This window comes from Rathayibacter sp. VKM Ac-2804, from assembly GCF_009866655.1.
GTDB lineage: Bacteria > Actinomycetota > Actinomycetes > Actinomycetales > Microbacteriaceae > Rathayibacter.
The window spans coordinates 2,473,197-2,701,709 of sequence record NZ_CP047420.1; the positions used below are offsets into that span (position 1 = coordinate 2,473,197).

Below are 228,513 nucleotides of genomic sequence, written 5' to 3' on the forward strand. Positions count from 1 at the left end.
CGTCGGACATGGCTCCCATGGTAGGGGCGCGCTCGCGACGGACCCGCCCGATTTCCCTAGTACTGGTCGGTTTTCGGCGTATCCTTCTCGCGGAGCCGACGAGGGCTCCCCTTCGGAAGGACGCCCCCATGACATCGACGTCATCCCCCGCCGGCGCACCGCTCGACCAGCAGGTCGACCGCCGCTATCTCGATCCCCTGCGCCCTGTCGCCGAGCGGGTCGAGATCCTCCTCGGCCAGATGACGCTCGAGGAGAAGGCCGGGCTGTTCTTCCAGACCATGGTCGTGATGGGCGAGGGCGGAGCGCTCGCCGAGGACGGCGCGTTCGGGCTGCCCTCGACCGCGACGATGGTCCTCGAGAAGCGGATGTCGCACTTCAATCTTCTCGGCGGCGGGACCGCCACGGCGCGCGAGCTCGCCGAGTGGCACAACCGCGTCCAGGAGATGGCCTCCTCGAGCCGGCTCGGGATCCCCGTGACGCTCTCCACCGATCCGCGCCACTCCTTCACCGACAACCCCGGCACCGGGGCGCAGGCCGAGGCGTTCTCGCAGTGGCCGGAGCCGCTCGGTCTCGCCGCGATCGGCGACGAGGACCTCGTCGAGCGCTTCGGCGACATCGCGCGCCAGGAGTACCTCGCCGTCGGCCTGCGCGTGGCGCTGCACCCGCAGATCGACCTGGCGACGGAGTCGCGCTGGGCGCGGCAGGTCGGCACCTTCGGCGAGGACGCCGAGCTCACCGGGCGGCTCGGCGCCGCCTACATCCGCGGCTTCCAGGGCGAGGCACTCGGGGCGCAGTCGGTCGCGACGATGACCAAGCACTTCCCCGGCGGCGGGCCGCAGAAGGACGGGGAGGACCCGCACTTCCCCTACGGCCGCGAGCAGGTCTACCCGGGCGGCAACGCCGAGTACCACCTGCAGCCCTTCGTGAAGGCCTTCGAGGCGGGCACGAGCCAGATCATGCCCTACTACGGCATGCCGGTCGGGACCGAGCACGAGGAGGTCGGCTTCGGCTTCAACCGCTCGGTGATCACGGGGCTGCTGCGCGAGCGGTTCGGCTTCGACGGCATCGTCTGCACGGACTGGGGGCTGCTCTCGGACTCGGACATCATGGGCGACCACCACGTCGCGCGCGCCTGGGGCGTGGAGCACCTGTCGGTGCCGGAGCGGATGGCGAAGGCCCTCGAGGCCGGTGTCGACCAGTTCGGCGGCGAGTCGATCCCGGAGACGCTGATCGCCCTGGTGGAGGACGGGACGGTCGCCGAGGAGCGGCTGGACGTGTCCGTGCGGCGGCTGCTGCGGGAGAAGTTCGTGCTCGGGCTGTTCGACTCGCGCTCGGTCGACGCGGCGGCGGCGGAGGCGGTGGTCGGCTCGGCGGAGTTCCGGTCGGCGGGCGAGGCGGCCCAGCGCGCGGCGATCACGGTGCTCGCGCACGACGGCGTCCTGCCGGCGCGGCGGGGCCTCCGGCTCTACGTCGAGGGGATCGATCCGGCGGTCGCCGGGGAGTACGGCGCCGTCGTCGACACGCCCGACGAGGCGGAGCTCGCGGTGCTCCGGCTGCAGGCGCCCTTCGAGCGGCGTGCGACGGCGTTCGAGAACGTCTTCCACGCGGGCTCGCTCGACTTCCCCGACGAGGTCCTCGAGCACGTGCGGACCGTGGCGGCGCAGGTGCCGACGGTCGTCGACGTCTTCCTGGACCGGCCGGCGATCCTCACTCCGCTGGTCGATTCCGCCGCGGCGCTGCTCGGCGACTTCGGCGCGTCGGGGGCGGCGGTGCTCGACGTGGTGTTCGGAGTGTCGGAGGCCCGTGGAACACTGCCGATGGACCTTCCGCGCTCGATGGCCGCGGCGGCGGCCCGGCGGCCGGACGTGCCGTTCGACACCGTGGATCCGCTGTTCCGCTTCGGTCACGGACTGCGCGTGACAGGGTCCGCGGCGGGGTAGAACGGCGGGCCCGGGGCTCCTCCACAGGGGGAGTTCCCGGGCCCTCTCCACCGGTCCGGCACCCGGCGCGGCGGATGTCGGTGGCGATTGACATACTCGAACACATGTTCGAACATGGGTTGATGAGCCCCCCTTCACAGCACCCCTCCCCGGGGGTCGCCGACACCGCGGAACCGCTGCTGCGGCAGCTCGCGTCGGTGAAGGAGCTGCAGTCGCGGATCCGCGACATGCAGGCGACGACGCTCGAGTCGAAGAGCCTGGCGACGCTGCCGGCGTTCGCCTCCGTGCTGCCCGGCGGCTCGCTCAAGCAGGGCGCCGCCTACTCGGTCGAGGGCTCGATGAGCCTGGCGATGGGGCTGCTGGCCGGTCCGTCGTCCGAGGGCTCCTGGTGCGGCGTCGTGGGCGTCCCCGAGTTCGGTGCCGAGGCGGCGGCGGGCCTCGGGATCGACCTCGAGCGGCTCGTGCTCGTGCCCTCCCCCGCCGAGCACTGGCTGACGGTCACCGCGGCCCTGGTCGACGTCCTCACCGTCGTGCTCACCCGCCCGCCCGCCTCCGTCTCCTCGGCCGACGTCTCCCGCCTGGGGGCGCGGCTGCGCCAGCGCGGGGCGGCGCTCGTCGTCCTCGGCGAGTGGCCGCAGGCGGAGGCGCGGCTCAGCATCCGCAGCAGCCGCTGGGAGGGGCTCGGTGCCGGGCACGGCTACCTGCGCACCCGCGAGGCGCTCGTCGACGTCGTCGGCCGCGCCGGGACGCGGGTGCGCACCGTGCGGATGAGCATGCCCGGCACCGGACGTCCCTTCGGCGTGCTCGGCGGGCCCTCGCGCCTGCAGGAGCGCACCCTGCACGAGCGGGCGGTGTGAGATGAGCCGTACTGCAGGCGCTCTCGAGCTGCGCCGCACGATCCTCGTCTGGTGCCCCGACTGGCCCCTGCTGGCCGCCGCGGCGGACGCGGGTCTCGACGCGGAGACCCCGCTCGCGCTCACCGAGAAGAGCCGGGTGTTCGCCTGCTCCCCCGGAGCGCGGGCCGAGGGTGTGCGGCGCGGGATGCGGATCCGGGAGGCGCAGTCGCGCTGCACCGGTCTCGCCGTCCTCCCCTACGACCCCGTGCTCGACCACCGCGCCTTCGAGCCGCTCGTCCAGGCGCTGGAGGAGATCACGCCGGGTGTGCAGCTGATCCGGCCCGGGCTCTGCGCGATCCGCGCCCGAGGGCCGCGCCGCTACTACGGCAGCGAGCAGTCGGCGGCCGAGGCGGTGCTGAGCCGGCTCGCCGAGCTGGGCGTGCCCCTGGCGCGCGCCGGGATCGCCGACGGCCTCTTCGCCTCCGAGCTCGCGGCCAAGCACTCCGGTACCGCGGTGGCGATCGTGCCGGCCGGCGAGAGCGCCGCCTTCCTGGCGCCCCTGCCGCTCGACGCGCTCGAGACCGAGGCGGTCGGGGCGGCGCGCACCCGCACGACAGGCAAGGGCGAGGACCTCATCGCGCTGCTGCGCCGACTGGGCGTGCGGACGCTCGGCGCCTTCGCGCAGCTGCCGCGCGACGACGTCTCCGCGCGCTTCGGCCCCGACGGCGCACGGGCGCACGTGCTGGCCTCGGGTGCCGAGACCGAGACGGTCGTCCCGCGGCTCCCTCCCGAGCGGCTCGACCGCGTTCTCGAGTTCGAGCCGCCGCTGGACCGGATCGACCAGGCGGCCTTCGCCTTCCGCGTCCCGGCGGAGGAGTTCGTCGCCGGGCTCACCCGGGCTCAGCTGGTGGCGACCGCGATCAGGATCGAGGTCGTCAGCGACCGGGGCGAGGTGTCCTCGCGCAGCTGGCTGCACCCGCGCTGGTTCACCCCCGGCGACGTCGTCGACCGCGTGCGCTGGCAGCTCCAGGGCAACGGTGCCATCGACGCCGGGCTCGGCTCGCCGATCGCGCGGCTGTCGGTCGAGCCGGAGGCGGTCGACGCGATCGGCAATCACGAGCAGGGCCTCTGGGGCACGGCGCCGGAGGAGCGGGTGCACCACGGCCTCAGCCGCGTGCAGAGCATGCTCGGGCACGAGGCCGTCGTGACCGCGTCGGTGGGCGGGGGCCGGTCGCTGCGCGACCGCCAGCACCTGATCCCCTGGGGGGACAGGGAGCCGGGCGACGCCCGGCCCCGCGGGCTGCCGTGGCCCGGGGCGCTGCCGCCGCCCCTGCCGCCCACGGTCTTCGCCGAGCCGGCGGCCGTCCTGGTGCGCGGGCCCCGCGGCGAGACGGTCTCGGTCGACGACCGCGGCTCCCTCACCTCCGTCCCCGCCTACTTCGCGCCCGGCTCCTCGCAGGCCCGCCTGCAGCCGGTGACGGGCTGGGCCGGCCCCTGGCCGATCGACGAGCGGTGGTGGGACGCCCGCACGGCCGTCCGCTACGACCGCTTCCAGGTCGTCGACTCCGACGGCGTCGCCTGGCTGCTGCTCTGCCTCGACGGCGAGTGGGCGGCCGAGGCCCGCTACGACTGACTCCCCCGGCCGCCGACGGCCGCGATCCGATCCTCCCGAGCACGACGACCGAAGGAGCCTCCGATGGGCTGGAACAACCCCCCGATCCCCTGGTCGGAGTTCGAGCGCCGCCTCTCCAGCACGACGCGGAGCGACGGCACGACCGTCCGCGGCGACGGCGGCGACAGCCCGGCGTGGTCGCACAAGCGCCCCGCCTACACCCCGGGCGCCGACGTCCGGCCGCCGGACGAGAAGGTGCCCTACGCCGAGCTGCACGCGCACTCGCACTTCAGCTTCCTCGACGGTGCCAGCAAGCCGGAGGACCTGATCGAGGAGGCCGTCCGCCTCGGCATCGACACCCTCGCCCTCACCGACCACGACGGGCTCTACGGGATCGTCCGCATGGCGGAGGCCGCCCAGGACCACGGCGTCCGCACCGCCTTCGGCGCCGAGCTCTCGCTCGGGCTCCGCGCCCCGCAGAACGGCGTCGCCGACCCGGAGGGCACGCACCTGCTGGTCCTCGCCCGCCGCGAGGAGGGCTACCACCGGCTCGCGCGCGCGATCACCACCGCCCAGCTGGCGGGGGCCGAGAAGGGCAAGCCGAGCTACGACCTCGAGGAGCTCGCCCGGGCCGCCGAGGGCCACTGGATCGTGCTGACCGGCTGCCGCAAGGGAGCCGTCCGCCAGGCCCTGGTCGCGAGCGGCGAGGCGGCGGCCGAGGAGGAGGTGCGCGAGCTCGTCGCCCTGTTCGGCGCCCGCAACGTCCTGGTCGAGCTCTTCGACCACGGCGATCCGCTCGCCTCCCTGCACAACGACCAGCTCGCCGGCATCGCCGAGCGACTGCAGCTGCGCCTCGTCGCCACCGGCAACGTGCACTACGCCCGGCCCGAGGACCGCCCGCTCCAGACCGCGCTGGCCGCGGTCCGCGCCCGGCGGAGCCTCGACGAGATGGACGGCTGGCTGCCCGCTGCCGGCGGCGCGCACCTGCGCTCGGGCGCCGAGATGGCCGAGCGCTTCTCCCGCTACCCCGGCTCGGTCGAGAACACCGTGCTGGTCGCGGACGAGATCGCCTTCGAGCTCGGCCGGGTGCGCCCCCGGCTCCCCCGGCAGGACGTGCCCGAGGGGCACACCCCGATGAGCTGGCTGCGCCACCTGGTGCAGCTGGCGGTGCCGACGAAGTACCCGGGCGCCGACTCCGACGTGCACGAGCGCCTCGAGAAGGAGCTCGCGGTGATCGAGGCCAAGGACTTCCCCGGCTACTTCCTCATCGTCCACGACATCGTGCACTTCGCGAAGGGCCGCGGGATCCTCTGCCAGGGCCGGGGCTCGGCCGCCAACTCGGCGGTCTGCTACGTCCTCGGCATCACCGCGGTCGACTCGATCTTCTACGGACTGCCCTTCGAGCGGTTCCTCTCCAGCATCCGCGACGAGGAGCCCGACATCGACGTCGACTTCGACTCCGAGCGGCGCGAGGAGGTCATCCAGCACGTCTACGAGAAGTACGGCCGGCTGAACGCGGCGCAGGTCGCGAACGTCATCACCTACCGGCCGAAGTTCGCCGTCCGCGACATGGCGAAGGCGCTGGGCTACAGCGCCGGGCAGCAGGACGGCTGGTCGAAGCAGATCGAGCACTGGGGCTCGATCACCGAGAGCCCCGAGCACGACATCCCCGACGACGTGGTCGCGCTGACCAAGAAGGTGCTCGGCACGCCCCGGCACCTGGGCATCCACTCCGGCGGCATGGTGCTCACCGACCGCCCGGTCGGCGAGGTCTGCCCGATCGAGCCCGCCCGGATGGAGAAGCGCACCGTCCTGCAGTGGGACAAGGACGACTGCGCCTGGATGGGCCTGGTCAAGTTCGACCTGCTCGGGCTGGGGATGCTCGCCGCCCTGCAGTACACCTTCGACCTCGTGGCCGAGCACGTCGGCGAGAAGTGGGACCTCTCGACGATCCCGCGCGAGGAGAAGGGCGTCTACGACCAGCTCTGCCGGGCCGACTCCATCGGAGTGTTCCAGGTCGAGAGCCGCGCGCAGATGGGCACCTTGCCGAGACTCCAGCCGCGGCGCTTCTACGACCTCGTGATCGAGGTCGCCCTGATCCGCCCCGGTCCGATCCAGGGCGGCGCGGTGCACCCCTACATCCGGCGCAAGCTCGGCGAGGAGCCGGTCACCTATCAGCACCCGCTCCTCGTCACACCGCTCAAGCGCACCCTCGGCGTGCCCCTGTTCCAGGAGCAGCTGATGCAGGTCGCAGTGGCGGTCGGCGACTGCAACGCGGAGGACGCCGATCTGCTGCGGCGCGCGATGGGCTCCAAGCGCGGCACCGAGAAGATCGAGTCGCTCCGCGAGCGGCTCTACGCGGGCATGGCGCGCAACGGGATCACCGACGAGGTCGCCGACGACATCTACCGCCGGATCCAGGCCTTCGCCAACTTCGGCTTCGCCGAGAGCCACGCGATCAGCTTCGCCCTGCTGGTCTACGCCAGCGCCTGGCTGCGCCTGCACTATCCCGCCGCCTTCACCGCGGCGCTGCTGCGGGCCCAGCCGATGGGCTTCTACGCCCCGCACACGCTGGTCGCCGACGCCCGCCGTCACGGCGTCCGCGTCGAGTCGCCCGACGTCAACCGCTCGCTCCCGCACCCCGGCCTCGAGGCGCTGGACGGCGCACCGTCGAGGCGCCGGGGCGGGGCGCCGCACGGGCAGGACTCCTGCCTCTCCGCCGAGCAGGCCCCGACGGGCCTCTTCGACCGGTCCCAGCACTTCGACACCGACGACCACCGCCGGGACGCCGGTTTCGTGATCCGCCTGGGCCTCGCCGGGATCAAGGGCATCGGCACCGCGCTGGCCGAGCACATCGTCGCCGAGCGGGAGCGGGGCGGGCCCTACGCGAGCATGGCCGACCTCTCGCGCCGCGTGGGCCTGAACGCGACCCAGCTCGAGGCGCTCGGCGCCGCGGGCTCGTTCGACTCCCTCGGTCTCCAGCGCCGGCAGGCCCTCTGGGAGGCGGGATCCGCGGCCGCGGACCGCCAGGAGTTCCTCCCCGACTCGATCGTCGCCGTCCAGCCGCCGCTGCTGCCGATGCTCTCGGCGCAGGAGCGGGTCGTCTTCGACTTCTGGGCCACCGGGATCTCGCCGGACGACCACCCGCTCCGGCACCTGCGCGAGAGCCTCACCCGGCGGGGAGCGCGCTCCACGGCCGATCTCCCCGGCACGCCCTCGGGTACCCGTATCGAGGTCGGCGGGGTCGTGATCCACCGCCAACGCCCCTCCACAGCCGCCGGTGTGACCTTCATGAACCTCGAGGACGAGCACGGGATCCTCAACGTCATCTGCTCCGTCGGAGTATGGAACCGCTACCGCCGCACCGCGCGCGAGGCTCCTGCACTTCTCATCCGCGGGATCCTCGAGCGCTCCGAAGAAGGGGTGACGAACCTTCTCGCCGACCGGTTCGAAGCGCTGTCGGTCAGCGCCCGGACCACCGCCCGCAACTTCCGATGACCGCCCGTCGGACCTCGACCGCCCCAGCACCGCGAGCGCTCCCGCGCCCGCACCACCCGCGAGAAAGCGACACCATGACAAACACGGACCACGCCCTCCACCCCTCGGCGCTCGACGTGCCGCTGCGCGACGACCGGGACCTGCGCGAGCGCGTCTCCTCGCTGATCGGGCCCGCCTACCGCCGCGCGCTCTGGCCGATCCTGCTCGACCGGGCCGGCTACCAGCTGCCGATCCTCTACCCGGTGGACGGCCTGCCCGTGCACCCCGACGAGGAGAAGACCGAGCGCATCGTCGCGACCCTCGCCAAGGCGGTCGCGCACCACGACGTCGGCTCGCTCGCGTTCGCACTCGAGCGCCCTGGGCGGGCGTTCCTCGGCGAGACCGACCGGGTGCTCGCCCGCCAGCTCAGCGCGGCCTGCCACCGGCGGGCGATGCCGCTGCGCGCCCTGCTGCTCGTGCACGACGACGGCGTGCGGATCATCGCCGACGCGGAGCACTCCGTGCCGGCCCGCTGACAGGTCTCCGGTGGGCAGCGGCGTGCGCGGACTCAGGAGCGCGCCGACCCGACTCGACTCGGGACGGCGCACGACCGACGCCTACTCGGCGTCGCTGAGCGTGATCAGCAGCGAGGACGCGCCGAGGTCGACCTCGGTGTCGCCCGGCGACACGGCGTACTCGCCCACGGCGAGGAGCGACTCCGCCACCTCGGGCAGCGGGACACGCGCCGACGCCTCGCCGACGTTGATCGCGATCGTCACCCGGCCGCGGCCGAGGGTGAGCCAGCGCTCGTCCTCGTCGAGCTCGACGCGCACCGAGCCGAACCGCGGGTCGGTCAGCTCGGGGAAGCGACGGCGCAGCACCGCCAGCTCGCGGTAGACGGCGAGGATGCGCGCACCGCGCCCCTCCTCCGCCTCGGACCAGTCGAGCTTGGAGCGCTCGAAGGTCTCGGGGTCCTGCGGGTCGGGCACGACCTCCGGGTCCCAGCCCATCTTCGCGAACTCCTCGATGCGGCCCTTCGCCGTCGCCTCGCCCAGGTCCTTCTCGGGGTGCGAGGTGAAGAACTGCCACGGGGTCGACGCCGCCCACTCCTCGCCCATGAAGAGCATCGGGGTGAAGGGGCCGAGCAGCGTCAGCGCGGCGGCGATCGCGAGGCGTCCCTCGTCGAGGGTCGCGGTCAGCCGGTCGCCGATCGCGCGGTTGCCGATCTGGTCGTGGTTCTGGCTGCAGACCACGAGGCGCCACGTGGGCATCCGCTCGGTGTCGACGGGGCGCCCGTGGTGCCGGCCGCGGAACGTCGAGAGGGTGCCGTCGTGGAAGAAGCCGCGGGTGAGCACCTTGCCGAGCGCGCCGAGCGGCGCGAAGTCCTCGTAGTAGCCGGTCGTCTCACCGGTCAGGGCGACGTGCACGGCGTGGTGGAAGTCGTCGCTCCACTGCGCGTCGAGCCCGTAGCCGCCCGCCTCGCGCGGGGTGATCAGCTTCGGGTCGTTGAGGTCCGACTCCGCGATCAGCGTCAGCGGGCGCCCGACATCGGCCGAGAGCACGGCCACCTCGGCGGCCATCTCCTCGAGCACGTGCACGGCGCGCTCGTCCGAGAGCGCGTGCACCGCATCGAGGCGCAGAGCGTCCACGTGGTAGTCGCGCAACCACATCAGCGCGTTGTCGAGGATGTAGCCCCGGACGACGTCCGAGCCCTCCCCGTCGAGGTTGATCGAGCTGCCCCAGGTGTTGGCCTTCTCGTTCTTGAGGTACGGGCCGAACTCGGGGAGGTAGTTGCCGCTCGGGCCGAGGTGGTTGTACACCACGTCCTGCACGATGCCCAGGCCCGCGCGGTGCGCGGCGTCGACGAAGCGCTGATACGCCTCCGGTCCGCCGTACGCCTCCGAGACGGCGTACCAGAGGACGCCGTCGTAGCCCCAGTTGTGCGTGCCGTTCACCGCGTTGACCGGGAGGATCTCGATGAAGTCGACGCCGATCGAGCGCAGGTGCTCGAGCCGGCCGGCGGCCGCGTCGAGGGTGCCCTCCGGGGTGAAGGTGCCGATGTGCAGCTCGTAGATCACGGCACCGGCCAGCTGGCGACCCGTCCAGGCCTGGTCGGCCCACTCGAACGCGCTCGGGTCGTAGCTGCGCGAGAGCTCGTGCACTCCCCCGGGCTGGCGACGCGAGCGCGGGTCCGGGAACGGCCCCTTCCCGTCGACCAGGTAGCCGTAGTCGACCTCGCCCGTTCCGGCGACCGACCCGGAGACCCGCCACCAGCCCTCGTCGCCGAAGCGGGCCATCGCGACCGTTGCTCCCGCCCCGAGGGCGAGCTCGACGGAGGAGGCCTCGGGCGCCCACACGTCGAAGCGCTCGGGTCCGGAGACGGGAAGGGCGTAGCGGTAGGGCGTCGTGCTGATCACGGGGTTCTCCAGGGTCGTTCGAACGGGGTCGGCAGGAAGGGACTCGCCGGGTCAGGCGACCGGCGCGAGCAGGGCGACCGGGTAGCCGCCGCCGAGGATCTCCGACACGGCGGTCGGTCCGCCGGCGAAGGTGCGGCCGGTGAGGACGTCCTCGACCGGGCGCCCGGGCAGGACGATCAGGGTCTCGCCCCAGCCGCCCTCGGCCGCGAGGCGCGCGGGCAGGCGGGTGGCGACCGTCAGCGCACCGCCGCGGTCGAAGGCGATCACGTGCTCGGCCGCGGGGCCGATGGCGGGGACGGCGGCGTAGCGCGTGAACAGCTCCGGCCGGTCGCGGCGCAGGCGCAGGGCCCGCGAGGTCACGAGCAGCTTGGCCGCGCCCTCCGCGTCGATCTCGGGCAGCCAGCCGCTGTCGATCCTCTCCAGCAGGGCTCGGCGCTCGGCGAAGTCGACCGGGCGGCGGTTGTCGGGGTCGACGAGCGACGTCTCCCACAGCTCGCTGCCCTGATAGACGTCCGGGATGCCGGGTGCGGTGAGCTGGACGGCCTTGGCCGAGAGGCTGTTCGACCAGCCGTCGGCCGAGACGCGCGCCACGGTGTCCTCGATCAGACGGCGCACGGCCGTGTCGTCGAAGGCGGCGTCGACGGCCGCGTGCATCCGCTTCTCGAACGCCTCGTCCGGGGCGGTCCACTTCGTCGAGCTGCCGGCCTCGCGCGACGCCTTCTCGGCGTAGGCGTGCAGGCGCTCGCGCGACGCGGGCCATGATCCGACGATCGCCTCCCACAACAGGTGCTCCACCGGTCCGTCGCCGAAGCCGACCAGCCCGTGCAGCTCGCGGAGCGTCTCGGCCCAGGCCTCGGCGTCCTCCGCAAGGGCGGTGATGCGCGCGCGGGTGTCCTCGCCGCGCTTGGTGTCGTGCGTCGACAGCGTGGTGAGCGACGCGGGGAACGACGCCTGGCGGACGCCCTGGCGGCGGTGGAACTCCTCCAGGTCGATCGCGAACTCGTCCGGGTCGGCGCCGACCTCGTTGAGCGAGGTGAGGCGGCTGTAGCGGTAGAACGCCGTGTCCTCGACGCCCTTCGCCATCACCATGCCGGAGGTCTGCTGGAAGCGGACCGACACCGGAGTGCCGGTCTCCTCGAGCAGCGCCGCGACCTCGTCGATCGTCGCGGCGATCTCGGGGCGGCGGTGCCGCGCGTCGAGCCGCGCGTGCTCGAGGTGCTCGGCGCCGTAGGGCAGGTAGCTGCGGTAGACCGGGAAGGTCGCGAGCAGCTCGGCGATCGCGTCGTCCGCGCCGTCGACCTGCGGGATCAGGCGGGCCAGGCGGAGCACCTCGGAGCGGAGGATGCCGTCGGCGATGCCGCGCTTGGTGTCGTGGATCAGGTCGGCCCAGTCCACCGGCTCGCCGCCGTCGCCGAGCTCCGCGTCCAGGCCCTCGAGCACCGGGCGGGCGTCGGGGTCGACGAGGATGCGGTCGATGTCCGCGAGCGCGTCGTAGCCGGTGGTGCCCACGGTCGCCCAGTGCGCCGGCAGCTGCTCGTCACCCTCGAGGATCTTCTCGACCCACACCGGGGCGCCGTCGATGGCGCGAGCGAGGTCGTCCAGGTAGCCGCCCGGATCGGCCAGTCCGTCCGGGTGGTCGACGCGCAGGCCGTCGGCGAGGCCCTCGGTGAACCAGCGGACGATCTCGCGGTGCGAGGCCTCGAAGACCTCGGGCCGCTCGACCGTGATCGCGGCGAGGGTGTTCACCGCGAAGAAGCGGCGGTAGTTGAGCTCGGCGTCGGCGCGGCGCCAGTTGACCAGCTCGTAGCTCTGCCGGGCGTGCACGGTCCGGCCGGAGTCGCCGGGCTCGGCGGTGCCGGGCGCGATCGGCAGCCGGTTCTCGTAGTAGTGCAGCTCGTCGCCCACCACCTCGAGCGCATCGAGCTCGCTGTCGCTGTCGCCTTCGGAGGCCCCGTCGCCGAGGATGGGCACGCGCAGCTTGCCCGCACCCGCCGCCCAGTCGATGTCGAACGCCTCCGCGTAGCGGGAGTCCCGCCCGTGCTTCAACAGGTCCCACCACCAGGCGTTCTCCGCCGGAGTGGCGACGCCCATGTGGTTCGGCACGATGTCGATGAGGACGCCGAGGCCCTCCTTCTTCGCGGCCGCGGAGGCGTGGGCGAGGCCCTCGCCGCCGCCGCGGGCCGGGTCGACCTGCGAGTGGTCGACGACGTCGTAGCCGTGGTCCGAGCCGGGCTCGGCGGTCAGCAGCGGCGAGAAGTACAGCCAGTCGGCGCCGAGGGACCGCACGTAGTCGGCCACCTCGGCGGCCTCGTCGAGATCGAAGCCGGAGCGGATCTGGAGTCGGTAGGTGGAGGCGGGCAGTCGCAACGTCAGGCTCCTGTCGAGGGGGCGGTCGCGGAGTCGGTCGACTCCTCGTGGGGGCTGGTGTGGCCCGTGGTGGTGATGATCGGGATCGCCGAGGTGGCGGCGAGCGAGGCCAGCGAGGCGGCGACCGAGTGATCGACCTCGGGCTCGGGTGCGCTGTGTTCCTGGAGGATCACGAGCGACTTCGCCTGCACGGTGAGGATCGCGCCGGCGGGCCGCGGGACCGAGTCGGCCTCCGCTCCGGCGGTGTCGACCAGGACGGCCCACTCGACCGCGTACTCGTCGGCCGGGATCGTGAACTCCACGTCGACGTCGTCGGCGTTGAAGTACAGCAGGAAGCTGTCGTCGACGACCGGCTGGCCGCGCTCGTCGCGCTCGCGGATCCCGTTGCCGTTGAGGTAGATGCCGACCGAGCGGTCTAGGCCCGAGTCCCAGTCCGACGGCGTCATCTCGGTGCCGTCGGCCTTGAACCAGACGATGTCGGGCAGCGGCTCGCCGGTGCCGCGCAGCACGGGGCGCCCGTCGAAGAAGCGGCCGCGGCGGAACGTCGGGTGCTCGGCGCGGAGGCGGATCAGCGCCGCCGTGAACTCCACCAGCGGCCGGTCCGCCTTCTCCCAGTCGATCCAGGTCAGCTCGCTGTCCTGGGCGTAGGTGTTGTTGTTGCCGTTCTGCGTGCGGCCGAGCTCGTCGCCGTGCAGGATCATCGGCACGCCCTGCGAGATCAGCATCGTCGCCAGGAAGTTGCGCTGCTGGCGGGCGCGGAGGCCGAGCACCGTCGGGTCGTCGGTCGGGCCCTCGGCGCCGTGGTTCCAGGAGCGGTTGTGCGACTCGCCGTCGTTGCCGTCCTCGCCGTTCGCGTCGTTGTGCTTCTCGTTGTACGAGACCAGGTCGCGGAGGGTGAAGCCGTCGTGCGCGGTGACGAAGTTGATCGACGCGACCGGGTAGCGGCCGGAGCGGGCGTAGAGGTCGGCCGAGCCGGTCAGGCGCGAGGCGAACTCGCCCAGGGTCGAGGGCTCGCCGCGCCAGAAGTCGCGGACGGTGTCGCGGTACTTGCCGTTCCACTCCGTCCACTGCGGCGGGAAGTTGCCGACCTGGTAGCCGCCGGGGCCGACGTCCCAGGGCTCGGCGATCAGCTTGACCTGCGAGACCACCGGGTCCTGCTGGACGAGCTCGAAGAAGGTGGAGAGCCGGTCGACGTCGTAGAACTCGCGGGCCAATGCCGAGGCGAGGTCGAAGCGGAAGCCGTCGACGCGCATCTCGGTCACCCAGTAGCGCAGCGAGTCCATGATCAGCTGCAGCGAGTGCGGGTGGCGCACGTTGAGGGTGTTGCCGGTGCCGGTGTAGTCCATGTAGTAGCGCTTGTCGTCGTCGACCAGGCGGTAGTACGCCTCGTTGTCGATGCCGCGGAACGACAGCGTCGGGCCGAGGTGATTGCCCTCGGCGGTGTGGTTGTAGACGACGTCGAGGATGACCTCGATGCCGGCGGCGTGCAGGGCCTTCACCATGCTCTTGAACTCCTGGACCTGCTGGCCCAGATCGCCCGTGGCGCCGTAGGTGTTCTGCGGCGCGAAGAAGCCGATCGTGTTGTAGCCCCAGTAGTTCGAGAGGCCCTTCTCCATCAGCGTCGAGTCGTTGACGAACTGGTGCACCGGCATCAGCTCGAGGGCGGTGATGCCGAGGTGCTTGAGGTGCGCGATCACGGCGGGGTGCGCGACGCCGGCGTAGGTGCCGCGCAGCTCCTCCGGCACATCGGGGTGGCTCTTCGTGAGCCCCTTCACGTGCGCCTCGTAGATGACGGTGCTGTCGTACGAGGTGCGCGGACGGCGGTCACCGGCCCAGTCGAAGAACGGGTTGATGACGACGCCCATCATCATGTGCGGCGCCGAGTCCTCGTCGTTGGTCGAGTCCGGGTCGCCGAAGGTGTACGAGAAGAGCGACTGGTCCCAGTCGATCTCGCCCGAGACGGCCTTCGCGTAGGGGTCCAGCAGCAGCTTGTTCGGGTTGCAGCGGTGTCCGCCGGCCGGGTCGTACGCGCCGTGGACGCGGTAGCCGTAGCGCTGGCCGGGCTGGACCTGCGGAAGGTAGCAGTGCCAGACGTACGCGTCCGACTCCAGCACCTCGACGCGCGTCTCGGTGCCGTCCTCCTCGAAGAGGCACAGCTCGACACGCTCGGCGGCCTCGCTGAAGAGGGCGAAGTTGGTGCCGCTTCCATCGAAGGTGGCGCCCAAGGGGTAGGCGGTTCCGGGCCAGGTCTCCACGAGACTCCTCTGAGTTCTGGTCTCGGGCGATCCGGGGGAGGCCGACGGGCGGTCTGCGGATGCCCGACGTCGGGGGTGATGGTCCGTCACCTTCGCGACGGACCGACTGCCCAGCTTAGCGAGAGGCTCCTCCCGCGCTTCCGGGGAGGCCACGCTCAGACAGTACGGACCTCGCTGTTCCGCGGCGAGGGCTGGACCGGATACCGCTCGTCCAGTAGTGCACGCCGCCTCAGTGCGAGCCGATCCGCTTCCGCAGCAGATCGATCCGCGCCTGCAGCTGGGTCACGCTCGCCTGCGCCACCGCCGGGCCGCCGCAGAGCCGGCGCAGCTCGGTGTGCACCTGGCCGTGGGTCTCCCCCGTGTTGCGGGCCCAGAGCCCGACGAGCGAGTTCAGGAGGCTGCGCTGCTCCTTGAGCGTGCGGTAGAGCGGCGCGGGGATCTCGCTCTCCTTCGCCTCCACCGGGGCCTGAGCGCCGGCGCGACCGCCCGCGCGCTTCGCCTGGCGCTGCTGGCGGTGCTGCAGCAGCTCGCGCACCTGCTCGGGCTCGAGCAGTCCGGGGAGCCCGATGAAGTCGAGCTCCTCCTCGCTCTCGACCTCCACCTCCATGCCGAACTCCGCGCCCTCGTACATCACGCGGTCGAAGGTCGCGGCCGAGCCGAGCGACTCGAACCGGCCCTCCTCGAGCAGGTCGGAGGAGGCCTTGCTCTCGCGCTCGGCGTCGGCCATCAGGTCGGCCTCGGGGTACTCCTCATCGTCTGAGACGCGCCGGTCGAGCGCGTGGTCGCGCTGCTGCTCCATCGAGCCGGCGAGCGCGAGCAGCCCCGGCACGTTTGGCAGGAAGATCGACGCGGTCTCGCCGCGGCGCCGCGCCCGGACGAAGCGCCCGATCGCCTGCGCGAAGAACAGCGGCGTCGAGGCGGAGGTGGCGTAGACGCCCACGGCGAGGCGCGGCACGTCGACGCCCTCGGACACCATCCGCACGGCGACCATCCACCGGCTGTCGCCCTTCGAGTACTCCTCGATCCGGTCGCTCGCCTCCTTCTCGTCGGAGAGGACGACGGTGACGGGCTCGCCGCTGATCTCGCGGAGCATCGCGGCATATGCGCGCGCCGCGTAGTGGTCGGTCGCGATGACGAGACCGCCCGCGTCGGGGATCCCGCGGCGCACCTCGGTCAGCCGGGTGTTCGCGGCCCGCAGGACCGACGGGATCCACTCCCCCTTGGGGTCGAGCGCCGTGCGCCAGGCCTGCGAGGTGATGTCCTTGGTGTTGCCCTCGCCGAGCCGCGCCTCCATCTCGTCGCCGGCCTTCGACTTCCAGCGCATCTGGCCCGCGTAGACCATGAAGAGCACCGGCCGGACGACGCCGTCGGCGAGCGCGCGGCCGTAGCCGTAGGCGTAGTCGGTCAGCGAGGTGCGGATGCCCTCCTGGTCGGGCAGGTAGCTGACGAACGGGATCGGCGCGGTGTCCGAGCGGAACGGCGTCCCGGTGAGCGAGAGGCGGCGGGCGGCCGGCTCGAAGGCCTCGCGGATCGCGTCGCCCCAGCTCAGCGCGTCGCCACCGTGGTGCACCTCGTCGAGGATGACCAGCGAGCGGCCGGAGAGGGTCAGCTCGCGGTGCAGCTCGGGCCGCACGGCGACCTGCGCGTAGGTGACGGCGACCCCGTGGTAGTGCCGGGCGTGCCGGCCCATCCGGTTGGTGAAGGTGGGGTCGAGACGGATGCCGACGCGGTGCGCCGCCTCAGCCCACTGGCGCTTGAGGTGCTCGGTCGGCGCGACGACGGTGATGCGGTCGACGGTGCGGTTGTGCAGCAGCTCGGCGGCCAGGCGGAGGGCGAACGTCGTCTTGCCGGCGCCGGGCGTCGCGGCCGCGAGGAAGTCGCGCGGCTCGTGCTGGAAGTAGGCCTCGAGGGCCTCCGCCTGCCAGGCCCGCAGCTTGTTCGCAGTGCCCCACGGCGCCCTGCCGGGGAACGACGGGGACAGGTGCTCCGCGGCGGAGGTGCCGACCTGATGACCGAAGTTCGAGGGACTGTTCACGTGGACCGAGGCTAGCCGACACCTCCGACGCCGGGCGCCGGTCCGCGCGCCCGCGGGCGAGGCCCCGGCGTGTCGGGATCGTCCGAGCGACGGACCCCCTCCGCGCGCTCGGAGCGCAGAATGGAGGGATGGTCGAGCAGCGTCATCCGTGGTCCCGCTACGTCGCCCTGGGCGACTCCTTCACCGAGGGGATCGGCGATCCCGAGCCCTCCAGCCCCGGCGGTCACCGCGGGTGGGCCGACCGCGTCGCGGAGGTGCTCGGCAGTCAGAACGACGATTTCGCCTACGCGAACCTGGCGGTGCGCGGCCGGCTGCTGCAGCAGATCGTCGACGAGCAGATCGAGCCCGCCCTGGCGCTGCGCCCGGACCTGATCACCATCTCCGCGGGCGGCAACGACGTGATCCGCCCCGGCACCGACCCGGACGACATCGCCCGCCGCTTCGAGGAGGGCTTGGCCCGTCTGCGCTCCGACGGCGCGACGGTGGTGCTCTTCACCGGCGTCGACGTGAGCTTCTCCCCCGTCTTCGCGCGGATCCGCGGCAAGGTCGCGATCTTCAACGAGAATCTGCGCGCGCTCGCCGAGCGCTACGACTGCATCGTCGCCGACCAGTGGTCGCTGCAGGAGATCCAGGACGTGCGGATGTGGGCGCCGGACCGCCTGCACCTCAACCCGCACGGCCACCACGAGGTGGCGCGGATGGTGCTGAAGGCCCTCAACGTCGAGAACACCCTCCGCCCGTTCGCTCCCGAACCCGTGCCGACGCCGACCTGGCGCGCCGCCCGCCGCGAGGACGCGAAGTGGGCCCGCGAGTACCTCGTGCCCTGGGTGCTCCGCCGGGTGCGGCACCAGTCCTCCGGCGACTTCGTCACCGCGAAGCGGCCGGACGCCGGCCCGTACCTGCAGCGCCCGCCCGAGTCGATCCCCGGCACCTCCGTCCCCGGCAACGCGACCCCGGAGGAGGTCGCCGCCGACATCGCGACGGCCGGCGTCCGCATCGTCGTCGACGACGCCGACTCCTAGGCGACCCATGCTGGTCTGCAGCCGCGCAGCGGCGCCCCTTCATGCTGGTCGAGCAGCCGCGCAGCGGCGCCCCTTCATGCTGGTCGAGTAGCCGCGCAGCGGCGCACCTTCATGCTGGTCGAGTAGCCGCGCAGCGGCGTATCGAGACCCGCCCGCCCGGCAGTGCTACCCGAAGAGCTCGCCCGGGTTCGTCACGCGCCAGCCGAACCCCGGGTCCTCGATCGTCCCGTCCGCGACGAGCGGCACCGGGTACGCCTGCCCGTTGACGTCCACGTTCACGGTCCCGACCTCCTGCCCGTCCGCGACGACCTCGACCGGGTCGAGCGACACGGTCGTGGTGACGGTGGTCGCTCCCCAGACGAGCAGCGACTGCGCCTCGCTGCTCTCGGCGACCGCCGACTCCCCCCACGCGCTGGTGTAGCTGCCGAAGTCCTGCCCCTCCTCCGTCAGCGTCACCGTCCGGAAGCCCGCCTCGACGGTCGGGATGAGCGTCAGGACGTCCGCCGCGAGCTGCGGGTGCGTCCGCGCTCCCACCACGACGCCGACCATCGTGACCGGCCGGCCCTCGGCCGTCGCGTCGAGCGAGAACAGCAGGCACGCGCCGGCCTCGTCGGTCGTGCCGGTCTTGATCCCGTCCACGCTGGCCTGCCCGAGGAGCGTGTTCGTGTTCTCGACCGTCCCCACTCCCGGGATGACCGCGGACGGCAGGGCGACGATCGGCGCGAGCACCGGGTCGCCGATCAGCAGCTCGCCGAGCACCACCATCTCGAGGGTCGTGCTGACGGTCGCCGGCGACAGCCCGCTGGTGTCCGCCACCACCGTGCCGGTGAGCCCGCGCTCGTCCAGCCAGGTGCGCGCGGCGGCGAGATAGCCCTGCTCCGAGCCGAAGGCCCAGACGGCCAGCGACTTCGCGTAGTTGTTGGCGGAGGGCAGCATCAGCACGGTCAGCGCCTCGCGCTCCGTGAGCTCCAGCCCGGCCGACACCGGAGCGACCGAGCCGTTCTCGGCGACGGACGCGTTGTAGTAGCCGACGTCGGTGCTCGTGAACGCGATCGTCTCGCCGTCCGTCCCCTCCGCGATCGGCTTCGCCGACAGCACCACCAGCGCCGTGACGACCTTCGCGATGCTGCCGATCGGCAGCTGCCCGGTCGAGCCGTAGGTGGAGAGCATCCCGCCGTCCGCCGGCCCCTGTACGCCCACCGCCGAGATCGCCCCGGCGCCGTAGGCCGGCCAGGCGACGGCGGGCGCGTCGATCACCGTGGGCGGCGTCTCCTGGACGACCGCCGTCGCGACGGGCAGCTCGGCACCGGCCGCGTTCGCGGCGTACGCGCCGCTCGCGCTGACGAGCACCGCCGCGAGGACCACGCCGATCACGGCGAGCGGACGCGGGCGGCGACGCCGGGGAGCCTCGGGCGCGGGCGCAGCCGTGACGCTGCCCACGACGTCGATCGGCGAGCGGTCGGGGCGCGTCGGAGAAGTCACCCGGTCATCGTAGGCGGACCCCCGCCGGACCCCGAGGAGGCGGCGCGGGGCGGCCGCCCGCCGTTCCGCGCCGGACGTTCGGAGCAGACGGCTCGGCGCCCGCGGCTCAGCGCCCGCGCGTCAGCGCCCAGAGCGCGACGGCGCTCGCCGAGGCCACGTTCAGCGAGTCGACCCCGTGCAGCATCGGGATCGTCACCACGGTGTCGGCCGCGTCCAGCGCCGCCCGGCTCAGCCCGTCCCCCTCCGCGCCCAGCACGATCGCCACGCGCTCGGGCCGCGAGGCCGCGTACTCGTCCAGCGGCACCGCGTCCGGCGCGAGCGCCAGCGCGGCGACCGAGAACCCCGCGGCGAGCAGCTCGGTCTGCGCCGGCCCCCACTCCGGGATCCGCGTCCACGGCACCTGCAGCACCGTGCCCATGCTCACCCGCACGCTCCGCCGGTAGAGCGGGTCCGCGCAGCGCGGGCTCACCAGCACCGCGTCGGCCCCCATCCCGGCCGCCGCGCGGAAGACGGCGCCGACGTTCGTGTGGTCGACGAGGTCCTCGAGGATGACGACGAGCCGCGCGTCCTCGAGCAGCGACGCCATCGACGGCAGTTCCGGACGCCGCATCGACGCGAGCGCCCCGCGGTGCAGGTGGAACCCGGTCAGCTCCTCGATCATCGCGTCCGGCCCGACGAACACCGGCACGTCCGGGAAGCGCTCGAGCACCGCCGCCGCGTCCGGCAGCCGTTTCTCCTGCACCAGCACCGACTTCGGCACGTGCCCGGCGTCGAGCGCGCGGACGATCACCTTCGACGACTCCGCGATGTAGAGGCCGCCCTCGGGCTCGAGCACCCGGCGCAGCGCCACGTCGGTCAGGCGGTGGTAGTCGGCCAGGAGCGGGTGGTCGAGGTCCTCGATGTGCACGATCGGCATCCCGGAACCCTAGGGCACGGCGCGGTCTAAACTGGCCGATGGAGTGCCCGCGTGCGCGGGTGTCCGAGGGAGGCGTGGATGGAGTCGGGTCCGACACCGATCGCCGACGGCAGCAGTGCCGATCAGGCCGACGGCCGCAGCGCCGATCAGGCCGACGGCCGCAGTGCCGATCAGGCCGACGAGCAGCAGGCCGATCTGCAGCGGGCCGACGAGCAGCGCTCCGCCGCCCTCGACCGCACCGTCGAGCTCCTGGCCGGCCGCCGCATCGCCGCCGTCACCGGCGCGGGCGTCAGCACCGACTCCGGCATCCCCGACTACCGGGGCGCGGGAGCGCCCGTCCGCAGTCCTATGACCTACTCCCAGTTCGTCGCCGACCCCGACTACCGCCGCCGCTACTGGGCCGGCAGCCAGCTCGGCTGGCGCCGCTTCACCGCCACGCTGCCGAACGACGGGCACCGCGCCCTCGCCCGGCTCGAGGAGCGCGGCCTGCTCACCGGCGTCGTCACCCAGAACGTGGACGGCCTGCACGTGCGCGCCGGCTCGCAGCGCGTCGTCGACCTGCACGGCTCCGCCGACCGCGTCCGCTGCATGACCTGCGGTCAGTACTTCGCCCGCGACGCGATCGCCGAGCGCATCGAGGCGCTCAATCCCTGGCTCGACGACCCCGACATCTCCTCGCTCAACCCCGACGGCGACGCCGAGGTCCACGACGTCTCCGCGATGACGGTCCCGGAGTGCACGGTCTGCGGCGGGATCCTCAAGCCCGACATCGTCTTCTTCGGCGAGTTCATCCCGACCGAGCGGTTCGAGGAGGCGCGCGCGATCGTCGCGAGCGCCGACGCGCTGCTCGTGGCCGGCTCGTCCCTCATCGTCAACTCGGGCATCCGCTTCCTCGAGATCGCCCGGCGCGCGAAGATGCCGATCGTGATCGTCAACCGCGGCACCACCAAGGGCGACTCGCGGGCCGGCATCAAGATCGACGGCGGCACGAGCGAGGTCCTCCGCGCCCTCGCCGAGCGCCTCCCGTCGCGCTGACCCACCGCTCCCCCACCACCGAGAGGCCCTCGTGACCCAGCTGACCCTCGTCCGGCACGGCCAGACCGACTGGAACGCGGCCCGCCGCATCCAGGGCGCGAGCGACATCCCGCTCAACGACACCGGCCGCTCGCAGGCCCGGGCCGCCGCCCGGCTGCTGCGCGAGCGCGACTGGGACGTCGTCGTCGCCAGCCCGCTGCAGCGCGCCTACGAGACGGGCGCCATCATCGCCCGCGGTCTCGGCCTGCCCGAGCCCGAGGTCGTCGAGGGCGTCGCCGAGCGCGCCTACGGCGAGGCCGAGGGCATGACCGGCGACGAGCTGCGCGAGCTCTTCCCCGGCGGCATCGAGGGCGCCCGCATCCCCGGCTGCGAGACCCGCGCCCAGGTCGTCGAGCGCGCCACGGCCGCGCTGCTCGAGATCGCCGAGCGCTTCCCGCAGCAGCGCGTGATCGTCGCGACGCACGGCGCCGTCATCGGCAGCCTGCTCCGCGCCCTCAGCGAGGACGCGCTGCCCGCCCAGGGCACGACCGTCGGCAACGGCTCGCGGCACGACTTCGCGATCGTCGACGGCGCCCTGCAGATCGTCGCGGTCGACGACTCGGGCGACGTGGTGGTCGTCGACGCCGACCTGCAGTCCGATCTCGACGACGTGCTCAGCCCGAGCGCACCCGCCTGACGCGCCGGCTCGCGCTCGACCGGGCCGACCGGCGGGGACCGGCGCCTCTCAGCGCCCGACGCTCGTCAGCAGCTCCAGCAGCACCCGGGCCGAGTCGCGCCACGAGTACGCGGCCGCCCGCTTCCGCGCCTTCGCCGACAGCTCCCGCCAGCGCTCCGGGTCCTCGAGCGAGCGCACGCCCTCGGCGATGCCCTTCGCGCTCGAGGGATCCACGTAGACCGCGGCGTCGCCGCCGATCTCGCGGAAGATCGGGATGTCGCTGACGACGACCGGCGTGCCGAGCGCCATCGCCTCGACCAGCGGGATGCCGAAGCCCTCGTCCCGGCTCGCGGTCACCAGCGCCGTGGCGCGCGCGAGCGCCTCGCGGTAGGAGGCGTCGTCCGCCCCCTGGTGGAAGACCAGCTTCGCCGTCGGCGCGAGCGAGCGGAGGGTCTCCACCGTCTCGTCGCTCGCCCGGCTCATCAGGTGCAGCTCGTAGTCGGGCAGCAGCCGCATGGCGCGCGCCAGCGACTCCACGTTCTTGTAGGGCATGAACGAGCCCATGTAGACGAGCGAGCGCGCGTCGGAGCGGTCCGGCAGGGCCGCCGCGAGGGCCGCGCTCGCCTCGTCCGGCGCCGTCGCCGCATTCGGCACCACGACGACCGGCCGGGTCGTCAGCCGGTGCGTGCGGAGCAGCCCGCGGGTCGTCTCCGACACCGTCACGATCGCGTCGGCGCGCTGCAGCAGGCGCCGCTGCGGCCACCATGCCAGGTGGTAGAGCCGCCAGAGCCCGCGCACCGGCAGCGGCAGATCGCGCGGCGGCGTGCGGTGGCGGTAGTAGATCAGGTCGTGCACGGTGAGCACGAGCCGGTAGCGCCGCCCGAGCGAGCCCATCGTCTGCATCGGCGAGAAGACGACGTCGGGCCGCAGCCGGTTCACCAGCAGCGCCACGAACGGCTCGAACGGCCCGGTCGGCGACGTCACGCGCTCCCACGGCAGATCCGGCAGCATCGCCAGCTGTCGACGATCGCTGATCAGCATCGTCACGTCGTGCAGCTTCGCCAGCTCCGTCACGATCTCGGCCGTGTAGCGGCTGATGCCGTCGTGGCGCTCGAGCCGGGTGTACCGGCAGTCGACGACGATCCTCATCGGTCGATCCCCTCGTCCAGGGCCGCGCGGAGGACGGCGGCCGCCTCGTCCGGCGTCTCGTAGTGGATGAGGTGCCCGACCCCGTCGATCACGTGCAGGCGGCCGTGCGGCAGCGCCTCGAGCAGGCGGTACTGCGCGGAGAGCGGGGTGATGTCGTCCTGCGCCGCGGCGATCAGCAGCGTCGGCGCCGCGAGGCGCCCGGCGTACTCGCTGACGTCGTGCGACACCGAGGCCTGGAACGCCTCCAGTACCGTGTCGCGCGAGGCGAAGGCGCTGAAGTAGCGGTCGTGCTGGTCGTGCACGAAGCGGCGCAGCGGCCCGTCCTTCGTCTTCACCATCGCGAGGCTCATCACCCGCACGATCAGCGGATCGCCGAGCAGTCGCAGCCCGAGCGGGCGGGGCAGCACCGCGCCGAGGCGGTAGTAGAGCACCGCGAGCCGGGTCAGCACCCCGCGCGGCCCGGCCAGGGCCGGCGCGGCGATCGGATTGACCAGCACGAGCAGCGGCGTCTCCAGCCCGCCCGCGACGGCCGCCGCGGCGACGATCGAGCCGAAGGAGTGGCCGAGCACCACCGCGCGCCCGCGCAGCCCGAGCGCGTCGAGGAACTCGCCGAGCCACGCCGCGTAGCCGTCGACGTCGTGCGCGTGCGCCGTCATCGGCGGCGAGGCGCCGAAGCCGGGCAGGTCGGGGGCGATCACCCGGGCGTCCGCGCCGCCCGCGAGCAGCCGCGCGATCACGGGCTCCAGCCCGTGGTGCTCGCCGCGGAATCCGTGCACCAGGACCAGCACGGTCCCGGCGTCGGGGTCGCCGTAGCTCCAGTAGGCGGTGGCGGCCCCGGCGACGTCGACGGCGCTCTCGCTGATGGCGAGTCGCCCGAGGTCGGCGGCGTAGGGGGAGGCTATGGTCATGACGGTCCCCATCGTAGGGAAAGCCCGTCGAACTTCCCGCCGCAACGCCTTGCGGGCCCTCGATCCGAGCCGCAAGCATGAAGGCGCGTTCGCGCGCGACGCACCGCCCGTCCCCCGTCCTCCGCTCCGATCCCGGTGCGGCGCCGGTCACCCGCTCAGGCAGCAGCAGAAGGAGCACCGTGAGCTTCACGTCCCCGATCCAACTCCCCGGGCTCGCCCTCGATCCGCAGTGGTACCGCAGGGCCGTGTTCTACGAGGTCATGATCCGGTCGTACTACGACTCGAACGGAGACGGCGCCGGCGACATCAACGGCCTGGCGTCCAAGCTCGACTACCTGCAGTGGCTCGGCATCGACGCGCTCTGGCTTCCGCCCTTCTACATGTCGCCGCTGCGCGACGGCGGCTACGACGTCTCCGACTTCAAGGCGATCCTCCCCGAGTTCGGCACCATGGAGGACTTCCGCGAGCTCGTCCGGAAGGCCCACGAGCGCAACATGCGCATCGTGATGGACTTCCCGCTGAACCACACCAGCGACCAGCACGAGTGGTTCCAGCAGTCCCGCTCCGACCCCGAGGGCCCCTACGGCGACTTCTACGTCTGGAACGACACCGACGACAAGTACCCGGACATCCGGATCATCTTCGTCGACACCGAGGACTCGAACTGGGCCTTCGACGCCGAGCGCCGCCAGTTCTACTTCCACCGCTTCTTCTCGCACCAGCCCGACCTCAACTTCGAGAACCCGGCCGTGCACGAGGCGATCCACGACGTCGTCAAGTTCTGGCTCGACCTCGGCGTCGACGGCATCCGGCTGGACGCGATCCCCTACCTCTACGAGTCCGACGAGGGCAACGGCGAGGGCGAGCCGCCCACCCACGACTTCATCAAGAACCTCCGCACGATGGTCGACCGCGACTACCCCGGCCGCATCCTGATCGCCGAGGCGAACCAGTGGCCGCGCGAGGTCGCCGCGTTCTTCGGCACCGAGGAGGAGCCGGAGTGCCACATGGCCTTCGATTTCCCGGTCATGCCGCGCATCTTCTACTCCCTCCGCGCGCAGACCGCGAACGAGCTCAAGAAGGTGCTCTCCGAGACCTTCGACATCCCCTCCGGAGCCGCCTGGGGCGTCTTCCTCCGCAACCACGACGAGCTCACCCTCGAGATGGTCTCGGAGGAGTACCGCCAGGCGATGTACGGCTGGTACGCCTACGACCCGCGGATGCGCTCCAACATCGGCATCCGGCGCCGGCTGGCGCCGCTGCTCGACAACTCGCGCGCCGAGCTCGAGCTGATCAACGCCCTGCTCTTCTCGCTCGCCGGCAGCCCGTTCCTCTACTACGGGGACGAGATCGGCATGGGCGACAACATCTGGCTGAACGACCGCGACGCCTCGCGCACGCCGATGCAGTGGACCCCGGACCGCAACGCCGGCTTCTCGGCCGCCGACCCGGGCAAGCTCGTCCAGCCGATCGTCCAGTCGCTCGTCTACCACTACAACCAGGTCAACGTGGAGGCGCAGCTCGCCCAGTCGCGCTCGCTGCTGCACTGGATGCGGAACGTGCTGCACGTGCGCCGCGGCCACCCGGCCTTCGGCCTCGGCTCGATGCGCGTGCTCGAGACCGACCACGAGTCGGTGCTCGCGTTCGTCCGCGACTACGCGGGCTCCGGCACCGCGATGGGCGACCAGCCGGAGGAGGTGCTCTGCGTCTTCAGCTTCAACCACAACCCGGTCTCGGTCACGATCACCGACCCGGAGAACGGCGGCTCCACGCTGACCGACCTCTTCGGCGGCGGCCGCTTCCCCGGCTTCTCCGAGGACGGCGCGCTGACGATGACGCTCGGCACCCAGGGCTTCTTCTGGCTGCACGTCGCGAAGGCCGGCCAGGCCCGCGACGGTCTCACCCGCTGATCCGGCCTTCGCCCGCCCGACCGCGCAGCACGCCGCGGGGCCTCCCGACGATGTCGGAGGCCCCGCCTAGGCTGTCGGCGTGAGCACCACCGAGACGAATCAGGCACCCACGCTCTTCGACGAGAGCCTGCTCGACGAGGCCCGCGCCGCCGGCGCCTCGCAGGCCCCGGCCGGCTCCGACGGTGCCCGCTGGTACGACCGCCTGGCCGTGTTCGACCTCGAGACGACCGGCATCGACGTCCGCACCAGCCGCATCGTCACCGCGCACGTCGGCGTGATCGACGCCGACGGCACCCCGGTCGAGGGCACGACCTGGCTCGCCGACCCAGGCGTCGAGATCCCCGCCGGCGCGAGCGCCGTGCACGGGATCAGCACCGAGCACGCCCGGGAGCACGGCCGGCCCGCCGGCGAGGTCGTGGCCGAGGTGTCGGAGGCGCTGCGCTCGCTCCTGGCTCGCGGCATCCCCGTCGTCATCTACAACGCCCCCTACGACCTCTCGCTGCTCGCGTTCGAGGCGCGGCGCTGGGGCGTCCCGGTGCTGATCGATCCGAGCCCCGTCGTCGATCCGCTCGTCATCGACAAGGCGCTCGACCGCTACCGCAAGGGCAAGCGCACCCTCGTGCAGGCGGCCCTGCACTACGGCGTCCCGCTCACGGAGGCGCACGACGCCGGCGCCGACGCGATCGCCGCGGGCCGGGTCGCCCAGGCGCTCGGCCGCGCCTTCGCCGAGGAGCTCGGCGGCGGCGCCGAGGCGCTGCACGCGCTGCAGGTCGACTGGTGCCGCACCCAGGCCGAGTCGTTCCAGGAGTACATGCGCCGCGTCCGCGACGAAAGCTTCGTCGCCGACGGCGCCTGGCCCGTCCGGCACTGAGCGCGCGGCACTGAGCGCTCGTCCGGCACCGGCGCCGCCGCTCAGGTGAGCGTGCGCCCCTCCGCGAGCAGCGCGACGTACTCCGCGATCCGCCGCTCCCGCGTCTCCGGCCGCTTCAGCTGCGACAGCCGGAACAGGAACGCGAAGCGCTTCTGCCCGCCGACGGTCGCGAAGAAGGCGGCGGCTCCCGGATCCGCGGCCAGTGCCGCCGTGAAGTCGTCCGGCACCTCGGCGCCGCGCTGGCGGTAGGCGGCGTCCCAGCGCCCGTCCGCCCGCGCCCGCTCCACCTCGGCGAGGCCGGCCGGCAGCATCCGGCCCTCCTCGAGCAGCCGCGCCACGTGGTCGCGGTTCACCTTCGACCACGGGCTCGCCCGGCGCCGCGGCGTGAACGCCTGCAGCTTGAACTGCTCGTCGAACGCCCCCGCCTGCCCGTCGATCCAGCCGTGGCAGAGCGCGACGTCGAGCGCCTCCGCGTAGGTGATGCCCGGGTCGACGGCCGCCTTCTTCCGCAGCTTCAACCGCACGCCGCCCGGGTCGGGTTCACCGCGGAGGTAGGCGTCCCACTCCTCGGGCGTCGTGAGCGGCAAGATCGGCTTGTCGGCGAAGGACACCATGCCCGGACGCTACCGCCTCCGGCCCCTCGTGTCATCGTCGCCGTCACCGCGTCCGTCGCTCCGTCACGAGGACATGCGGCAGCCCCCTCGCGCAACCGCTCGACCGCCTGTCCGCGCGTCGATTGGATCGGAGGACACCGGGACCACCCGAGTCCCCAGCAAGGAGCAGTCATGCCCACCATCCGCACGGTCACCGTCCTCGGCAGCGGAGTCCTCGGCTCCCAGATCGCATTCCAGGCGGCCTTCCACGGCTTCGCCGTCACCAGCTACGACGTCTCCGACGAGGTGCTCGCCACCGCCCGCGAGCGCTTCCGCGGACTCGCCGGCGTCTACGAGTCGGCCCAGGTCGCCGGCGGGATCCCCGGCGGCGCCGCAGGCGCCCTCGAGTCTCTCCGCCTCACCTCCGACCTCGCCGAGGCCGTCGCGGACGCCGACCTCGTGATCGAGGCCGTCCCGGAGGACCTCGCGCTCAAGCAGGAGCTCTACGGCCGCCTCGGCGCCCTCGCCCCCGAGCGGACGATCTTCGCCACCAACTCCTCGACGCTGCTCCCCAGCGATCTGAAGGAGTCGACCGGCCGGCCCGACCGCTTCCTCGCCCTGCACTACGCCAACCACGTCTGGGTGCAGAACACCGCCGAGATCATGGGCACGGCCGACACCGACCCGGCCGTCGTGGACGCGGTCGTCGCCTTCGCCGTCGAGAGCGGTCTCGAGCCGATCGTGCTGCAGAAGGAGAAGGCCGGCTACCTGCTCAACTCGCTGCTGGTGCCGCTCCTGAACGCCGCGAGCGGCCTCCTGATGGGCGGCTACGCGGACCACGAGACCATCGACAAGACCTGGCGGATCGGCACCGGCGCCCCGCTCGGCCCCTTCCAGATCTTCGACGTCATCGGCCTCAACACGGCTCACCACGTCGCCGCGGCGGCGCCTGACGAGGCCTCCCAGGCCTTCGCCGCCCATCTCAAGACCGAGTACCTGAACAAGGGCAGGCTCGGCACCGCCACCGGCGAGGGCTTCTACCGCTACTGATCCGCCCCGGCGACCGCTGCGCGAGCGGTGGTCGATCCAGAGCGAAGGGACGCCCGCAGACATGCTGGTCGAGTAGCCCCGCAGGGGCGTATCGAGACCCGGCGTCCTCGGCAGGGCGGTCTGCAGAATCATCTTCAGGCGCGGGTGGATCTCGATGCGCCCGCTGCGCGGGCTACTCGATCAGCAAGGGGGCCAACGACGAAGGGCCCCCGACCGCGAGGTCGAGGGCCCTTCGGAGGCGGGAGGCCGGAGCCTACTTGCCGAAGTTCTTGTAGCGCGAGTTGAACTTCTCGACGCGGCCGGCCGAGTCCATGATGCGCTGCTTGCCCGTGTAGAACGGGTGCGAGGCGGACGAGATCTCGACGTCGATGACGGGGTACGTGACGCCGTCGAGCTCGATCGTCTTGCTGCTGGTCGCCGTCGAGCGGGTGAGGAAGGTCTCACCGGAGGCGAGGTCGCGGAACACGATGGCCTCGTACTTGGGGTGGATGTCGGTCTGCATGATCGTGTCCTGTCGCTTGTGGTCCTGAACCGCGCCTGTCGTCGACGGGTGCGGGTGGATGAGTGGCGGGCGCACCGCGAACGGGCCCGAACCAGCTATCGAGAATAGCAGACGGCCGGCGTCGCGGGGAGGTGCGGCACGCGATCGGACGAGCCCGCCCTCAGCGGGCGCGGGCCGAGTAGCGCCCGTTCTCGTGGGTCAGCGCGATGTCGAGCCCGAACGCGTCGGCGAGGGTCGCCTCCGTGAGCGCCTCGGCCAGCGGTCCGGCGGCGACGACGGCGCCGTCGCGGAGCAGCAGCGCGTGCGTGAAGCCGGCGGGGATCTCCTCGACGTGGTGGGTCACCATCACGATCGCCGGCGAGGCCGGGTCCTGCGCGAAGCCGCCGAGCAGCTGCACGAGCTCCTCACGGGCGCCGAGGTCGAGGCTGCCGGCCGGCTCGTCGAGCAGCAGCAGCTCGGGGTCGGTCATGATCGCGCGGGCGATCTGGACGCGCTTCTGCTCGCCGTCGGAGAGGGTGCCGAAGGTGCGGTCCGCGAGGTGGTCGAGCTTCCACTCCACCAGGACGCGGCGCGCACGGCGCTCGTCGATCTCGTCGTAGCCCTCGTTCCAGCGGCCGGTGACCGCGTAGGCGGCGGTCATCACGACGTCGAGCACCGTCTCGCCCGCGGGCAGGCGGCGCGCCATCGCGGTCGACGCGTAGCCGATCCGGGGGCGCAGCTCGAAGACGTCGGTGCGGCCGAGCGTCTCCTCGAGCAGGTGCGCCGATCCCGTCGACGGGTAGTTCTGCGCCGCCGCGATCTGCAGGATCGAGGTCTTCCCGGCACCGTTGGAGCCGAGGATCACCCAGCGCTCCTCCTCGGACACGGTCCAGTCGACGTGGTCGAGGATCCGCTTGCCGTTCCGGACGAAGGACACATCGACGAACGAGACAACGCTGGGCATGCGGACCAGTCTAAAGGGAGCGGGCGCCGGGCTCAGACGAGCGAGTCGTAGATGGCACGGGTGTCCCGCGCGATCTGCGTCCAGCTGAAGTCGCTCTGCGCGCGCAGGCGGCCGGCCTCGCCCATCCGCTTCGCGGCGGCCGGGTCGGCGACGACCTCGGCCATCGCTGCCGCGAGGTCGGCGACGTAGCGGTCCGGGTCCACGGGGGTGCCCGTGCCGTCCGTCACCTGCTCGATCGGCACGAGGCGCCCGGTGACGCCGTCGACGACGACCTCCGGGATGCCACCGGTCGCGGTCCCGACCACGGCGGCGCCGCACGCCATCGCCTCGAGGTTCACGATGCCGAGCGGCTCGTAGATCGACGGGCAGACGAAGGTCGTCGCTGCGGTCAGCACCGCGGAGAGCTCGTGGCGCGGCAGGTGGCGGTCGATCCAGACGACGCCGGTGCGCTCCTGCTGGAGCCCCCGGACGAGCGCGGTGACCTCGGCCATGATCTCGGGGGTGTCCGGGGCGCCGGCGCAGAGCACGAGCTGCACCTCCGGCGGCAGCATCGCGGCCGCGCGCAGCAGGTAGGGCAGCCCCTTCTGCCGAGTGATCCGGCCGACGAAGACGACGGAGGGACGCGACGGGTCGATGCCCAGCTCGGCGAGGACGGCCTCGTCCTCCACCGGGTGCCAGGCGTCGAGGTCGATGCCGTTGTAGACGACGTGCACCTTCGCGGGGTCCAGCGCGGGGTACGAGCGCAGGATGTCGTTGCGCATTCCGCCGGAGACCGCGATCACGGCGTCCGCGTTCTCGTACGCCTCGCGCTCGATCCAGCTCGAGACGCGGTAGCCGCCGCCGAGCTGCTCGGCCTTCCACGGGCGCAGCGGCTCGAGGCTGTGCGCCGAGACGACGTGCGGGATGCCGTGCAGCAGCTGCGCGAGACGTCCGGCCGCGTTGGCGTACCAGGTGTGCGAGTGCACGAGATCGGCGCCCGCCGCGTCCTGCGCGATCTGGAGATCGACGCCGAGGGTCTGCAGCGCGCCGTTGGCCTCCGCCAGCTCCGCGGGAACGGGGTACGCGAAGGCGCCCTCCTCGTCCCTCGGCGCTCCGAAGCAGCGCACCACGACCTCGATGTCGTGGCGGAGGGCCTTGGTGAGCTCGGCCACGTGCACGCCGGCTCCCCCGTACACCTCGGGCGGATATTCCTTGGTCAGCAGATCGACTCGCACCCCCGAACCGTAGTACAGGGCGATCCTCCGCCGACACCCGCAGCCACGCGACTGCGCAGGACCTCTACTGTGGGGGCATGCAGTCAAAGAAGATCTTCGGCATCGTCCTCGCCGGCGGCGAGGGCAAGCGGCTCATGCCCCTCACGGCCGACCGGGCCAAGCCCGCAGTGCCGTTCGGCGGCCAGTACCGTCTGATCGACTTCGCGCTGTCCAACCTCATCAACTCGGGTCTGACCCAGATCGTGGTGCTGACGCAGTACAAGTCGCACTCGCTCGACCGCCACGTCTCGCAGACCTGGACGCTGTCGGGGCTGCTCAACTCCTACGTCGCGTCCGTCCCGGCGCAGCAGCGGCTCGGCAAGCGCTGGTTCAGCGGCTCGGCCGACGCGATCCTGCAGAGTCTCAACCTGATCCGCGACGAGAAGCCCGACATCGTCGTCGTGGTCGGCGCGGACCACGTCTACCGCATGGACTTCTCGCAGATGATCGAGGCGCACATCAAGTCGGGCGCCAAGGCGACCGTCGCGGCGATCCGCCAGCCGATCGAGCTGGCCGACCAGTTCGGCGTCATCCAGCTCGCCGGCGACGAGGCGGGCGACGGCATCGTCCCGACCAAGATCGCGGAGTTCCTCGAGAAGCCCAAGGACGCGGTCGGCCTCGCCGATTCGCCGCACGAGGTCCTCGCTTCGATGGGCAACTACGTCTTCGACGCCGACGCGCTGATCGACGCGGTCATCCGCGACGGCGAGCTCTCCACCTCCGACCACGACATGGGCGGCGACATCATCCCCGACTTCGTCGCGCGCGGCGAGGCCGGCGTCTACGACCTCAAGCTCAACGAGGTCCCCGGCTCCACCGATCGCGACCGCTACTACTGGCGCGACGTGGGGACGATCGACTCGTTCTTCGAGGCGCACCAGGACCTCATCTCGGCGCTGCCCGTCTTCAACCTCTACAACCAGCAGTGGCCGATCTTCTCGTCGCAGCTGAACTCACCGCCCGCGAAGATCGTGCGCGACGGCAAGGGCAACCTCGGCACGACCGTCGACTCGGTGGTCTCGCTGGGCACCGTCATCTCCGGCGCGCACATCGAGCGCAGCGTCGTCGGCCCGTGGGCGGTCATCGAGTCGAACGCCACGGTCTCCGACTCGGTCGTCTTCGACAAGGTCCGGATCGGCCCGGACGCCGTGGTCGCCCGCGCTATCCTCGACAAGGACGTCGTCGTCGAGCCCGGCGCGCGAGTCGGCGTGGACCACGACCACGACCGCGAGCGCGGGTTCACCGTCACCGAGTCGGGCATCACCGTCGTCGGCAAGGGCGTCGTCGTCCGCCCGTAGCACCCCCGCGGGTCGAGAGCACTGCGCTTCCGCGCGTCCGGTCAGGCCGGCGCGCGGACCCGACCGATTGGCCCGTCCTTGAGTGAGCCGCTGCGCACACCCGCCCGCTTCCTGGTCGTCGTCGACGCCGACTCGACGCTGCTGCAGGACGAGGTGATCGAGCTCCTCGCCGCCCACGCGGGCTCCGAGGAGCGCGTCGCCGCGATCACCGAGCGCGCGATGCACGGCGAGATCGACTTCGGCGAGAGCCTGCGCGAGCGCGTCGGCACCCTCGCCGGCGTCCTCGACGACGTCTGCGCCGGAGTGAGCGGGCGCGTCCGGGTCACCCCAGGGGTGGAGGAGCTGATCGCCGGCATCCACGCCGCCGGTGGTCGGATCGGCGTCGTCTCGGGCGGCTTCCACGAGGTGCTTGACCCGGTCGCCGGAGCGCTCGGCCTCGACTTCGTCCGCGCGAACCGGCTCGGCAGCCGCGACGGCCGCCTCACCGGCGCCGTCGAGGGTCCCGTGATCGACGCCGCCGCGAAGGCCGCCGCCCTCTGCGAATGGGCCGCCCTGTCCGGGGTCCCGCTCGAGCGGGCGATCGCGGTCGGCGACGGCGCGAACGACCTCGAGATGATGCAGGTCGCGGGTCTCGCCGTCGCCTTCAACGCGAAGCCCGTGGTCCGCGAGCGCGCCGACCTCGTCATCGACGGCCTCGATCTCAGCCAGCTGCTGCCGGTCCTCGGCCTGCGCGGCTGACACTCGGAGGGCGGCGCCTCAGCCGCCCGCCGTCGCGACCAGGACCGCCGCGCCCAGGGCCAGCGCCCAGCTCACCAGCGAGCCGACCAGGAAGTACTCCGCCTTCGAGCCGCCCTCGCCGTCGCGGGAGATCTCCGGGAACCGCACGATGCCCTTCGCCGCGAAGACGGCGCCGGCCAGCCCGATCGCTCCGGCGAGGGTGAGCCCGGCCACGAGGAGGCGCTCGAGCGGCCCGATGGCGCGACCGCCGCGGAGGTCCGGGACTCGCACCTCCTCGGGCGCGGGCCGGGCGAAGCGGGCGCGGAGCGAGAAGCGAGTGCGCGCGGCGACCGGCTGCGGCAGCTCGCGGTAGAGCGCGGCGCGCACGACGACGTTGCCGCTCTCGAGGAGGAAGAGCGCGGCGCCCCCGGCGAGCAGCGCCTGCGCGATCGGCGGGACGGGTCCGGAGCGCCCGAGACCCGCGTACGCGTCGACCAGCGGGCCGGCGGCCGGGCCCGCCGCGCGGTCCACCACGGCGAGCACGAGCACCGCGACGATCAGGCCGACGGCGGGCCGGAGCCCTCCGGGCGGCCGGGTGCCGGCCGCGGTGGTCGTGAGCAGCAGCCACGCGCCGGCCAGCGCGACGACGAGCACGGTGCCGAGCGGTGCGGCACCGAGGCCGAGCACCGCCGAGAGCGCGGCCGCCGCCCAGAGCACGACGATCGCCGCGGCGGCGACGGGTCGGCCGAGGTGCGTCCGCGCGAGGTCGGCCAGACCGACGAGCCCGAGCAGCAGCGCGGTCAGCACGCGTCCGCCAGCAGCCGCGCACCGGTGAGCAGGGCCCCGGCACCCGCGCGGCGCAGCGCCTGCGACACCGCGGACTGCGTGATCGACTCCTGCTCGGCCAGGACCTTCTGCGGCAGACCGCGCGCCGTGCCGAGCACGAGCCGCCGGTCGCGGTCGCTCATCTCGCCGACGAGGGCGTCACGGGCGAGGAGGTAGGCGTTCACCGCGGCCTCCTGCGCGTCGGGCGAGTCCGAGCCGATGAACCAGCCGCGCGCCGTCGGCACCGCACCGTCCTCGAGGGCGTGCGCCCGCTCGATGGCCGCTCGCGCGCGCCACCAGCCGGGCCCGTCCTGCAGATCGCCGGCGACGCCCGAGCCGACCACCCTGATCTCGCCGCGGCCGAGGCCGACCCGGCAGTCCACCCCCGGCGGCAGCACGAGCCGCGCCTGGAGCGTCGCACCGAGCGCTGCCGAGACGGAGGCGTAGACCGCCTGGAACTCGTCGCCCACCGTGGGGTGCAGCGGCTCGACAGCGGGGACCGCCGCGTCGACCTCCGCGAAGCCGCGCTCGATCTCGCGCTGAACGACGGATCGCTCGGCGATCTCGCGCGAGTCGACGAGGTCGAGCACTACCGCGACGACGGAGGAGTCGAACATCGCATAAGCATAGGGCTGATATCCGCCGGATATAAGCTTTGCGCTGATACGGTCAGTGCCCCATCCCGAGGCCGCCGTCGACGGGGATGACCGCGCCGGAGATGTAGTCCGCCTCGTCGCCGGCGAGCCAGCGCGTCACCTTCGCGACCTCGGCGGCCGTGCCGTAGCGGGCCAGGGGGATGCTCTTGCGGTACTCCGCCTGCTGCTCCGCCGGGAGCTCCGCCGTCATATCGGTCTCGATGAAGCCGGGCGCGACGACGTTCGCCGTGATGTTGCGGGCGCCGAGCTCGCGGGTCAGCGACCGGGCGAAGCCGACCAGCGCGGCCTTCGACGAGGAGTAGTTGATCTGGCCGGGGCCGCCGTAGAGGCCGACGACGCTCGAGATCAGGACGATGCGGCCGAACCTCTGCTTGAGCATCGCCTTCGACGCCCGCTTGACGACCCGGAAGGCCCCGGTGAGGTTGGTGTCGATGACGGAGGTGAAGTCCTCCTCGGACATGCGCAGCAGCAGCATGTCGCGGGTGATGCCGGCGTTCGCGACGACGACCTCGACCGGGCCGAGCTCGGCCTCGATCTGCGAGAAGGCGGCGTCGATGGAGGCGGCGTCGGTGACGTCCGCGACGACGGTGAAGGACCCCTCGGGACCCGAGCCGGAGCGGGCGGTGACCGCGACCCGGTGACCCGCCGCCACGAACTCCTCGGCGATGGCGTAGCCGATCCCCCGGTTGCCCCCGGTGACGAGGACGGTGCGCGGCGTGGTCATGGGTGTCCCTCTCCGCCGGTGCACGGGCGGCTCCGGACGACCCCTACATCCTAGAGGCGGGATGCGCAACACATCCGCTGAGAGGGAACGTCCGGGGTCCGCCCGGTGCCCACGACGTAGTCTTATCGGGCTGTGAAATCACGCGAATCGCTCACCTCCCTCCCGCCGTCGCCCAGTGCCGCGCGTCGCTCCCGCGCGATCAAGTACTCCATCGCCATGGGCATCAGGATGGTCTGCGTGATCTGCCTGATCTTCGCCCAGGGCTGGTGGCTGCTCTTCTTCGCGCTCGGCGCGATCGTGCTCCCCTACTTCGCCGTCGTGCTCGCCAACGTCGGCAGCGCCGGTGAGAGCGGCACGGTGGAGCGTCCCGGCGCGATCGTGCTGTCCCGGCCCGTGCCGCCGTACGTCCCGCCGACCGCGCACGACGCGGCTCCCTCCGCCGACGTGCCCGAGGGCGGCGACCCGACCGAGGGACGACGGTGATCCCGCTCGGCGGCGCGCCCGATCGGCACGCCTGCTCGCGCGCCGGATGCTCGCTCACCGCGACCTGGGCGATCGAGTGGCGGAACCCGCGCATCCACGCGGAGGACCGGCGGAAGACCTGGCTGGCGTGCGGGGAGCACCTCGACTACCTGCGCGAGTTCCTCGCCGCGCGGGAGTTCCCGCTCGAGGTGAAGCCGCTGCTCACGGTCGACCGCGGAGCGGCACTGTGAGCGCCACGGCGACGCGGCCGTCCTGGCGCTTCGCCTTCTCGCGCCGCTGGTTCGGCTACCTGGCGCTCACGATCGTCTTCGCCGTGGCCTGCGTGCTGCTCTCGCGCTGGCAGGTCGCCCGCCTCGACGAGGCCGCGAGCACCAACCGGCTCGTCACCGCCAACTGGAACGCGGACCCCGTCGCGCTCGACGGCCTCCTCCCCGCGGAGGCGGGCTGGGACGACGCCCTCGAGTACCGGCCGGTCGAGGTCTCCGGCGTCTACGAGACCGAGGGCCAGACCCTCGTCCGCAACCGGCCCTACAACGGCAACCCCGGCTTCGAGATCCTCACCCCGCTGCGCCTCGCGGACGGCAGCGTCTTCGTGGTCGATCGCGGCTGGGTCCCAGTCGGCTCCGAGCAGGACTCCCCCGACGTCGTCCCGGCCCCGCCGGAGGGCGAGGTCACGGTGACCGCCCGCCTGAAGCCGGGCGAGGGCCGCATCGAGGGCCGCGGCGCCCCCGCCGGTCAGATCGCCACGATCCAGCTCGACGACCTCTCGGACCAGCTCGACGAGCCGCTGCGCACCACCGGCTACGGACTGCTGGTCCAGGAGGACCCCGCGCCGATCGAGGAGCGGCCGCTCGCCGCGATCAAGCCGGTCGCCGACGAGGGCCTGCACATCAGCTACGCGATCCAGTGGGTGCTGTTCGCGATCATGGGCTTCGGCGGTCTCGCCTGGGCGATCCGGCACGAGTACCGGATCCGCAACGCGGACGACCCCGAGGTCATCGCCGCCGAGGAGCGCCGCGAGCAGCGCCGCCTCCGCCGCGGACGCACGGACGCCGAGATCGAGGACGAGCTGCTCGACGCCCGCTGAGCGCCCGGGCGTCTCGAGCTCATGCTGGTCGAGTAGCCCCGAAGGGGCGTATCGAGACCCGCCGCCGGGTCTGCAGACTCGAGCTCTGACGCTGGTGGATCTCGATACGCCCGCTGCGCGGGCTACTCGATCAGCATGACGGCTCCGAGACCTCGACGGCCGAGCCTCAGGCCAGCATGATCAGGTCGAGGTAGTCCGCGGTCCAGTGGTCCTCGGTGCCCTCGGGCATGATCAGCACGCGCTCGGGGTTGAGCGCCTCGACAGCGCCCTCGTCGTGGCTGACCAGGACGACCGCGCCCTCGTAGTGGGCGAGCGCGTCGAGGATCTCCTCGCGGCTGGCCGGGTCGAGGTTGTTGGTGGGCTCGTCGAGAAGCAGCACGTTGGCACCCGAGACGACGATCATCGCCAGCGCGAGCCGGGTCTTCTCGCCGCCGGAGAGGACGCCCGCCGGCTTGTGCGAGTCGTCCCCGGTGAAGAGGAACGAGCCGAGCACGCGGCGGGCCTCGGTCTCGGTGAGGTTGGGGCTCGAGGAGACCATGTTCTCCAGCACCGAGCGCTTGACGTCGATCGTCTCGTGCTCCTGGGCGTAGTAGCCGATGCGCAGGCCGTGTCCGGCCTCGATCACGCCGGTGTCCGGCGCGTCGACCCCGCCCAGGATGCGCAGGAGCGTCGTCTTGCCCGCACCGTTCAGCCCGAGGATGACGACCTTCGAGCCGCGGTCGATGGCGAGGTCGACGGAGGTGAAGATCTCGAGCGAGCCGTAGCTCTTCGAGAGGTTCTGCGCCTGCAGCGGGGTCCGGCCGCAGGCGGACGGGGTCGGGAAGCGGAGCTTCGCGACGCGATCGACGGCGCGCACCTCCTCGAGGCCGCTGAGCATCCGCTCGGCGCGGGCGACCATCTGGTGCGCGGCCGCGGCCTTCGACGCCTTCGCGCCGAAGCGGGCGGCCTGCAGCTGCAGAGCGCCGGCCTTCTTCTCGACGTTGACGCGCTCCTTCTTGCGGCGCTCCTCGTCGGCCGCGCGCTGGCGGAGGTAGTTCTTCCAGTTCATGTTGTAGACGTCGATGACCTGGCGGTTCGCGTCGAGGTAGAAGACGCGGTTGACGGTCTCGCCGACCAGCTCGATGTCGTGGCTGATCACGATGAAGCCGCCGCGGTAGTTCTTCAGGAACTCGCGCAGCCACACGACCGAGTCGGCGTCGAGGTGGTTGGTCGGCTCGTCGAGGATGAGCGTCTGCGCATCGGAGAACAGGATCCGGGCGAGCTCGATGCGGCGGCGCTGGCCACCGGAGAGCGTCTTGAGCGGCTGGTCGAGGATCCGGTCCGGCAGGTTGAGGTTGCTCGCGATCGACGCCGCCTCGGCCTCGGCCGCGTAGCCGCCGAGCGAGAGGAAGCGGTCGGTGAGGTTGCCGTACTTCTTCATCCCGGCCTCGCTGACGGCCGTCTCGCTGCTCGACATCGCGACCGTGGCCTCCTGCATGCCCAGCACCAGCTGGCCGAGGCCGCGGGCGTCGAGGATGCGCGTGCGCGCCAGCTCCTCGGGGTCGCCGGAGCGCGGGTCCTGCGGCAGGTAGCCGATCTCGCCGCCGCGGTCGACCGAGCCCTTCGCCGCGATGAGGTCGCCGGCGAGGACCTTGGTCAGCGTCGTCTTGCCCGCGCCGTTGCGGCCGACGAGGCCGACCTTGTCGCCGTCGCCGACTCTGAAGGACACGTTCTCCATCAGGAGTCGGGCGCCGACTCGGAGTTCGAGGTCGTGCACGCTGAGCACTGTGCTGTCCGTTCCCGCCAAGAAATGGCGTTCGGTTCGGGAGGTGTGGGGCAAGAGGCCGCGGAGCGGCAGCCCCCTAGTATATTTCCTGAGCCGCGGGGCGGATCCACGTCCGCTCACCGCGGACGCGCTCGCTCCTCGCTCTCGGGCGACACGGTCTTTGGAGAACAGACATGTCCAGCTACTCTCTCGCCCCGTCGCGACCGGTCCTGGCGGACCGGCTGCTCACCCGCTCGCTGGTCACCGATCTGGTGCTCGTCCTCGCCGCCGCCGCGTTCACCGCGGCCATGGCGCAGCTGTACATCCCGATGTGGCCGGTCCCGATCACGGGTCAGACCTTCGCGGTCCTGCTCGTCGGCACCACGCTCGGCGCCCTCCGCGGCGCGCTCTCGATGGGCGTCTACGCCCTCGTCGGCGCCCTCGGCGCCCCGATCTTCACCGAGGGCTCGAGCGGCTGGGCCGTCCTGGCCGGTCCGACCGGCGGCTACATCGTCGGCTTCGTCCTCGCCTCGATCGTCACCGGCCGGCTCGCCCAGCGCGAGTGGGACCGCCGCGTCGTCGGCACGCTGGTGACCTTCCTCGCCGGCACCGCCACGATCTACCTCGTCGGACTCCCCTGGCTCGCCACCGCGCTCGGCTCGATGGGGTACCCGGCCGACCTCGGCTCGGTGCTCACCGCCGGTCTCGTGCCCTTCCTCGTCGGCGACACCCTGAAGATCGTGCTCGCCGCCGCGCTGCTGCCCACCACCTGGGCGCTGCTCGGCCGCCGCAAGGGCTGACCCGCCCCGCACGCACGACGAAGGGCCCGGAGGGTGATCCTCCGGGCCCTTCGCCGTTGCTGCTGCCGCTGATCGCGCGGCGAGGCTCTAGATCGAGAAGCCGAGCGCGCGCATCATGTCGCGGCCGTCCTCGGTGATCCGGTCCGGACCCCACGGCGGCATCCAGACCCAGTTGATCCGGAAGGCCTCCACGACGCCGTCCAGCGACTCCGCGGTCTGCTCCTCGAGCACGTCCGTCAGCGGGCAGCCCGCCGAGGTCAGCGTCATGTGGATGACCAGCGCGTCGTTCTCGTCGTCCCAGCCCAGGTCGTAGATCAGGCCGAGGTCGACGACGTTGACGCCGAGCTCGGGGTCCATGACGTCCTTGAGCGCCTCCTCGACCTGGTCGAAGAGCTTCGGGTCGAGCGTGGTGACCGCCATGATCAGACCGTCGCCGGGGCGAGGAAGCGGTCGTAGCCCTCGTCCTCGAGTCGGGTGGCGAGCTCCTTGCCGCCCTGCTCGGCGATGCGGCCGGCGACGAAGACGTGCACGAAGTCCGGCTGGATGTAGCGCAGGATCCGCGTGTAGTGCGTGATCAGCAGGACGCCGAGACCGGTCGAGGCGTGGGCGCGGTTGACGCCCTCCGACACGATCTTGAGAGCATCCACGTCGAGGCCGGAGTCGGTCTCGTCGAGGACGGCGAACTGCGGGGCGAGCAGCTCGAGCTGGAGGATCTCGTTCCGCTTCTTCTCGCCTCCGGAGAAGCCCTCGTTGACGTTGCGCGCCGCGAAGGACGGGTCCATGCGCAGGTCGGCCATCGCCTTCTTGACGTCCTTGGTCCACGTGCGGATCGCCGGAGCCTCGCCCGCGATCGCGGTCTTGGCCGTGCGGAGGAAGTTGGTGTTGGTGACACCGGGGATCTCGACCGGGTACTGCATGGCGAGGAAGAGACCGGCGCGGGCGCGCTCGTCGACCGTCATGTCGAGGACCTCGACGCCGTCGAGGGTGATCGAGCCGCCGTCGACGTGGTACTTCGGGTGCCCCGCGATCGTGTACGCGAGGGTGGACTTGCCGGAGCCGTTGGGGCCCATGACGGCGTGGATCTCACCCTGGTTGATGGTGAGGTCGACACCGCGGAGGATCTGCTTGGTCCCCTGCTCGGTCTCGACACTGACGTGGAGATCGCTGATCTGGAGAACGGACATTCAGACTTCCTTCGTGACGGTCGGGTCGATGTAGACGTCGCCGTCGATGACCTCGACGACGAAGACGGGAACCGGCTCGAAGGCCGGCAGGTTCAGGGGGGCGCCGGAGCGCAGCGAGAACGCCGAGCCGTGGGCCCAGCACTCGAGGGTGTCGTCCTCGACGAAGCCCTCGGCGAGGGAGACTTCGCCGTGGGTGCAGGTGTCGCCGATCGCGTGGATCTCGCCCGCGGTGTCCTGGACGATCGCGATGGCGATGCCGTCGACGACGTAGCGGACGGCCTGGTTGGGGATCAGCTCCGAGGCGGCGCAGATCTTCGCGGCGTCGCTCATGCGGACACCTCCGGCGAGTACGCGCCGGTCTGTCCGGCGCTGCCGGCAAGCTCGGCCTCGATCGCGAGCTGGAGGCGGTCCTCGAGCTCGGTCACGCCGATCTGCTGGACGATCTCGCTGAGGAAGCCGCGGACGACCAGCCGGCGCGCCTCGTCCTCGCGGATGCCGCGCGACTGCAGGTAGAAGAGCTGCTCGTCGTCGAAGCGGCCGGTCGCCGAGGCGTGGCCCGCTCCGGCGATGTCACCGGTCTCGATCTCGAGGTTCGGGATCGAGTCGGCGCGCGTGCCGTCCGAGAGGACCAGGTTGCGGTTCTGCTCGTAGCTGTCGGTGCCGTTCGCGCTCTGGCGGATCAGCACGTCGCCGATCCACACCGTCCGCGCGCCCTGGCCCTGCAGCGCGCCCTTGTAGGTGACGCGGCTGCGGGTGTCGGGGGCGTCGTGGTCGACGTAGACCTGCTGCTCGAGGTGCTGGCCGCCGTCGGCGAAGTACAGGCCGAGGAGCTCGCCGTCGGCGCCGCGCTCGACGAGGTGCGCCGAGGGGTTCACCCGGACGATCGAGCCGCCGAGCGTGACGACGATGTGCTTCACCTTCGCGTCGCGGCCGACGCGGAGGAAGTGGTTCGCGAGGTGGCGGGCGTCGTCGGCCCACTCCTGCAGCGTGACGATCGTCAGCTGCGCGCCCTCGCCGACGAGGACCTCGACGTTCTCGGCGAGCGTCGCTTCGCCCTCGTTCTGCAGCACGACGACACCGCGCGCGTACGGCGCGGCCTCGATGATCGTGTGCGCGGCACGAGGAGCGGAGCCGAGTCCCGTGCGCACGAGGGTCGCGACCTTCTCGTCCTCGCCGGTCACCCGGATCGAGAGCGCCTGCTCGAACTGCGACCAGGCGTTCGCGGCGGCGCGGTCCTCGGGGAGGCCCGCAGTGCCGATCCGAGCGTCGTCGCGCCCGACCCAGGAGACGTCGACGCCGTCGACGGCCGCCGACTCCAGCGGAGTCGGCGAGCCGTCGAGCGGTCCGTCGATGAGGTCACCGAGGCGGGCGACCGGGGTGAGCTTCCAGGCGATCTCGCGCCCCGTGACCGTCTCGAACGCGTCGACGTCGGTGGACGCGAAGCGCTCGGAGCGGGTCTGCACGGGCGTGAACGCCCCGTCGGAGTGCGCGGCGATGCCCAGTCGCGCGGCGGCGTCCGCGCCGTCGATCGCAGGGGACGTCGGGGCGCTCGTGGGGACCGTCATCAGGCGGTGGTTCCTTTCGAAGGGTGCTGGCCGCCCGTCTCGGGCGGCCTGGGGAGGAGAGGGGCGAGCGTCAGCCGACGCTGCCCTCCATCCCCATCTCGATGAGCTTGTTGAGCTCGAGGGCGTACTCCATGGGCAGCTCGCGAGCGATCGGCTCGATGAAGCCGCGGACGATCATGGCCATCGCCTCATCCTCGGGCATGCCGCGCGACATCAGGTAGAAGAGCTGCTCCTCGCTGACCTTCGAGACCGTGGCCTCGTGGCCGAGCTGGACGTCGTCCACGCGGATGTCGATCGCCGGGTAGGTGTCCGACCGCGAGATCGTGTCGACCAGGAGCGCGTCGCAGCGCACCGTGTTCGCGGAGTGGTGCGCGTTCGCGTCCACCCGGACCTCGCCGCGGTAGCCGGCCCGGCCGCCGCCGCGGGCGATCGACTTGGAGACGATCGACGACTGCGTGTACGGCGCCATGTGGATCATCTTCGCGCCGGCGTCCTGGTGCTGGCCGGGGCCCGCGAACGCGACGGAGAGGGTCTCGCCCTTGGCGTGCTCGCCGACCAGGAAGATCGACGGGTACTTCATCGTGACCTTCGAGCCGATGTTGCCGTCGATCCACTCCATCGTCGCGCCCTCGTGCGCGATCGCGCGCTTGGTGACGAGGTTGTAGACGTTGTTCGACCAGTTCTGGATCGTCGTGTAGCGCACGCGGGCGTTCTTCTTCACGATGATCTCGACGACGGCCGAGTGCAGCGAGTCCGACTTGTAGATCGGCGCCGTGCAGCCCTCGATGTAGTGGACGTAGCTGCCCTCGTCGGCGATGATCAGCGTCCGCTCGAACTGGCCCATGTTCTCGGTGTTGATCCGGAAGTAGGCCTGCAGCGGGATGTCGACGCGCACGCCCTTCGGGACGTAGACGAACGAGCCGCCGGACCAGACAGCCGTGTTCAGCGCGGCGAACTTGTTGTCGCCGGCCGGGATGACGGTGCCGAAGTACTCCTCGAAGATCTCGGGGTGCTCGCGCAGCGCCGTGTCCGTGTCCATGAAGATGACGCCCTGCTCCTCCAGGTCCTCGCGGATCTGGTGGTAGACGACCTCGGACTCGTACTGAGCGGCGACGCCGCCGACGAGGCGCTGGCGCTCCGCCTCGGGGATGCCGAGCTTCTCGTACGTGTTCTTGATGTCGTCCGGGAGGTCCTCCCAGGTCTGCGCCTGCTTCTCGGTGGAGCGGACGAAGTACTTGATGTTGTCGAAGTCGATGTCCGACAGGTCGGCGCCCCAGGTGGGCATCGGCTTGCGCTCGAAGAGGGCGAGCGCCTTCATGCGCCGCTCGCGCATCCAGGCCGGCTCGTTCTTGAGCGCGGAGATGTCGGAGACGACCTCGGGCGAGATGCCGCGGCGCGCGGAGGCGCCGGCGGAGTCCGAGTCGGACCAGCCGAACTCGTAGACGCCCAGGCTCGCGAGCTCGGGGCGGTCGATCAGGATGTCTGACATAAGTACCTCGTTTCCTACCCACTGGTAACCGGTCGGGTTCCGGAGTCATTCCCCGAGGGGGATCCGGGGAGCACATCCGGGCCGATCGCGTCATCGAGTCGATGGGCGGAGCGGAGCGGTGCGTCCCGGGAAGTCCTGAGGCTTGCGGTGGCGCTCCATCGGGCCGTCGGTCCGGGCCTCGCCCCCTCGGGCGAACGACGCGTCGCGCCGAACCTGAACCAACTACTCATCCTACGGAAGCCGTGCCCTCAGTGGAACCTCTGCACCTGGGTGTCGGCCGGGCGGCACCGATCCCGTGCCGCCAGACCGGCATGACCACACCCGTGTCGGTGGTCCGTGCTGGAGTGTCTCCATGACCGACGACGACAGGATCCCCGCCCGCCCCCGACTCCTCCTCGCGCTCGCCCGCACCGGGCTCGAGCCCGGTGCCGCAGCCGACTTCGACACCCTTGCCGAGGCGCTCGCCCGGGGTCTCCCCCTGCGGAGGCTCCCGATCGCGCTGCTGCGGCTGCGACGCCACCTCCATCCGGCCGGCGAGCGCGGCCGCCGTGCTCAGAGAGCGGGTGCCAGCTCCTCCGCCGGCTGCCGGCGCTGAGCACGGACCGTGAAGAGCCGCGGATTGACGTCGAGCAGCACCCGCACGGCGCCGACCCAGACGAGGGCCGAGCCGAGGAGGTGCACCGCGACGAGCGCCTCGGGCAGGGCGAGGAGCGACTGGGCGACGCCGACGAGCGCCTGCAGCCCCACCACGACGAGGAAGGCGACCACGCGGCGCCGGGCCAGCTCGGAGCCGGGCACCCGCGCCAGCAGCGCCAGGAGGGCGACGGCGAGCACGAGCGTCGCGGTGCCGAGCACCCCGTGCACGACCGTCACGCTCTCCCAGTGGAACCGCATCCGCGGGACCTCGGCGGAATCGCCCGCATGCGGGCCGGTGCCGGTCACGAGGGTGCCGACGGCGATCACGAGCAGCGTCACCGCGATGAGGGCGATGCTCACCCCGCGGGTGAGGGCGTCCGGTTCGAACGCGACGGACTGCGAGCGGTGCGCGCGGTGCCAGGTCAGCGCGGTCGTCGTCAGCAGGGCGATCGCGAGCATGAAGTGCCCGGCGACGATGTACGGGTTCAGCCCCGAGTGCACGGTCGCACCGCCGGCGAGCGCGTTGGCGACGACGAGCCAGAACTGCGACCAGGCGAGCCGGGTCATCGTGCGGTCGCGCGGCTTCTGCAACCGGGCCGCGGTGATGGCCCAGCCGACGGCGACGACCAGCACGCCCGTGAAGGCGCGGTTGGTGAACTCGATGAAGCCGTGGATCCCGAGCTCGGGCGTGGAGGTGAGCGAGCCACCGTCGCAGGCCGGCCAGGTCGGGCAGCCGAGGCCCGAGCCGGTGAGGCGCACGACTCCGCCGAAGAAGATGATCAGGATGCTCGCGATCAGGGCGGCGGTCGTCCCCCAGCGCAGGGCGCGGGGGCTCAGCGTGACGCGCTCGGCGAGGAACGAGAACGGCGTGATCATCAGAACGGCAGCAGCGGATCGATGCCGACGGCGAGGAAGAGCAGCGTGAGGTATCCGATCGAGCCGTGGAAGACGCGCATCGGCGAGACGTGCTCGTGACGGATCGCGAGGCTGTAGAGGCGGTGCGTCTCGGCGATGAACCAGACGCCGCTGGCCAGGGCGACGACGGTGTAGACGACTCCCATGTCCGCCACCGGGATGAGCAGCAGCGAGCAGGCGACGGTGGCCCACGCGTAGAGGATGACCTGGAGGCCGACGATGGTGCGCCCGCGCACGACGGCGAGCATCGGCACGCCCGCGGCGCGGTAGTCCTCGCGGTACTTCATCGACAGCGGCCAGTAGTGCGGCGGCGTCCAGAGGAAGATCACCGAGAAGAGGATGATCGGCGCCCAGTCGAGCGAGTTCGTGACGGCGGCCCAGCCGATCAGCACGGGCATGCAGCCGGCGATCCCGCCCCAGACGATGTTCTGCGGGGTGCGGCGCTTGAGGAACAGCGTGTAGAAGAGCACGTAGATGAGGATCGCGGCGAGCGAGAGCGACGCGGCGAGCCAGTTGGCCGTGAGGCCGAGCCAGACGATCGACAGCACGCCGATGGTGGTCGCGAAGACCAGCGCCTCGCGGTCGGAGACCTCGCCGGTGACCAGCGGGCGGTTCCGGGTCCGCTTCATCACGCGGTCGATGTCGCGGTCGATGTAGCAGTTGAACGCGCCGGCCGACCCGGCGCTGAGCGCCCCGCCGATGAGCACGTTCAGCACCAGCAGCAGGTTCGGGATCCCGCCCTGCGCCAGGATCATCGTGGGCGCCGTGACCACGAGCAGCAGCTCGATCACGCGCGGCTTCGTCAGCGCGACGTACGCCCTCACCTTGCGCGACAGGGGCGACCGGACGGGCCCTCCCCGCTCGATCGCGGTGGTCTCTGCGACTACGTCCATTGCTCCTCTAACGATCGATGATCCCGAACGAGTGTAATGCGCGGCGGATGGGGGCGAGCCCGGAGTGCACGCTTGTCCAATCGGGAGCCGACATATGCGAGGCGCAACCCCCGATCCCCGGCGCACCCCCCTCCGTATACTCGGAACTGCTCGCCAGAGCGCCCGGCCCGCACCCGAGTTCCGCCCGACTGATCAGTCGCGCGAGGCCGAACGGGGCGTCGTCGGAAGCATCGTGTCGAAGTCGTCATGCGCGCTCCACCATGCGAGAGGGCGGACGGTCCCCGTCTGCCCCACGTCTCGAGAAGGGTCAGTACCTAGTGTCAGAACTGCAATGGGATTCCATTGACGAGAAGGCAGTCGACACGGCGAGGGTTCTCGCCGCGGACGCGGTCGAGAAGGTCGGCAACGGCCACCCCGGCACCGCCATGAGCCTCGCGCCGGCCGCCTACCTCCTGTTCCAGAAGGTCATGCGCCGCGATCCGTCCGACGCCACCTGGATCGGCCGCGACCGCTTCATCCTGTCGGTCGGCCACTCCTCGCTGACGCAGTACGTCCAGTTCTACCTGGGCGGCTACGGCCTCGAGCTCGACGACCTCAAGGCGCTGCGCACCTGGGGCTCGAAGACCCCCGGCCACCCCGAGTACGGCCACACCGACGGCGTCGAGATCACCACCGGCCCGCTCGGCCAGGGTCTCGCCTCGGCCGTCGGCTTCGCCTACGCCGCGCGCTTCGAGCGCGACCTGTTCGACCCCGAGGCCGCCGTCGGCACCTCGCCGTTCGACCACTTCGTCTACGTCATCGCCGGCGACGGCGACCTGCAGGAGGGCGTCACCAGCGAGGCCTCCTCGCTCGCCGGCCACCAGCAGCTCGGCAACCTCGTCGTCATCTACGACTCCAACCAGATCTCGATCGAGGACGACACCAACATCGCCTTCACCGAGGACGTCAAGGCGCGCTACGAGGCCTACGACTGGCAGGTCCAGGTCGTCGACTGGAAGAAGACCGGCGAGTACCACGAGGACGTCGCCGAGCTGCACGCCGCAATCGAGGCCGCCAAGGGCGAGACGGACAAGCCGTCGCTCATCATCCTGCGCACGATCATCGGCTGGCCCTCGCCGAAGAAGCAGAACACCGGCAAGATCCACGGCTCCGCCCTCGGCGCCGACGAGCTGCGCGGCCTCAAGGAGGTGCTCGGCTTCGACCCCGAGAAGACCTTCGACGTCGCCGACGAGGTCATCGAGCACACCCGCAAGGCCGTCGAGCGCGGCCAGGCGCAGCACGCCGAGTGGAACGAGAAGCTCGAGGCGTGGGCGGTCGCGAACCCCGAGAAGAAGGTCCTCCTCGACCGCGTCCTGAGCGGCGACCTCCCCGAGGGCGTCCAGGAGGCCCTCCCCGTCTTCGAGCCCGGCAAGGAGGTGTCGACCCGAGCCGCGTCCGGCAAGGTCATCAACGCCCTCGCCGGAGTCGTGCCCGAGCTCTGGGGCGGCTCCGCCGACCTCGCCGAGTCGAACAACACGACCATCGAGGGCGCCGGCTCGTTCGTGCCGACCGAGTTCTCGACCCACGAGTGGACCGGGAAGAAGGGCGGCCGCGTGCTGCACTTCGGCATCCGCGAGCACGCCATGGGCGCGATCCTCAACGGCATCGTCCTCCACGGCAACACCCGCCCCTTCGGCGGCACCTTCCTGATCTTCTCTGACTACATGCGCCCGGCCGTCCGTCTCGCCGCGCTCATGAAGGCGCCGGCCATCTACGTCTGGACCCACGACTCCGTGGCGCTCGGCGAGGACGGCCCGACGCACCAGCCGGTCGAGCAGCTGGCCGCCCTCCGCGCGATCCCGGGACTGGACATCGTCCGCCCCGGCGACGCGAACGAGGTCGCCTACGCCTGGAAGACGATCCTCGAGCGCCGCGAGGGCCCCGCCGGTCTCGCGCTGACCCGCCAGAACATCCCCGTCTTCGAGCGCGGAGAGGGCGACGCCTCCGGCGAGACCTTCGCCCACGCGTCGAACGTCGCCCGCGGTGCGTACATCCTCGCCGAGGCGCCGAACGGCACCCCCGACGTGATCCTCATCGCCACCGGCTCCGAGGTGCAGATCGCCGTCGAGGCGCGCGAGCTGCTCAAGGGCGAGGGCGTCAACGCCCGCGTCGTCTCGGCCCCGTCGCTCGAGTGGTTCGAGGAGCAGGACGCCGAGTACCGCGAGAAGGTGCTGCCGTCCGCCGTGAAGGCGCGCGTCTCGATCGAGGCGGGCCTCAGCCTCGGCTGGCAGAAGTACGTCGGCGACGCCGGCCGCTCGGTCTCCATCGAGCACTTCGGCGCCTCCGCCGACTACAAGACCCTGTTCCGCGAGTTCGGGATCACCACCGAGGCGGCCATCACCGCCGCCAAGGAGTCGCTCGCGGCGTCCTGACCACGAAGGCCGCGTCCACCAGGGCGCGGCCTTCGCCGTCGGGCCCACGACTCCCCACCGACCCGCACCACCTACGAACGAGAAGAAGAGACATGACCGAGAACACCCCCACCGCAGACCTCTCCGCCGCCGGCGTCAGCATCTGGCTCGACGACCTGTCGCGCTCGCGCATCTCGAGCGGCGGGCTGCAGAAGCTCATCGACGAGAAGAACGTCGTCGGAGTCACCACCAACCCCACGATCTTCGCCGCGGCCCTCGCCAAGGGCGAGTCCTACGACGAGCAGGTCGAGGAGCTCGCCGCCGCCGACACCTCGGTGACCGACGCGGTCTTCGCGATCACCACCGACGACGTAGCCGCCGCCTCCGACGTCTTCCGCCCGATCTACGACGCGACCAACGGCTACGACGGCCGCGTCTCGATCGAGGTCGAGCCGGGCCTCGCGCACGACGCGCAGGGCACCATCGAGCAGGCCAAGGCCCTCTGGGCCAAGGTCGACCGCCCGAACGCGATGATCAAGATCCCCGCGACCGTCGAGGGCCTCGAGGCCATCACCGAGGCCATCGGCTCCGGCATCTCGGTCAACGTCACGCTGATCTTCTCGCTCGCCCGCTACCGCGCCGTCATCAACGCGTACCTCGCCGGCCTCGAGAAGGCCAAGGACGCCGGCATCGACCTGTCGACGATCCACTCCGTCGCCTCGTTCTTCGTGTCGCGCGTCGACACCGAGATCGACAAGCGCCTCGAGGCCGTCGGCACCGACGAGGCCCTCGCCCTCAAGAGCAAGGCCGGAGTCGCCAACGCGCAGCTCGCCTACGAGGTCTTCGTCGAGGCGTTCGCCACCGAGCGCGCGCTGCTCCTGCAGGAGTCCGGCGCCAACCGCCAGCGTCCGCTCTGGGCCTCGACCGGCGTCAAGTCGACCGACCTCCCCGACACCCTCTACGTGACCGAGCTGGTCGCCGCGGGCGTCGTCAACACCATGCCCGAGAAGACCCTCGAGGCGACCTTCGACCACGGCGTCATCTCCGGGGACACCGTGACCGGCTCCTACGCCGACGCGAACGCCGTGCTCGACGCCGTCGCCGCGCAGGGCGTCTCCTACGCCGAGGTCACCGAGCTGCTCGAGAAGGAGGGCGTCGAGAAGTTCGTCGTCTCCTGGAACGAGCTGCTGGACACCGTCACCGCCGCGCTCGAGGGCGCGAAGGCGAAGGCCTGATCATGGCGATCCAGATCCACCTCAGCGGCGACGCCGAGAAGGCCGCCGACCGCGTCGTGCCGGAGCTCGTCGCCGACGAGGTCGCCTCGGGCATCACCGCCCAGGTCCCCACCCTCTGGGGTGCGGCGGCCGAGGACGAGTCCGCGAAGCGCCTCGGCTGGACCGAGTCGACCACCGTCTCCCGCCCGCTGATCCCCGAGATCCTGGCGCTCCGCGAGGAGTTCCAGGCCAAGGGCATCGACCACATCGTGCTCGGCGGCATGGGCGGCTCCTCGCTCGCGCCCGAGGTCATCACCCGGACCGCCGGCGTCGAGCTCACCGTGCTCGACTCCACCGCCCCCGGGCAGGTCCTCGCGGCCCTGAACGACCGCCTCGCATCGACCGCTGTCGTCATCTCGTCCAAGTCAGGCTCGACGGTCGAGACCGCCAGCCAGAAGAAGGCCTACGAGAAGGCGTTCACCGAGGCGGGCATCGACCCGCTCGACCGCATCGTGATCGTGACCGACCCCGGCTCCCCGCTGGACACCTCGTCCCGCGAGGCGGGCTACCGGGTCTTCAACGCCGACCCGAACATCGGCGGTCGCTTCTCGGCGCTGTCCGCGTTCGGCCTCGTGCCGTCCGGCCTCGCCGGAGCCGACATCGAGGCCCTCCTCGACGAGGCGGCGGAGGCGTCCCTCGGCCTGGCCGTGGACACCCCGGAGAACCCGGGTCTGCTCCTCGGCGCCGCGATCGCCGCCACCAGCCCCCGTCGCGACAAGCTCGCGATCGTGGCGGACGGCACCCACATCGTGGGCTTCGCCGACTGGGCCGAGCAGCTCATCGCCGAGTCCACCGGCAAGGACGGCACGGGCATCCTCCCCGTCGTCCTGGGCACCCTCGCCCCCGAGCTGTCGGAGGACCTCGCCGACGTGCAGGTCGTCCGCCTGGTCGAGGACGCGAGCGCGCTGCACCTGTTCCCGCGCGACCGGCACGAGGGCGAGATCCTCCTGTCCGGCTCGCTCGGCGCGCAGATGCTGACCTGGGAGTACGCGGTCGCGGTCGCCGGGCGACTGCTCGGGATCAACCCGTTCGACCAGCCCGACGTCGAGTCGGCGAAGGTCGCGACCCGGGCCCTGCTCGAGAAGCGGCCCGAGCCCGCCGCCCCGGCGTTCACCGACGCGGGCATCGAGGTGACCGGCACGTCCGAGGTCACCGAGGGCGTCTCGACCGTCGCCGCCGCCGTCGACCGCCTCCTCGCCCAGCTGGGCGAGGGCGGCTATGTGTCGATCCAGGCCTACGTCGACCGCCTCGCCCTCCCGCAGCTGGAGGGCGTCCGCGACCTCCTCGCCGCGCAGTCGAAGCGCCCCGTCACGTTCGGCTGGGGCCCGCGCTTCCTGCACTCGACGGGTCAGTACCACAAGGGCGGAGCGCCGACCGGCGTCTTCCTCCAGATCGCCGAGCGCGCGAGCACGGACCTCGAGATCCCCGAGAGCCCGTTCACCTTCGGCCAGCTGATCCAGGCGCAGGCCGCGGGCGACGCGAGCGTGCTCGCCGAGCACGGCCGCCCCGTCCTGACGCTGACGCTGACGGACCCGGAGGCCGACCTCGAGGCGCTCTTCGAGGCGCTCAACACCTGATCCGCCGGGCGCGGCGCTCCGTCCTCCTCGCGGAGGCGGGGCGCCGCGCCCGCGGTCGTCCGCGCGGCCCGTCACGACCGCGCTCGCAAGCCCTCAGCGGAGCGGGCCGGCGTCACCCCTCCCCCTCCGTCACCGATAGCAGTGCGCCCAGGCGTCCGGCCCGCCGGCCGCCGCGGCACACAGAAGGACACTGCACATGTCTGTGGACATCACTCCCGAGTTCAACCCGCTGCGGTTGAGCTTCGACCGCCGGCTGAACCGGATCGCGGGGCCGAGCGGCCTCGTCATCTTCGGCGTCACCGGCGATCTCTCCCGCAAGAAGCTCATGCCTGCGGTCTACGACCTCGCCAACCGCGGCCTGCTGCCGCCCGGCTTCGCGCTCGTCGGCTTCGCCCGGCGCGACTGGGACGACCAGGACTTCGAGAAGGTCGTGCACGACTCCGTCAAGAAGTACGCGCGCACCGAGTTCCACGAGGAGGTCTGGACCCAGCTCGCGCAGGGCATCCGCTTCGTGCAGGGCGAGTTCGACGACCCCGAGGCCTTCAGCCGCCTGAAGACGACGGTCGACGAGCTCGACCGCGAGCGCGGCACGAACGGCAACTTCGCCTTCTACCTCTCGATCCCGCCGAAGTCCTTCCCCCAGGTCACCGAGCAGCTGCGCAGCTCGGGCCTCGCGGAGCAGAAGGACGGCCAGTGGCGCCGCGTCGTCATCGAGAAGCCCTTCGGCAGCGACCTGACGACCGCGCGCGAGCTGAACGCCGTCGTCGAGTCGGTCTTCCCGCCGGACTCCGTCTTCCGGATCGACCACTACCTCGGCAAGGAGACGGTCCAGAACATCCTGGCGCTGCGCTTCGCCAACATGATGTACGAGCCGCTCTGGAACTCGAACTACGTCGACCACGTGCAGATCACGATGGCCGAGGACATCGGAGTGGGCGGCCGCGCCGGCTACTACGACGGCATCGGCGCCGCGCGCGACGTCATCCAGAACCACCTGCTCCAGCTGCTCGCCCTCACGGCGATGGAGGAGCCGATCTCGTTCGACGCCGCGGACCTCCGCGCCGAGAAGGAGAAGGTCCTCGCGGCCGTCCGCCTGCCGAAGGACCTGTCGACCGTCACCGCGCGCGGGCAGTACTCCGGCGGCTGGCAGGGCGGCGAGAAGGTGCTCGGCTTCCTCGAGGAGGACGGCATGAGCCCCACCTCGACCACCGAGACCTTCGCCGCGATGCGCCTCGACATCGGCACCCGCCGCTGGGCCGGCGTGCCGTTCTACCTCCGCGCGGGCAAGCGCCTGGGCCGCCGCGTCACCGAGATCGCGGTGGTCTTCAAGCGTGCGCCGCAGCAGCTCTTCGCCGAGAGCCAGACCACCTCGCTCGGCCAGAACGCCCTGGTGATCCGCGTCCAGCCGGACGAGGGCGTGACCATGCGCTTCGGCTCGAAGGTGCCCGGCGCCGGCATGCAGGTGCGCGACGTCACGATGGACTTCGGCTACGGCCACGCCTTCACCGAGGCCAGCCCCGAGGCGTACGAGCGCCTCATCCTCGACGTCCTCCTGGGCGAGCCCCCGCTCTTCCCGCGGCACGAGGAGGTCGAGCTGTCCTGGAAGATCCTCGACCCGATCGAGGAGTACTGGACCACGCAGGGCCAGCCCGAGCAGTACCGCCCCGGAACCTGGGGCCCCGATTCCGCCGACGAGCTCCTCGCTCGCGACGGCCGCACCTGGAGGCGCCCGTGATCGTCGATCTGCCCGACACCACGACGAGCGAGGTCTCGAAGACCCTCGTCAAGATCCGCGAGGAGGGCGGCGCCGTCGCCCTCGGCCGCGTGCTCACCCTCATCATCGCGACCTCCCGGGGCCACGAGGAGGAGGCGATCGACGCCGCCAACGACGCGTCCCGCGAGCACCCGATGCGCGTCATCGTCGTCTCGAAGGACGACGGGCTCACCACGGTCCCCGTCGACGCCACCCCGCGCGTCGACGCGCAGATCCGCGTGGGCGGCGACGCCGGCGCGAGCGAGGTCGTCGTGCTCCGCCCGTTCGGCGACGCGGCGACGGACGAGGAGAGCCTCGTCACGGGGCTCCTGCTCCCGGACGCCCCCGTGGTCGCCTGGTGGCCGAACAGCGCGCCCGAGAGCGCCTCGAAGTCGCCGATCGGCCGCATCGCGACCCGCCGGATCACCGACGCCTCCGCGCAGTCGAACCCGGCCGAGGCGCTGCACCACCTGGCCTCGACCTACGCCCCCGGTGACACCGACTTCGCCTGGACGCGCCTCACCCTGTGGCGCGCCCAGCTCGCCGCCGTGCTCGACCAGCCGCCGTACGAGCCGATCACGGCCGTCGAGGTCTCCGGCGCGCCGGACTCCCCCTCGACGATCCTGCTCGCGGCCTGGCTGCAGCTCGAGCTCGACATCCCCGTCGACCACGAGCTCACCATCAGTGCGACGGGGTCCAGCGGGATCCACGGGGTGCGCCTCTTCCGCGAGTCCGGCGTGATCGAGCTCGAGCGCTCGATCCCGAACGTCGCCACGCTGACGCAGCCCGACCAGCCCGTCCACGACATCTCCCTGCCGCGCCGGAGCCTCCGCGACTGCCTGGCGGAGGAGCTGCGCAGGCTCGACCCGGATGACCTGTACGGTGAAGTCATCTCGCGCGGTGTGGACATGCTCACCGAGAAGAACGACGCCCGCAGCGCGTCCTGACACCGCCGCACTCCCCGGCCGCCGCCGCCCGCTCCCGGGCGCGGCGGCCGGCGAGACGGCCATCCGCCGCAGGCGACCGACCCGAAGGAGACCCCGATGACCACTGACCGCCGTGTGCTCGTCCACCGAGACAAGCAGACCCTCGCAGGCTCGGTCGCCGCGCGCTTCCTGACGAAGACGATCGACATCCTCGACGACCTGGGCACGGCGAACGTGGTCCTCACGGGCGGGACGATGGGCGCGGCGACGCTGAAGGAGATCGCCGGCTCCTCCGCCTCGGGCAACGTCGACTGGACGCGCGTGCACTTCTGGTGGGGCGACGAGCGCTGGGTCCCCCGCGGCCACGAGGACCGGAACGACGTGCAGGCGGGCGACCTCTTCGAGCGCCTCGACGTCCCGGCCGGGAACGTGCACTCCTACCCCGCGTCGGACGAGGGCCTCGACCTCGACGGCGCGGCCGCCGCGTACGACGCCGAGCTCCGCGCGCACGCGACCGAGGGCCGCGACTACCCCCGCTTCGACATCACCTTCCTCGGCGTCGGGCCCGACGGCCACATCGCCTCGCTCTTCCCGGAGCGCTCGGCCATCCGCCACCCGCAGCCGGGTGTGCTGGCGGTCCGCAACTCCCCCAAGCCGCCGCCCGAGCGCCTCACCCTCACGCTGCCGCTGATCAACCAGTCCGACCGGATCTGGATGGTCCTCGCGGGAGCCGACAAGGCCTCCGCCCTCGGCCTCGCCCTGGCGGGCGCGAGCACCAACGAGGTGCCGGCGGCCGGCGCGTTCGGCCGCAAGCGCACGGTGTTCTTCGTCGACCAGGAGGCTGCGGCCGAGGTGCCGGAGTCGCTGATCGCCCCGAGCTACTGAGACCTGCCCGGACGGCTCGTCCGGGAACGACGAAGGGCCCGCCTCCTGAGGAGGACGGGCCCTTCGTCGTTGCTCCGGCCGTGCGGCCGGTCGTGCTCAGCTGGGGGTCGCGGTGCCGCGGCGGGCGCGCAGCTGCTGCAGCGCCTCCTCGAGGAGCTGAGCCGCCTCGGCCTCGGTGCGGCGCTCCTTCACGTACGCGAGGTGCGTCTTGTAGGGCTCCGACTTCGCGACCTGCGGCGGGTTCGCCCGGTCGCGGCCCGCGGGGAGACCGGACTGCGGGGAGTCGATCACCTCGGGGATCTCGTCCTCCGGGAGAGCCGCCGAGAAGTGGCGCACCGTCTCGTTGCCGAGGGCGTCCCAGTAGGAGACCGCGACGCGCTCCGCGTGGTAGCCCCGGTCCTGCTCGCCCATGGGTCCCGCGCCGACGCGCGAACCGCGGATTGCACTGCCGCCTGATGCCATTCCGTTTACCCCTATGCTCCGGTGTCGAACTTGGTGATGAGACCGAGCACCACGATGCAGGCCAGCCAGACGAGGCCGAGGATCACGGTGATGCGGTTCAGGTTGCGCTCCGCGACGCCCGAGGCACCGAGGTTCGAGGTGACTCCACCGCCGAACATGTCGGACAGTCCGCCGCCGCGCCCCTTGTGGAGCAGGATCAGCATGGTGAGCAGGAGGCTCGTGATGCCCAGGACGACCTGGAGCACGACCTGGAGGATGTCCACGCGGTACCTTTCGAAGTTCTGGCGCGTTGCACGCCTCGACGAGTATAACGGCGCCTGCGAACCCCCGGGGAATCGCGACGCCCCGTGTTCCGTCCGCTGTATACGCGGGCGCTTCGACTTCTGGTGGGGGGCGGAGGGGATGGCCTCGTCGCGGCGCCTTCCCGCGCTCCTGCGGAGCGCCCGCCAGACCCGAGCCTGTCGCCGCGACGAGGCCATCCCCTCCGCCCGCGCACGCGCGAGGCTCCCACCGGCACTTCCGGGAGGATCACCGCGGAGAGGACCTGGGGTGGACGACCGGCCGCGCGGCGGCGAGGGCAACCGGCGATTCGCGTGCCAGCGAATCGTCGTGGCCGGACGCAGGACGCTCTACGGGACGCGACCACCTCGAAGAGCCGACTGCGCCACGCCGCGCAGGGAGCGGCGTGGACGATCGCGTGCTGTCGGAACCGCTCCCGGACGTCTGCCGCCGGAACGACTGAAGGGGCGGGCCCTTGGGCCCACCCCTTCAGATGCAGAGCGTCAGACGCCTACGTGGTTCCGATAGCGCGCGATCGCAGCGAACTCCTCGACCTGGAGGCTGGCGCCTCCGACGAGGGCGCCGTCGACGTCGGGCTCGCGCATGAAGCCGGCGATGTTTCCGGACTTGACGGAGCCGCCGTAGAGGATGCGCGTCTTCGCCGCGGTGTCGGCGCCGAGGATGTCGGCGACGACGTCGCGGAGGGCCTTGCAGACCTGCTGGGCCTGCTCGGGCGTGGCGGCCTGGCCGGAGCCGATGGCCCAGACCGGCTCGTACGCGACGACCAGGTCGGCGTCCGCGGGGAGACCGGTGAGGGCCTCCTTCAGCTGCGCGACCGGCACCGCGGACGGGCCGTGCTTCTCGAGGTCCTCGGCGGTCTCGCCGACGCAGACGATCGGCGGGACGCCGTGCTTGACGGCTGCAGCCGTCTTCGCGGCGATGTCCGCGTCGGTCTCGCCGTGCAGCGTGCGCCGCTCGGAGTGGCCGACGATGACGTAGTCGCAGTCGAGCTGCTGGAGGAACTGGCCGGAGATCTCACCGGTGTAGGCCCCGCTGTCGAACTTCGACAGGTCCTGCGCGCCGTACTTGAGCGGCAGCTTGTCGGAGTCGACGAGGATCTGCACGGGGCGCAGATCGGTGAACGGCGGGAACACCGCGACCTCGACTCCGTCGAAGTCGTGGTCGGCGTCCTTGAGGCTCCACGCGAGCTTCTGCACGAAGGCGATGGCCTGGAGGTGGTCCAGGTTCATCTTCCAGTTGCCGGCGATGAGCGGGATGCGGGATGTCACTGCCATCCGAGGACCTCCAGTCCGGGGAGGCGCTTCCCCTCGAGGAATTCGAGGCTGGCTCCGCCTCCCGTCGAGATGTGGCCGAACTGCCCGTCCTCGAAGCCGAGGGCGCGCACCGCGGCGGCCGAGTCTCCGCCGCCGACGACGCTGAGTCCGTCGACCTCGGTGAGGGCCTGGGCGACGGCCTTCGTGCCGGCCGCGAACGGCTCGAGCTCGAAGACGCCCATCGGGCCGTTCCAGAACACGGTCTTCGAGGCCGCGACGACCTCGGCGAACCGCTTCGCGGTGTCCGGTCCGATGTCCAGACCGAGGCCGTCCGCGCCGAAGGCGGTGTCCTCGATGGCGTCGGCGGGGGCGGTCACGTACTCCGCGTCCGCTCCGAACTTCGAGGCGACGACCACATCCGTGGGGACGACGATCTCCACCCCGAGCTCCTTCGCCTTCGCGAGGTAGCCGAGGACGGTGTCGATCTGGTCGGCCTCGAGCAGGCTCTTGCCGACCTCGTGGCCCTGGGCCTTGAGGAAGGTGAAGAGCATGCCGCCGCCGATGAGGATCGAGTCGACCCGCGGGAGCAGGTGGTCGATCACGCCGAGCTTGTCCGAGACCTTCGAGCCGCCGAGGACGACCGTGTAGGGCCGCTCCGGCTTCTCGGTCAGACGGTCCAGGACCTCGAGCTCGGCGGCGATCAGCGTCCCGGCGGCACTGGGCAGCAGCTGAGCGAGCTCGTACACGCTCGCCTGCTTGCGGTGCACGACGCCGAAGCCGTCCGAGACGAACGCGTCGCCGAAGGCGGCGAGCTTCTCGGCGAAGGCACGGCGCTCGTCGGCGTCCTTGCTGGTCTCGCCCGGGTTGAAGCGGAGGTTCTCGAGCACGACGACCTGGCCGTCCTCGAGGGCGTCGACCGCGGCGGAGGCGGAGTCGCCGACCGTGTCCTCGGCGAACGAGACGGGAGCGTCGAGGAGCTCGCCGAGGCGCTCGGCGACGGGCGCGAGGCTGTACTTCGAGTCGGGGGCGCCGTCGGGGCGGCCGAGGTGGCTCACGACCACGACTCGGGCGCCCTCGGCGACGAGCCGCTGGAGCGTGGGCACCGACGCGCGCACGCGGCCGTCGTCCGTGATCGTTCCGTCCTTCAGGGGGACGTTCAGATCGCAGCGGACGACGACGCGCGTGCCGGCGAGGGAGCCCAGTGAGTCCAGAGTGCGGAGCGTCACGGTGTCACTCGTCACGGAGTCGTGACTCAGAGCTTGCCGGCGACGAGCTCGGCGACGTCGACGAGGCGGTTGGAGTAGCCCCACTCGTTGTCGTACCAGGAGGCGACCTTGACCTGGTTGCCGATGACCTTGGTCAGGCCGGCGTCGAAGATCGAGGAGTGCGGGTCGGTGACGATGTCGCTGGAGACGATCGGGTCTTCGGTGTACTTGAGGATGCCCTCGAGGTCGCCCGCGGCGGCGGCCTTGTAGGCCGCGTTGATCTCCTCGACCGTGGCCGGGTTCGTCAGCTCGACCGTGAGGTCGGTGATCGAGCCGGTCGGGACCGGGACGCGCAGCGCGTAGCCGTCGAGCTTGCCGACGAGCTCGGGGATGACGAGGCCGAGGGCCTTGGCGGCACCGGTCGACGTCGGGATGATGTTGACCGCGGCGGCGCGCGCGCGACGGAGGTCGCTGTGCGGGCCGTCCTGCAGGTTCTGGTCGGCGGTGTAGGCGTGGACCGTGGTCATGAGACCGCGCTCGATGCCGAAGTTGTCGAGCAGGACCTTGGCGAGCGGCGCGAGGCAGTTCGTGGTGCACGACGCGTTCGAGACGATGTCGTGGACCTGGGGGTCGTAGGTGCCCTCGTTGACGCCGAGGACGATGGTCGCGACGTCGTCGCCGGTGGCGGGAGCCGAGACGATGACCTTCTTGGCGCCGGCGGTGATGTGCTTGCGCGCGTCCTCCGACTTGGTGAAGCGGCCGGTCGACTCGATGACGACGTCGACGCCCAGCTCGCCCCAGGGGAGGTTCGCGGGGTCGCGCTCCTCGAGCACGATGATCGGCTTGCCGTTGACGACGATCTTGTCGCCGTCCAGCTCCACGGTCGCGTCGAGGCGGCCGGTGATGGAGTCGTACTTCAGGAGGTGCGCAAGCGCCTTGTTGTCGGTGAGGTCGTTGACCGCGACGATCTCGAGGTCGCTGCCCTTGGCGAGGGCCGCACGGAGGAAGTTACGGCCGATACGGCCGAAGCCGTTGATGCCGATCTTGACGGACACAGATATCTCCTGGAGAGGAAGGGCACCTCGACGGTGCAGTGGAGGGTGTGGATCGCTGGGAGAGCGGCGTCCCGGATCGGGACCCGGGACGCCGGAATCGCTACGACAGTAGCAGCAGGCCGGAAGTGTTCCGGCGGGCCTTCTCGAAGCGCGCGGACACGTCGGCCCAGTTCACGATGTTCCAGAACGCCTTGACGTAGTCGGCCTTGACGTTGACGTAGTCGAGGTAGAAGGCGTGCTCCCACATGTCGAGCAGCAGGACCGGCACGGTGGCCGCGGCGTGGTTGCTCTGGTGGTCGTAGAGCTGCTCGATCAGGAGCTTCTCGCCGAGCGAGTCCCAGGCGAGGATCGACCAGCCGGAGCCCTGGATGCCGAGGGCCGAGGCGGTGAAGTGCGCCTTGAACTTGTCGAACGAGCCGAAGTTCTCGTCGATCGCCGCGGCGAGCTCGCCGGTCGGCTTGTCGCCGCCGTCGGGCGAGAGGTTGTTCCAGAACACGGTGTGGTTCACGTGACCGGCGAGGTTGAACGCCAGGTCCTTCTGGAGCTTGTTGACGTTCGCGAGGTTCTCGCTGTCGCGAGCCTCCTGCAGCGCGGCGAGGGCGGTGTTCGCCCCGGTCACGTACGTCGCGTGGTGCTTGTCGTGGTGGAGCTCCATGATCCGTCCACTGATGTGCGGCTCGAGAGCCGAGTAGTCGTAGGGCAGTTCGGCGAGCGTGTAGTCAGCCATGTGCGATCTCCTGTTCGTGGTCGTCGACCTCAGTGATCCGCCGGGTCTCACGGCCCCTCACCGCTGCGCGGGAGGGTGTGCCGGGGTGTCCTGAGCGACCTTTCCAGTCTAGTGAGAGCCGCCCTCCGCACTCGGAGCGTTTCCTCCGTTCAACCAGGAGACACTCAGCGTTCGCGCGCCGGAACGCCCGTCGGCCCGCGCGGGGCTCAGAGGTCCTGGAGCTCGGCGGGGAGGTTCGCGTCAGTGCCCGGGATGTCGAGGTCGGTGGCGCGCTTGTCGGCCATCGCGAGCAGGCGGCGGATGCGGCCGGCGACGGCGTCCTTCGTCATCGGCGGGTCGGCGTGGTGGCCGAGCTCGTCGAGGCTGGCGTCGCGGTGCGCGAGACGCAGCCGTCCGGCGTAGCGGAGGTGCTCGGGGATGTCCTCGCCGAGGATCTCCATCGCGCGCTCGACGCGGGAGCAGGCGGCGACCGCGGCCTGCGCGGAGCGGCGGAGGTTCGCGTCGTCGAAGTTGACCAGGCGGTTGGCGGTCGCGCGGACCTCGCGGCGCTGGCGCAGCTCCTCCCAGCTGGCGACCGTGGAGGTCGCGCCCATCAGGGTGAGCATCGCGCTGATGCTCTCGCCGTCGCGGATCACGACGCGGTGCACGCCGCGCACCTCGCGCGACTTGGCCTGGACGCCGAGGCGGCCGGCCGCGCCGACGATGGCCATCGCCGCCTCGTTGCCGGGGCAGATCACCTCGAGGGCGGCCGAGCGGCCGGGGTCGGTGAGCGAGCCCTGCGCGAGGAAGGCGCCGCGCCACACGGCGGCGAGCTCCTCCCGCGTGCCGGTGGTCAGCCGGTTCGGCAGGCCGCGGACGGGACGACCGCGCTGGTCGAGCAGACCGGTCTGGCGGGCGAGCGTGTCGCCCCCCTCCACCACGCGCACCAGCCAGCTGGTCGTGCGGCGCGAGCCGCCGGCCGAGACGATGCTGCCCTCGCTGCGGACTCCGTAGAGCTCGGCGAGGTCGCGGCGGACGCGGGTGGCCAGCGGTGCCGAGTCGAGCTCGACCTCGACCGCGAGGCGGTTCGAGATGATGTGCAGTCCCCCGGAGAAGCGGAGGATGGTCGCCAGTTCAGCGGCACGGACGGTGTTCTTGCGCGAGACGATCGCGACCAGTTCGCCCTTGACATCTGCAGTGAGGGCCACGGAGTCTTCTTTCCTTACGTCGGGTGCGCGGCGGAGCGCGCGGGGATCATTCTCGGCCGAGGTCGCGGTGCGCCACGTTGACGGCGACACCCGGCAGCTCGGCCAGTCGGGCCGCGACGCGGCCGGCGACGGCGACCGAGCGGTGCTTGCCGCCGGTGCAGCCGATGGCGATGGTCGCGTGGCGCTTGTTCTCGCGCTGGTAGCCGTCGAGCACCGGCCGGAGGGCACGCGAGTAGGAGTCGATGAACTCCTCCGCGCCCTGCTGGGCCAGCACGTAGTCTCTCACCTCTTCGTCGAGACCGGTGTGCGGCCGGAGCTCCGGGATCCAGTACGGATTGGGCAGGAAGCGCGCGTCGGCGACCATGTCGGCGTCCGTGGGCAGGCCGTACTTGAAGCCGAAGCTCATCACGGTGATCTGCAGCCCGGCGCGGCCGGCCTCGGCGAAGCGCTCGGTGATCGTGGTCGCGAGCTGGTGCGGGTTGAGGTCGGACGTGTCGATCACGATGTCGGCCGACTCGCGCAGCTGCGCCAGTCGCGTCCGCTCGGCGGAGATGCCGTCGAGGAGGGTGCCGCGCCCCTGCAGCGGGTGCGGGCGGCGCACCTGCTCGAAACGGCGGACGAGGGCGGCGTCGGTCGCCTCGAGGAAGACGACGCGCAGGTCGACGCCGACGCGCAGCTCGCGCACGATCTCGCCGAGATCGGCGAAGAAGTCGCGTCCGCGGACGTCGACCACCGCCGCGACCTTGGGCACGGTGTCGCCCGCGCGCTGGGCGAGATCGACCAGCGGGCGCAGCATCTGCGGCGGGAGGTTGTCGACCACGTACCAGCCGAGGTCCTCCAGCGCGTTGGCGGCGGTGGATCGTCCGGCGCCGGACATCCCGGTGACGATCAGCACGTTCTGCTGCTCGCTCTCGGTGCTCATGGGGTCTCCGTGCTCGTGTGGGTCGCGGACCCTCCTTCGGGGAGGGCGGGCCTCCAGCCTAGGGTGTGGCCCTGAGCGGAGCACCCGGCGGAGGGCGGTGCCTCAGGGATGCAGGTGCCCGTGGATGGCCGCCGCGAGCGTCGGCCCGATGCCCTTGACCTCGGCGATCTCGGCGTCGCTGGCCTCCCGCAGGCGGGTCACCGAGCCGAAGTGCTTCAGCAGATCGCGCACTCGTGTCCCGCCCAGCCCCGGGATCTCCGCCAGCTGCGACGAGATGTCGCGCTTGCGGCGCTGGCGCTGGTGGGTGATCGCGAAGCGGTGCGCCTCGTCCCGGATGCGCTGGAAGAGGAAGAGCGCGTCGCTGTTGCGCGGCAGGATCACCGGGAAGTCGGAGTCCGGCAGCCAGATCTCCTCGAGACGCTTGGCGATCCCGCAGAGGGTGATCCCGGTGACCCCGGACTCGTCCAGTGCGCGCTGGGCGGCCGCGACCTGCGGCTGCCCGCCGTCGACGATGAGCAGGTTCGGCGGGTAGGAGAACTTGCGCCGCTTCGCCTCCCCCGTCTCGGGATCGATCTCGGCGGGCTCGGTCGGCTCCTTGAGGTAGGCGAGGCGCCGGGTCAGCACCTGGTGCAGCGACTCGGTGTCATCGGTGGACTCGGCGATGCTGAAGCGGCGGTACTGGTCCTTGCGCACCAGGCCGTCCTCGAAGACGACCATCGACGCGACGATGTTGGTGCCGCTGAGGTGCGACACGTCGTAGCACTCCATCCGCAGCGGCGCCTCGGCCATCCCGAGCGCGTCGCGGATGTCCTCGAGGGCCTGCGTGCGCGCGGTGAAGTCCGCGGAGCGCCGGGTCTTATAGAGCATCAGCGAGTGCTTGGCGTTCTGCGTCGCGGTCTCGAGCAGAGCCGCCTTGTCGCCGCGCTGCGCCGCGCGCAGGCGGACGTTCGCGCCGCGCAGCGAGCCCAGCCACTCCTCGAGCGCCTCGGAGTCCTCCGGCAGCTCGGGCACGACGACCTCGCGCGGCGGGATGTCGCCGCTCTCGTAGGCAGCCTGCAGCGCGGTGTCCACGAGCTCGGCGGTGCTCATGTCGAGCTCCTTGTCGACGACCCAGCCGCGCTCACCGCGGATGCGGCCGCCGCGCACACGGAACTGCTGGACCGAGGCCGCGAGCTCGTCGTGCACGATCGCATAGAGGTCGACGTCGACGTTGTCCTTCAGCACGACCGCGCTCTTGGCCAGCACGGCGTCGAGCGCCGCGGCCTGGTCGCGCAGCTTGCCGGCGCGCTCGTACTGCATCGCCTCGGCGGCCTCGCGCATCTCGCGCTCGAGCTCGCCGATCATCCTGCGGTCGTGGCTGCCCATGAACGCGACGAAGCGGTCGACGATCGCGCGATGCTCCGCGAAGGTGACCCGGTGCGAGCACGGACCGCCGCAGCGGCCGATCTGCGAGGCGAAGCAGGGCTTGCCGCTCTGCATCGCCCGCTTGTAGTTGGAGTCGTTGCAGGTCCTGATCGGGAACGCCTTGATCATCAGATCGATCGTCTCGTGGATCGCCCAGATCTTCGGGTACGGGCCGAAGTACCGCGCACCGCGGATCTTGGCGTTGCGCGTCACCATCACCCGGGGCGCCTCGTCGCCGAGGGTCACGGCCATGTACGGGTAGGACTTGTCGTCGCGGAACTTGACGTTGAAGGGCGGATCGAACTCGTTGATCCAGGTGAACTCGAGCTGCAGCGCCTCGACGTCGGTGCCGACGACGGTCCACTCGACGCCGGACGCCGAGGTGACCATCCGCCGGGTGCGCTCGTGCAGGCTCGGCAGCGGAGCGAAGTAGTTGCTGAGCCGGGCGCGGAGGTTCTTGGCCTTGCCCACGTAAAGCACCCGGCCCCGGGCGTCCTTGAAGCGGTAGACGCCCGGGAGGGTCGGGATCTCGCCCGGCTTCGGCCGGAAGTCGACGGTCTGCGTCATGCCCGCGCCTCCGCTCCCCCGGCCCCCCGGGGACGATCGGCGAGGCGGAGCCGCGTCACGGCAGGATCTCGGCGAGGAAGGTGCCGGTGTGGCTCTCCTTCACCTTCGCGACGTGCTCGGGGGTGCCGATCGCGACGACCTGGCCGCCGCCGGCGCCGCCCTCGGGACCCATGTCGATCAGCCAGTCGGCCGACTTGATGACGTCGAGGTTGTGCTCGATCGTGATCACCGTGTTGCCCTTGTCGACGAGGCCGTTGAGCACCAGCAGGAGCTTGCGGACGTCCTCGAAGTGCAGACCGGTGGTCGGCTCGTCGAGCACGTAGACGCTGCGCCCGTTCGAGCGACGCTGCAGCTCGGTGGCGAGCTTGACGCGCTGCGCCTCGCCGCCGGAGAGCGTGGTGGCGCTCTGGCCGAGCCGGACGTAGCCGAGGCCGACCTCGACCAGGGTCTTGAGGAACCGGTGGATCGAGGTGATCGGCTCGAAGAACTCGGCCGCCTCGGCGATCGGCATGTCGAGCACCTCGGCGATGTTCTTGCCCTTGTAGTGCACGGTCAGGGTGTCGCGGTTGTAGCGCGCTCCCCCGCAGACCTCGCAGGCGACGTAGACGTCGGGCAGGAAGTTCATCTCGATCTTGATCGTGCCGTCGCCCGAGCAGGCCTCGCAGCGACCGCCCTTGACGTTGAAGCTGAAGCGACCGGGCAGGTAGCCGCGGGCCTTCGCCTCGGTGGTCTCGGCGAAGAGGTTGCGGATGCGGTCGAACACACCCGTGTAGGTCGCCGGGTTGGAGCGCGGGGTGCGGCCGATCGGGTTCTGGTCGACGTGGACGACCTTGTCGAGGTTCTCGAGGCCGGTGACGCGGGTGTGCTTGCCCGGCACCTTGCGGGCGCCGTTGAGCTGGTTGGCGAGCACCCGGTAGAGGATGTCGTTCACGAGCGTCGACTTGCCCGAGCCGGAGACGCCCGTGACCGCGACGAAGGTGCCGAGCGGGAACTCGACGTCGACCTTCTGCAGGTTGTTGGCGTTGGCGCCGACGACCTTGATGACGCGCTTGCGGTCGATCTTGCGGCGCTTCTTCGGCAGCTCGATCGAGCGGCGGCCGGCGATGTAGTCGCCGGTGAGCGAGTGGGTGTTCTCGAGGAGCGACTCGTAGGAGCCGGAGTGCACGACCCGGCCGCCGTTGACGCCCGCGCCCGGTCCGATGTCGACGATCCAGTCGGCGGTGCGGATGGTGTCCTCGTCGTGCTCGACGACGATCAGGGTGTTGCCGAGGTCGCGCAGCTTGATCAGGGTGTCGATCAGCCGGCGGTTGTCCCGCTGGTGCAGGCCGATGCTCGGCTCGTCGAGGACGTAGAGCACGCCGGTGAGGCCGGAGCCGATCTGGGTGGCGAGCCGGATCCGCTGCGCCTCGCCGCCGGAGAGCGAGCCGGCCGCGCGGGAGAGGTTGAGGTAGTTGAGCCCGACCTCGATCAGGAAGTCGAGGCGCGCGCGGATCTCGCGGAGCACCTGCGCGGCGATGGTGGCCTCGCGCGGGGTGAGCTGCAGCTCGCTCATGAACGACTGGGCGTCGCCGAGGCTGAGGTCGGCGACATCGGCGATGCTCGCGCCGTGCACGAGCACGGCGAGCACCTCGGGCTTGAGGCGCGAGCCCTTGCAGACCGGGCAGGCGACCTCGCGGAGGAACTCGGCCCAGCGCGAGCGCTGCACGTCCGTCTCGGCCTGGACGTACTGCCGCTCGATGTAGGGCACGACGCCCTCGAAGCCGGAGGTGTAGCTCATCTCGCGGCCGTAGCGGTTCTTCCACTTGACCTTGACCTCGAAGTTGTCGCCGTGGAGCACCGCCTGCTGCACCTCGGAGCTGAGGCGCTTCCACGGGGTGGTCAGCTTGAAGCCGAGGTCGCGGGAGAGGCCGTCGAGCAGCTTCTCGTAGTACTGGAAGAGGCCCTTGCCCTGGGTGGTCCAGGGGATGATGACGCCCTCGGCGATGCTGAGGTCGGGGTCGCCGAGCAGCAGCTCGTCGTCGACCGACATCCGCGTGCCCAGGCCGGAGCACTCGGGGCAGGCGCCGAAGGGCGCGTTGAAGGAGAACGTGCGCGGCTCGATCTCGGTGAGCGAGATCGGGTGGTTGTTGGGGCAGGACAGCTTCTCGGAGTACGTCGTCCAGGCGCCGTCGCCCTCGCCGTCGACGAAGTTGATCTGCACGATGCCGTCGGTGAGGCGCAGGGCCGTCTCGAGCGAGTCGGTCAGGCGGCCGAGGATGTCCGGACCGGCGACGAGGCGGTCGACGACGACGGAGATGTCGTGCTTGTACTGCTTCTTGAGCACCGGCGGCTCGCTGAGCTGGATGAGCTTCCCGTCGACCATGGCGCGGGAGTAGCCGCCCGCGGTCAGCTCCTTGAAGAGGTCGACGAACTCGCCCTTCTTCTGCGAGACGACCGGGCTGAGGATCTGGTAGCGGGTGCCCTCCTCGAGCTCCATCAGCTGATCGGCGATCTGCTGCACGGTCTGCGCCGAGATCGGCTCGCTGCAGACCGGGCAGTGCGGGATGCCGATGCGGGCCCAGAGCAGGCGCATGTAGTCGAAGATCTCGGTGATCGTGCCGACGGTGGAGCGCGGGTTCCGGTTGGTCGACTTCTGGTCGATCGACACCGCGGGGCTGAGGCCCTCGATGAAGTCGACGTCGGGGCGGTCGACCTGCCCGAGGAACTGCCGAGCGTAGGCGGAGAGCGACTCGACGTAGCGGCGCTGGCCCTCCGCGAAGATCGTGTCGAAGGCGAGCGAGGACTTGCCCGAGCCCGACAGGCCGGTGAAGACGACCATCGAGTCGCGCGGGATCTCGAGGTCGACGTCGCGCAGGTTGTGCACTCTGGCCCCGCTCACCACCAGCTTCGACACCGATTCGTCCAGCGAGGAGACGAAGCGGTGGAAGGAGGGTGAGGGGGTGGTGGAAGGGTCCGTAACGGCGTTCAGGATCGACACCTCGAAAGTGTATGCGGAGCCACCGACATCGCTCGGGGCGTTCGCTGGCCGCTGATCCCGGCCCCCGCGACTTGCGCTCGTCGACCCCGCCCGCACCGGCGGGCCGGCCCGCTCGGGCCGACCCTGCTCGGTCAGGACAGGTGCCCGGCCTTCTCCATCTGCCGCAGCTCGCGCTTGAGCTCGGAGACCTCGTCGCGCAGTCGCGCCGCGAGCTCGAACTTCAGCTCGCCGGCGGCCTGGAGCATCTGGCCGTTGAGGTCGGCGATGATCGCCTCGAGGTCGTTGCCGCCGTTCGCGGCGAGACCCTGGCGGCGCAGGTTCGGCGTCGGGCTCTTCTTCTTCGCGTCGCGGCCGGCCAGCAGCTTCGCCGTGTCGGCTCCCTCGCGGGCGAGCGCGTCGGTGATGTCGGCGATCTTCTTCCGCAGCGGAGTCGGGTCGATGCCGTGGTCGAGGTTGTAGGCGACCTGCTTCTCGCGGCGGCGGTCGGTCTCGTCGATCGCGAGCCTCATCGAGTCGGTCATCTTGTCCGCGTACATGTGCACCTCGCCCGAGACGTTGCGCGCGGCGCGGCCGATCGTCTGAATCAGCGAGGTCGACGAGCGGAGGAAGCCCTCCTTGTCGGCGTCGAGGATCGCGACGAGCGACACCTCGGGCAGGTCGAGGCCCTCGCGGAGGAGGTTGATGCCGACGAGGACGTCGTAGACGCCCGCGCGCAGCTCGGAGAGCAGCTCGACCCGCCGGAGCGTGTCGACGTCCGAGTGCAGGTAGCGCACGCGGACCCCGGCCTCGGTGAGGAAGTCGGTGAGCTCCTCCGCCATCCGCTTGGTGAGGGTGGTCACCAGGACGCGCTCGTCGCGCTCGGTCCGGAGCTTGATCTCCTCGAGCAGGTCGTCGATCTGGCCCTTGGTCGGCTTGACGACGATCTCCGGGTCGATCAGACCGGTCGGGCGGATGATCTGCTCGACGATGCCGTCGGCGATGCCCATCTCGTAGCGACCGGGCGTGGCCGAGAGGTAGACGGTCTGGCCGACGCGGCCCTTGAACTCCTCCCACTTCAGCGGGCGGTTGTCCATCGCCGAGGGCAGCCGGAAGCCGTGCTCGACGAGGGTGCGCTTGCGCGAGGCGTCGCCCTCGTACATCGCGCCGATCTGCGGCACGGTGACGTGCGACTCGTCGATCACGACGAGGAAGTCGTCGGGGAAGTAGTCGAGCAGGCAGTGCGGGGCCTCGCCGGACTCGCGGCCGTCGATGTGGCGCGAGTAGTTCTCGATGCCGGAGCAGAAGCCGATCTGCTGCATCATCTCGAGGTCGAACGTGGTGCGCATCCGCAGGCGCTGCGCCTCGAGGAGCTTGTTCTGCTTCTCGAGGTCGGCCAGGCGCACCTCGAGCTCCTGCTGGATGGTGTCGATCGCGCGGTGCATGACGTCCTGGCTGGCGACGTAGTGCGAGCCGGGGAAGACGGAGACGGACTCGAGCTTCTTCACGACGTTCCCGGTGAGCGGGTGCAGCGTGTAGAGCGCCTCGATCTCGTCGCCGAACATCTCGATGCGGATCGCGAGCTCCTCGTACATGGGGATGATCTCGATCGTGTCGCCGCGGACGCGGAACGTGCCGCGGGCGAAGTCGACGTCGTTGCGCGCGTACTGCATCGAGACGAACTTGCGGATCAGGCGGTCGCGGTCGACCCGCTGGCCGACCTGGAGCGCGACCATCGCCTCGAGGTACTGCTCGGGCTGGCCGAGGCCGTAGATGCAGGAGACGGTCGAGACGACGATGACGTCGCGGCGGCTGAGCAGCGAGTTGGTCGTGGAGTGGCGCAGACGCTCGACCTCGGCGTTGACCGAGCTGTCCTTCTCGATGAAGGTGTCCGTCTGCGGGACGTAGGCCTCGGGCTGGTAGTAGTCGTAGTACGAGACGAAGTACTCGACCGCGTTGTTGGGGAAGAGCTCCCGGAACTCGTTCGCGAGCTGGGCGGCGAGCGTCTTGTTGTGCGCGAGGACCAGGGTCGGCCGCTGGACCGCCTCGACGAGCCAGGCGGTGGTCGCGGACTTGCCGGTTCCGGTGGCGCCGAGCAGGACGACGTCGGTCTCGCCGGCGTTGATCCGGGCGCTCAGATCGGCGATCGCCCCGGGCTGGTCACCGCTCGGCTGGTATTCGCTGATGACCTCGAAGGGGTGCACGGCACGGGTTGGCTCCATGATCGAAGCGTAACCGCGACCACCGACATCGGGGCGGGCCTGCGCCGACGGCGAACGGGACTCGCGCGGAGCGCGCGTATCGAGATCCGCCGGCGCCGGAAGCCGAGTCGACAGACCGACCAGCTGGAGGGCGCCGGGTCAGAGGCGGGAGACGCGCAGGTCGCGCAGGTGGAGGCGGTCGCCCGGGGCCATGCCGTCGGTGCGCACGCGGATCACCGCGCGCACCGCCCAGTCCGGCGCGGGCAGCGAGTAGGCGTCGTCGAGCCGGACGCCGGCGAAGGAGTCGCGGGCCGAGACCTCGGTCGGCGAGTACCAGTCGCCGCCCAGTCCGTCGGCGCGCCGCTCGGTCGCGAAGCCGAGGTCGATCCCGGCGGAGCCCGTGCCCTCGAAGAGCGCGTCCATGGAGGCGAGCACCCGCGCCCCCGCGGCGATCGGCACGAACAGGTGCACGGCTCCGGCGCCGGAGCCGTCCTCCAGCGCGAGTGCCCGCAGCCCCGCGACCGGCGAGTCCCCCGGCGCGACGGACGCTCCGCCCTCGGCCGTCCAGTCGTCCGCGAGCACGGAGCGCGAGCCGTGCGGGTCGAGCACGCCGCGGATCCGCTCGGCCGCGTGGAACTTCAGCGCCGTCGACGGCAGCGCGGAGGTGTCCGTGATCGTCAGCGTCCCGTCGCCGCGCGCCAGGAAGGGCAGCCGCGAGTTGCCGCCCTGGAACTGCCCGCCGCGGACGACGGCGCGCTGACCGCCCGCTCCGGAGAACTCGATCAGTCCGCGCTCCGCCTCGCCGTCGACCTCCTTGCGCGCCCGGACGAGGAAGCGGCAGTCGGTGAGCGAGAGCAGCGCGCCCCAGCCGTCCAGCTCGAACCAGCCGTGGTTGTCCGGGATCTGCATCTCGAAGTGGCAGTGCGAGAAGTGGGCCTGACCGCGGGAGATCGTGACCGCCCGGCCCTGGTTCGTCGAGAAGGTGTCGAACGAGCACTGATCGACGAAGAACTCCTGGTCGCCGTGGATCTGCAGCGCGCTCTCGGTGTTGCTGGTGAGGTCGCAGCCCTGGAAGGCGATGCGCTCCCCCGAGTCGACCGCGTCCTCGACGGCGACGACGCCGACCCGGTTGCCCTGGAAGGAGCACGATCGGAACTCGAGCAGGTAGGCGTGCGAGCCGAGCTCGACCGCCGTGTCGAAGCGCCGCGCGACGACGTTCGCGAACGACAGGTAGGCGGGCTTGGGTCCGGGCTGTCGCAGGTGCGACGCGGCGCTCACGGCGATGCCCGTGTTCGACCCGTCGCCGATCAGGTGCAGGTTGCTCAGCACGCTCTGGTGCTGGCGGGTGAAGCCGGCGGCGGAGGTCTGCAGCACCGGGCCGACGGTCTGCAGGGCCGGGCCGGTCCCGGTGTAGCGGATCTCGCAGTGGCCGTCGATGCTCACCCTCGCGTCCCAGGAGAGCGTCTCGTCCACGACGAAGCTGCCCCCGGGGGCGGTGACGACGCCGTGGTGCTCCGTCGGATCCACGCCGTCCTCGGGCACCGCGGCGGCGGCGAGTGCGGCCTTCCATGCTGCGGTGTCGCGCGCGGCGCCGGCCGGCAGCGAGTCGTCGAGATGATCGTGCACGTCGACGATGCGGGAGGACCCCGCCGGACGGGTGACGACCTGGACCGGTGGGGCGCCGGTGCGGCCGGTGAGCGCGCCCGCGGCCGCTCCCGCGCCCGCACCGAGGAGGACGCCCGCCCCGGACGCGAGCAGCAGGCGCCGCGAGTCGGACGCGGGCGGACGTGCTCCGGAAGCGCTCATGCGTCGTACCCCTCGACTCGGCGATCGTGCTGGGGCCGTTCCCCGTGCTGCGGCCGTTCCACTCTAGGAGCCCGGTCCGACCGTCTCCCGCCGGGGTCTCGGCTCAGGCTGAGCGGCGACGCAGCCGCTCCCAGAGCGCGTCCACCTGGCTCAGGGTCTCCTCCAGCGTTCCGGAGGCGTCGATCACCGCGTCGGCGAGGGCGAGCCGCTCCTCGTCGCTCGCCTGCGCGCCGACGCGCGCGCGGGCGTCCGCCTCGGTCATGCCGCGCAGGGCGATCAGCCGCTCGACGCGCGTCTCCTGCGGGGCGTGGACGACGATCACCTCGTCGAACTCCCCCGCCCCGCGCGACTCCGCGAGCAGCGGGACGTCGTAGACGACGACGGCGTGCGGGTCGGCGGCAGCGGCCGCCGCGAACAGCTCCTGCGAGCGGAGCGACACCGCCGGGTGCGTGATCGCGTTGAGGTCCTCGCGGGCGGAGGAGTCGGAGAAGACGATCGCGCCGAGGGCCGCCCGGTCGAGGGAGCCGTCGGCGCGCAGGGTCGTCGGGCCGAAGCGCTCGACGATCGCGGCCAGCGCGGGCTCCCCCGGCTCGACCACCTCGCGGGCGAGCCGGTCGGCGTCGACGACCACCGCCCCGAGCTCGGCGAGACGGCGGGCGACGGTGGACTTGCCCGAGGCGATGCCTCCGGTCAGAGCGGCGAGATGCACCCGCCAACCCTATCCAGCGGCGCGGGGCGGCACCCGCTCCTGTCCGTCGGGCCACCGTGCGAGAGTCCGTGCGGTGGTGGATCTCGATGCGCCCGCTGCGCGGGCTGCTCGATCAGCATGAACTCGGTCCGCTGCGCGTCTGCTCGACCGTCGGCCGAAACGCCGAACGGCCGGCCCCCGAGGGGACCGGCCGTTCGTCGTGGTGGTGATGCCGCGGATCAGTTGTTCGAGGACAGCTTCTCGCGCAGAGCGGCGAGCGACTCGTCGTCGGCGAGGGTTCCGCCGCCGGCAGCCGACTCGGTGTTGGTGAAGCCGCCGCCGACCGAGACGCCCTCGGAGACCGTGGCGGCCTCCTCCTGCGACTTGGCGACCTGCGCCTTGTGGGCCTCCCAGCGAGCCTGAGCAGCGGCGTACTCCTGCTCCCAGGCCTCGCGCTGGGACTCGAAGCCCTCGCGCCACTCGTTGGTCTCCGGGTCGAAGCCGTCGGGGTACTTGTAGTTCCCCTGGTCGTCGTACTCGGTGGCCATGCCGTAGAGCGCCGGGTCGAACTCGGTGCCCTCGGGGTCGACGTTCTCGTTCGCCTGCTTGAGCGAGAGCGAGATGCGGCGACGGTCGAGGTCGATGTCGATGACCTTGACGAACACCTCTTCACCGACCGACACGACCTGCTCGGCGAGCTCGACGTGCTTGCCCGAGAGCTCGGAGATGTGGACGAGGCCCTCGATGCCGTCCGCGACGCGGACGAACGCACCGAACGGGACCAGCTTCGTGACCTTGCCCGGGGCGACCTGACCGATCGCGTGGGTGCGGGCGAAGACCTGCCACGGGTCCTCCTGGGTCGCCTTGAGCGAGAGCGACACGCGCTCGCGGTCGAGGTCGACCTCGAGGATCTCGACGGTGACCTCCTGGCCCACCTCGACGACCTCGGAGGCGTGCTCGATGTGCTTCCAGGAGAGCTCGGAGACGTGGACGAGACCGTCGACGCCGCCGAGGTCGACGAACGCACCGAAGTTGACGATCGAGGACACGACGCCCTTGCGGACCTGACCCTTGTGCAGGTTGTTCAGGAACGTGGTGCGGCTCTCGGACTGCGTCTGCTCGAGGAGCGCGCGACGCGACAGGACCACGTTGTTGCGGTTCTTGTCGAGCTCGAGGATCTTCGCCTCGATCTCCTGGCCGAGGTACGGCGTGAGGTCGCGGACGCGGCGCAGCTCGATGAGCGAGGCCGGGAGGAAGCCGCGGAGGCCGATGTCGACGATGAGCCCGCCCTTGACGACCTCGATGACCGAACCGGTGACGACACCGTCGGACTCCTTGATCTTCTCGACGTCGCCCCACGCGCGCTCGTACTGCGCGCGCTTCTTGGAGAGGATCAGGCGACCCTCCTTGTCCTCCTTCTGCAGGACGAGGGCTTCGACGCTGTCGCCCACGTTGACGACCTCGGAGGGGTCGACGTCGTGCTTGATGGAGAGCTCACGCGAGGGGATGACGCCCTCGGTCTTGTAACCGACGTCGAGGAGGACCTCGTCGCGGTCGATCTTCACGACGGTGCCTTCGATGAGGTCTCCGTCGTTGAAGAACTTCAGAGTCTTTTCGACCGCGGCAAGAAAGTCTTCAGCAGACCCGATGTCGTTGATCGCGACCTGCTTGGTTGCCTTTTCGGTCGTTGCGGTTGTCATTAAGGGATGCTCCAGGATGGATGGGTATCGGGCGGCGGGCACCGACACGCCCGAGGGCGTGACGCGGTGGTGACCACTGCGGAGGTGATGGGGGTGCCGCGACCCGGGAGTGCTCCGACGCCCGGGACCGTGATCCTGGACCTCGTCGCGCACCGTGGGCACGGCGGCGCCACGAATGTGACGTTCCAGACTATCGAACCCACGAGGGTGAGAGCAATCTCACCGGGCTCCGTTCCGCGTGTCCTGGCGGATCCGGGCGGTCGCGATCCGGCTGGCCGGGCTCAGGCTCCGCCGGCCAGGCTCGTGCGCAGCGTATCGAGCCCGACGCCGCCCAGATCGAGCGCGCGGCGGTGGAAGCCGGCGAGCGAGAAGTCCGCTCCCTCGCGTGCGCTCGCCTCGTCGCGCAGCTCCTCCCAGATCCGCTGGCCGATCTTGTAGGAGGGCGCCTGACCGGGCCAGCCGAGGTAGCGGTTCACCTCGAAGCGCACGAAGGCGTCGTCCATGTTCACGTTCGCTCGCAGGAAGGCGAGGGCGGACTCGGCGGTCCAGACGTCGGTCGAGCCGGGTATCCGCTTCTGCAGGTGCACGCCGATGTCGATGACGACGCGGGCGGCGCGCATCCGCTGCCCGTCGAGCATGCCCAGGCGGTCGGCCGGGTCGTCCAGGTAGCCGAACCGCTCCATCAGCCGCTCGGCGTAGAGGGCCCAGCCCTCGGCGTGCCCGGAGCTGCCGGCGAGCTGGCGGCGCCAGGTGTTGAGGCTCGCGCGGTTGTACACGGCCTGGCCCACCTGCAGGTGGTGACCGGGGACGCCCTCGTGGTAGACCGTCGTCAGCTCGCGCCAGGTGGCGAACTCGGTGACGCCGGGCGGGACGGACCACCACATCCGTCCGGGCCGGGAGAAGTCGTCGCTCGGGCCGGTGTAGTAGATCCCGCCCTCCTGGGTCGGCGCGATGCGGCACTCGAGGCGGCGGAGCTCGTCCGGGATGTCGAAGGCGGTGCCGGCGAGCTCGCTCACGGCCCGGTCGCTGGTCTCCTGCATCCAGCGCTGCAGCGCGTCGACGCCGTGCAGCGTGCGGGCGGGGTCGGTGTCGAGGTGCGCGATCGCCTCGGCGACGCTCGCGCCGGGCAGGATCTCGCGGGCGATCGCCTCCTGCTCGGCGGTCATCCGCGCGAGCTCCTCGATCCCCCACTCGTAGGTCTCGTCCAGGTCGACCACGGCGCCGAGGAACCGGCGCGACTGCAGCGCGTAGTGCTCGCGCCCGACGGCGTCCTGCTCGGTCGCCGCGGGAGCGAGCTCGGTTCGCAGGAACCGCGCCAGGCCGCCGTAGGCCGCGGCGGCGCGGCGCGCCCCCTCCTCGAGCCGCAGCGAGAGCGACGCGGGCAGCGAGCCGGTCGCGGGCGCCGCGCCGGCGGCCAGTGCCGCGAAGAACCCGCGCGGCCCCGCGATCGTCTCGGCCTGCTCTGCGACGAGGCCGACCTGGCGACGGGCCGGCGTCACTCCCGCGCCGATGCCCGCCCGGAGGGTCTCGGCGTAGCCGGCCAGAGCGGCCGGCACGGCGAGGAGCCGCTCCGCCACGTCCTCCCAGTCGCCCACGGAGTCGGTCGGCATCAGGTCGAAGACGTCGCGCAGCTCCTGCGAGGGGGAGGCGATCACGTTGAGGTCCCGCAGCGGGAGACGCGCCTCGTGCGCCTCGAGCGACAGCCTCAGGTCGGAGCCGAGATCGGCGACCGTCACGGCGTCGACGGCGTCGACGGGCACGGCGGACTCGAGCTCGGCCAGGGCGGCGGCCGTCGCCGCGCGGGCGCGCTCGACCCCCTCCGGCGACAGGTCGCCGAGGCGGCGGTTCGCCTCGGCCCGGCCGATCGACGTGCCGAGGGTGGGCTCGAGCCCGACGAGGGTGTCGACCCACCGCTCGGCGACGAGGTCGACGGCGGTGGGCTCGCGGGAGGTGTCGGAGGTCATGCCTTCGAGCCTAGCCAGAGGCCAGGAGCGGCCCGGGACCTCGCGGCGTCAGTGCGCGGCGACGTCCCAGTCGGAGCCGTGGCCGACCTGCACCTCGAGCGGCACGGAGAGATCGACGGCGCCCGCCATCCGCACGCGGACGACCTCCTCGAGCACGTCCTCCTCGCCGGGGGCCACGTCGAAGATCAGCTCGTCGTGCACCTGGAGCAGCATCCGCGACTCCAGGCCCTTCTCGCCGATGTCGGCCTGCACGCCGATCATCGCGATCTTCATGATGTCGGCGGCGGAGCCCTGGATCGGCGAGTTGAGCGCGGCGCGCTCGGCGTTGTCGCGGAGGACGCGGTTGCCGCTCTGCAGATCGGGGAACGGCCGGCGGCGGCCGAAGATCGTCTCGGTGTAGCCGGTCTCGCGCGCCTGCTCGACGACCGTGCGGAGGTAGTCGCGGACCGCGCCGAAGCGCACGAAGTAGTCGGTCATCAGCTGCTTCGCCTCGTTGCTCGAGATGCGCAGCTGCTTGGAGAGGCCGAAGGCGCTCAGTCCGTAGGCGAGGCCGTAGGACATCGCCTTGACCTTGTTGCGCATCGCCGAGGTGACGTCGGACGGCTCGACGCCGAAGATCCGCGCGCCGACGAAGCGGTGCAGGTCCTCGCCGCTGTGGAAGGCCTCGATCAGGCCGGCGTCGCCGGAGAGGTGCGCCATGATCCGCATCTCGATCTGCGAGTAGTCGGCGGTGATCAGGGTGCTCGCCTGCTCGCCGTGCACGAACGCGGTGCGGATGCGCCGGCCGACCTCGCTGCGGACCGGGATGTTCTGCAGGTTGGGATCGTTGGAGGAGATCCGGCCGGTCGCGGTGCCGGTCTGGTCGTAGCTGGTGTGGATCCGGCCGTCGGCGGTGACCGACTTCTCCAGCGTCTCGATGATCTGCTTGAGCTTGGTCGCGTCGCGGTGCTCGAGCAGAAGCCCGAGGAACGGGTGCGGGTGCGACTCCTGCAGGTCGGCCAGGGCCGACGCGTCGGTCGTGTAGCCGGTCTTGGTCGCGCGGGTGCGCGGCATCGCCAGCTCCTCGAAGAGGACCTGCTGCAGCTGCTTGGGCGAGCCGAGGTTCATCTCGTGCCCGATCTCGGCGAAGGCGCGGTTCGCGAGGTCGACGGAGGTGGCGGTGAGCTCGCCGCGGAGGCGCGCGAGCACCTCGGCGTCGATCGCGACGCCGGTGAGCTCCATCGTGGCGAGCACCTGCACGATCGGCAGCTCGATGTCGACGAGGACGGAGAGCATGCCCTCGCCCAGCAGCTCGGTCAGCACGCCGACGAGGCGGTGCGCGTACCAGGCCTCCGTGGCGGGGCCGATCGGCGGGGCGGTGGGGACGAGCTGGTTCGGATCACCCTGGATCATCGCCTCGTCGAGGTACTGCAGGACCTGAGCCGGCAGCGTCGCCGCGTGACCGGTGGGCTGCAGGAGCCAGGCGGCGATGCGGGTGTCGAAGGCGAGGCCGGCCACGGGGAGTCCGGCGCGGCGCAGCGCCTTGACCTGCGGCTTCGCGTCGGCGAAGTACTTCGGGGCGTCGCTCGCGAGCCACTCCTCGAGCGCGGTGTAGTCGGGCCGGCCGGCGGCCCAGGGCACGAAGGCCGACTCCGCCTCGACCGAGAGGCCGATGCCCTCCAGGCCGCCCTCGCCGAGCTGCACCTGCACGGCGACCGGGACGGTGCCGTTCGCGGAGACGCGGGCGAGCCAGTGCGCGAGCTCCTCGTCGACCAGGTTCCGCACGGCCGGCGCCGCGGTGACGACCGTGTCGCCCGCGAGCGCCTCCGCCGCGCCCTCGACGCCCTCGTCGGCCGCGATCGTGAGCACGCGCTCCTGGAGTGTCTTGAACTCGAGCCTGCTGAAGATCTCGCGGACCGCGTCCGGGTCGATCGGGCGGCGGTCGAGGTCGTTCGGGCCGAGCGGCAGCTCGACGTCGGTGATCAGGCGGTTGAGCCTGCGGTTGCGGAGCGCGTTCTCCTTCTGCTCGCGGAGCTTCTCGCCCACGACGCCCTTGATCTCGTCCGCGTGGGCGATGATGTCGGCCACCGTGCCGTACTGGTTGACCCACTTCGCCGCCGTCTTCGGGCCGACCTTGTCGACGCCGGGCAGGTTGTCGCTGGTCTCGCCGACGAGCGCCGCGATCTCGGGGTACTGGTGCGGCTCGACGCCGTACTTCTCGAAGACCTTGTCGCGGTCGTAGCGGGTGAGCTGCGACACGCCCTGGGTGGACGGGTAGAGCAGGGTCACGTCGGGGGTGACCAGCTGGATGGTGTCGCGGTCGCCGGAGACGACGAGGACCCGGAAGCCGGCCTCGGCGCCCTGGCGGGCGAGCGTGGCGAGGATGTCGTCGGCCTCGAAGTCCTCCTTCGAGACGGTGCGGATGTTCATCGCGTGCAGCGCCTCCTCGAGGAGGGGGACCTGGCCCTTGAACTCGGGCGGGGTCTCGCCGCGCGTGCCCTTGTACTCGGGGTACTCGCGGGTGCGGAACGAGTAGCGGGAGATGTCGAAGGCGACGCCGAGGTGCGTCGGCTTCTCGTTCTTGAGCAGCAGGATCAGCATCGACAGGAAGCCGTGGATGGCGTTCGTGTGCTGGCCCTCGCGGGTCTGGAAGCTGTCGACCGGGAGGGCGTAGAACGCCCGGAACGCGAGGGAATGACCGTCGATGAGCAGGAGGGTAGGCTGTTCCGGATCTGACACAGGGCAAGACTACACAGCGCCTCCGACACCGGTTCGGGCCCGGTCCCGCCCGTCGGCGGAGGGCCTCCGGGAGGCCCAGCACGAGGAGCACCGTGACCGAATCCGCCCCCGCCGCCGCGACCGCCGACTCCTGGGTCCGCCCGCCCGTCCTCGACCTCGAGGCGCACATCGGGCGCGGCATGGGCGAGCTCGCCGAGCGGATGGGCATCGTCTGGCACGAGCTCACCCCCGAGCACTCCGTCGCGTCGATGCCCGTCGAGGGCAACCGCCAGCCGGTCGGCATCCTGCACGGCGGCGCGCACGTCGTCCTCGCCGAATCGATGGGCTCGATCGCCGCCAACGTGCACGCCGGAGCGGGCCGCCTCGCGATGGGCATCGAGCTGAACGCGAGCCACAGCCGCTCGATCACCCACGGCCACGTGATCGCCACCTGCGACGCGATCCACCTCGGCTCGACCCTCACGACGCACGAGATCGTCGTCCGCGACGAGCAGGGCCGCCGCCTCAGCACGGTCCGCATCACGAACATCCTCCGCGACGCCCGCTGACGACGGCACGGGCATCGAGTAGCCCGAGCGCGGAAGCCGCTTCACGTCTCGGTGGTGAGGGAAAGTTGCGGCTGCGCCGCGTCATGGTGGTCGAGTAGCCCCGCAGGGGCGTATCGAGACCCGCCGTCATCAGCAGGGCGGGTCTGCAGACTCGTCCTTCTGACGCTGGTGGATCTCGATACGCCCGCTGCGCGGGCTACTCGATCAGCATGGCTTTCCCATACCTACTAGGTGATCTTTCCTAGGTGTACTGCTCAAGGACGTCGGGCTCTTCCCCGCCCTGCGCTGGCGCCGAAGGCGCCCCCTCCGCTCGGTACGCCCGCTGCGCGGACTACTCGATCAGCAGGGCATTCCCCCTAGGTACTAGGCGATCTTTCCCAGGACAATCGTCGGCGCCAGGACGGCCGGTCTGCGGACCCGGCCTTCATCCACCTCGGCTCGACCCTCACCACGCACGAGATCGTCGTCCGCGACGAGCAAGGGCGCCGCCTCAGCACGGTCCGCATCACGGACATCCTCCGCGACGCCCGCTGACCGGGTTCAGCTCCGCGCCGTGGAGACCGTGAGCGCGAACACCGTTCCGAGCACGAGCACGAGCCCGGCTGCGACGAAGGACGGCACGGGCGACCCGACGGCGGCCGACATCGTCCAGCCGATCAGTGCGATGCCGAGCTCTGCGGCGAACACTGCGCGCGTCGGTCGCTGGGCGGAGCGCTCGAGGAGGCGCGACCCCTCGACGAGCGGAATCATCCGCGGAACGAGAGCCAGGAGAACGAGCAGGAGAGGGAAGGGCACCTCCACTGCACCTCCCCAGGATCCGGACGACGGAGGATCGACGACGAGGAGGACAGCGAGCGCCACTGCGAGAACGAGGATCCCCGCTCTCGATCGGGGCGGGCCCCACGGCGACGAGAAGCGAGTCGAAGTCGGAGCCATCTGCTCATTCCGTGCAGGGCTCGACGACGGGGAAGAACGCCACTGCCACGTAGTGGAAGTGGCGGATCCCGAAGCACTTTCCTTCATTGTTCGCCCGGTTGGCCGTGTCGAGCGCAGCTGCCAATCCGAGCCCGCACGCCCACCCGACGGTTCCGCAAGCGGCGGTCGCCACCCCGACGGGGAAACTCGACTCGGAAGCGATGCGCTGCGTCTCCGCCCGGCTGTAGAGAAGCGTGCAGAAGGCCGCATCGCATTCCAGACTCGGATCCGCGACGACGGGATAGGTGGCTCCCGCGTGCTGCACGTGCTGGACGACGACGGCGCCGTCGACCTCGTACCAGGTGTCGACAGGAGCACCGTCGGCGTCGACCGCCCACGGTTCCGCGATCGTGTTGACGACGTTCCCGAGCGAGTCGGAGACGGTGATGCCGCCACTGCTCGTGAGCTCGAGGTGCGCATCAGCGCCCGCAGCGGTGACCGCGAAGCGGTACTCCTCCGGCGCCTCCGCTCCCTTGACGACCACGTAGCCGGCGGCGGCCGCGGCCCTCTCAGAGCTGGTGAGCACGTAGTCGGCGTGCTCGCCCTCGTAGAGGAGGACACCGGGCTGCACCTCCTCTCCGGTCGATTCCGTCACCGGTGCCAGCGACAGGGACCCCTGCGGAGTGGACACCGTCAGACCATCGACATCGTCGAGTTCCTCGGAGGCGAGGTCACGCCCTCCTTCCGAGTGGATCCCTCGTGCGAGGGCACGGACTCGTCCGCGACGAAGTCCGCTTCGGGTCCCGTCGCTCCGGAAGCCAGGAGGTCACGCTCGTCCAGGGCGTCCAGCGCGTCCCTGCCGTTCTCGGCGGTACTCGCCGCCGACGACTCCGACAGCGATCGTGGACTCGCCTCCGCAGGGGCGCTCCCGAGCGCAGCGGCCGCGAAGACGAGAGCGGTGAGAAGAACGGAGGAAGGCCTTGTCAGTGTTCTCATCGTGCGCTCCATTGCGTCGACATCGCACGAGAAAGCCTGCACCTGCGGTCGCTGGGCCTCGTCGAACTCGAACGATGATCTCTCCACCCGGATGCCTCGGCGTCTTCGTCGGAGAAGGCTTGTTACCTCTGCGACACTCGAATACCATTCGGGTATGGCATTGATAGCAATGAGATCCGACCGGGTGCAACCGCTGTCGCCCTGTGCCGGTCGTCACGCGACAGAGCCGGAGCAGTTCGCTGCTCCGGCTGCTCCGGACGAGGAGGCCGCGACGGGTCCGCAAGCCCCCGCCGCCGCGGGACGGGCGACCTAGGCTCGGGGCGTGACCTTCCGCGATCTGCTGCGCTCCCTGCCGTCCATGCCGTCCGAGCTGCCCGACTTCGAGGTGGAGGCGGCGCCCGCCGATCCCGTCGAGCTGTTCGGGCAGTGGCTGGAGGCGGCGAAGGACGCCGGCCAGCTCCTCCCCCACGGCGCGACGCTGTCGACCGCCGACGCCGACGGGACCGTCTCGGCGCGAGTGCTGGTGCTGCGCGACATCGACGACGCCGGCTGGGCGTTCTCGACCCACGCCTCCAGCCCCAAGGGGCGGGCGATGGCGGCGAACCCGCACGCCGCGCTGACCTTCTTCTGGCCGGTGCAGGGCCGGCAGGTCCGGGTGGAGGGCCGCGTCGAGCGCGCCTCCGCCGAGGAGTCGAAGAAGGACTTCGAGCGGCGCTCGGAGGCCGCGCGCACGGCCCTGCTGGTCGGCCGGCAGAGCGAGCCGATGAAGCGCGCCGAGGACTTCGACCTGGTGACGCTGCAGACCGGCGTCGCCGTCGCCTGCTCCCCGGCGACGCTCGACCGCGACTGGGCCGTCTACCGCGTCGTGCCCGAGCGGATCGAGTTCTGGCAGGGCTCGACCAGGGCGGAGCAGGACCACACCCGCCTGCTCTACCGCGCACCCGCTGCCGGAACGACGGAGGCGGGCGGCTCCCCGTGGGAGCGCACCCGCCTCTGGCCGTGACGGCGCGGCCCTCGGGCCGCCGCCGCCCTACTTCTTGGGGCTGAGCTGCTCGATGATCGCCTGCGCGACGTCGTGCATGGTGAGGCGGCGGTCCATCGACGCCTTCTGGATCCAGCGGAAGGCCTCGGGCTCGGAGAGGCCCATCTTCTCGTTGAGCAGGCCCTTGGCCCGGTCGACGAGCTTGCGGGTCTCGAAGCGCTCGACCATGTCGGCGACCTCGGCCTCGAGGGTGAGGATCTGCGCGTAGCGGGAGAGGGCGATCTCGATCGCCGGCAGCAGGTCGTTCGGCGTGAACGGCTTGACCACGTAGGCCAGCGCGCCGGCCTCGCTCGCGCGCTCGACCAGCTCCTTCTGACTGAAGGCGGTCAGCAGGACGACGGGGGCGATGTGCGCCTTCGAGAGGCGCTCAGCGGCGGAGATGCCGTCGAGCTGGGGCATCTTCACGTCCATGATCACCAGATCGGGGCGCAGCTCGGTGGCGAGGGCCACGGCCGTCTCGCCGTCGCCCGCCTCACCGACGACCTCGAAGCCGTTGTCGCGGAGGATCTCCACGATGTCCATGCGGATGAGCGATTCGTCCTCTGCGACGACGACCCGACGGGGTGCGGTCTGCGGAGTTTCCTGGTCTGTCACGCCGAAGAGCCTACGGTATTCTCGACAGGCTCGTGATGAGCCGGTGTGGCGGAATGGCAGACGCGGGGCACTCAAAATGCTCTGTCCGAGAGGGCTTGTGGGTTCGAGTCCCACCACCGGTACCGCAGGCGCCCCGCGCGCGTCGCCGCTTCGCTAGCGTCGTCGGATGGATGACGCCTCGGCGGCCTGGCCGCTCTTCTCCCTCGTGCTGCGCACGCCGCGCCTCGAGCTGCACCCCGTCCGCGACGAGGATCTGCCCGCCCTCGCGGCGGCGGCGGTCGCCGGGATCCACGAGCCCGGCCGCTCGCCGTTCCCTGCGGCCTGGGCCGAGGTTCCCGCGGAGCAGCTGCCCGCCGACCTCGCCCGCTACCAGTGGTCGCTCCGCGCGGCGACGCGACCGGACTCCTGGCGCGTGGCCTTCGCGATCGTCGAGGACGGCGCGGTGATCGGCTGCCAGGACCTGCTCGCCGACGAGTTCGCGGCGCGGCGCACCGTCTCCTCCGGCTCGTGGCTCATGCGCGCGGCTCAGGGCCGGGGACTCGGCCGGGAGATGCGCGCCGCCGCGCTGCTGCTCGCCTTCGATCACCTGGGCGCGGAGGTGGCGGAGAGCAGCGCGCTGGCGTGGAACACCGCCTCGATCCGGGTGTCGACGGCGCTCGGCTACGAGCCCAACGGCACGCGGCGCACGGTCGGCGCCGATGGAGTCGCGGTCGAGGAGACCCGGTTCCGCGTCACGCCCGAGACGTTCCACCGCCCGGAGTGGACGCTCGGAGTGTCCGGCCTCGAGGCCGCTCGCGCGCTCCTGATCGCCCAGCCGGCGGCGGACTCCTAGCGGTACCGCCCGGCCGAGCCGCTCAGAACTCCGCGAGGCTCCCGCGCAGACCGCCGCCCGGGTACTCCCGCCGCAGGATCCCGCGGCGGCGCAGGATCGGCACCAGCTCGTCGAGCATCCGGTGCAGCATCACCGGGTGGAAGTCGCCGGAGAAGGCGAAGCCGTCGTTGTCCGCGTCGTCGCCGAGCTCCTGGACGAAGTCGGCGACCTCCTCCGCGGTGCCCACCACTCCGCTGCGGTCGGCGATCAGGCCGAGCCGCGCCTTGGCGGTGAGCAGGGCGCGCAGCGGGGCGTCCGCGTCGGCGCCGCCGTAGAGGCCGGCGATGCTGCCCCGCGAGACGTGCTCGCCGAAGACCGCCGGGTCGACGGGGCGGTCGAGGTTCAGCGCGGTCAGGTCGGTCTCGAGGTCGCTGGACCAGGCGGCCGCCGCGGTGAGCAGCGCCGCGTCGTCGGGGTGCGCAGAGGCGTCGACGAGGCGCCGCGCCTCCTCCCCGCTGGAGACGATGATCGGCTTGACGACGAAGAGGATGGTGAGGTCGTCGGGGTTCCGGCCGTGCGCGGCGGCCGCGGCCCGGGCCCGCTCGCGGTAGGCGCGGACCGTCGCGGTGTCGAGCGAGGCGAGGGCCAGCTGGATCTCGGACTGCGCGCCCGCGAAGTCGATGCCGCGCGGCGATCCACCGGGCGAGACGATGACCGGCTCGCCCGGGCCCGTGGCGGTCCCCGCCGAGGACTCGGTGCCGAACGGCAGCGCGTTCAGCGGGCCGTCGAAGGAGTAGTGCCTCCCGCGGTGCTGCACTGCGCGCAGCCGGTCGCCGTCGGCGAAGCGGCCGGTCGCCTCGTCCTGGATCAGCGCGCCGTCGTCCCAGCTGCGCCACAGCTCGCGCAGGGAGTCGAGCCACTCGTGCGCGCGGTCGTAGGCGCCGTCGTGCGGGAGCGGCTCGAGACCGAAGTGCCGGCTGCTGCCCACGTCGGTGACGACGTTGAGCCCGAGGCGGCCGCCGCTGAGGTGCTGCAGCGTGGCGAACTGGCGTGCCGCCTGGTACGGGCTGTAGGCCATCGGGTTCACCGTCGGCGCGACGCCGAGGTGCTGCGTCGCCTCGAACAGCGAGGGTGCGAGCAGCAGCGGGTCGTGCTTGGGCCCGCCGTAGGCGCGGCGGATGCGGAGGTCGAGGGTGCTCGCGTTCCCGAGCGAGAGCGCGTCCTCGATGATGACGAGGTCGAAGCCGGCCTGCTCGAGCTCGCGGGCGCTCCGCCGGTAGACCTCGGCCGTGGTCCAGGAGTGGTCCCACTCCCAGCCGGGCTGCCCCCAGGCCTGCGGGCCGAAGCCGCGGGAGAGGAACCAGGCGAAGTGCTGCGGCCGGCTCACGACGCCTCCGCCAGCACGAGCGGCCGGACGGCCGAGGCGCGCAGCCCGAGCTCGAGGTCGGCGAGCAGGTCCTCCACGTCCTCGATGCCGATCGAGAGCCGCAGCAGACCGGGGCCGATCCCCGCGGCCTCGAGCTGCTCGGCGGTGCGGCCGACGTGCGTGGTCGAGGCCGGGTGCAGCACGAGCGAGCGGACGTCGCCGAGGTGGGTCATCCGGGTGAAGAGGCCGAGGGCGTCGGAGAAGCGGCGCGCCGCCTCCTCCCCGCCGTGCAGCGTGAACGAGAAGACCGAGCCCTGCCCGAGCGGCAGCAGGCGCCGGGCGAGGGCGTGCGAGGGGCTCGAGGCGAGTCCGCTGTAGTCGACGCTGGCGACCTCGGGCCGCGCCTCGAGCCAGCGCGCGACGACGAGGGCGCTGCGGGACTGGTGGCGGACCCGCAGCGAGAGGGTCTCGAGGCCCTGCTCGAGCAGGAAGGCGGTGAGCGGCGAGACGGTCGGCCCCATCCGGCCGGCCACGACGTGGCGGGCGTAGTCGGCGAAGGCGCGCTCGGGGTCGCCGCCGCGCGCGATCGCCGCGGCGAGGTGCGGGTAGGCCGCCGTGCGCCAGTCGAAGCACCCGCCGTCCACGATCACGCCGGCGATGACGGCGCCGTGGCCGGCGAGGAACTTGCTCGCCGAGTGCACCACGATGTCGGCCCCGTGCTCGAGCGGGCGGAGGAGGTACGGGGTGGCGAAGGTGTTGTCGACGACGACGGGGACGCCGGCGCGGTGCGCGACGTCGGCGACGAGCCGCACGTCGACCACGTCGTTGCGCGGATTCGGGATCGACTCGATCAGGACGGCCCGGGTGCGCGGAGTGATCGCCGCGGCCCAGGCGACCGGGTCGTCGGCGTCCTCGACGAACGTGGTGCCGATGCCGAGGCGGGCGAGGTTCTCCAGCAGGAGGTTGCGCGTGCCCTCGTAGAGGCTCGCGGCGGCGACCACGTGGTCTCCGGCGGAGGCGAGCGCGAGCAGGGCGACCGAGACGGCGGCCTGACCGCTGCCGACGAGGAGCGCCTCGACGCCGCTCTCGAGGGCGGCGAGACGGCGCTCGACCGCGTCGGTGGTCGGGTTGCCGACCCGGGTGTAGGTGTAGCCGTCCGCACCGGCGAAGCGGTTCCGCGCCTCATCGAAGGAGTCGAAGCTGAAGCCGGCCGTGAGGTAGATCGGGGTGCGCCGCGCGTGCAGCGCGTCCTCGACCGCCCCGGCGTGCAGCTGACGGGTCGAGAAGCCCCAGCCGTCGTCGCCCGAATACCCGTCCTGCGCCATGGTCCGCCTCCTCTGTCCCCGCCCTCGGGCAGTGGGCACCACCGTGGCAGAGGAGGCGTCGGGCGCGTCGGGTGGTTACCCGGCGTTACGCGGCGAGCCCGCGGGTGCTCACCAGAACATCGTCCCGGGCGCGCCCTTGAACGGGCCGACCACCCGCGAGGTGATCCAGCCGCCGTAGAAGTCGCCCGGCTGCGGCTGCACCGCCTCGCCGTCGACGGTGCAGGAGTCCATCCGCCCCGGGTAGAGCGCGACCGTGTCGACGAGCTCCTCGAAGCCCGGCATCGGCTCGGGGTAGATCCAGCCGGCGGCCTCGGCCACCGCTCCTCCGCCGCGCACCGTCAGGTAGGAGGCCGCGCCCTTGAACTCGCAGATGCTGCGGCCCGGCGCGGGTTCCAGGGCGCCCTCGGCGAACGCGGAGCGGGGCAGGTAGTAGACGGGCGGGTGGCTGGTCTCGAGGACGCGGAACGCCGCGCGGGTGTCGGCGACGACGACGCCGCCGAGCCGGACCACGACGTGCTCGGCGGTGGGCTCGACCCTGGGCGGTCGTGGGTAGTCCCAGACGGATTCCTGTCCCTCGGCGGGGGGTGTGCGCTTCATCCCGCCCACGCTACGCGCGGCGGCAGCGGACCCTCGCCCGCTCCCAGGCGATGCGCGGGCGGGCGCGTCGGAGGTCCGCGGATCACCGCCGGGTCGGCACGGGGTCGCCGCGGTCGCGTAACGTCGACCTTGCGCCGGAATCCCGAGACCGCGCGCAGAAGGATCACACGCGTGCCCGAAGAATGCATCCACGGCCTCGACATCGCTCTCTGCGACGTCTGCTCCCCTGCCAAGCTCCCCGAGCCGCAGGGCCGCACCCGAGCTCCGGTGCGCGTGCCCGGCACGTCCCGCGCGGCCACCGCGCGCGCCGCCGCCCGCGGCACCGCCCGGGAGAAGCCGCTCCCCCAGGTGGACATCACCGCGCAGCGGATCTACCACGTGACGCACCTCGACAACCTCGAGGCGATCGTCGCCGCCGGCGCCGTGCTGGCCGACCAGAACCTCGAGGGCCGCCCCGCGGTCGACGTCAGCGCCGAGACGACCCGCGAGCACCGCCGCGCCGTCCAGGTCAAGGACGGCGTCAGCGTCGCCGGCTACGTCCCGTTCTTCCTCTCCCCCGACGCCGCGCTCTGGGCGGACCTCCGCGGCGACCGCGTGCTCCCGCACTGGTCGCCCCGCGCGCACACCACCACGGCGTCGCAGTTCGTCGTCCTGGTCGGCTCGCTGTCCTCCGCACCCGTGCTCAGCGACGGCGACGCGTCGCACGTGCTCACCCGCTTCACCGAGGGCGACGCCCTCGTGCGCACCTTCGCCCGGCTCCTCGTCGACGAGCCCGCCCTGCGCAGCGCCGAGGCGCTCGTGCCGGACCGCTTCCCGATCGAGGAGATCGCCGTCGTCGGCGTGCCGTCGGTCACCATGAAGAACAAGGTCAAGGCGATGTTCGAGAACAGCGGAGCCTCGCCGCGCGTCGCGGTCTACCCGCCCTGGTTCCACCCGGTCGCCGAGGAGGAGTGACGCGGCGGAGTGACACTGCGGAGTGACGCGGCGCAGCCGGCCGCGCCGGTCGGCTCCTACGCCCCCTCGAGCAGGTCGAGGCGGTCGGCGAGGTAGCGCTCGAGGGGCATGAGCCCCTGCTCCCCCAGGCCCGGCGCCCAGCGGACGACCACCCGGTCGCCCCGGAGCGAGAGCGGCTCCTGACCGGCGGCGAGGCCGTCGGCGTCGATCGCCAGCCGGCGCCAGCCGTGGTTGACGATCTCGCCCTCGCGGAACGGACCGTCGAAGGCGGCCTTGCGGATCTCCCGGCGCGCCTCCTGCGACTCCGACTGGTTGTTCGCGTGCAGCGGTGCGACCGAGCGCGTGACCGAGCCGGTCGCGAAGACGTCGCCGTCGCGCCCGAGCAGCAGGACGCCGAGGCGCCAGGCCCGGGTGACCGGGGCCATCACGGGTGCCCGGCGGAAGCCGAGGATCGCGCGCGGCCGGCGGAGCTCGGCGAGGGCCTGATCCGGGACGCCGCGGCGCTCGAGCTCGGCCGCGGTCTGCGCCAGCAGCTCCCGCAGGGCGGCGGCGGCGCGTGCCGCCTCGTCCGATGCCGTCATGGCCGCACTCCGTTCCGCTCCCCTGCGCTCGACCGGCCCGGGTCGGCTCCGCCAGCCTAGAACGGGTGGCGAGCGGCGGGGTCCACGGAGCCGGAGACGCCGACGGCGCGCCCGCCCCGGAGGGTGGACGCGCCGTCGGTGGGGATCAGATCGCCGAGGCGAGGACCTCGTCGAGCTTCGCGGAGGCCTCCTCGTCGGTGGCCTTCAGCGCGAGCGAGAGCTCGGAGACCAGGATCTGGCGGGCCTTCAGCAGCATGCGCTTCTCGCCGGCCGAGACTCCGCCGGCCTGCTCGCGGCGCCACAGGTCGCGGACGACCTCGCTGACGCGGTAGACGCTGCCGCTGGCCATCTTCTCCTGGTTGGCCTTGAACCGGCGCGACCAGTTGCTGGCCTCCTCGGCCACGTCGCTGCGGAGCACGTCGTAGACGGCCTGCACACCGGCGTCGTCGATGATCTCGCGCACGCCGACGAGCTCGGCGTTCTCGACGGGCAGGGTGATCGTGAGCTCGCTGGTGTGCACGTTCATCGTCATGAACGTCTTCTCGACGCCCTTGACCGAGCGCTTCTCGAGCCCGGTGATCGTCACCGCTCCGTGGTGCGGGTAGACCAGGGTCTCGCCGACCTCGAATGTCATCATGTCGTGCCTTTCATCGTGGGGCGTAGTGGTGGTGAGGAGGAAGCGGGGGTCCGCAGCGGCGCGTCGGCGAGCCAGGGCGGGAGGAGGGCGACGAGCTGCTCGACGAGCTCCTCGTCGGTGCCGTCCAGGCCGCCCGCGAGCCAGGCGCCGACCACGGCGAGCACGCCGCCGGCCGCGAAGACGGCGGTCAGCTCGGGGTCGGTGCCGGCGGGGGCGTCGACGCGGGCGAGCACCGCGCGGTGCAGGGCGAGCACGGTGTCGAGGACTGCGTCGTCGGACGCGACGCGAGCGGAGGCGCGGGCACGGAGGCGGGCGTGGAAGGCGTGCCGGTCGACGAGCCGGTCGACCAGGCGGATGTAACCGCGCCGGAGGGCCTGCGCACCGGACTCGTCCTGCAGATCGGGTGCGGAGACGTCCGCGACGACGAGGTCCTCGCGGAGCAGGGCGGAGGCGACCGCCGACGCGTCCTCGAAGTGCGCGTAGAAGGAGCTGCGGCTGATGCCGGCCTCGCGGACGATGTCGCTGACGGCGATGCCCTCGGCGCGGCCGCCGTCCGTCTGCATGACCAGCCGCTCGACGGCGTCGAACACCCGGCGGCGGGTGCGGCGCGCCCGAGGGTCGGCCGACGCGGGCCCGGAGGGTGCCGCCGCCCCGTGCGGGGAGGCGGCTCGAGCGGAAGACATCTCCGTCAGTCTACCACTTCCCGGACAGGTGTTCGGAAAGCGCGGAGAACTGGCGCGGCGGCTGCGTCCGGCTCGCGAGGACTCCCGTCGCATCGCCTCCGGCACGCAGAACCCGCCCGGCACGCAGGGTCGAGCAGATCCGACGAGCCGGAGGCGATTCCGCGAGCCGGAGGCGCGGAGGGGCCGTTGAGCCTGCGCCCGCGGTCAGCTCGCGGCGGTGCGGGTCGCGACGAGGCGGCCGAGCCGGGTGCGGGCGGCGCGCTCGCTGGGCGAGACACGGCCGAGGTACAGCTCGAGGGAGCGCAGCAGCAGGCGGGTCGCGGTGATCGCCGGCCACCACGGGCGGCGCAGGCCCAGCAGGCGGCGCACCTCGGGCGACAGCGAGGCGGTGGCGCCGGCGAACAGCAGCGGGTAGACCACTCCGGCCTCGCCGGGCAGCTTCACCCGGCGGAGGAAGTCGACCGCCTCGTGCACGCGCTCGTCCGGGCGGAGCTCACCGGCGAACCCGGCCAGCTGCTCGCGGAGCTCGGCGACGCTCTCGGGCGGGTTCTCGACGCCGAGCAGGCGGCCGGACGCGGCCCACTCGCGGACGTAGGCGTCGGGGCCGCCCGGGATCGGGCCGCCCCACAGCCGGTGCGAGCCGAGGAAGGCGTCGGTGAACGCGTCGTGCACCCAGAGCAGCAGCCGCGGATCCTGCGCGGAGTAGTGCCGCTCGACGTCGGCGGCGTCCTGATAGGTGCCGACGATCCGCTCGTGCACGCCGGTCACCCAGCGGGCGGCTCCGGAGGCGGTGGCGGTGTCGCCGAAGCTGGTGGTCAGCACCCAGCGCACCGTGTTGTCGAGGCGGCCCATCGGGTCCTCGCGGTACCGGGAGTGGTCGTGCACGCCGGCCATCGCGCCCGCGTGCAGCGTCTGCATCAGGAGGGCTCGAACGCCGGCGACCATCGTCGGCATCGCGCCGTTGACGGCCCAGACGGCGCTGCCGGGGCCGAAGAGGCCCGCGTCGTCGCCCGTCTCGAGGGCGGCGACCCAGTCGGGGCGGGGGCGGGGACGGCGTCGACTCATCCATCGAGTCTGCGCTCGGATCCTGGGTGCGACCGTCTCTTCCCTCACTCCGTCAGGGGTGCTACAGGGCATGAGGCGCCAGGGCCGCCGGGCTCGTCCGAGGTCCTCGGATCACGCCGGGGTGCCGGACCCGCCTCACTCCCCCAGCAGCTCCCGCAGGTCGTCCGCGGTCAGCGCCTGAGCGTAGAGCTCGCCCTCGTCGAGCACGGCGGTGCTCAGGCGCGCCTTGCGCTCCTTCAGCCGCACGATCTTCTCCTCGATCGTGTCCTTCGCCACCAGCCGGTAGACGTTGACCCGGCGCTCCTGCCCGATCCGGTGCGCGCGGTCGACCGCCTGCGCCTCGGCCGCCGGGTTCCACCAGGGGTCGAGGATGAAGACGTGGTCGGCCTCGGTCAGAGTGAGTCCCGTGCCACCCGCCTTCAGGCTGATCAGGAAGACCGGCGCGGCGCCCGAGCGGAACTCGTCGATCACCGCACCCCGGTCGCGGGTGGAGCCGTCGAGCTGCACGAACGGGATCCCCCGCCGGCGCAGCCGCTCGGCCGCCTTCTCGAGGTACGAGGTGAAGGTGCTGAAGACGAGCGCTCGGCGCCCCTCGGCCAGCACGTCGTCGAGCTGCTCGAGCAGCGCGTCGAGCTTGGCGGAGGGCACGTGCCGGTACGCGGGATCGACCAGCGAGGCGTCCAGGGCGAGCAAGCGGAGCAGCGTGAGCGAGCGGAACACGGTGAAGCGCTGGCGGTCGAGGTCGTCGACGAGCCCGAGGAGCTTCCGCCGCTCGCGCTGCAGGTAGCCGTCGTAGAGCACGCGGTGGCTCGGAGCGAGGGTGACCTCGAGGGTCTGCTCCTGCTTCTCGGGCAGCTCGGGTGCCACCGCCTCCTTCGTCCGGCGCAGCAGGAACGGGCGGATCCGGCGCCGCAGCCGGTCGAGGCGCCGTCGCGCTCCCTCGGACTGCGAGACCGTCCGCCCCTCCGACAGGTCCGGCGAGGCGATGCCGACGGGCTCGTCGGCGTGCAGGATCGGTCGGGTGAACTCCTCCCGGAAGCGCCGCAGCGACGGCAGGAGGCCGGGCGCGGTCAGCGCGAGGACCGCCCACAGCTCGTCGAGCGAGTTCTCGAGCGGCGTGCCGGTGAGGGCGAGAGTGATCGGCGCGCCCACGCTCCGGGCCGCCTGGTGCGCCTGCGAGGACGGGTTCTTCACGAACTGCGCCTCGTCGAGGACGAGGGCCGACCACTCCCGCTCGGCCCACTGCTCCCCGGCCAGACGGAGCACGGCGTAGCTGGTGACGACGACGTCCACGTCGGCGGGCAGTGCGGCGAGGGTGTCGCCCCGCCCCTCGCGCGTGCTGGTCACGGCCGCGAGCCGGAGGGACGGCGCGAAGCGGGCGGCCTCCGAGAGCCAGCCGGGCAGCACCGAGGTCGGCGCGACCACGAGGAACGGCGCCGCGCGGACTCCTGCGGCCCGCACCTCCTCGACCGCCTGCAGCATCATCGCGAGGGTCTGCAGGGTCTTGCCCAGCCCCATGTCGTCGGCGAGGATCCCGCCGAGACCGTGCCGGCGGCGGTGCACGAGCCAGGAGTAGCCCTCGCGCTGGTACGAGCGCAGCTCGCCGGTGAGGCCGGCCGGCGGCTCGACGTCGACGGGCGCACCCGCGGCCAGCGCGCTCTCGAGCACGTCCTTCCAGGCGTCGGAGGCGACGCTCGCGTCGGCGAGCTCGTCCAGCTCCTCCCAGAGCGCGGTCTGGTGCCGGCCGATCCGCGGGCCGGTCTCCCACTCCTCCAGCTCGTCCGCACGGTTCAGCAGCTCGCGGAGCCGGTCGAGCCCCGGATGCGCGAGCGAGAGGTACGAGTGGTCGACGAGCCGGATCCGGTCGCCGCCGCTCGCGAGCGCTCGGAACAGCGGGCCGAACGGCACGCTCGCGTCGCCGATCGTGACGACGACGCCGAGGTCGAACCAGTCCGCGCTCTCGGTGTCGACGGCGGTGAGGGTGAGCGTGAGCGGCCCGTTGAGGAGGCGGTAGTCCGGCTGCTTCCCCTCGCGCTCGATCCGCACGCCGCCGACCTCGCCGAGGAGCGGCAGCTGCTCGACGACGAAGACCGCCGCCGCGGCCCCGCGCAGGACAGCCGGCCGGTCGACGTCCGCGACGACGTCCGACTGCGCCGCCGCCAGGACGGTGCGGGCGCGCCGCAGGATCGCGGCCTCGAGCGCGTCGTCGCCCGTGCCGTCGAGCTCCCGGGCGCGGTCCGCGCTCCGCCGCCAGTGCCAGCCGACCCGGACCACGCGGCGCGGCTCGAACGAGACGGTGCAGACCAGCCGCGGCGGCTCGGGCTCGTCGAGCTCCACGCCGGCGTCCGCGCCCCGCACCGCCACGCGGCCGCGCAGGGTCGGCAGGTGCTCCTCCAGGAACTCGGCGACGTCCTCGGCGGGCACGCTGGTCGCCTCCGGATGGCGCAGCAGCCGCAGCTCCTCGTCGTCGAGCGGCTGCGGGGTCGGCGCGAGCAGCAGCGCCGTCGGATCGCCGGACTCCACCAGGTAGACGCCGTGGCGGGCGACCGGCCGCGCGGCCTCGAGCGGACGCTCGCCGACATCGAGCCGGAGGACCGGGGCGAGCTCGAGGGCGCCCGCGCGGTCGGCGACCACGAGCGCGACGTGCGCGGCGGCGGCGCGGGAGACCGTGCCCGCGCCGGTGGTGAGCAGCGGGATGCGCAGGCCCTCGGCCTGCTCGAGCAGCCGCCAGAGCAGTGGGCTCTCGTAGTCGTCGAGGTGGATCCAGTCCGGGTCCTGACCGAGGTGCACGGTGCGGGTGGCCCGGTGCAGCGCGGCGAACTCGGCGAACCAGCGCTGGTGCCCGGGGTCGAGGGAGAGCCGGTGGGTCTGGAAGTTCAGCGACTTCCAGGTGAGGGTCGAGCGGTTCCAGGCGCCGCCGCGACCGGGAACGACCGGGCGGGTGGCGAGGCGGTGCTCCTCGCGCTCGGCGGGGTCGTACGTCGCGGCGGTGACGCGCTCGCTCGCCGGGGCGCGCCACGGGTCGTCGGCGCGGCGGACGAGGCGGCGCAGCTCGAACTGCAGGCCGATGGGCGTGAGCACCGGAGACGCCTCGCCGGGGTCGCCGCCGCTGAGCTCGCCCACGCGGGCGCGCCAGGAGGCGGCGGACTTCTCGGGAGGCATCGCCCCATGCTGTCACGCCGGTCGGACACCGATCCCGCGCCGAGGCGGGACGGGACTGCGCGCCGCCCGGGTCAGCGGCAGAATCGGAGGATGAGCAGCAACGACTCCCCCGACCCCACCGTCCTCGCGATCGGCAGCGACGAGCTGCGCGTGGCGCTCACGACCGCGGGCGCCGAGATGACCTCGCTCCGCGACGGCGAGAACCGCGAGTACCTCTGGCAGGCCGGCCCGGAGTGGCGCCGGCACGCTCCCGTGCTCTTCCCCATCATCGGGCGGCTGCCGGGCGACACCCTGCACCACGACGGACGGGACCACCCGATGGGTCAGCACGGCTTCGCGCGCGACCGGGTCTTCGAGCTGGCCGGCGTGGGCGGCGACGAGGCCGTCTTCCGGCTGCGCAGCGACGACGCGACCCGCGCGGTGTTCCCCTTCGACTGGTCGCTGCTGATCGCCTACGCGGTGACGGGAGCGACCCTGCGGATCACGCAGACCGTCGAGAACCGCGGCACGGAGCCGCTGGGCGCCTCGGTCGGCAACCACCCGGCCTTCGCGCTGCCGCTGCCCGGAGCGTCGGGCGAGCACCGGATCCGCTTCGCGCAGGCCGAGCCGGAGGGCTTCCGCCGGGCTCCCGAGAACCTCCTCGTCGACGAGCGCCACCCGGCGCCGCTCGAGGACGGCGTGCTCACGGTGGACGACGAGCACTTCGAGGAGGGCGTGCTGATCTTCGACGAGCCGCGCCGCCGCACGCTGACCCTCGAGGCCGACGGCGCGCGCTCCATCGCGGTCGACACCGGCGACTTCGACGTCGTCGGCGTCTGGAAGCCGGTCGGCGCGCCGTTCGTCTGCATCGAGCCGTGGCGGAGCGTCCCGACTCCGGAGGGCTGGGACGGCGACATCGTCGACAAGCCGCGGCAGTTCGTGCTCGCGCCGGGCGAGCAGCGCGCGTTCTCCTACAGCATCACGCTCAGCTGAGGCTCGTCCCGCTGCAGCTGCGCGTCGAGGAGCTCGAAGCGGCGGATGATCAGCCCCTCGCGGGTCGCCCACGGGCAGATCACGAGCGTCTCGACGTGCAGCGCCTCCATGGCGGCCTCGGCGACGAGCGCACCGGCCAGCAGCTGCGGGGCGCGGAGGGTGGAGACGCCCGGGAGCGCCGAGCGGTCGGCCGCGCTGATCGCGGCGAGCCGGGAGGACCAGAGCCGCAGGTCGACCAAGTGCAGCTCGCGGCGCGCGAGCGGGCCGGCGGCGCTGGGAGCGGCGCCGGCGATCCGGGCCAGCGAGCGGAAGGTCTTCGACGTGCCGGCGACGAGGTCGGGGGTGCCGAGGGCGAGGAAGGCGCGGACGGGCTCGGCGAGCACCTCGCGGGCGTGCTTGCGGGCCGCCTTCACGCTGGTGGCCGACGCCGGGTCGCCGTCGAGGAGGTCGCGAGTGACGCGGCCGGCGCCGAGCGGCACCGAGACGGCGAGCTCGGGCACCTCGTCGACGCCCATCGACAGCTCGAAGGAGCCGCCGCCGATGTCGAGGTCGAGGATCGAGCCGGCGCCCCAGCCGAACCAGCGGCGCACGGCGAGGAAGGTCGCGGACGCCTCGGCCTCGCCGCCGAGCTCCTGGAGGTGCACGCCGGTCTCGGTGCGGACGCGCTCGAGCACGGCGGCGCCGTTCCCGGCCTCGCGGATCGCGGAGGTGGCGAAGGCGAGCAGGTCCTCCGCGCGGTGGCGGCGGGCGACCTCGTGCGCCTCCGCGACGAAGGAGATCAGCTCGCGCTGCCCCTCCTCGGTGATGTCGCCCTCCGCGTCGAGGTAGGCCACCAGCGCGAGGCTGCGCTTGTGCGACCGGTACGGCACGGGCCGCGCCCCCGGGTGCGCATCGACGAGCAGCAGATGGACCGTGTTGGAGCCGATGTCGAGCACGCCGAGTCGCATCCCCCCACGCTAGCGCGGCCCGCAGCCGCCCCCGGACCGGCGGCGACGCCCCTGCGGTGGTGGGTCTCGATACGCCCCTGCGGGGCTACTCGACCAGCATGTCCGCGGGCGTCTCTTCCCAGTGGATCCACCCGCGCCCGAAGACCAGTCTGCAGACCCGCCCTGCTGACGACGCCGGGTCTCGATACGCCGCTGCGCGGCTACTCGACCAGCATGGAAGGCACGGCCCTCTGAAGGGGCCACTGCGCATGCTCGGCCAGGGTGGTCTGGAGTGGCTCGCGCCCCGAAGGGGCCGCGGCCCTTGCACCCGACGCGCTGGCGAGCGTGGGTCTCGATACGCCTCTGCGCGGCTACTCGACCAGCATGGATGGCGCGGCCCTCTGAAGGGGACGCTGCGCGGCTGCTCGACCAGCGGGAGCGGGAGCGGCGCCCCGAGTTCGGAAGCGTGGCGCCCGAAGGGCCGCCACCCCGGCAGACCGGCCGCGGCTCCGCAGGGTCACCGGCGATCCGCGTGCCAGCGGATCGTCGTACCCGGAACGCGACCGGCTCCCACCAGCGCACCCCGTCGCGAAGCCGACCGCCGACGGACGACGAGGAACGAGGAGTCCGTCGCAGAAGGGCCCGGCCGCGACAGCGACCGGGCCCTTCTGCAGAGACTCAGTGGTCCCAGTTCTCCACCGGCTCGGAGGAGCTGGAGGAGCCGACGACGTGCACGCGCATGTCGTTGGTGGTGCCGGCGCGTCCGGGGGGCGATCCGGAGACGACGACGACGGTGTCGCCGGCCTTCGCGAGGTTCTCGCGGAGGAGGACGGCGTCGACCTGGGCGAACATCGCGTCCGTGTGGTTCACGCGGGGCGTGACGTAGGACTGGACGCCCCAGTTGAGTGCCATGCGTCGGCGGACCGAGGGCTCGGGGGTGAAGCCGATGATCGGGATGCCGTGGCGCAGGCGGGTCATGCGGCGGACGGAGTCGCCGGACTCGGTGAAGACGCAGAGGAACTTGGCCTCGACGAACTCGGCGACCTCGGCGGCGGCGAGGGTGACGGAGCCGCCCTGGGTGCGCGGCTTGCTGCCGAGCGGGGGGATCCGCTCGAGGCCGTGCTCCTCGGTGGACTCGACGATGCGGGCCATGGTCTGGACGGTGACGACCGGCCAGGCGCCGACGCTGGTCTCGCCGGAGAGCATGACCGCGTCGGCTCCGTCGAGGATGGCGTTCGCGACGTCGGAGGCCTCGGCGCGGGTGGGGCGCGGGCTCTCGATCATCGACTCGAGCATCTGGGTGGCGACGATGACGGGCTTGGCCCAGCGGCGGGCGAGCTCGACGGCGTGCTTCTGCACGATCGGGACGGCCTCGAGGGGCAGCTCGACGCCGAGGTCGCCGCGGGCGACCATGATGCCGTCGAAGACGTCGATGATCTCCTGCAGGTTGTCGACCGCCTGCGGCTTCTCGATCTTGGCGATGACGGGAGCCTTGCGGCCCTCCTCCGCCATGATCTCGTGCACGCGGACGATGTCGCTCGCGTTGCGCACGAAGGACAGCGCGATGATGTCGGCGCCGAGGCGGATCGCCCAGCGGAGGTCGTCCTCGTCCTTCTGCGACAGCGCGGGCACGTTGACCGCGACGCCGGGCAGGTTGATGCCCTTGTTGTTCGAGATGTTGCCGGGGACGACGCACTCGGTGATGACGCGGGGGCCCTCGACGGCGGTGACGCGGACCGCGACCTTGCCGTCGTCGATCAGGAGCATGTCGCCCGGGTTCACGTCATCGGGCAGGCCCTTGAACGTGGTGCCCGAGAGCTCCTTGGTGCCGAGGACGTCCTCGGTGGTGATGGTGAAGACGTCGCCCTCGGCGAGGGGGTACGGGCCGCCCTCGAACTTGCCGAGGCGGATCTTGGGACCCTGCAGGTCGACCATGATCGCGACGGCGCGACCGGAGTCCTCGGCCGCCTTGCGCACGAGGCGGTAGACGCCCTCGTGGACGTCGTAGCTGCCGTGGCTGAGGTTCATGCGGGCCACGTCCACGCCGGCGTCGATGATCGCACGAATGGTCTCGTACGACGACGTTGCCGGGCCGAGGGTGGCGACGATTTTCGCTCGTCTCATTGAGGGGGTGCTCCGTTGTTCTGCGCCCGGGGGCGCGTCGATAGCGGGGAGGGTGAGCTGTGAAGCTGGCGCGCGAAGACTATCGCGTCCGTGGGACTAGAGCGTGAAGCCCCGGTCGTTGGGCCCGACGGGCGCGGGCAGCTGGGTGGTGCCTTCGAGGTAGCGGTCGATCTCGGCCGCGACGGAGCGGCCCTCGGCGATCGCCCAGACGATGAGCGACTGGCCGCGGCCGGCGTCCCCGGCGACGAAGACGCCCGGGACGCTGGTCTCGAAGCGGTCGCCGCGGACCACGTTGCCGCGGTCGGTGAAGGGCACCTCGAGCTGACCGGCGAGGTGCTCCGACTCCGGGCCGGTGAAGCCCAGGGCCAGGAGGACCAGGTCGGCCGGGATCTCCCGCTCGGTGCCCGCCTTGGGCACGCGGCGTCCGTCGAGGTACTCGGTCTCGGCCACACGCACCGCGCGGACCTCGCCGACCTCGTTCGCGAGGAACTCGACGGTGGAGGCGAGGAACACGCGCTCCCCGCCCTCCTCGTGCGCGCTGGCGATCTCGAAGACCGTCGGGTCCATCGGCCAGGGCTGGCTGTCCGGACGCTGCGACGGCGGCTGGGTGCCGATCGCGAGGTTGGTGACCGAGGCGGCCTTCTGGCGGTGCGCGGTGCCGATGCAGTCTGCTCCGGTGTCGCCGCCGCCGAGGACGACGACGTGCTTGCCCTCGGCCGAGATCTGCTCGAAGACGCGGTCGCCCGCGATGGCGTGGTTCGACTGCACCAGGTACTCCATCGCGAAGTGCACGCCGGCCAGGTCGCGGCCGGGGATCGGCAGGTCGCGCGGCACCATCGCGCCGGTCGCGACCACGACGGCGTCGTAGCGCGCGCGCAGGTCGTCCCAGGTGATGTCGGTGCCGATGTCGACGCCGGCGCGGAAGCGGGTGCCCTCGGCCTTCATCTGGTTCAGCCGCAGCTCGAGGTGCTTCTTCTCCATCTTGAAGTCGGGGATGCCGTAGCGCAGCAGGCCGCCGATGCGGTCGTCGCGCTCGTAGACCGCGACGGTGTGCCCGGCGCGGGTGAGCTGCTGGGCGGCGGCGAGACCGGCGGGGCCGGAGCCGACGACGGCGACCGTCTTGCCGGTGAGGCGCTCCGGCGGGTGCGGCTGCACCCAGTCGTTGCCGAAGGCCTGATCGATGATCGAGACCTCGATCTGCTTGATCGTGACCGCGGGCTGGTTGATGCCGAGCACGCAGGACGACTCGCAGGGCGCGGGGCACAGGCGGCCGGTGAACTCCGGGAAGTTGTTGGTCGCGTGCAGGCGCTCGATCGCCTGGCGGCCCTCGCCGCGCCACATCAGGTCGTTCCACTCGGGGATCAGGTTCCCGAGCGGGCAGCCCTTGTGGCAGAACGGGATGCCGCAGTCCATGCAGCGGCCGGCTTGCCGGCGCAGCACGGCGGTGTCGCCCTGCTCGTACACCTCTTTCCAGTCCATCAGCCGCACGGACACCGGGCGCCGCTTGGGCAGCTCCCGGTCCTGCACCTTCAGGAATCCCTTGGGATCAGCCACCGGTCACCTCCAGAATCCGTCCCCAGACGACGTCGCCGTCGGGGTCGAGCCCCTCCTCCACAGCGGATGCTCGCGTCGCGAGCACCGCGGCGAAGTCGCGGGGCAGTACCTTGACGAAACGCGAGACGGTTCCGTCGAAATCGTCGAGCATGCCCTGGGCCAGGGTGGACTCGGTCTCGGCCACGTGCCGCTCGAGCAGGTCGCGCAGGATCTCCACGTCGGCGCTGCCGAGCTCGGAGAGCGTGAGCTCGCCGGTGGCGATCGCGTCGCGGTTCACCAGCTCGCGGCGCAGGTCGTGGATGTAGGCGGTGCCGCCCGACATGCCCGCGCCGAGGTTGCGGCCGGTCGCGCCGAGGATCACGGCGAGTCCGCCGGTCATGTACTCGAGCGCGTGGTCGCCGACACCCTCGACGACCGCCGTGGCACCGGAGTTGCGGACCAGGAAGCGCTCGCCGACCATCCCGCGGATGAACATCGTGCCCTGGGTCGCGCCGTAGCCGATGACGTTGCCGGCGATGACGTTGGCTGACGCGTCGAAGGTGCTGCGGCGGTCGGGCCGCACCACGATCTGGCCGCCGGAGAGGCCCTTGCCGACGTAGTCGTTCGAGTCGCCCTCGAGGCGCAGCGTGATGCCCGCGGGCAGGAACGCGCCGAGCGACTGCCCGGCCGAGCCGCGGAGGTTCACCGTGATGGAGTCGGCCGGCAGCCCGTTCTCGCCGTAGCGGACGGTCACCTCGTGGCCGAGCATCGTGCCGACGGCGCGCTCGGTGTTCTTGATCTCGCGGTCGATCACGACGGTGCCGCGGTGGTCGAGGACGTTCGCGGCGAGGCGGATCAGCTCGTTGTCGAAGTGCTTCTCCAGCTCGTGCTCCTGCGCGCGGCCGTGGCGGCGCGGCTCCTCGGCGCGGAAGACCGGGCCGACGAGGATCGGCGTCAGGTCGAGCCCGCTCGCCTTCCAGTGCTCGATGGCGCGGTTGACGTCGAGCAGCTCGCGGTGGCCGACGATCTCGTCGATCGAGCGGAAGCCGAGCTGGGCGAGGTACTCGCGCACCTCCTGGGCGATGAACTCGAAGAAGTTGACGACGAACTCGGGCTTGCCGTTGAAGCGCTTGCGCAGCTCCGGGTTCTGCGTCGCGACGCCCACCGGGCAGGTGTCGAGGTGGCAGACCCGCATCATGATGCAGCCCTCGACGATCAGCGGGGCGGTGGCGAAGCCGAACTCCTCGGCACCGAGCAGGGCGCCGATCACGACGTCGCGGCCGGTCTTCATCTGGCCGTCGACCTGCACCACGACGCGGTCGCGCATGCCGTTGAGCATGAGCGTCTGCTGGGTCTCGGCGAGACCGAGCTCCCACGGGGTGCCCGCGTGCTTGAGCGAGTTGACGGGGCTCGCGCCGGTGCCGCCGTCGTGGCCCGAGACGAGGATCACGTCCGCGAGGGCCTTGGCGGTGCCGGCCGCGACCGCGCCGATGCCCGACTGGCTGACGAGCTTCGCGTGGATGCGCGCCTTCGGGTTCGCCCGCTTGAGGTCGAAGATCAGCTGCTTGAGGTCCTCGATCGAGTAGATGTCGTGGTGCGGCGGCGGCGAGATCAGGCCGACGCCGGCGGTCGCGTGCCGGGTGCGCGCGATCCAGGGGTAGACCTTGGTCGGCGGCAGCTGGCCGCCCTCGCCGGGCTTCGCGCCCTGGGCGAGCTTGATCTGGATGTCGTCGGCGTGGGTCAGGTACATGCTCGTGACGCCGAAGCGGCCCGAGGCGACCTGCTTGATCGCGGAGCGGCGCTCGGGGTCGAGCAGTCGCTCCGTGTCCTCGCCGCCCTCGCCGGTGTTCGACTTGGCGCCGAGGCGGTTCATCGCGATGGCGAGGGTCTCGTGCGCCTCCGGCGAGATGGAGCCGTAGCTCATCGCCCCGGTGGAGAAGCGCTTGACGATCGACTCGACCGGCTCGACCTCGTCGATCGGGACGGGCGTGCGGCCCTCGGTGTCGAGGGTGAACATGCCGCGGAGGGTCATCAGCGAGAGCGCCTGGTCGTCGACCATCTTCGTGTACTCGCGGAAGACGTCGTAGCGGCGGTTGCGCGTGGAGTGCTGCAGCCGGAAGACGGTGTCCGGGTTGAAGAGGTGCGGCGCGCCGTCGCGGCGCCACTGGTACTCGCCGCCGACCGCGAGGCGCTCGTGCGCGACGACCGCGCCGTCCTCGGGGTACGCGGCACGGTGGCGTGCGGCGTTCTCCTCGGCGACGACGTCGATCCCGATGCCGCCGAGCTTGGAGGCGGTGCCGGTGAAGTACTGGTCGACGAAGACCTGGCTGAGGCCGACGGCCTCGAAGGTCTGCGCGCCCGCGTAGCTCGACACGGTCGAGATGCCCATCTTGGACATGATCTTGAGGACGCCCTTGCCGAGCGCCTTGATCACGTTCTTGACGGCCTTCTCGGGCGAGAGGTCCGAGATCATGCCGCTGCGCACCAGCTGCTCGCAGGTCTCCATCGCGAGGTACGGGTTCACCGCGGAGGCGCCGTAGCCGATCAGCGTCGCGACGTGGTGCACCTCGCGGACGTCGCCGGCCTCGACGACCAGCCCGACGCGCATCCGGTTCTCGGTGCGGATGAGGTGGTGGTGCACGGCGGCGAGCATCAGCAGCGAGGGGATCGGCGCGAGGTCCTTGGTGGAGTCGCGGTCCGAGAGCACGAGGAACTGCGCTCCGGCGGCGATCGCCTCGTCGGCCTCGGCGCACATCGCGTCGAGGCGGTCCTGCATGGCGCGGGGGCCGGCGTCGACGCGGTAGAGGCCGCGGATCGTCGTGGTGATGTGGCTGAGCGGGCGTGGCGCGATGTGCTGGATCTTGGCCAGCTCGTCGTTGTCGATCACCGGGAAGTCGAGGACGACCTGGCGGGCGTGCTCGGCGCCGGCCGAGAGCAGGTTGCGCTCCGGGCCGAGGCCGAGGCGCAGCGAGGTGACGACCTCCTCGCGGATGGAGTCGAGCGGCGGGTTGGTCACCTGGGCGAACGCCTGGGTGAAGTAGTCGAAGAGCAGCCGCGGGCGCTTGGAGAGCACCGCGACCGGGGTGTCGGAGCCCATGGCGCCGAGCGGCTCGGCGCCGGCCTTCGCCATCGGCAGCAGCAGCAGCCGCACCTCCTCCTCGGTGTAGCCGAAGGTGCGCTGGCGGCGGTTGACCGATGCGGGCGTGTGCACGATGTGCTCGCGCTCGGGCAGGTCCTTGAGGTTGATCCGGCCCTTGTCGAGCCACTCGTCGAAGGGACCGGAGTCGGCGAGCTGCGCCTTGATCTCCTCGTCCTCGACGATGCGGCCCTGCTCGGTGTCGACCAGGAACATCCGGCCCGGCTGGAGCCGGCCCTTGCGGACGATCTTCGCGGGGTCGATGTCGAGCACGCCGATCTCGCTGGCGAGCACGACGAGTCCGTCGTCGGTGACGACGTACCGGCCGGGTCGCAGGCCGTTGCGGTCGAGCGTCGCGCCGACGAGGTCGCCGTCGGTGAAGACGATCGCGGCCGGGCCGTCCCACGGCTCCATGAGCATCGAGTGGTACTCGTAGAACGCGCGGCGCTTCTGGTCGATCGCGGCGGCCTGGTTCTCCCACGCCTCCGGCACCATCATCATGATCGCGTGCGGCAGCGAGCGGCCGGCCAGCGTGAGCAGCTCGACGGTCTCGTCGAACGAGGCCGAGTCGCTGCGGCCGGTCGAGACGATCGGGAACAGCGGCGAGAGGTCGCCGAGCTCGGCGCTCTTCAGCTGCGACTGGCGCGCGCGCATCCAGTTGCGGTTGCCCTGCACCGTGTTGATCTCGCCGTTGTGCGCGATCATCCGGAACGGCTGCGCGAGCGGCCAGGACGGGAAGGTGTTGGTCGAATAGCGCGAGTGCACGAGCGCGAGCTTCGAGGTGAAGCGCTCGTCCGAGAGGTCGGGGTAGAACGGCTCGAGCTGGAGCGTCGTGACCATGCCCTTGTAGACGAGCGTGCGGCTCGAGAGCGACATGAAGTACACCTCGAGCTCGCGCTCGACCCGCTTGCGCAGGCGGAAGGTGAGGCGGTCGAGGCGGAGCCCGGCCAGCGGCACGCCGGCGGCGTCGGTCAGCTCGCTCGAGACGTAGAGCTGCTCGATCGCCGGCATCGCGGCGCGGGCGAGCGTGCCGATCTCGTCGGGCTGCACCGGGATGGAGCGCCAGCCGAGGACGGTGAGGTTCTCCTCGCGGGCCATCTCGGCGATGGTCGACTTGACCCGCTCGCGCTCGAAGACGTCGACGGGCAGGAAGGCGTTGCCGACCGCGTACTGCCCGACGGGGGGCAGCTCGACGGCCGCGACGGCGCGCAGGAAGTCGTCCGGGATCTGGGTGATGATCCCCGCGCCGTCGCCGGTGCCGGCGTCGGAGCCGACCGCGCCGCGGTGCTCGAGGTTGCGCAGCGCGTTCAGCGCGGCGTCGATGATGTCGTGCCCGGCCGTCCCGCGCATGGTGGCGACCATGGCGAGACCGCAGGCGTCCTTCTCGGCCGCCGGGTCGTACATCCCCTGGGCACTCGGGGTGCCGAGGAACGGCACGGCGGGGACGCGGGGCGAGGGCTGAACGGGAGCCATGGGGACCGTCCTCACGAGAGTCGTAGCGGATCGGGACGTCACTGGCCCGCGGTGTGGTGGTGGAGGAGCGGCTCCCCGATCGGGAGGGCCGTGCATTCGGTGGTCGCGGTGCGGAGATCTGGCGCCGTCGGCGGGGCCGTGCGGTCGCGCCCCCGCGGCAGCGCTTGTGGCTGAGCCGCGGAGGAGCGGTCGGACGGGGTGGGAGCTGGATGCGGGGCCGCGGGGGTGCCGCGGACCGCGTCAGCTGCGGGAGACCGTCGACTTCTCGGCGTCGGTGCCGGAAGAAGGAGTGGTTGCGTCGGAGTCGGACTCGACGTCCTCGAATTCTACCGCAGCCGGGGCGGGCGTCCACTCGCGACCGGGCCGGTAGGCCGAGGTCTCGCGACCGGGGTGCTCGCGCCGCTGGATCACGACGAGGACCAGGCCGATCACGATCGCGATCAGGGCGGCCCAGACGTTGGTGCGGATGCCCCAGAAGAACTCGCTCGGGTCGATGCGGATCGACTCGAACCAGACGCGGCCGACGCCGTACCAGATCAGGTAGGCGGCGAAGACGGTGCCCCACTGCAGCTTGAGACGGCGCTCGAGCAGCAGGATGACGGCGATGCCGACGGCGTTCCAGAGGATCTCGTAGAGGAAGGTCGGGTGGAAGAGCGTGCCGGCGGGCAGTCCGACCGGGAACGCCGGGTTGCTGCTCTCGATCTCGAGGCCCCAGGGCAGGGTCGTCGGCAGGCCGAACAGCTCGTGGTTGAACCAGTTGCCGAGGCGGCCGATGGCCTGCGCGGCGAGCATGCCGGGCGCGAGGGCGTCGGCGAAGGTCCAGAAGCGGACGCCCGTCCAGCGGCAGCCGATCCAGGCGCCGACGGCGCCGCCGATCAGGCCGCCGAAGATCGCGTTGCCGCCGTTCCAGATCCGGATGATCTCCCAGGGGTCCGCGCCGGCGTAGAAGTAGTCGCCGGGGTGGGTGAGCACGTGGTACAGCCGCGCGCCGATGATGCCGAGCGGCACCGCCCAGATGATGATGTCGAGGACGACCCAGGGCTCGGCGCCGCGGCGCTTGAGGCGGGCGTTCGTCATGATCGTGGCGACCACGATGCCGACCAGGATGCAGACGGCGTAGGTGTGGATCGAGAACGCGCGATCGAAGAGCGTGAAGTCGTACTGACTCCACGCCTCGGGCGGACTCGGGATGCTCAGCGGTACGGACACCGGTACGTCGACCTTTCGAAGGAGGGATCCCGCGGTCGCGGCGGTGCCGCGCCCCGACGGGCATCCCGAGTGTACTGGGAGGCGTCAGGCTCGCGGACGCGTGCCCTCTGCCAGACCGCGTGCCGTCTCCGCCACGGCGTCGACCCCGCCCGAGGCGAGCGCGCGGACGAGGGCCGAGCCCACGATCGCGCCGTCGGCGTAGGCGAGGATCTCGGCGACCTGATCGCCGGTCGACACGCCGACGCCGACGCAGGCGCTGTCGGAGCCCGCGTCGCGCAGTCGGTCCACGAGCGTCCGGGCGGCCTGGTCGACGTCGGCGCGCGCGCCGGTGATGCCCATGGTGGAGACCGCGTAGACGAAGCCGCGGCTCGCCTCGACGGTCGCGCGCAGACGCGCGTCGGTCGAGGAGGGAGCGGCGAGGAAGACGCGGTCGAGGCCGAGCCGCTCCGAGGCGGCGATCCACTCGGCGCCCTCGTCGGGGATGAGGTCGGGCGTGATCAGGCCGGAGCCGCCCGCCTCCGCGAGGTCCGTCGCGAAGCGCTCGACCCCGTACTGCAGCACGGGGTTGTAGTACGTCATCACGAGCACGGGGACGTCGACGCGCGCGCGGATCTCGCGGACCGCGTCGAAGCCGTGGCGCAGGCGGAAGCCGCCGGCGAGGGCCGCCTGGGTCGCCTCCTGGATGACCGGGCCGTCCATCACCGGGTCGGAGTAGGGCAGGCCGAGCTCGATCGCGTCGACGCCGTTCTCCGCGAGGGCGACGGCGGCGTCGATGCTCGTCGCGAGGTCGGGGAAGCCGGCGGGCAGGTAGCCGATCAGGGCGCCCGCCGACTCCTGGTTGCGCCGGCGGACGGTCTCGGCGACGCTCGGCCCGATGCCGCTCACGACTGCACCGCGCCCTGGTCGACCAGGCCGAAGTAGCGCGCGGCGGTGGTCATGTCCTTGTCCCCGCGGCCCGAGAGGTTGACCAGGATGGTCGCGTCGGGGCCGAGCTCGCGGCCGAGCTCCAGCGTGCCGGCCAGGGCGTGCGCCGACTCGATCGCGGGGATGATCCCCTCGGTGCGGCTGAGCAGCATCAGGGCGTCCATCGCGGCGGAGTCGGTGACCGCGCGGTAGTCGGCCCGGCCGATGCTGGCGAGCCAGGCGTGCTCGGGACCGATGCCCGGGTAGTCGAGGCCGGCCGAGATCGAGTGCGACTCGACGGTCTGGCCGTCCTCGTCCTGCAGCAGGAGGCTGCGGGCGCCGTGCAGGACGCCGGGGCGGCCCTTGCTGATGGTCGCGGCGTGGCGCGGGGTGTCGATCCCCTCGCCGCCGGCCTCGAAGCCGACGAGCCTCACCTCGGGGTCGTCGAGGAACGCGTGGAAGATGCCCATCGCGTTGGAGCCGCCGCCGACGCAGGCGGTGACCGCGGTCGGCAGGGCGCCGGTGAGGGCGAGGACCTGCTCGCGCGCCTCCTCGCCGATGATCTTCTGGAAGTCGCGGACGAGCGCCGGGAACGGGTGCGGACCGGCGACGGTGCCGAAGACGTAGTTGGTGGTGCCGACGTTGGTGACCCAGTCGCGCATCGCCTCGTTGATCGCGTCCTTGAGAGTGCGCGAGCCGGTCGTCACGGGGATGACCTCGGCGCCGAGCAGGCGCATGCGGGCGACGTTGAGCGCCTGGCGCTCGGTGTCGACCTCGCCCATGTAGACGACGCAGTCGAGGCCGAAGAGCGCGGCGGCGGTGGCCGTGGCCACGCCGTGCTGGCCGGCGCCGGTCTCGGCGATCACGCGGGTCTTGCCGATGCGCTTGGTCAGCAGCGCCTGGCCCAGCACGTTGTTGATCTTGTGCGAGCCGGTGTGGTTGAGGTCCTCGCGCTTGAGGATGATCCGCGCGCCGCCCGCGTGCTCGGCGAAGCGCGGCACCTCGGTGATGATCGAGGGCCGGCCGGTGTAGCTGCGGTGCAGCTCCGCCAGCTCGGCCGCGAACTCGGGGTCGACCTTCGTGCGCTCGTACTCGGCGCTCAACTCGTCGAGCGCCTCGACGAGCGATTCGGGGACGTAGCGCCCGCCGAAGTCGCCGAAGTACGGGCCGAGTTCATCCCGGAGTGCCATGGCAGTGCCGCCTATCAGTGGATCGTGGATCAGTGCGGATCGTGGCTCGCGCGGTTCGCGGCCCTCTGCGCCGGAAGGGGCTCAGTGGGCCAGGAAGCCGGCGAGGGTGGCGACGGGGTCGCCACCGGTGACGAGGGCCTCGCCGACGAGGACGACGTCCGCGCCGGAGCGGCGGTAGTGCGCGACGTCGTCGGCCGAGAGGACCGCCGACTCCGCGACCTTGACCGCGTCGGAGGGGAAGCGCTCGGAGAGGCGGCCGAAGAGGTCGCGGTCGAGCTCGAAGGTGGAGAGGTCGCGGGCGTTGACGCCGATCAGGCGGGCACCGATGTCGGCGGCCCGCTCGAGCTCGTCGCCCGAGTGCGTCTCGACCAGCGGGGTCATCCCGAGCTCGAGGACGAGGGCGTGCAGCTCGGCCAGCACGGGCTGCTCGAGCGCGGCGACGATGAGGAGGACGAGGTCCGCCCCGGCGGCGCGCGCCTCGAGCACCTGGTACGGCTCCGCGATGAAGTCCTTGCGCAGCACCGGGATCGAGACCTTCGCGCGGACGGCCTCGAGGTCGGCGAGCGAGCCCTTGAAGCGGCGCTCCTCGGTGAGGACGCTGATCGCGCTCGCTCCCCCGAGCTCGTACCGGCCGGCGAGCAGCGCGGGGTCGGGGATCGCGGCGAGAGCGCCGCGGGACGGGCTGGAGCGCTTGACCTCGGCGATGATCCGCACGCGCTCGGCGGGGGCCAGCGCAGCGAGGGCGTCGAGGGCGGGCGGGCGCTCGGCGGCGCGGCGCTCGAGGACCTCGAGCGGGACGGTCTCGCGACGCCGGGCCGCATCGGCCAGGGCGCCGGCGGTCAGATCGCCGAGCACTCTACGCGCGCGCCTTCGGATTGGCCTTCGCGCCGTCGACCCCGTAGCCCAGGCGGGCCAGGATCACGCCGACGAGGAGGCCGATCACGACGACGCCGGCGGACAGCCAGACGACGAGCGGCAGGTCGAACCAGAAGGCGATCGTGCCGACCGTGAAGCCGACCAGCATGATGACGACGGCCGTCCACGCTGCGGGCGAGTGGCCGTGGTTGTCGTCGTCGTGCTCGGTGCTCATGGCTCTCCTCCTGGACGTGCATCGGAACCACAGCAGTCTAGCGGCTCGGGGCTGAAGGGCTCCGCCGCCGGGCGGGGTCTGCGGAGGGCTTGCTCAGCGGGCGGACGTGGGGTCGTCGCCGCGGGACAGCTCGTCCCAGGAGACGACGGGATCGATGTCGCCGTCGTCGGTCCGCACGGTGGTCGCGCCGTGGCCGTAGCCGTCGGCGGGCTCGAACCGGGAGACGCGCTTCTTCTTCGCGCCGGGCCAGCGCCGGACCGTGACGAGCACGAGCACGCCGATGACCGCGGTCAGCACGCCGGCCACCAGCGCGACGACCGGCCAGGCGGTGACGGAGGACGAGGCGACGAGCGCCGCGACCGACTCCCGGCCCGCGATCGCGGTCGCGTCGGTGACCAGCGACGAGCCGGCGCGCACGGGATCGGCGAGCGCGGTCGAGGCGGCCAGGACGACGGAGCCGCCGAGGACGATCTGCAGCAGCCCGAGGACGATCCGGAAGGCCGGCCCGGCGATGGCGAGGGCGGCCGCGAGAGCGAGCCCGGCGAGGGCCAGGGCCGACAGGGCCGGCGCGGCGACGGTGCCGACGACGGAGAGCGCCCGGCCGTCGCCGACGCCCGGGGTGAGCACGAGGGTCGCCCAGGGCTGGGTGGAGGCGGTGAGCTCGAGCGCGGCGAGCAGCACGATCCCGAGGATCGCGGAGTACTTGAGGCGCCGGCCGCTCACGCCTGCGGCCCGAGGTCCGTCACCGGGGCGAGCGGATCGACGTCGAAGCAGGAGTGCTCGCCGGTGTGGCAGGCGGCTCCGATCTGCTCGACCTGCACGAGCAGCGTGTCGGCGTCGCAGTCGAGCGCGGCTCCGCGGACGTACTGGGCGTGACCGGAGGTGTCGCCCTTCCGCCAGTACTCCTGGCGCGAGCGCGACCAGAAGGTGACCCGGCCCTCGGTCAGCGTGCGGCGCAGCGCCTCCCGGTCCATCCAGCCCAGCATCAGCACCTCGCGGGTGTCGTGCTGCTGGATCACGGCGGGCAGGAGGCCGCTCGCGTCGAAGGCGGCGCGGTCGAGGACCGCGGTCAGGTCGTCCGGAGCGGTCGTGTCGGTGCTCATCGGCGGATCTCGATCCCGGAGTCGTCGAGGGCGCGCTTCACGTCGCCGATCGTCAGCTCGCGATTGTGGAAGACGGAGGCGGCGAGCACCGCGTCGGCGCCCGCCTCGATGGCGGGGGCGAAGTGCTCGACCGCACCGGCGCCGCCCGAGGCGATCACCGGAACGGTGCTGAGCTCGCGCATCGCGCTGATCAGCGGCAGGTCGAAGCCCTGCTTGGTGCCGTCGGCGTCGATGGAGTTGACCAGCAGCTCGCCGGCCCCGCGCTCGACGGCCTCCGCCGCCCAGGCGAGGGCGTCGAGCGTCGTCTCGCGGCGACCGCCGTGGGTGGTGACGACGAAGCCGGAGGGCGTGGCGTCGCTCCGCTTGACGTCGAGCGAGAGCACCAGCACCTGCGCGCCGAAGACGTCGGCGATCTCGCCGATCAGCGCGGGGCGCGCGATCGCGGCGGAGTTGACCCCCACCTTGTCGGCGCCGTGGGCGAGCAGGCGCGAGACGTCCTCGACGCCGCGCACTCCCCCGCCGACGGTGAGCGGGATGAAGACCTGCTCGGCGGTGGCCCGCACGACGTCGTAGGTGGTGGAGCGGTCGTCGACGGTGGCGGTGACGTCGAGGAAGGTCAGCTCGTCGGCGCCCTGCTCGAAGTAGAGGCGGGCGAGCTCGACGGGGTCGCCGGCGTCGCGCAGGTTCTGGAAGTTGACGCCCTTGACGACGCGGCCGGCGGCCACGTCGAGGCACGGGATGACGCGGACGGCGAGACTCATCGCTCCCCCTCCTAGAGGCGTGCGGCGTGGATCGAGGTGACCAGGATCGCGCGGGCGCCGAGGTCGTAGAGCCGGTCCATCACCTGGTTCATGTCGGCGCGCGGCACCATGACCCGCACGGCGACCCACTCGGGGTCGTGCAGCGGCGAGACGGTGGGCGACTCGAAGCCGGGCGCGAGCGCGGTGGCGGTCTCGAGCAGCGCGACGGGGCAGTCGTAGTCGAGCAGCACGTACTCGCGGGCCACGAGGACGCCCTGCAGGCGGCGCAGCAGGACCGGGATGCCCTCGGGCTCGCCCGCGCCGGAGACGAGGACGGCGGTCGACTCCAGGATGACGGGGCCGAAGATCTCCAGGCCCGCCTTGCGGAGGGTCGTGCCGGTCTCGACGACGTCCGCGATCACGTCGGCGACGCCGAGCTGGATGGCCGACTCGACCGCGCCGTCCAGGCGGATGAGGGTGACCTCGACGCCGTGCTCGCGGAGGAAGCGGCCCACGAGGCCCGGGTAGCTGGTCGCGACGCGGAGGCCGTCGATCTGCTGCAGCTCGGTGTAGCGGCCGGCCGGTCCGGCGAAGCGGAAGGTCGAGTCGGCGAAGCCGAGGCTGGCGATCTCGCGCGCCTCGGAGCCGGAGTCGATCAGGAGGTCGCGGCCGGTGACGCCGACGTCGAGCGCGCCGGAGCCGACGTAGGTGGCGATGTCGCGCGGGCGGAGGTAGAAGAACTCGACGCCGTTGCGCTCGTCGACGACGTGCAGCTCCTTGGCATCGCGGCGGCCGGTGTAGCCGGCCTCGGCCAGCATCTGGCCGGCGGTCTCGGAGAGCGAGCCCTTGTTCGGGACGGCGACGCGCAGGAGCGCGGGCGCGGCGGTGGTGCCGGTGGTCTCAGGAGTGGTGGGGGTGGTCGTGGTCACGACGGGACGTCCTCTGGAGGTCGAGGGTGATTCGGTGAGCGGAGGCGCGACGGCGCCTCGGAGAGCGTGGGAGCGCGCGGCGACGTGGCGGCGGCGCACTCCGGCGATCGGGGGGACGCTCACAGATGTCGGTAGACGTCGGCCGTCGTCAGGCCCTTCGCGAGCATCAGCACCTGCAGGTGGTAGAGCAGCTGCGAGATCTCCTCGGCCGTGCGCTCGTCGCCCTCGTACTCGGCGGCCATCCACACCTCGGCGGCCTCCTCGACGATCTTCTTGCCGATGAAGTGCACACCGGCGTCGAGCTCGCGGACCGTGCCCGAACCCTCGGGACGCGCGGCGGCCTTCTCGCCCAGCTCAGCGAAGAGGTCGTCGAAAGTTTTCACCGGGGAAGTCTATACGCGGCGGCGGACCGGCGAGGGCGGCCGGGTCAGTGGCGGTGCAGGAGGGAGGACGCGGTGTCGCGGAGGGCGGCGATGGCCGCCTCCGGGTCGTCGGCGCCGAAGACGGCGGAGCCGGCGACGAAGGTGTCGGCGCCCGCCTCGGCGGCGATCTCGATCGTGCCGGGGGCGATGCCGCCGTCGACCTGGAGCCAGACGTCGAGGCCGGTGCGGTCGACGACCTCGCGCAGCGCGTGCAGCTTCGGCATCGTCTCCGCCATGAACGACTGGCCGCCGAAGCCGGGCTCGACGGTCATCACGAGCACCTGGTCGAACTCGGGCAGCAGGTCGAGGTAGGCGTCGACGGGGGTGCCGGGCTTCAGCGCGATGCCGGCGCGCGCGCCGATCTCGCGGAGGCGGCGCGCCAGCGCGACGGCGTCGCTCGCGGCCTCGGCGTGGAAGGTGACCGAGTAGGCGCCCGTCTCGGCGTAGCCCGGCGCCCAGCGGTCGGGGTCGTCGATCATCAGGTGCACGTCGAGCGGGCGCGGCGAGACCTCCTGCAGGCGCTGCACCATCGGCAGGCCGAAGGTGAGGTTCGGCACGAAGTGGTTGTCCATCACGTCGACGTGCACGAGATCGGCCCCGGCGATCCGCTGCAGCTCGGCCTCGAAGTTCACGAAGTCGGCGGACAGGATGCTGGGGTTGATCCGTGCGGGCATGCTCCCCAGCCTAGGCCGGGCGGCCGGGCGGCCGGGCGGCCGGGCGGCCGGGCCGTCAGGCCGGGCTGCGGCGCAGCAGCTGGATGAACATCGCGTCGGTCCCGTGCCGGTGCGGCCAGAGCTGCGCGTGCAGCGCGCTCTCGGCGAGCGGCAGCGGCGCGCGGGTGATGCCGCGGAGGACCGCCGGGGTGTCGACGAGCTCGAAGCCGCCGGGGTGGCGCTCCGCGGCGAGGGCGAGCACGCGCTTGGTCTCGCCGAGGTGCGGCGAGCAGGTGACGTAGGCGAGCAGGCCGCCGGGCGCGAGCGCGGCGAGGGCGGAGTCGAGCAGCTCGCCCTGGAGGGCCGCGAGCGGGGCGACGTCGTCGGCGGTCTTGCGCCAGCGCGCCTCCGGACGGCGGCGGAGGGCACCGAGTCCGGTGCACGGGGCGTCGAGCAGGATGCGGTCGAAGGCACCGGGCTGCTCCTCGCCGAGGGTGCGGCCGTCACCGGTGCGGACCTCGACCGTCGGGTCTACGGCGGCGAGGGCCTGGCGGACCAGTCCAGCCCGCGCGGGCACGACCTCGTTGGCCAGCAGCGTCGCGCCGCCCGCGCGTGCCTCGGCGGCCAGCAGCGCCGCCTTGCCGCCGGGGCCGGCGCAGAGGTCGAGCCAGCGCTCGCCCTCGCGGACCGGCTCCGCGCGGGAGAGCGCGAGCGCGGCCAGCTGCGAGCCCTCGTCCTGGACGCGCACCCGGCCCTCGTGCACGGGCGCGATCGCCTCGGGGTCGCCTCCGGTGCTGACGAGGCCGACCGGCGAGTAGCGGTCGGGCTCCGCGTCGGGCAGCTCGGCGGCCTCCGCGAGACCGGGCAGGGCGACGAGGTTCACCCGCGGCGCCGCGTTGTCGGCGGCGAGCAGCGCCTCGAGCTCGTCGGCGGCGCCCTCCGCGGCGAGGGCGCGGCGCAGGGCCTTGACGATCCAGACGGGATGCGAGGTCGCCGCGGCGAGCCGGTCGTCGCCCGAGGTCGCGGCGTCGGCGACGCGCTGCTGCCACTCCTCGTCGCTCGAGCGGGTCACCGAGCGCAGCACTGCGTTCGCGAAGGCGACGGCGCCGCGGGAGGAGCCGCCCGCGACGAGCGCGACGCTCTCGTTCACGGCGGCGTGCGCGGCGACGCGGGTGCCGAGCAGCTGGTGCACGCCGAGCCGGAGCGCGTCGAGCACCGGGGCGTCGATGGTCTCGACGGCGCGGCCGGCGGCGAGGGCGATCACCCGGTCGTAGTAGCCGGAGAGGCGGAGCGTGCCGTAGCAGAGCTCGGTGGCCAGACCCGCGTCGGCCGGCGACAGCTCGGCGGCGCGGATCCGGGCGGGCAGCACGAGGTTGGCGTAGGCGTCTCCGCCGCTGACCGCGAGCAGGACGTCGTAGGCGACCTGCCGCGCCGGAGCGACCGCGGTCCGGGCGCTCACGCGAGCACCGTGCTCTCGCGGAGGCCCCGGGCCCAGGCGGCGCCGGGCATCGCGGTCTTGCCGGCGGGCTGCACCGAGACGAGTTCGACCGCGCCGTCGCCCGTGCCGACCAGGGCCCTGCCGGCATCGAGGAGCACGGCGCCGGGCGCGAGGAGAGCGTCCGTGCGCGCCTCGTCGACGGCGAGCACCTTGAGCCGCGCGTCGCCGACCGTCGTCGACGCGCCGGGTTCAGGAGTCACCCCGCGGACCAGCGCGAGGATCCCCGCGGTCGGCAGGGTCCAGTCGATCCGGCCGTCGGTCACGTCGAGCTTGGGCGCGAGGGTCACCTCGCCCGACTGCGGCACGGCGACCGCGGTGCCGGCGGCGAGCCCGTCGACGACCTCGCCGGTCAGCCCGGCGCCCCGCTCCGCGAGCACCTCGAGCAGCTCGCCGGCCGAGCGCCCGGCGACCTCCTCCTGGATCACGGCGAAGACGTCGCCCGCGTCGAGCTCGGCCACCAGCTGGAAGACCGCCGCGCCGATCCGCTGCTCCCCCGCCATCAGCGCGCGCTGGACCGGTGCCGCCCCGCGCCAGCGCGGCAGCAGCGAGAAGTGCAGGTTGATCCAGCCGAGGCGCGGCACCGCCAGCAGCCGCTCGCGGACCAGGCCGCCGTAGGCCACGATCACGCCGAGGTCCGGCTCGAGGGCGGCGATCCGGTCGGTGACCTCCTCGTCGAGGCGGTTCGCCGTGAGCACCGGCAGGCCGAGCTCCTCGGCGACCGCGGCGATCGGCGAGGGCGTGAGCACGCGCTTGCGACCCACGGGCGCGTCCGCCCGGGTGACCACCCCGACGATCTCGTGCTCGGAGGCCGCGAGGGCGCGCAGGGTGGGGACGGCGGCAGCCGGCGTGCCGGCGAAGACGAGGCGCACGAGGAGCTCCTGAGCGTGGGGGTCGAGCGGAGAACGGGTCCGGGAGGGACGGGTCTAGAGGATGTCGGGGTCGTCGAGCCGGACGCGCAGCTTGGGCGCCGGCCGGAAGCGGCCCGGCGTGGTGGGCGGCCGGCGGCGGCGGGTCGCGTTGCGGATCACGGCGGACCGGAGGCGGGCGGCGACCTCCGCCCCGCGAGCGTAGTCGAAGCGCACGATCGCCCGGACGGAGCCGTCCTCGAGCCCGACCGGGCCGAGCACCTCGTGCCGGTCCGCCTCGTCGAGCGCGTCGAGCGCCTCCGTCACCGCGTGCGCGTCGCCGCTGACGGTCGCGAGCCGGACGGCCGGCGGGAAGCGCAGCTCGCGCCGCTCGATCAGCTCGGCGCGGAGGTACTCGTCCTGGCGCCAGGTCGCGAGGGCCGTCGCGAGGCGCCCGGCGACGCCGACCAGCAGCACGGGAGCGCCGGGGCGGGCCAGCGCGGCCGCGTTCGACCAGGTGCGCAGGGCGTCGTCGGCGACGCGCAGGCTCTCCCGCGCGAGCATCCGCTCGCCGTCGAGCAGCAGCACGGCGTGGTAGCCGCCGTCGGCCCGGGGCTCGCCGCCGCGGGTGGCGACGACGAGCGCCGGTGTCCCGGGCACGGTGAGGATGGGGTGCGCGCCGTCGGCGACGACGACCTTGACACCCGGGAACGCGCGGCCGAGCTCCTCCGCGGTGCGGCCGGCGCCCAGGCTCACCAGGCGCAGCGCCGTCGCCTCGCAGACGGAGCAGTGCCAGTCGGCGGCGATCAGTCCGCACCAGCCGCAGCTCGGCCGCGCGCCGGCCGCGTGCACGGCGAGCGGACCCTGGCAGCGGTTGCAGCGCGCCACGGTGCGGCAGCGCGCGCAGGCGACCACCGGTGCGTAGCCCGGGCGGGCGACCTGGACGAGCACGGGACCGGCGTCGAGCGCGATCCTGGCCTGCCGCCAGGCGGTCGAGGGGATGCGCGCGGCCTGGTCGTGCTCGTCGGCGGCCGTCTGCTGCGCGGTGGGCACGACGTGCGGGCGCCGCGACGGGCGGGGCTGCACCGGAGCGGCGAAGCCGAGGCCGACCAGCCGCTCCACCTCGACCGTGCGGGTGTTGCCGAGCAGGACCAGCCCGGCACCGCTCTGCTCCTGCCGGACGAGTGCGACGTCGCGGGCGTGCGCGTAGGGCGCGAGCGGCTCGGCGAAGAGCGGATCGCCGTCGTCCCAGAGCGCGATCAGACCGAGCGCCGAGGACGGCGCGTAGAGCACCGAGCGGTTGCCGACGATCACCCGCGGGCCGGGAGTGAGGCAGCGCAGGAACGCGGCGTACCGGCCCGCGCCCTTCTGCCGCGCGTCGAGGCGGACCACCGCGTCCTCGGGCACGTGCTCGGCGAGGGCCTGCTCGAGCTGCTCCTGGTCGCGGTAGTCGGGCACCGCGAGGATCGCGTCGCGGCCGGCGTCGAGCGCGGTGCGGGCGAGCTCGGCGAGCGTCACCGCCCAGCCGCCGACCCAGGCGCCTGAGGCGAGCTGCACGGGCGCGGGCACGGCGTTCACCGCGAGGCGGCCGCCGTCGAGGACGCCGTCGAACGTCTCGGGCGGATAGCCGGTCACAGCGCCGGAGACGACGCCCGCCTCGATCGGCTCGACCGGCGCGGCGTCGGCTCCTGCCTCTGCGAGGGCCGCGAGGTGCGCCCGCTCGACACGGACGTGGCGCCGCGGCACGGCGAGGCGCAGCACGTCGCTCGCTCCCCCGGCGGCGCGGTCAGCGACGCGCCGGGCGAGAGCCCAGACCTCGGGAGTCAGCACGACGAGCGGCGAGACGAGCTCCTCGAGCTCGCTCAGCGCCCCCGCGTGCTCGGAGCCCTGGCCGACCTCGACGACGAACGCGTCGGCGATCCGCCCGCCGGTGCGCAGCGGCACCCGTACCCGGACGCCCGGGCGCACACCCTCGCGCAGCGCCTCGGGGATCGCGTAGTCGAGCAGCCGGTCCAGCTGCGGGAGCGGCGAGTCGAGGAGCACGCGCGCGACGCGCCCCTCCGGACCGGTCACCGCCTCCCCCGCCGCGGCGGCGCCTACGAGAGACCCGCGGCGGAGCGGAGGTCGTCGACGCGGTCGAGGCGCTCCCAGGTGAAGTCGGGCAGCTCGCGGCCGAAGTGCCCGTAGACCGAGGTCTGCGAGTAGATCGGACGCAGCAGGTCGAGCGCGTGGATGATCGCGGCGGGACGGAGGTCGAAGACGGAGCGGATCGCCTCGGTGATCTGCTCGTCGGGCAGCGTGCCGGTGCCGAAGGTCTCGACGTAGAGGCCGACCGGCGCGGCCTTGCCGATCGCGTAGGCGACCTGCACCTCCATCCGGCGGGCGAGCCCCGCGGCGACCGCGTTCTTCGCCACCCAGCGCATGGCGTAGGCGGCCGAGCGGTCGACCTTCGACGGGTCCTTGCCCGAGAAGGCACCGCCGCCGTGGCGCGCGGCCCCGCCGTAGGTGTCGACGATGATCTTGCGGCCGGTGAGCCCGGCGTCGCCCTGCGGGCCGCCGATCTCGAAGCGGCCGGAGGGGTTGATCAGCAGGCGCACGGCGGAGGAGTCGAGGTCGACGCGCTCGAGGACGGGTCGGATCACGTGCTCCTCGATGTCCGCGTGGATCGTGGCGGTGCTGACGTGCTCGGCGTGCTGGGTGGAGAGGACGACCGTGTCGATCGTGGCCGGCGTCGTGCCGTCGTAGCCGATGGTGACCTGCGTCTTGCCGTCGGGCCGGAGGTAGTCCAGCTCGCCGGTCTTGCGGACCTCGGCCAGGCGCTCCGCCAGGCGGTGCGAGAGCCAGCTGGGCAGCGGCATGTACTCGGGGGTCTCGTCGGTGGCGAAGCCGAACATCAGGCCCTGGTCGCCGGCGCCCTGGCGGTCGAAGGCGTCGTCGTCGGTCGCGTCGCCGCGCACCTCGAGGGCCGTGTCGACGCCCGCGGCGATCTCGGGCGACTGCTGACCGATCGAGACGGACACGCCGCAGGAGCGGCCGTCGAAGCCCTTGAGCGAGGAGTCGTAGCCGATCTCGACGATGGTGTCGCGCACGATCGCGGGGATCTCGACGTAGCCCGAGGTCGAGACCTCGCCGGCGACGTGCACGAGGCCCGTGGTGACGAGCGTCTCCACGGCGACCCGGCTGCGCGGGTCCTCGCGCAGGAGCGCGTCGAGGATGCGGTCCGAGATCTGGTCGCAGATCTTGTCGGGGTGACCCTCGGTCACGGACTCGGAGGTGAACAGGCGGAGGGGGCCGGAGGTCATGTCGAGCGTCTCATTCCGTAGGGCGCGGCAGCCGGAGCTGTCTCGATCCGGTGCAGTCCCGCACCGGGCTCGCCCTCTCACCGGGGGCGGACCGGGCCAGGGAGGCGCCCTAGCGCGCGACCACGTCGAGGACGCGATCGGCGACCGACGCCTTGCTGCCGGAAGCCTCGATCACTATATCTCCGGCCCGATCGAGGACCACGACGGTGTTGCTGTCGCTCTGGAAGCCCTCGGCCCAGCCGACCCTGTTGAGGACGAGCAGATCGCAGCCCTTGCGGGCGATCTTGGCGCGGCCGAGCGCGAGCATCGCGTCACGGTCGGGCTCGGTCTCGGCGGCGAAGCCGACGATCACCTGCCCGTCGGTCTTGGCGGCGGAGATCTCGGCGAGGACGTCCGGGTTCTTCACGAGCTCGAGGACGAGGCGGTCGCCCTGCTGCTCCTTCTTGATCTTCGCCTCGGAGACGTCGGCCGGACGGTAGTCGGCGACGGCCGCGGCCATGATGACGATGTCGGCGTCGCGGGCGGCGACCAACGCCGCCTCGCGCAGCTCGAGCGCTGTCCCGACGGGGACCACTTCGACGCCGCCGGGCGCCTCGATGTCGAGGTTCGCGGCGAGGAGGGTGACCCTCGCTCCGCGCGCGGCCGCGGCGACCGCGAGCGCGACGCCCTGCCGGCCGCTGGAGCGGTTGCCGACGAAGCGGACCGGGTCCAGCGGCTCGCGGGTGCCGCCGGCGGTGACGAGGACGCGCAGGCCCTCGAGGTCGCGTCGGGCGGCGGTGGCACGCGCGTGGACGGCGAGGGCCTCGGCGACGATCGTCGCGGGCTCCTCCATCCGGCCGGCCCCCGAGTCGGCACCGGTCAGCTGACCGACGGCGGGGCCGACGACGTGGACGCCGCGGGAGCGGAGCGTCGCGATGTTGGCGACGGTGGCGGCGTTCGCCCACATCTCGGTGTGCATCGCCGGAGCGACCACGACCGGAGCAGTGCTCGCGAGCACGGTGTTTCCGAGCAGGTCGTCGGCGAGGCCGGTGGCCAGCTTGGCCAGGGTGTGCGCCGTCGCGGGGGCGATCACGATGAGGTCGGCCGCCTGGCCGATCGCGACGTGCCGCACCTCGGCGACGCCCTCGTAGAGCTCGGTGTGCACCGTGTTCCGCGAGATGGCCTCGAGCGTGGGCTTGCCGACGAAGCGCAGCGCGGCCTCGGTGGCCACGACGTGGACGTCGTGGCCCTCGAGGACCAGTGCGCGGACGACACCGACCGCCTTGTAGGCGGCGATGCCGCCGGTGATCCCGACGACGACGTTCAGCCGTGCGGCCCGTCTCGATGACCGCATGTCGCGGAGCGCCCCCGGCGGGGACTACTCGTCGAGGGGCTCGGCGACGGGACGGGCGACGAGCTTGTCCTCGTTGATCTCGTGCAGGGCGACGGAGAGCGGCTTGTCGTCGATGGTCGAGTCGACCAGCGGGCCGACGTTGTCGAACAGGCTGCCCTCGTGCAGGTCGGCGTAGTAGTCGTTGATCTGGCGCGCGCGCTTGGAGGCGAAGATGACGAGCGCGTACTTCGAGTCGACCTTCGAGAGCAGCTCGTCGATGGGCGGGTCGATGATGCCGAGGTTGTTGGCCATGGTGTCTCCTAGCGTGGCGCGAAGCGCCGATCTGCGGCTCCGGAGCGGCACGGCGCGCGATCACCGGGGAGGGCGATCGGGGCGTCGGCCCGGAGGTGGTCGGTGGTCTCGGTCTCAGCGGCCCGGATCGGCGGGCGTGCTGTCGGCACGAGGCGACATCAATTCTACGACCTCGCGGGCCGCTTCGGGCACGGTGCTGTTCACGACGGCGAAATCGAACTCGTCCTGCGCGGCCAGCTCGACCTTCGCGGTCGCGAGCCGGCGCTCCTGCTCCTCCGCGCTCTCGGTGCCGCGGCCGACCAGGCGGCGGACCAGCTCGTCCCAGCTCGGCGGCAGCAGGAAGACCAGCCGGGCGTCGCTCATCCGCTCGCGGACCTGCCGCGCGCCCTGGATGTCGATCTCGAGCATGACCTGGCGGCCGGCGGCGAGGGCGGCGTCGATCGGGCCGCGCGGCGTGCCGTAGCGGTAGGCGTTGTGCACCGTCGCGTACTCGAGGAACTCCCCCGCCTCGACCATGCGGTCGAACTCGGCGTCGTCGACGAAGTAGTAGCTGACGCCCTCGACCTCGCCGGGGCGCGGGGCGCGGGTGGTCGCCGAGACCGAGAGCAGCACCTCGGGGTAGTTCTCGCGGATGTAGCTGGAGACGGTGCCCTTGCCGACCGCGGTCGGGCCGGCCAGCACGACGAGCCGGTTGCGCTCACCGCGGCGCTGACGCGACTCGCGCTCCTCCAGGAACGCGCCGAGGCCCTCGACCTGGCGGCGGCCGAGACCGCCGAGGCGCTTGGACGGCGCGATGCCGAGCTGCTCCATCACCCGGGGCGTCTTGACCACGCCGAGGGCGGGCACCGCGCGCAGCAGCTCGCTGACGCGCATCCGTCCCTCGACGCCGGTCGGAGCCTCCTGCGCGGCCGCGAGCACGGCGGTGGCGGGGCGATCGCCGGCGGCGACGGCCTTCTTCACCTGGGCGCGGGCGCGGCGGGCGGCGATCGCGGCCTCCGAGGCGGCGCGGCGGTCCACCGCGGGCGGCGCGGGGCGGCGCGCGGCGGAGGTGCCGTCGGGGGCGTCGGCGGCGGGATCGATCGGGCTGACGGCTTCAGCGGACAAGGGTCTCCTGGAGGTGTGCGGCTCGGCGGTCGATCTCGGCGGCGATCCCGTCCGGGCCGGCGCCGAGGACACTGCGCGATTCGCTCACGATCGTCGAGGCGGCCAGCGCTCCGAACAGCCTCGACGCGTCCGCGGTGTCGGCGCCCTGGTGGCCGAAGCCGGGCGCCAGCACCGGCAGTGCGGGGCGGAGCGGAGTGCCCGTGCCGATGCCGTAGTCGCCGAGTGCGACCGTGGCCCCGAGCACGACGCCGACCGAGCCGATCGACGAGCGCGCGTGTCCCGCGTTCCAGGATGCCACGTCGGCCAGCACCGCGTGTGCCACCGTCGAGCCCGCGGCGGGGCCGTCCTGCAGCAGCGCGCGCTGCACCGGCCGCGCCTCGGCGTTGGAGGTCGCGGCGAGGACGAAGACGCCCTTGCCCGCCTCCTCGGCCAGCGCGAGCATGCCCTCGAGCGAGCCGACGCCCTGGTAGGCGGCGGCCGTCATCGCGTCGGCCTCGAGCGGCGAGCCGGGGCGCAGCCACGCCTCGGCGTAGGCCGTGACGCTCGTGCCGATGTCGCCGCGCTTCGCGTCCGCGATGACCAGCAGGCCCGCGGCGCGCGCGTCGGAGAGGACGCGCTCGAGCGCCGCGTAGCCCGCCGAGCCGTGCCGCTCGAAGAACGCGACCTGCGGCTTGACCAGGCCGACCCGGCCGGCCGACGCCTCGACGACGCGCCGGCCGAAGGTCTCCAGGCCCGCCGCGCTGTCGTCCAGACCCCAGGCGTCGAGCAGGAACGCGTGCGGATCGATCCCGACGCAGAGCTGGCCGAACGCGTCGAACGCGGCCTCGAGCCGGGCGCCGAAGGATCCGGCGCCCGGCTGTGCGGCGGCGTCCGTCACGCCGTGCGCTCCGCCCGGCGGATCGCGTAGTCCTGCAGGCTGGTCACCTCGAACGGCTCCGCTCCGGCGTCGAGCGAGGCGACGGCCGCGGCGAGCTGGGCGATGGTGGTGAACAGCGGCTTGTCCGCGGCGACCGCGGCGGCGCGGATCTCGTAGCCGTCGGCGCGGGAGGCGCCGCCGCTCGGCGTGTTGATCACCACGTCGACCTGGTCGCGGTTGACGAGCTCGACGATCGACGGCGCGTCGTCGACGGCCTCCTCGCTGTACTTGCGCACGACCCGGGCCTGGATGCCGTTGCGGTTGAGCACCTCCGCGGTGCCCTCGGTGGCGAGGATCTCGAAGCCGAGCTGGCGCAGGCGCAGGGCCGGCAGCACGATCGAGCGCTTGTCGCGATCGGCGACCGAGATGAAGACGGTGCCGCTCGCGGGCATGCCGCCGTAGGCCGCCTCCTGGCTCTTCGCGAAGGCGCGGGGGAAGTCGCGGTCGATGCCCATGACCTCGCCGGTCGAGCGCATCTCGGGGCCGAGCAGCGAGTCGACGATCTTCCCCTCCTTGGTGCGGAAGCGCTTGAACGGCAGCACCGCCTCCTTCACCGCGATCGGCGAGTCCATCGGCACGTCGGAGCCGTCGCGCTCGGGCAGCAGGCCCTCGGCCTTGAGCTCGGCGATCGTCTCGCCGACCATCAGGCGCGAGGCGGCCTTCGCGAGCGGGATGCCGAGCGCCTTCGAGACGAACGGCACGGTGCGCGAGGCGCGCGGGTTCGCCTCCAGGACGTAGAGCACGCCCTGGCCGATGGCGAACTGCACGTTGAGCAGGCCGCGGACGCCGACGCCCTCGGCGATGGCGAGGGTCGCCTCGCGGACCTTGTCGATCTGCTGACGGCCCAGGGTGACCGGCGGCAGGGTGCAGGCCGAGTCGCCGGAGTGGATGCCGGCCTCCTCGATGTGCTCCATCACGCCGCCGATGTAGAGCTGCTCGCCGTCGTAGAGCGCGTCGACGTCGATCTCGATCGCGTCGTCCAGGAAGCGGTCGACGAGCAGCGGGTGCGTCGCGTCGATGATCCCCTCGTCGGCCATCCGGGCGAAGTAGTCCTCGAGCTGCGGGGAGCCGTAGACGATCTCCATCCCGCGGCCGCCGAGCACGAACGACGGGCGGACGAGCACGGGGTAGCCGATCTCGACCGCGACCGCGAGGGCGCCCTCGAGGTCCGTCGCCGTGCCGTTGCGCGGGGCGAGCAGGCCCGCCTCGTCGAGGATGCGGGAGAACGCGCCGCGCTCCTCCGCGAGGTCGATGTTGGCGGGCGTGGTGCCGAGGATCGGCACGCCCTCGGCCTCGAGGCCGGCGGCGAGGCCGAGCGCGGTCTGGCCGCCCAGCTGCACGACGACGCCGACCAGCTCGCCGGACTGCGACTCCGCGTGGATGACCTCGAGCACGTCCTCGAGCGTCAGCGGCTCGAAGTACAGGCGGTCGGAGGTGTCGTAGTCGGTCGAGACCGTCTCGGGGTTGCAGTTGATCATGATCGTCTCGAACCCGGCGGCCGAGAGCGCGAAGGACGCGTGCACGCAGGAGTAGTCGAACTCGACGCCCTGGCCGATGCGGTTCGGACCGGAGCCGAGGATGACGACCTTGCGGCGGTCGGCCGCGACGACCTCGGTCTCCTCGTCGTAGGAGGAGTAGTGGTACGGCGTGAGCGCCGGGAACTCGCCCGCGCAGGTGTCGACCGTCTTGTAGACCGGGCGGACGGCGAGGTCGTAGCGGGTGCGGCGCACCTCGGCCTCGTCGAGACCGCGCAGCTGCGCGATCTGCACGTCGGAGAAGCCGTGGTCCTTCGCCAGGCGCAGGACGCCGGCGTCGAGGCCGTCGTGCTCGCGCACCAGCTCGGCGATCTCGTTGATCAGCACGATCTGGTCGAGGAACCACGGGTCGATCTTGGTGGCCTCGAAGGCCTGCTCGACGCTCGCGCCGAGGCGCAGCGCCTGCTGCACGGTGACGATGCGGCCGTCGGTCGGGGTCTTCGCGATCTCGAGCAGCTCCTCGACCGAGCGCGACTGGTCGCCCCAGTGGAAGGAGGAGCCGCGCTTCTCGAGCGAGCGGAGCGCCTTCTGCAGCGCCTGCGCGTAGTTGCGGCCGATCGCCATCGCCTCGCCGACCGACTTCATGGTCGTGGTCAGCGTCTTGTCGGCGGCCGGGAACTTCTCGAAGGCGAAGCGCGGCACCTTGACCACGACGTAGTCGAGGGTCGGCTCGAAGCTGGCCGGCGTCACCTTGGTGATGTCGTTCGGGATCTCATCGAGGCGGTAGCCGATCGCGAGCTTCGCGGCGATCTTGGCGATCGGGAAGCCGGTCGCCTTCGACGCGAGCGCCGAGGAGCGCGAGACGCGGGGGTTCATCTCGATCACGATGATCCGGCCGTCGGCGGGGTCGATCGCGAACTGGATGTTGCAGCCGCCGGTGTCCACGCCCACGTCGCGGATGATCCGGATGCCGATGTCGCGCAGCTTCTGGTACTCGCGGTCGGTCAGGGTCAGCGCCGGGGCGACCGTGATCGAGTCGCCGGTGTGCACGCCGACCGGGTCGACGTTCTCGATCGAGCAGACGACGACCGTGTTGTCGGCCGTGTCGCGCATCAGCTCGAGCTCGTACTCCTTCCAGCCGAGGATCGACTCCTCGAGGAGCACCTCGGTGGTCGGGCTCTGGTGCAGGCCGTCGCCGACCATCCGCACGAGCTCGTCGACGGAGTGCGCGAAGCCGGAGCCGAGGCCGCCCATGGTGAAGGACGGGCGGATGACCAGCGGGTAGCCGAGGTCCTCGGCGAAGCCGATCGCCTCCTCGACGGTGTGCGCGATGTACGACTTGGCGACGTCGGCGCCCGCGTCGAGCACGAGCTGCTTGAAGATCTGGCGGTCCTCGCCGCGGTTGATCGCCTCGAAGCTCGCGCCGATCAGCTCGACGTCGTACTTCTCCAGGATCCCGAGGTCGTGAAGCTGGATCGCGGCGTTGAGCGCGGTCTGGCCGCCGAGGGTCGGCAGGATCGCATCGGGGCGCTCCTTGGCGATGATCGCCTCGATCGCCTTCGGGGTGATCGGCTCGACGTAGGTCGCGTCGGCGAAGTCCGGGTCCGTCATGATGGTCGCCGGGTTCGAGTTGACGAGGATGACGCGGACGCCCTCCTCGCGCAGCACGCGGCAGGCCTGGGTGCCCGAGTAGTCGAACTCGACCGCCTGGCCGATCACGATGGGGCCGGAGCCGATGACGAGGACGCTTCTGATGTCTTCCCTGCGGGGCATTACTTCTGCTCTCCGGTGGTCGAGGCGGTGGTGGTGTCGGTGGAGTCCGCGCGGGCGGGCTCGTCGCCGCCCTGCTCGGCCGTGCGCTGCACGACCATGGCGCGGAAGCGGTCGAAGAGGTGGTTGGAGTCGTGCGGGCCGGCCGCCGCCTCCGGGTGGTACTGGACCGAGAACGCGGGGATGTCGAGGCAGCGCAGCCCCTCGACGACCGAGTCGTTGAGGCTGTAGTGGCTGACCTCGACCCGGCCGAAGCCCTCGGGCGAGTCGAGCTCGCCGTCGATCGGGGCGTCCACCGCGAAGCCGTGGTTCTGCGAGGTGATCTCGACCCGGCCGGTCAGCTTGTCGAGCACCGGCTGGTTGATCCCGCGGTGGCCGAACGGCAGCTTGTAGGTGCCGAAGCCGAGCGCGCGGCCGAGCAGCTGGTTGCCGAAGCAGATGCCGAAGAACGGCAGGTCGGCGCGGAGCGTGGTGCGCAGCAGGTCGACGTGGCGATCGGAGGCCTCCGGGTCGCCTGGACCGTTGGAGAAGAACAGCGCGGAGGGGTCGAGGGCGAGCACCTGCTCCGCGGTCGTCGACTCGGGCAACACGTGCACGTCGAAGCCGCGCTCGGAGAGGTAGTGGACCGTCGAGGTCTTGACGCCCAGGTCGATCACGGCGACCGAGCCCACGCGCTCGCCCTGCGCGGGCACGGTGTAGCGCTCCTCGGTCGAGACGGAGGAGGAGAGGTTCAGCCCCGCCATCTGCGCGCCGCCGAGCACCAGCGCGAGCTGCTCCTCCTCGGGGAGGGCGAGGTCCTCGCCGGAGAACACGCCGGAGCGCATCGAGCCGAGCGAGCGGATGTGCCGCGTGATCGCGCGGGTGTCGACGCCGGAGATGCCGACGATGCCGTCCTTCTCCAGGTCGTCGTCGAGCGAGCGCTGCGAGCGGAAGTTCGAGACCACGCGGGAGGGGTCGCGGACGACGTAGCCGGCGACCCAGATGCGGCGCGACTCCTCGTCCTCGTCGTTCATCCCGGTGTTGCCGATGTGCGGGGCGGTCTGCACGACGATCTGACCGGCGTAGGACGGGTCGGTCAGCGTCTCCTGGTAGCCGGTCATGCCGGTCGCGAAGACGATCTCACCGAGCGTGCGGCCGCGTGCGCCGTAGGCCTGACCCGAGAATCGTCGCCCGTCCTCGAGGACGAGGACGGCGGTGGGTTCGGTGCTGAGGCGTGTGGTTGGCACGGACTAGGAGCCCTTCTGGGTCGAGTCGGAGCCGCCGTCGGCGGATCCGGGGTGGGAGGGGGAGGAATCGGGGCCGGCGAGCCGCTGGAGCTCGTCGATCAGGCGTCGTCGGAGCGCCGGGTCGGCCACGCGGAGGTAGCTGTCCACGACCTCGTCGCCGCGGGGCGACCAGGAGAGCACGAGCAGCCCGCCCTCCTCGACGACGCGGTCGATGGCGTAGGAGCCCTCGCCGGCGCCGCGCAGGAGCGCCGCGGGGATCACGGTCTCGCGCTCGCCGACCGGGGCGATCACGACGCCGCGCTCGTGCAGCCGGAGCGTCGCCCGGCCGCGGAAGCCGAGGCCCGGCAGCACCACGCGCTCGAGCGGCTGCTCGAAGCGGGTGGTCGCGACGTAGGGCAGCTCGACGGCCTCGCGCTCGGCGCCGAGCGACGCGGCGGGCACGGCCTCGGGCGCGAGGGCGGCCGAGCGGCGCCGGCGCGCGCGCCAGGACAGCGCCATCCCGAGGAAGACGAGCGCGACGACCGCGGCGATGACGAGCGCGATGGCGGTCCTATCCACGGGCGACCCTCGCTGCCGCGGCGACGGTGGCCGCGTCGACGAGCTCGCCGTCGAGAACCGTGGGGACGCCCCGGTGCAGCGTCGCGACGACGCGGCCCGGCAGCTCGCGACCGAGGTAGGGCGAGTTGGTGCTGCGCCCGCGCAGGTCCTCGGTGGAGAAGCGGCGGCGCACCTCGGTGTCGTAGAGCACGACGTTGGCGGCGGCGCCCACGGCGAGGCCGTGCTGGTAGCCGTCCAGCCGGCCGATCCGCGCGGGGGCGGAGGAGAGCACGCGGGCGACGTCGGCCCAGCTCAGCCGGCCGTCCTCGACCACCGCGGCGTGCACGACGCTCAGGGCGCTCTCGAGGCCGACCATGCCGAACGCGGCGGCGTCCCACTCGCAGTCCTTCGCCTCGACCGGGTGCGGGGCATGGTCGGTGGCCACGATGTCGATCGTGCCGTCGGCGAGGGCCTCGCGGAGGGCGAGCACGTCCTCGTCGCGGCGCAGCGGCGGGTTGACCTTGAAGCGGGCGTCGTAGCCGGCCGCGCCGTCCACCCCGGCGATCAGCTGCTCGGAGAGGAGCAGGTGGTGCGGGGTGACCTCGGCCGTCACATCGATGCCGCGGGCCTTGGCCCAGCGGATCACGTCGACGGAGCCGGCGGTGGAGACGTGGCAGACGTGCAGGCGCGAGCCGACGTGCTCGGCCAGCAGCACGTCACGGGCGATGATCGCCTCCTCCGCCACGGCCGGCCAGCCCTGCAGCCCGAGGGCGCTGGAGACGGCGCCCTCGTTCATCTGCGCGCCGACGGTGAGCCGCGGCTCCTGCGCGTGCTGGGCGACGACGCCGTCGAAGGCCTTCACGTACTCGAGCGCGCGGCGCATCAGCAGGGCGTCCGAGACGCACTTGCCGTCGTCCGAGAACACGCGCACCGCCGCCCGGCTGCGGGCCATCGCGCCGAGCTCGGCGAGCGACTCCCCCGCGAGGCCCACGGTGACGGCGCCGATCGGGCGGACGGTCGCGTAGCCGGCGTCCTCGCCGAGGCTCTGCACCTGCTCGACGACGCCGGCCGTGTCCTGCACCGGCGAGGTGTTGGCCATCGCGAAGACCGCGGTGAAGCCGCCCGCGGCCGCGGCGCGCGTGCCGGTCAGCACGGTCTCGCTCTGCTCGAAGCCGGGCTCGCGGAGGTGGGTGTGCAGGTCGACGAGGCCCGGCAGCGCCAGGAGCCCGTCGGCGTCGATCACGCGAGCGCCGCTCGAGTCGACATCGGTGCCGATCTCGACGATCGTCCCGCCGTCGATCAGGACGTCGGCCGTCGACTCGTCGGCGAGCGTCGCGCCCGAGAGGAGGATCCTCGTACCGGTCATCACAGGACCTCCCTTTCACCGGACAGCAGCAGGTACAGCGCCGCCATCCGCACGGACACCCCGTTCGCGACCTGCTCGAGCACCGTGGAGCGGCTCGAATCGGCGGCGGCCGAGGAGATCTCGACGCCCCTGTTCATGGGTCCGGGGTGCATCACGATGGTATCCGGGCCGAGGCGGGCGAGCCGCTCGTCGTCCAGGCCCCAGATGCGCGCGTACTCGCGGCCGTTGGGGAAGAAGCCGCTCGACATCCGCTCGAGCTGGATGCGCAGCAGCATCACCACGTCGGGCAGCCCGGAGTCGATCGCGTCGTCGAGGTCGAAGCGGATCGTGGCCGGCCAGTCGAGCGTGTCGACGGGGACGAGCGTGGGCGGGGCGACGAGGGTGACCTCCGCGCCGAGCGCGGTCAGCAGCCAGACGTTGGAGCGGGCCACGCGCGAGTGCAGGATGTCGCCGACGATCGTCACCGCGACGCCGTCGAGGCTCTTGCCGCGGGAGGCGGACGCGCCGTGCAGCCGGCGGCGGATGGTGAAGGCGTCGAGCAGCGCCTGGGTCGGATGCTCGTGCGTGCCGTCGCCGGCGTTGAGGATGGCGGCGTCGATCCAGCCGCTCGCCGCGAGCACCGCCGGGGCGCCGGAGGCGTGGTGGCGGATCACGACGCCGTCGGCGCCCATCGCCGCGAGGGTCTGCGCGGTGTCCTTGAGGCTCTCGCCCTTCGAGACGCTGGAGCCCTTGGCGCTGAAGTTGATGACGTCGGCCGAGAGCCGCTTCGCCGCCGCCTCGAACGAGATGCGGGTGCGGGTGGAGTCCTCGAAGAAGAGGTTGACCACGGTCTTCCCGCGCAGGGTCGGCAGCTTCTTGACCTCGCGGTTCTGCACGTCCGACATGTCCTCGGCGATGTCGAGGAGGCCGATCGCGGTGGCGCGGTCGAGGTCGCGAGTGGAGAGCAGGTGCCTCATCGGGTGCCCCCGTCCGGTGCGGACTCGATCGCGACGGTCTCGATCGCGACCAGGTCCTCGCCGTCGGTCTCGACCAGGCGGACGTTGATCCGCTCGCTGAGGCTGCTGGGCAGGTTCTTGCCGACGAAGTCCGCGCGGATCGGCAGCTCGCGGTGGCCGCGGTCGACCAGGGCGGCGAGCCGGACGGCGCGCGGGCGGCCGATGTCGCTGAGCGCGTCGAGGGCCGCGCGGATGGTGCGGCCGGAGAAGAGCACGTCGTCGACGAGGACGACCGTGCGGCCGTCGATGCTCGCCGGGACGGCGGTGCGCGCGGGCGTCCGCGTCGGGTGGTGGGCGAGGTCGTCGCGGTACATCGTCACGTCGAGCGAGCCGGAGAACACCGGGGCGGCCCCGGGCTCGATCCTGGCGATCGTGTCGGCGATCCGCCGCGCGAGCGCGACTCCGCGGGTCGGGATCCCGAGGATCACCAGCGACTCCGCGCCCCGATTCGACTCGAGGATCTCGTGAGCGATGCGCGTCAGAGCGCGCGTGATGTCAGCGCTGCTGAGCACGATTCGTGCCGTCACACCGACCTCCTTCCCCGTCTCTCTGGACGGCCTTAAAGGAAATGCCTCCCCGAGTATAGGGGTCCGCCTGCTCCCGCCCGGCCGCAGCAGCATCCTGGTCGAGGAGCCGTCCGCAGGACGGCGTCTCGAGACCCGCCACCGTCGGCACGCGCGGTCTGCGGCCGCATGCGCCAGCGACGGAGGGTCTCGATGCGCCCGCGGTGCGGGCTACTCGATCAGCAAGGGCCGGCCGCCCCTGTTCCGTACCCGGTTCAGGCCGTCGCGCGCGACTCGGCGACGGAGGCGAGCAGGCCGTTGATGAAGCCGGCCGAGTCGTCGGTCGACAGCAGGGTCGCCGCCTCGACGGCCTCGGAGATCGCGACGCCGTCCGGGACCGCGTCGTTGTGCAGGATCTCCCAGACGCCGATCCGGAGGATCGCGCGGTCGACCAGCGGCATGCGCGACAGCGTCCAGCCCTTCGCGAGCTGCGCGATCAACGCGTCGATCTCGTCCGCGTTGTCGATGACCCCGTCGACGATCTCGCGGGCGTACAGCCAGGAGGCCTCGCGCGCCGGCTCGTTCGCGGCCCGCTCGGCCTCCGAGCGCAGCGACTCCGAGAAGGAGATCTGCCGGACGTCGGCGTTGTAGATGATGTCGAGGGCGCGCTTGCGCGCCTTCGTCCGAGCACTCACGGGAGCCCCGGCTCAGCTGACGCGGCCGAGGTAGTCGCCCGTGCGGGTGTCGACCTTGACCTTGGTGCCCTGCTCGAGGAAGAGCGGGACCTGGATCTGGTAGCCGGTCTCGACGGTCGCGGGCTTGGTGCCGCCGGTCGAGCGGTCGCCCTGCAGGCCCGGCTCGGTGTAGGTGATCTCGAGCACGACGGAGGCGGGGAGCTCGACGTAGAGCGGGTCGCCGTCGTGCAGCGCGAGGGTCAGGTTCTGGTTCTCGAGCATGAAGTTCGCCGCGTCGCCGACGACGGCCTCGGGGACAGTGATCTGGTCGTAGTCCGAGGTGTCCATGAAGACGAAGTCCGCGCCGTCGCGGTAGAGGTACTGGAAGTCGCGACGGTCGACGTTGGCCGTGTCGATCTTGGCGCCGGCGTTGAAGGTCTTGTCGACGACCTTGCCCGTCAGCACGTTCTTCATCTTGGTGCGCACGAACGCGCCGCCCTTGCCCGGCTTCACGTGCTGGAAGTCGATGACGTTCCAGAGCTGACCGTCGATGCTGAGGACGGTGCCGTTCTTGATGTCGGTGGTAGAGGCCATGCGAAGGGGGATCCGTTTCGTGGAAGTCTGCTGATCGGCCGATCCGGCCAACCCATCGAGTGTAGTCGGTCCGGCCCGCAGGCGGCCGGGCGGCCTCCCCCGGCCGGACGATGCGGTCCACGGGCGCCCGGAGCAGACTGGAGGGACGCCCACGACCGAGGAGGTCGCATGACCCTCAGCACCGCTCACTCCGGGATCGTCTCCGCGGCGGCCCGCTCCGACTTCTTCACCCCGACCATCCCGAATCAGATCGTCGTGCCGCCGTGGTACTCCGCCGTCTTCGTGATCGTCCCGATCGTCATCGTGGCCGTCTTCGTCCTGGTGATCGTGCTGATCGTCCGCAACGCCCGCCGGGCGAAGCAGCTCGGCGTCGACCCGACCACGATGCAGACCGACATGGCCGCCCGCTACCTCCGGCACGGCGTCGGGCCGGCGGGGTCCTCGCTCACCGACCGGCTGGCCGAGCTCGACCGCCTGCGCGCCGCCGGCACGATCAGCGCCGAGGAGCACGCCCGCGCCCGCGAGGCCGCGCTCACCGGCGACCGCGGGGCGGACGACCGGCGGGGCTGACCCCGCGCGGCGCTGCTACGCGCCGATCTCCTGGTACGCCGCGAACAGCAGCGACGTCTCCGGTCCCTGCAGGATGCTCGGGCGCGCGAGATCGTCGAGCACCACGAAGCGGAGCATCCCCGCGCGCGACTTCTTGTCGCGCTGCATCGCGGCGAGCAGCGTCTCCCAGCGGCCGAGCGGGTAGCTCGTCGGCAGCGTCAGCGACTCGAGGACGCTGCGCTGGCGATCGACGACCGCGTCGCTGAGCGAGCCGGTGAGCCGTGACAGCTCGGCGGCGAACATCATGCCGACCGAGACCGCCGCGCCGTGGCGCCACTGGTAGCGCTCGGCGTGCTCGACCGCGTGGCCGAGGGTGTGCCCGTAGTTCAGGATCTCACGGAGGCCCTTCTCGGTGAAGTCCTCGCTCACGACGCGCGCCTTGATGCCGATCGACAGCTCGACCAGGCTGCGGAACTCCTCCGACGTCGGGTCGGTCGCCAGGTCCACGTCCGACTCGATGATGTCCAGGATCCGCGGCTCGGCGATCATGCCGTACTTCACGATCTCGCCGAAGCCGGCCAGGATCTCGTTGCGCGGCAGGCTCGTCAGCACGTCGAGGTCGGCGACGACGGCGCGGGGCGCGTGGAAGGCGCCGACCAGGTTCTTGCCCTCGGCCGTATTGATGCCGGTCTTGCCGCCCACGGCCGCGTCGACCATGCCCAGCACCGTGGTCGGGACCTGCACGAGATCCACCCCGCGGAGCCAGGTCGCGGCGACGAAGCCGGCCAGGTCGGTGATCGCGCCGCCGCCGAAGCCGACGACCGCGTCGGTGCGGGTGAAGTCGGACTGCCCCATCACCTGCCAGCAGAAGGCGGCGACCTCGACGCGCTTGGCGGCCTCGGCGTCGGGCACCTCGGCGAGCAGCACCTCGTAGCGCTCGAGGAGGCTCTCGCGGATCTCGGCGGCCAGGACCGCGAGGGTCGGCGGGTGCACGATCAGCACCTTGGCCGCGCGCGGGCCGATCGCGTCGGCGAGGCCGTCGAGGAGGCCGCGGCCGACCGTGATGTCGTAGCCGTTCTCTCCCGTGACGGTGAGGGCGGTGGCGCCGTCGTTCATGCTCTTCTTCCGGTCGGGCGGCCGGTGGGGGCCGCCGGTTCTGTGGTGCTGGTGGCTTCGGTGGTTCTGGTGGAGTCGGTCGTGCTGGTGCTGGTCGGTTCAGTGGCGGCGGGTGCGGGACCGGGGTCGCCGGTGGCCGCCTCGCGCTCGCGCACCCAGGCGGTCACCTCCGCGGCGAGGGTCGTGATCGGCCGGCGCGAGGAGTCGACGACGGTGTCGGCGAGGGACTCGTAGACCGCCCGCCGCGATTCGAAGATCCGCGTCCAGTCCGCGACACCGCCGCGCACCAGGGGGCGGCCGGAGCCGAGCCGGTCGCGCACGGCCTCGGCGGTCGTGGTCAGCAGGACGACGGGGACGCCGGCCAGATCCGCGCGGGTGCCCTCGTCCAGCACCGCTCCCCCGCCCAGGCTCAGCACGACGCCGCGGCGGACGGCCTGCTCGACGACCCGGCGCTCTTCCACGCGGAAGGACGCCTCGCCGTGCAGGTCGAAGTACGCGGCGATCGGACCGTGCCTGCGCACGAACTCGGCGTCGGAGTCGACGAACTCGGCCGCGAGGGCCTTCGCGACCCGCTTGCCGATGGTCGTCTTGCCGGCCCCCATCGGGCCGATCAGGACGACACGGGCTCGGGCCGCGCCGGTATCGTGACCCGCCATCAGCGGGCCCGGCCCGGTAGGTGCTCGGGCATCAGACGAGACCGAGCGCCGGATCGCTGGCGGCGAGCGTGCGCAGCTCCTCCGGGATCGCGTCGAGGTAGCCCCGCAGGTTGCGGCGGGTCTCGGTGACGCTGTCGCCGCCGAACTTCTCCAGCACGGCGTTCGCGAGCACCAGGGCGACCATCGCCTCCGCGACGACGCCCGAGGCGGGCACCGCGCAGACGTCGGAGCGCTGGTGGTGCGCGCCGGCCGCCTCACCGGTCGCGACGTCGACCGTGCGCAGCGCGTGCGGGACGGTGGCGATCGGCTTCATGCCGGCGCGGACGCGCAGGACCGTGCCCGTGCTCATGCCGCCCTCGGTGCCGCCGGCGCGATCGCTCGAGCGGCCGATGCCGCCTTCGGCGACGAAGAGCTCGTCGTGCGCCTCGGAGCCGCGGCGGGTGGTGGTGAGGAAGCCGTCGCCGACCTCGACGCCCTTGATGGCCTGGATGCCCATCAGCGCGGCGGCCAGCTGCGCGTCGAGCCGGCGGTCCCAGTGCACGTAGGAGCCGAGCCCCGGCGGCAGGTCGTAGGCGAGCACCTCGACGACGCCGCCGAGGGTGTCGCCGTCGTCGTGCGCACGGTCGACCTCGGCCACCATCAGGGCGCTGGTCGTGGCGTCGTGGCAGCGCAGCGGATCGGCGTCCAGCGCGTCGACGTCGGCGGGGGTCGGCAGGGCCGAGCCCTCCGGCACGCGGACCGGGCCGATCGCGAGGGTGTGGCTGACGAGGGTGATGCCGAGCTCGCCGAGGAAGCGGCGGGCGACGGCGCCGAGCGCGACGCGGGCGGCCGTCTCACGGGCCGAGGCGCGCTCGAGGACGTTGCGCGACTCCTCGAAGCCGTACTTCTGCATGCCGACCAGGTCGGCGTGACCCGGGCGCGGGCGGGTGAGCGCGGCGCCGCGGCCCTTGGGCAGCGTCTCGGGGTCGCGCGGCTCGGCCGCCATCACGTCGACCCAGCGCGACCACTCGGTGTTGCCGATGCGCAGCGCGATCGGGCCGCCCGTGGTGGCGCCGTGGCGGATGCCGGACGAGACGTTCAGCTCGTCCTGCTCGAACTTCATCCGGGCGCCGCGACCGTAGCCGAGCTTGCGCCGGGCGAGGTCGGCGCGGACGTCGTCGAGGGAGACGGGGACACCCGCCGGCAGTCCTTCGAGGACGGCGACGAGTTCGGGACCGTGGGATTCCCCGGCCGTGAGCCAACGGAGCATCCTCCGATTCTCGCACACGCCTCCCACCGGACTCGCGCCTCGCAGGCTCAGAGGGCGGAGTCCGCCGGGAGAGTCGCGCGCATCGCCGCGAGCACGGCGTCCTCCTCCGCCAGCGGCACGGCCGGGTCGCCGCCGACGAAGACCCGCACCTGCAGGAGCGCCTGGTGCAGCAGCATGCCGAGGCCCGAGACCACCGGCGAGCCGGCCGCGCCCCAGCGCACCGCGAGCGGGCTGGGCCAGGGCGAATAGGCGACGTCGAAGAGGGTCGAGCCCGCCACGACGGCGTCGGGCACGACCAGCTCGGCGGAGGCGCCGCCCGGCAGCGTCGAGACGAGCAGCGGTGCGGCGTCCGTGCCGTCCCACTCCGAGAACGGGCGGACGTCGAGGGCGACGCCGACGGCGGCCGCGATCGCGGCGAGCGGAGCGGCCTTCTCCGGCGAGCGGAGCGTCACCGTCACCCGCGCGGCCCCGAGCTCGGCCGCTGCGGCGAGGGCGGAGGCGGCGGTCGCCCCTCCCCCGAGGATCTCGACGCGCTCGGCCGAGTGCACCCCCGCCTCGCCGAGCGCTCGGACGATCCCGGCCACGTCGGTGTTGAAGCCGCGCAGCCTCGGCACGTCGGCGGAGCGGTCGAGCAGCACCGTGTTGACGGCGCCGGTCGCCCGGGCGACCAGGTCCTCCTCGGCGAGCAGCGGCCGCACCGCGTGCTTGAGCGGCATCGTCAGCGACAGGCCGTGCCAGAGCGCGACCGGATCGGCGACGACCGCGGCGAGCGTCGCCTCCGTCGCCTCGACCGCGGTGTAGCTCCAGTCGAGCCCGAGCACCCGGTAGGCCGCCGCGTGCAGCTCGGGTGAGCGCGAGTGCGCGATCGGCGAGCCGAGCACCGCCAGCCGGCGCCCGCCCGGCGCCGACTCCGCGGTCACTGGTACTCCGGGTGGTCCCGCATCCACGCCTGCCACTGCGCCACCGCGGCGTTGTGCTCGGCGTCGGTCGTCGAGTAGACCGTCTCGCCGGTCTCGAGGTTCACCGTCACGAAGTAGAGCCAGGTGCCGTCCGCGGGCTGCAGCACGGCCTGGATGGCGACGTCGCCCGGGTTCGAGATCGGCGCGGGCGGCAGACCGTCGCGCTGGTAGGTGTTGTAGACGTTGTTCGCGTCGTTGCGCTCAGCGTCGGTCGTGGTCACCCGGTCGGTGGCTCCGGTGCCGTAGGCGACGGTCGCGTCCGACTGCAGGCGCCAGCCCTGGTCGAGGCGGTTCTGGAACACGCGCGCGACCTTCGGGAAGTCCTCGGCGACGCGCGCCTCGCGCTGCACGAGCGAGGCGAAGACGACGGTGCGGTAGCGGTTCTCGACCGGCACGCCCGCCGCGTCGAGCGACTGGTACATCCGGTTCACGAGCGTCTGCAGGATGTCGTGCGCCGAGGTGCCCGGGTCGATGTCGTACGTCGCCGGGAAGAGGAAGCCCTCCAGGCTGGTCGCCTCGGCGGGGAGTCCGTAGGAGCCCCAGTCCGCGGCGGCGGCCTCGAGATCGGCGAGCGCGACGCCCGAGCCGTCCGCGATCAGGGGCAGCGCACCCGTGAGCGAGGTGCCCTCGGGGATGACGAAGGTGTTCGCCAGCCGGGTCGACTCGGAGTCGAGCAGCGCGGACAGCGCCGCCTTCGCGCTCATCTCGGCTTTGAGCGAGTAGGCGCCCGGCTGGAAGACGGGCTCGGGGTTCTCCGCGAGCAGCAGCTCGTAGAACGGCGTGTAGGACTTGATGACGCCGTCCGCGACCAGGTTCTCCGCGATGGTGCTGCCGCCGTCGCCCTGGTGGATGGTGAAGACGACCTCGCTCGTGCCGGTGCCGGTGAAGTCGGTCGGCTCCGGCTCCGCGAAGAGCGCGCGGACCGGCTCGACGAAGATCGTCACGGCGATCGCGACGAGGGCCACGAAGACGCCGAAGGCGAGGAGCCCGCCGATCAGTCCGCGATGACTGCGGCGGGGCGTGCTGTCGCGCTTCTTGCGGCGCCGGCGCGTCGAGGCGGCGGCGTCGGGATGCGCGGCGGCGACGGACTCGCCGCGGTCGCGCGGGGCGCCGACCTCGGGGCCGGCGAACAGGTGGTCGAGAGGGTCGTGCTCCGCCTCAGAGGCGGGGCGCTGCTCCGGGCTGTGCGGGAGCTGACTCTGCTGATCGGCCTCGGCTGCGCGGGCGGCGCGGCGGCTCGGGGGGACGTCGGTCACGGGTGGGTCGTCCTTCGTTCGGTTCGAGCGCTGACCCGGCGGGGGAACCGGACGAGCGCTCGGAATCGATGGCGTGCTGCAGGATCACCACGGCGGCGACCTGGTCGATCACGGCGCGGGAGCCGCGGGTGCTGCGTCCCGAGCGGTGCAGCGCGCTCTGGGCGCTCACCGTCGAGAGCCGCTCGTCCACGAGCCGCACCGGGGCGGTCGGGACGGCGGAGGCGAGGCGCGCCGCGAAGGCGCGGGCGTCGTCCGTCGAGGCCGTCTCGGCCCCCGACAGCGACAGCGGGAGGCCGACGACGATCGCCGTCGCACCGAACTCGGCGGCGAGGGCCGCGATCCGGGCGACGTCGGCGCCGTCCGGCGCCTCCGCGACGCGCGCGACCGTCTCCACCGGCACGGCGAGGAGGCCGTCGGCGTCGCAGCGCGCGACACCGATGCGGGAGCGGCCCACATCGATGCCGAGCCGGACGCCGAACCTCTCCATCTAGCGGGTCGCCTCCTCGACGACGGCGTCCAGCGCGGCGCCGATGGCGGACACGTCCGAGCCGCCGCCCTGGGCGAGGTCGTCCTTGCCGCCTCCGCCGCCGCCGAGGATCCCGGCGGCCCGACGGGCGAGCACGCCCGCCTTCCGGCCGAGCTCGCGGGCGGCGGGGGTGGTCGCGACGATGACGGCGGGCTTGCCGGCGACGTCGGCCGCGAGGGCGACGACGGCCGCCTCCTGGCCGAGGCGCTCGCGCACCGAGATCACGAGCGAGCGCAGCTCGTCGCCGGAGCCGGCCGTGCCGACGTTCTCGGCGACGATCGTGACGCCGTTGATCGAGCGCTTCGTGGCGGCGATGGCGGGGACGCGCTCGGCCAGGGCGCGGGCCTCGAAGCCGGCGATCCGCTTCTCGGCGGCCTTGAGGCTCGCGACCAGCTCGGCGATGCGGTCCGGCAGCTGCTCGCGCGGCGTCTTGAGCGAGGACGAGATGGTGCTGACCAGCGCGCGCTCGGCGACGAGCTCGCTCAGCGCCTCGCGGCCGACGAGCGACTCGACGCGGCGGTTGGTCGAGCCGACCGACGACTCGCTGATCAGGCTGATCAGCCCGATCTCGGCCGAGGTGCCGACGTGGGTGCCGGCGCACAGCTCGCGCGACCAGGGGCCGCCGATGTCGACGACGCGGACGACCTCGCCGTACTTCTCGCCGAAGAGCGCCATGGCGCCGAGCGCCTTGGCCTCGTCGAGCGGGAGCTCGCGGGTGACGACCTCGAGGTTGTCGCGGATCGCGCCGTTGGCGATGTCCTCGATCTCGCTGCGGGTCTCGAGCGAGAGCGCCTGGTTCCAGGAGAAGTCGAGGCGCAGGTAGCCGGCCTTGTTGAACGAGCCGGACTGGTGCGCCTGCGGGCCGAGCACCTGGCGCAGCGCCGCGTGGATGAGGTGGGTGCCGGAGTGCGCCTGGCGGGCGCCGCGGCGCCAGTCGCGGTCGACGACGGAGGTGGCGGCGTCGCCGACCCCGACCTCGCCGCTCGCGACCTGGACCTTGTGGCTGATCAGGCCCTTGACGGGCTTCTGCACGTCGAGGACCTCGAGGTCGAAGCCGTTGCCGACGATGCGGCCGGCGTCGGCCTCCTGGCCGCCCGACTCCGCGTAGAGCGAGGTGGCCTCGAGGATCACCTCGGCGATGTCGCCGGCGACCGCCTTCTGCACCGCGTGCCCGCCGACGATGAGGCCGAGGATCCGGGACTCCGTGTCGAGCACGTCGTAGCCGGTGAAGAGCGTCTCGCCCTTGGCGCGGAAGTCGGCGTAGACGGAGAGGTCGGCGAGGGCGTTCTTCTTCGACTTCGCGTCGGCCTTCGCGCGCGTGCGCTGCGCCGTCATCAGGGAGTCGAACGCCTCGCGGTCGACGCTGAGCCCGGACTCCTCGGCGATCTCGAGGGTGAGGTCGATCGGGAAGCCGAAGGTGTCGTGCAGGAGGAAGGCGGTGTCGCCGGGCAGCGTCGCCGCCTCCGCCTTCTTGGTCTTCAGCACGGCGAGGTCGAGGATCTCGGTGCCGGCCGCGAGGGTTCGCAGGAACGCCTCCTCCTCGCCGTAGGCGCTGGTGGAGAGGCGCTCGAACTCGGTGGAGACCTCGGGGTAGGCCGACGCCATCGCGTCGCGCGAGGCGGTGAACAGCTCGGGGAAGGTCGCGGTGTCGACGCCGAGGAGGCGCATCGCGCGGACGGTGCGGCGCATCAGGCGGCGCAGGATGTAGCCGCGGCCCTCGTTCGACGGCGTCACGCCGTCGGAGAGCAGCATCAGCGACGAGCGCACGTGGTCGGCGATGACGCGCATCCGCACGTCGTCCTCGTGCACGGCGCCGTAGCGGCGGCCCGACAGCTCGGCGGCGCGGTCGAGGACCGGGCGCACCTGGTCGATCTCGTACATGTTCTCGACGCCCTGCTTGAGGAACGCGACGCGCTCGAGGCCCATGCCGGTGTCGATGTTCCTGCTCGGCAGCTCGCCGAGTATGTCGAAGTCGACCTTGCTGGTGCCCTGCCCGCGCAGGTACTGCATGAAGACGAGGTTCCAGATCTCGACGTAGCGGTCGTCGTCGGTGGCGGGGCCGCCGTCGATGCCGTAGGCGGGACCGCGGTCGAAGAAGATCTCGGAGCAGGGGCCGGCGGGGCCGGGCTGGCCGGTGGACCAGTAGTTGGTGTCCTTGTCGAGGCGCTGGATCCGCTCGTCGGGCAGGCCGGCGATCCTCTTCCAGAGCGCGATGGCCTCGTCGTCGTCCTTGTAGACGGTGACCCAGAGGTCCTTCTCGTCGAAGCCGAGGTTCCCGTCGCTCTCACTGCCGGTGAGGAGCTCCCAGGCGTAGCCGATCGCCCCCTCCTTGAAGTAGTCGCCGAAGGAGAAGTTGCCGTTCATCTGGAAGAACGTGCCGTGGCGGGGGGTCTTGCCGACCTCCTCGATGTCGTTCGTGCGGATGCACTTCTGCACGCTGGTCGCGCGGCTGTACGGCGCGGGCACGACCCCGGTGAGGTAGGGGACGAACGGCACCATGCCGGCGACGGTGAAGAGGAGGCTCGGGTCGTCGCTGACGAGCGAGGCGGAGGGGACCACGGTGTGCCCGCGGCTTCCGAAGAAGTCGAGCCAGCGGTTGCGGATGTCTGCGGTCTGCATGGGTTCCGTTACGTTTCGGTCGATCGGATCGACGCGGGTGTCTGTCGGGCCTGCGGGGCCTGTCGGGCCTGCAGGGTCTTTCGGGCGAGGCGGGGCGTCAGCCCTCGCCGATGGCGGCCTTGAGCTCGGCCTCGCGCTGGTGATAGCCCTCGGAGACGGCGTCGCCGAGCTCCTTCGCCGTGCGGTTGAGATCCTCGAAGAGCCGGGCGCCCGCCTCGGTGCGGGCCACCTGGTGCGCGACGGCGAAGCCGAGACCGATCCCGATGACGATCAGCACGATGTTCTTCACGGCGTTTCCTCCCACACAGCTTTGCGTTCCACACGGCGGTCGGCCCGAGGGCGCGACGACCCCCTCGATTGTAGGGCGCGAGCGGCGGCCTACTTCGAGGACGACCTGCGGGTGCGCCGAGAGCGGCGCGCGGCGCCGCGTCCGACCGCGGCACCCGCCTTGTCGGCCGTGCGGCCGGCGACGAGGACGGCGCGGACCCCGGCGGTGAAGCCGGCGAGCTTGATCAGCGGGCCGCCGATGGTCGCCGCGGTCAGGGCGACGAGCGCGTTCACGTTGCCGGTGACCTCGGCCACGTCCTTCGTGATGGTGTCGACGCGGGCCAGCTGCTGGTTCGCCTCGTGCAGCGTCGACGCCGACTCGTCGAGGATCGGGGTCAGGCCGTCGCTGGCCTGCTTGATCGCCTCGCTCGTGCTGTCGAAGACCCGTCCGAGCTTCCAGAGCGGGATCGCGGCGACGGCGACGAGGATCGCGAACACCCCCGCGGCGATGAGCCCTGCGATGTCTCCACCGGACACGATGACCTCCGTTTCGGCGCCGCCGGATGCGGCACCCCAGCCTACCGACGGCGCGCGGCGGCCCCGGTCCGGCCGGGTGCGGCACCGGCAGACCTCCGGCACCCGGAAGGACCCCCGGCACGTCGAGACACCCGGACCCTGCGAGCCGGAGCTCGGATCGCGGGCCGGACCGACGCGGCTGCACGGCGGCGGCTGCGCGCCGAGCAGGCCCGGGAACGAGGAAAGGCCCCGGCAGGAGCCGGGGCCTTTCCAACGGGGGTGCGCTGACTAGCGGGCCGCGTAGTACTCGACGACGAGCTGGACTTCGCAGGTCACGGGGACCTCGGCGCGCTTCGGGCGGCGCAGGAGCGTCGCCTGGAGCTTGTCGATCTCGACCTCGAGGTAGCCCGGGGTCTTGGGGAGGACGTCGACGTGTCCGCCGGCGGCCGCGACCTGGAAGGGCTCGGTGCCCTCGGAGCGGGTCTTGACGTGGATGACCTGGCCCGGCTTCACGCGGAAGGAGGGGCGGTCCACCGTCTGGCCGTCCACCATGATGTGGCGGTGGGTGACGAACTGGCGGGCCTGCGCGGTCGTGCGGGCGAAGCCCGAGCGCAGCACGAGGGCGTCGAGACGCATCTCGAGGAGCTCGACCAGGTTCTCACCGGTCAGGCCCTGGGTGCGGCGCGCCTCCTGGAAGGCGATGCGCAGCTGCTTCTCGCGGATGCCGTACTGGGCTCGCAGACGCTGCTTCTCCCGCAGGCGGACGGCGTAGTCCGAGTCGGCCTTGCGCTTCGAGCGGCCGTGCTCACCCGGAGCGTAGGGACGCTTCTCAAGGTAGCGGGCGGCCTTCGGGGTCAGGGGGATGCCGAGGGCGCGCGAGAGGCGCGTCTTCGAACGGGTACGTGAGGTGGTCGACACTGTGGTCCTTCCAGGGTCTGAGAGGTTCGGTCGCAGTCCTCGTCCGCCGGCTCCGGGAGGAGGGCGGGCGCCGAGGTCGTGTCCCCCCGCGGGTGCGGGAGGCAGGGTGACCGCGGTGGCGGACTGCGCGATTCAGAGGGATGCGCTGCTCCGCTCGGCTACAGAGCGGTGGGCAACCTCGCAAGACTACCAGGCGCTGGCGCCGGCGTCACGCGCCGGTTCGAGGCCGCCGCCCGCGATCGTCAGCCTCGGCCGCGGATGATGCGGAGCAGCTTCGCCAGCCGGGCCGAGACGTCGCGCTCGTTGCCGTGCTCCGTCGGCGCGTAGTAGCGCGCGCCGCGCAGCTCGTCCGGCAGGTACTGCTGCTCGAGGACGCCGAGCTCGGCGTCGTGCGGGTAGCGGTAGCCCTTGCCGTGGCCGAGCCGCTTGGCGCCCGGGTAGTGCGCGTCGCGCAGGTGCGGCGGCACCCGGCCCGCCTTCCCCGCGCGGACATCGGCGATGGCCCTGTCGATGGCGGTGTAGGAGGCGTTCGACTTGGGGGCGGTGGCCAGGTGGACGACCGCCTGGGCGAGCGGGATCCGCCCCTCGGGCATGCCGATGAACTGCACGGCGTCGGCCGCCGCGATGGCGACGACGAGCGCCTGCGGGTCGGCCATCCCGATGTCCTCGGAGGCCGAGACGATGATCCGGCGGGCGATGAAGCGCGGGTCCTCCCCCGCCTCGATCATCCGGGCGAGGTAGTGCAGCGCGGCGTCGACGTCCGAGCCGCGGATCGACTTGATGAAGGCGCTGATCACGTCGTAGTGCTCGTCGCCGTTGCGGTCGTAGCGCAGCAGAGCGCGGTCGACGGCGCGGGCGACCACCTCGACGGTGATCAGCGGGAGCTCGGGCTCCTCCGCCTCGGCGGGCTCGGCGGGCTCCTCGTCGTCCTCGTCCTCGTCGTCGTCGTCCTCGTCCTCGACCGCCGACGCCCGCGCGACGCGGTCGGCCTCGCGCGCCTCCGACCGGGCGGAGGTGGCGGCGGCCTCGAGCGCGGTGAGCGCCCGGCGGGCGTCGCCGGAGGCGAGGCGGACGATGCTCGCCCGCGCCTCGTCGTCGAGCCGCACCGAGCCGCGCAGGCCGCGCTCGTCGTGCAGCGCCCGGTCGACGAGCAGCCCCAGATCGTCGTCGTCGAGCGTGTTCAGGGTGAGCAGCAGCGAGCGCGAGAGCAGGGGCGCGATCACCGAGAAGGACGGGTTCTCGGTCGTCGCCGCGATCAGGATGACCCAGCCGTTCTCGACACCCGGCAGCAGCGCGTCCTGCTGCGCCTTCGTGAAGCGGTGGATCTCGTCGAGGAAGAGGACGGTCGAGGTGCCGTAGAGGTCGCGGGTGGAGAGCGCCTCCTCCATCACCTGCCGCACGTCCTTGACGCCGGCCGTCACGGCCGAGAGCTCGACGAAGCGGCGGCCGCTGGAGTGCGCGACCGCCTGCGCGAGCGTCGTCTTCCCGGTGCCGGGAGGGCCCCAGAGGATCACCGAGACCGCGCCGCGCTCGCCGGTGGTGTCGGCCGCGAGGGCCACGAGCGGCGAGCCCGGGGTGAGCAGGTGCCGCTGCCCGGCGACCTCCTCCAGGCTGCGGGGACGCATGCGCACGGCGAGCGGGGTCGCCCCGGAGCGGAGTCCGGCCTGCTGCATCGTCATCGCACCAGCGTAACGACGGCCTCCGACAGTCGCCCCGGCGCCCACCCGGCTCCCGGCGCCGCCGTGTCCGGCGAGGGTGCGGCGATTCTCGTAGGCTCGACGCGCTCCGCGCTCGCGCGGAGCCGCGCCGGACGCAGGCGCGACGCACGACGGCGGAGGAACACGTGGCCCAGGGCAGGACGAACGATCGCGAGGCGCGCACACGACTGAGGGCCTACCAGGCGCGGCAGAGCCTGCACCGCACGCGTGCGAAGCGCCGGGTCCGCGACAACGTCGTCGCGGCCGTCGCGGGCGTGATCGTCATCGCCCTCGCCGTCGTCGCACAGCTCCTCTACTTCTCCGGCGGCCCCGGCACCCCCGTCGCCGAGCCGACGTCCTCCGAGAGCGCCACGCCCTCCCCCACGCCCGCGGCGACCGGCCAGAACACCGGCGACGTCCCCTCCGCGGACATCGCCGAGGGCCGCGACTGGAACGGCACGATGTCGATCGACAGCGACGAGCTGGGCATCACGCTCGCCGGCGCCGCCGCCCCGCAGGCCGTCTCCTCCTTCCTCTCCTTGGCGCAGTCCGGCTTCTACGACGGCGTCTCCTGCCACCGCCTCACCACCGAGGGCCTCTACGTGCTCCAGTGCGGCGACCCGAACGGCGACGGCACCGGCGGCCCCGGCTACAGCTACGGCCCGGTCGAGAACGCCCCCGCCGACGGCGTCTACCCCGCGGGCACCATCGCGATGGCCCGCCAGGGCGGCAACGGCTACAGCCAGGGCAGCCAGTTCTTCGTCGTCTACCAGGACACCCAGCTCCCCGAGGACGCCGCGGGCGGCTACACCGTGGTCGGCCGGGTCACCTCGGGCCTCGACGCGCTGATCGCCGATGTCGTCGCCAAGGGCACGGCGGACGGCTCCGGCGACGGCGCCCCCGCCGAGCCGGTCGCGATCGGCGGGATCTCGCTGCAGTAGCCGTCGACGACGGGCCGCCTCCGCACGCCGGTGGCGACCCGCGGGACCGCGCACGACCGGCGGCGCGGGGAGTGCAATAGGCTTGTCGTCACTGCCCGTTCGCGGCTGAGCGCGGTCGTCGGCCTCCGGCTGTCGAGCACCGAGGCCGAGGGGCGGGACGACAGCGAAAGGCGGCACCCGATGCTGACTCCAGATGGCGACATCGACACCGTGTCCACCCCCGACACCGTGTCCCCCGACGACAGCCCGTCCTCCGAGACGACGGCCGTCCCCGAGAGCAGCGGCGCCCCCGAGGGCGCCGACGCCCCGGCCGAGACGGACGCTCCCGAGAGCGGAGGGGACTCCCCCGAGGCGGCGACGTCCGACTCCGAGACGAGCGCGGCGGTCATGCCCGACGACGCGACGGCATCGGACGAGGCGCCGACCCCCGACGGGGCTGCGACCTCCGACGAGACGGCCACCTCCGACGAGACGGCCACCTCCGAGGACGCGACGACCTCCGAGGAGGTCGCGGCTCCCGAGGCCGCGGCGCCCCCCGTCGTGCCGACCGCTCCCCGTCCGCAGGCCGGCGACCGCCGCCCCTGGGGCCGCGTCGGCGACGACGGCACGGTCTACGTGCGGGTCGGCGACGAGGAGCGCGAGGTCGGCCAGTACCCCGACGCGACTCCCGAGGAGGCCCTCGCCTACTACGAGCGCAAGTACACCGAGCTCGCCGGGCAGGTCTCCCTGCTCGAGCAGCGGGCCAAGCGCGGCGCTCCGGCCAACGACGTCTCGCGCGGGGTCCAGACGCTCACCGCGGCCATCTCGCAGGCGCACGCCGTCGGCGACCTCGCCGCCCTGCAGACCCGCGTCAGCGCGCTCAGCGGTTCCGTCGAGGACCTGACCGAGCAGCAGGCCGCCGAGACGAAGGCCGCCCTCAGCGACGCCATCGCGCACCGCGAGGCGATCGTCGCCGAGGCCGAGGCGCTCGCCGCCGTCGACCCGGCGAAGACGCAGTGGAAGCAGGCCAGCGCCGCGATCGACGACCTCTTCGCCCGCTGGCAGAGCCACCAGCAGCAGGGTCCGCGCCTGCCCAAGAACGACGCGAACGAGCTGTGGCGCCGCTTCCGCGGGGCCCGCACGACGATCGAGCAGAACCGCAAGGCGTTCTTCGCCGACCTCGACTCGGCGCACCGCGAGGCCAAGTCGGCCAAGCAGGCGCTGATCGACCAGGCCGAGGCGCTGGTCTCCCGCGGCGCCGACGCGATCCCGGAGTACCGGGCGCTCCTCGAGCGCTGGCGGGTCGCCGGTCGCGCGGGCAAGCGGTTCGACGACGCCCTCTGGGCGCGCTTCAAGGCCGCCGGCGACGCGATCTACGGTGCGAAGGCCGAGGTCGTCGCGCAGGAGAGCGTCGAGTACACCGAGAACCTCGACCTCAAGCTGGCCCTCCTCGAGGAGGCGGAGCCGCTGCTGCAGGAGTCGGACCGCGAGAAGGCCAAGCGCGTGCTGCTCTCCGTCCAGGAGCGCTGGGACGCGATCGGCCGTGTGCCGCGCGAGCAGGTGCGCACCGTCGAGGACCGCCTCCGCAAGGTCGAGGCGCACGTGCGCAAGCTCGACGAGGAGCACTGGAACCGCAGCAACCCCGAGCGCAAGGCCCGCTCCGAGGGTCTCGCCTCGCAGCTGACCGCCGCGATCCAGAAACTGCAGGACGAGCTCGACGAGGCGAAGGCCCGCGGCGACCGCGCGGCCATCGCCCAGGCCCAGGAGGCGCTCGACGCCCGCAAGGTCTGGCTGGACGCCCTGGGCTGATCCCGCGGAGCGGATCCCTCCACAGATCCGCTCGGAGCTCCCCCGAGGGGAGGTGCGTCGTCCACCATGGGCGGATGACGCGCCTCCCCTCCGTTCTGCTCCCAGGACACCTGCCGCTCGCCGAGCTGTGCGCCGCGCGGCTCGACGGCGAGGTGGTCGCGCTCGACGAGGGCTTCCTCCTCGCCGACCTGCCGCTCGGACCGCCGGAGCGGGGGGCGGCGCTGCTCGCCGTGCTGCCGAAGGGGACGGTCGCCGACCGCACGTCCGCCGCCTGGGTGCACGGCGCCGTGACAGACGCACCGCGGGTGCACAGCGCCTCCATCGACCGGCGGAACCGCCTGCACCCGCCGATGCTGGCGCGGGTGCGCTTCCACGAGGTGCGCCTCACCGACGAGGACGTCGTCGTGCTCGGCGGCTGCCCGGTGACGACGCCGGAGCGGACGCTGATCGACCTCGCGCGCACCCGGGACGCCGCCGGCGACGGACTCCTGCGCGCCCTGGCCGCCGTGACCGCCACTCCGCTCGCCCGCGTGCTCGAGCGCCTGGAGACCGGCGCACCGGTCGCCGGCCGCAGGATCGCCCTCGAGCGGCTGCGGAGCGCCCTGCGCTGAGGCCAGCACCGGCGCCGGGACTGCGCCCGGCACCGGCGATCAGGCCGCGGTCAGCCGGCGTTGACCCGGTACACGTCGTACACCGCGTCGATCCGGCGCACGGCGTTGAGCACGCGATCGAGGTGCGTCGTGTCGCCCATCTCGAAGACGAAGCGGCTGATCGCCAGTCGGTCGCTCGAGGTCGACACGGTGGCCGACAGGATGTTGACGTGGTGCTCCGAGAGCACCCGCGTGACGTCGCTCAGCAGACCCGATCGGTCCAGCGCCTCCACCTGGATCTGCACCAGGAAGATGCTCTTGGAGGACGGCGCCCACTCGACGTCGACGATCCGCTCGGGCTCCTTGAGCAGCTCCTGCACGTTGTGGCAGTTCGCCTGGTGCACCGAGACGCCGGCGCCGCGGGTGACGAAGCCGACGATCTGGTCGCCCGGCACCGGGGTGCAGCACTTCGCGAGCTTCACCAGGATGTCCGGCGCACCCTTGACCAGGACCCCGGACTCGCTGCTGCGGCTGCGCGGGCGCGGGGAGCGCGGCAGCGTCACCTCGTGCTCGTCCGACTCCGGGTCGCCCTGGATCGTCGCGACGACCTTCTCGAGCACCGACTGGGTCGACACGTGCCCCTCGCCGACGGCCGCGTAGAGCGCCTCGACGTCGTTGTAGCGCAGCTGGCTGGCCACCTCGGTGAAGGTGTCCTGGCTCATCAGCTTCTGCAGCGGCAGGTTCTGCTTGCGCATGGCCCGCGCGATGGAGTCCTTGCCCTGCTCGATCGCCTCGTCGCGGCGCTCCTTGGTGAACCACTGGCGGATCTTGTTGCGGGCCCGCGGGCTCTGCACGAAGTTGAGCCAGTCCTGGCTCGGGCCGGAGTCGGGGTTCTTCGAGGTGAAGACCTCGACGACGTCGCCGGTGGTCAGCGAGGACTCGAGTGGCACGAGGCGCCCGTTGACCTTCGCGCCCATCGTGCGATGGCCGACCTCGGTGTGCACGGCGTAGGCGAAGTCGACCGGGGTCGCACCCGTCGGCAGGCCGATGACGCGCCCCTTGGGCGTGAAGACGTAGACCTCCTTCGCGCCGATCTCGAAGCGGAGGGAGTCGAGGAACTCGTTCGGGTCGGTCGTCTCGGACTGCCAGTCGGAGAGGTGCGCGAGCCAGGCGAGGTCGGTGTCGTTCGAGCCGGAGGCGACCTTGCCCGTCGCCATCTGCTCCTTGTACTTCCAGTGCGCCGCGATGCCGAACTCCGCGTGCTGGTGCATCTCGTTGGTGCGGATCTGGATCTCGACCGCGCGGCCCTTCGGCCCGATCACGGTCGTGTGCAGCGACTGGTAGAGGTTGAACTTCGGCGTCGCGATGTAGTCCTTGAAGCGGCCGGGCATCGGACTCCAGCGCGCATGGATCGAGCCCAGCACGGCGTAGCAGTCGCGCACGGAGTTCACGAGCACGCGGATGCCGACCAGGTCGTAGATCTCGTCGAAGTCGCGGCCGCGGACCACCATCTTCTGGTAGATCGAGTAGTACTGCTTCGGCCGGCCGACGACGCGGCCGCGGATCTTGCCCGCCCGCAGGTCCTCGCCGATCAGGTCGATGATGCTCTGGACGAACTCCTCGCGCTGCGGGGTCCGCACCTTCACGAGGCTCTCGATCTCGTTGTAGATCTTCGGGTAGAGCACCGCGAAGGACAGGTCCTCGAGCTCCCACTTGATCGCCTGGATGCCGAGGCGGTTCGCCAGCGGCGCGTAGATCTCGAGAGTCTCGGTCGCCTTGCGGGCCGCGGACTCGGCGGGCACGAAGCCCCAGGTGCGCGCGTTGTGCAGACGATCGGCCAGCTTGATGATCAGCACGCGGATGTCCTTGGACATCGCGACGATCATCTTGCGGACCGTCTCCGCCTGCGCGCTGTCGCCGTACTTGACCTTGTCGAGCTTGGTGACGCCGTCGACGAGCATGGCGACCTCGTCGCCGAAGTCGGCGCGGAGCTCGTCGAGCTTGTAGTCGGTGTCCTCGACGGTGTCGTGCAGGAGGGCCGCGGCGATGGTCTTCGAGCCGATGCCGAGATCGGCGAGGATCTGCGCGACGGCCAGCGGGTGCGTGATGTACGGCTCGCCGCTGCGGCGCTTCTGATTCGCGTGCGCCCGCTCGGCGACGGAGTAGGCCCGCTCGATCAGCGCGATGTCGCTCTTGGGATGGTGCGTGCGCACCGTCCGCACCAGGGTGTCGACGGCGCCGGAGGGCTGTGCGCGCGAGAAGATCCGCGGGACCAGCCGGCGCAGGGCGGCGGTCGAGGACGTGGTCGTGGTGTCGCTCACGCGGAGATCTCCATCGCCTTATTATCGCCCGTCGCGCGGGCACCCGTGACCGGTCCGCCGGGAGCGGACAGGCCCGCGCTCAGTCGATGCGGCCAGGCCGCCCCGCGTCGTCCACGACGTCCCCGCCCGCGGCGGCCCACGCGGTCATCCCCGCGTCGATGTTCGCCGTCTCGTAGCCGGCGCCGTCGAGCGCCTGGACGACCATGGCCGAGCGGACGCCGGAGTGGCAGACGACGAGGATCGCCGCATCGCGCGGGAGCTCCTCCTGCCGCTCGCCGATGCTGCCCATCGGGATGTGGTGCGCCGCAGGCGCGTGCCCGAGCGCCCATTCGTGCGGCTCGCGGACGTCGAGCAGCCACACCTCGTCGCGCGCGACGAGTCCGATCGCGTCCTCAGCGCTGACCTGCGCGTAGTCGGCCACGATCAGCCCTGCACGGCCGGGGCCGCGGCGCGCTCGCGCGCGGAGACGACCCGCTTGTCGTGCTTGCCGATCTCGGCCTCACCGCTGCGCAGCTGGGCGTAGAGCGGGGCCGCGACGAAGATCGTCGAGTAGGTGCCGACGATGATGCCGATCAGCAGCGCGAGCGAGATGTCGCGCAGCGTGCCGGCGCCGAGGACGAAGGCGCCGATCACGAGGATCGCCGCGACCGGCAAGGCGGCGACGATCGAGGTGTTGATCGAGCGCACCAGCGTCTGGTTCTCGGCGAGGTTGACCGTCTCGGAGAACGTCTTCGTCGTGCTGCCGAGCGCCTCCGCGGTGTTCTCGCGGATCTTGTCGAACACCACGACCGTGTCGTAGAGCGAGTAGCCGAGGATCGTCAGCAGTCCGATCACCGCCGCCGGCGACACCTCGGTCCCGGTGATCCCGTAGACGCCGGCCACGATCACGAGGTCGTGCAGCAGCGCGACGATCGCGGCGAGCGACATCTTCCAGGTGCGGAAGTAGGCCCACATCGCCAGGGCCGCCAGGATCACGAAGATGATCAGGCCGCGAACGGCCTGCTGCGTGACGTCCGAGCCCCAGGCGGCGCCGATGAAGGACGACGCGACCTGCTCCGTCGGGACGGAGTAGGCCTCGGACAGCGCGTTGCGGACCTGCGTCGACTCGTCGGTCGAGAGCTGGCTGGTCTGGACGCGGATCGAGTCGTCGCCGACGATCGAGACGCGCGGAACGGCCTCGGGCGAGACCGAGGTGACGGCGTCGGTCGCGGCGGTCTGGTCGAGGTTCTGCGGTGACGTGACCGTGAACTCCGAGCCGCCGGTGAACTCGATGCTGAAGTTGAAGCCGCCGCGGGCCGCCGTGCCGAGCACGGTGAGCAGGATGATCGCGATCGAGATGAGGTACCAGGTGCGCCGGCGGCCGACGAAGTCGACCGAGCGCTTGCCGGTGTAGAGGTCGTTTCCGAACTGCGAGAAGCTGGCCATCACGCGTCCTTCCCGTTCGAGTCGTTCGAGGAGCTGCGCGCGGCGGCCGCCTCGGCGGCCTTGCGCTCGGCGATGGTCTGGCGGCGGGCCGCCTCGCGCGCGGCGGAGGAGCCCTTGCCCGTGGCGCCCTTGCCCGCGACGACCGCGTCCTGCGGCCGGAACGCGGCGCGGCCGCGGTAGACCGCGCCGAGTGCGCGCGGATCCAGTCCGGAGGCCTTGTGGCCCTCGGAGAAGAACTTGGTCGTCGCCAGCAGCTGCAGCATCGGGTGGGTGAAGAGGATCACCACCACGAGGTCGATCAGCGTCGTGATGCCGAGCGTGAGCGCGAAGCCGCGGACGCTGCCGACCGCGAGGGCGAAGAGGACGACGGCAGCGAGCAGGTTCACCATGTCCGAGGCGAAGATCGTGCGCAGCGCTCGCCGCCAGCCGGCCTCGACCGAGGACTCGAGCCCGCGGCCGTCGCGCAGCTCGTCGCGGATCCGCTCGAAGTAGACGATGAACGAGTCGGCCGTGATGCCGATGGCCACGATCAGACCCGCGACCCCCGCGAGCGAGAGGCGCAGTCCCTCCCGCCAGGAGAGCAGCGTCACGACGAGATAGGTGACGATCGCCGCCACCATCAGCGAGGCGATGGTCACCGCGCCGAGCACGCGGTACTGCGCGACCGAGTAGACGACGACGAGGATGAGGCCGATCAGACCCGCGAGCAGGCCGCTCGCGAGCTGGGTGGAGCCGAGCGTCGCGGAGATGCTGTCCGAGCTCTGCACCTGGAAGCCGATCGGCAGTGCGCCGTACTTCAGCTGATCGGCGAGGGTCTTCGACGACTCCTGGGTGAAGGAGCCGGAGATCTGCGCGTTGCCGTCGGTGATCGCGGCGTTCGTGGACGGCGCCGAGATGACGCGGCCGTCGAGGACGATCGCGAACTGGTTCTGCGCGCCCTGCAGGCCGACGAGACGGGAGGTGACGTCGCCGAAGGCCTGGGTGCCCTGGTCGTCGAAGGAGAGGTTGACGGCCCAGGTGCCGGTGCTGGCGCCGGAGGACGTCGTCATCAGGCCGTTCGAGGCGTCGGAGATGTCCTCGCCGGTGATCTCGACCGGGCCGAGGATGTACTTCACGGTGTTCGTGTCGTCGCAGGTGATCAGAGGCTGATCGAGCGGCGCGAGGTTCGGGTCCTGGTCGTTCAGGAACGCGCAGTCGAACGACGTGTACTGCGCCTCGAGCGCCGGCGTGACGTAGGCGAGGTCGCTGGCGCTGGTCGGCGCGGCCGTCGGCTCGGTGGCGAGCGAGGGGTCGACCGGGGTCGGCGTGGGCGACGAGGTGGACTCGCCGCCGACCGAGCTGTTCGTCGCCTGGCTGGCCACGAGGACGGGGCGGAAGTCGAGCTTCGCCGAGGCCTCGATGCGCTGCAGCGTCTCGTCGTCAGGGGTGCCCGGGATGGAGACGACGATGTTGCTCGAGCCCTGGGTCGTGATCTCGGCCTCGGAGACGCCCGAGGCGTCGATCCGCTGGCGGATGATCGAGACGGCCTGCGTCAGCTGCTCGGAGGAGACGGTGTCGCCGTCCGTGAGCTGGGGCTGCAGCACGATCTGGGTGCCGCCCTCGAGGTCGAGCGCGAGCTTCGGCGTCCAGGAGCCGCCTCCGAAGACGACGGCGGCGGCGTTGAGGCCGACGAGCGCGAGGATCAGGACGCCGAGCCAGCTCAGCGAGCGCCTGGCCTTCCGGACGGGGGTTGATGCGGCCACCCAGGGCTCACCTTCTTCTTCGGTCGGCGCCGGCTCTCCGGCCGACGCTGGCTCTGCGGTCGACGTCGATCCTCGCGCAGGCGCCGACCCCGAGGGTGGCGCCGGTCGTCCGATCGACGGTCTTCGTTCCGGGGCGCACCCCGGACGTGGAAGGGCGGGCGGGATGCCGATGCACCCTGCCCGCCCTGGAGACTACTGCGCGTCGGGCCTGCGGTCGCGCTCGACCGGGTCGACCAGCGGGTCGGACGTGTGCGCGGCGTCGCGCTCGCCGAACGCGGGCGACTCGACGGCCGCCACGGTCTCGGTCCCGTCCTCGTCGGCGACGACGGCGTTCTCGGTCGGGTCGATCAGGCGGGCGATGGCCTGGCGGTGGATCGTCAGGAGCGTGCCGGGGGTCGACTCGATGACGATCTTGTTCTCGTCGTCGTCGATCGAGACGACGGTGCCGAACAGTCCGGAGCCGGTCATCAGCTCGACGCCGGGGACGAGCCCGGTCTTCATCTTCTCCGCCTCGCGCTGCCGCTTCTTGTTGTTGCGGAACATGAAGATGATCATCACGGCGAGAAGCAGGACGAGCAGGATGATCGTCGGATCCATGGGTGAGCCTTCCGGAGTTGAGGGTGACCCGCCGCGGGCCCGAGTGCTGTGTGCACAAGGGGTGGCGCTGGCGGATCGAGCGGCCCGTCGGGCCTTGAAGATTATAGGTCATCTCCGAACAGGGGCCGCTGGGAGACCGCGGCCGCACCCCCGCGCGGATCCACGCCGAAATGCCGGTAGGCGGCCGGCGTCGCGACGCGCCCTCGCGGCGTGCGGGTGAGCAGCCCTATCCGGACGAGGAACGGCTCGACGACCGCCTCGACCGTCTCCGCCTCCTCGCCGACCGAGACCGCGAGCGTGTTGAGGCCGACCGGCCCGCCGTCGAAGCGGGTGAGGACGATGTCCATCACGGCGCGGTCGAGGCGGTCGAGGCCGAGCTCGTCCACGTCGTAGAGATCGAGCGCCGCGCGCACGGCGGTCACGTCGGCGCGGCCTCCGTGCACGAGCGCGAAGTCGCGGACCCGGCGCAGCAGGCGGTTCGCGATGCGCGGGGTGCCCCGGCAGCGGCCGGCGATCTCGGCGACCGCCTCGCCGTCGATGTCGAGGTCGAGCAGGCGCGCGGCGCGGGTGAGCACCTGGCGCAGCTCGTCCTCGGCGTAGAACTCGAGGTGGGCGGTGAAGCCGAAGCGGTCGCGCAGCGGATTCGGCAGGAGACCCGAGCGGGTCGTCGCTCCGACGAGGGTGAACGGCGCGAGATCCAGGGGGACGGAGGTCGCGCCGGCGCCCTTGCCGACCATGATGTCGATCCGGAAGTCCTCCATCGCGAGGTAGAGCATCTCCTCGGCGGAGCGCGCCATCCGGTGGATCTCGTCGATGAAGAGGATCTCGCCCGGCAGCAGCGAGGAGAGGACGGCCGCGAGGTCGCCGGCGTGCTGGATCGCGGGGCCGCTGGACATCCGCAGCGGCGAGGAGCTCTCCTCCGCGACGATCATCGCCAGGGTGGTCTTGCCCAGACCGGGCGGGCCTGCCAGCAGGATGTGGTCGGGGGTGCGGCCCTGCATCGCCGCCGCCTTGAGCAGCAGCTCGAGCTGACCGCGGACCTTGCGCTGGCCGACGAACTCGCCCAGGTTCTTCGGGCGCAGCGCCCCCTCGAAGGCGATCTCGGCCTCGGAGGCGACCTCCGGGCCCATCACGTCGTCGCCGCTCACGAGCGGGCCGCCGGACCGAGTCGGGCCAGCGCGAGCCGGAGCAGCGACTGCACGCTCGCCGCGTCGGACGCCTGGGCGTCGAGCAGGATCTCGTCGACGACCTCGGCGGCGACCCGCTCGGGCCAGCCGAGGCCGACGAGCGCCGACAGGACGCTCTGCGCGGCCGTCGCGCCCGGACCGGAGCCGCGGGCGGCGCGCGGGCGGACGGCGAGCTTGCCCGCGAGCGACAGGATGATGAGCTTCGCGGTCTTGGGACCGATGCCGGAGACCTTGCGGAAGACGGCGTCGTCCTCGTCGGCGACGGCCTGCGCGATGCGCTCGGGCTCGACCGCGCCGAGGACGCCGAGCGCGGACTTGGGGCCGACACCGGTGACGCCGATCAGGAGCTCGAAGATCTCGAGCTGCTCCTCGTCGGGGAAGCCGTAGAGGGTCAGCGAGTCCTCGCGCACGATCAGCGTCGTGGTCAGCACGGTCTCGTCGCCGACCCGCAGCTCGAGGGCGTGCTGCGGCGTGACGTTGACCGCGTAGCCGACGCCGTGGACGTCGACGACGGCGAGGCTCCCGCGGGCGGAGAGGACGGTGCCGCGGAGGGAGGAGATCACCGCGTCAGTCTAGAGGCTCGAACAGGCGTTCGAGTGGAGGCCTCCGCGGCGCGCCAGGCGCGCTGCGCCGCGGTCTCCCCCTCGGCGGCGGCGGGGCCCGCGGCCATCGGTCCGCGCCAGGCGTGGCAGACGGCGAGGGCGAGGGCGTCGGCCGCGTCGGCCGGCTTCGGCGGGGCGTCGAGCCGGAGGATCCGCTGGATCATCGTGGTGACCTGGCGCTTGTCGGCCGCTCCGTAGCCGGTGACCGCGGCCTTCACCTCGCTGGGCGTGTGCATGCCGACGACGAGGTCGCGGCGGGCGGCGGCCACCAGGGCGACGCCGCTGATCTGGGCGATGCCCATCACGGTGCTCACGTTGTTCTGGGCGAAGACGCGCTCGATCGCGACGGCATCGGGCCGGTGCTCGTCGAGCAGCGCCTCGATCCCGTCGCCGAGGGCGAGCAGCCGGCGCTCGAGCGGCGCGTCGGGAGGGGTGCGCAGGACGCTGACGTGCACGAGCGTCGCCCGGCGGTCGCGGCCGACGTCGACGATGCCCACGCCGCACCGGGTGAGCCCCGGGTCGATCCCGAGGACGCGCATCAGCGCGCCCGCCGGGGACGAGCCGGGGTCACCGGGTCACTCCTCGTCGTTCTCGAGCTCGGCCCGGACCTCGGGCGTGATGTCGAGGTTCGTGTAGACGTTCTGCACGTCGTCCGAGTCCTCGAGGGCGTCGATGAGGCGGAAGACCTTGCGCGCCGTCTCGGCGTCGGCCTCGACCTGCAGCGAGGCGACGAACTCGACGTCGGCGGCGTCGTAGTCGATGCCGGCCTCCTGCAGCGCCGTGCGCGCCGGGACCAGCTCGGCGGCCTCGGTGCGGACCTCGAAGGACTCGCCGTGGTCGATGACGTCGTCGACGCCGAAGTCGAGGACCGCGCCGAGCACGTCGTCCTCGGTGACGCCGCCGCCGTGCGGGACGGTGATGACGCCCTTGCGCGCGAAGTTGTAGGCGACGCTGCCCGGGTCGGCCATGGTGCCGCCGTTGCGGGTCATCGCGGTGCGGACGTCCGCGGCGGCGCGGTTCTTGTTGTCGGTGAGGCACTCGACGAGCAGCGCGATGCCATTCGGGCCGTAGGCCTCGTACATGATCGTCGTGTAGTCGATGACCTCGCCGGTGAGGCCCGCACCGCGCTTGATCGCGCGGTCGATGTTGTCGTTCGGGACCGAGGTCTTCTTCGCCTTCTGCACGGCGTCGACGAGCGTCGGGTTGCCGGACATGTCGGCGCCGCCGATCTTGGCGGCCACCTCGATGTTCTTGATCAGCTTGGCGAAGGACTTCGCGCGACGCGAGTCCTTGATCGCCTTCTGGTGCTTGGTCGTGGCCCACTTGGAATGCCCGGACACGGTGCTCCCTCGGAAATCTCGATTCGTGCGACTCCCGCGGGCGCCGCTGATGGCTGGTCCAGTGTAATCGAGCGCCGGACGGGGCGGCCCGAGCCGCGCCCGCGTCGGGCGAGGCGCCCGGGCGCGGCCGCTCCGGCACGGATCCGGCCACCGTGGGCAGCCGCCGCCAGGAATGCCCGGAGAGGCGGGGACCGCCTCGATGATGGGCGCGGAGCGGAGCACGCACCCGCGCCCTCCCTCCCTCCCGATCAGGACGACGAGAACGAGGACGCACGATGACGATGGAGAAGCACGACCGAGACGACCGCGGCCACGGCCCCGCACCGGCGCCGGACCTCCTCCGCCGATCGGCCCTGGCCGTCGCGTGGTCGACCCCGGTGATCGCCGCCGCCGTCGCGGCCCCGGGAGCGGCGGCGTCGACCTCCGTCGACGGGACCTTCGTCGGGGTCCAGGTGCTCGCGCCGCCCGACGCCGTCGGCCGCTTCGACGTCGTCCTCTTCCTGAACGCCAGGGCGCGCGTCGGGTCGCCGGTGGTGCTGCGGCGGCAGGCCCGGTTCACCATCACCACCGACCAGGACGTCGCGCGGTGGTCCGAGTGGGTCGTGCCGGACGGTCCTCGGGCCAGCCACATCGTGGTCCCTCCCGGAACGTACCCGAGCACGGCCTCCTACACGATCAACGGGGTGAGCACGGTCGTCGCCGACGCCGGCGTCCGCTCCTACGTCTCGTACCTCCAGGAGGATCCCCCCGGCCGCCATCGGGTGAGGGCGGCCGTCGAGAGGGGCCCGGTCTACCCGGGTCTCTACCCGTCGGCGGTCGGCCGCTACGGAGCGCGGTTCGGCGAGGCCACCGTCGAGACCTGACGAGCCGCTCCGGCCACCGCGGAGGCCCCGTCGTCCGCGACAGGGCTGTCGGCGGACGGTCGGAGTCGCCACCGAGACCGTGCTCCTCGGCGGATCCTGCCAGGCGGCACCGTCGCCGCCAGGAATTCCCGTCTTCCAACCTCGGGTCGGAAGGGTGATGCGGGCGCAGGAACGCTCTGCGCCACCCCCGCTGTTCGAACGAGGACGAGGACACCCCATGACGCAGGACTTCCACCACGACGACGATCTCCGCTCGGCTCGGCCCCCGGGAATCGCGCGCCGCACCGCGGTCGCGGCCGCCTGGTCGACCCCGGTGATCGCCGCCGCCGTCGCCGCACCCGGCGCCTCCGCCTCCCCCGCACCGGTCGGCGTCGGCACCTTCGTCGGCGTCAGCTTCCAGGGGATCCTCCCCCGCGGCTTCCAGACCAGGGTCTTCGTGAACGGGGACCGGACCGCCGCCGGGCAGATCGTGCTCGCGGAGGACGTCGAGGTCCGGATCACGGTCGAGCACGACGTCGAGTCCTGGGGGACCGGAGTCGTCCCCGAGGGACCCGGAATCGGGCGCTACCTGGTTCCCGCCGGCTCCTTCCCGGCCAACTACAGCTACGCCCTCGGCTCCGGACGTGCTTGGGTCTCGCTGCCGAGCAGTCCCCCGACCACTCGCCTCACCGACAGCCCGAGGGGCACCTTCTCCGCGACCATCGCGATCGTGCGATGACCGGTCTGGCCGGGCCCCGACCCCTCGGTCACGCTCGGATGGGGTCTGCCGTCCGCCACCCGCACCATCGACGTCTGACCGGAGCACCTCGCGTGATCCGTACAGGTGGCACGGCAGGGACGTGACAGGGCCTCCACCTCCTCTGTCGCAGCCGGGCGGGTTCGCCTGCGCCCACGCCGATCGACCGTCGCCGTGCGCGGCGGCGGATCGAGCCAGGCGGCACTTCGCCCGCCAGAGCTTCATCACTCGCCTCCCTGCGCAGGCAGAGTAGCCGCGGCGCAGCGGCCTCCGCTGCAGTCCGGTCGACGCCAACGAGAACGAGGACCCACGATGACAGAAGACCAGCAGCGCCCGCAGCGCGACCGTCCCCGCCCGTCCGACTCGCCGGGAATCGCTCGCCGGACCGCGGTCGCCGCCGCGTGGACGGCCCCGGTGATCGCCGCCGCGGTCGCGGCCCCCGGCGCCTCGGCGTCTCCCGCTCCCGTGACGGCCTCGACCTTCGTCGGGGTGACGGTCACCTCGTTGAGGGTCGGCACCTTCGGCGTCACGGGCTTCATCAACATGATCGGGACCCCCGGGTCGGTCGTCCAGCTGGCGGAGGAGACCTGGATGGACATCACGACGGACCACGACGTCTCGCGCTGGGACGGCCGACTCGTCGTGATCGGTCCCCGGGCCGCCCGCCTGATCATCCCTGTCGGTCCCTACCCCGTGGCCCGGACGTACATGATCCGCGGCCAGACCGTCTCGCTCGCGTTCGCCGGCGCCACGTACACCTCCTCCCTCACTGCCGAGCCGAAAGGACGATTCATCGCGACGGCCACCGTCACCCGCGGTCCCGTCTACGTGGGGCCCGACCCGAGCGCCGCGAGCCAGTTCGGAGCGACGACCTCGACGGCGAGGGTGCCGAACTGAGACGACGCGCGCACCCGTCCTGTCGCAGCCGAGACGGGTACGACGACGTCCTGGAGTTCGAGTCGAGCGCGGGGCGCCACCCGCCGACCGCTCGACGGGAGGCGTCCCGAGCCAGTCGGCACAGTTCCCGCCGGCGATGTCCACGTCCCGCCCCGCAGTCGACTCGCCGTGGACACCGGAGACGTCCTCTCAGCGATACCCGCGCGCCGGCGATCTCCGTCCGTCCGACCCCGCCGGAGTGGTGCGCTACTTGAGCAGTCGGGAGAGGACGCGGTCGGCCAGCGGCTTCCCGCCGGTCTGGCAGGTCGGGCAGTACTGCAGCGTCGAGTCGGAGTAGATCACCTGGCGGATCGTGTCACCGCAGACCGGGCAAGCCTCGCCGGTGCGGCCGTGCACGCGCATCCCGAGCTTCTTCTCGCGCTTGAGATCGGCCGCGTGCAGCCCCTCGGCCCGCCCCAGAGCTTCCTCGAGGGTGTAGCGGAGCGCCGAGTACAGGCGGTCCAGCTCGTCGGGCGCGAGCGAGGCCGGCTTGAACGGCGACATCTTCGCGACGTGCAGGATCTCGTCGGAGTAGGCGTTGCCGATCCCCGCGATGCGGGACTGGTCGCGCAGCACCCCCTTGATCTGGGCGCGACCGGCGGTCGCCAGGATCGCGCCGAGGATCTCGCGGGTGAACTCCGGGTCGAGCGGATCCGGCCCGAGCCGCTCGACGCCGGGCACGTCCCGCGGGTCCGTCACGATCGAGATCGCCAGGCTCTTCTTCGTGCCGGCCTCGGTGATGTCGAAGCCGGAGCCGTCGTCGAGGATCAGACGCGCGGCGAGCGGGCCGCGGCCCGGCTTCACCGGCGCGGTCGGCCGCTCGGGGCGCCAGCGCACCCAGCCCGCGCGGGCCAGGTGCAGCAGCACGTGCACGTCGCCCACGGCGAGATCGAGGAACTTCCCGTGCCGGCTCACCCCGTGCACCGTCTCCCCCGCGAGGGAGGACGGCGGGATCGCGACGGTCTTGAGCGCGGAGATCGCGAAGACGTCCAGGCGCTCGAGCACGCGGCCGCCGAGGCGCTCGTCGAGATCGCGCGCGAGCGCGTGCACTTCGGGGAGTTCGGGCATGCCCCTACTGTGCCGCGCCGAAGCGGGTGGCCGCGACCTTCCGCAGGAAGAGCTCGTGGAAGCGGTAGTCGCCGGTGATCTCGGGGTGGAACGCGGTGCCGAGCAGGGAGCCCTGCTCGACGGCGACGACCCGGCCGTCCGCCAGGGTGGCGAGGGCGCGCGCCCGCTCCCCCAGCTCCTCCACGACGGGGGCGCGGATGAAGACCGCGTGCATCGGCGGGTCGCCGATGCCGTCGATGTCGAGGTCGGTCTCGAAGGAGTCGAGCTGGTTGCCGAACGCGTTCCGGCGGACGGTCACGTCCAGGCCGCCGAAGCTGCTCTGGCCGTCGATGCGGTCGAGCACGCGGTCGGCCAGCATGATCAGCCCGGCACAGGTGCCGTAGACGGGCAGCCCCGCGGCGATCGCGTCCTTCACCGGCTCGGCGAGGTCGAACAGGCGCGAGAGCTTGTCCATCACCGTGGACTCGCCGCCGGGGATCACGAGCCCCGCGACGGAGGCGAGCTCGGACGCGCGGCGCACGAGGACGACCTCGGCGCCGAGCTCGCGCAGCACGTGCGCGTGCTCGCGGAAGTCGCCCTGCAGGGCGAGGACGCCGACGCGGAGACCCTCCAGGGACTCCCGCGTCTCGCCCTCGCCTGCGACCGGCGCGCTCTCGCTACCAGCCACGCTCGGAGAGGCGGTGCGGCGCGGGCACGTCGGCGACGTTGATGCCGACCATCGCCTCGCCGAGACCGCGGGACGCCTCCGCGACGACCTTGGCGTCGTCGAAGAACGTCGTCGCCTTGACGATCGCGGCGGCGCGCTTCGCGGGCTCGCCCGACTTGAAGACGCCGGACCCGACGAACACGCCGTCGGCGCCGAGCTGCATCATCAGCGCGGCGTCGGCCGGGGTCGCGACGCCGCCGGCGGTGAAGAGCACGACCGGGAGCTTGCCGGTCTGCGCGATCTCGGCGACCAGCTCGTAGGGCGCCTGCAGCTCCTTGGCGGCGACGTACAGCTCGTCCTTGGTCAGCGACTTCAGGCGGTTGACCTCGGAGGAGATCGTGCGGATGTGCTTGGTGGCCTCGGAGACGTCGCCGGTGCCGGCCTCGCCCTTCGAGCGGATCATCGCGGCGCCCTCGGTGATGCGGCGCAGGGCCTCGCCGAGGTTGGTCGCGCCGCAGACGAAGGGGACGGTGAAGTTCCACTTGTCGATGTGGTTCACGTAGTCGGCGGGCGAGAGGACCTCGGACTCGTCGATGTAGTCGACGCCGAGCTCCTGCAGGATCTGCGCCTCGACGAAGTGGCCGATGCGCGCCTTCGCCATCACGGGGATGGAGACGGCCGCGACGATCCCGTCGATCAGGTCGGGGTCGCTCATCCGCGCGACGCCGCCCTGCGAGCGGATGTCGGCGGGGACGCGCTCGAGCGCCATCACGGCGACGGCTCCGGCGTCCTCGGCGATGCGGGCCTGCTCCGCGTTGACGACGTCCATGATGACGCCGCCCTTGAGCATCTCGGCGAGCCCGCGCTTGACGCGGCTCGAGCCGAACTGCTCCGAGGCGGAGGAGGACGTGGGGGTGGTGTCGGTCATGTTCGCGAGTCCTGTTCTGTGCGGCGTCTTCCGCCGACGGCAGCGTCCAGTCTACGAGACGGGGCTGCTCGACATCGGCGCTGGACAAGCCGGGCGGGGCGGGTCTCGAGACGCCCCTGCGGGGCTACTCGACCAGCACGGTGCGCGGCCGCAGGGCTGCCGGCGAGGGCGGCCGCGGCGCGGCTGCTCGGCAGGCGCGGGGCGCGGCGGCGGGCTAGGGGCGCGGCCAGGCCGCGGCGATGCTCGTGCGGACGTCGCCGAGCAGCTGCGGCAGGGCCTTGGTGCGGGCGATGATGGGGAAGAAGTTGGCGTCCGTGGCCCAGCGCGGCACCACGTGCTGGTGCAGGTGGGCGGCGATGCCGGCGCCCGCGACGGCGCCCTGGTTCATCCCGAGGTTGAAGCCGTCGTTGTTCGAGACCTCGCGGATGACCCGCATGGCGGTCTGGGTGAGCGCGCCGATCTCGGCCACTTCCTCCGGAGTGGCCTCGTCGTACAGCGGGATGTGCCGGTACGGGCAGACCAGCAGGTGGCCCGAGTTGTACGGGAAGAGGTTCAGCAGGACGAAGGCGTGCTCGCCGCGCGCGACGATCAGCGCCTCCTCGTCGCTCAGCGTCGGCGCGACGCAGAACGGGCAGTCGTCGTCGCCGGGCTGGCCCTTCTGGATGTAGACCATCCGGTGCGGGGTCCACAGGCGCTGGAACTCGTCGGGCACGCCGGCGAGGTGCGCCGAGGACTCCGCGCCCTCGGGGACGGCGCCGTCGATCGGGTCGCCCATCCCTAGACCTGCGCCTTGGTCGCGATCGCCTCGCGGATCCGGGCGACGGCGTCGGCGACGGGGATGCCGTTCTCCTGGGTGCCGTCGCGGAAGCGGAAGCTGACCGCTCCGGCGTCGCGGTCCTTCTCGCCGACGATCACCTGGAACGGGACCTTCTGCAGCGTCGCGTTGCGGATCTTCTTCTGCATCCGGTCGCTGGAGTAGTCGATCTCGGCGCGGACGCCGGCCTTCTTCAGCTGACCGACGACGTCCTCGAGGTAGGGCAGGTACTCGTCGGCGATCGGGATGCCGACCACCTGCACCGGCGAGAGCCAGACCGGGAAGGCACCGGCGTAGTGCTCGGTGAGGATCGCGAAGAAGCGCTCGATCGAGCCGAAGAGGGCCCGGTGGATCATCACCGGGCGCTTCTTCGAGCCGTCGGACGCGGTGTACTCGAGCTCGAAGCGCTCGGGCTGGTTGAAGTCGAGCTGGATCGTCGACATCTGCCAGGTGCGGCCGATGGCGTCGCGGGCCTGGACCGAGATCTTCGGACCGTAGAACGCCGCTCCGCCCGGGTCGGGGACCAGCTCGAGGCCGGACTCGACGGCGACGGCGCGCAGCGACTCGATCGCCGACTCCCACTGCTCGGGGTCGCCGACGAACTTCGGGTTGCCCTCCTCGTTGGTGGAGAGCTCGAGGTAGAAGTCGTCGAGGCCGTAGTCGCGCAGCACCTGGAGCACGAACTCGAGGTTGCGGGTCAGCTCCGCCGACACGTCCTCCTGCGTCACGTAGATGTGCGCGTCGTCCTGGGTCAGTCCGCGGACGCGGGTGAGGCCCTGCAGGGTGCCGCTCTTCTCGTAGCGGTAGACCGTGCCGAACTCGGCCAGGCGCAGCGGCAGCTCGCGGTAGCTGCGCCCGCGCGAGCGGAAGATCAGGTTGTGGAAGGGGCAGTTCATGGGCTTGAGGTAGTAGTCCTGGCCCTGGCGGGTGACGGTGCCGTCCTCGTCCTGCAGCTCGTCGAGGTGCATCGGCGGGAACATGCCCTCCGCGTACCACTGCAGGTGGCCGCTGGTCATGAAGAGGTCGCCCTTGGTGATGTGCGGCGTGTAGACGAGCTCGTAGTCGTGCGCGAGCAGCTGCTCGCGCATGTACTGCTCGATCTCGTAGCGAATGATGCCGCCCTTGGGGTGGAAGACCGCGAGGCCGGAGCCGATCTCGTCCGGGAACGAGAAGAGGTCGAGCTCGTGGCCGAGCTTGCGGTGGTCGCGGCGGGCGGCCTCCTCGAGGCGGGCCTGGTGGGCGCGCAGCTCGTCCTTGGTCGGCCAGGCGGTGCCGTAGACGCGCTGCAGCTGCGGGTTCTTCTCCGAGCCGCGCCAGTAGGCCGCGGCGTTGCGGGTCAGCGCGTAGCCGTTGCCGATCATCCGGGTGTTGGGGAGGTGCGGACCGCGGCAGAGGTCCTTCCAGACCGTCTCGCCGGTGCGCGGGTCGACGTTGTCGTAGATGGTCAGCTCCGGGCCGCCGACCTCGACCGACTCGCCGTCGGCGCCCGCGCCCTTGAGGCCGATCAGCTCGAGCTTGTACGGCTCGGCCGCGAGCTCGGCGCGCGCCTCGTCCTCGGTGACGACGCGGCGGACGAAGCGCTGGCCCTGGCGGACGATGCGGTCCATCGCCTTCTCGAGCGCCTTCATCGCCTCCGGGGTGAAGGGCTCGGTCACGTCGAAGTCGTAGTAGAAGCCGTCGGTGACGGGCGGGCCGATGCCGAGCTTCGCGTCGGGGTTGCTCTGCTGGACGGCCTGCGCGAGCACGTGCGCCGCCGAGTGGCGGAGGATGCTCAGGCCGTCGGGCGAGGAGATCAGGACCGGCTCGATGCTGTCGCCGGGGACGACGTCGGCGGCCAGGTCCTTGAGCTCGCCGTTGACGCGGATCGCCACGACCGCTCGATCGCTGAAGTGCGTGAAGCCCGTGCCGGCCTCGGCGACGACGGTGGCGCCGGCGGCGGGACCGGACGATTCGGGGACGTTCGACGATTCGTTCGACACGCGCGGGTGCTCCTCTGGGGCTGGGACGACCCCTCGACTTTAGCCGTCGGCGCGACCGTCTCAGCGCGGCGACGCGGCCCGGGAGGTGACCTCCCGGACCGCGCGGGGACCCCGGCGCTCCGTCTCGATTCCTGGCGATCGGGGGCGCCGGTGCTCCCGTGACGCCGAGGCGCGACCCGATCGCGCACTCGACACCGCAACGATTCTAGGAGTGCCTTCGAGGGAGCTGAGCAGCGGGTCGAGGATCTCACCGGTGCAGCGACACCCTTACTGGGGCCACGCACCGGGTTGCTTCTCCCGCTATGTTCGGCTGAGAACCACCCGACCACCGGGACCGGCGACCGCACGAACCCTGTCGTGCACCGCCGCCCCGACGCGAAGCGCCGCCTCGATCGCCCTGCTCATCCTGGGAGCACGACGATCACAGCGGTGCCGATGTGGCGACGATGCAGTGCGGCCCCGAAACCGCGCTCGCCTCCGAGCCCGCCCTGCAGTACCCCCTTCCCCTGTAAACCCGAAATGCAGGTTGATCCCTTTGTATGCACCACTGGTGCGCGCTCTTTCCGGCGCGCCCTCACGGCTCCATCCCTCCTCGATCCGCTGTCGCCGCCCCCCGGCGACCCGGCATACGAGCGGTGGTGAGAGCAGGAGACGCTGGTGACCGCCGTCTCCGCCGCGGCCCGGTCCCTCCAGCGTGATCCGCGCGCCCTCGTCCTCGTCCCGGCCCCGCCGGCCGAGGCCTCGAGCTGGCGACGCCGCTTCTCGCGCAGGGTCCTGGCCGCGGACGTCCTCGTCGTGCTCGGTGCCGTCGCGCTCGCCGCAGGCCTGCGCTCGGCCACCGAGTCGCGACCCGCCGACCTCGTCGTCGCCGCCGTGCTGGCCGCGCTCTGGGTCTGCTCCGTCCTGCTCGCCCAGCGGCGCCTCGCGCACCGCATCGGAGCGGGAGCGGACGAGTTCCGCCGCCTGCTGTCGGCGACGGTCGCGACCTTCGGGCTCGCCTCGGTCGCCTCCGTCCTCACCCACGTCGATCTGCCCAGGGTGCTGGTGCTGATCGCCCTCCCCGTCGGACTCGGCGGGATGCTGGCGGCGCACGCCCTCAGCCGCGGGCACCTCGCCCGAGAGCGCCGCGCCGGTCGCGCCCTCTCGCGGGTGATCGTCGTCGGCGGCGTCCCCGACGTGACGCACATCGTCACGCAGATCGACCGCCGGCGCGGACGCGTCGAGTACGACGTCGTGGGCGTCGCGCTCTCGACCGACGGCTCCGAGCGGGGCAGCGCCGACCCGCGGCGCTCGATCACCGTCCGCGGCCGCTCGATCCCGGTCGTCGGGGCGATCGACGCGATCGCCCAGGCGGTCGTCGAGCAGCGCGCCGACGCGGTCGTCGTCGCCGGGCAGGTGGACGGCGGCGACGCCTACCTCCGCCGGCTCTGCTGGGCGCTCGAGCCCTTCGCGGTCGAGCTGGTGCTCGCACCGGGGCTCAGCAGCGTCGCCGGCCCGCGGATCCACTGGCGACCGGTGGACGGGCTCCCGCTGATGCGGGTCGAGCCGCCGCGCTACTCCGGACCGCGCCACGCGCTCAAGCGGGTGCTCGACGTGACGGTCTCCGCTCTCGCGCTCGTGGCGCTCTCGCCGCTCCTCGCCGTGCTCGCGGTGATGATCCGGCGCGACAGCACCGGGCCGGCGCTGTTCCGGCAGCAGCGGGTCGGCCGCGCCGGGCAGCTGTTCACCATGCTGAAGTTCCGCTCGATGAGCATCGATGCGGAATCGCGGCTGGCGGAGCTCAGCGCGGCGAACGAGGGCTCCGGACTGCTGTTCAAGCTGCGCGACGACCCGCGGGTGACACCGCTCGGCCGCGTGCTGCGGCGGTACTCGCTGGACGAGCTGCCGCAGTTCTGGAACGTGCTGCGCGGCAGCATGAGCCTGGTCGGGCCGCGCCCGCCGCTGCTGAGCGAGGTGGAGCGCTACGACGACGTCGTGAACCGCCGCCTCTACATCAAGCCCGGCATCACCGGGCTCTGGCAGACCGGCGGCCGCTCCGAGCTCGACTGGGAGGACGGGATCCGCCTCGACCTCTACTACGTCGAGAACTGGTCGCTGGCCGGCGACCTGCTCATCCTCTGGCGGACGCTGCGCGTGATGCTGCGCCCGGTCGGCGCGTACTGACGCACCGCCGCTCCCCTCCTTCCTCTCTCCCCCCTTCCGGCGCTCTCCACGCCGTCCCCTCCCCCGGCGCGCCCTGACGTGCCGTCCCCCTCCCTCGGCGCGCTCCGCTTCGCCGTCCCCCACCGTCCGTGCGCTCCTCCTCCCTGGTCGGAGAGCCCGGTCCCCCCGGCGTGCCCGCATGCCGCCCTCCTCACCCGAAGGAACCCGCCATGACCACCACCATCCCCTCCCGGAGGCTCCGCGTCGCGCTCGTCGGCGCCGGCTACTGGGGCCCGAACCTCGCCCGGAACTTCTCCGCCAGCGCCGACTGGGACCTGGTCGCGATCTGCGACCTCGACCCGGTCCGCGCGGAGGCCGTCGCCCGCGCCAACGGCTCCGTCCCGGTGCTGCGCTCGCTCTCGGACGTCCTCGACCTGCCCGGGCTCGACGCGATCGCCATCGCGACGCCGGCGCGGACCCACCACGCCATCGCCATGGCGGCGATCGCCGCGGGGCTGCACGTGCTCGTCGAGAAGCCGCTCGCCGACTCGAGCGTGCTCGGGATCGACATGGTGAACGCCGCCGAGCGCGCGGGCGTCGTGCTGATGGCCGACCACACCTACTGCTACACGCCGGCCGTGCTGAAGATGAAGGAGCTGATCGCCGCCGGCTCGCTCGGCGACGTGCTCTTCGTCGACGCGGTGCGGATCAACCTCGGGCTGATCCAGCCCGACGTCGACGTGTTCTGGGACCTCGCCCCGCACGACCTGTCGATCCTCGACTTCATCATCCCCGGCGGCCTGCGCCCCGGGAACGTCGCCGCCCAGGGCTCCGACCCGCTCGGCTCCGGCCGCGCCTGCGTCGGCTACCTGACCGTCCCGCTCGGCCAGGGCGCGATCGCCAACGTGCACGTGAACTGGCTCAGCCCGACCAAGATCCGCCGGATGGTGATCGGCGGCTCGCGGCGCACGCTGGTCTGGGACGACGTGAACCCGCAGCAGCGCCTCAGCGTCTTCGACCGCGGCGTCGACCTCGGCACCTCGCTCCGCGGCGGGACCTCCCGCCACGACGCGGCGATCTCCTACCGCCTCGGCGACACCTGGTCGCCCGCTCTGCCCGAGCGCGAGCCGCTCGCCGACATGGTCACGGAGTTCGCGACCTCGATCTCGGAGCGCCGCGCGCCCCGCACCGACGGCCGCGCCGCCCTGCGCGTCCTCAGCGTCCTGGAGCAGGTCAGCGACCGGCTGCTCGACGCCGGCCAGGTCAGCCGCACCACCGCTCCCGCGGTCCGCCTGGAGGAGGCGTCGTGGCTGAGCTGACCCCCTCCCCCGTCTCGCTCGAGGGCGCCGAGGTCCTGGTGACCGGCGGTGCCGGCACCATCGGCTCGACGATCGTCGACCGCCTCCTCGACACCGGCGTCGGCCGGGTCGACGTCCTCGACAACCTCGTCCGAGGGCGCCGGCAGAACCTCGAGCACGCGCTCCAGGACAGCCGTGTCCGGCTGATCGAGGGCGACATCCGCGACCGCTTGACGGTCGACTCGGTCGTCCGCGGCAAGGACGTCGTCTTCCACCAGGCGGCGATCCGCATCACGCAGTGCGCGGAGGACCCGCGCCTCGCTTTCGACGTCCTCGCGCAGGGCTCCTTCACCGTCTTCGAGGCGGCGGCGGCGCACGGCGTGGGCCGGGTGGTGGCCGCGTCCAGCGCCTCCGTCTACGGACTCGCGACGCAGTTCCCGACTCCCGAGAGCAACAACCCCTACGCCAACGACACGATCTACGGCGCGGCGAAGGCCTTCTCGGAGGGCATGCTCACCAGCTTCGGCGCGATGAACGGGCTGCGCTCGACGGCGCTGCGCTACTTCAACGTCTACGGACCGCGGATGGACGTGCACGGCCTCTACACCGAGGTGCTCGTGCGCTGGATGGAGCGGATCGAGGCGGGCGTCCCGCCGCTGATCCTGGGCGACGGCGCGCAGACGATGGACTTCGTGCACGTGGACGACGTCGCGCGGGCCAACGTGGTCGCGGCGACGGCGGGCCGCGACGGCGCGTTCAACATCGGCACGGGGGTCGAGACCAGCCTGCTGGAGCTCGCCCGCACGCTGCTGCACGTCATGGAGTCCGACCTCGACGTCGACTTCGCGCCGGCGCGCTCGGTGAACGGCGTCACCCGGCGCCTGGCCGACACCCGGGCGGCACGCGACGAGCTGGGCTTCGTCACCGCGTACGACCTGGAGAGCGGTCTGCGCTCGCTGGTCGAGTGGTGGCGCGCCGAGCGGATGGACGCCCCCGTCCTGAGCGGAGCGACCCGATGAGCGCGGCGAGCACCGCGCCCGCGAGCACCGGCCGCATCGACGTGATGCGCCCCTGGCTGGGCACCGAGGAGAGCGACGCGCTCGCCGAGGTGATCGCCTCCGGCTGGATCGCGCAGGGCCCGCGGGTCGCGCGCTTCGAGGCCGCCTTCGCCGAGGCGATGGGCGTCGGCCACGCGGTCGCGCTGTCCAGCTGCACCACGGCCCTGCACCTCGGGCTCGTGGTCGGCGGCGTCGCGGCCGGGGACGACGTCGTGGTCCCCTCCTTCTCCTTCATCGCGACCGCCAACGCGGTCGTGCACGCCGGCGGCCGGCCCGTCTTCGCCGACGTCGACCCGGTCACGGGCAACGTCACCGCGGAGACGATCGCCGCGGCGCTGACCCCGGCCACCCGCGCGGTGATCGCGGTCGATCAGGGCGGCGTGCCCGTCGACCTCGAGCCGATCCGCGCGCTCTGCGACCCGCTCGGCGTCCTCGTGCTCGAGGACGCGGCCTGCGGCGCCGGCTCGCGGTACCACGGTCGCTCCGTCGGGGCCGGCGCGGCGCTGACGGCCTGGTCGTTCCACCCGCGGAAGCTCCTCACGACCGGTGAGGGCGGGATGCTCACGACGGACGACGCGGACCTCGCGGCCCGCGCCCGCCGCCTGCGCGAGCACTCGATGTCCGTCTCCGCGGCGGACCGGCACGGCAGCGTGCTCGCGGCGCCGGAGCACTACGACGAGGTCGGCTTCAACTTCCGGATGACCGATCTGCAGGCGGCCCTCGGCCTCGTGCAGCTCGGCCGGCTGCCGGCCCTGATCGAGCGCCGCCGGGCGCTCGCGGCCCGCTACGCGGCGGCTTTCGCCGACGTCCCGGGCCTGCGCACGGTGACGGACCCGGAGCACGGCACGAGCAACTTCCAGTCTTTCTGGATCGAGGTCGGCGACGACTACCCGCTCGAGCGCGACGGCCTGATGGCCGAGCTCGCCTCGCGCGACGTCTCGGCCCGCCGCGGCATCATGGCGGCCCACCGCCAGCCGCCGTACCGCGACCACCCGAACGCCGACCGCCTGCCCGTCACCGAGCGCCTCACCGACCGGACGCTGATCCTGCCGCTGTTCCACGCCCTCACCGAGCAGGACCAGGACCGGGTGATCGAGGCCGTTCTGGCCCCGTCGCGCCTGGCTCGCGAGCACGAGACGGCGGTCCTCCGTGCGTGAGCTGATCCTGGTGGGCGCGAGCGGACTGGCGCGGGAGACCCTCGCCCTCCTCTCCGTGAGCGGCAGCCATCGCGTCATCGGCGTCGTCGACGACGGCGCCGCGCGCTGGGGCACCGAGATCTCGGGAGTCCCCGTGATCGGCGGCCTCGACGCGATCGCCGAGCACCCCCGCGCCGAGATCGCCGTCTGCGTCGGCCACGGCAGCGGCCGGGCGCGGATCGTCGACCGCCTCCGTGCGCTCGGCGTGCACGACCACCGCTACGCGCGGCTCGTGCACCCCGCCATCCACGTGCCGGACGACTGCCGGATCGGCGCGGGGAGCATCCTGCTCGCCGGCGTCGTGCTGACCGCCGATGTCGCGATCGGCCGGCACGTGGTGGCGATGCCCAACGTCACCCTCACCCACGGCGACCGCATCGGCTCGTTCGCCACCCTCTGCGCCGGGGTCACCCTCGGCGGCGGAGTGCGGGTGGGCGAGGAGGCGTACCTGGGCATGGGCGCCTCCGTCCGCGAGCGCTCGCGGATCGGCCGCCGGGCGACGCTCGGCATGGGCGCGGTGCTGCTGCGCGATCAGCCGGCCGGCGAGACCTGGCTCGGCGTCCCCGCCGGTCCGCGGATCGAGCCGGTCGCCGTCCGCCGCGCGGACAGCACCCTCGAGGGGGCGTCCGCATGAGCGCCGTCCGCGGGCACCGCTCGCCGGCGCTCCCTCTCGCGGGGCCCGCGCCCCTCGTCTCCGTCGTGATCGCCGCCGTCGACGGCGCCTCGCCGACGGCGGCGCTGGCGAGCGTGCTGGCTCAGCGCGGCGTCCGGCTGGACGTGGTCGTCGTGACGGACGCGGCGGTCGGCATCGCGGACGAGCGGGTGCGCGTGCTCGTCCCTCGTCCCGGGACCGGGACCCTCGCCGCGCGGAACGCGGGCCTCGCCGTCGTGCGCGGCGAGTCCGTGCTGGTGCTGCCGAGCACCGACGCGCTCACCGCCGGGGCCCTCGAGCGGGCAGCGGCGCTGCTGGCCGCGCACCCGTGGGTGGGCGCCGTGCACGGCGACGCCGAGATCTCGGTGCGGCCCGCCGCCGCGCCGTCCGGACGCCTCGACTGGACGCTCTGGAGCGGCGCCGACTGGATCGAGCGCATCAGCCGGAACGGCTCCGACCAGCTGGTCGACCACGCCGCCCTGGTCCGCCGCTCGATCGCCGACGCGCTCGGCGGCTACGCGGAGGACCTCCCCCGCACCGCCGACCTCGACTACGGGCTGCGGCTCGCGGCGCTCGGCGGGATCGGGCGCGTCAACGGGGCCGTCCAGACGCGCTGCCACCCGCAGCCGAGCACCGATCCGCTGGCGGAGCTGCGCGAACGCCGCGGGACGATCGAGCACTTCTTCACCAGTGCCGGGCACGACTCCTCCGGCCGGCGGGCGCAGGGCGGCGATCGGCGCGCGAACGCCGGGCGCGCTCTCGCCCAGGAGGCGATGGGCTGGGCGCTGCGCAGTCGCGCCTCCGCCCGCCCGGAGGACCAGGCGGAGGGTGCCCGCTTCGCCTCGATCGCCGCCGAGTGCTGGCCGGCGGTCGTCGACACGGCCGAGTGGCGGCGCTTCGTCCGCGCCGGCGAGCGCGCGCGGAGGCCGCTCTCGTGACCGCCGTGCAGACCCCGCCCGTCGCGGCGGGCTCGAGTCGGATCGCCTCGGCGCTGGGCTGGAGCGCGCTCAGCACGATCGCGCTCCGGCTCGGCAGCCTGGCCCTGGGCGTCGTGCTGGCCCGGCTGCTCGCTCCCGAGGCGTTCGGCGTCTACGCGCTCGCGCTCACCGTGCAGTCGGTGCTGATGGCGCTGTCCGACTTCGGTCTCAGCACCGATCTGATCCGCTCGAGCGAGCCCGAGCGGCGCGCGCCGACCGTGGCCGTGCTCGGCCTGGTGCTCGGCGGGACTCTCGGCGCGGCGATGGCGGCCTCGGCGCCGATGATCGCCGCGGCGACGGGCTCGCCCGAGACGGCCGGCGTGCTGGCGGTCCTCGCGATCACCCTGCCGCTGGCCGGGGCCGGAGTGGTCCCCTACGCCGCGCTGCAGCGCCGCTTCGCCCAGCGGCCGCTCTTCGTGATCGCCGCCGTCGACTTCGTCGTCTCGACCGCGATCACCCTCGCGCTGCTCGCCGCCGGGACCGGGGTGCTGGCGCTCGCCGTCGGCCGCGTCGTCGCGCAGACCTGCACGATGGTGCTGCTCTTCGTCGCGGCCCGCGAGCGGCCCCGCCTCGGCTGGGACCGCTCGATCGCCCCCTCCGCGCTGCGCTTCGGCCTGCCGGTGGCGATCGCGAACCTGATCTCGTGGGGCGTGCTCGGCACCGACAAGGTGGTGATCGCCGGGCTGATCGACCCGGTCGCGCTGGGCTACTACGTCCTCGCCTTCAACATCTCGACCTGGCCGATGACCGCGGTGGGACAGGTCGTCCGCTCGGTCGCGCTGCCCGCGTTCTCCCGAGCGCACGAGGACGGCCGCCCGCTGCCCGTCGCCGCGGCGACCGGGCTGACCTGGGCGCTCGCCGCTCCGCTCGGCGCACTGCTCGCCGCCCTGGCCGCGCCGCTGGTGCACGTCGTCTACGGCGAGCGCTGGGCTCCCGCCGCGGCGGCACTGGGGCTGCTCGGCGTCGTCGGCGCGCTGCGGGTGGTGGCCGATCTCTTCAGCTCGGCGGCGCTCGCGAAGGGCGGCTCCGGTCGCGTCGCGATCGTGCAGGGCGTCTGGTTCGCGGCGCTGACGCTCGCGCTCGTGCCCGCGGTGCTCGGCGGCGGCTTCGTCGGCGCGGCCTGGGCGCAGATCGGGGTGGCCGCGCTCGTGGTCGGTCCCGTCTTCGCCTGGCTGCTGCGCTCGATCGACGTCGACCTGCGCGCCGTCGGCCGCTCCCTGCTGCCGCCGGCGCTCGCCGCGGCGGCCGCCGCCGGTGCCGCGCTGCTCGTCCCGCTCGGCCTCGCGGCCGTCGGCCTGGATGCCGACTGGCTCGCCCTGCTCCTGGGCGGCGCGACCGGCGGCCTGCTCTACCTCCTCCTCCTGCGGACCTGGCTGCTGCGCCGGGTCCGCGAGCTCACCTCCGACCGAAGGAACGCCTCATGACCACCGAGCCGATCGTCCCGCTCGCCGATCTGCACCTCCAGCACCTCGTCGTCGCCGACGTGATCCGGGAGGGCTTCGACCGCGTGCTCGCGGACTCGTCGTTCGTCCGCGGGCCGGACGTGTCCCGCTTCGAGGAGGAGTTCGCGGCCTACTGCGACGTGCGCCACACGATCGGCGTGGGCAACGGGACGGACGCGCTCGAGCTCGCCCTCCTGGCCCTCGACCTCGCGCCCGGCGACGAGGTGCTCGTGCCCGCGAACACCTTCGTGGCGACCGCCGAGGCCGTCGTCCGCGCCGGTGCGCGGCCGGTGTTCGTCGACTGCGACGACGACTACCTGATCGACGTCGACTCCGCGGCCCAGGCGCGCACCCCGCGCACCCGCGCCGTGATGGCCGTGCACCTCTACGGGCAGTGCGCTCCCGTCGAGCAGCTGGCGGCGGCGCTCGGCGACGGCGTGCGGATCGTCGAGGACGCCGCCCAGGCGCAGGGCGCCCGGCGCTTCGGCGCCCGCGCGGGCTCGCTCGGCGCCATCGCCGGCACCAGCTTCTACCCGGGCAAGAACCTCGGCGCCTACGGCGACGCGGGCGGAGTGATGACCGACGACGACGAGCTCGCCGCGGCCGTCCGCCGGCTGGGCAACCACGGCGGTCTCAGCGCCTACCGGCACGACGTCGTCGGCACCAACTCGCGGCTCGACTCGCTGCAGGCGGTCGTGCTGAGCGCGAAGCTCGCGCACCTCGACGAGTGGAACCAGCAGCGCCGCGACGCCGCCGCGCGCTACGGCGAGCTGCTCGACGGCGTGGACGGGCTCGTCCTCCCCCGCACCGCACCGGGCAACGAGCACGTGCACCACCTCTACGTCGTGCGCACGCCGGAGCGGGAGCGGCTGCGCACCGCGCTCGCGGGGGCGGGCGTCGCGACGGGCGTGCACTACCCGACGCCGGTGCACCTGCTGGCTCCGTTCCTCCCCGCCTCCGGCCGCCCGCGCTCGCTGCCGCGCGCCGAGGCGTTCGCCGGTCAGCTGCTGACCCTGCCGCTGTTCCCGGGGATCACCGCGGCTCAGCAGGAGTACGTGGCGGAGTCGCTGATCGCCGTGCTGCGGAGCACGACCTCCGCCGCCCCGAGCCCGGCGGGGGTGCTGTCGTGACGACCGCCGTCGCCGCGGAGACTCGACGCGGTCGCACGGTGCCGGTCGAGGACGTCGACACCTCCGACGCCACCGTCTCGGTCCTCATTCCGCTGCACGACTACGCGCAGTTCCTGCCTGCGGCCGCGGCGAGCGCCCTCGGCCAGACGGGCGTCCGCGTGCAGCTGGTGATCGTCGACGACCGCTCCACCGACGACTCGCTCGCGGTCGCGCGCGCCATCGCCGCCGGCGACGACCGCGTGCTGGTGCTGGCGAACCCGCGGAACCTCGGGCCCGTCGGCAGCGTGCTCGCCGCGCTCGCCGTCGCGACCGGCGAGTTCTCCTGGTACCTCGACGCCGACGACGTGATCGCGCCGGGCGCTCTGGCTCGCGCGGTCGCCGTCGCGCGCGCGCACCCCTCGGTGGGACTGGTCTACGGCCACCCCGTGCACTTCCCCGACGGCAGCGTGCTGCCCGTGGCCCGGACCACGCCGACCTCCTGGCTGCTCTGGTCCGGCGGTGACTGGCTGCACGAGCGCTGCCGCACCGGGCTCAACGTGATCACCTCGCCCGAGGTGCTCGTGCGCCGCTCCGTCCTCGACCGGGTCGGCTGGCCCCGGCCGCTGCCGCACACCTACGACATGGAGCTCTGGCTGCGCCTCTCCGCCGCGTCCGACGTCGCCTACATCCAGGGCGTCGACCAGGCGTGGCACCGCGAGCACGCCGGCAGCCGCTCGGACACCGTGACCCCGCTGCACGACCTCCGCGAGCGCCTGCTCGCCTTCGAGACCTTCTTCGCCGATCCCGGCGGACCGCTCGAGCGGCGCGCCGAGCTCGAGCACCTCGCCCGCCGCGCTCTCGCCCGCGACGCCCTCGTGAAGGGTGCCCAGCGCTTCGACAGCGGCGGCTCCGAGACGACCGAGCTCGAGGCGCACCTCGGCTTCGCGCACGCGGTCTACCGCGACGCGGCCCGGCTGCCCGAGTGGGAGCGCCTGCAGTCCCGCCTGCTGAGCGCGCCGAGCGACCGGTTCGCCCCGCGCTTCCTCGCGGAGCGCGTGCTGCGGCGCCTGCGCACCGACCGGTCCTGGCGCCGCTGGCACCGCGAGGGGAGCTTCTGATGCGCGCCTCCCGCGTCCCCGGCGAACTCGTCCGGCGCCTGCGCACCACCGGCGGCCGCGATCTGCTGCAGCGCGCCGTCCGCTCGCTCGGCGACCGCGTCGGCGTCCGCGAGCTCGACATGCCGCTGCTCCCCAGCGACATCGCCGACTCCGGCCTGCTCCACCTGCCCGCCGCCCCGGCCCGCGCCGAGGGCCCCGCAGCGATCGGCTGGATCTGCACGCCGCCGGACCGCGGCTCAGGCGGCCACACCACCCTGTTCCGGATGGTGCAGGGCCTGGTCGAGCGCGGCCACCGCTGCACCCTGTTCCTCTACGACCGGCACGGCGCCGACTTCGAGACGCGCGCCGCGATCATCCGCGCCGGCTGGCCATGGCTCGACGTCGACATCCGCAGCGTCGACGACGGCGTCACCGGCGTCGACGCCGCGGTCGCGACCTCCTGGGAGACGGCGCACGTGCTCGCCACCCGCGGCACGGCGCCGATGGCGCGGCTGTACTTCGTGCAGGACTACGAGCCGTTCTTCCACCCTCGCGGCACCCTCGCCGCCCTGGCGGAGGACAGCTACCGGTTCGGCTTCCGCACCATCGCCCTCGGCGAGATGGTGCGCTCGCACCTCGACGCGCTCGGCGTCGAGAGCGAGACCGCCCCGTTCGGCTGCGACACCGCGACCTACACGCTCGAGAACCCCGAGGGCGAGCGCTCGGGCGTCGTCTTCTACGCCAAGCCCGCGGCCGACCGCCGCGGCTACCTCCTCGGCCGGAAGGCGCTCGCGCTCTTCCACGCCGAGCATCCGGAGGTGCCGATCCACGTCTACGGCACGGCACCCGGAGCGTGGGACGTGCCGGTGATCGAGCACGGCACCCTCGCGCCGCGCGAGCTCGCCGCGCTCTACAACCGCTGCTCGGCCGGCATCGCGCTCTCCTTCACCAACATCTCGCTGGTGGCGGAGGAGCTCCTCGCCTGCGGCGCCGTCGCCGTGGTGAACGACGCCGTCGACGCCCGTGCCGACCTGCCGCACCCCGGCGCCAGCTGGGCCCGGCCGACCCCGGCGGGCATCGCGGAGGCGCTCGGCCGCGCGGTCGCGGCCGCCCGCCCCGGCCGCGAGGTCGCCGCCGGCGTCCGGCACGGCTGGGGCGTCGCCCAGGAGGTCGTCGAGCGCGTCGTGCTCGACGAGCTCGCCCGGACCACCCTCGCCGCCCCCGCATCCGCCCCCGCACTCGTCCCCACCCTCGCCCCCGCTCGATCGGAGAGCTGACTCATGACCCTCGACACCCACCGCCGGGTCGTCCTCGGCGGCAGCCCCGTCGATCTCGCCCGGCACGAGGAGGCGGTCCGCACCATCGCGGACCGCGCCGCCGCCGCGCACGACGCACCGCTCGGCGTCCTCTCCGTCAACGTCGACCACGTGAACCACTTCGGCCACGGCGGCCGCTGGCAGCACGTGCTCGAGCGCCGCGCCCTGCCGGTCGCCGAGGCGCCGACCCTCGTCCTCGTCCCGGTGGCCGAGGGCGAGACGGAGTGGACCGCCGCGCCCGCGGACGCTCCGGCCCGCCCCGTCGAGTGGCTCTCCCTGATCGACGGCAGCCCGATCGCCAAGCAGGCCGAGCGCCTGACCGGCGAGTCGTGGCCGCGCCTGGCCGGCAGCGACCTGATCGGCCCGCTGCTGGACCGCGCCGCGACCGACGGCGTCCGCGTCGGCGTCCTCGGCGGCTCCGCGGCCGCGCAGTCCCGGCTGCGCGCGCGCCTGGCCGAGGAGCGCCCCGACCTGGTGATGGCCGGTCTCTGGTCGCCCTCCCGCGAGGAGCTCGCCGACCCCGCCGCCAACGCGGCGCTCGTCGAGTCGATCCGCGGCGCGCGGGTCGATCTGCTCATCGTCGGACTCGGCAAGCCCCGCCAGGAGCTCTGGATCGACGAGCACGGCCCCCGCACCGGCGCGCACGTGCTGCTGGCCTTCGGCGCGGCCGTCGACTTCCTCGGCGGCTCCGTCCGCCGGGCGCCGCAGTGGGTCGCCGACCGCGGGGTGGAGTGGCTGTGGCGCCTCGCGCTCGAGCCGCGCCGCCTCGCCCGCCGCTACCTCGTCGAGGGTCCGCTCGCCTACGGTCGACTCCGCCTGCACAGCTCGACCGCCCCGCAGCGCGGCCCCGGCCTCCGGAGCACCCCGCACCTCACCGTGCTGCCCACGATCGAGCCCGGCGCGCGCGGTGGCTTCGCCGGCCCCGGCGAGCACGCCGACGTGGCCGCCCTCGTCGTCAGCTACCGCTCGGCCGCGACGCTGGAGCGACTGCTGACCAGCTTGCGCGCGGAGGCCGCCGCCGGTGTCCGGCTGCGCGTGGTCGTGGTCGACAACGCCTCCGACGACGGCTCGCTCGCCCTCGCCGCCGCGCACCCCGACGTCGTCGCCGTCGACGCGGGCGCCAACGTCGGCTACGCCGCCGCCGTCAACATCGCCCGGCGGCACGCGGGCGACGCCGGCGCGCTGCTCGTGCTCAACCCCGACCTGGTCGTGCTGCCCGGCGCCGTCTCGGCGCTGCTCGAGCGGAGGGACTCCTCCTCGGCCGGCATCGTCGTGCCGCTCCTGCGCGACGCCGAGGGTGCCCCGTCGCGCTCGCTGCGCCGCGAGCCGACCCGGCTGCGCGCCCTGGGCGACGCGCTGCTGGGCGACCGGATGCTCGACCGCCCCGCCTTCTCCAGCGAGACCGACAGCGATCCGGAGAGCTACCGGCACGCCCACCGGATCGACTGGGCGACGGGCGCCGCGATGCTGATCGACGCCCTGGTCGCGGCGCGCCTGGGCGACTGGGACGAGCGGTTCTTCCTCTACTCCGAGGAGACGGACTACTTCCGCCGGGCCCGCGAGCTCGGCGTCGAGGTGTGGTTCGAGCCTGCCGCGCAGGTCGTGCACGACGGCGGCGGCTCCGGCTCGTCCAGCGCGCTCGCGGCGCTGCTCGCCGTCAACCGGGTGCGCTACGTGCAGAAGTTCCACGGCACGCTCTACTCGAGCACCTTCCGCCTCGTCGTGCTGGCGGCGGAGTCGGCCCGCAGCCTCCTCCCCGGCGACCGCGGCCGCGCGCACCGGCACGCGGCCCTCGCGCTCGCCGTCGGCGCCCGGCTGGCCTCGCTCCCCTCCGGCGCGCCGGCCCGGCCGCTCACCCCGACGCATCCCAGCGGCTCGGTCGTCGTCCCCGCGCACGACGAGGAGTCGGTGATCGCCCGCACCCTGGCGCCGCTCGCCGCCGCCGCCGCGAGCGGCGCCCTCGAGGTGATCGTGGTCTGCAACGCCTGCAGCGACCGCACCGCCGAGATCGCGCGGAGCTTCGCCGGCGTCACCGTGGTCGAGATCGCCGAGGCGTCCAAGACCGCGGCCCTCAACGCGGGCGACGCCGCGGCCGCCACCTGGCCGCGCCTCTACCTCGACGCCGACGTCGGCGTCACCGCGGACGCGGTCTGGAACGTCTTCGACGCCGTCACCCGCGGCGGGCTGCTCGCCGCCCGGCCGACCGCGGTCTACGACGCCACCGGCGCGGACCCGCTGGTGCGCGCCTACTACCGCGCCCGGTCGCGCACCCCCTCGCTCCACACCGCGCTCTGGGGCGCCGGCGGCTACGCGGTCAGCGGCTCGGGCCACGACCGGATCGGGACCTTCCCCGCGCTGATCGCCGACGACGAGTTCGTCGACGGCCGCTTCTCCGTCACCGAGCGCGCCGTCGTCGCCACCGCCCCCGCGGTGGTGCAGGTGCCCCGGAGCGCCGCGAGCCTGCTCGGCGTCCTCCGCCGCACCCAGCGCGGCAGCGCGCAGCTGGCAGCGTCCACCCCCGACGGCGAGCGCCGCTCGAGCCGCACAGCCGTGCAGGTGCTGCGCGCCGCCCAGGGCCCGCTCGAGCTCGCCGACGCGGCCGTCTACCTCTGCTTCGCCCTCGCCAGCCGGCTGCCCCGCAGCGGATCGGCGGCCTGGACCCGCGACGAGACCACGCGCCGGCCGGCCTCCGCCCCGCGGTCGGGGGTCTGAGCCGTGGCCCTCCCCCTCGAGCGGACCGGACCCCCGACGCTGCTGCGCCTGGTCGCCTACGCGCTGTTCCTCTTCCCGGCGGATCAGGTCCTGGCTCCCCTGGGTGCGTCCGGCTCCGTCGCGATGGTGCTCGCGCTGCTGCTCACCGGCGCGTGGGCGGCGTCGGCGCTGCTGGGGCTGCACGACCCGATCCCGCTGCGCCACCCGGGGCGGGCCGCGCTCACGCTGCTGCTGCTGGTGAGCATCGCGTCCTACGTCCGCTACACCGTCAACGACACCGTCCCGCGCACCGGCGAGGGCCAGCTCAGCGCCGACCGCTGGCTGCTGCTGCTGCTCGCCTCCGCCGGGATCGCCCTGGTCACCACGCAGAGCGTGCGGACCCTCGAGGACGCACGGGTGCTGCTCGGCTCGCTGGTCAACGCGGCGTCGCTCTGCGCGATCGTGGCGATCATCCAGTTCACCACCCACGTGGACCCGGTCGAGTGGATCCGGAGCGTCATGATCGGCTTCGTCGACAACGGCGGCAGCACACCGTTCCAGGACCGCGACGGGCTCACCCGGGTGGCGGGCACCACCTTCCACCCGATCGAGCTCGCGGTCGTCTCCGCGATGCTGCTCCCCCTCGCGATCTGGCGGCTGCTGTACGACCGGACGAGCCCGCGGTTCCTCCGCGCCGCCTCCTGCGTGCTGCTGGTCGTCGCCCTGGCGCTGACGGTCTCGCGCTCGGGAGTGCTCTCGCTGGTGGTGGGCCTCGCGGTCTGCGCGGTCTTCCTGCCCGCGTACGCGCGGAGGTGGGGCTACGTCGTCGCTCCCGTCGCCGTCGCGGCGTTCTTCGTGACCACCCCGGGCCTGCTCGGCACCCTCACCGGCTCGATCGGCGCGGGCACGAGCGACTCCTCGATCACCAACCGCCTCGACAACTACCCCCGTGTGGCGGCCCTCGTCGCGCACCAGCCGCTCCTCGGCACCGGCCCAGGCACCTACCTCCCGGACAGCGCCCTGCTCATCCTCGACAACCAGTACCTCGGCGCCGCCATCACGCTCGGCCTCCTCGGCGCCGCCGCGGTGCTCGCCTACTTCGGCGTCCCGGCCCTCTTCGGGCTGATCGCCGCCCAGGTCGCCCGCGATCCGCGCCTGCGCGCGCTGACCGGGAGCGTCGCCGCCTCCGCGACCGTCGCGGCGGTCGCCTCCGCCACCTTCGACTCACTGGGCTTCCCGGTGTTCGCCCTGCTGTTCCCGTTCGTGCTCGGCCTGTCCGGGAGCTGCTGGCTCCTGGTCCGCGCCGAGCTCGGACTCCCCTCCGCCGTGCGCACGGACGCCTCCGTCCCCGCCCGCGGCGCGATCGACCACGTCCCAGAAAGGCTGTCCTGATGGACCCCGTCTCCGTTCTCCGCACCCTCTGGCGCCACCGGCTCCTCGCCGGCGTCGTCCTCGCGCTCACCGTCGCCGCGATGGCCTACGTCCTCGTGCTCTCCCCGCGCACCTACGCCTCGACCGCGACCTACGCGCTCGTCAACCCGAAGCTGCCCAGCACGGCGGAGCTCGAGGCCGACCCGGCGCTCGCCGCGCTGAACTCCGACAACCCGTACCTGCGCTCCTCGGACAACTCGCTCGCCGCGCAGGTGCTGGTCACCGTCCTCAACGGGGACGAGACGGCCGAGGCGCTCGCCGCCCAGGGGCTGAGCACCCAGTTCGCGGTCGAGCGCTCGGCCTGGTCCGGCCAGGGGCTGCTGCTGAGCGTGACCGCGGACGCGCCGACGGCCGACGGCTCGCTCGCCACGACGACCGCGCTCGGCGACCGGCTCGTCGACACGCTGCGCAGCATGCAGACCATCAACGGCGCCGACGACCGCTACCTCTTCACCGCACTCGAGGTGCAGACGCCCGGCAAGGCGGTCGAGCAGGTCTCCGACCGGCTCCGCGCGATGATCATGGTCGCCGTCGGCGGCGTCGTGCTGCTGTTCGGAGCGATCTCGATCGCCCGTGCGATCGAGGGCCGGCGCGAGCGGAAGGGAGCGGCATCGAGCGGCGCGGCACCGGCCCGGACGGTCCCCGCGGCCCGTCTCCCGATCGCGGCCGGCAGCACGGCCGCGAGCGCGACGACCGATGCGCGGGACGCGCCGCCGGCCTTCCACGCCTCGGCACCCGCCGTCCACGGCGCACCGCCCGCCCTGGTCCGCCACCGCACGCCCGTCCCCGAGCGGAGCGGGCTCACGACGCACCGGAGCTGAGCCCGGCGCGGCACCGGGGCCGACGCGGTGGGGCCGGCTATCAGATCCGGCTGAGCACCCCGTCGCGCTCGACGTACTCCTCCGCGGTCTCCGGGCAGCGCCACAGCGTGCCGCCCGCGCCGTCGCCGGCCGCCTCGAGCCGCGCCCCGGCCCGGCCGACCCAGCCGACCCGCCGGGCGGGCACGCCGACCACGAGGGCGAAGGCCGGCACGTCGGCCGCGACCACGGCCCCGGCGGCCACCATCGCCCAGGCGCCGATCCGCACCGGAGCGACGCAGACGGCGCGGGCGCCGATCGCGGCGCCGTCCTCGACCACGACGCCGACGGCGTGCCAGTCGTCCGCCGATTTCAGCGCGCCGTCCGGAGTCACGGCGCGCGGCCGCAGATCGTTCGTGAAGACGACGGCCGGGCCGACGAAGACGCCGTCGCCGAGCACGGCCGGCTCGTAGACGAGCGCGTGGTTCTGGATCTTGCAGCGGTCGCCGACCACGACGCCCGGGCCGAGGTAGGCGCCCCGGCCGATCACGCAGTCGCGGCCCACCCGCGCTTGCTCGCGCACCTGCGCGAGGTGCCAGACGAGCGTGCCGTCGCCGATCCGGGCCCGCGGATCGACGTCCGCGGAGGCCTCGATCCGCGGCGGCCGCAGCGAGCGCCCGAAGCAGACCGAGTGCTCCGAGCCGAGGTACGAGCCGAACAGCGGGATCGGCGCGTAGCCCTGCCGCGTGTAGAACCGGATCGCGTCCGGCTGCAGCGTGCCCGTCTCCAGCACCAGGCGGACCGCCCCCCGCTCGCGGGCCTTGTCCTCCAGCGCAGCGAGCACGGCCGCGGCGACTCCGGAGCCGCGAGCGGACCGATCGACGAACATCCGCTTCACCTCGACGACGTCCGGCCCGAGCACCGATTCGGGCAGCGGCCGCAGCCCGCCGCAGGCCAGCGCGGCGCCGCCCTCGTCGACGGCGACGAGGAACACGGGCACGTCGTCGGCGGACGGCGGCGTCCCCGGCTCGTGGTCGTCCGAGCCGTAGCGCTCGTCCAGCTCGACCCGCTGCGCCGACCGCAGGCTCTCGGCCCGGGGGTCCGCCCACTCGACCTCGACGATGCTCCAGCCCATGGCTCCTCCTCCGGCGACCGCGCGGCGAGCCCGCTCGACGGGTCCATCCTGCCCTGCGCCGCGGTCCTGCACGCCGTGGCGACGCGGCGGGACCGCGCTCCCGGTCTCGCCGCCCGGCCGCACTGCTCCTTCCCGCCGCCCTAGAATCGGCCCATGCCCGACGACTCCGCCTCTCTTCCCGCGCCCGGCTGGTACCCGCACCCCGCCGACCTCGGCGCCGAGCTCTACTGGGACGGAGCGGCCTGGACGGATCGCTCGCGCCCCGCCGCGCCGCCCGCTCCCGCCTACGGCACGCCCGAGCAGCCGGGAGCGCCCGGCTCCGGCGCCCCCGGGTACGGCGCCGCCCCTCAGTACCCGGTCACCCCGGCCTCCGGCCCCGCACCCGGCTACGGCCCGGCCGCCGGCTACGGAGCGGCTCCCGGCTACGGCGCCGCCCCCTCGCGCCGCAACTCCCTGGCCATCGCGAGCCTCGTCCTCGGCATCGCCAGCATCCTGATCAACCCGCTGCTCGTCCCGTCGATCCTCGCGATCGTCTTCGGCGTCCGCGGCCGGGCCGCCTCCGCGCAGCTCGGCGGCCGCGGCTTCGCCACCGCGGGCCTGATCACCGGTGTCATCGGCATCGTCTTCGGAGTGCTGTCCTTCCTGGCACGCGCCGCCGGGCTCTCCAGCTGACCGGCGTGACGAGGCGGAGCGCCCCCTGGCTCTTCGTCGTCGCCGTCGCCCTGGTCGCGCTGGTGCTGCGCGGCCCGATCGTCGCCGTCGCTCCGGTGATCGACGCGATCCGCGGCGATCTCGCGCTCTCCTCCGGCCAGGCCGGCGTGCTGACCAGCATCCCGGTGCTCTGCTTCGCCCTGGCGACACCGCTGGCCCTGCTCGTGATCCGCCGGGTCGGGCCGGACGCCGCGGTGACCGTCACCGTGCTCGGCGTCGCCCTCGGCACGATCCTGCGCTCGGCCGGCGACGTCGTCTCCGTCGTCGCCGGCACGATCCTCATCGGCGTCTTCATCACCATCGGCAACGTCGTCGTCCCCGTCGTCATCCGCCGCGACGTCGCGCCCGAGCGCGTCGACCTCACGACCGGCGTCTACACCGCGGCGCTCAACATCGGCTCGACCATCACCTCGCTCGGCACCGCGCCGCTCGCCCTCGTGCTCGGCTGGCGCGGCGCACTGCTCGCCTGGCTGGTGCTCAACGTCCTGGGTGTCGCGGGCTGGCTGCTCGCCCGCGGACCCGCGCGGGCTCTCCGCCCCGCCCCTCGCCCGCCGGCCGCGCGCGGACCGCAGGAGCCGGCACCGCGGATCTGGCGCAGCGCCACCGTGCTCGCGCTCGCGGTCTGCTTCGCCAGCCAGGCCTTCTCCTACTACGGCGTCACCGCCTGGCTCCCCTCGCTGCTCGTCGACCGCAACGGCTTCTCGATCGAGGCGGCCGGAGCGAGCTCCTCCGTCTTCCAGATCGCCGCGATCATCGGCGCGATCGGCGTCCCGCTGGTGGTGCGCCGGCTCCGGCCGCTCGGCAGCATCGTCCTCATCGGCGTGCTCTGGTGCACCGTCCCGCTCGGCCTGCTGCTCGCCCCGCAGCTCTGGGCGCTGTGGTGCCTGCTCGGTGGCGCGGCGCAGGGCGGCGGCATCACCGTCGTCTTCGTCCTGCTCGTGCGCCTCTCCCGCTCCGACCGGCACGCCTCGCGGCTCTCCGCCACCGTGCAGGGCCTCGGCTACGCCGTCGCGGCCACCGCCCCGACCGTCGTCGGTCTCGCGCATGACGTCAGCGGCGGCTGGGACGCCCCGCTGCTGATCGTGCTCACCGCCACCTGCTCCTTCCTCGCCTTCGGGATCCTCGCCGCGAGCCGTCAGGGCCGCACGGTCTGAGAGACAACGGAGCGGTCCGCCTGAGAGCGCTCCCCTCCCGGATCGGGCGACGCGGCGTCAAGGGGCCACCGTCAGCCCGCCGGGGGCAATAGCGTGGCGGCATGGCCGAGAAGAGCACGACCCGTGAGAAGACCGCGCCCGAGCCCGACGACGCGCGCAAGCCCGACGACGTCACCGACATCAGCAAGCGCTCCTGGCTCTACGTCCTGAAGAAGACCGGGCGCGAGTTCGGCGCCGACCAGTGCACCGACCTCGCCGCGGCCCTGACCTACTACGCCGTCCTGGCGCTGTTCCCGGCGCTGCTGGCGATCGTCTCCGTCCTCGGCCTCTTCGGCCAGGCGCAGGCGACCACGCAGACCGTGCTCGACCTGGTCGGCAACCTCGCCTCCGCCGAGGTCGTCGACCTGCTGCGCGACCCGATCGAGTCGCTGGTGAACTCCCCGGCCGCCGGCGTCGCCTTCGTCACCGGTCTGCTCGGCGCGCTCTGGTCGGCCTCCGGCTACGTCGGCGCCTTCGGCCGCGCGATGAACCGCGTCTACGAGATCGACGAGGGCCGCCCGTTCTGGAAGCTGCGCCCGACCATGCTCGGCGTCACCGTCGTCACCGTGATTCTCATCGTGGTCGCCGCGCTCATCCTGGTGCTGAGCGGCCCGGTCGCCTCCGCCGTCGGCGACGTCGTCGGTCTCGGCCCCGCCGCGCTGTCGGTCTGGAACATCGTCAAGTGGCCGGTGCTCGTGATCATCGCGGTGCTGACCATCGCGATCCTCTACTACTGGGCGCCGAACATCCGCCAGCCGAAGTTCCGCTGGATCAGCGTCGGCTCGATCCTCGCGCTCGCGATCTGGCTGCTCGCCTCGGTCGGTTTCGCGTTCTACGTCGCCAACTTCTCCAACTACAACAAGACCTACGGCTCGCTCGGTGGCGTCATCGTCTTCCTGCTCTGGATCTGGATCACCAACATCGCCCTGCTCTTCGGCGCCGAGTTCGACGCCGAGCTCGAGCGCGGCCGCGAGCTCCAGGCCGGCATCGAGGCGGAGGAGACCATCCAGCTGCCCCCGCGCGACACGGCCGCGAGCGAGAAGAAGGCCGCGGTGCACGAGAAGGACGTCCGCGACGGCCGCTGGCTGCGCCTCTCCAGCGAGAACCGCGGCCAGAAGGGCCCGTCGCAGGACGACGAGGCCGCGAAGGACACCGAGAAGGCGTCCGCGAAGGACTGACGCGGGATGAGGACGCGCGGCGCCCATCACTCGGATCGAGTAGCCCCGCACGGGCGTCTCGAGCTCATGGTGGTCGAGTAGCCCCGCAGGGGCGTCTCGAGACCCGACGTCCTCAGCAGGGCGGGCTCGCAGCCTCCTCCTCCGACGCTGGTGGATCTCGATGCGCCCGCTCGGCGGGCTCCTCGATCAGCACGGGTGCCCGCCGAGGTCCTGAGCAGCCGGCGCAGTCCGACCCCGTGCCGCACACGGGTCAGGACTCGAGCCCCCAGAGCTCCCGGTAGTAGAGCGCCCGCTCCTCGTCGGGCTCGACCCCGTACTCCCGCAGCAGGAGCGGCGCCCAGCCGTCGCCGTAGTTCCAGCCGAGGCTGACCGCCGCCACCGCGAGGTCCGCCCAGCGGTCGCCCACGCCGAGGTCGCCCACGTCGACGGAGGCGCACCAGCGTCCGTCGGCGCCGATCAGCGTGTTCGGCGCGCAGGCGTCCCCGTGCACGACGACGGGCTCGTCCAGCGCCGGCGCCGCGCCGAGCGCCGCGGGACGCCGGTCGAACCACGAGTCGCCACGCAGCGCCGCGGGCACCTCGGCGACGGGCAGCGCGTGCACCGCCCGCAGTCCCGCCGCGATCGCCCGCACCGCGTCCTCCGGCCGCGCGACCCACTCCGGAGCGACGGCGCTCGCACCGTCGAGCGGTGCCGTCAGCAGCCACTGGGCCTCGGGGTCCTCACCGCGCTCGAGGATCCGCGGCGCCGGGTGCCGCCCGGCCAGCCACTCCAGCCGCACCGCCTCCCGCCCGAGGTCGACACCGCTCGCCCGCGGATTCCACTTCAGATACCCGTCCCGCACACGGAACGTCAGCCCGTCCAGCTGGTTCCGCCACACCAGCTCCGGCGCGACTCCCCCGTTGAGCGCCACCGCCACCTCGGGGACCCGCACCCCGACCATCGACGTCTGCCTGCTCAGATCCAGCCCACTCACCCCTCCACCCTCCCGCGAGACGCCACTTGTGCACGCTCTCCTCGGCGTGTCGCGTGCACAGGTGGCATCTCGAAGACGGTCAGCGCAGGTAGCGGAGGAGGAGGGTGTCGCCGGCGGCCAGCACGTGAGCCAGGCGCATGTCGCGCGGCGTCGCAGCGCCGCGGGCGATGCGTCCGGCGTCACCCGACTCGAGCGACGGGCTGATCGTCAGGCACAGCTCGTCGACGGCGTCCGCCGCCAGCAGCGTGCCGAGGAGGCCCGGACCGCCCTCGCAGTGGATCCGGCCGAGCCCGCGCTCGACGAGCCGCGCGCGCATCAGGCCCGCATCCAGCGCGTCCTCGCCGCAGACCAGCATGTCGGCCACGTCGGCCAGCTCGGCGCGCCGCCGCTCCGGCGAGGCGGCCGTCGTCACGACGATCGGCCGCACCGGCGCCTCGGTGAAGATCCGCGACGCGGGATCGAGGTCGAGCGACCCCGACACGATCGCGAACAGCGGGTGCGGAGGCAGCCCCGCCGCCGTCCGCGCCGCCACGGCCTCGTCGCCGAGCACCATCGGCCCGTAGCCCTCGGTCCGCACCGTCCCGGCCGCGACCAGCACCACGTCGGCCAGGCGCCGCAGCAGGTCGAAGACCCGCAGGTCCGCCTCGCCGCCCAGCGCCCCCGACACGCCCTCGCGCGTCACCGCGCCGTCGATGCTCGAGACGAAGTTCACCCGCAGCCAGCGGTCACCCGCGCCCTCCGCATAGGCCGCGAGCAGCTGCCCGTCGTCCAGGTCCGCAGCCGGCGCGGGCCGGAGCCGATCGATCCGCGCGCTCACGCGCCGGCCGCCGTCTCGTCGGCCGCGACGTTGTGTCGCAGATACGCCGGAGCGCGCCAGCCGAGCACCGCCTCCGTCAGCCGCACCGCGTCCACCGCCTGCCGCACGTCGTGCATCCGGACGATCCGCGCCCCGTTCAGGATGCAGATCACCGCCGCCGCCAGCGAGCCCTCGAGCCGCTCGCCCTGCGGCCGGTCCAGGGTCTCGCCGATGAAGTCCTTGTTCGAGACCGCCGCGAGCACGGGGAGCCCGAGCACCGCGAGCTCCCCCAGCCGTCGGGTCAGCTCGAGCGTGTGCAGCGTGTTCTTGTTGAGATCGTGGCCGGGATCGGCGATCAGCCGGTCGTCGGGGATCCCCGCCGCCCGCGCCCGGTCGACCCGGACGCGCAGGTGCTCGATCACCTCCGCCACGACGTCGTCGTACTGCGGCGCCGCCGGCTCGCTCCGCGGCGCGCCGAGGCTGTGCGTGACGACGAGCTGCGCGGAGGAGCCCGCCAGCACCGCGAGCATCCCGGGATCGTGCAGCCCGCTGGTGTCGTTGACGACGGAGGCGCCCTCGGCGATGCTCGCCCGGGCCACCTCGGCGCGGGTCGTGTCGACGGAGATCACCACGTCGCTGCGCTCGTGGATGCCCGCGACCACCGGCACCACCCGGTCCAGCTCCTCCTGGAGCGAGACGGCGGGCCCGCGGCCGAACGGCACCCCGCCGATGTCGACCCAGTCGGCGCCCTGCTCGGCGGCCCGCACGGCCGCCTCGACGGCACGGTCGAGCGCGAAGGTGGAGCCCTTGTCGTAGAAGGAGTCCGGCGTGCGGTTCACGACCGCCATCACCGCGACCTCCCGCTCGAAGTCGAACCCGCGTCCGCCGATCGTGCGCCTCATCGTCCGCCGTCCCTCCGCCTCGCCGCACCGAGCGAGCGTCGGCGCCGCTCACCCTAGACGAGCCGGATCGGCGGGGCCTGCGGCGGCAGGAGGGGAGTCGCTGCCGTGTCCTCCAGCAGCACCTGGAAGAGCAGGTGGTCCTGCCACTCCCCCGCGATCCGCAGGTAGCGGCGGGCCGTGCCGATGCGCTCGAAGCCGTTGCGCTCGAGCACCGTCTGCGAGCCGACGTTGTGCAGCAGCGTGCCCGCCTGCACCCGGTGCAGCCGCAGCTCGTCGCGGGCGAGGCCGAGCGTCGCGCCGACCGCCCGGGTCATCACCCCGCGGCCCTCGAGCTCGCCGTCGACCCAGTAGCCGAGGTCCGCGCTGTCGAAGGCGCCGTGCACCACGTTCGAGAGCGTCACCCGCCCGACGAGCTCGTCGCCGCGCTCGAGCACCAGCGGGAGGAGCGCTCCGGACCGGTGCCCGTGCAGGGCGTCGGCGATCGCGTCGGTCTGCCCGCCGGCCTCGAAGAACCGGGCCGAGCGCGTCGGCTCCCACGGCGCGAGCCGGAGCCGGTTGCGGCGGTACGCGCTCGCGAGTGCGGGGCCGTCCTCGCGGGCGATCAGGCGGAGGACGGTGCCGTGGCCGACGGCGATCGAGGCTGACACCCTGCGAGGCTAGACCGCGCAGCCGGGGACGTCGAGCCGGCCGTCAACGCACGACACCCCCGGCCGGGGCCGGGGGTGTCGTCGTGGTGGGCGATACTGGGATCGAACCAGTGACCTCTTCCGTGTCAGGGAAGCGCGCTACCGCTGCGCCAATCGCCCGCTGCTCCGCGAAGGAGCGCCTCGTTCGGTGAACGATCGAGGTGGATACGGGATTCGAACCCGTGTATACGGCTTTGCAGGCCGCTGCCTCGCCTCTCGGCCAATCCACCGTGTACGGGATTCGGTGTCGGCGGCCCCTCGGAGAGTGATCTCTCGGGGCCGACCAGGTGAAACACCGGCCCGGGGGCCGGTCTTCGAGCGGATGACGAGATTCGAACTCGCGACCCTCACCTTGGCAAGGTGATGCGCTACCACTGCGCCACATCCGCATGATGTGTTGGTCTTGCTGTACTGCCGTGTTGCTACTGCCGTGTTGCTCTTGCCTGTCTCCCCCGCGCTTTCGCTGCCCGGCTCGACCTAGAAGACTGTATCCGAACGCCGCGCGAACTTCCAAATCGAGGGCGCCCCGTTTCGCGCGCCGAGACGCCGGACCCGCGTCTTTCCGCGCGAAACCGGCCCGCAATCCGCTGTTCACCCGGGCGTGGCGCGCCGTTCGCGGTGCATCGGAGCACCGCGGATCCGCTACGATCGTTTCTCGGGTCGTCCACGAGACGGCCGTCAGGGCGATTGGCGCAGTTGGTAGCGCGCTTCCTTCACACGGAAGAGGTCATCGGTTCGAGTCCGGTATCGCCCACCACCTCCCTCCCCTCCACCTTCCGCATCTCCACCCGCGCATCTCCACCCCGCGGAGGCACTCTCGTGATGGGTCGCTCCCACGCCGTCTCCGGTGCGCTCGCCTGGTCCGTCGTCACGACCGTGCCGGCCCTCGCCGCGCCGCTCGGACTCGCCGGCCTCCCGCTCGACCTCCGGCTGGTGGGCGTCGGCGTCGCCGCCGGCTGGGCGCTCGTCCCCGACGCCGACCACGCCCGGGCGACGATCTCGCGCTCGGCCCCCGGCGCGTCCCTCCTCACCGCGACCGCCGGCCGCATCAGCGGCGGCCACCGGCACGGGATGCACTCGCTCCTGGCCGTCGCCGTCGTCTGGTACCTGGTCCCGCTGCTGGTCGCCCTGCGCTTCCCGGTGCCGCTCGTCGGCCCCGTCTCGCTGGCCGCCGTGCTCACCCTGCCGGCCCTCGCCTTCGCCGCGAAGGCGGTGAAGGCCGCGCCGTCCTGGCCGATCGCCTGGGCCGGCGCGCTCGTCGTGACCGTGCTCCTGGTCGCCCTCGCCGACGGCACCTGGGCCTGGCTGCAGGTCGCCGCGACGCTCGGCTACCTCGTGCACATCGCCGGCGACGCCCTCACCACCGAGGGGATCAACGGGCTCTGGCCGCTCCGGATCCGCTCGCCCCGCTGGGTGCGCCGCACCCCCGTGCTGCGCCGGCTCTGGACCTCGGGCGGCTACGCCGCGATCCCCGTCCTCGGCTCGGCCGGCTCCTGGCGCGAGACGATCCTCTACTGGTCGATGTCGGCCGCCACGATCGTGCTGACGGCCTGGCTCCTCGCCGAGGAGCTCCTCTGACCCCGGGCGGAAGCCCTCAGTACACCGCCCCCGGGTTCATGATCCCGAGCGGATCGAACACCGCCTTGATCCCGCGCTGCAGCGCCATCGAGTCCTCGCCGAGCTCCTCCGCGAGCCAGCGCCGCTTCAGCAGCCCCACGCCGTGCTCGCCGGTGAGGGTGCCGCCGAGCGCCAGCGCGGTGTGGAACAGCTCCCCCGCCGCCGCCCAGACCTCCTCGCCGACCGCGTCGGACCCTGCTGGCACGACGAAGTTCGGGTGCAGATTGCCGTCGCCCGCATGCGCCACGGTCGGGATGCTCAGCCCGGTGCGCTCCTCGATCCCGCGGATGGCGGCGAACATCGCGGGCAGCGCCGAGCGCGGCACGCAGACGTCCTCGATCAGCACCTCGCCCTCGGCCTCGAGCGCGGGATGGAAGGCCCGCCGCACCGCGAGCAGCGCCTCGCCCGCCACCGGGTCGTCCGTCGACTCGGCGTCCCCGCCGGCCCCGGTGACGATCGCGAGGATCCGGCGCGCCTCGTCCTCCGCCCCCCCGCCGTCGGTCTGCACGAGCAGGTAGGCGGCGCCGCGGTCGAGGGCCGCGCCGGTGTACCGGCCGATCGCGGCGAGCGCCGCCTCGTCCATCAGCTCCATCACGGCCGGCCGCAGCCGCGCCGCCGTGATCGCCGCCGAGGCGGCCGCCGCAGCCACGACACTCGGGAAGTACGCGCCGATCGTGACCACCCGGCCCGTGGGGATCGGCCGGAGCTTCACCGTCGCCTCGACGATCACCCCGAGTGTCCCCTCCGAGCCGGTCAGCAGCGCGGTGAGGTCGTAGCCGGCGACGCCCTTGACGCTGCGCCGCCCGGTCCGCACGAGGCGCCCGTCGGCCAGCACGACGGCGAGCCCGAGCACCGCCTCGCGGGTGACCCCGTACTTCGCGCAGAGCAGACCGCCCGCGTTGGTGGCGATGTTGCCGCCGATGCTCGAGATCGCCTTGCTCGCCGGGTCGGGCGAGAAGATGAGCCCGTCGGCCGCGACCGCGTCGGACAGCGCCTGGTTGAGCACGCCCGGCTCGACGACCGCCAGCTCGTCCTCGAGCGAGATCTCGAGGATCCGGTCCATGGCCGCCGTCGAGAGCACGATCGCGCCGGCCCGGCCGACGGCGCCCGCGGCGAGCCCCGTCCCCGCGCCGCGCGGGACGACCGGCACCCGGTGCTCGGTGGCGAGCCGGAGCGTCGCCTGCACGTCGGCGACCGAGCGCGCGCGGACCAGCGCGAGCGCACGGCCGCCGGCGGTCCAGCCCGACTTGTCGGTGTGCGCGGCCTCGAAGTCCGGGCCCTCGGCCGTCACCGCTGCGCCGAGCTCCTCGCGCAGCCGTCGCAGAACGAGCGCCTCGCCGACGGGCGCAGTGCCGATCGCACTGCCGGTCGCAGCGCGGGTCTCGGTGCTGCTGGTCTCGATGCTGCTCATGGGGGTCACTCCGGGCGGATCGCGGGTCGGCCCCTCGATCCTTCCACGGCGACGCGGCAGGATGGCGGGATGAGCGGATCGCGGCGATGACCGGCCCCACCAGCGCGGGACTCCTCCTGCACCGGCTGCGGAACGGCGAGCGCGAGGTGTTCCTCGGCCGGATGGGCGGCCCGCTGTGGACCCGCCGGCCACGCGCCTGGTCGATCCCGAAGGGGCTGCACACGCCCGAGGAGGCACCGCTCGACGCCGCCCGGCGCGAGTTCGAGGAGGAGATCGGCGTCCCGGCCCCGGCGCTCGACTACGCCCTGCTCGGCTCGTACCGCCAGCGCTCCGGGAAGACCGTGACCGTCTTCGCCGCCGAGTGCCCCGACGAGATCGCGTTCGTCGCCAGCAACACCTTCGAGCTCGAGTGGCCGCGCGGCTCCGGAGTCGTCCGCGCCTACCCCGAGATCGAGAGGGCGGAGTGGCTCCCGATCGACCGGGCGCGCGAGGAGGTCACGGCCGGTCAGGTCGCCGCGCTCGACGACCTCGAGCGCTCCGTCTCGGCGGAGCAGCGGCCCGCTCAGTAGTCGAGCACGTCCAACGGCATCGCCAGGTCGTCGTCCGTCGCCATCGGCACCGGGCGGCTGAGCCGGCGGGCCCGGTCGAGCAGGTCCGCGACCAGCGCCTCGTCGACGACCTCGACCGCGTCCTCGGGCTCGTCCTCGACGAGCATCTGGCTCGACGGGCCGAGCAGCAGCCGGGCCGCGAGCACGTCCCCTCCGCGGCGGACGGGGATCTCGACGGTGGCGGCGGTCGCCGTCGAGGCGAGCATCCGGGCGTACTCGAGCACCGCCGCGGCGATGTCGTCCCCGGTGAGGACGCTCCCCTCGGCGTAGTGGATGCGTCGCACGGCGGACTCCTTCTGCAGAGGAGCGGCCGGCTGCAGGAGAGCCCGGCCGGCTCCCTCCCCAGGGTGGCATGCGCTCCCCGGCGCGGCGCCGTCCGGGTGGAGATCCGCCGGGGGCTTTACTTCCGAGGTCCGCTCTCGTCCCGCTCGCGCTCGTCCCGCTCGCGCTCGTCCGCCGCGGAGTAGACCCGCAGCCCCAGCGGCACGACCCGCACGCTCGCCTCGTGGAAGCCCGACGGCTCGCCGTCGAACACCTCGCTCTCGCCGTCGTGCGCCCACTCCGGGTCGACACCGGCCGGCCGCCGCGCACCGACCACGACCTCGGGCGTGCTGGTCGACTCGACCACCGGAGCCCGCCAGCCGGGCACGCGCCCGACGAGCGGAGTCGCCCCCCGCCCGAGCGCGAGCGACACCGCCCCGCGCGTCCGCGGCGTCCGGCCCGAGTGCAGGACGCGGATGTCGAGGTGCCCGTCGTCCAGGCGGCGCCGGGCGAGCGGAGTCGCGGTGCGCGGGTGCTCCCGGTTCACCCCGACGAAGTACGACCAGACCAGCTCGGTGCGCCCGTCGCGCCGCAGCTCGAACGGATCGGTCGAGCGCACCACCTCGAAGGCGGCCAGGACGGCGGCGAGCGGCTTGCCGATCACCTTCTCGCGCTTCTCCCGCGCGGCGACGAACTCCGGGTACAGCCCGATCGACACCGTGTTCAGCACCGTCACCGGCTCGGCGTCCCCGGCCGTCACCTCGGCCACGTCGACGTCGCGGCGCTCGCCGTGCGCCGCCGCCGCCAGCGCGTCCTCGATCGTGACCAGGCCCAGTGCCTTGGCGAAGTGGTTCATCGTCCCGCCGGGCAGCACCAGCAGCGTCATCCCCTCGGCCCGCGCGAGCCCGGCGCCGACCGCCATCGTGCCGTCGCCGCCGTAGACGCCCAGCACCTCGGGCGGAGCGTCGCCGGCGCGCGCCGCTCGCACGACCTCGCCCAGGTCCTCGCCGTCGGCGAGCCGGTGCACCCGCGCCGCCGGGAAGCGCTGCAGGATGAGCGGCTCCGGATCCGGCCGGTGGGAGTCGCGCCCGGCACTCGGGTTCAGCACCACCAGCAGCTGCGCCCCGTCGCCGAGCGGCCGCACGTCGACCGGCGGCCGGCTCGCCCGCTCCGAGACGGGGATGTGCCGCGGACGCGCCGGGACCAGCGCCTTCCCGAGGCCCGCGACGGCCGCCCCGAGCGTGGCTCCGCCGACCACGTCCGAGAGCCAGTGCACCCCGACGTGCAGGCGCGAGAAGGCGACGGCCGCGGCGAGCGGCGCGACGGCCAGCCCGACGCGCGGGTTCTCCAGCGCGACCCCGGCGGCGAAGGCGGCGGCGCTCGCCGCGTGGCCGGAGGGGAAGCTGGGCGAGGTGGGCACGCGAGCGAGCCGGCGCCCCACCGGCACGTCGACGACGAGCGGTCGCACCCCGCCGAAGAGCTGCTTGCCGACGAGGTTCGCCGCGGCGCTCGCGACGGCCAGCGAGGCCGCTCCGCGCGCCGCCTCCCGGGGCCGCCCGGCGATCAGCAGCAGCGCACCCAGCCCGAACCAGAGCACGCCGTGATCGGCGGCCCGGGAGAGCCCGACGAGCGCGCCGTCCACGAGCGGCACCGGGCGGCGAGCGTTCAGCGTCCGGGCGGCGCGGGCGTCGGCCCGGCGGATCACCCGCGGCACCCCGAGGACGCGCCGGAGCAGGACGGACGGGGGTCGGGTTCCGCGCAGAGGCATGCCCTCAGGGTAGGAGGCGCCTCCGGGCGCCCCCTGAGCCCGCGTCGCTAGACCTCGCCGAAGCCCGACTCGACCAGCTCCGCGAGCCGGCCCACGGCCTCCTCCGCCTCGGGCCCGGTCGCCGAGATCGCGACCTCGTCGCCGCGGTCCAGCCCCAGCGACATCACGCCGAGCAGACTCGTCGCGTCCTTGCCGTTCACGTCGATCCGCGCGTCGAAGCGGGTCGCGAGCGTGACGAAGTCGGCCGCCGGGCGGGCGTGCAGCCCGTTCGGGTTGACCAGCCGCACGGTCCGCCGGGTGCTCGGACTCCCGGCCGCCGCCGCGGTCGGCTGCTCGGCGAGGAGCGCGCCCCTCGCGGACTCGGCCGCCGCGAGCACGTCGGCCAGGGCGGCCCCGGTCCCGGCCGCGACCGCCGCCGCGATCGCGCCCTCCACGAGCGGAGCGTCCGCGATCCGCACCCGCTCCCGCGCCTCGTCGTCCAGGAACTCCACTGCGGTCTCGGCCGTCATGATCGCCGAGCCGAGGTCGCAGAGCACCACGGCGCCGTCCCCGGAGTCGGCCTCGGCCAGCGCCGCGGTGATCCGCTCAAAGCTCGTCCCGATGCCGCCGTCGTCCGTGCCGCCCGCGGCGATGAGGGCGACGTCCGGCGCCATCTGCGCCGCCAGCTCCGCCAGCCCCTCCGCCAGCCGCGCGCTGTGCGAGACGAGGACGAGCCCGACGCTCACGCCGCCGCCTCGGCCGCCGCGCGCAGCAGCAGGACGCTCGAGACGCTGCCCGGGTCGCGGTGCCCGACGGCCCGCTCGCCCAGATAGCTCGCCCGGCCCTTCCGCGCCACGAGCGGGTCGGTCGACTCCGCGCCGATCTGCGCCGCGTCCGCGGCTGCCGCGAGCACCGCCGACGGCGAGGCTCCGCCCTCAGCGGCACCCGCCGCCGCCTCGACCGCCGGGGTCCAGGCGTCGACCATCGTCTTGTCGCCGACCTCGGCCTTGCCGCGCAGCACGACGCCGTCGCGGGCCGCCGCCAGCAGAGCCGCGACCGCCGCACCGTCGAGCGACTCCTGCCCGGCGACCGCGCCGGACGCCTTGAGGAACGCGGTGCCGAAGAGCGGGCCGGAGGCGCCGCCCACCGTCGAGATCAGCGTGGTCGCCACCAGCTTGAGCACCTCGGCGGGCGTCGTCGGCTCGGGAGCCGCATCGAGCTTCGCCACCACGGCCTGGAAGCCGCGGTCCATGTTCTCGCCGTGGTCGCCGTCGCCGATCGCCCGGTCGAGCGTGATCAGCTCCACCCGGTGCTCCGAGACCGCCTGCGCCGCCCCGCGGACCCAGGCCACGGCCCATGCCGCGTCGAGCCCCTGCGCCCCCCGTCCGCCCTGCCCCGGTGCGTCCTGCACTGATCCGTCCTGCATCGGTCCGTCCTCTTCCCTGTGCCGCCTCTGCGGCGGTCGTGTCCTCGTGCCGTCGTCCTCGCGCGTCCCGTCCGGGCCGCACGCCCGCCCCGTGCTCGGGCGGGCTCAGCGCCCCCAGCGCAGCGCCGCGGTCTGCACCGGCGCGTCCCAGAGCTCGGTCAGCGCCGCGTCGAGCTTCAGCAGCGTGATCGAGACGCCCTGCATCTCGAGCGAGGTGACGTAGCTGCCGACCAGGCTCCGCTGCACGGTGACGCCCTTCTCGGCGAGCACCTCCGCCGCGCGGCGGTAGACCAGGTAGAGCTCAATCTGCGGGGTGCCGCCGAGTCCGTTGACGAAGAGCAGCACCTCGTCGCCGGAGGAGAGGGGCAGGTCCTCGAGGATCGGAGCGAGCAGGCGGTCGACGATCCGGTCGGCCGGCTCGAGCGGGATCCGCTCTCGGCCGGGCTCCCCGTGGATGCCGATGCCGATCTCGATCTCGTCCTCGGCCAGCTCGAAGCTCGGCTCCCCCGCGTGCGGCACCGTGCACGGCCGCAGCGCGACGCCCATCGAGCGGACGTTCGCGACGACCGTCTCGGCGATCGCCGCCACCTCGTCCAGCGAGTCGCCGCGCTCGGCGGCAGCGCCGGCGATCTTCTCCACCATCACGGTCCCGGCCACGCCGCGCCGTCCGGCCGTGTAGAGGGAGTCCTTCACCGCCACGTCGTCGTCGACGATCACCGAGCGGACCTCCACGCCCTCGGCGAGGGCCAGGTCGGCCGCGGTCTCGAAGTTCAGCACGTCGCCGGTGTAGTTCTTCACGATGTGCAGGACGCCCGCACCGCCGTCCACCGCCTGGGTCGCCGCCACGATCGGATCGGGGGTCGGCGAGGTGAAGACCGGCCCGGGCACCGCCGCATCCAGCATCCCGAACCCGACGAACCCCGCGTGCAGCGGCTCGTGCCCGCTGCCGCCGCCGCTGACGATGCCGACCTTCCCCTGCCGCGGCGCGTCGACGCGCACCACGAACAGCGGGTTCGGCTCGACCCGCACCAGGTCGGCGTGCGCGAGGCCGAATCCGGCCACGGACTCCGCGACGACGTTCTTCGGGTCGTTGATGAGCTTCTTCATCGAGGTCTCCTCCAGGGCGCGCCGCACCGTCGCGGACAGCGGCTCCACGTTACGCCCGAGCACCGTCCCGGCACAGACTCCGTTCCGGGCGCGGGCGCCGGTCTCCGAGCGGGCTCAGCTCGAGCGCTGCGTCTCGTCGACCCACTGGTCGAGCTTCGCCGTCGCGGCACCGGAGTCGACCGCGTCCGCGGCGCGCTCGAGCGCCGAGCGGAAGCGGTCCAGGATCGCCGTGCGGATCAGCCCGGGGTCGCGCGCCAGATCGAAGGCGATCAGGCCCGCCGCCGCGTTCAGCAGCACGATGTCGCGCACCGGCCCCTCCTCGCCGGCCAGGACCGAGCGGACGACCTGCGCGTTGTACGCGGCGTCGCGCCCGCGGAGCTGGTCGATGCTGGCGCGGCGGATGCCGAGGTCGCGCGGGTCGAGGTCGTGCTCGACGACCGAGCCGCGCGAGACCTCCCAGATGTGGCTGTGCCCGGTGGTCGACAGCTCGTCGAGTCCGTCGTCCCCGCGGAAGACCAGCGCGGTCGCGCCCCGGGTCTGGAACACCCCGACGAAGAGCGGCACCCGGTCGAGGTGCGCCACGCCGACGGCGGAGGCCTCGGGGCGCGCCGGGTTGCAGAGCGGCCCGAGGAAGTTGAAGACGGTGGGCACGCCGAGCTCGGCCCGCACCGGGCCGGCGTGGCGGAAACCGGGGTGGAACATCGCCGCGAAGACGAAGGCGATGTTCGTCCGGCGGAACACCTCGGCCACCCGCTCGGCCGGCAGCGTCAGATCGACGCCCAGCGCCGCGAGCACGTCGGAGGACCCCGACGACGAGGACGCCGCGCGGTTGCCGTGCTTGATCACCGGAGTGCCGGCCGCCGCCGCGATGATCGACGCGGTGGAGGAGATGTTGACCGTGCCGAAGCGGTCCCCGCCGGTCCCGACGATGTCGAGGGCCATCGGATCCACGTCCAGCGGCACCGCGTGCTCGAGGATCGCGTCGCGGAAGCCGACGATCTCGTCGACCGTCTCGCCCTTGGCGCGCAGCGCGATCAGGAGGCCGGCGAGCTGCGCCGGCGTCGCCTCGCCCTGCATCACCCGCTCCATGGCCCAGGTCGCCTCCGACACCGAGAGATCGGAGGAGTCGAGGAGGGAGCCGAGAATGCGCGGCCAGGACAGGGTTTCCGACATGGCTCTCAGATTATGCGACGACGAAGGCCCTACGGGAAGTGCGAGTTCCCCCCCTTGCGATCGTCCATAATGGTCTGTGTGACGAGCACCTCTCTCTCCCCCACGGCCACCGTGCCCGCAGTGAACCGACCCAACCCGGTCGCGGTCGGAACGATCGTCTGGCTGGGCAGCGAGGTCATGTTCTTCGCGGGCCTGTTCGCGATCTACTTCACCCTCCGCAGCACCTCCCCGGAGCTGTGGTCGGCCGAGACCAGCATCCTGAACGTCCCCTACGCGAGCGTTAACACGGTCATCCTGGTCGCCTCGTCGTTCACCTGCCAGTTCGGCGTCTTCGCCGCTGAGCGCCTGCAGCCCCGCTCCACCGGGCTGAGCCCGTTCAAGTGGGGCATGGTCGAGTGGTTCTTCCTCACCTACGCCCTCGGCGCGGTCTTCGTCTGCGGTCAGGTCCTCGAGTACGCGACCCTCGTCTCCGAGGGCGTCACGCTCTCGAGCAACGCCTACGGCTCGGCCTTCTACCTCACGACCGGCTTCCACGCCCTGCACGTGACCGGCGGCCTCATCGCCTTCCTCCTCGTCATCGGCCGCGCCTTCGCCGTCAAGAACTTCGGCCACAAGGAGGCGACCAGCGCGATCGTCGTGTCCTACTACTGGCACTTCGTCGACGTCGTCTGGGTCGGCCTGTTCGTCGTCATCTACTTCCTGAAGTGAGGCCAGCCGCCTCCATGCCCCACCACACTCCCGAACCCCGCAGGAAGGTTGCCTCGATGGCCTCCCCGAAGACGAAGAGCCGCGCCAAGAAGGGTCGCCGTCACCCGCTGGCCACGCTGGCCCTGATCGCGATCGGCCTCGGCCTCACCGGCGGCACCTACGCGGCCGTCGGCGTCGCGACCTCCGCCTCCGCCGAGACGTCGGCCACCAGCCAGCAGACGATCGACGAGGGCTCGAAGCTCTTCGCCGCCAACTGCGCCACCTGCCACGGCCTCGACGCCGCGGGCACCGACAACGCCCCGTCGCTGATCGGCGTCGGCGCCGCCTCCGTCGACTTCCAGGTCGGCACCGGCCGCATGCCGATGCAGATGCACGGTCCGCAGGCCCTCGAGAAGCCGGTGCAGTTCACCGACGACCAGGTCGCCGAGCTGGCGGCGTACGTCGCCTCGCTGGCGCCCGGCCCCGCCATCCCCACCGGCGAGGTCCTCGACGCCCAGGGCGACTCGGCCAACGGCGCCGAGCTCTTCCGGATCAACTGCGCCATGTGCCACAACGTCGCCGGCGCCGGCGGCGCCCTCACGGAGGGCAAGTTCGCTCCCCCGCTGGGCGGCGTGACCGAGGCGCACATCTACGAGGCGATGGTCACCGGCCCGCAGAACATGCCGGTCTTCAACGACCTCAACATCTCGCCGGAAGACAAGCGCGACATCATCTCCTACCTCAAGTACATCGAGGCCAACCCCTCCCCGGGCGGATTCGCCCTGGGCTCCCTCGGCCCCGTCGCCGAAGGCCTCTTCCTCTGGATCTTCGGACTCGGTTCCATCGTCGCCTTGACGGTGTGGATCACCGCACGATCCAACTAGCAGACACCGGCGCCCTGGCGGGCGCTCGACCCCCCACGACGCCGAGCGGCGTCGACACGGCGTGAAAAGGAGAACCATGGCAGAGCACGATGAGGGTGGCACCGACCTCGCCACCTCGTCGGCCACCGGGCACGGGAGTGCTCCGGCCGGCACCGCGGTCGTGACGCGGGACCGCGTCCAGGACCCGGGCCTCCCGCCGCACCGTCCCCGGATGACCGACGTCGACCCCAAGGTCGCGAAGCGGGCCGAGCGCACGGTCTACACGCTCTTCTACCTCTCCTTCGCGGGCTCGATCTTCGCGGTGGCCGCCTACATGGCGTTCCCGATCACGGAGAGCATCGAGTCGGTCCGGCTGAACACCCTGTTCATCGGTCTGGGCATGTCGCTCGCCCTCCTGGCCATCGGCATCGCCGCGGTCCACTGGGGCAAGCAGCTCATGTCCGACCACGAGGGCATCGACATCCGCCACCCCGTCCGCAGCGCGGAGGACACCCGCGCCCGCGCGCTCGAGATCTTCGACCAGTCGGACAAGGAGTCCGGCTTCGGCCGGCGCTCGCTGATCCGCAACAGCCTCATCGCCTCGCTGGTCGTCTTCCCCCTGCCCGCCGTGATCCTGTTCCGTGGCCTCGGACCGCAGGACCAGAACCCCGTCGCCCTCCTCAAGACCACGATGTGGCGCGAGGGCACGCGGCTCACCCTGGACCCCTCCGGAGCGCCGATCCTCGCGTCGGACGTGACGCTGGGCTCCGCGTTCCACGTCATCCCCGAGGGACTCGACGAGGTCGAGGGCAAGCTGGAGGAGAAGGCCAAGGCCGCCGTCCTCCTGATGCGCCTGAAGCCCGAGGACCTCACCGTCAGCGAGGGTCGCGAGACCTGGAACTACGACGGCATCGTCGCCTACTCCAAGATCTGCACGCACGTCGGCTGCCCCGTGGCGCTGTACGAGCAGCAGACCCACCACCTCCTGTGCCCGTGCCACCAGTCGCAGTTCGACATCAAGCGCGAGGCCGAGGTCATCTTCGGTCCTGCGAAGCGCCCGCTTCCGCAGCTCCCCATCACCATCGACGCCGACGGATACCTGGTCGCCCGCAGCGACTTCACGGAGCCGGTCGGACCATCCTTCTGGGAGCGATGACACACATGTCCACCACCACACCCTCCCGCCCCGCGGCCTCGCCCGCGGAGCCCGGCGACGGCGTCATCCTCGGCAGCGGCAAGCTGCAGAAGGGATACGTCGGCAAGGCCTCCAACTACATCGACGAGCGCACGAGCATCTCGGCTGTCGTCAAGGAGTTCGGCCGCAAGATCTTCCCGGACCACTGGTCGTTCCTCCTCGGCGAGGTCGCGCTCTACAGCTTCGTGATCATCCTGCTCTCGGGCACCTTCCTCACGTTCTTCTACCAGGCCTCGATGGTCGAGACGCACTACGAGGGCAGCTACCTGCCGCTCAAGGGCATCGAGATGTCCGCGGCGATGGCCTCGTCGCTCGACATCTCGTTCGACATCCGCGGCGGTCTGCTGATGCGCCAGATCCACCACTGGGCGGCTCTGCTGTTCGTGGCCTCGATCGGCCTGCACATGCTGCGCATCTTCTTCACCGGTGCGTTCCGCAAGCCGCGCGAGATCAACTGGGTCATCGGCTTCGTCCTCTTCATCCTCGCGATGGCCGAGGGCTTCACCGGCTACTCCCTCCCCGACGACCTGCTCTCGGGCAACGGTCTCCGCATCATCGACGGCATGGTCAAGGGCATCCCGATCGTCGGCACCTGGGTCTCGTTCCTCCTCTTCGGCGGCGAGTTCCCGGGCACCGACATCGTCGGCCGCCTCTACACCCTGCACATCCTGCTGCTGCCGGCGCTGGTGCTCGCCTTCATCGCCCTGCACCTCGTCTTCGTGGTCGTGCACAAGCACACCCAGTTCCCCGGTGCGGGCAAGACCGAGCAGAACGTCGTCGGCTACCCGGTGCTGCCGGTCTACGCCGCCAAGGCCGGTGGATTCTTCTTCATCGTCTTCGGCGTCGTCGTCCTCATCGCCTCGCTGTTCACGATCAACCCGATCTGGAACTACGGCCCGTACGACCCGTCGCCCGTCTCCGCCGGCACCCAGCCGGACTGGTACATCGGCTTCGCGGACGGCGCGCTGCGTCTGGTCCCGCCGGGACTCGAGTGGGCCATCCCGGGCCTCGGCACGATCTCGTTCAACATCCTCCTGCCGCTCTCGGTGGTCGGTCTGTTCATCGTCGTGGTGCTGCTCTACCCGTTCCTCGAGGCCTGGATCACCGGTGACAAGCGCGAGCACCACCTGCTCGACCGCCCGCGCAACGCCGCGACCCGCACCGCGATCGGTGCCGCCGGAGTCACGTTCTACGCCGTCCTCTGGGCTGCGGCGTCCTCCGACATCATCGCGACGCACTTCCACCTCACGATGGAGGGCGTGATCCACGCCCTGCAGTTCCTCCTCTTCGCAGGCCCGGTCATCGCGTACTTCGTCACGAAGCGCATCTGCCTCGCCCTGCAGAAGAAGGACCGCGAGATCGCTCTGCACGGCTTCGAGTCCGGCCGCATCGTCCGCCTCCCCGGCGGCGAGTTCATCGAGGTGCACCAGCAGATCGACGCCTACGAGCGCTGGAAGCTGGTCGGCCAGGAGGAGTACGAGCCCCTCATGATCCGTCCGGACTCCCGCGGCCGCATCACCGCCCCGCAGCGCGTCCGCGCCGGCCTCTCCCGCTGGTTCTTCGAGGACCGGATCACCCCCGTCACCCAGAAGGAGCTCGAGAGCTCGCACAGCGAGCACTGACCCGCTCCCCCGAAGGGCCCGGACGCACAGCGTCCGGGCCCTTCGTCGTCCCCGCCGCCGCCCGACCAGCCCGTGCAGGGCACGGAGCCCCACTGACGAGGGCGCCCGCCGGCAGCGGAGCCGTGCTGATCGAACGACGCCAGCGCGCGCGATCGTGCTGCTCGGATGACGCCAGCCCGAGGGACCATGCTGATCAAGTCACGCGAACGCGCACATTCATGCTGATCGAGCAGCCCGCGAAGCGGGCGTATCGAGATCCACCACTCTCCGGACAGGAGCCTGCAGACCCGCCCTGCTGAGGACGCCTGGTCTCGATACGCCCCTGCGGGGCTGCTCGACCAGCAGGGAGTGGCTCGGCTCCTCCCCCACTCACCATGGGGAGGCGACGCGGGACCGTCGCTCGGCGGCTCGGACGGCGTCCGCCTGGCGGGACCCGTGCAGATCGACTAGCGCCCTCAGGGCGCGTGTCGAGATCCACCCACGTCAGAAGACGCCGTGCGCAAACCTGCACTGCCGAGTGGCCCGAGTTCCGATACGCCCCTGCGGAGCGACTCGACCGCCATGTCAGCGTGCCTCTGTCGAACGCCCTTGTCGGTGTGGTGTCGATGATGCTGATCGAGTAGCCCGCGAAGCGGGCGTCTCGCGATCCACCACTCTCCGGACAGGACCCTGCAGACCCGCCCTGCTGAGGACGCCTGGTCTCGATACGCCCCTACGGGACTGCTCGACCAGCAGGAAGGGATCTCTGCCCTTCCGTGTTCCCCGGAACGGACGCACGCCGCCGGCTGACGCCCGTTACGGCTCCGCTCGCACCCCAGCGGCGGCGTGAGTGGACTCGGAGCGGCCTCAGGGGGGCTCATTAGAGCCCGTTTCGCGTCCGTTCGACGGCCCGACGCTCCGAGGAAGGCCGCAGACGCCCGCGCCCGCCCTGCGGGCTCCTTCGCCCCACGAGAAAGGGCCGGGTGCCGGAGGTGGAGACCTCCTGCACCCGGCCCTCACGGCCGTCCTGCTCGCCTAGCGGGCGAAGTAGCCGCGGTAGTACTCGTACACCCAGCCGGCGATCGCGACCAGGAAGAGGCCGACCGCGATGTAGGTGATCCAGAAGCCGACCGCGAGGCCGAGGAAGGCCAGCGCGGCGGAGCCGCCGAGGATCAGCGGCCACCAGCTCCACGGGCTGAAGAAGCCCAGCTCGGGGTCGCCGTCGTCGATGTCGGCGTCGAGGCGGTCCTCGGGCAGCTCGGCGCCCTGGGCCTTGTGCACCCGGCCGACGTAGAAGGCGATGAACCCGCCCAGCACCGACGAGAGCGCGATGCCCACGGTGCCGACCCACTCGATCTGACCGGTGTCGATCAGGGACCAGAGGATGTAGGTGACGTCCGCGAGGAGGAAGAACCCGGCGAGGAGCCAGAACAGATTGACGTTGGCGCGCATGGCCCTACTTCACCGTGCCTTCGGACTTGTCGTACGTGGGGGCGTCCGGAGCGTCCTTCGCCGGGCCGATGCCGACGGGGATGCCGGCCTCGGGGTGGTTGAGGTCGAAGGCCGGAGCCTCGCTGCGGATGCGCGGGATGGAGGTGAAGTTGTGCCGGGGCGGCGGGCAGGAGGTCGCCCACTCGAGCGACCGCGAGAAGCCCCACGGGTCGTTGACGGTGACCTTCGGCGCCTTGCGGGCCGTGATGTACACGTTCAGGAAGAACGGGATCAACGAGACGGCGAGGATCATCGCACCGACCGTCGACAGCTGGTTCATCCAGGTGAAGCCGTCCTCGGGCAGGTAGCTCGCGTAGCGGCGGGGCATGCCCACGACGCCGAGCCAGTGCTGGATGAGGAAGGTGGTGTGGAAGCCGATGAACAGCAGCCAGAAGTGCCACTTGCCCAGCGTCTCGTTCAGCATCTTGCCGGTCCACTTGGGCCACCAGAAGTAGAAGCCCGAGAACATCGCGAACACGACGGTGCCGAACACGACGTAGTGGAAGTGCGCGACGACGAAGTACGAGTCGGACACGTGGAAGTCGAGCGGCGGCGACGCGAGGATGACGCCGGTGAGTCCACCGAAGGTGAAGGTGATCAGGAAGCCGATCGCCCAGATCATCGGGGTCTCGAACGTCACGGATCCGCGCCACATGGTGCCGATCCAGTTGAAGATCTTCACGCCGGTCGGGACCGCGATGAGCATCGTCATCAGCGAGAAGAACGGCAGCAGCACCGAGCCGGTGACGTACATGTGGTGCGCCCACACCGTGACCGAGAGGGCCGCGATGGCGATGGTCGCGTAGATCAGCGTCTTGTAGCCGAAGATCGGCTTGCGGCTGAACACCGGGAAGACCTCGGAGACGATGCCGAAGAACGGCAGCGCGATGATGTACACCTCGGGGTGGCCGAAGAACCAGAAGAGGTGCTGCCAGAGCAGCACGCCGCCGTTGGCCGCGTCGTAGATGTGGGCATCGAACACGCGGTCGGCACCGAGGGCGAACATCGCCGCCGCGAGGACCGGGAAGGCCAGCAGCACGAGGATCGACGTCACCAGGATGTTCCAGGTGAAGATCGGCATGCGGAACATCGTCATGCCGGGGGCGCGCATCGTGATGATCGTCGTGATGAAGTTCACCGCGCCGAGGATCGTGCCGAAGCCCGAGAGTGCGAGGCCGAACACCCAGAGATTCCCGCCGAGCCCTGGCGAGAACGTGGTGCTCGAGAGTGGCGCGTAGGCGAACCAGCCGAACGACGCGGCGCCCTGCGGGGTGATGAAGCCGGCGACCGCGATCAGCGAGCCGAAGCTGTAGAGCCAGTAGGCGAACGCGTTGAGCCGCGGGAACGCGACGTCGGGGGCGCCGATCTGCAGCGGCATCAGGACGTTGGCGAAGCCCGCGAAGAGCGGCGTCGCGAACATCAGCAGCATGATCGTGCCGTGCATCGTGAAGAGCTGGTTGTACTGCTCGCGGGTCTCGACCACGGCGAGGCCGGGCTCGAAGAGCTGGGCGCGGATGACCAGGGCCATCACGCCCGCGATGCAGAAGTAGATGAACGAGGTGATCAGGTACATGTACCCGATGACCTTGTGGTCGGTGGACGTCATCCAGCGAACGAGGACGTTCGCCTTGCGCTCGACCGGCGGTGTGCCGAATGCGCGGGACGGGGCGGGTGCGGTGGCGGTGCTCATGCTCCCTCTACTCCTCGTTCTCGGTTCGGGCCGGCGCGCCGGTGCCGGGCAGGTTGCTGTTGCGGTCGTACTCGGCGCCGAGCTGGCCGGTCTGGCCCGCGTCGCGCAGCGACTGGATGTAGTCGTCGTACTCGCCCTGCGAGACGACCTTCACGTTGAAGAGCATCGCGGAGTGGTACTCGCCGCAGAGCTCGGCGCACTTGCCGGCGTAGGTCCCCTCCTTGAGCGGCGTGACGTACATGTAGTTCGTCTTGCCGGGGATCATGTCCTTCTTGTAGAGGAAGTCGACGACCCAGAAGGAGTGGATGACGTCGCGCGCGTCGAGCTGGATCTTGATCTTCTGGTTCACCGGCAGGTAGAGCGTCGGGACCTCGGACTCGACCAGCGAGCCGACGCCGTCGGCGCTGTCCTCGTACTGGCCCTGGATGCCTGCCGAGTAGACGTCCTCGTCGACGTAGTTGAAGTCCCACGCCCACTGCTTGCCGTACACCTGGATGGTCTCGTCCGGGTCGTCGTAGGCCTGCTCGATGGCGGCCTGGTCGCGCGCGGTGAAGGCGAAGAAGCCGATCACGAGGATCAGCGGCACGATCGTGTAGAAGATCTCGATCGGCATGTTGTAGCGCAGCTGCACCGGCAGGCCGGTCTGGCCCTTCCGGCGGCGGTAGACGACGACCGCCCAGATCGTCAGGCCCCAGGTGATGACACCCACGGCGAGGAGGACGATCCAGGAGGTGACCCAGAGTCCGATGACCCGGTCGACGTGGTTCGTCGTGCCGGGTTCGGTGGGGAGCCAGCCCTGCAGCTGCTCCTGCGTGCAGCCCGCGAGGACGAGGGCGAGAGCTCCTGCGACGGGTACTGCGACCCATCGGCGGAGACGGCGATTGAAGCGCACCGGTGACCTTTCGGAAGACTGGGGACCAGTTCACACGAAACTGTATTAGACCGGCCCTAGCCTACCCGCCGTCGTCGGCAGGGAGTGCACCGGCACCCGCTCTTGACCTCGCGCCGAAGTGGTGCTGCGACGACGAACGGCGCCCGACCGCCCGCCGGAGCGGGGTGTCGGGCGCCGTTCGAGCGGGCCGTGCGGCGTGTCGCCGCGGACGATCAGTGGAAGCTGTCGCCGCAGGCGCAGCTGCCGCCGGCGTTGGGGTTGTCGATGGTGAAGCCCTGCTTCTGGATGGTGTCCTCGAAGTCGATCGAGGCGCCGTCGAGGTAGGGGACGCTCATCTTGTCGACGACGAGGCCGACGCCCTCGAACTCGACCGCGGCGTCGCCGTCCAGCGTGCGCTCGTCGAAGTAGAGCTGGTAGATCAGGCCGGAGCAGCCGCCGGGCTGCACGGCGACGCGCAGGCGCAGGTCGTCGCGGCCCTCCTGCTCGAGGAGGCTCTTCACCTTGGCGGCGGCGACGGGGGTCATCGAGACGCCGTGCGCCGCGGTGGTCGTGCTGGCGGTCAGTGTCGTGTCGGACATGTCACTCCTCGGTGGGATGGGCGATAACGCGCAGGACGGGATCGGTCGGCGTGCGTCCGACGATTCTACGGTGGCAACCCGGATGCGGGCCGGGCTATTCCGAATCGCTCAGGCGCGGTGCCCGGCCGCGCGCAGCAGGAACAGCGCCTCCGTCTGCGCCGCGCGCTTGAAGACCCCCAGGTGCAGCGACTCGTTCGGGCTGTGGGCGCGCGAGTCGGGGTCCTCGACACCGGTGACCAGGATCTGCGCCGTCGGGAACTCGCGGACGAGATCGGCGATGAAGGGGATGCTGCCGCCGACACCGGTCTCCAGCGGCGCGCGGCCCCACGCGTCCGCCATCGCCTGCTCGACCAGGCCGACGGCCCAGCCCGAGGTGTCGACGAGGAAGGGCTCCCCCGTGTCGACGTCGGCGATCTCGAGGTGGGCGCCGAACGGGGCGTGTGCCCGCAGGTGCCGCTCGAGCGCGGCGAAGCCCTCGGGCGCCTCCTGCCCGGGCGCGATCCGCGCGCTGATCTTGACCCGCACGGAGGCGCTCAGGGTGTTGGAGGCGTCCACGACGCTCGGCGCATCGATGCCGGTGACGGTGATCGACGGCTTCGACCAGATGCGGGAGAGGAACGGCCCGGAGCCGATCGGCGAGACGCCGTCGAGGAGGCCCGCGTCGCGGCGCAGGTCGTCCTCGGTGGTCTCGGGGACCGCCCCGTCGTGCTCCGTGAGCCCCGCGACGGCGACCGAGCCGTCCTCGTTCCAGAGCGTGTCGAGCAGGCGGATCGTCGCGAGCATCGCGTCGGGGACCGCGCCGCCGAGCATGCCCGAGTGCGACGCGTGGTCGAGGGTGCGCACGGTGAGGGTCAGGGTGACGTTGCCGCGCAGCCCGACGGTGAGCGACGGGGTGTCGACGTCCCAGTTGTCGCTGTCGGCGACGACGATCACGTCGGCCCGCAGCGCGTCGTGGTGCTCGCGGAGGAAGGTGGGGAACGAGCGGGAGCCGAACTCCTCCTCGCCCTCGATGAAGAGCACGAGGCCGAGGTCGTGGTCGTCGCCCGCCACGCGGCGCAGGGCGCGCACGGCCGCGAGGTGCGAGACCACGCCGGCCTTGTCGTCGGCGGCACCGCGGCCGTACAGGCGGTCGCCGCGCACGGTCGGCTCGAACGGCGGCGTCTCCCACACCTCCTCGGCGCCCTGCGGCTGCACGTCGTGGTGGGCGTAGAGCAGCACGGTGGGCGCTCCGTTGCGGGCGGCCCGCGTCGCGAGGACGGCGGGCTGGCCGAGCCGGTCCGAGTCTCCGATCGTGGAGCTGCGGATCGAGACGTCGTCGAAGACGCCGGTCTCGCGGGCGAGCTCGGCGATCGCCTCGGCGCTGGCGGCGACGCGGGTGGCGTCGAAGCCGTCCCAGGAGACGGAGGGGATCCGGACGAGGCGCCCCAGCTCGGCGAGCGAGCGGGGCAGGTCGTCGAGCACGGCGGCGAGGACCGCCTCCTCGTCGGCGGGCAGGGTGGAGGACGGAGTCGGAGCGTCGTGAGCCATGGAGGTAATCTTAAGAGACCCTCGATTCCAAGGACGTTCCCCTGTGGCCAAGCACCCGATCGCACCCGACACCCCCGACGACGCCGACGTGACGGCCGTCGGGAAGGGCCGACCGACCCCGACGCGCCGCGAGCAGGAGCTCGCCCGCAAGCGTCCGCTGGTCGTCACCGACCGCAAGCAGGCCGCGCGCGACGCCCGCGTGAAGACCGCGGAGCTGCGCGAGCAGGCCCGTGTGGGCATGGCCGCCGGCGACCAGCGCTACCTGCCGGTGCGCGACAAGGGCCCGCAGCGCAAGTACGTCCGCGACTACGTGGACGCGCGCTTCAGCTTCGGCGAGTTCCTCATCCCGGTGATGGTCGTCGTCCTGCTGATCAGCTTCTTCCCGCAGCCCGAGCTCGCCTCGCTCACGCTGATCGTGCTGTGGGCGTTCTTCCTGCTCGCCGTTCTCGACTGCGTCCTGCTCGGCCGTCGCCTGAAGAAGAAGCTCGCCGAGCGCTTCGGCGGCGCCGACAAGGTCGAGAAGGGCATCCCGTGGTACGCCGCGATGCGCGCCCTCCAGCTGCGCGTGATGCGCCTCCCGAAGCCGCAGGTCAAGCGCGGGGCGTTCCCGGCCTGACCTCGTCGTCCCGGGCCTGAGCCGATCGGCGCGGGCCGCGTCGGGCGCGGAACCGCACCCGCTACGGACCCGGCCGCTACGCCGAGCGCAGCCGCGCGAGGCCGCGGTTGATCTGCCGGCCCCAGAGGGGACCGCGGAAGACGAACGCCGAGTAGCCCTGCACCAGGGTGGCGCCGGCGTCGAGGCGCTCCTGCACGTCCTCGGCGGTGTCCACTCCCCCGACGGAGATCACGCAGAACTCCGCGGGCACGACGCCGCGGATGACCCGCAGCACCTCGAGCGCGCGCACGGCGAGCGGAGCGCCGGACAGGCCGCCGGCTCCCGCGCGCTCGACGACGGCCCGCTCGGTGCGCAGGCCCTCGCGGGAGAGCGTCGTGTTCGTCGCGATGACGCCCGCGAGGCCCAGGCGCACGGCGAGCTCCGCGACGCGGACCACCTCGTCGTCCGAGAGGTCCGGCGCGATCTTGACGAGCAGCGGAGTCGTGTCCGCCGCCTCCGCGACCGCGGCGAGCAGCGGCTCGAGCTTGTCGATCTCCTGCAGGCCGCGCAGGCCCGGGGTGTTCGGCGAGCTGACGTTGACGACGAGGTAGTCGGCGAGCGGCGCGAGCATCCGCGCGCTGATGAGGTAGTCCTCGACGGCGTCGTCGACGTCGACCACCCGGCTCTTGCCGATGTTGACGCCGATGACGGGGCGTCCGCGTGCGCCGCGGAGGCGGGCGAGACGCCCGGCCGCCGCGCGGGCGCCGCGGTTGTTGAAGCCCATCCGGTTGATCAGCGCGCGGTCGGCGATCAGCCGGAAGAGCCGCGGGCGGTCGTTGCCGGGCTGGGCGCGAGCGGTGAGCGTGCCGACCTCGACGTGGCCGAAGCCGAGCGCGCCGAGGCCGAGCACGGCGGTCGCGTCCTTGTCGAAGCCGGCGGCGACGCCGAACGGGGTGGCGAAGCGCAGGCCGAGCGCCTCGACCGAGAGGTCGGCGCGCGGCACGGTCAGCCGGCGGACCAGCGGGCCCACGGGCCCGAGCGCCTGGATGACCGGGAAGGCGAGGTGGTGGGCGCGCTCGGGATCGAGGCGCTTGAGCACGGTGGAGAACAGCAGCGGGTACACGGCGGCGCTCACAGCTCGTCGGCGGTGTGCAGGGCGGCGGGGCGCTCGGCGCGCAGCAGCGCGATCGCCGACTCGAAGTCGTCGAGCGAGTCGAACGCCTGGTAGACGCTCGCGAAGCGCAGGTAGGCGACCTCGTCCAGCTCGCGCAGCGGCAGGAGGATCGCGAGTCCGATGTCGTTCGCGTCGATCTGCGAGGCGCCGGTGGAGCGGAGGTTCTCCTCCACCCGCTGGGCGAGCACGGCGAGATCGGTGTCGGTGACCGGGCGGCCCTGGCAGGCCTTCCGGACACCGCTGACGATCTTCTCGCGGCTGAAGGGCTCGACCACTCCGCTGCGCTTGATCACGACGAGGCTCGCGGTCTCGGTGGTGGAGAAGCGGCGGCCGCAGGACGGGCACTGGCGGCGGCGGCGGATGGAGAGGCCGTCGTCGCTGGTGCGCGAGTCGATGACGCGGGAGTCGGGGTGACGGCAGAAGGGGCAGAACATCTCGGGTGCCTCTCGAGGTCAGGCGAAGCGGGCGTCGACGGCGTCGCCGTGCGCGGGCAGCGCCTCGGCGTCGCTCAGCGCGCGGATGTGCGGGGCGACCCGCTGCAGGGCGGCGCGGTCGTAGGAGACGAGCTGCTGCGGGCGGAGGAAGGTGTGCGCGCCGAGCCCGGAGGAGAAGCGCGCCTGCCCGAGGGTCGGCAGCACGTGGTTCGAGCCGGCGAGGTAGTCGCCGAGGCTGACCGGCGTCGTCGGGCCGAGGAAGACGGCGCCGGCGTCGTGGATCCGCTCGGCGGTCACCTCGGGATCGACGGTGTGCAGCTCGAGGTGCTCGGGACCGTAGGCGTCGCTGAAGGCGCAGGCGATCTCGAGGTCGTCGACGATCACGAGCGCCGACTGCGGGCCGGCGAGGGCGATGCCCACCCGCTCGGAGTGGTGGGTGCGCGCGGCCTGCTCGGCGATCTCGCGCTCGACGGCCTCGGCGAGGGCCGGGTCGTCGGTGACGAGGACGGCGGAGGCGGCCTCGTCGTGCTCGGCCTGGCTGACCAGGTCGGCGGCGATCAGGCGGGGGTCGGCGGTGGAGTCCGCGATGACGAGGATCTCGGTCGGTCCGGCCTCGGAGTCGATGCCGACCTGGCCGAGCACCTGGCGCTTGGCGGTGGTGACCCAGACGTTGCCGGGGCCGGTGATGATGCTGACGGGATCGAGGCCGAGGGAGTCGACGCCGTAGGCGAGGGCGGCGACCGCACCGGCCCCGCCCATCGCGTACACCTCGTCGACGCCGAGGAGTCCGGCGGCGGCGAGGATCGTCGGGTGCACGGAGCCGCCGAACGCCTTCTGCGGCGGCGAGGCGATCGCGACGGAGCCGACGCCGGCGGCCTGGGCGGGCACGGCGTTCATGATCACGCTCGAGGGGTAGACGGCCTTGCCGCCGGGGACGTAGAGGCCCGCGCGGCCGACGGGCTGCCAGCGCTGGGTCACGGTGGCGCCGTCGTCGAGAACGGTCGTGCGGGCCGGCGGGATCTGCGCGGCGCTGGCCTTGCGGACGCGGACGATCGCCTCCTCGAGGGCCGCGCGGATCGCGGGGTCGAGGTCGCGGACCGCGGCGGCGATGTCCTCGGCGGGGACGCGCAGGTGCGGCGGGCGGACGCCGTCGAGGCGCTCGGCCTGGTCGAGCAGCGCCTCGGCGCCGCGCGCGCGGACGTCGGCGATCAGCTCGGCGACGACGGGTCCGACGGAGGCGGAGGTGCCGGGGTTGCGCGGAACGAGGGCGAGGAGCTCGGCGGCGGACGGGCGCCGCCCCCGCAGATCGAGAGTCTGAATCATGGCCGCCCCAGCCTACCGGCCGCACTCGCGCGCTCCCCCGCGGGCGCCTCCCGCGCCGCCGACCGCGGGGACTCGATCCGTCGCCGGGTCTCGATGCGCCGCTGCGCGGCTACTCGACCAGCATGCACTGCGCGCGGCCCGAGGCGAACCGGCGATCCGCGTGCCGGCGGATCGCCGCAGCCGAACGCAGGACGCTCTGCAGAACGCGACCACCCGCACGAGCCGACCGCGGCGAGCCGGGCAGCGACCGGCTCGCACGAAGGCTCAGTAGAGGCAGTTGGGGCCGAGCAGGCTCTTCAGCTCGCCGAACAGGTCCGGGGTGATCCGGACCGGGAACGGCACCTCGAAGACGCGGGCCGTGTCGCCCTTGATCAGCTTGAGGCGGACCTCGGTGCGACCGGAGTGGCGGATGAGCACGTCGCTGAGCTGCGAGACCGTGTCGGTGGTCGCGCGCGACTCCGGCATCGAGACCGTGAGCGGGCCGGAGTCGCCGTCCTGGCTCATCTCGGGGGCGAAGAGGCTGAACGCGTGCAGGTTCATGCCGTCGTCGCGCATGCTGACGCGGCCGCGCACGACGACGATGGAGTCGTTCGTCAGCGCCGGGGCGAACTCCTGGTACGCCTTGCCCATGAACATGCAGGTGATCTCGCCGCCGAAGTCCTCGACCTGGATCATCCCGTACTGGTTGCCCGACGCCTTCGCCATCCGGTGCTGCACGCTCGTGACGAGTCCGGCGACGACCACCGTCTCGCCGTCGCCGATCGACTCCGAGACCAGCAGGTCGGCGATCGTCGTGCTGTAGTGCTTGGCCAGCTCCGTCTCGAGCCCGGCGAGCGGGTGGTCGGAGACGTAGAGGCCGAGCATGTCGCGCTCGAAGGCGAGCTTGTCCCGCTTGGCCCACTCCGGCCGGGTCGGCACCTGGATCGCGGCCTGCGGCTCGTCCCAGAGGCTGTCGAAGTCGAAGCCGACCTGGCCGTTGGCCTCGTTGCGCTTCTCGCCGACGGCGGCCTCGACCGCGTCCTCGTGCACCTCGACGAGCGCGCGCCGGGTCGAGCCGAGCGAGTCGAACGCGCCCGCCTTGATCAGCGACTCGATGGTGCGCTTGTTCGCCACCGGGAGCGGCACCTTGCGCAGGAAGTCGTGGAACGACTCGAAGCGCCCCTTCTCCTCCCGCGAGACGCGGATGCCCTCGACCACGTTGGTCCCGACGTTGCGCACGGCGCCGAGGCCGAAGCGGATGTCGGTGCCGACGGCGGTGAAGAAGCCGATCGACTCGTTCACGTCCGGCGGAAGCACCTTGATGCCCATCCGCCGGCACTCGTTGAGGTAGGCGGCCATCTTGTCCTTGGAGTCGCCGACGCTGGTGAGCAGCGCGGCCATGTACTCGGCGGGGTAGTGCGCCTTGAGGTACGCGGTCCAGTAGGAGATGACGCCGTAGGCGGCCGAGTGCGCCTTGTTGAACGCGTAGTCGGAGAAGGGCAGCAGGATGTCCCAGAGGGTCTTCACCGCGGCCATCGAGTAGCCGTTCGCGTTCATGCCGCCGGAGAAGCCCTCGAACTGCTTGTCCAGCTCGGACTTCTTCTTCTTGCCCATCGCGCGGCGGAGCAGGTCGGCCTGCGCGAGCGTGAAGCCCGCGAGCTTCTGCGCGATCGACATCACCTGCTCCTGGTAGACGATCAGTCCGTAGGTGCCGCCGAGCACCTCGGCGAGCGGCTCCTCGAGCTCCGGGTGGATCGGGGTGATCTCCTGCACGCCGTTCTTGCGCAGCGCGTAGTTGGTGTGCGAGTCGGCGCCCATCGGGCCCGGCCGGTAGAGCGCGAGGACCGCCGAGATGTCCTCGAAGTTGTCGGGCTTCATCAGGCGCAGCAGCCCGCGCATCGGCCCGCCGTCGAGCTGGAAGACGCCGAGGGTGTCGCCGCGCGCCAGCAGCTCGTAGGCGGCGGGGTCGTCGAGCTCGAGGTCCTCGAGGACGAGGTCCTCGCCGCGGTTGGCGCGGATGTTGTCGAGGGCGTCGTCGATGATGGTGAGGTTCCGCAGCCCCAGGAAGTCCATCTTGATCAGGCCGAGCGACTCGCAGGCGGGGTAGTCGAACTGCGTGACGATCTGGCCGTCCTGCTCCCGCTTCATGATCGGGATGATGTCCTTGAGCGGATCGCTCGACATGATCACGCCCGCGGCGTGCACGCCCCACTGCCGCTTGAGGTTCTCGAGGCCGAGCGCCGTCTCGAAGACGAGCTTCGCCTGCGGGTCCTCGGCGATGACGTTCCGGACGTCGAGCGCCTCCTTGTAGCGCGGGTGCTCCGGGTCGTTGATCCCGGTCAGGGGGATGTCCTTGCCCATGATCGCGGGCGGCATCGCCTTGGTGAGCTTCTCGCCCATCCCGAACGGGAAGCCGAGCACGCGGGAGGCGTCCTTGAGCGCCTGCTTCGCCTTGATCGTGCCGTAGGTGACGATCTGCGCGACGCGCTCGTCGCCGTACTTGTCGGTGACGTAGCGGATGACCTCGCCGCGGCGACGATCGTCGAAGTCGACGTCGAAGTCGGGCATCGAGACGCGGTCCGGGTTGAGGAAGCGCTCGAAGATCAGGCCGTGGCGCAGCGGGTCGAGGTCGGTGATCTTCATCGCGTAGGCGGCCATCGAGCCGGCTCCGGAGCCGCGACCCGGGCCGACGCGGATGCCGTTGCGCTTGGACCAGTTGATGAAGTCGGCGACGACGAGGAAGTAGCCCGGGAAGCCCATCTGCAGGATGACGCGGGTCTCGTAGTCGGCGCGGTCGCGCACCTCCTGCGAGACGCCGTCCGGGTAGCGCTCGTTCAGCCCGGCCTCGACCTCCTTGACGAACCAGCTGTCCTCGGTCTCGCCCTCGGGGACGGGGAAGCGCGGCATGTAGTTCGCGGACGTGTCGAACTGCACGTCGCAGCGCTCGGCGATCAGCAGCGTGTTGTCGCAGGCCTCGGGGTGGTCGCGGAAGACCTGGCGCATCTCGCGCGGCGACTTGAGGTAGAACTCGTCCGCGTCGAACTTGAAGCGCTTGGGGTCGTCGAGCGTGGTGCCGGACTGCACGCAGAGCAGCGCCGCGTGCGAGGTGGCGTCGTGCGCGTGGGTGTAGTGCAGGTCGTTCGTGGCCACCAGCGGCAGGTCGAGGTCCTTCGCGAGCCGGATCACGTCGCCGATGACGCGGCGCTCGATCTCGAGGCCGTGGTCCATGATCTCGGCGAAGTAGTTCTCCTTGCCGAAGATGTCGCGGTAGTCGGCCGCCGCCTGCCGCGCCTCCTTGTACTGCCCGAGGCGCAGGCGCGTCTGCACCTCGCCGCTCGGGCAGCCGGTGGTCGCGATGAGCCCCTCGGAGTGCTCGGCGAGGATCTCGCGGTCCATCCGGGGCTTGAAGTAGTAGCCCTCGATCGAGGCGCGCGAGGAGAGCCGGAAGAGGTTGTGCATGCCGGTCGTCGTCGAGCTCAGCAGCGTCATGTGCGTGTAGGCGCCGGAGCCGGACACGTCGTCGCCGCCGCCGTCGCCCCAGCGGATCCGGGTCTTGTCCGAGCGGTGCGTGCCGGGGGTGATGTAGGCCTCGGTGCCGATGATCGGCTTGATCCCGGCCGCGGTCGCGGTGCGCCAGAAGTCGAAGGCGCCGAACACGTTCCCGTGGTCGGTGACGGCGATCGCCGGCATACCCTCCTCCACCGCCGCGTCGATCAGCGGCTTGACCCGGGCGGCACCGTCGAGCATCGAGTACTCGCTGTGCACGTGCAGGTGGACGAAGGAATCGTTACTCGGCAAAGGATGCGCCTCCGACGGACTGCGGGCAGGGAGACCGAAAGTCTACCCGCGTCACTCCCCGCGGAGGACGCCCAGCGCGTGCGCGAGGTCGTCGGGATAGGTCGCCTCGAACTGCACCCACTCCCCCGTCCCCGGGTGCGCGAAGGCCAGCCGGACGGCGTCGAGCCACTGCCGGGTGAGGCCGAGGCGCTTGGAGAGCGTGGGGTCGGCTCCGTACATCGCGTCGCCCACGCAGGGGTGGCGCTGCGCGGCCATGTGCACGCGGATCTGGTGGGTGCGGCCCGTCTCCAGACGGATCTCGAGGAGCGAGGCGAACGGGAACGCCTCGATCGTCTCGTAGTGCGTGACCGACGGCTTGCCGTCGGCGCGGATCGCGAACTTCCAGTCCGAGGAGGGGTGGCGTCCGAGCGGCGCGTCGATCGTGCCGGTCAGCGGATCCGGGTGCCCCTGGACCACGGCGTGGTAGATCTTCTCGACCTGGCGGTCGTGGAAGGCGCGCTTGAGGTGGGTGTAGGCGCGCTCGGACTTCGCGACGACCATCAGTCCGCTCGTCCCGGCGTCGAGGCGGTGCACGATGCCCGCGCGCTCGGCGGCGCCGGATGTCGAGATCGTGAAGCCGGCGGCGGCGAGCGCGCCGAGGACGGTGGGGCCCTCCCAGCCGACGGCCGGGTGCGCTGCGACGCCGACCGGCTTGTCGATCACCACGATGTCGTCGTCGTCGTGGACGATGCCGAGCTCGGGGACCGCGATCGGGACGATGCGCGGCTCCTCGCGCGGGCTCCACTCGACGCTCAGCCAGGCACCCGCGGCGACGCGGTCGCTCTTGTCGAGCACCCGGCCGTCCGCCGTGACGCCGCCGGCGTCGATGACCTCGGCGGCGAAGGTCCGTGAGAAGCCGAGGAGCTTGCCCACGGCGGCGTCGGCGCGGAGACCGGCCAGGCCGTCGGGGACGGGCAGCGAGCGCGACTGCACCATCAGGCGCCGCCGCGCGGCTCGGACTCGACGGCCTCGGTGTCGTCCCTGTCCTCCGCGGCGGCCTGCTCGGCCTTCCGCGAGGTGCGCGTGCCGTCGAGGTTCACACCGCGCAAGCTGAGGACCACGAAGAGCCCCATCGCCGTGCAGATGGCGATGTCGGCGACGTTGTAGATCGCCGGCAGCAGCCACGGCGTGTAGAGGAAGTCGACGACGTGGCCCAGGCCGAACGACGGCTCGCGGAACAGGCGGTCGAACAGGTTGCCGAGCGTGCCGCCGAGCAGCAGGCCGAAGAACAGCGCCCAGGCCGTCGAGCGGATGCGCCGGGCGAACCAGATCACCGCCACGACCACGCACGCGGCGATGATCGAGAAGATCCAGGTGGAGCCGCTCGCGAGCGAGAACGCGGCCCCGGGGTTCTTCACGTAGTGCAGGATCAGCACGTCGCCGAGGACGTGGACGTCCTCGCCGAGGGTGAGCCGGGTGCTGACGAGGTGCTTCGCGGTCTGGTCGATCGCGAACACCGCGAGCGCAACGAGGCCGAGGGTGACAAGCACCCTCGGCCTGACGTTCGCTGCGGTGGTGCTACGCCCCAAAGCCGGGGAACGAGGACGACTCGGCCGACACCGGCTGGGTGTCGAGGTCGCGGAGCTGGCCCTCGATGTAGCTCTTCAGCTTCTGGCGGTACTCGCGCTCGAAGGTGCGGAGCTCGTCGATGCGGTGCTCGACCGTCGCGCGCTCCTCCTCGAGCTTCGCGACCTGGGCACGCTGCTTGGCCTCGGCCTCGGCGACGATGCGCGCGGCGGTGGCACGGCCCTCGGCGACGAGCGCGTCGCGCTTCTCGGCGCCCTCGCGGACGTGCTCCTCGTGGAGACGGCGCGCGAGCTGCAGGAGTCCGCTGGAGCTCTCGGCCTCGTCGACCGGAGCCGACTGCGAGGCGGCGGGAGCGGCCTGTGCGGGAGCCGGGGTGGGCTCCGGCTCGGGCTCGGGCTCGGCCTCGGGCTCGGGGGCCTCGTCGACCACGGGAGCGGGAGCCGGAGTGGAGGCCACGGGGGCGTCCATCGGCCGCGAGTCGCCCGAGGAGAGGCGCTGGCGCAGCTCCTCGTTCTCCTGGTTCAGGCGGCGGAGCTCCACGACGACCTCGTCGAGGAAGTCGTCGACCTCGTCCTGGTCGTATCCCTCGCGGAACTTGGTCGGCTGGAACCGCTTGTTGACAACATCTTCGGGAGTGAGCGCCATGGCTTTCCACCTTCGATTTCAAGTAGGTACACGTTCAAGAACGTTCGGCTGGAGCTAGCAACGACTAAAGCTAGCAACTGGGAGCGCGCGGCGCAGTGCGGGCACAGCGGAGCACGTCCGATCGACGCCAACGATACAGGGGCCGCCGGGGGCCCGCGCACCGCCGGGGATCAGACGCGCTGGAGCCAGGTGGCGATGTACATGCCCACGATCACGCAGAGCATGGTGAGACTCCAGCCGAAGTCCAGCGCGATCGGGCCGATCGAGACCGGCTTGATCACCCGGCGGAAGAAGGAGATCGGCGGGTCCGTGACCGTGTACACCGTCTCGGCAGCGACGAGTCCGACGCCGCGGGGGCGCCATTCACGACGGATCACCCGGACGAGATCGAGCACGAAGCGCGCCCACATCGCGAAGAAGTACAGCAGGAGGACGAAGTAGAGGACGCTCGCGAAGAGCGAGATGACGGAGCTCACCGAACGACAGGGCTCCCGGGATCAGGACTTCGCGAAGAACGACGCATCGGCGTCGCTCTCGGCGGAGGCCGAATCGCCCGCGACCGTGATGTGCGACGGGGAGAGGAGGAAGACCTTGCTCGTGACGCGCTCGATGCGCCCGTAGAGGCCCTGCGAGAGGCCGCTCGCGAAGTCGATCAGGCGGCGCGCGTCGGCGTCGCTCATCTGCGAGAGGTTGATGATGACGGGGATGCCGTCGCGGAAGTTCTCCGCGATGACCTGCGCGTCGCGGTACTGCTTGGGGTGGACGGTGAGGATCTCGTTCATCTCAGCGTGTGCCGTCGCCTTCGGGGTCTGGGGGGTGGGCTTGCGGAGCGGGGTGACCGTCGCGCGGGGCTGCTGCGGGGTCTGCTCGACCGGCGGGACCGGCTGCACCGGGGAGACCGGGGCGCGGTGAGCTGTCGCGGGAGCCGCCTCGACGGTCTCGGCACGCTCGTACTCGACCTCTTCGTCGGCGAGTCCGAGGTACACCATCGTCTTCTTCAGCGGGTTGGCCATCAGTGTCCTCCGTGTTGTCGTCGCACCCACAGCTGGGTCACGACGAGGCTACGGGCGGGCGGGCCGATTGCCGGTGATTGCCGACCCGATTCGCAGGTGTGTCGCACCCTCCGCGATCGCCTCGGCGAAGTCGTTCGACATGCCGGCCGAGATCGCGCTCGCCGCGGGGTCGATCGAGCGCACCCGCTCCGAGATCCCGCGCAGCCGCGCGAAGGCCGGGCGCGGCTCCTCGCCGAGCGGAGCGACGGCCATCACGCCGCGCAGGGCGAGCCCGCGAGCCGCGGCCAGGGCCTCCGCCAGCGGCTCGACCTCGTCGGGCGACGCTCCCCCGCGGTCGGGGTCGTCCGTCAGGTTCACCTGCAGGAAGACGTCGAGCGGCGACTGCCCGGGCTCCGGCACGCCGGTGTCGAGCAGCGGGACGAGCGCGAGCCGGTCGACCGAGTGGATCGAGCTCGCGTAGCGCCTCACCTGCCGCGCCTTCTTGCTCTGCAGCTGGCCGATGTAGTGCCAGCGCGCCGGAGTGCCGGCGAGCTCGGCCGACTTCTCCTGCGCCTCCTGGTGGCGGTTCTCCCCGAAGTCGGCGACGCCGAGCTCGAGCAGATCGCGCAGGAGGGCGACGGGGTGGTACTTGGTGACCACGATCGTGGTCAGCTCGGAGGGGTCGCGGCCGGCCGAGCGCGCGGCCTCGGCGACCTGCTCGGTCACCGAGGCCCAGCGCTCGGCCAGGTCGCGATCCACCACGGCGGCGACTACTTGAGGAAGTCGGGGATGTCGAGGTCGCTCTCGTCGTCGTCGAACGACGGGTCGGCGACGGGAGCCGGCGCGGCGACCGGCGTGCTCGACCAGATCGACCCGGCGGACGGAGCCGCGACCGGGGCCGGCGCGGGCTCGCTCGACGCCTCCGCGGGCAGGCTCTGCTGCGCGCGCGGCTGGGCGACGGCGGCCGGGCCGGTCGCGCCGGGCTCACCGCCGTCGAAGCCGGCCGCGATCACGGTCACGCGCACCTCGTCGCCGAGGGTGTCGTCGATGACCGCACCGAAGATGATGTTCGCCTCGGGATGCACCGCCTCCTGGACCAGGCGCGCCGCGTCGTTGATCTCGAAGATGCCGAGGTTCGACCCGCCCTGGATGGACAGCAGCACGCCGTGCGCGCCGTCGATGCTCGCCTCGAGCAGCGGGGACGCGACGGCCAGCTCGGCCGCCTTGATCGCCCTGTCCGCACCGCGCGAGGAGCCGATGCCCATCAGCGCGGAGCCGGCGCCCTGCATGACCGACTTCACGTCGGCGAAGTCGAGGTTGATCAGACCCGGCGTGGTGATCAGGTCGGTGATGCCCTGGACACCGGCGAGCAGGACCTGGTCGGCGGTGGCGAAGGCCTCGAGCATCGAGATGCCGCGGTCGCTGATCTCGAGCAGGCGGTCGTTCGGCACGACGATGAGGGTGTCGACCTCGTTCTTCAGGGTCGCGACACCCGCCTCGGCCTGGGTCTGGCGGCGCCGGCCCTCGAAGCCGAAGGGCTTCGTGACGACACCGATGGTGAGCGCGCCGATCGACTTGGCGATGCGCGCCACGACGGGCGCGCCGCCGGTGCCGGTGCCGCCGCCCTCGCCCGCGGTGACGAAGACCATGTCGGCGCCCGCGAGCACCTCCTCGATCTCCTCCGCGTGGTCCTCGGCGGCGCGGCGGCCGACCTCGGGGTCGGCGCCCGCGCCGAGTCCGCGGGTCAGCTCGCGGCCGACGTCGAGCTTGACGTCCGCGTCGCTGAGCAGGAGCGCCTGCGCGTCGGTGTTGATCGCGATGAACTCGACGCCGCGGAGGCCGAGCTCGATCATGCGGTTGACGGCGTTGACGCCGCCACCGCCGATGCCGACGACCTTGATCACGGCGAGGTAGTTCTGGTTTGAAGTCACGTGTCCGGCCTCCGGGCTGAACCTTAAACCTGTAGTTGAGGCTTAAAGTTATGCTGAGTATGCATTTGGGGTGTGGGGTCGACGGTAGGCGGAGTGCGCTCCGCCCCGCGCCAGACACGCCCGCAATCGGCAAAGAGCCGCGCGGATCCGTCCGGCGCGCCGCTCATCGCCGGGCGACGACGGCGGCCTGGGGCGAGGAGACGTCGTAGGAGGCGACGGTCGCCGGATCGGTCGCCGCCATCAGCTTCTCGAGGACGACCGCCTTGAGGGCCGAGTCGTCCGAGCCGCCCCAGAAGACGACCGCGCCGTCGGTGAGCGTCAGCGAGACGTCGTCCCCCGTGGTCGCCGCGGCCGAGGCGACCTGCCCCTCGAGCGACTCCGGCAGGGTCAGCAGCACCCGCGCCGTCGTGCGGAAGGCGGCGCCGGACGCCGAGCCGGTCGGCGTGCTGAGCAGCGGGTACCCCTCCTGGGCGGCCGGCGCGGTCTCGATGACGACGCCCGCCGGGTCGACGAGGTCGAACTCGGCCCCGTCGGCGATCACGCCGACAGGGGTCCGCTCGACGACGCTGACGATCAGGGTGCTGGGCGGCCGCGTCTGCACGGAGTAGCTCCGCACCAGGGGGTAGCTGCCGAGCACGCGCCCGACGGCGGCGCGGTCCACCAGCGTGAGCGGCACCCCGACCTGGTCCGAGAGCGAGTTCTGGATGTCCTGGGCGCTGACGCGCTGCGTGCCCGTGATCTCGATCGTCTTCACGGCCATCAGCGGCGAGTACGCCGCGACCGCGACGACCAGGGCGAGGAGGACCAGCGAGCCGGCCGTGACGAGGGCGATCGTGCGCCGGCGGCGGGCCCGACGGGTGAAGCGGCGGACCTCGCCGCGCTCGAAGCGCCGGCGCTCCCGCCCTGCCTTCGCGAGGGCGCGGCCCTCCGAGCCGGGCAGCACGAGGCGACGGAACGGGGTGCGTGGCGTCCGCTCCGGCTCAGCGGCCCCGGCGGAACGGGGCTTCGCGGGCTCGGCGCTCTCGGGCTTCGCCTTCTCGGGCGTCGTTCTTTCCGGCTTCGCTCTCTCGAGCCTCGCCTTCTCGGGCGTCGGAGCCGAGGCCTCCGGTACCGAGGGCGCTGCCTTCTCGGCCTTCTCCGCCCTCGCCGCCTTCTCCGCCTTCTCCGCCTTCAGGCGCTCGGCCTGCAGCTTCCCGGCCGCGCTGCGGGGCGCGGACGGCACGCGCAGCGGCGACGGCGTCGTGAGCCGGATCGGCTCGGTGGGGTGCTCGTCGCCACCGGACGGACGCCGATCCTCCGGACGAGGATCCGCGGGCGCGGGACCCACCGGACGTGCGGGCGCGGGACGCGCTCCACTCGGCGGCCGCACGCCGTCCGGCCGCTTCATCGTGCGACCGGCGCGACCTCGCTCGCGCCGAGCGACTCGAGCAGCTGGGGGATGATCCGGTAGACGTCGCCGCAGCCGAGCGTGATCACGAAGTCGCCCTCGCGCGCGATCTCGGCGGTGCGCCGGGCCGCGTCCTGCCAGTCGGCGAGGAACGAGACGTGCGACGGGTCGGCGAACCTCTCGCTGACGAGCGCCCCGGTGACGCCGGGCTCCGGGTCCTCGCGGGCGCCGTAGACGTCGAGGACGATGGTCTCGTCGGCGTGCTGCTCCAGCGCCTCGGCGAACTCGCGGGCGAAGAGCCGGGTGCGGCTGTAGAGGTGCGGCTGGTGCACGGCGATGATCCGGCCGGTGCCCACGACGGTCCTCGCGGCCGAGAGGGCGGCGGCGACCTCGGTGGGGTGGTGCGCGTAGTCGTCGTAGACGCTCACGCCGCGCACTGCGCCGTGCAGCTCGAAGCGGCGCTCGGTGCCGCCGAACCCGGAGATCGCGGCGAGTGCGGGCGCGGGCTCGAAGCCGAGACCGACGAGCACGGCGAAGGCGCCGGCCGCGTTGATCGCGTTGTGGCGGCCGGGGATGCGCAGCCGCGTCGTGTACCGGCGGCCCTCGTACTCGACGGTGAAGCCGACCGGGCCGACCAGCTCGAGGTCGACGACGCGGACGTCCGAGCCCTCGGCCTCGCCGAACGTCAGGACCTTCGGGCCGTCGATGCGGCGGGTCACGCTGACGGCGCCGGCGTCGTCGGAGGAGATCACGACCAGCTCGCGCGCACTCGAGGTGAAGGTGACGAACGCCTCCTCGAACGCCTCGAGCGAGCCGTAGTGGTCGAGGTGGTCCGGGTCGACGTTGGTGACCAGCGACACCGCGGTGTCGTAGAGCAGGAAGCTGCCGTCGGACTCGTCCGCCTCGACGACGAAGACCTCGCCGGAGCCGGCCGCGGAGGAGGTGCCGAGACCCTCGATGATGCCGCCGTTGACGAAGCTCGGGTCGGCGTCGAGACCGAGCAGACCGGTGACGATCATGCCGGTCGAGGTGGTCTTGCCGTGCGCGCCCGCGACGGCGACGAGGCGCTTGCCGCGGACCAGCCAGGCGAGCGCCTGCGAGCGGTGCAGGACGGGCAGGCCGCGCTCCTTCGCCAGCAGGTACTCGGGGTTGTCCGGCCAGAGCGCCGAGGTGACGACGACCGCCTCGGCGTCGCCGAGGTGGGCCGCGTCGTGCCCGATCGCGACGGGGATGCCGAGCTCGCGGAGCTGCTCGATCGGGTGCGACTCGCGCACGTCGGAGCCGGTGACGCGGTGACCGGCGCGGTGGAACAGCCGCGCGATCCCGCTCATCCCCGAGCCGCCGATGCCGATGAAGTGGACCGAGCCGAGCTCGTCGGGGACGGTGATGCCGAGGTCGGGCTTGATCACGGGGCTCTCGCTTTCGGATGGTCGGCGCGGCGTGCGGGGTGCAGCAGGCCGGACGAAGAAATCAGTTTAACCGCGGAGGGATCAGTGCGGACGGAGACCGGACCCGATGAGGTCGACCAGTCGGCCGGAACCGTCCCGCACGCCGACGGAGGCGGCGCGGCGGCCCATGTCCGCCAGTCGCGGGACGTCCTGCAGGAGCGGCACCAGGTCGCTCGCGACCCAGGCGGGCGTGAACGCCGCGTCCTCGACGAGGACCGCGCCGTCCGCGTCGACGACCCCGCGCGCGTTGAAGCGCTGCTCGCCGTTGCCGACCGGGTACGGGACGTAGACCGCGGGCAGCCCCAGCGCGCTGAGCTCGCTCACGGTGGCGGCTCCCGCGCGGGAGACGGCGGCGTCCGCGGCGGCGAGGGCGAGGTCCATCCGGTCGCAGTAGGCGAGGAGATGGTAGCCGGGGACGCCGGGGTCGGTGATCTCGGCGCGGTCGCCGGTGATGTGCAGCACCTGGAACCCGGTCGCGACGAGCGCGGCGGCACTCGCGTGCACGGTCGCGTTGATCCGCCGGGCGCCGAGCGAGCCGCCGGTGACGAGAAGGGTCCGGCGCGCGGGATCGAGACCGAAGGCGGCCATCGCCTCGTCGCGTGCGGCCGCGCGGTCCAGCTGCGCGATCTCGCGGCGCAGCGGCATGCCGACGACCTGCGCGTTCCGCAGCGGCGTGCCCTCGAAGGCGACGCCCACGAACGGCGTGAAGCGGGCGCCGAGCCGGTTGGCCAGGCCGGGCCGGGCGTTGGCCTCGTGCACCACGAACGGGACGCCGGCGCGGCGGGCCGCGAGGTAGGCGGGGGCGGCCGCGTAGCCGCCGAAGCCGACGACCGCGTCGATCCGGCGCTCGCGGAGGGTGCGGACGATGCCGTCGATCGTCGCGCGGAGGGCCGAGGGGAAGCGCAGGGCGGCGCCGTTCGGGCGGCGCGGGAAGGGCAGGCGCGGGATGACCGACAGCTCGTAGCCGCGCAGCGGGACGAGGCGGGCCTCGAGCCCCTCGGCGGTGCCGAGCACGAGGACCTCGTCGTGAGGGTTCCGCGCGCGGATCTCGTCGGCCGTGGCCAGCAGCGGATTGACGTGGCCGGCGGTGCCGCCGCCGGCCAGGAGGAACCGGGTCATCGGGCCGCGGCCTTCCGGGCGGCGCGCGCGGCGGCGCCGTCGCTCGGGGAGGTCTGGTTCCGCGCGAAGGAGAGCACGACGCCGATGGCGAGGAGCGAGCTGAGCAGGGCGGTGCCTCCGGAGGAGATCAGCGGCAGCGGCACTCCGAGCACCGGGAGCACTCCGAGCACCACCCCGATGTTGACGAACGCCTGGCCGATCAGCCAGACCATGACGGCACCGGTCGTGATGCGGACGAACGGGTCGGTGGACGCGTGGATGATGCGGAAGAACGCGATGGCGAGGACCACGAACAGCGCGAGGACCACGATCGCGCCGATCAGGCCGAGCTCCTCGCCGATGATCGCGAAGATGTAGTCGTTGTCGGCCGCGGGCAGCCAGGACCACTTGGCCTTGGAGTTGCCGAGGCCGACGCCGAAGATGCCGCCGGAGGCCATCGCCCAGGTGCCGTGCACGGGCTGCCAGCAGGAGGTCTCGTACTGCTCCGACCCCGAGCAGTCGCCGAGGAAGGACATGATCCGGGTCAGCCGGTTCTCGCTGGAGACCGCGAAGAGCACGGCGCCCACCGCGCCGACCAGCACGATCGGGACGAGCACCTTCATCTGCACGTTCGCGTAGAAGAGCGCGGCCAGCACGATGCCGGCGAGGATCAGGACGGTGCCGAGGTCGCCGCCGCCGAGGACGAGGCCGATCGAGCCGCCCGCGACGATCAGGACGGGCATCAGCGCGTCCTTCCAGTCCTTCGGACCGCGGTAGCGGCGCGCGAGCAGCAGACCGAGCCAGAGCGCGAGCGCGAGCTTGATGATCTCGGACGGCTGCATCGTGAAGCCGCCGATGCGGAGCCAGTTGCGGTTGCCGCCGACCTCCCAGCCCAGCGGGGAGAAGAGCACGAGCAGCTGCAGGAAGCAGCCGGCGCCGAGCAGGAGCGGCGTGGCCTTCTTCCAGAACCGGATCGGCACCCGCGAGACGACGAGCATCAGCGGCACGCCGAGCAGGGCGAACCCGCCCTGGCGGAAGAACCCGCCGAAGGAGTCGTCGCTGCGCACGTAGGACGTGACCGACGAGGAGGACAGCACCATGGTCAGGCCGAAGAGAACGAGGAACAGGGTGGTGCCGAAGAGCAGGAAGAAGTTGGGCGATCCCGAGGCGAGGACGCGGGCGAGAACGATGCGCGCGGTGCGGAGGCGACCGTGCTCCCGGCCCTGCTCGTCCCCGGGCGCCTCAGTGCGCGAGCGGCCCGGGCTGCGGTTCGTCGTCGGAGCGGTCATCGGCTCCCCCTCCCAGATACGTCGCCACGGCGGCCGCGAAGAAGCGGCCCCGCTCCGCGTAGTCGCGGAACTGGTCCATCGACGCCGCGGCGGGTGCGAGCAGGACGACGTCGCCCGTGCGGGCGAGCACCGCGGCGGCCTCGACGGCCGCCTGCATCACCGCCCCAGTGTCATCCGGGACCACCTCGGTCACGGGGAGGGCGGGCGCGTGTCGCCGGAATGCCTCGAGGACCTCCGCGCGGTCCGCGCCGATGACGACGGCACCGCGCAGCCGACCGGTGTGCGCGGCGACGAGCGCGTCGATATCGACGCCCTTCAGCAGCCCGCCGACGAGCCAGACCACGGACGGGTAGGCCCGGAGCGAGGCGTCGGCGGCGTGCGGATTCGTCGCCTTGGAGTCGTTCACCCACACCACGCCGGAGCTCTCCGCGACCACCTGGATGCGGTGGGCGTCGAGCTCGAAGGTCGCCAGAGCGCGGCGGACGGCGCCCGGCTCGATCCCGCAGGCCCGCGAGAGCGCCGCGGCCGCGAGCACGTTCTGCACGATGTGCGGGGCGGCGAGTCCGCGGGCGGCGAGCTCGTCGACCGTGGCGATCTCGATCGCGCTGGTGGCGCGGTCCTCGAGGAAGGCCCGGTCGCAGAGGATGCCGTCGACGACGCCGAAGTCGCTCGGCCCGGGGACGCCGAGGCCGAAGCCGATGGCGCGGGCGCCCTCGATCACCTCGGCGTCGACGACCATCTGCTCGGTGACGGCGTCGGCGCGGTTGTAGACGCAGGCGACCCGCGTGTTCGCGTAGACCTTCGCCTTCGCGTCGCGGTAGGCCTCGAAGGAGCCGTGCCAGTCCAGGTGGTCCTCGGCGATGTTGAGGCAGGCGCTCGCGAGCGGCTCGATCCGGCCCAGGTAGTGCAGCTGGTAGCTGGAGAGCTCCACCACCAGCACGTCGAAGCCCTGCGGATCGCGGACGGCGTCGAGCACCGGGATGCCGATGTTGCCGCACGGCGCCGCGCGCAGCCCGCCGGCGACGAGCATCGTCGCGGTGAGCTGGACGGTCGTGGTCTTGCCGTTGGTGCCGGTCACCAGCACCCAGTCGGCCGGAGTGCCGTCGGCCCGGACGACCTTGTCGCGCACGCGCCAGGCGAGCTCGACGTCGCCCCAGAGCGCGATGCCGGACTCCCCCGCCCACGCGACTATCGGGTGAGTCGGGGCGAAGCCGGGCGAGACCACCACGAGCTCGGGGGCGAACGACGCCAGCTCCTCCGGCACGCGGTCGAGCTGCTCGGCGCGGTGCAGGCGCGCGCCGATGACCTCGAGCAGGCGCTCCCGCTCCTCGTCGGCCCGGTCGGCCAGCACGAGGACCTCGGCGCCCAGCTCGGTCAAGGTGTCGGCGACGGAGAAGCCGGTGACGCCGAGCCCCAGCACTGCCACGCGGAGACCGCGCCAGTCGGAGTGCCAGCTGGTCAGGGAGTCGGGGCGGGCGGACTGCGCGGGATCGGTCATGCCAGGGAGAGCCATTCCAGGTAGAAGAGCCCGACGCCGGCCGCGACGAAGATGCCGGCGATGATCCAGAAGCGGACCACCACCGTGATCTCGGCCCAGCCCTTGAGCTCGAAGTGGTGGTGGAGGGGGCTCATCAGGAAGATGCGCTTGCCCCGGGTGAGCTTGAAGTAGATCCGCTGCACGATCACCGAGCCGGTGACGATCACGAACAGGCCGCCGATGAGGATGACGAGCAGCTCGGTGCGGGTGAGGATCGCGAGGGCGGCGAGCGCGCCGCCGAGGCCCAGCGAGCCGGTGTCGCCCATGAAGATCTGCGCGGGCGAGGTGTTCCACCAGAGGAAGCCCACGAGGGCGCCCGAGATCGCCGCCGCGATGATCGCGAGGTCGAACGGATCGCTCACCTGGTAGCACTTGTCGGCCACCTCGGGGTTCAGCTGCGCGTCGAAGCACCACTGGTTCGACTGCCAGAAGCCGATGATGACGTAGGAGCCGATCGCGAGGATCGACGAGCCGGTCGCCAGGCCGTCGAGTCCGTCCGCGACGTTGACGCCGTTGGACGTGCTCGTGACGATCACGCAGATCCAGAGCACGAACAGCCCGATGCCGATCCAGCCGAGCGTCGCGAAGTCGAACGGCAGGTCGCGGATGAACGAGATCGACGTCGAGGCCGGCGTCAGTCCGTTGGAGTCGCGGACCATGATCGCGATGACCGCGAAGGCCGCCGCGACGATGATCTGCCCGGCGATCTTCGCCCAGCCGCCGAGGCCGAGGCTGCGCTGGTTGCGGGTCTTCAGGAAGTCGTCGATGAAGCCGACGAAGCCGAGCCCCACCATCATGAACAGCACCAGCAGCGCCGACGGCGCGAGCGCCCGGTTGCCGAAGAGCGAGCCGAGGAAGTATCCCGCCACAGTGGCGATGATGATGACGATGCCGCCCATCGTCGCCGTGCCGTGCTTGACGTGGTGCGACTTCGGCCCGTCCTCGCGGATGAACTGCCCCCACTGGAGGCGGTGGAACAGCCGGATGAACAGCGGCGTCAGCAGCAGCGTGAAGGCGCCGGAGAAGGCTCCGGCCAGAAGGAGTGCTCTCATCGGTGGCGCTCTCCCAGTCGGTCGCCCAGGAATCGCAGCCCGGCGGAGTTGGACGACTTCACCAGGACGGTGTCGCCGCTCCGAAGATAGCCGTCGAGGAGGTCGTAGGCCTCGTCCGCGGTCTCGACGAAGACGGACTCGCCGCTCCAGGAGCCCTCGCGCTCGGCGGCGACGTGGATCCGCCGCGCCTTGGCGCCGACCACGACGATCTGCGCGATGTTGAGCCGGACGGCGAGCAGGCCCACGCGGTCGTGCTCCTCGTCGGCCCACTCCCCCAGCTCGCTCATCTCGCCGAGGACCGCGACGGTGCGCCCCTCGGGCTTCGCGATCTGGGCGAGGGTCCGCAGGGCGGCGGCGGTGGAGTCGGGGCTGGCGTTGTAGGCGTCGTTGACGACCGTGACGTCGGCGCCGCCGAGCACCTGCATGCGCCAGCGCTCGGCGAGGGTGACCGTGCCGAGGGCGTCGACGACCGCGTCGAGCGGGACGCCGACGGAGAGCGCCGCGGCGGTCG

General features: G+C 72.4%; 200 protein-coding genes, 5 tRNA genes and 3 pseudogenes (2 of these 208 running past the window's edge). 61 read left to right on the plus strand and 147 right to left on the minus strand.

What is annotated here, in order from left to right:
* Window positions 1–10 carry the start of a glutamate 5-kinase gene (gene proB, locus GTU73_RS11670; protein ID WP_160089661.1) on the minus strand. The gene continues 1,331 nt to the left of window position 1, outside the view, so 10 of the gene's 1,341 nt are visible here — the first part of the coding sequence; its start codon is at window positions 8–10; the stop codon falls past the left edge of the window.
* A 118-nt stretch (window positions 11–128) separates the two neighbouring features.
* Between proB and GTU73_RS11675 the strand changes: the two genes are divergently transcribed.
* The 5 genes from GTU73_RS11675 to GTU73_RS11695 all read left to right on the plus strand — a co-directional run bounded on the left by GTU73_RS11675 (window position 129) and on the right by GTU73_RS11695 (window position 8,401).
* The gene (locus tag GTU73_RS11675) at window positions 129–1,940 is read left to right on the plus strand and encodes a glycoside hydrolase family 3 N-terminal domain-containing protein (protein ID WP_160089663.1); all 1,812 of its coding nucleotides are present in this window, start codon (window positions 129–131) and stop codon (window positions 1,938–1,940) included.
* Between the two features lie 122 nt (window positions 1,941–2,062).
* Window positions 2,063–2,797, plus strand: coding sequence for a hypothetical protein (locus tag GTU73_RS11680; protein WP_160089665.1), 735 nt, complete (start codon window positions 2,063–2,065; stop codon window positions 2,795–2,797).
* Between the two features lies 1 nt (window position 2,798).
* Entirely contained in the window at window positions 2,799–4,409 is a 1,611-nt protein-coding gene (locus GTU73_RS11685; protein ID WP_160089667.1) for a DNA polymerase Y family protein, read from the plus strand.
* Window positions 4,410–4,472: 63 nt separating this feature from the next.
* Complete coding sequence (locus GTU73_RS11690) at window positions 4,473–7,886, plus strand: error-prone DNA polymerase (protein WP_160089669.1); 3,414 nt, start codon at window positions 4,473–4,475, stop codon at window positions 7,884–7,886.
* A 74-nt stretch (window positions 7,887–7,960) separates the two neighbouring features.
* Window positions 7,961–8,401, plus strand: a complete 441-nt coding sequence (locus tag GTU73_RS11695) for a hypothetical protein (RefSeq protein WP_123704248.1) — start codon at window positions 7,961–7,963, stop codon at window positions 8,399–8,401.
* A gap of 81 nt (window positions 8,402–8,482) precedes the next feature.
* Here GTU73_RS11695 and treZ read toward each other — a convergent pair whose 3' ends face one another.
* The 4 genes from treZ to GTU73_RS11715 all read right to left on the minus strand — a co-directional run bounded on the left by treZ (window position 8,483) and on the right by GTU73_RS11715 (window position 16,939).
* Window positions 8,483–10,282 carry a malto-oligosyltrehalose trehalohydrolase gene (gene treZ, locus GTU73_RS11700; protein ID WP_244231620.1) on the minus strand — a complete coding sequence of 600 codons (1,800 nt, stop codon included), beginning with the start codon at window positions 10,280–10,282 and terminating at the stop codon, window positions 8,483–8,485.
* Window positions 10,283–10,333: 51 nt separating this feature from the next.
* Window positions 10,334–12,649 (minus strand): malto-oligosyltrehalose synthase, encoded by a 2,316-nt coding sequence (gene treY / locus GTU73_RS11705; RefSeq protein WP_160089671.1) that lies wholly within the window; start codon window positions 12,647–12,649, stop codon window positions 10,334–10,336.
* Between the two features lie 2 nt (window positions 12,650–12,651).
* Window positions 12,652–14,904 carry a glycogen debranching protein GlgX gene (glgX, locus tag GTU73_RS11710; protein ID WP_160089673.1) on the minus strand — a complete coding sequence of 751 codons (2,253 nt, stop codon included), beginning with the start codon at window positions 14,902–14,904 and terminating at the stop codon, window positions 12,652–12,654.
* A gap of 229 nt (window positions 14,905–15,133) precedes the next feature.
* Entirely contained in the window at window positions 15,134–16,939 is a 1,806-nt protein-coding gene (locus tag GTU73_RS11715) for a DEAD/DEAH box helicase (protein ID WP_160089675.1), read from the minus strand.
* A 128-nt stretch (window positions 16,940–17,067) separates the two neighbouring features.
* On the opposite strand from GTU73_RS11715, the gene GTU73_RS11720 reads away from it, so the two are divergent.
* Window positions 17,068–17,961: an SGNH/GDSL hydrolase family protein gene (locus GTU73_RS11720; protein WP_160089677.1), complete on the plus strand. Its 894-nt coding sequence runs from the start codon at window positions 17,068–17,070 to the stop codon at window positions 17,959–17,961.
* A gap of 165 nt (window positions 17,962–18,126) precedes the next feature.
* Here GTU73_RS11720 and GTU73_RS11725 read toward each other — a convergent pair whose 3' ends face one another.
* Both GTU73_RS11725 and GTU73_RS11730 read right to left on the minus strand, forming a co-directional pair.
* Complete coding sequence (locus GTU73_RS11725) at window positions 18,127–19,443, minus strand: D-alanyl-D-alanine carboxypeptidase (protein ID WP_160089679.1); 1,317 nt, start codon at window positions 19,441–19,443, stop codon at window positions 18,127–18,129.
* A 106-nt stretch (window positions 19,444–19,549) separates the two neighbouring features.
* Complete coding sequence (locus GTU73_RS11730; protein WP_160089681.1) at window positions 19,550–20,359, minus strand: RNA methyltransferase; 810 nt, start codon at window positions 20,357–20,359, stop codon at window positions 19,550–19,552.
* Window positions 20,360–20,437: 78 nt separating this feature from the next.
* Between GTU73_RS11730 and GTU73_RS11735 the strand changes: the two genes are divergently transcribed.
* On the plus strand, window positions 20,438–21,394 hold the full coding sequence (locus GTU73_RS11735) for a Sir2 family NAD-dependent protein deacetylase (protein WP_160089683.1): 957 nt from the start codon (window positions 20,438–20,440) through the stop codon (window positions 21,392–21,394).
* A gap of 31 nt (window positions 21,395–21,425) precedes the next feature.
* The gene (locus tag GTU73_RS11740; RefSeq protein ID WP_160089685.1) at window positions 21,426–22,070 is read left to right on the plus strand and encodes a histidine phosphatase family protein; all 645 of its coding nucleotides are present in this window, start codon (window positions 21,426–21,428) and stop codon (window positions 22,068–22,070) included.
* A 48-nt stretch (window positions 22,071–22,118) separates the two neighbouring features.
* On the opposite strand, the gene GTU73_RS11745 is transcribed toward GTU73_RS11740, so the two are convergent.
* Complete coding sequence (locus tag GTU73_RS11745) at window positions 22,119–23,198, minus strand: glycosyltransferase family 1 protein (protein ID WP_160089687.1); 1,080 nt, start codon at window positions 23,196–23,198, stop codon at window positions 22,119–22,121.
* Window positions 23,195–24,106, minus strand: coding sequence for an alpha/beta hydrolase (locus tag GTU73_RS11750; protein WP_160089689.1), 912 nt, complete (start codon window positions 24,104–24,106; stop codon window positions 23,195–23,197). Before GTU73_RS11750 ends, GTU73_RS11745 begins: the two co-directional genes overlap by 4 nt.
* A gap of 179 nt (window positions 24,107–24,285) precedes the next feature.
* Here GTU73_RS11750 and treS point away from each other — a divergent pair, with 179 nt between their 5' ends.
* Together treS and GTU73_RS11760 are read left to right on the plus strand one after the other, a co-directional pair.
* A complete protein-coding gene (gene treS, locus GTU73_RS11755) occupies window positions 24,286–26,016 on the plus strand; it encodes a maltose alpha-D-glucosyltransferase (RefSeq protein WP_160089691.1) in 1,731 nt (576 codons plus the stop codon).
* Between the two features lie 202 nt (window positions 26,017–26,218).
* Complete coding sequence (locus tag GTU73_RS11760; RefSeq protein ID WP_244231846.1) at window positions 26,219–26,887, plus strand: 3'-5' exonuclease; 669 nt, start codon at window positions 26,219–26,221, stop codon at window positions 26,885–26,887.
* 41 nt (window positions 26,888–26,928) lie between these two features.
* On the opposite strand, the gene GTU73_RS11765 is transcribed toward GTU73_RS11760, so the two are convergent.
* Window positions 26,929–27,501, minus strand: coding sequence for a YdeI/OmpD-associated family protein (locus GTU73_RS11765; protein ID WP_160089695.1), 573 nt, complete (start codon window positions 27,499–27,501; stop codon window positions 26,929–26,931).
* A 171-nt stretch (window positions 27,502–27,672) separates the two neighbouring features.
* Here GTU73_RS11765 and GTU73_RS11770 point away from each other — a divergent pair, with 171 nt between their 5' ends.
* A complete protein-coding gene (locus tag GTU73_RS11770) occupies window positions 27,673–28,530 on the plus strand; it encodes a 3-hydroxyacyl-CoA dehydrogenase (protein ID WP_160089697.1) in 858 nt (285 codons plus the stop codon).
* 253 nt (window positions 28,531–28,783) lie between these two features.
* On the opposite strand, the gene GTU73_RS11775 is transcribed toward GTU73_RS11770, so the two are convergent.
* The 3 genes from GTU73_RS11775 to glgA form a co-directional block, all read right to left on the minus strand.
* Window positions 28,784–29,032 (minus strand): type B 50S ribosomal protein L31, encoded by a 249-nt coding sequence (locus GTU73_RS11775; protein WP_123446296.1) that lies wholly within the window; start codon window positions 29,030–29,032, stop codon window positions 28,784–28,786.
* A 160-nt stretch (window positions 29,033–29,192) separates the two neighbouring features.
* The gene (locus GTU73_RS11780; protein WP_160089699.1) at window positions 29,193–29,975 is read right to left on the minus strand and encodes an ABC transporter ATP-binding protein; all 783 of its coding nucleotides are present in this window, start codon (window positions 29,973–29,975) and stop codon (window positions 29,193–29,195) included.
* Between the two features lie 32 nt (window positions 29,976–30,007).
* Window positions 30,008–31,189 carry a glycogen synthase gene (gene glgA, locus GTU73_RS11785; protein ID WP_160089701.1) on the minus strand — a complete coding sequence of 394 codons (1,182 nt, stop codon included), beginning with the start codon at window positions 31,187–31,189 and terminating at the stop codon, window positions 30,008–30,010.
* Window positions 31,190–31,266: 77 nt separating this feature from the next.
* On the opposite strand from glgA, the gene GTU73_RS11790 reads away from it, so the two are divergent.
* Window positions 31,267–32,526: a glucose-1-phosphate adenylyltransferase gene (locus GTU73_RS11790; protein ID WP_123446293.1), complete on the plus strand. Its 1,260-nt coding sequence runs from the start codon at window positions 31,267–31,269 to the stop codon at window positions 32,524–32,526.
* Window positions 32,527–32,604: 78 nt separating this feature from the next.
* The gene (gene serB / locus GTU73_RS11795) at window positions 32,605–33,264 is read left to right on the plus strand and encodes a phosphoserine phosphatase SerB (protein WP_160089703.1); all 660 of its coding nucleotides are present in this window, start codon (window positions 32,605–32,607) and stop codon (window positions 33,262–33,264) included.
* A gap of 18 nt (window positions 33,265–33,282) precedes the next feature.
* On the opposite strand, the gene GTU73_RS11800 is transcribed toward serB, so the two are convergent.
* From GTU73_RS11800 to fabG, 3 genes are read right to left on the minus strand one after another with little or no spacing between them, the layout of a single operon-like run.
* Window positions 33,283–34,050 (minus strand): hypothetical protein, encoded by a 768-nt coding sequence (locus GTU73_RS11800; RefSeq protein ID WP_160089705.1) that lies wholly within the window; start codon window positions 34,048–34,050, stop codon window positions 33,283–33,285.
* Window positions 34,044–34,685: a SatD family protein gene (locus tag GTU73_RS11805; protein WP_160089707.1), complete on the minus strand. Its 642-nt coding sequence runs from the start codon at window positions 34,683–34,685 to the stop codon at window positions 34,044–34,046. The genes GTU73_RS11800 and GTU73_RS11805 overlap by 7 nt, the downstream gene beginning before the upstream one ends.
* Window positions 34,686–34,737: 52 nt before the next feature.
* Window positions 34,738–35,448, minus strand: a complete 711-nt coding sequence (fabG, locus tag GTU73_RS11810; protein ID WP_160089709.1) for a 3-oxoacyl-ACP reductase FabG — start codon at window positions 35,446–35,448, stop codon at window positions 34,738–34,740.
* 132 nt (window positions 35,449–35,580) lie between these two features.
* Here fabG and GTU73_RS11815 point away from each other — a divergent pair, with 132 nt between their 5' ends.
* From GTU73_RS11815 to GTU73_RS11825, 3 genes are read left to right on the plus strand one after another with little or no spacing between them, the layout of a single operon-like run.
* Window positions 35,581–35,931 (plus strand): DUF3099 domain-containing protein, encoded by a 351-nt coding sequence (locus GTU73_RS11815; RefSeq protein ID WP_160089711.1) that lies wholly within the window; start codon window positions 35,581–35,583, stop codon window positions 35,929–35,931.
* On the plus strand, window positions 35,928–36,161 hold the full coding sequence (locus tag GTU73_RS11820) for a hypothetical protein (protein ID WP_217274949.1): 234 nt from the start codon (window positions 35,928–35,930) through the stop codon (window positions 36,159–36,161). The genes GTU73_RS11815 and GTU73_RS11820 overlap by 4 nt, the downstream gene beginning before the upstream one ends.
* Window positions 36,158–37,018 (plus strand): SURF1 family protein, encoded by an 861-nt coding sequence (locus tag GTU73_RS11825; protein ID WP_160089713.1) that lies wholly within the window; start codon window positions 36,158–36,160, stop codon window positions 37,016–37,018. Before GTU73_RS11820 ends, GTU73_RS11825 begins: the two co-directional genes overlap by 4 nt.
* A 166-nt stretch (window positions 37,019–37,184) precedes the next feature.
* On the opposite strand, the gene GTU73_RS11830 is transcribed toward GTU73_RS11825, so the two are convergent.
* Window positions 37,185–38,783, minus strand: coding sequence for an ABC-F family ATP-binding cassette domain-containing protein (locus tag GTU73_RS11830; RefSeq protein ID WP_123704293.1), 1,599 nt, complete (start codon window positions 38,781–38,783; stop codon window positions 37,185–37,187).
* Between the two features lie 173 nt (window positions 38,784–38,956).
* Here GTU73_RS11830 and GTU73_RS11835 point away from each other — a divergent pair, with 173 nt between their 5' ends.
* On the plus strand, window positions 38,957–39,562 hold the full coding sequence (locus tag GTU73_RS11835; RefSeq protein WP_160089715.1) for a biotin transporter BioY: 606 nt from the start codon (window positions 38,957–38,959) through the stop codon (window positions 39,560–39,562).
* Between the two features lie 87 nt (window positions 39,563–39,649).
* On the opposite strand, the gene GTU73_RS11840 is transcribed toward GTU73_RS11835, so the two are convergent.
* The 7 genes from GTU73_RS11840 to GTU73_RS11870 form a co-directional block, all read right to left on the minus strand.
* On the minus strand, window positions 39,650–39,982 hold the full coding sequence (locus GTU73_RS11840; protein WP_123446284.1) for a metal-sulfur cluster assembly factor: 333 nt from the start codon (window positions 39,980–39,982) through the stop codon (window positions 39,650–39,652).
* Window positions 39,983–39,984: 2 nt separating this feature from the next.
* Window positions 39,985–40,746: a Fe-S cluster assembly ATPase SufC gene (gene sufC / locus GTU73_RS11845; protein WP_160089717.1), complete on the minus strand. Its 762-nt coding sequence runs from the start codon at window positions 40,744–40,746 to the stop codon at window positions 39,985–39,987.
* On the minus strand, window positions 40,747–41,076 hold the full coding sequence (locus tag GTU73_RS11850; RefSeq protein WP_160089743.1) for a non-heme iron oxygenase ferredoxin subunit: 330 nt from the start codon (window positions 41,074–41,076) through the stop codon (window positions 40,747–40,749). It abuts the gene before it with no gap.
* Window positions 41,073–42,311 (minus strand): Fe-S cluster assembly protein SufD, encoded by a 1,239-nt coding sequence (gene sufD / locus GTU73_RS11855; RefSeq protein ID WP_160089745.1) that lies wholly within the window; start codon window positions 42,309–42,311, stop codon window positions 41,073–41,075. Before sufD ends, GTU73_RS11850 begins: the two co-directional genes overlap by 4 nt.
* A gap of 70 nt (window positions 42,312–42,381) precedes the next feature.
* Entirely contained in the window at window positions 42,382–43,800 is a 1,419-nt protein-coding gene (gene sufB, locus GTU73_RS11860) for a Fe-S cluster assembly protein SufB (protein ID WP_123446280.1), read from the minus strand.
* 552 nt (window positions 43,801–44,352) lie between these two features.
* Window positions 44,353–45,312 (minus strand): COX15/CtaA family protein, encoded by a 960-nt coding sequence (locus GTU73_RS11865; RefSeq protein ID WP_160089747.1) that lies wholly within the window; start codon window positions 45,310–45,312, stop codon window positions 44,353–44,355.
* Window positions 45,312–46,244 (minus strand): heme o synthase, encoded by a 933-nt coding sequence (locus tag GTU73_RS11870; RefSeq protein WP_160089749.1) that lies wholly within the window; start codon window positions 46,242–46,244, stop codon window positions 45,312–45,314. Before GTU73_RS11870 ends, GTU73_RS11865 begins: the two co-directional genes overlap by 1 nt.
* A gap of 317 nt (window positions 46,245–46,561) precedes the next feature.
* Between GTU73_RS11870 and tkt the strand changes: the two genes are divergently transcribed.
* The 6 genes from tkt to pgl all read left to right on the plus strand — a co-directional run bounded on the left by tkt (window position 46,562) and on the right by pgl (window position 55,049).
* The gene (gene tkt / locus GTU73_RS11875; RefSeq protein WP_160089751.1) at window positions 46,562–48,655 is read left to right on the plus strand and encodes a transketolase; all 2,094 of its coding nucleotides are present in this window, start codon (window positions 46,562–46,564) and stop codon (window positions 48,653–48,655) included.
* A 92-nt stretch (window positions 48,656–48,747) separates the two neighbouring features.
* Window positions 48,748–49,869, plus strand: a complete 1,122-nt coding sequence (gene tal, locus GTU73_RS11880) for a transaldolase (protein WP_160089753.1) — start codon at window positions 48,748–48,750, stop codon at window positions 49,867–49,869.
* 2 nt (window positions 49,870–49,871) lie between these two features.
* Window positions 49,872–51,485: a glucose-6-phosphate isomerase gene (locus GTU73_RS11885; RefSeq protein WP_160089755.1), complete on the plus strand. Its 1,614-nt coding sequence runs from the start codon at window positions 49,872–49,874 to the stop codon at window positions 51,483–51,485.
* A 196-nt stretch (window positions 51,486–51,681) separates the two neighbouring features.
* The gene (gene zwf, locus GTU73_RS11890; RefSeq protein ID WP_160089757.1) at window positions 51,682–53,220 is read left to right on the plus strand and encodes a glucose-6-phosphate dehydrogenase; all 1,539 of its coding nucleotides are present in this window, start codon (window positions 51,682–51,684) and stop codon (window positions 53,218–53,220) included.
* A complete protein-coding gene (locus GTU73_RS11895; RefSeq protein ID WP_160089759.1) occupies window positions 53,217–54,185 on the plus strand; it encodes a glucose-6-phosphate dehydrogenase assembly protein OpcA in 969 nt (322 codons plus the stop codon). Before zwf ends, GTU73_RS11895 begins: the two co-directional genes overlap by 4 nt.
* Before the next feature lie 96 nt (window positions 54,186–54,281).
* Complete coding sequence (gene pgl / locus GTU73_RS11900) at window positions 54,282–55,049, plus strand: 6-phosphogluconolactonase (protein WP_160089761.1); 768 nt, start codon at window positions 54,282–54,284, stop codon at window positions 55,047–55,049.
* Window positions 55,050–55,145: 96 nt separating this feature from the next.
* Here the strand turns inward: pgl and GTU73_RS11905 are convergent, their stop codons facing one another.
* The 16 genes from GTU73_RS11905 to polA all read right to left on the minus strand — a co-directional run bounded on the left by GTU73_RS11905 (window position 55,146) and on the right by polA (window position 78,161).
* Window positions 55,146–55,511, minus strand: coding sequence for an RNA polymerase-binding protein RbpA (locus GTU73_RS11905; protein WP_123446271.1), 366 nt, complete (start codon window positions 55,509–55,511; stop codon window positions 55,146–55,148).
* Between the two features lie 11 nt (window positions 55,512–55,522).
* A complete protein-coding gene (secG, locus tag GTU73_RS11910; RefSeq protein ID WP_123733087.1) occupies window positions 55,523–55,774 on the minus strand; it encodes a preprotein translocase subunit SecG in 252 nt (83 codons plus the stop codon).
* 519 nt (window positions 55,775–56,293) lie between these two features.
* The gene (gene tpiA / locus GTU73_RS11915) at window positions 56,294–57,085 is read right to left on the minus strand and encodes a triose-phosphate isomerase (protein ID WP_160089763.1); all 792 of its coding nucleotides are present in this window, start codon (window positions 57,083–57,085) and stop codon (window positions 56,294–56,296) included.
* Window positions 57,076–58,290 carry a phosphoglycerate kinase gene (locus GTU73_RS11920; protein ID WP_160089765.1) on the minus strand — a complete coding sequence of 405 codons (1,215 nt, stop codon included), beginning with the start codon at window positions 58,288–58,290 and terminating at the stop codon, window positions 57,076–57,078. Before GTU73_RS11920 ends, tpiA begins: the two co-directional genes overlap by 10 nt.
* A gap of 26 nt (window positions 58,291–58,316) precedes the next feature.
* Window positions 58,317–59,324: a type I glyceraldehyde-3-phosphate dehydrogenase gene (gap, locus tag GTU73_RS11925; protein ID WP_160089767.1), complete on the minus strand. Its 1,008-nt coding sequence runs from the start codon at window positions 59,322–59,324 to the stop codon at window positions 58,317–58,319.
* A gap of 100 nt (window positions 59,325–59,424) precedes the next feature.
* Window positions 59,425–60,051, minus strand: a complete 627-nt coding sequence (locus GTU73_RS11930; protein ID WP_160089769.1) for a superoxide dismutase — start codon at window positions 60,049–60,051, stop codon at window positions 59,425–59,427.
* 206 nt (window positions 60,052–60,257) lie between these two features.
* On the minus strand, window positions 60,258–61,238 hold the full coding sequence (gene whiA, locus GTU73_RS11935) for a DNA-binding protein WhiA (RefSeq protein WP_160089771.1): 981 nt from the start codon (window positions 61,236–61,238) through the stop codon (window positions 60,258–60,260).
* A 46-nt stretch (window positions 61,239–61,284) separates the two neighbouring features.
* Window positions 61,285–62,160, minus strand: coding sequence for an RNase adapter RapZ (gene rapZ, locus GTU73_RS11940; RefSeq protein ID WP_160089773.1), 876 nt, complete (start codon window positions 62,158–62,160; stop codon window positions 61,285–61,287).
* A 102-nt stretch (window positions 62,161–62,262) separates the two neighbouring features.
* The gene (uvrC, locus tag GTU73_RS11945) at window positions 62,263–64,131 is read right to left on the minus strand and encodes an excinuclease ABC subunit UvrC (RefSeq protein ID WP_160089775.1); all 1,869 of its coding nucleotides are present in this window, start codon (window positions 64,129–64,131) and stop codon (window positions 62,263–62,265) included.
* Window positions 64,132–64,186: 55 nt separating this feature from the next.
* Complete coding sequence (gene uvrA / locus GTU73_RS11950) at window positions 64,187–67,036, minus strand: excinuclease ABC subunit UvrA (RefSeq protein WP_160091347.1); 2,850 nt, start codon at window positions 67,034–67,036, stop codon at window positions 64,187–64,189.
* Window positions 67,037–67,239: 203 nt separating this feature from the next.
* Window positions 67,240–69,306: an excinuclease ABC subunit UvrB gene (gene uvrB / locus GTU73_RS11955; RefSeq protein WP_123704319.1), complete on the minus strand. Its 2,067-nt coding sequence runs from the start codon at window positions 69,304–69,306 to the stop codon at window positions 67,240–67,242.
* Between the two features lie 138 nt (window positions 69,307–69,444).
* Window positions 69,445–71,091: a hypothetical protein gene (locus GTU73_RS11960; protein WP_160089777.1), complete on the minus strand. Its 1,647-nt coding sequence runs from the start codon at window positions 71,089–71,091 to the stop codon at window positions 69,445–69,447.
* Window positions 71,092–71,194: 103 nt separating this feature from the next.
* On the minus strand, window positions 71,195–71,800 hold the full coding sequence (gene coaE / locus GTU73_RS11965; protein ID WP_160089779.1) for a dephospho-CoA kinase: 606 nt from the start codon (window positions 71,798–71,800) through the stop codon (window positions 71,195–71,197).
* Between the two features lie 218 nt (window positions 71,801–72,018).
* The gene (gene rpsA, locus GTU73_RS11970; RefSeq protein WP_123446259.1) at window positions 72,019–73,479 is read right to left on the minus strand and encodes a 30S ribosomal protein S1; all 1,461 of its coding nucleotides are present in this window, start codon (window positions 73,477–73,479) and stop codon (window positions 72,019–72,021) included.
* 281 nt (window positions 73,480–73,760) lie between these two features.
* Window positions 73,761–75,443: a DUF885 domain-containing protein gene (locus GTU73_RS11975; protein ID WP_160089781.1), complete on the minus strand. Its 1,683-nt coding sequence runs from the start codon at window positions 75,441–75,443 to the stop codon at window positions 73,761–73,763.
* 48 nt (window positions 75,444–75,491) lie between these two features.
* Window positions 75,492–78,161: a DNA polymerase I gene (polA, locus tag GTU73_RS11980; RefSeq protein WP_160089783.1), complete on the minus strand. Its 2,670-nt coding sequence runs from the start codon at window positions 78,159–78,161 to the stop codon at window positions 75,492–75,494.
* Window positions 78,162–78,340: 179 nt separating this feature from the next.
* Here polA and GTU73_RS11985 point away from each other — a divergent pair, with 179 nt between their 5' ends.
* Entirely contained in the window at window positions 78,341–78,709 is a 369-nt protein-coding gene (locus GTU73_RS11985) for a hotdog fold thioesterase (RefSeq protein WP_123446567.1), read from the plus strand.
* Window positions 78,710–79,135: 426 nt separating this feature from the next.
* Window positions 79,136–79,243, plus strand: a pseudogene (locus GTU73_RS19340) (thioesterase); the annotation flags it as partial.
* 6 nt (window positions 79,244–79,249) lie between these two features.
* Here the strand turns inward: GTU73_RS19340 and GTU73_RS11995 are convergent.
* From GTU73_RS11995 to GTU73_RS12005, 3 genes are all read right to left on the minus strand, one after another.
* Window positions 79,250–79,459, minus strand: coding sequence for a hypothetical protein (locus GTU73_RS11995; protein ID WP_160089785.1), 210 nt, complete (start codon window positions 79,457–79,459; stop codon window positions 79,250–79,252).
* Between the two features lie 190 nt (window positions 79,460–79,649).
* Entirely contained in the window at window positions 79,650–80,279 is a 630-nt protein-coding gene (locus GTU73_RS12000; protein ID WP_160089788.1) for a hypothetical protein, read from the minus strand.
* A gap of 38 nt (window positions 80,280–80,317) precedes the next feature.
* Window positions 80,318–80,707: a hypothetical protein gene (locus GTU73_RS12005; RefSeq protein ID WP_160089790.1), complete on the minus strand. Its 390-nt coding sequence runs from the start codon at window positions 80,705–80,707 to the stop codon at window positions 80,318–80,320.
* A gap of 235 nt (window positions 80,708–80,942) precedes the next feature.
* On the opposite strand from GTU73_RS12005, the gene GTU73_RS12010 reads away from it, so the two are divergent.
* Window positions 80,943–81,623 (plus strand): pyridoxal 5'-phosphate synthase, encoded by a 681-nt coding sequence (locus GTU73_RS12010; protein ID WP_160089792.1) that lies wholly within the window; start codon window positions 80,943–80,945, stop codon window positions 81,621–81,623.
* A 27-nt stretch (window positions 81,624–81,650) separates the two neighbouring features.
* Here GTU73_RS12010 and GTU73_RS12015 read toward each other — a convergent pair whose 3' ends face one another.
* A complete protein-coding gene (locus GTU73_RS12015; RefSeq protein ID WP_123446252.1) occupies window positions 81,651–82,256 on the minus strand; it encodes a response regulator in 606 nt (201 codons plus the stop codon).
* A gap of 39 nt (window positions 82,257–82,295) precedes the next feature.
* Here GTU73_RS12015 and GTU73_RS12020 point away from each other — a divergent pair.
* Both GTU73_RS12020 and GTU73_RS12025 read left to right on the plus strand, forming a co-directional pair.
* Window positions 82,296–82,378 (plus strand) — tRNA-Leu (locus tag GTU73_RS12020).
* Between the two features lie 44 nt (window positions 82,379–82,422).
* Window positions 82,423–83,088, plus strand: a complete 666-nt coding sequence (locus tag GTU73_RS12025) for a GNAT family protein (RefSeq protein WP_160089794.1) — start codon at window positions 82,423–82,425, stop codon at window positions 83,086–83,088.
* Window positions 83,089–83,110: 22 nt separating this feature from the next.
* Here GTU73_RS12025 and GTU73_RS12030 read toward each other — a convergent pair whose 3' ends face one another.
* The 3 genes from GTU73_RS12030 to GTU73_RS12040 form a co-directional block, all read right to left on the minus strand.
* On the minus strand, window positions 83,111–84,454 hold the full coding sequence (locus GTU73_RS12030) for an LLM class flavin-dependent oxidoreductase (protein WP_160089796.1): 1,344 nt from the start codon (window positions 84,452–84,454) through the stop codon (window positions 83,111–83,113).
* Window positions 84,451–85,758, minus strand: coding sequence for a PLP-dependent transferase (locus GTU73_RS12035; protein ID WP_160089798.1), 1,308 nt, complete (start codon window positions 85,756–85,758; stop codon window positions 84,451–84,453). The genes GTU73_RS12030 and GTU73_RS12035 overlap by 4 nt, the downstream gene beginning before the upstream one ends.
* A gap of 108 nt (window positions 85,759–85,866) precedes the next feature.
* A complete protein-coding gene (locus tag GTU73_RS12040) occupies window positions 85,867–86,355 on the minus strand; it encodes a DUF427 domain-containing protein (RefSeq protein ID WP_160089800.1) in 489 nt (162 codons plus the stop codon).
* A 171-nt stretch (window positions 86,356–86,526) separates the two neighbouring features.
* Here GTU73_RS12040 and GTU73_RS12045 point away from each other — a divergent pair, with 171 nt between their 5' ends.
* Entirely contained in the window at window positions 86,527–87,309 is a 783-nt protein-coding gene (locus GTU73_RS12045) for a DarT ssDNA thymidine ADP-ribosyltransferase family protein (RefSeq protein ID WP_159422559.1), read from the plus strand.
* A gap of 56 nt (window positions 87,310–87,365) precedes the next feature.
* Here GTU73_RS12045 and GTU73_RS12050 read toward each other — a convergent pair whose 3' ends face one another.
* The 5 genes from GTU73_RS12050 to GTU73_RS12070 all read right to left on the minus strand — a co-directional run bounded on the left by GTU73_RS12050 (window position 87,366) and on the right by GTU73_RS12070 (window position 93,437).
* Complete coding sequence (locus GTU73_RS12050) at window positions 87,366–87,890, minus strand: hypothetical protein (RefSeq protein WP_160089802.1); 525 nt, start codon at window positions 87,888–87,890, stop codon at window positions 87,366–87,368.
* A 145-nt stretch (window positions 87,891–88,035) separates the two neighbouring features.
* The gene (locus GTU73_RS12055; protein ID WP_123446565.1) at window positions 88,036–88,524 is read right to left on the minus strand and encodes a CarD family transcriptional regulator; all 489 of its coding nucleotides are present in this window, start codon (window positions 88,522–88,524) and stop codon (window positions 88,036–88,038) included.
* Complete coding sequence (locus tag GTU73_RS12060; protein WP_160089804.1) at window positions 88,524–89,210, minus strand: TetR/AcrR family transcriptional regulator; 687 nt, start codon at window positions 89,208–89,210, stop codon at window positions 88,524–88,526. Before GTU73_RS12060 ends, GTU73_RS12055 begins: the two co-directional genes overlap by 1 nt.
* A gap of 204 nt (window positions 89,211–89,414) precedes the next feature.
* The gene (locus GTU73_RS12065; protein WP_160089806.1) at window positions 89,415–90,275 is read right to left on the minus strand and encodes an oxygenase MpaB family protein; all 861 of its coding nucleotides are present in this window, start codon (window positions 90,273–90,275) and stop codon (window positions 89,415–89,417) included.
* A gap of 135 nt (window positions 90,276–90,410) precedes the next feature.
* Window positions 90,411–93,437, minus strand: a complete 3,027-nt coding sequence (locus GTU73_RS12070) for a DEAD/DEAH box helicase (RefSeq protein WP_160089808.1) — start codon at window positions 93,435–93,437, stop codon at window positions 90,411–90,413.
* Window positions 93,438–93,527: 90 nt separating this feature from the next.
* Here GTU73_RS12070 and GTU73_RS12075 point away from each other — a divergent pair, with 90 nt between their 5' ends.
* Entirely contained in the window at window positions 93,528–94,409 is an 882-nt protein-coding gene (locus tag GTU73_RS12075; protein ID WP_160089810.1) for an aldose 1-epimerase family protein, read from the plus strand.
* On the opposite strand, the gene GTU73_RS12080 is transcribed toward GTU73_RS12075, so the two are convergent.
* From GTU73_RS12080 to efp, 31 genes are all read right to left on the minus strand, one after another.
* Complete coding sequence (locus GTU73_RS12080) at window positions 94,388–95,356, minus strand: Ppx/GppA family phosphatase (RefSeq protein WP_160089812.1); 969 nt, start codon at window positions 95,354–95,356, stop codon at window positions 94,388–94,390. The genes GTU73_RS12075 and GTU73_RS12080 overlap by 22 nt on opposite strands.
* 657 nt (window positions 95,357–96,013) lie before the next feature.
* Window positions 96,014–97,459 (minus strand): pyruvate kinase, encoded by a 1,446-nt coding sequence (gene pyk / locus GTU73_RS12085; RefSeq protein WP_160089814.1) that lies wholly within the window; start codon window positions 97,457–97,459, stop codon window positions 96,014–96,016.
* A 96-nt stretch (window positions 97,460–97,555) separates the two neighbouring features.
* Window positions 97,556–99,013: a glutamate synthase subunit beta gene (locus GTU73_RS12090; protein WP_160089816.1), complete on the minus strand. Its 1,458-nt coding sequence runs from the start codon at window positions 99,011–99,013 to the stop codon at window positions 97,556–97,558.
* Complete coding sequence (gltB, locus tag GTU73_RS12095) at window positions 99,006–103,532, minus strand: glutamate synthase large subunit (protein ID WP_244231847.1); 4,527 nt, start codon at window positions 103,530–103,532, stop codon at window positions 99,006–99,008. Before gltB ends, GTU73_RS12090 begins: the two co-directional genes overlap by 8 nt.
* A 309-nt stretch (window positions 103,533–103,841) precedes the next feature.
* Window positions 103,842–104,792, minus strand: coding sequence for a prolipoprotein diacylglyceryl transferase (gene lgt / locus GTU73_RS12100; protein ID WP_244231848.1), 951 nt, complete (start codon window positions 104,790–104,792; stop codon window positions 103,842–103,844).
* A 102-nt stretch (window positions 104,793–104,894) separates the two neighbouring features.
* Entirely contained in the window at window positions 104,895–105,695 is an 801-nt protein-coding gene (gene trpA, locus GTU73_RS12105) for a tryptophan synthase subunit alpha (protein WP_160089820.1), read from the minus strand.
* Window positions 105,692–106,903 (minus strand): tryptophan synthase subunit beta, encoded by a 1,212-nt coding sequence (trpB, locus tag GTU73_RS12110; RefSeq protein WP_160089822.1) that lies wholly within the window; start codon window positions 106,901–106,903, stop codon window positions 105,692–105,694. The genes trpA and trpB overlap by 4 nt, the downstream gene beginning before the upstream one ends.
* Window positions 106,904–106,984: 81 nt before the next feature.
* Entirely contained in the window at window positions 106,985–107,758 is a 774-nt protein-coding gene (gene trpC, locus GTU73_RS12115) for an indole-3-glycerol phosphate synthase TrpC (RefSeq protein ID WP_160089824.1), read from the minus strand.
* Window position 107,759: 1 nt separating this feature from the next.
* On the minus strand, window positions 107,760–107,993 hold the full coding sequence (locus GTU73_RS12120; RefSeq protein WP_160089826.1) for a DUF6704 family protein: 234 nt from the start codon (window positions 107,991–107,993) through the stop codon (window positions 107,760–107,762).
* Window positions 107,994–108,086: 93 nt separating this feature from the next.
* Entirely contained in the window at window positions 108,087–108,716 is a 630-nt protein-coding gene (locus GTU73_RS12125; protein ID WP_123446234.1) for a Trp biosynthesis-associated membrane protein, read from the minus strand.
* Entirely contained in the window at window positions 108,713–109,096 is a 384-nt protein-coding gene (gene hisI / locus GTU73_RS12130) for a phosphoribosyl-AMP cyclohydrolase (RefSeq protein WP_160089828.1), read from the minus strand. The genes GTU73_RS12125 and hisI overlap by 4 nt, the downstream gene beginning before the upstream one ends.
* Window positions 109,093–109,857, minus strand: coding sequence for an imidazole glycerol phosphate synthase subunit HisF (gene hisF, locus GTU73_RS12135; protein WP_160089830.1), 765 nt, complete (start codon window positions 109,855–109,857; stop codon window positions 109,093–109,095). The genes hisI and hisF overlap by 4 nt, the downstream gene beginning before the upstream one ends.
* Window positions 109,858–109,868: 11 nt before the next feature.
* Window positions 109,869–110,765, minus strand: coding sequence for an ATP phosphoribosyltransferase (hisG, locus tag GTU73_RS12140; protein ID WP_160089832.1), 897 nt, complete (start codon window positions 110,763–110,765; stop codon window positions 109,869–109,871).
* A gap of 119 nt (window positions 110,766–110,884) precedes the next feature.
* Window positions 110,885–111,148 carry a phosphoribosyl-ATP diphosphatase gene (locus tag GTU73_RS12145; RefSeq protein ID WP_055791842.1) on the minus strand — a complete coding sequence of 88 codons (264 nt, stop codon included), beginning with the start codon at window positions 111,146–111,148 and terminating at the stop codon, window positions 110,885–110,887.
* 44 nt (window positions 111,149–111,192) lie between these two features.
* Entirely contained in the window at window positions 111,193–111,861 is a 669-nt protein-coding gene (gene rpe, locus GTU73_RS12150; protein ID WP_160089834.1) for a ribulose-phosphate 3-epimerase, read from the minus strand.
* Between the two features lie 55 nt (window positions 111,862–111,916).
* Window positions 111,917–113,299: a transcription antitermination factor NusB gene (locus tag GTU73_RS12155; protein ID WP_244231621.1), complete on the minus strand. Its 1,383-nt coding sequence runs from the start codon at window positions 113,297–113,299 to the stop codon at window positions 111,917–111,919.
* On the minus strand, window positions 113,296–114,207 hold the full coding sequence (gene fmt / locus GTU73_RS12160; protein ID WP_160089836.1) for a methionyl-tRNA formyltransferase: 912 nt from the start codon (window positions 114,205–114,207) through the stop codon (window positions 113,296–113,298). Before fmt ends, GTU73_RS12155 begins: the two co-directional genes overlap by 4 nt.
* Window positions 114,208–114,261: 54 nt before the next feature.
* Window positions 114,262–116,256 (minus strand): primosomal protein N', encoded by a 1,995-nt coding sequence (locus tag GTU73_RS12165; RefSeq protein ID WP_244231622.1) that lies wholly within the window; start codon window positions 116,254–116,256, stop codon window positions 114,262–114,264.
* Between the two features lie 23 nt (window positions 116,257–116,279).
* The gene (gene metK / locus GTU73_RS12170; RefSeq protein WP_160089838.1) at window positions 116,280–117,485 is read right to left on the minus strand and encodes a methionine adenosyltransferase; all 1,206 of its coding nucleotides are present in this window, start codon (window positions 117,483–117,485) and stop codon (window positions 116,280–116,282) included.
* A gap of 109 nt (window positions 117,486–117,594) precedes the next feature.
* Window positions 117,595–118,791 carry a bifunctional phosphopantothenoylcysteine decarboxylase/phosphopantothenate--cysteine ligase CoaBC gene (gene coaBC, locus GTU73_RS12175; RefSeq protein WP_160091351.1) on the minus strand — a complete coding sequence of 399 codons (1,197 nt, stop codon included), beginning with the start codon at window positions 118,789–118,791 and terminating at the stop codon, window positions 117,595–117,597.
* Window positions 118,792–118,842: 51 nt separating this feature from the next.
* Window positions 118,843–119,109, minus strand: coding sequence for a DNA-directed RNA polymerase subunit omega (gene rpoZ / locus GTU73_RS12180; protein WP_123446225.1), 267 nt, complete (start codon window positions 119,107–119,109; stop codon window positions 118,843–118,845).
* Between the two features lie 114 nt (window positions 119,110–119,223).
* A complete protein-coding gene (gmk, locus tag GTU73_RS12185; protein ID WP_160091352.1) occupies window positions 119,224–120,189 on the minus strand; it encodes a guanylate kinase in 966 nt (321 codons plus the stop codon).
* Window positions 120,190–120,202: 13 nt separating this feature from the next.
* On the minus strand, window positions 120,203–121,090 hold the full coding sequence (gene pyrF / locus GTU73_RS12190) for an orotidine-5'-phosphate decarboxylase (RefSeq protein ID WP_160089840.1): 888 nt from the start codon (window positions 121,088–121,090) through the stop codon (window positions 120,203–120,205).
* On the minus strand, window positions 121,087–124,377 hold the full coding sequence (gene carB / locus GTU73_RS12195; RefSeq protein WP_160089842.1) for a carbamoyl-phosphate synthase large subunit: 3,291 nt from the start codon (window positions 124,375–124,377) through the stop codon (window positions 121,087–121,089). The genes pyrF and carB overlap by 4 nt, the downstream gene beginning before the upstream one ends.
* Window positions 124,377–125,600 (minus strand): glutamine-hydrolyzing carbamoyl-phosphate synthase small subunit, encoded by a 1,224-nt coding sequence (gene carA / locus GTU73_RS12200; protein WP_160089844.1) that lies wholly within the window; start codon window positions 125,598–125,600, stop codon window positions 124,377–124,379. Before carA ends, carB begins: the two co-directional genes overlap by 1 nt.
* 3 nt (window positions 125,601–125,603) lie before the next feature.
* Window positions 125,604–126,158 (minus strand): hypothetical protein, encoded by a 555-nt coding sequence (locus tag GTU73_RS12205; RefSeq protein WP_160089846.1) that lies wholly within the window; start codon window positions 126,156–126,158, stop codon window positions 125,604–125,606.
* Window positions 126,151–127,503, minus strand: coding sequence for a dihydroorotase (locus GTU73_RS12210; protein WP_160089848.1), 1,353 nt, complete (start codon window positions 127,501–127,503; stop codon window positions 126,151–126,153). The genes GTU73_RS12205 and GTU73_RS12210 overlap by 8 nt, the downstream gene beginning before the upstream one ends.
* Window positions 127,503–128,459, minus strand: a complete 957-nt coding sequence (locus GTU73_RS12215; RefSeq protein ID WP_160089850.1) for an aspartate carbamoyltransferase catalytic subunit — start codon at window positions 128,457–128,459, stop codon at window positions 127,503–127,505. The genes GTU73_RS12210 and GTU73_RS12215 overlap by 1 nt, the downstream gene beginning before the upstream one ends.
* Window positions 128,456–129,025 carry a bifunctional pyr operon transcriptional regulator/uracil phosphoribosyltransferase PyrR gene (gene pyrR, locus GTU73_RS12220; RefSeq protein WP_160089852.1) on the minus strand — a complete coding sequence of 190 codons (570 nt, stop codon included), beginning with the start codon at window positions 129,023–129,025 and terminating at the stop codon, window positions 128,456–128,458. The genes GTU73_RS12215 and pyrR overlap by 4 nt, the downstream gene beginning before the upstream one ends.
* A 251-nt stretch (window positions 129,026–129,276) precedes the next feature.
* Complete coding sequence (gene nusB, locus GTU73_RS12225; RefSeq protein WP_160089854.1) at window positions 129,277–129,696, minus strand: transcription antitermination factor NusB; 420 nt, start codon at window positions 129,694–129,696, stop codon at window positions 129,277–129,279.
* Between the two features lie 12 nt (window positions 129,697–129,708).
* Window positions 129,709–130,269 (minus strand): elongation factor P, encoded by a 561-nt coding sequence (gene efp, locus GTU73_RS12230; RefSeq protein ID WP_123446216.1) that lies wholly within the window; start codon window positions 130,267–130,269, stop codon window positions 129,709–129,711.
* 168 nt (window positions 130,270–130,437) lie between these two features.
* On the opposite strand from efp, the gene GTU73_RS12235 reads away from it, so the two are divergent.
* Window positions 130,438–130,839 carry a hypothetical protein gene (locus GTU73_RS12235; protein ID WP_160089856.1) on the plus strand — a complete coding sequence of 134 codons (402 nt, stop codon included), beginning with the start codon at window positions 130,438–130,440 and terminating at the stop codon, window positions 130,837–130,839.
* 15 nt (window positions 130,840–130,854) lie between these two features.
* Here the strand turns inward: GTU73_RS12235 and aroB are convergent, their stop codons facing one another.
* From aroB to GTU73_RS12290, 11 genes and pseudogenes are all read right to left on the minus strand, one after another.
* Entirely contained in the window at window positions 130,855–131,934 is a 1,080-nt protein-coding gene (gene aroB, locus GTU73_RS12240; RefSeq protein WP_160089858.1) for a 3-dehydroquinate synthase, read from the minus strand.
* On the minus strand, window positions 131,931–132,590 hold the full coding sequence (locus GTU73_RS12245; RefSeq protein ID WP_160089860.1) for a shikimate kinase: 660 nt from the start codon (window positions 132,588–132,590) through the stop codon (window positions 131,931–131,933). Before GTU73_RS12245 ends, aroB begins: the two co-directional genes overlap by 4 nt.
* Window positions 132,591–132,621: 31 nt before the next feature.
* On the minus strand, window positions 132,622–133,839 hold the full coding sequence (gene aroC, locus GTU73_RS12250) for a chorismate synthase (RefSeq protein ID WP_160089862.1): 1,218 nt from the start codon (window positions 133,837–133,839) through the stop codon (window positions 132,622–132,624).
* A gap of 47 nt (window positions 133,840–133,886) precedes the next feature.
* Window positions 133,887–134,759 carry a shikimate dehydrogenase gene (locus GTU73_RS12255; protein WP_208543662.1) on the minus strand — a complete coding sequence of 291 codons (873 nt, stop codon included), beginning with the start codon at window positions 134,757–134,759 and terminating at the stop codon, window positions 133,887–133,889.
* Window positions 134,756–136,054, minus strand: coding sequence for an endolytic transglycosylase MltG (mltG, locus tag GTU73_RS19070; RefSeq protein ID WP_160089864.1), 1,299 nt, complete (start codon window positions 136,052–136,054; stop codon window positions 134,756–134,758). The genes GTU73_RS12255 and mltG overlap by 4 nt, the downstream gene beginning before the upstream one ends.
* A 25-nt stretch (window positions 136,055–136,079) precedes the next feature.
* A pseudogene (gene ruvX / locus GTU73_RS12265) lies at window positions 136,080–136,541 on the minus strand (Holliday junction resolvase RuvX); the annotation flags it as partial.
* On the minus strand, window positions 136,542–139,199 hold the full coding sequence (gene alaS / locus GTU73_RS12270) for an alanine--tRNA ligase (protein ID WP_160089868.1): 2,658 nt from the start codon (window positions 139,197–139,199) through the stop codon (window positions 136,542–136,544).
* Between the two features lie 97 nt (window positions 139,200–139,296).
* A complete protein-coding gene (locus GTU73_RS12275) occupies window positions 139,297–139,488 on the minus strand; it encodes a hypothetical protein (RefSeq protein ID WP_123446208.1) in 192 nt (63 codons plus the stop codon).
* Window positions 139,489–139,577: 89 nt separating this feature from the next.
* A complete protein-coding gene (locus GTU73_RS12280) occupies window positions 139,578–140,003 on the minus strand; it encodes a DUF948 domain-containing protein (protein WP_160089870.1) in 426 nt (141 codons plus the stop codon).
* Window positions 140,004–140,270: 267 nt separating this feature from the next.
* On the minus strand, window positions 140,271–140,900 hold the full coding sequence (rpsD, locus tag GTU73_RS12285; protein WP_123446206.1) for a 30S ribosomal protein S4: 630 nt from the start codon (window positions 140,898–140,900) through the stop codon (window positions 140,271–140,273).
* Between the two features lie 242 nt (window positions 140,901–141,142).
* Complete coding sequence (locus tag GTU73_RS12290) at window positions 141,143–142,579, minus strand: replication-associated recombination protein A (protein ID WP_160089872.1); 1,437 nt, start codon at window positions 142,577–142,579, stop codon at window positions 141,143–141,145.
* 164 nt (window positions 142,580–142,743) lie between these two features.
* Here GTU73_RS12290 and GTU73_RS12295 point away from each other — a divergent pair, with 164 nt between their 5' ends.
* The 3 genes from GTU73_RS12295 to GTU73_RS12305 all read left to right on the plus strand — a co-directional run bounded on the left by GTU73_RS12295 (window position 142,744) and on the right by GTU73_RS12305 (window position 145,937).
* Complete coding sequence (locus tag GTU73_RS12295) at window positions 142,744–143,538, plus strand: peptidylprolyl isomerase (RefSeq protein ID WP_160089874.1); 795 nt, start codon at window positions 142,744–142,746, stop codon at window positions 143,536–143,538.
* A gap of 180 nt (window positions 143,539–143,718) precedes the next feature.
* The gene (locus GTU73_RS12300) at window positions 143,719–145,326 is read left to right on the plus strand and encodes a DUF349 domain-containing protein (protein WP_347877736.1); all 1,608 of its coding nucleotides are present in this window, start codon (window positions 143,719–143,721) and stop codon (window positions 145,324–145,326) included.
* A 74-nt stretch (window positions 145,327–145,400) separates the two neighbouring features.
* Window positions 145,401–145,937, plus strand: coding sequence for a type IV toxin-antitoxin system AbiEi family antitoxin (locus GTU73_RS12305; RefSeq protein ID WP_160089876.1), 537 nt, complete (start codon window positions 145,401–145,403; stop codon window positions 145,935–145,937).
* Between the two features lie 50 nt (window positions 145,938–145,987).
* Here the strand turns inward: GTU73_RS12305 and GTU73_RS12310 are convergent, their stop codons facing one another.
* The 9 genes from GTU73_RS12310 to GTU73_RS12350 all read right to left on the minus strand — a co-directional run bounded on the left by GTU73_RS12310 (window position 145,988) and on the right by GTU73_RS12350 (window position 155,130).
* Window positions 145,988–148,237, minus strand: coding sequence for a bifunctional (p)ppGpp synthetase/guanosine-3',5'-bis(diphosphate) 3'-pyrophosphohydrolase (locus tag GTU73_RS12310; RefSeq protein ID WP_123446201.1), 2,250 nt, complete (start codon window positions 148,235–148,237; stop codon window positions 145,988–145,990).
* Between the two features lie 79 nt (window positions 148,238–148,316).
* Window positions 148,317–148,658: a rhodanese-like domain-containing protein gene (locus tag GTU73_RS12315; RefSeq protein WP_244231623.1), complete on the minus strand. Its 342-nt coding sequence runs from the start codon at window positions 148,656–148,658 to the stop codon at window positions 148,317–148,319.
* A gap of 2 nt (window positions 148,659–148,660) precedes the next feature.
* On the minus strand, window positions 148,661–149,662 hold the full coding sequence (secF, locus tag GTU73_RS12320; protein ID WP_160089878.1) for a protein translocase subunit SecF: 1,002 nt from the start codon (window positions 149,660–149,662) through the stop codon (window positions 148,661–148,663).
* Complete coding sequence (gene secD / locus GTU73_RS12325; protein ID WP_160089880.1) at window positions 149,662–151,404, minus strand: protein translocase subunit SecD; 1,743 nt, start codon at window positions 151,402–151,404, stop codon at window positions 149,662–149,664. The genes secF and secD overlap by 1 nt, the downstream gene beginning before the upstream one ends.
* 192 nt (window positions 151,405–151,596) lie before the next feature.
* A complete protein-coding gene (gene yajC / locus GTU73_RS12330; protein WP_160089882.1) occupies window positions 151,597–152,001 on the minus strand; it encodes a preprotein translocase subunit YajC in 405 nt (134 codons plus the stop codon).
* A 101-nt stretch (window positions 152,002–152,102) separates the two neighbouring features.
* Window positions 152,103–153,131 carry a Holliday junction branch migration DNA helicase RuvB gene (ruvB, locus tag GTU73_RS12335; protein WP_160091356.1) on the minus strand — a complete coding sequence of 343 codons (1,029 nt, stop codon included), beginning with the start codon at window positions 153,129–153,131 and terminating at the stop codon, window positions 152,103–152,105.
* Between the two features lie 14 nt (window positions 153,132–153,145).
* On the minus strand, window positions 153,146–153,751 hold the full coding sequence (ruvA, locus tag GTU73_RS12340; protein ID WP_123704431.1) for a Holliday junction branch migration protein RuvA: 606 nt from the start codon (window positions 153,749–153,751) through the stop codon (window positions 153,146–153,148).
* On the minus strand, window positions 153,748–154,329 hold the full coding sequence (gene ruvC, locus GTU73_RS12345) for a crossover junction endodeoxyribonuclease RuvC (RefSeq protein ID WP_160089884.1): 582 nt from the start codon (window positions 154,327–154,329) through the stop codon (window positions 153,748–153,750). The genes ruvA and ruvC overlap by 4 nt, the downstream gene beginning before the upstream one ends.
* 36 nt (window positions 154,330–154,365) lie before the next feature.
* Window positions 154,366–155,130: a YebC/PmpR family DNA-binding transcriptional regulator gene (locus tag GTU73_RS12350; RefSeq protein ID WP_160089886.1), complete on the minus strand. Its 765-nt coding sequence runs from the start codon at window positions 155,128–155,130 to the stop codon at window positions 154,366–154,368.
* A 275-nt stretch (window positions 155,131–155,405) separates the two neighbouring features.
* Here GTU73_RS12350 and GTU73_RS12355 point away from each other — a divergent pair, with 275 nt between their 5' ends.
* The 3 genes from GTU73_RS12355 to GTU73_RS12365 all read left to right on the plus strand — a co-directional run bounded on the left by GTU73_RS12355 (window position 155,406) and on the right by GTU73_RS12365 (window position 157,626).
* Entirely contained in the window at window positions 155,406–155,993 is a 588-nt protein-coding gene (locus GTU73_RS12355) for a hypothetical protein (protein WP_160089888.1), read from the plus strand.
* Window positions 155,994–156,210: 217 nt separating this feature from the next.
* Window positions 156,211–156,711 carry a hypothetical protein gene (locus GTU73_RS12360; RefSeq protein WP_160089890.1) on the plus strand — a complete coding sequence of 167 codons (501 nt, stop codon included), beginning with the start codon at window positions 156,211–156,213 and terminating at the stop codon, window positions 156,709–156,711.
* A 330-nt stretch (window positions 156,712–157,041) separates the two neighbouring features.
* A complete protein-coding gene (locus GTU73_RS12365; protein ID WP_160089892.1) occupies window positions 157,042–157,626 on the plus strand; it encodes a hypothetical protein in 585 nt (194 codons plus the stop codon).
* Window positions 157,627–157,872: 246 nt separating this feature from the next.
* Here the strand turns inward: GTU73_RS12365 and GTU73_RS12370 are convergent, their stop codons facing one another.
* The 5 genes from GTU73_RS12370 to thrS all read right to left on the minus strand — a co-directional run bounded on the left by GTU73_RS12370 (window position 157,873) and on the right by thrS (window position 162,992).
* A complete protein-coding gene (locus tag GTU73_RS12370; protein WP_160089894.1) occupies window positions 157,873–158,733 on the minus strand; it encodes a DNA-formamidopyrimidine glycosylase family protein in 861 nt (286 codons plus the stop codon).
* A gap of 4 nt (window positions 158,734–158,737) precedes the next feature.
* Window positions 158,738–159,346: a pyridoxal 5'-phosphate synthase glutaminase subunit PdxT gene (gene pdxT, locus GTU73_RS12375; protein WP_208543798.1), complete on the minus strand. Its 609-nt coding sequence runs from the start codon at window positions 159,344–159,346 to the stop codon at window positions 158,738–158,740.
* 43 nt (window positions 159,347–159,389) lie between these two features.
* The gene (pdxS, locus tag GTU73_RS12380) at window positions 159,390–160,307 is read right to left on the minus strand and encodes a pyridoxal 5'-phosphate synthase lyase subunit PdxS (RefSeq protein WP_160089896.1); all 918 of its coding nucleotides are present in this window, start codon (window positions 160,305–160,307) and stop codon (window positions 159,390–159,392) included.
* 214 nt (window positions 160,308–160,521) lie between these two features.
* The gene (locus tag GTU73_RS12385) at window positions 160,522–161,082 is read right to left on the minus strand and encodes an HIT domain-containing protein (protein ID WP_160089898.1); all 561 of its coding nucleotides are present in this window, start codon (window positions 161,080–161,082) and stop codon (window positions 160,522–160,524) included.
* Between the two features lie 2 nt (window positions 161,083–161,084).
* Window positions 161,085–162,992, minus strand: a complete 1,908-nt coding sequence (thrS, locus tag GTU73_RS12390; protein ID WP_244231851.1) for a threonine--tRNA ligase — start codon at window positions 162,990–162,992, stop codon at window positions 161,085–161,087.
* A 765-nt stretch (window positions 162,993–163,757) separates the two neighbouring features.
* Between thrS and GTU73_RS12395 the strand changes: the two genes are divergently transcribed.
* The 13 genes from GTU73_RS12395 to GTU73_RS12455 all read left to right on the plus strand — a co-directional run bounded on the left by GTU73_RS12395 (window position 163,758) and on the right by GTU73_RS12455 (window position 180,330).
* Window positions 163,758–165,263, plus strand: a complete 1,506-nt coding sequence (locus GTU73_RS12395) for a sugar transferase (protein ID WP_160089910.1) — start codon at window positions 163,758–163,760, stop codon at window positions 165,261–165,263.
* 209 nt (window positions 165,264–165,472) lie between these two features.
* Entirely contained in the window at window positions 165,473–166,561 is a 1,089-nt protein-coding gene (locus tag GTU73_RS12400) for a Gfo/Idh/MocA family oxidoreductase (RefSeq protein ID WP_160089912.1), read from the plus strand.
* Complete coding sequence (locus tag GTU73_RS12405; RefSeq protein ID WP_244231624.1) at window positions 166,549–167,559, plus strand: NAD-dependent epimerase/dehydratase family protein; 1,011 nt, start codon at window positions 166,549–166,551, stop codon at window positions 167,557–167,559. The genes GTU73_RS12400 and GTU73_RS12405 overlap by 13 nt, the downstream gene beginning before the upstream one ends.
* A complete protein-coding gene (locus tag GTU73_RS12410; protein ID WP_160089914.1) occupies window positions 167,556–168,755 on the plus strand; it encodes a DegT/DnrJ/EryC1/StrS family aminotransferase in 1,200 nt (399 codons plus the stop codon). Before GTU73_RS12405 ends, GTU73_RS12410 begins: the two co-directional genes overlap by 4 nt.
* Window positions 168,748–169,428 carry a NeuD/PglB/VioB family sugar acetyltransferase gene (locus tag GTU73_RS12415; RefSeq protein WP_160089916.1) on the plus strand — a complete coding sequence of 227 codons (681 nt, stop codon included), beginning with the start codon at window positions 168,748–168,750 and terminating at the stop codon, window positions 169,426–169,428. The genes GTU73_RS12410 and GTU73_RS12415 overlap by 8 nt, the downstream gene beginning before the upstream one ends.
* A complete protein-coding gene (locus GTU73_RS12420; protein WP_160089918.1) occupies window positions 169,425–170,384 on the plus strand; it encodes a hypothetical protein in 960 nt (319 codons plus the stop codon). Before GTU73_RS12415 ends, GTU73_RS12420 begins: the two co-directional genes overlap by 4 nt.
* Window positions 170,381–171,847, plus strand: a complete 1,467-nt coding sequence (locus tag GTU73_RS12425; RefSeq protein ID WP_160089920.1) for an oligosaccharide flippase family protein — start codon at window positions 170,381–170,383, stop codon at window positions 171,845–171,847. The genes GTU73_RS12420 and GTU73_RS12425 overlap by 4 nt, the downstream gene beginning before the upstream one ends.
* A complete protein-coding gene (locus GTU73_RS12430) occupies window positions 171,844–172,995 on the plus strand; it encodes a DegT/DnrJ/EryC1/StrS family aminotransferase (protein ID WP_160089922.1) in 1,152 nt (383 codons plus the stop codon). The genes GTU73_RS12425 and GTU73_RS12430 overlap by 4 nt, the downstream gene beginning before the upstream one ends.
* Window positions 172,992–174,092, plus strand: a complete 1,101-nt coding sequence (locus GTU73_RS12435) for a glycosyltransferase family 2 protein (protein WP_160089924.1) — start codon at window positions 172,992–172,994, stop codon at window positions 174,090–174,092. Before GTU73_RS12430 ends, GTU73_RS12435 begins: the two co-directional genes overlap by 4 nt.
* Window positions 174,092–175,348 carry a glycosyltransferase family 1 protein gene (locus GTU73_RS12440; RefSeq protein ID WP_160089926.1) on the plus strand — a complete coding sequence of 419 codons (1,257 nt, stop codon included), beginning with the start codon at window positions 174,092–174,094 and terminating at the stop codon, window positions 175,346–175,348. Before GTU73_RS12435 ends, GTU73_RS12440 begins: the two co-directional genes overlap by 1 nt.
* 3 nt (window positions 175,349–175,351) lie before the next feature.
* The gene (locus GTU73_RS12445) at window positions 175,352–178,099 is read left to right on the plus strand and encodes a WecB/TagA/CpsF family glycosyltransferase (RefSeq protein ID WP_160089928.1); all 2,748 of its coding nucleotides are present in this window, start codon (window positions 175,352–175,354) and stop codon (window positions 178,097–178,099) included.
* A 3-nt stretch (window positions 178,100–178,102) separates the two neighbouring features.
* On the plus strand, window positions 178,103–179,470 hold the full coding sequence (locus GTU73_RS12450) for an O-antigen ligase family protein (RefSeq protein WP_160089930.1): 1,368 nt from the start codon (window positions 178,103–178,105) through the stop codon (window positions 179,468–179,470).
* On the plus strand, window positions 179,470–180,330 hold the full coding sequence (locus GTU73_RS12455) for a chain-length determining protein (RefSeq protein ID WP_160089932.1): 861 nt from the start codon (window positions 179,470–179,472) through the stop codon (window positions 180,328–180,330). Before GTU73_RS12450 ends, GTU73_RS12455 begins: the two co-directional genes overlap by 1 nt.
* A gap of 40 nt (window positions 180,331–180,370) precedes the next feature.
* Here the strand turns inward: GTU73_RS12455 and GTU73_RS19075 are convergent, their stop codons facing one another.
* Together GTU73_RS19075 and GTU73_RS19080 are read right to left on the minus strand one after the other, a co-directional pair.
* Window positions 180,371–180,976 (minus strand): acyltransferase, encoded by a 606-nt coding sequence (locus GTU73_RS19075; RefSeq protein WP_208543799.1) that lies wholly within the window; start codon window positions 180,974–180,976, stop codon window positions 180,371–180,373.
* Between the two features lie 72 nt (window positions 180,977–181,048).
* Window positions 181,049–181,441 (minus strand): annotated as a pseudogene (locus GTU73_RS19080) (GNAT family N-acetyltransferase); the annotation flags it as partial.
* Between the two features lie 153 nt (window positions 181,442–181,594).
* Between GTU73_RS19080 and GTU73_RS12465 the strand changes: the two are divergent.
* From GTU73_RS12465 to GTU73_RS12475, 3 genes are all read left to right on the plus strand, one after another.
* A complete protein-coding gene (locus GTU73_RS12465) occupies window positions 181,595–182,113 on the plus strand; it encodes a DUF4190 domain-containing protein (protein WP_160089936.1) in 519 nt (172 codons plus the stop codon).
* A gap of 5 nt (window positions 182,114–182,118) precedes the next feature.
* A complete protein-coding gene (locus GTU73_RS12470) occupies window positions 182,119–183,306 on the plus strand; it encodes an MFS transporter (protein WP_244231625.1) in 1,188 nt (395 codons plus the stop codon).
* Window positions 183,307–183,407: 101 nt separating this feature from the next.
* The gene (locus tag GTU73_RS12475) at window positions 183,408–184,523 is read left to right on the plus strand and encodes a YihY/virulence factor BrkB family protein (protein ID WP_208543663.1); all 1,116 of its coding nucleotides are present in this window, start codon (window positions 183,408–183,410) and stop codon (window positions 184,521–184,523) included.
* A 250-nt stretch (window positions 184,524–184,773) separates the two neighbouring features.
* On the opposite strand, the gene GTU73_RS12480 is transcribed toward GTU73_RS12475, so the two are convergent.
* The 7 genes from GTU73_RS12480 to GTU73_RS12510 form a co-directional block, all read right to left on the minus strand.
* Window positions 184,774–185,496 (minus strand): phosphotransferase, encoded by a 723-nt coding sequence (locus GTU73_RS12480; RefSeq protein WP_208543664.1) that lies wholly within the window; start codon window positions 185,494–185,496, stop codon window positions 184,774–184,776.
* Between the two features lie 79 nt (window positions 185,497–185,575).
* Window positions 185,576–186,313, minus strand: coding sequence for a pyrimidine reductase family protein (locus GTU73_RS12485; protein WP_160089938.1), 738 nt, complete (start codon window positions 186,311–186,313; stop codon window positions 185,576–185,578).
* Complete coding sequence (folP, locus tag GTU73_RS12490) at window positions 186,310–187,194, minus strand: dihydropteroate synthase (protein WP_160089940.1); 885 nt, start codon at window positions 187,192–187,194, stop codon at window positions 186,310–186,312. Before folP ends, GTU73_RS12485 begins: the two co-directional genes overlap by 4 nt.
* A gap of 53 nt (window positions 187,195–187,247) precedes the next feature.
* Complete coding sequence (locus GTU73_RS12495; RefSeq protein ID WP_160089942.1) at window positions 187,248–187,841, minus strand: GNAT family N-acetyltransferase; 594 nt, start codon at window positions 187,839–187,841, stop codon at window positions 187,248–187,250.
* 84 nt (window positions 187,842–187,925) lie between these two features.
* A tRNA-Val gene (locus GTU73_RS12500) sits at window positions 187,926–188,000 on the minus strand.
* A 39-nt stretch (window positions 188,001–188,039) separates the two neighbouring features.
* A tRNA-Cys gene (locus GTU73_RS12505) sits at window positions 188,040–188,110 on the minus strand.
* 87 nt (window positions 188,111–188,197) lie between these two features.
* Window positions 188,198–188,269 (minus strand) — tRNA-Gly (locus tag GTU73_RS12510).
* A gap of 292 nt (window positions 188,270–188,561) precedes the next feature.
* On the opposite strand from GTU73_RS12510, the gene GTU73_RS12515 reads away from it, so the two are divergent.
* Together GTU73_RS12515 and GTU73_RS12520 are read left to right on the plus strand one after the other, a co-directional pair.
* Window positions 188,562–188,637, plus strand: a tRNA-Val gene (locus GTU73_RS12515).
* 65 nt (window positions 188,638–188,702) lie between these two features.
* Window positions 188,703–189,458, plus strand: a complete 756-nt coding sequence (locus GTU73_RS12520) for a metal-dependent hydrolase (protein ID WP_160089944.1) — start codon at window positions 188,703–188,705, stop codon at window positions 189,456–189,458.
* Between the two features lie 16 nt (window positions 189,459–189,474).
* Here the strand turns inward: GTU73_RS12520 and GTU73_RS12525 are convergent, their stop codons facing one another.
* Window positions 189,475–190,908, minus strand: a complete 1,434-nt coding sequence (locus GTU73_RS12525; RefSeq protein ID WP_160089946.1) for an FAD-linked oxidase C-terminal domain-containing protein — start codon at window positions 190,906–190,908, stop codon at window positions 189,475–189,477.
* Between the two features lie 86 nt (window positions 190,909–190,994).
* On the opposite strand from GTU73_RS12525, the gene GTU73_RS12530 reads away from it, so the two are divergent.
* A complete protein-coding gene (locus GTU73_RS12530; RefSeq protein WP_160089948.1) occupies window positions 190,995–191,477 on the plus strand; it encodes an NUDIX domain-containing protein in 483 nt (160 codons plus the stop codon).
* Here the strand turns inward: GTU73_RS12530 and GTU73_RS12535 are convergent.
* The 6 genes from GTU73_RS12535 to trpD form a co-directional block, all read right to left on the minus strand.
* Window positions 191,471–191,800 carry a hypothetical protein gene (locus tag GTU73_RS12535; RefSeq protein ID WP_160089950.1) on the minus strand — a complete coding sequence of 110 codons (330 nt, stop codon included), beginning with the start codon at window positions 191,798–191,800 and terminating at the stop codon, window positions 191,471–191,473. The genes GTU73_RS12530 and GTU73_RS12535 overlap by 7 nt on opposite strands.
* A 116-nt stretch (window positions 191,801–191,916) precedes the next feature.
* Window positions 191,917–193,545 (minus strand): bifunctional phosphatase PAP2/diacylglycerol kinase family protein, encoded by a 1,629-nt coding sequence (locus GTU73_RS12540; RefSeq protein ID WP_160089952.1) that lies wholly within the window; start codon window positions 193,543–193,545, stop codon window positions 191,917–191,919.
* A 47-nt stretch (window positions 193,546–193,592) separates the two neighbouring features.
* Window positions 193,593–194,270 carry a dihydroxyacetone kinase phosphoryl donor subunit DhaM gene (gene dhaM, locus GTU73_RS12545; protein ID WP_160089954.1) on the minus strand — a complete coding sequence of 226 codons (678 nt, stop codon included), beginning with the start codon at window positions 194,268–194,270 and terminating at the stop codon, window positions 193,593–193,595.
* Window positions 194,267–194,950: a dihydroxyacetone kinase subunit DhaL gene (gene dhaL, locus GTU73_RS12550; protein ID WP_160089956.1), complete on the minus strand. Its 684-nt coding sequence runs from the start codon at window positions 194,948–194,950 to the stop codon at window positions 194,267–194,269. The genes dhaM and dhaL overlap by 4 nt, the downstream gene beginning before the upstream one ends.
* A 105-nt stretch (window positions 194,951–195,055) precedes the next feature.
* On the minus strand, window positions 195,056–196,057 hold the full coding sequence (gene dhaK, locus GTU73_RS12555; protein WP_160089958.1) for a dihydroxyacetone kinase subunit DhaK: 1,002 nt from the start codon (window positions 196,055–196,057) through the stop codon (window positions 195,056–195,058).
* Window positions 196,058–196,171: 114 nt separating this feature from the next.
* Window positions 196,172–197,230, minus strand: a complete 1,059-nt coding sequence (trpD, locus tag GTU73_RS12560) for an anthranilate phosphoribosyltransferase (protein ID WP_160089959.1) — start codon at window positions 197,228–197,230, stop codon at window positions 196,172–196,174.
* A 69-nt stretch (window positions 197,231–197,299) separates the two neighbouring features.
* On the opposite strand from trpD, the gene GTU73_RS12565 reads away from it, so the two are divergent.
* From GTU73_RS12565 to GTU73_RS12580, 4 genes are all read left to right on the plus strand, one after another.
* The gene (locus GTU73_RS12565; RefSeq protein ID WP_123446158.1) at window positions 197,300–197,938 is read left to right on the plus strand and encodes a heme-copper oxidase subunit III; all 639 of its coding nucleotides are present in this window, start codon (window positions 197,300–197,302) and stop codon (window positions 197,936–197,938) included.
* A gap of 56 nt (window positions 197,939–197,994) precedes the next feature.
* The gene (locus tag GTU73_RS12570; RefSeq protein ID WP_123446157.1) at window positions 197,995–198,801 is read left to right on the plus strand and encodes a c-type cytochrome; all 807 of its coding nucleotides are present in this window, start codon (window positions 197,995–197,997) and stop codon (window positions 198,799–198,801) included.
* A gap of 76 nt (window positions 198,802–198,877) precedes the next feature.
* Window positions 198,878–199,936, plus strand: a complete 1,059-nt coding sequence (locus GTU73_RS12575) for a Rieske 2Fe-2S domain-containing protein (protein ID WP_160089961.1) — start codon at window positions 198,878–198,880, stop codon at window positions 199,934–199,936.
* Between the two features lie 5 nt (window positions 199,937–199,941).
* Window positions 199,942–201,597: a cytochrome bc complex cytochrome b subunit gene (locus GTU73_RS12580; protein ID WP_160089963.1), complete on the plus strand. Its 1,656-nt coding sequence runs from the start codon at window positions 199,942–199,944 to the stop codon at window positions 201,595–201,597.
* A 1,014-nt stretch (window positions 201,598–202,611) separates the two neighbouring features.
* On the opposite strand, the gene GTU73_RS12585 is transcribed toward GTU73_RS12580, so the two are convergent.
* From GTU73_RS12585 to GTU73_RS12605, 5 genes are all read right to left on the minus strand, one after another.
* A complete protein-coding gene (locus GTU73_RS12585) occupies window positions 202,612–203,028 on the minus strand; it encodes a cytochrome c oxidase subunit 4 (protein WP_160089965.1) in 417 nt (138 codons plus the stop codon).
* A gap of 4 nt (window positions 203,029–203,032) precedes the next feature.
* A complete protein-coding gene (ctaD, locus tag GTU73_RS12590; protein ID WP_160089967.1) occupies window positions 203,033–204,757 on the minus strand; it encodes a cytochrome c oxidase subunit I in 1,725 nt (574 codons plus the stop codon).
* A gap of 7 nt (window positions 204,758–204,764) precedes the next feature.
* Entirely contained in the window at window positions 204,765–205,649 is an 885-nt protein-coding gene (gene coxB / locus GTU73_RS12595) for a cytochrome c oxidase subunit II (protein WP_160089969.1), read from the minus strand.
* A 212-nt stretch (window positions 205,650–205,861) separates the two neighbouring features.
* Complete coding sequence (gene erpA, locus GTU73_RS12600; protein ID WP_123446151.1) at window positions 205,862–206,227, minus strand: iron-sulfur cluster insertion protein ErpA; 366 nt, start codon at window positions 206,225–206,227, stop codon at window positions 205,862–205,864.
* A 108-nt stretch (window positions 206,228–206,335) separates the two neighbouring features.
* Window positions 206,336–207,754, minus strand: a complete 1,419-nt coding sequence (locus GTU73_RS12605; protein ID WP_160089971.1) for a dipeptidase — start codon at window positions 207,752–207,754, stop codon at window positions 206,336–206,338.
* Window positions 207,755–207,797: 43 nt separating this feature from the next.
* On the opposite strand from GTU73_RS12605, the gene GTU73_RS12610 reads away from it, so the two are divergent.
* Window positions 207,798–208,370, plus strand: coding sequence for a DUF3043 domain-containing protein (locus GTU73_RS12610; RefSeq protein ID WP_244231626.1), 573 nt, complete (start codon window positions 207,798–207,800; stop codon window positions 208,368–208,370).
* A 76-nt stretch (window positions 208,371–208,446) separates the two neighbouring features.
* Here GTU73_RS12610 and GTU73_RS12615 read toward each other — a convergent pair whose 3' ends face one another.
* The 18 genes from GTU73_RS12615 to murF all read right to left on the minus strand — a co-directional run.
* Complete coding sequence (locus GTU73_RS12615) at window positions 208,447–209,472, minus strand: quinone-dependent dihydroorotate dehydrogenase (RefSeq protein WP_160091361.1); 1,026 nt, start codon at window positions 209,470–209,472, stop codon at window positions 208,447–208,449.
* An 8-nt stretch (window positions 209,473–209,480) separates the two neighbouring features.
* Entirely contained in the window at window positions 209,481–209,957 is a 477-nt protein-coding gene (nrdR, locus tag GTU73_RS12620; RefSeq protein WP_160089975.1) for a transcriptional regulator NrdR, read from the minus strand.
* A gap of 18 nt (window positions 209,958–209,975) precedes the next feature.
* A complete protein-coding gene (gene hisD, locus GTU73_RS12625; RefSeq protein WP_160089977.1) occupies window positions 209,976–211,280 on the minus strand; it encodes a histidinol dehydrogenase in 1,305 nt (434 codons plus the stop codon).
* Between the two features lie 264 nt (window positions 211,281–211,544).
* Window positions 211,545–215,057 carry a DNA polymerase III subunit alpha gene (dnaE, locus tag GTU73_RS12630; RefSeq protein ID WP_160089979.1) on the minus strand — a complete coding sequence of 1,171 codons (3,513 nt, stop codon included), beginning with the start codon at window positions 215,055–215,057 and terminating at the stop codon, window positions 211,545–211,547.
* 51 nt (window positions 215,058–215,108) lie between these two features.
* Entirely contained in the window at window positions 215,109–216,029 is a 921-nt protein-coding gene (locus GTU73_RS12635; RefSeq protein WP_160091362.1) for an RluA family pseudouridine synthase, read from the minus strand.
* Window positions 216,030–216,031: 2 nt separating this feature from the next.
* The gene (lspA, locus tag GTU73_RS12640) at window positions 216,032–216,586 is read right to left on the minus strand and encodes a signal peptidase II (protein WP_160089981.1); all 555 of its coding nucleotides are present in this window, start codon (window positions 216,584–216,586) and stop codon (window positions 216,032–216,034) included.
* A 28-nt stretch (window positions 216,587–216,614) separates the two neighbouring features.
* Complete coding sequence (locus tag GTU73_RS12645) at window positions 216,615–217,268, minus strand: DivIVA domain-containing protein (RefSeq protein WP_160089983.1); 654 nt, start codon at window positions 217,266–217,268, stop codon at window positions 216,615–216,617.
* A gap of 170 nt (window positions 217,269–217,438) precedes the next feature.
* Window positions 217,439–217,744 carry a YggT family protein gene (locus GTU73_RS12650; protein WP_279630795.1) on the minus strand — a complete coding sequence of 102 codons (306 nt, stop codon included), beginning with the start codon at window positions 217,742–217,744 and terminating at the stop codon, window positions 217,439–217,441.
* Between the two features lie 21 nt (window positions 217,745–217,765).
* Window positions 217,766–218,281, minus strand: coding sequence for a cell division protein SepF (sepF, locus tag GTU73_RS12655; protein ID WP_160089985.1), 516 nt, complete (start codon window positions 218,279–218,281; stop codon window positions 217,766–217,768).
* A 48-nt stretch (window positions 218,282–218,329) separates the two neighbouring features.
* Entirely contained in the window at window positions 218,330–219,022 is a 693-nt protein-coding gene (locus GTU73_RS12660) for a YggS family pyridoxal phosphate-dependent enzyme (RefSeq protein ID WP_244231627.1), read from the minus strand.
* An 8-nt stretch (window positions 219,023–219,030) separates the two neighbouring features.
* The gene (gene ftsZ, locus GTU73_RS12665) at window positions 219,031–220,191 is read right to left on the minus strand and encodes a cell division protein FtsZ (protein WP_160089987.1); all 1,161 of its coding nucleotides are present in this window, start codon (window positions 220,189–220,191) and stop codon (window positions 219,031–219,033) included.
* A gap of 163 nt (window positions 220,192–220,354) precedes the next feature.
* Complete coding sequence (locus GTU73_RS12670) at window positions 220,355–221,413, minus strand: FtsQ-type POTRA domain-containing protein (protein ID WP_160089989.1); 1,059 nt, start codon at window positions 221,411–221,413, stop codon at window positions 220,355–220,357.
* 161 nt (window positions 221,414–221,574) lie between these two features.
* Window positions 221,575–222,987: a UDP-N-acetylmuramate--L-alanine ligase gene (gene murC, locus GTU73_RS12675; RefSeq protein WP_160089991.1), complete on the minus strand. Its 1,413-nt coding sequence runs from the start codon at window positions 222,985–222,987 to the stop codon at window positions 221,575–221,577.
* An 81-nt stretch (window positions 222,988–223,068) separates the two neighbouring features.
* Window positions 223,069–224,145 carry a UDP-N-acetylglucosamine--N-acetylmuramyl-(pentapeptide) pyrophosphoryl-undecaprenol N-acetylglucosamine transferase gene (locus GTU73_RS12680; protein ID WP_160089994.1) on the minus strand — a complete coding sequence of 359 codons (1,077 nt, stop codon included), beginning with the start codon at window positions 224,143–224,145 and terminating at the stop codon, window positions 223,069–223,071.
* A complete protein-coding gene (ftsW, locus tag GTU73_RS12685) occupies window positions 224,142–225,413 on the minus strand; it encodes a putative lipid II flippase FtsW (protein ID WP_160089996.1) in 1,272 nt (423 codons plus the stop codon). Before ftsW ends, GTU73_RS12680 begins: the two co-directional genes overlap by 4 nt.
* Entirely contained in the window at window positions 225,367–226,911 is a 1,545-nt protein-coding gene (murD, locus tag GTU73_RS12690; RefSeq protein WP_160089998.1) for a UDP-N-acetylmuramoyl-L-alanine--D-glutamate ligase, read from the minus strand. Before murD ends, ftsW begins: the two co-directional genes overlap by 47 nt.
* Window positions 226,908–228,002: a phospho-N-acetylmuramoyl-pentapeptide-transferase gene (gene mraY, locus GTU73_RS12695; RefSeq protein WP_123732994.1), complete on the minus strand. Its 1,095-nt coding sequence runs from the start codon at window positions 228,000–228,002 to the stop codon at window positions 226,908–226,910. The genes murD and mraY overlap by 4 nt, the downstream gene beginning before the upstream one ends.
* Window positions 227,999–228,513, minus strand: partial view of a UDP-N-acetylmuramoyl-tripeptide--D-alanyl-D-alanine ligase gene (gene murF / locus GTU73_RS12700; protein WP_160090000.1) — the end only. 910 nt of this gene lie beyond the right edge of the window; only the last 515 of its 1,425 coding nucleotides appear in the window; the start codon falls outside the window, past its right edge — the gene reads right to left on this strand; the stop codon is at window positions 227,999–228,001. The genes mraY and murF overlap by 4 nt, the downstream gene beginning before the upstream one ends.

What these genes read in the sequence shown, in the direction of transcription:
- GTU73_RS12120 (WP_160089826.1), bottom strand. Translation starts at nt 107,993, where the DNA reads ATGAGCACCGAGCACGACGACGACAACCACGGCCACTCGCCCGCAGCG.
- GTU73_RS12365 (WP_160089892.1), top strand. Translation starts at nt 157,042, where the DNA reads ATGACAGAAGACCAGCAGCGCCCGCAGCGCGACCGTCCCCGCCCGTCC.
- GTU73_RS12580 (WP_160089963.1), top strand. Translation starts at nt 199,942, where the DNA reads ATGTCCACCACCACACCCTCCCGCCCCGCGGCCTCGCCCGCGGAGCCC.
- tal (WP_160089753.1), top strand. Translation starts at nt 48,748, where the DNA reads ATGACCGAGAACACCCCCACCGCAGACCTCTCCGCCGCCGGCGTCAGC.
- GTU73_RS12475 (WP_208543663.1), top strand. Translation starts at nt 183,408, where the DNA reads ATGGCCGAGAAGAGCACGACCCGTGAGAAGACCGCGCCCGAGCCCGAC.
- GTU73_RS11680 (WP_160089665.1), top strand. Translation starts at nt 2,063, where the DNA reads ATGAGCCCCCCTTCACAGCACCCCTCCCCGGGGGTCGCCGACACCGCG.
- GTU73_RS11975 (WP_160089781.1), bottom strand. Translation starts at nt 75,443, where the DNA reads ATGACCTCCGACACCTCCCGCGAGCCCACCGCCGTCGACCTCGTCGCC.
- GTU73_RS12215 (WP_160089850.1), bottom strand. Translation starts at nt 128,459, where the DNA reads ATGAGGCACCTGCTCTCCACTCGCGACCTCGACCGCGCCACCGCGATC.
- hisI (WP_160089828.1), bottom strand. Translation starts at nt 109,096, where the DNA reads ATGAGCACCGACACGACCGCTCCGGACGACCTGACCGCGGTCCTCGAC.
- dhaK (WP_160089958.1), bottom strand. Translation starts at nt 196,057, where the DNA reads ATGAAGAAGCTCATCAACGACCCGAAGAACGTCGTCGCGGAGTCCGTG.
- zwf (WP_160089757.1), top strand. Translation starts at nt 51,682, where the DNA reads ATGTCTGTGGACATCACTCCCGAGTTCAACCCGCTGCGGTTGAGCTTC.
- pgl (WP_160089761.1), top strand. Translation starts at nt 54,282, where the DNA reads ATGACCACTGACCGCCGTGTGCTCGTCCACCGAGACAAGCAGACCCTC.
- GTU73_RS11695 (WP_123704248.1), top strand. Translation starts at nt 7,961, where the DNA reads ATGACAAACACGGACCACGCCCTCCACCCCTCGGCGCTCGACGTGCCG.
- sufC (WP_160089717.1), bottom strand. Translation starts at nt 40,746, where the DNA reads ATGTCCGTTCTCCAGATCAGCGATCTCCACGTCAGTGTCGAGACCGAG.
- GTU73_RS11675 (WP_160089663.1), top strand. Translation starts at nt 129, where the DNA reads ATGACATCGACGTCATCCCCCGCCGGCGCACCGCTCGACCAGCAGGTC.
- GTU73_RS12065 (WP_160089806.1), bottom strand. Translation starts at nt 90,275, where the DNA reads ATGAGTCGACGCCGTCCCCGCCCCCGCCCCGACTGGGTCGCCGCCCTC.
- aroC (WP_160089862.1), bottom strand. Translation starts at nt 133,839, where the DNA reads ATGCTCCGTTGGCTCACGGCCGGGGAATCCCACGGTCCCGAACTCGTC.
- GTU73_RS12420 (WP_160089918.1), top strand. Translation starts at nt 169,425, where the DNA reads ATGAGCGCCGTCCGCGGGCACCGCTCGCCGGCGCTCCCTCTCGCGGGG.
- GTU73_RS11735 (WP_160089683.1), top strand. Translation starts at nt 20,438, where the DNA reads ATGGAGTCGGGTCCGACACCGATCGCCGACGGCAGCAGTGCCGATCAG.
- GTU73_RS11770 (WP_160089697.1), top strand. Translation starts at nt 27,673, where the DNA reads ATGCCCACCATCCGCACGGTCACCGTCCTCGGCAGCGGAGTCCTCGGC.
- GTU73_RS12565 (WP_123446158.1), top strand. Translation starts at nt 197,300, where the DNA reads ATGGTCTGTGTGACGAGCACCTCTCTCTCCCCCACGGCCACCGTGCCC.
- GTU73_RS12210 (WP_160089848.1), bottom strand. Translation starts at nt 127,503, where the DNA reads ATGACCGGTACGAGGATCCTCCTCTCGGGCGCGACGCTCGCCGACGAG.
- ftsW (WP_160089996.1), bottom strand. Translation starts at nt 225,413, where the DNA reads ATGACCGCTCCGACGACGAACCGCAGCCCGGGCCGCTCGCGCACTGAG.
- GTU73_RS11865 (WP_160089747.1), bottom strand. Translation starts at nt 45,312, where the DNA reads ATGATCACGCCGTTCTCGTTCCTCGCCGAGCGCGTCACGCTGAGCCCC.
- GTU73_RS11780 (WP_160089699.1), bottom strand. Translation starts at nt 29,975, where the DNA reads ATGCCCAGCGTTGTCTCGTTCGTCGATGTGTCCTTCGTCCGGAACGGC.
- trpB (WP_160089822.1), bottom strand. Translation starts at nt 106,903, where the DNA reads ATGGCACTCCGGGATGAACTCGGCCCGTACTTCGGCGACTTCGGCGGG.
- GTU73_RS12040 (WP_160089800.1), bottom strand. Translation starts at nt 86,355, where the DNA reads ATGAAGCGCACACCCCCCGCCGAGGGACAGGAATCCGTCTGGGACTAC.
- nrdR (WP_160089975.1), bottom strand. Translation starts at nt 209,957, where the DNA reads ATGTTCTGCCCCTTCTGCCGTCACCCCGACTCCCGCGTCATCGACTCG.
- uvrC (WP_160089775.1), bottom strand. Translation starts at nt 64,131, where the DNA reads ATGACGCAGACCGTCGACTTCCGGCCGAAGCCGGGCGAGATCCCGACC.
- GTU73_RS12465 (WP_160089936.1), top strand. Translation starts at nt 181,595, where the DNA reads ATGCCCGACGACTCCGCCTCTCTTCCCGCGCCCGGCTGGTACCCGCAC.
- aroB (WP_160089858.1), bottom strand. Translation starts at nt 131,934, where the DNA reads ATGAACGACGGCGCCACCGCCCTCACCGTCACGGGAGAGAACGGCTAC.
- GTU73_RS12070 (WP_160089808.1), bottom strand. Translation starts at nt 93,437, where the DNA reads ATGCCTCCCGAGAAGTCCGCCGCCTCCTGGCGCGCCCGCGTGGGCGAG.
- carB (WP_160089842.1), bottom strand. Translation starts at nt 124,377, where the DNA reads ATGCCCCGCAGGGAAGACATCAGAAGCGTCCTCGTCATCGGCTCCGGC.
- GTU73_RS12410 (WP_160089914.1), top strand. Translation starts at nt 167,556, where the DNA reads ATGAGCGCGGCGAGCACCGCGCCCGCGAGCACCGGCCGCATCGACGTG.
- GTU73_RS12520 (WP_160089944.1), top strand. Translation starts at nt 188,703, where the DNA reads ATGGGTCGCTCCCACGCCGTCTCCGGTGCGCTCGCCTGGTCCGTCGTC.
- murD (WP_160089998.1), bottom strand. Translation starts at nt 226,911, where the DNA reads ATGACCGATCCCGCGCAGTCCGCCCGCCCCGACTCCCTGACCAGCTGG.
- GTU73_RS12385 (WP_160089898.1), bottom strand. Translation starts at nt 161,082, where the DNA reads ATGGGCGACCCGATCGACGGCGCCGTCCCCGAGGGCGCGGAGTCCTCG.
- GTU73_RS11775 (WP_123446296.1), bottom strand. Translation starts at nt 29,032, where the DNA reads ATGCAGACCGACATCCACCCCAAGTACGAGGCCATCGTGTTCCGCGAC.
- GTU73_RS12025 (WP_160089794.1), top strand. Translation starts at nt 82,423, where the DNA reads ATGGATGACGCCTCGGCGGCCTGGCCGCTCTTCTCCCTCGTGCTGCGC.
- rpsA (WP_123446259.1), bottom strand. Translation starts at nt 73,479, where the DNA reads ATGACAACCGCAACGACCGAAAAGGCAACCAAGCAGGTCGCGATCAAC.
- GTU73_RS12525 (WP_160089946.1), bottom strand. Translation starts at nt 190,908, where the DNA reads ATGAGCAGCATCGAGACCAGCAGCACCGAGACCCGCGCTGCGACCGGC.
- GTU73_RS11750 (WP_160089689.1), bottom strand. Translation starts at nt 24,106, where the DNA reads ATGACCATAGCCTCCCCCTACGCCGCCGACCTCGGGCGACTCGCCATC.
- GTU73_RS12645 (WP_160089983.1), bottom strand. Translation starts at nt 217,268, where the DNA reads ATGGCGCTCACTCCCGAAGATGTTGTCAACAAGCGGTTCCAGCCGACC.
- trpD (WP_160089959.1), bottom strand. Translation starts at nt 197,230, where the DNA reads ATGTCGGAAACCCTGTCCTGGCCGCGCATTCTCGGCTCCCTCCTCGAC.
- GTU73_RS11960 (WP_160089777.1), bottom strand. Translation starts at nt 71,091, where the DNA reads ATGAGCGCTTCCGGAGCACGTCCGCCCGCGTCCGACTCGCGGCGCCTG.
- dhaL (WP_160089956.1), bottom strand. Translation starts at nt 194,950, where the DNA reads ATGCAGGACGGATCAGTGCAGGACGCACCGGGGCAGGGCGGACGGGGG.
- erpA (WP_123446151.1), bottom strand. Translation starts at nt 206,227, where the DNA reads ATGTCCGACACGACACTGACCGCCAGCACGACCACCGCGGCGCACGGC.
- GTU73_RS11850 (WP_160089743.1), bottom strand. Translation starts at nt 41,076, where the DNA reads ATGAGCGACGCCGCGAAGATCTGCGCCGCCTCGGAGCTGATCCCCAAC.
- pdxS (WP_160089896.1), bottom strand. Translation starts at nt 160,307, where the DNA reads ATGACCGACACCACCCCCACGTCCTCCTCCGCCTCGGAGCAGTTCGGC.
- GTU73_RS12430 (WP_160089922.1), top strand. Translation starts at nt 171,844, where the DNA reads ATGACCACCGAGCCGATCGTCCCGCTCGCCGATCTGCACCTCCAGCAC.
- GTU73_RS11930 (WP_160089769.1), bottom strand. Translation starts at nt 60,051, where the DNA reads ATGGCTGACTACACGCTCGCCGAACTGCCCTACGACTACTCGGCTCTC.
- GTU73_RS12455 (WP_160089932.1), top strand. Translation starts at nt 179,470, where the DNA reads ATGGACCCCGTCTCCGTTCTCCGCACCCTCTGGCGCCACCGGCTCCTC.
- GTU73_RS12605 (WP_160089971.1), bottom strand. Translation starts at nt 207,754, where the DNA reads ATGGCTCACGACGCTCCGACTCCGTCCTCCACCCTGCCCGCCGACGAG.
- GTU73_RS11720 (WP_160089677.1), top strand. Translation starts at nt 17,068, where the DNA reads ATGGTCGAGCAGCGTCATCCGTGGTCCCGCTACGTCGCCCTGGGCGAC.
- gltB (WP_244231847.1), bottom strand. Translation starts at nt 103,532, where the DNA reads ATGTACGACCCGGCGGCCGAGAAGGACGCCTGCGGTCTCGCCATGGTC.
- GTU73_RS11840 (WP_123446284.1), bottom strand. Translation starts at nt 39,982, where the DNA reads ATGGCGGTCACCACGCTCGACCCGAAGCTCTTCGACCAGGTCGAGGAG.
- GTU73_RS12305 (WP_160089876.1), top strand. Translation starts at nt 145,401, where the DNA reads ATGACGCGCCTCCCCTCCGTTCTGCTCCCAGGACACCTGCCGCTCGCC.
- GTU73_RS12370 (WP_160089894.1), bottom strand. Translation starts at nt 158,733, where the DNA reads ATGCCCGAACTCCCCGAAGTGCACGCGCTCGCGCGCGATCTCGACGAG.
- GTU73_RS12355 (WP_160089888.1), top strand. Translation starts at nt 155,406, where the DNA reads ATGACGATGGAGAAGCACGACCGAGACGACCGCGGCCACGGCCCCGCA.
- GTU73_RS12680 (WP_160089994.1), bottom strand. Translation starts at nt 224,145, where the DNA reads ATGACCCGGTTCCTCCTGGCCGGCGGCGGCACCGCCGGCCACGTCAAT.
- GTU73_RS11690 (WP_160089669.1), top strand. Translation starts at nt 4,473, where the DNA reads ATGGGCTGGAACAACCCCCCGATCCCCTGGTCGGAGTTCGAGCGCCGC.
- GTU73_RS11790 (WP_123446293.1), top strand. Translation starts at nt 31,267, where the DNA reads ATGCAGTCAAAGAAGATCTTCGGCATCGTCCTCGCCGGCGGCGAGGGC.
- uvrB (WP_123704319.1), bottom strand. Translation starts at nt 69,306, where the DNA reads ATGGAGCCAACCCGTGCCGTGCACCCCTTCGAGGTCATCAGCGAATAC.
- GTU73_RS12080 (WP_160089812.1), bottom strand. Translation starts at nt 95,356, where the DNA reads ATGCGACTCGGCGTGCTCGACATCGGCTCCAACACGGTCCATCTGCTG.
- GTU73_RS11905 (WP_123446271.1), bottom strand. Translation starts at nt 55,511, where the DNA reads ATGGCATCAGGCGGCAGTGCAATCCGCGGTTCGCGCGTCGGCGCGGGA.
- sepF (WP_160089985.1), bottom strand. Translation starts at nt 218,281, where the DNA reads ATGGCCAACCCGCTGAAGAAGACGATGGTGTACCTCGGACTCGCCGAC.
- GTU73_RS12445 (WP_160089928.1), top strand. Translation starts at nt 175,352, where the DNA reads ATGACCCTCGACACCCACCGCCGGGTCGTCCTCGGCGGCAGCCCCGTC.
- GTU73_RS11805 (WP_160089707.1), bottom strand. Translation starts at nt 34,685, where the DNA reads ATGTTCGACTCCTCCGTCGTCGCGGTAGTGCTCGACCTCGTCGACTCG.
- GTU73_RS11995 (WP_160089785.1), bottom strand. Translation starts at nt 79,459, where the DNA reads ATGATTCCGCTCGTCGAGGGGTCGCGCCTCCTCGAGCGCTCCGCCCAG.
- hisD (WP_160089977.1), bottom strand. Translation starts at nt 211,280, where the DNA reads ATGATTCAGACTCTCGATCTGCGGGGGCGGCGCCCGTCCGCCGCCGAG.
- GTU73_RS12075 (WP_160089810.1), top strand. Translation starts at nt 93,528, where the DNA reads ATGAGCAGCAACGACTCCCCCGACCCCACCGTCCTCGCGATCGGCAGC.
- GTU73_RS11985 (WP_123446567.1), top strand. Translation starts at nt 78,341, where the DNA reads ATGGGCGAGCTCGCCGAGCGGATGGGCATCGTCTGGCACGAGCTCACC.
- GTU73_RS12050 (WP_160089802.1), bottom strand. Translation starts at nt 87,890, where the DNA reads ATGACGGCATCGGACGAGGCGGCACGCGCCGCCGCCGCCCTGCGGGAG.
- rpoZ (WP_123446225.1), bottom strand. Translation starts at nt 119,109, where the DNA reads ATGGCCAACAACCTCGGCATCATCGACCCGCCCATCGACGAGCTGCTC.
- GTU73_RS12540 (WP_160089952.1), bottom strand. Translation starts at nt 193,545, where the DNA reads ATGCCTCTGCGCGGAACCCGACCCCCGTCCGTCCTGCTCCGGCGCGTC.
- GTU73_RS12055 (WP_123446565.1), bottom strand. Translation starts at nt 88,524, where the DNA reads ATGACATTCGAGGTCGGCGAGACCCTGGTCTACCCGCACCACGGAGCG.
- yajC (WP_160089882.1), bottom strand. Translation starts at nt 152,001, where the DNA reads ATGGATCCGACGATCATCCTGCTCGTCCTGCTTCTCGCCGTGATGATC.
- GTU73_RS12530 (WP_160089948.1), top strand. Translation starts at nt 190,995, where the DNA reads ATGACCGGCCCCACCAGCGCGGGACTCCTCCTGCACCGGCTGCGGAAC.
- GTU73_RS12570 (WP_123446157.1), top strand. Translation starts at nt 197,995, where the DNA reads ATGGCCTCCCCGAAGACGAAGAGCCGCGCCAAGAAGGGTCGCCGTCAC.
- GTU73_RS12585 (WP_160089965.1), bottom strand. Translation starts at nt 203,028, where the DNA reads ATGCGCGCCAACGTCAATCTGTTCTGGCTCCTCGCCGGGTTCTTCCTC.
- pyk (WP_160089814.1), bottom strand. Translation starts at nt 97,459, where the DNA reads ATGAGACGAGCGAAAATCGTCGCCACCCTCGGCCCGGCAACGTCGTCG.
- ruvB (WP_160091356.1), bottom strand. Translation starts at nt 153,131, where the DNA reads ATGGGCCCGGAGGTCGCCTCCGAGGCCGAGATCGCCTTCGAGGGGGCG.
- rpe (WP_160089834.1), bottom strand. Translation starts at nt 111,861, where the DNA reads ATGCCCGCACGGATCAACCCCAGCATCCTGTCCGCCGACTTCGTGAAC.
- GTU73_RS12400 (WP_160089912.1), top strand. Translation starts at nt 165,473, where the DNA reads ATGACCACCACCATCCCCTCCCGGAGGCTCCGCGTCGCGCTCGTCGGC.
- GTU73_RS11685 (WP_160089667.1), top strand. Translation starts at nt 2,799, where the DNA reads ATGAGCCGTACTGCAGGCGCTCTCGAGCTGCGCCGCACGATCCTCGTC.
- GTU73_RS11885 (WP_160089755.1), top strand. Translation starts at nt 49,872, where the DNA reads ATGGCGATCCAGATCCACCTCAGCGGCGACGCCGAGAAGGCCGCCGAC.
- GTU73_RS12440 (WP_160089926.1), top strand. Translation starts at nt 174,092, where the DNA reads ATGCGCGCCTCCCGCGTCCCCGGCGAACTCGTCCGGCGCCTGCGCACC.
- GTU73_RS11765 (WP_160089695.1), bottom strand. Translation starts at nt 27,501, where the DNA reads ATGGTGTCCTTCGCCGACAAGCCGATCTTGCCGCTCACGACGCCCGAG.
- GTU73_RS11730 (WP_160089681.1), bottom strand. Translation starts at nt 20,359, where the DNA reads ATGCCGATCGTGCACATCGAGGACCTCGACCACCCGCTCCTGGCCGAC.
- tpiA (WP_160089763.1), bottom strand. Translation starts at nt 57,085, where the DNA reads ATGGCAGTGACATCCCGCATCCCGCTCATCGCCGGCAACTGGAAGATG.
- GTU73_RS12575 (WP_160089961.1), top strand. Translation starts at nt 198,878, where the DNA reads ATGGCAGAGCACGATGAGGGTGGCACCGACCTCGCCACCTCGTCGGCC.
- GTU73_RS12245 (WP_160089860.1), bottom strand. Translation starts at nt 132,590, where the DNA reads ATGGCGGGTCACGATACCGGCGCGGCCCGAGCCCGTGTCGTCCTGATC.
- metK (WP_160089838.1), bottom strand. Translation starts at nt 117,485, where the DNA reads ATGACCTCCGGCCCCCTCCGCCTGTTCACCTCCGAGTCCGTGACCGAG.
- GTU73_RS12035 (WP_160089798.1), bottom strand. Translation starts at nt 85,758, where the DNA reads ATGGCGCAGGACGGGTATTCGGGCGACGACGGCTGGGGCTTCTCGACC.
- GTU73_RS11745 (WP_160089687.1), bottom strand. Translation starts at nt 23,198, where the DNA reads ATGAGGATCGTCGTCGACTGCCGGTACACCCGGCTCGAGCGCCACGAC.
- ruvC (WP_160089884.1), bottom strand. Translation starts at nt 154,329, where the DNA reads ATGCGCGTCCTCGGGATCGACCCGGGGCTCACCCGGTGCGGCGTGGGC.
- GTU73_RS12235 (WP_160089856.1), top strand. Translation starts at nt 130,438, where the DNA reads ATGACCCTCAGCACCGCTCACTCCGGGATCGTCTCCGCGGCGGCCCGC.
- secF (WP_160089878.1), bottom strand. Translation starts at nt 149,662, where the DNA reads ATGGCCAGCTTCTCGCAGTTCGGAAACGACCTCTACACCGGCAAGCGC.
- sufD (WP_160089745.1), bottom strand. Translation starts at nt 42,311, where the DNA reads ATGACGGTCCCCACGAGCGCCCCGACGTCCCCTGCGATCGACGGCGCG.
- alaS (WP_160089868.1), bottom strand. Translation starts at nt 139,199, where the DNA reads ATGCAGACCGCAGACATCCGCAACCGCTGGCTCGACTTCTTCGGAAGC.
- GTU73_RS11870 (WP_160089749.1), bottom strand. Translation starts at nt 46,244, where the DNA reads ATGGACGTAGTCGCAGAGACCACCGCGATCGAGCGGGGAGGGCCCGTC.
- hisF (WP_160089830.1), bottom strand. Translation starts at nt 109,857, where the DNA reads ATGAGTCTCGCCGTCCGCGTCATCCCGTGCCTCGACGTGGCCGCCGGC.
- GTU73_RS12300 (WP_347877736.1), top strand. Translation starts at nt 143,719, where the DNA reads ATGCTGACTCCAGATGGCGACATCGACACCGTGTCCACCCCCGACACC.
- GTU73_RS12290 (WP_160089872.1), bottom strand. Translation starts at nt 142,579, where the DNA reads ATGACGATGCAGCAGGCCGGACTCCGCTCCGGGGCGACCCCGCTCGCC.
- mraY (WP_123732994.1), bottom strand. Translation starts at nt 228,002, where the DNA reads ATGAGAGCACTCCTTCTGGCCGGAGCCTTCTCCGGCGCCTTCACGCTG.
- efp (WP_123446216.1), bottom strand. Translation starts at nt 130,269, where the DNA reads ATGGCCTCTACCACCGACATCAAGAACGGCACCGTCCTCAGCATCGAC.
- rapZ (WP_160089773.1), bottom strand. Translation starts at nt 62,160, where the DNA reads ATGAGCACCGAGAGCGAGCAGCAGAACGTGCTGATCGTCACCGGGATG.
- ctaD (WP_160089967.1), bottom strand. Translation starts at nt 204,757, where the DNA reads ATGAGCACCGCCACCGCACCCGCCCCGTCCCGCGCATTCGGCACACCG.
- fabG (WP_160089709.1), bottom strand. Translation starts at nt 35,448, where the DNA reads ATGACCACGCCGCGCACCGTCCTCGTCACCGGGGGCAACCGGGGGATC.
- GTU73_RS12060 (WP_160089804.1), bottom strand. Translation starts at nt 89,210, where the DNA reads ATGTCTTCCGCTCGAGCCGCCTCCCCGCACGGGGCGGCGGCACCCTCC.
- sufB (WP_123446280.1), bottom strand. Translation starts at nt 43,800, where the DNA reads ATGTCAGACATCCTGATCGACCGCCCCGAGCTCGCGAGCCTGGGCGTC.
- GTU73_RS11835 (WP_160089715.1), top strand. Translation starts at nt 38,957, where the DNA reads ATGTCCAGCTACTCTCTCGCCCCGTCGCGACCGGTCCTGGCGGACCGG.
- GTU73_RS12360 (WP_160089890.1), top strand. Translation starts at nt 156,211, where the DNA reads ATGACGCAGGACTTCCACCACGACGACGATCTCCGCTCGGCTCGGCCC.
- folP (WP_160089940.1), bottom strand. Translation starts at nt 187,194, where the DNA reads ATGAGGCGCACGATCGGCGGACGCGGGTTCGACTTCGAGCGGGAGGTC.